General features: G+C 60.7%; 211 protein-coding genes, 4 tRNA genes and 2 pseudogenes (2 of these 217 running past the window's edge). 112 read left to right on the top strand and 105 right to left on the bottom strand.

The features are described from left to right. The 3 genes from trxA to ACXX9E_RS02135 form a co-directional block, all read right to left on the bottom strand. Positions 1-489 carry the 5' portion of a thioredoxin gene (gene trxA, locus ACXX9E_RS02145; protein ID WP_458554982.1) on the bottom strand. It extends 384 nt beyond the left edge of the window, so the window shows 489 of its 873 coding nt (coding positions 1-489); it begins with the start codon at positions 487-489; its stop codon lies off the left edge, out of view. Between the two features lie 156 nt (positions 490-645). Next, positions 646-1,299, bottom strand: a complete 654-nt coding sequence (locus ACXX9E_RS02140) for a class I SAM-dependent methyltransferase (RefSeq protein WP_458554981.1) — start codon at positions 1,297-1,299, stop codon at positions 646-648. Beyond that, positions 1,296-1,760 (bottom strand): YbaY family lipoprotein, encoded by a 465-nt coding sequence (locus ACXX9E_RS02135; RefSeq protein WP_267801377.1) that lies wholly within the window; start codon positions 1,758-1,760, stop codon positions 1,296-1,298. The genes ACXX9E_RS02140 and ACXX9E_RS02135 overlap by 4 nt, the downstream gene beginning before the upstream one ends. A 128-nt stretch (positions 1,761-1,888) precedes the next feature. Here ACXX9E_RS02135 and nrdR point away from each other — a divergent pair, with 128 nt between their 5' ends. The 12 genes from nrdR to ACXX9E_RS02075 all read left to right on the top strand — a co-directional run bounded on the left by nrdR (position 1,889) and on the right by ACXX9E_RS02075 (position 10,722). After that, positions 1,889-2,353 (top strand): transcriptional regulator NrdR, encoded by a 465-nt coding sequence (gene nrdR / locus ACXX9E_RS02130; protein WP_003228656.1) that lies wholly within the window; start codon positions 1,889-1,891, stop codon positions 2,351-2,353. Further along, positions 2,350-3,483 (top strand): bifunctional diaminohydroxyphosphoribosylaminopyrimidine deaminase/5-amino-6-(5-phosphoribosylamino)uracil reductase RibD, encoded by a 1,134-nt coding sequence (gene ribD / locus ACXX9E_RS02125; RefSeq protein ID WP_186746106.1) that lies wholly within the window; start codon positions 2,350-2,352, stop codon positions 3,481-3,483. Before nrdR ends, ribD begins: the two co-directional genes overlap by 4 nt. 47 nt (positions 3,484-3,530) lie before the next feature. Beyond that, positions 3,531-4,196 (top strand): riboflavin synthase, encoded by a 666-nt coding sequence (locus ACXX9E_RS02120; RefSeq protein WP_123463754.1) that lies wholly within the window; start codon positions 3,531-3,533, stop codon positions 4,194-4,196. Between the two features lie 16 nt (positions 4,197-4,212). Continuing rightward, a complete protein-coding gene (gene ribBA / locus ACXX9E_RS02115; protein WP_123463756.1) occupies positions 4,213-5,304 on the top strand; it encodes a bifunctional 3,4-dihydroxy-2-butanone-4-phosphate synthase/GTP cyclohydrolase II in 1,092 nt (363 codons plus the stop codon). A gap of 91 nt (positions 5,305-5,395) precedes the next feature. Then, positions 5,396-5,872, top strand: a complete 477-nt coding sequence (ribH, locus tag ACXX9E_RS02110) for a 6,7-dimethyl-8-ribityllumazine synthase (RefSeq protein WP_003228649.1) — start codon at positions 5,396-5,398, stop codon at positions 5,870-5,872. Next, entirely contained in the window at positions 5,869-6,369 is a 501-nt protein-coding gene (nusB, locus tag ACXX9E_RS02105) for a transcription antitermination factor NusB (protein ID WP_458554980.1), read from the top strand. The genes ribH and nusB overlap by 4 nt, the downstream gene beginning before the upstream one ends. Before the next feature lie 27 nt (positions 6,370-6,396). After that, positions 6,397-7,362, top strand: a complete 966-nt coding sequence (thiL, locus tag ACXX9E_RS02100) for a thiamine-phosphate kinase (protein ID WP_458554979.1) — start codon at positions 6,397-6,399, stop codon at positions 7,360-7,362. Further along, positions 7,359-7,862 carry a phosphatidylglycerophosphatase A family protein gene (locus tag ACXX9E_RS02095; RefSeq protein ID WP_003228639.1) on the top strand — a complete coding sequence of 168 codons (504 nt, stop codon included), beginning with the start codon at positions 7,359-7,361 and terminating at the stop codon, positions 7,860-7,862. The genes thiL and ACXX9E_RS02095 overlap by 4 nt, the downstream gene beginning before the upstream one ends. A gap of 34 nt (positions 7,863-7,896) precedes the next feature. Beyond that, entirely contained in the window at positions 7,897-8,634 is a 738-nt protein-coding gene (locus ACXX9E_RS02090; RefSeq protein ID WP_458554978.1) for a substrate-binding periplasmic protein, read from the top strand. Between the two features lie 254 nt (positions 8,635-8,888). After that, the gene (gene ribA / locus ACXX9E_RS02085; RefSeq protein ID WP_123463762.1) at positions 8,889-9,506 is read left to right on the top strand and encodes a GTP cyclohydrolase II; all 618 of its coding nucleotides are present in this window, start codon (positions 8,889-8,891) and stop codon (positions 9,504-9,506) included. Beyond that, on the top strand, positions 9,503-9,922 hold the full coding sequence (locus tag ACXX9E_RS02080; RefSeq protein ID WP_123463764.1) for an MFS transporter: 420 nt from the start codon (positions 9,503-9,505) through the stop codon (positions 9,920-9,922). The genes ribA and ACXX9E_RS02080 overlap by 4 nt, the downstream gene beginning before the upstream one ends. Continuing rightward, complete coding sequence (locus tag ACXX9E_RS02075) at positions 9,922-10,722, top strand: cobalamin-binding protein (protein ID WP_458554977.1); 801 nt, start codon at positions 9,922-9,924, stop codon at positions 10,720-10,722. The genes ACXX9E_RS02080 and ACXX9E_RS02075 overlap by 1 nt, the downstream gene beginning before the upstream one ends. A 15-nt stretch (positions 10,723-10,737) precedes the next feature. On the opposite strand, the gene ACXX9E_RS02070 is transcribed toward ACXX9E_RS02075, so the two are convergent. From ACXX9E_RS02070 to ACXX9E_RS02050, 5 genes are all read right to left on the bottom strand, one after another. Further along, on the bottom strand, positions 10,738-12,597 hold the full coding sequence (locus ACXX9E_RS02070) for a TonB-dependent receptor domain-containing protein (RefSeq protein WP_458554976.1): 1,860 nt from the start codon (positions 12,595-12,597) through the stop codon (positions 10,738-10,740). A gap of 173 nt (positions 12,598-12,770) precedes the next feature. Continuing rightward, positions 12,771-14,669, bottom strand: coding sequence for a 1-deoxy-D-xylulose-5-phosphate synthase (gene dxs / locus ACXX9E_RS02065; RefSeq protein WP_186746113.1), 1,899 nt, complete (start codon positions 14,667-14,669; stop codon positions 12,771-12,773). Positions 14,670-14,760: 91 nt separating this feature from the next. Then, entirely contained in the window at positions 14,761-15,648 is an 888-nt protein-coding gene (ispA, locus tag ACXX9E_RS02060) for a (2E,6E)-farnesyl diphosphate synthase (RefSeq protein ID WP_123463771.1), read from the bottom strand. Next, positions 15,645-15,887, bottom strand: coding sequence for an exodeoxyribonuclease VII small subunit (locus ACXX9E_RS02055; protein WP_003228627.1), 243 nt, complete (start codon positions 15,885-15,887; stop codon positions 15,645-15,647). The genes ispA and ACXX9E_RS02055 overlap by 4 nt, the downstream gene beginning before the upstream one ends. Before the next feature lie 112 nt (positions 15,888-15,999). Beyond that, positions 16,000-17,145, bottom strand: a complete 1,146-nt coding sequence (locus ACXX9E_RS02050; RefSeq protein WP_458554975.1) for a Fic family protein — start codon at positions 17,143-17,145, stop codon at positions 16,000-16,002. 281 nt (positions 17,146-17,426) lie between these two features. Here ACXX9E_RS02050 and ACXX9E_RS02045 point away from each other — a divergent pair, with 281 nt between their 5' ends. Genes ACXX9E_RS02045 through ACXX9E_RS02030 form a run of 4 tightly spaced genes read left to right on the top strand, consistent with a single transcriptional unit; the run spans position 17,427 to position 25,175 of the window. Continuing rightward, positions 17,427-18,218 carry a YfaP family protein gene (locus ACXX9E_RS02045; RefSeq protein ID WP_458554974.1) on the top strand — a complete coding sequence of 264 codons (792 nt, stop codon included), beginning with the start codon at positions 17,427-17,429 and terminating at the stop codon, positions 18,216-18,218. A 38-nt stretch (positions 18,219-18,256) separates the two neighbouring features. Further along, complete coding sequence (locus ACXX9E_RS02040) at positions 18,257-19,969, top strand: DUF2138 domain-containing protein (RefSeq protein WP_458554973.1); 1,713 nt, start codon at positions 18,257-18,259, stop codon at positions 19,967-19,969. Then, positions 19,954-20,604, top strand: coding sequence for a DUF1175 domain-containing protein (locus tag ACXX9E_RS02035; RefSeq protein ID WP_128615239.1), 651 nt, complete (start codon positions 19,954-19,956; stop codon positions 20,602-20,604). Before ACXX9E_RS02040 ends, ACXX9E_RS02035 begins: the two co-directional genes overlap by 16 nt. Further along, a complete protein-coding gene (locus ACXX9E_RS02030; RefSeq protein WP_458554972.1) occupies positions 20,601-25,175 on the top strand; it encodes an alpha-2-macroglobulin family protein in 4,575 nt (1,524 codons plus the stop codon). Before ACXX9E_RS02035 ends, ACXX9E_RS02030 begins: the two co-directional genes overlap by 4 nt. Here ACXX9E_RS02030 and ACXX9E_RS02025 read toward each other — a convergent pair. Then, positions 25,168-25,470, bottom strand: coding sequence for a hypothetical protein (locus ACXX9E_RS02025; RefSeq protein ID WP_458556569.1), 303 nt, complete (start codon positions 25,468-25,470; stop codon positions 25,168-25,170). The genes ACXX9E_RS02030 and ACXX9E_RS02025 overlap by 8 nt on opposite strands. Between ACXX9E_RS02025 and ACXX9E_RS02020 the strand changes: the two genes are divergently transcribed. Together ACXX9E_RS02020 and ACXX9E_RS02015 are read left to right on the top strand one after the other, a co-directional pair. After that, the gene (locus ACXX9E_RS02020; RefSeq protein WP_411353432.1) at positions 25,375-26,796 is read left to right on the top strand and encodes a DUF2300 domain-containing protein; all 1,422 of its coding nucleotides are present in this window, start codon (positions 25,375-25,377) and stop codon (positions 26,794-26,796) included. The two genes, ACXX9E_RS02025 and ACXX9E_RS02020, sit on opposite strands and share 96 nt — an antisense overlap. Positions 26,797-26,799: 3 nt before the next feature. After that, complete coding sequence (locus ACXX9E_RS02015; RefSeq protein ID WP_458554971.1) at positions 26,800-27,612, top strand: YfaP family protein; 813 nt, start codon at positions 26,800-26,802, stop codon at positions 27,610-27,612. Positions 27,613-27,655: 43 nt separating this feature from the next. On the opposite strand, the gene darG is transcribed toward ACXX9E_RS02015, so the two are convergent. The 14 genes and pseudogenes from darG to exaC all read right to left on the bottom strand — a co-directional run bounded on the left by darG (position 27,656) and on the right by exaC (position 40,854). After that, entirely contained in the window at positions 27,656-28,741 is a 1,086-nt protein-coding gene (gene darG / locus ACXX9E_RS02010) for a type II toxin-antitoxin system antitoxin DNA ADP-ribosyl glycohydrolase DarG (RefSeq protein WP_458554970.1), read from the bottom strand. Then, positions 28,738-28,824 (bottom strand): annotated as a pseudogene (locus ACXX9E_RS02005) (type II toxin-antitoxin system toxin DNA ADP-ribosyl transferase DarT); the annotation flags it as partial. The pseudogene ACXX9E_RS02005 and the gene darG, both read right to left, overlap by 4 nt. Positions 28,825-29,198: 374 nt before the next feature. Beyond that, positions 29,199-29,906, bottom strand: a complete 708-nt coding sequence (locus tag ACXX9E_RS02000) for a DUF4225 domain-containing protein (protein WP_458554969.1) — start codon at positions 29,904-29,906, stop codon at positions 29,199-29,201. After that, positions 29,903-30,400 carry an Hcp family type VI secretion system effector gene (locus tag ACXX9E_RS01995; protein WP_458554968.1) on the bottom strand — a complete coding sequence of 166 codons (498 nt, stop codon included), beginning with the start codon at positions 30,398-30,400 and terminating at the stop codon, positions 29,903-29,905. Before ACXX9E_RS01995 ends, ACXX9E_RS02000 begins: the two co-directional genes overlap by 4 nt. Before the next feature lie 82 nt (positions 30,401-30,482). After that, positions 30,483-30,770, bottom strand: a complete 288-nt coding sequence (locus tag ACXX9E_RS01990; protein ID WP_458554967.1) for a winged helix-turn-helix domain-containing protein — start codon at positions 30,768-30,770, stop codon at positions 30,483-30,485. Positions 30,771-31,258: 488 nt separating this feature from the next. Then, positions 31,259-32,005, bottom strand: a complete 747-nt coding sequence (locus ACXX9E_RS01985) for a S24 family peptidase (protein WP_458554966.1) — start codon at positions 32,003-32,005, stop codon at positions 31,259-31,261. Between the two features lie 222 nt (positions 32,006-32,227). After that, complete coding sequence (gene ppa / locus ACXX9E_RS01980; protein ID WP_095188472.1) at positions 32,228-32,755, bottom strand: inorganic diphosphatase; 528 nt, start codon at positions 32,753-32,755, stop codon at positions 32,228-32,230. A 112-nt stretch (positions 32,756-32,867) separates the two neighbouring features. Then, positions 32,868-33,680 carry a M90 family metallopeptidase gene (locus tag ACXX9E_RS01975; RefSeq protein ID WP_458554965.1) on the bottom strand — a complete coding sequence of 271 codons (813 nt, stop codon included), beginning with the start codon at positions 33,678-33,680 and terminating at the stop codon, positions 32,868-32,870. A gap of 3 nt (positions 33,681-33,683) precedes the next feature. Next, positions 33,684-34,334, bottom strand: a complete 651-nt coding sequence (locus ACXX9E_RS01970) for a DedA family protein (protein ID WP_128614173.1) — start codon at positions 34,332-34,334, stop codon at positions 33,684-33,686. Positions 34,335-34,675: 341 nt separating this feature from the next. Next, positions 34,676-35,137: a GNAT family N-acetyltransferase gene (locus tag ACXX9E_RS01965; RefSeq protein ID WP_003228592.1), complete on the bottom strand. Its 462-nt coding sequence runs from the start codon at positions 35,135-35,137 to the stop codon at positions 34,676-34,678. A gap of 114 nt (positions 35,138-35,251) precedes the next feature. Then, the gene (eutC, locus tag ACXX9E_RS01960) at positions 35,252-36,076 is read right to left on the bottom strand and encodes an ethanolamine ammonia-lyase subunit EutC (RefSeq protein WP_458554964.1); all 825 of its coding nucleotides are present in this window, start codon (positions 36,074-36,076) and stop codon (positions 35,252-35,254) included. A 5-nt stretch (positions 36,077-36,081) separates the two neighbouring features. Further along, positions 36,082-37,476, bottom strand: a complete 1,395-nt coding sequence (locus ACXX9E_RS01955; protein ID WP_267801443.1) for an ethanolamine ammonia-lyase subunit EutB — start codon at positions 37,474-37,476, stop codon at positions 36,082-36,084. 184 nt (positions 37,477-37,660) lie between these two features. After that, the gene (gene eat / locus ACXX9E_RS01950) at positions 37,661-39,031 is read right to left on the bottom strand and encodes an ethanolamine permease (protein WP_458554963.1); all 1,371 of its coding nucleotides are present in this window, start codon (positions 39,029-39,031) and stop codon (positions 37,661-37,663) included. 302 nt (positions 39,032-39,333) lie between these two features. Then, on the bottom strand, positions 39,334-40,854 hold the full coding sequence (gene exaC, locus ACXX9E_RS01945) for an acetaldehyde dehydrogenase ExaC (protein WP_095048794.1): 1,521 nt from the start codon (positions 40,852-40,854) through the stop codon (positions 39,334-39,336). Positions 40,855-41,171: 317 nt separating this feature from the next. On the opposite strand from exaC, the gene ACXX9E_RS01940 reads away from it, so the two are divergent. The 4 genes from ACXX9E_RS01940 to ACXX9E_RS01925 all read left to right on the top strand — a co-directional run bounded on the left by ACXX9E_RS01940 (position 41,172) and on the right by ACXX9E_RS01925 (position 45,926). Next, a complete protein-coding gene (locus ACXX9E_RS01940; protein ID WP_322373673.1) occupies positions 41,172-43,085 on the top strand; it encodes a sigma-54-dependent Fis family transcriptional regulator in 1,914 nt (637 codons plus the stop codon). Between the two features lie 570 nt (positions 43,086-43,655). Beyond that, positions 43,656-45,005, top strand: coding sequence for a UDP-N-acetylmuramate:L-alanyl-gamma-D-glutamyl-meso-diaminopimelate ligase (gene mpl / locus ACXX9E_RS01935; protein WP_128613636.1), 1,350 nt, complete (start codon positions 43,656-43,658; stop codon positions 45,003-45,005). Continuing rightward, complete coding sequence (ubiX, locus tag ACXX9E_RS01930) at positions 45,002-45,649, top strand: flavin prenyltransferase UbiX (RefSeq protein ID WP_102354554.1); 648 nt, start codon at positions 45,002-45,004, stop codon at positions 45,647-45,649. The genes mpl and ubiX overlap by 4 nt, the downstream gene beginning before the upstream one ends. Further along, positions 45,642-45,926: a YceK/YidQ family lipoprotein gene (locus ACXX9E_RS01925; protein ID WP_447807589.1), complete on the top strand. Its 285-nt coding sequence runs from the start codon at positions 45,642-45,644 to the stop codon at positions 45,924-45,926. The genes ubiX and ACXX9E_RS01925 overlap by 8 nt, the downstream gene beginning before the upstream one ends. A gap of 121 nt (positions 45,927-46,047) precedes the next feature. Here ACXX9E_RS01925 and ACXX9E_RS01920 read toward each other — a convergent pair whose 3' ends face one another. From ACXX9E_RS01920 to ACXX9E_RS01910, 3 genes are all read right to left on the bottom strand, one after another. Beyond that, positions 46,048-46,689, bottom strand: coding sequence for an oxidoreductase (locus ACXX9E_RS01920; protein ID WP_123463805.1), 642 nt, complete (start codon positions 46,687-46,689; stop codon positions 46,048-46,050). Between the two features lie 27 nt (positions 46,690-46,716). Further along, positions 46,717-48,444 (bottom strand): C13 family peptidase, encoded by a 1,728-nt coding sequence (locus tag ACXX9E_RS01915; protein WP_458554962.1) that lies wholly within the window; start codon positions 48,442-48,444, stop codon positions 46,717-46,719. 111 nt (positions 48,445-48,555) lie between these two features. Further along, positions 48,556-49,011: a MaoC family dehydratase gene (locus ACXX9E_RS01910; RefSeq protein ID WP_007909575.1), complete on the bottom strand. Its 456-nt coding sequence runs from the start codon at positions 49,009-49,011 to the stop codon at positions 48,556-48,558. 180 nt (positions 49,012-49,191) lie between these two features. On the opposite strand from ACXX9E_RS01910, the gene ACXX9E_RS01905 reads away from it, so the two are divergent. Genes ACXX9E_RS01905 through ACXX9E_RS01895 form a run of 3 tightly spaced genes read left to right on the top strand, consistent with a single transcriptional unit; the run spans position 49,192 to position 50,871 of the window. Continuing rightward, positions 49,192-49,554 carry a CidA/LrgA family protein gene (locus tag ACXX9E_RS01905; RefSeq protein ID WP_123463810.1) on the top strand — a complete coding sequence of 121 codons (363 nt, stop codon included), beginning with the start codon at positions 49,192-49,194 and terminating at the stop codon, positions 49,552-49,554. After that, positions 49,554-50,270 carry an LrgB family protein gene (locus tag ACXX9E_RS01900; protein ID WP_123463812.1) on the top strand — a complete coding sequence of 239 codons (717 nt, stop codon included), beginning with the start codon at positions 49,554-49,556 and terminating at the stop codon, positions 50,268-50,270. The genes ACXX9E_RS01905 and ACXX9E_RS01900 overlap by 1 nt, the downstream gene beginning before the upstream one ends. A 10-nt stretch (positions 50,271-50,280) precedes the next feature. Continuing rightward, a complete protein-coding gene (locus ACXX9E_RS01895) occupies positions 50,281-50,871 on the top strand; it encodes an LON peptidase substrate-binding domain-containing protein (RefSeq protein WP_123463814.1) in 591 nt (196 codons plus the stop codon). 8 nt (positions 50,872-50,879) lie between these two features. Here ACXX9E_RS01895 and ACXX9E_RS01890 read toward each other — a convergent pair whose 3' ends face one another. The 4 genes from ACXX9E_RS01890 to ACXX9E_RS01875 all read right to left on the bottom strand — a co-directional run bounded on the left by ACXX9E_RS01890 (position 50,880) and on the right by ACXX9E_RS01875 (position 58,753). Beyond that, positions 50,880-54,380, bottom strand: a complete 3,501-nt coding sequence (locus tag ACXX9E_RS01890) for a calcium-binding protein (protein ID WP_458554961.1) — start codon at positions 54,378-54,380, stop codon at positions 50,880-50,882. Between the two features lie 204 nt (positions 54,381-54,584). Further along, entirely contained in the window at positions 54,585-56,105 is a 1,521-nt protein-coding gene (locus ACXX9E_RS01885) for a hypothetical protein (RefSeq protein ID WP_458554960.1), read from the bottom strand. Positions 56,106-56,582: 477 nt separating this feature from the next. After that, positions 56,583-57,899: a bifunctional DedA family/phosphatase PAP2 family protein gene (locus tag ACXX9E_RS01880; protein WP_447807587.1), complete on the bottom strand. Its 1,317-nt coding sequence runs from the start codon at positions 57,897-57,899 to the stop codon at positions 56,583-56,585. A gap of 134 nt (positions 57,900-58,033) precedes the next feature. After that, positions 58,034-58,753: a DNA-3-methyladenine glycosylase gene (locus tag ACXX9E_RS01875; RefSeq protein WP_267801646.1), complete on the bottom strand. Its 720-nt coding sequence runs from the start codon at positions 58,751-58,753 to the stop codon at positions 58,034-58,036. Positions 58,754-58,930: 177 nt separating this feature from the next. On the opposite strand from ACXX9E_RS01875, the gene ACXX9E_RS01870 reads away from it, so the two are divergent. From ACXX9E_RS01870 to ACXX9E_RS01810, 13 genes are all read left to right on the top strand, one after another. Further along, positions 58,931-60,202 carry a glutamate-5-semialdehyde dehydrogenase gene (locus tag ACXX9E_RS01870; RefSeq protein ID WP_186746134.1) on the top strand — a complete coding sequence of 424 codons (1,272 nt, stop codon included), beginning with the start codon at positions 58,931-58,933 and terminating at the stop codon, positions 60,200-60,202. Next, entirely contained in the window at positions 60,171-60,893 is a 723-nt protein-coding gene (nadD, locus tag ACXX9E_RS01865) for a nicotinate-nucleotide adenylyltransferase (protein ID WP_123463826.1), read from the top strand. The genes ACXX9E_RS01870 and nadD overlap by 32 nt, the downstream gene beginning before the upstream one ends. Before the next feature lie 72 nt (positions 60,894-60,965). Then, positions 60,966-61,460 carry a ribosome silencing factor gene (gene rsfS, locus ACXX9E_RS01860; RefSeq protein ID WP_123463828.1) on the top strand — a complete coding sequence of 165 codons (495 nt, stop codon included), beginning with the start codon at positions 60,966-60,968 and terminating at the stop codon, positions 61,458-61,460. Between the two features lie 9 nt (positions 61,461-61,469). Then, positions 61,470-61,937: a 23S rRNA (pseudouridine(1915)-N(3))-methyltransferase RlmH gene (rlmH, locus tag ACXX9E_RS01855; protein WP_009051038.1), complete on the top strand. Its 468-nt coding sequence runs from the start codon at positions 61,470-61,472 to the stop codon at positions 61,935-61,937. A 10-nt stretch (positions 61,938-61,947) separates the two neighbouring features. Further along, positions 61,948-63,843 (top strand): penicillin-binding protein 2, encoded by a 1,896-nt coding sequence (gene mrdA / locus ACXX9E_RS01850; protein WP_128615292.1) that lies wholly within the window; start codon positions 61,948-61,950, stop codon positions 63,841-63,843. A gap of 31 nt (positions 63,844-63,874) precedes the next feature. Further along, positions 63,875-64,978: a rod shape-determining protein RodA gene (gene rodA, locus ACXX9E_RS01845; RefSeq protein WP_185015778.1), complete on the top strand. Its 1,104-nt coding sequence runs from the start codon at positions 63,875-63,877 to the stop codon at positions 64,976-64,978. A 17-nt stretch (positions 64,979-64,995) separates the two neighbouring features. Continuing rightward, positions 64,996-66,006 (top strand): lytic murein transglycosylase B, encoded by a 1,011-nt coding sequence (gene mltB, locus ACXX9E_RS01840; protein ID WP_123463833.1) that lies wholly within the window; start codon positions 64,996-64,998, stop codon positions 66,004-66,006. Further along, the gene (locus ACXX9E_RS01835; RefSeq protein WP_123463835.1) at positions 66,006-67,016 is read left to right on the top strand and encodes a septal ring lytic transglycosylase RlpA family protein; all 1,011 of its coding nucleotides are present in this window, start codon (positions 66,006-66,008) and stop codon (positions 67,014-67,016) included. Before mltB ends, ACXX9E_RS01835 begins: the two co-directional genes overlap by 1 nt. A 184-nt stretch (positions 67,017-67,200) precedes the next feature. Continuing rightward, the gene (locus ACXX9E_RS01830; protein WP_123463836.1) at positions 67,201-68,358 is read left to right on the top strand and encodes a D-alanyl-D-alanine carboxypeptidase family protein; all 1,158 of its coding nucleotides are present in this window, start codon (positions 67,201-67,203) and stop codon (positions 68,356-68,358) included. Between the two features lie 85 nt (positions 68,359-68,443). Further along, positions 68,444-68,719 carry a DUF493 domain-containing protein gene (locus tag ACXX9E_RS01825; RefSeq protein ID WP_027612895.1) on the top strand — a complete coding sequence of 92 codons (276 nt, stop codon included), beginning with the start codon at positions 68,444-68,446 and terminating at the stop codon, positions 68,717-68,719. Then, positions 68,719-69,366, top strand: a complete 648-nt coding sequence (gene lipB / locus ACXX9E_RS01820; RefSeq protein WP_128615294.1) for a lipoyl(octanoyl) transferase LipB — start codon at positions 68,719-68,721, stop codon at positions 69,364-69,366. The genes ACXX9E_RS01825 and lipB overlap by 1 nt, the downstream gene beginning before the upstream one ends. A gap of 25 nt (positions 69,367-69,391) precedes the next feature. Further along, positions 69,392-70,390, top strand: a complete 999-nt coding sequence (gene lipA / locus ACXX9E_RS01815; protein ID WP_160768663.1) for a lipoyl synthase — start codon at positions 69,392-69,394, stop codon at positions 70,388-70,390. 250 nt (positions 70,391-70,640) lie between these two features. Beyond that, on the top strand, positions 70,641-71,588 hold the full coding sequence (locus ACXX9E_RS01810) for a S66 peptidase family protein (RefSeq protein WP_128615295.1): 948 nt from the start codon (positions 70,641-70,643) through the stop codon (positions 71,586-71,588). Between the two features lie 102 nt (positions 71,589-71,690). On the opposite strand, the gene ACXX9E_RS01805 is transcribed toward ACXX9E_RS01810, so the two are convergent. The 5 genes from ACXX9E_RS01805 to leuS form a co-directional block, all read right to left on the bottom strand. Then, a complete protein-coding gene (locus ACXX9E_RS01805; RefSeq protein ID WP_128615296.1) occupies positions 71,691-73,013 on the bottom strand; it encodes a lytic murein transglycosylase in 1,323 nt (440 codons plus the stop codon). A gap of 61 nt (positions 73,014-73,074) precedes the next feature. Continuing rightward, positions 73,075-73,239 (bottom strand): alternative ribosome rescue factor ArfA, encoded by a 165-nt coding sequence (gene arfA, locus ACXX9E_RS01800; protein WP_064390740.1) that lies wholly within the window; start codon positions 73,237-73,239, stop codon positions 73,075-73,077. Between the two features lie 183 nt (positions 73,240-73,422). Next, positions 73,423-74,460, bottom strand: a complete 1,038-nt coding sequence (gene holA / locus ACXX9E_RS01795; RefSeq protein ID WP_123463841.1) for a DNA polymerase III subunit delta — start codon at positions 74,458-74,460, stop codon at positions 73,423-73,425. Between the two features lie 39 nt (positions 74,461-74,499). Beyond that, the gene (locus ACXX9E_RS01790; protein ID WP_186746137.1) at positions 74,500-75,105 is read right to left on the bottom strand and encodes an LPS-assembly lipoprotein LptE; all 606 of its coding nucleotides are present in this window, start codon (positions 75,103-75,105) and stop codon (positions 74,500-74,502) included. Between the two features lie 87 nt (positions 75,106-75,192). Next, the gene (leuS, locus tag ACXX9E_RS01785; protein ID WP_458554959.1) at positions 75,193-77,799 is read right to left on the bottom strand and encodes a leucine--tRNA ligase; all 2,607 of its coding nucleotides are present in this window, start codon (positions 77,797-77,799) and stop codon (positions 75,193-75,195) included. A 254-nt stretch (positions 77,800-78,053) separates the two neighbouring features. Between leuS and ACXX9E_RS01780 the strand changes: the two genes are divergently transcribed. Together ACXX9E_RS01780 and ACXX9E_RS01775 are read left to right on the top strand one after the other, a co-directional pair. Then, entirely contained in the window at positions 78,054-78,377 is a 324-nt protein-coding gene (locus ACXX9E_RS01780) for a hypothetical protein (RefSeq protein WP_123463844.1), read from the top strand. A 104-nt stretch (positions 78,378-78,481) separates the two neighbouring features. Further along, positions 78,482-79,243: a YdcF family protein gene (locus ACXX9E_RS01775; protein ID WP_123463845.1), complete on the top strand. Its 762-nt coding sequence runs from the start codon at positions 78,482-78,484 to the stop codon at positions 79,241-79,243. 86 nt (positions 79,244-79,329) lie between these two features. Here ACXX9E_RS01775 and lnt read toward each other — a convergent pair whose 3' ends face one another. From lnt to miaB, 5 genes are all read right to left on the bottom strand, one after another. Further along, positions 79,330-80,853, bottom strand: a complete 1,524-nt coding sequence (gene lnt / locus ACXX9E_RS01770) for an apolipoprotein N-acyltransferase (RefSeq protein ID WP_128615300.1) — start codon at positions 80,851-80,853, stop codon at positions 79,330-79,332. 17 nt (positions 80,854-80,870) lie between these two features. Next, complete coding sequence (locus ACXX9E_RS01765) at positions 80,871-81,710, bottom strand: CorC family transporter (protein WP_027612886.1); 840 nt, start codon at positions 81,708-81,710, stop codon at positions 80,871-80,873. Between the two features lie 5 nt (positions 81,711-81,715). Further along, a complete protein-coding gene (gene ybeY, locus ACXX9E_RS01760; RefSeq protein WP_123463847.1) occupies positions 81,716-82,210 on the bottom strand; it encodes an rRNA maturation RNase YbeY in 495 nt (164 codons plus the stop codon). Next, a complete protein-coding gene (locus ACXX9E_RS01755) occupies positions 82,203-83,201 on the bottom strand; it encodes a PhoH family protein (protein ID WP_128615302.1) in 999 nt (332 codons plus the stop codon). Before ACXX9E_RS01755 ends, ybeY begins: the two co-directional genes overlap by 8 nt. A 229-nt stretch (positions 83,202-83,430) precedes the next feature. Continuing rightward, the gene (miaB, locus tag ACXX9E_RS01750; RefSeq protein WP_007960557.1) at positions 83,431-84,759 is read right to left on the bottom strand and encodes a tRNA (N6-isopentenyl adenosine(37)-C2)-methylthiotransferase MiaB; all 1,329 of its coding nucleotides are present in this window, start codon (positions 84,757-84,759) and stop codon (positions 83,431-83,433) included. A 133-nt stretch (positions 84,760-84,892) separates the two neighbouring features. Here miaB and ACXX9E_RS01745 point away from each other — a divergent pair, with 133 nt between their 5' ends. Further along, positions 84,893-85,222: a DUF1820 family protein gene (locus tag ACXX9E_RS01745; protein WP_003185742.1), complete on the top strand. Its 330-nt coding sequence runs from the start codon at positions 84,893-84,895 to the stop codon at positions 85,220-85,222. 174 nt (positions 85,223-85,396) lie between these two features. On the opposite strand, the gene ACXX9E_RS01740 is transcribed toward ACXX9E_RS01745, so the two are convergent. From ACXX9E_RS01740 to ACXX9E_RS01725, 4 genes are all read right to left on the bottom strand, one after another. Beyond that, positions 85,397-85,951 carry a tetratricopeptide repeat protein gene (locus ACXX9E_RS01740; RefSeq protein ID WP_047296791.1) on the bottom strand — a complete coding sequence of 185 codons (555 nt, stop codon included), beginning with the start codon at positions 85,949-85,951 and terminating at the stop codon, positions 85,397-85,399. Between the two features lie 225 nt (positions 85,952-86,176). Further along, positions 86,177-87,460 (bottom strand): glutamate-1-semialdehyde 2,1-aminomutase, encoded by a 1,284-nt coding sequence (hemL, locus tag ACXX9E_RS01735; RefSeq protein ID WP_123463851.1) that lies wholly within the window; start codon positions 87,458-87,460, stop codon positions 86,177-86,179. Positions 87,461-87,475: 15 nt separating this feature from the next. Then, positions 87,476-88,099 (bottom strand): thiamine phosphate synthase, encoded by a 624-nt coding sequence (gene thiE, locus ACXX9E_RS01730; protein ID WP_123463853.1) that lies wholly within the window; start codon positions 88,097-88,099, stop codon positions 87,476-87,478. 18 nt (positions 88,100-88,117) lie between these two features. Then, the gene (locus ACXX9E_RS01725) at positions 88,118-88,915 is read right to left on the bottom strand and encodes a hydroxymethylpyrimidine/phosphomethylpyrimidine kinase (protein WP_458554958.1); all 798 of its coding nucleotides are present in this window, start codon (positions 88,913-88,915) and stop codon (positions 88,118-88,120) included. Positions 88,916-89,219: 304 nt separating this feature from the next. Between ACXX9E_RS01725 and ACXX9E_RS01720 the strand changes: the two genes are divergently transcribed. The 4 genes from ACXX9E_RS01720 (at position 89,220) to ACXX9E_RS01705 (ending at position 95,712) form a co-directional block, all read left to right on the top strand. Beyond that, on the top strand, positions 89,220-91,574 hold the full coding sequence (locus ACXX9E_RS01720; protein WP_458554957.1) for a hybrid sensor histidine kinase/response regulator: 2,355 nt from the start codon (positions 89,220-89,222) through the stop codon (positions 91,572-91,574). 96 nt (positions 91,575-91,670) lie between these two features. Beyond that, entirely contained in the window at positions 91,671-93,320 is a 1,650-nt protein-coding gene (locus tag ACXX9E_RS01715) for an acyl-CoA dehydrogenase family protein (RefSeq protein WP_458554956.1), read from the top strand. A gap of 184 nt (positions 93,321-93,504) precedes the next feature. Beyond that, positions 93,505-95,004, top strand: a complete 1,500-nt coding sequence (gene amn, locus ACXX9E_RS01710; protein ID WP_177490631.1) for an AMP nucleosidase — start codon at positions 93,505-93,507, stop codon at positions 95,002-95,004. Positions 95,005-95,076: 72 nt separating this feature from the next. Next, the gene (locus tag ACXX9E_RS01705; protein WP_458554955.1) at positions 95,077-95,712 is read left to right on the top strand and encodes a pseudouridine synthase; all 636 of its coding nucleotides are present in this window, start codon (positions 95,077-95,079) and stop codon (positions 95,710-95,712) included. Here ACXX9E_RS01705 and ACXX9E_RS01700 read toward each other — a convergent pair. Then, positions 95,707-95,916, bottom strand: a complete 210-nt coding sequence (locus tag ACXX9E_RS01700) for a DUF2788 domain-containing protein (protein ID WP_003228500.1) — start codon at positions 95,914-95,916, stop codon at positions 95,707-95,709. The genes ACXX9E_RS01705 and ACXX9E_RS01700 overlap by 6 nt on opposite strands. Before the next feature lie 550 nt (positions 95,917-96,466). Then, positions 96,467-96,946: an Lrp/AsnC family transcriptional regulator gene (locus ACXX9E_RS01695; protein ID WP_007909658.1), complete on the bottom strand. Its 480-nt coding sequence runs from the start codon at positions 96,944-96,946 to the stop codon at positions 96,467-96,469. 456 nt (positions 96,947-97,402) lie between these two features. Between ACXX9E_RS01695 and ACXX9E_RS01690 the strand changes: the two genes are divergently transcribed. Then, positions 97,403-98,440, top strand: a complete 1,038-nt coding sequence (locus tag ACXX9E_RS01690; protein ID WP_186748014.1) for a DUF6515 family protein — start codon at positions 97,403-97,405, stop codon at positions 98,438-98,440. Between the two features lie 27 nt (positions 98,441-98,467). Here ACXX9E_RS01690 and ACXX9E_RS01685 read toward each other — a convergent pair whose 3' ends face one another. Together ACXX9E_RS01685 and pmcY are read right to left on the bottom strand one after the other, a co-directional pair. Further along, the gene (locus tag ACXX9E_RS01685; protein ID WP_128615582.1) at positions 98,468-99,376 is read right to left on the bottom strand and encodes a cation diffusion facilitator family transporter; all 909 of its coding nucleotides are present in this window, start codon (positions 99,374-99,376) and stop codon (positions 98,468-98,470) included. A 22-nt stretch (positions 99,377-99,398) separates the two neighbouring features. Beyond that, positions 99,399-99,818: a periplasmic Zn2+ metallochaperone PmcY gene (gene pmcY, locus ACXX9E_RS01680; RefSeq protein ID WP_128615583.1), complete on the bottom strand. Its 420-nt coding sequence runs from the start codon at positions 99,816-99,818 to the stop codon at positions 99,399-99,401. A 109-nt stretch (positions 99,819-99,927) separates the two neighbouring features. Between pmcY and hrpB the strand changes: the two genes are divergently transcribed. Next, positions 99,928-102,447, top strand: a complete 2,520-nt coding sequence (hrpB, locus tag ACXX9E_RS01675) for an ATP-dependent helicase HrpB (RefSeq protein WP_458554954.1) — start codon at positions 99,928-99,930, stop codon at positions 102,445-102,447. A 30-nt stretch (positions 102,448-102,477) separates the two neighbouring features. On the opposite strand, the gene ACXX9E_RS01670 is transcribed toward hrpB, so the two are convergent. The 9 genes from ACXX9E_RS01670 to ACXX9E_RS01630 all read right to left on the bottom strand — a co-directional run bounded on the left by ACXX9E_RS01670 (position 102,478) and on the right by ACXX9E_RS01630 (position 112,585). Then, the gene (locus ACXX9E_RS01670; protein WP_222834235.1) at positions 102,478-103,671 is read right to left on the bottom strand and encodes a hypothetical protein; all 1,194 of its coding nucleotides are present in this window, start codon (positions 103,669-103,671) and stop codon (positions 102,478-102,480) included. A gap of 112 nt (positions 103,672-103,783) precedes the next feature. After that, the gene (locus ACXX9E_RS01665; RefSeq protein WP_458554953.1) at positions 103,784-105,136 is read right to left on the bottom strand and encodes an aminotransferase class V-fold PLP-dependent enzyme; all 1,353 of its coding nucleotides are present in this window, start codon (positions 105,134-105,136) and stop codon (positions 103,784-103,786) included. Between the two features lie 17 nt (positions 105,137-105,153). After that, on the bottom strand, positions 105,154-106,050 hold the full coding sequence (locus ACXX9E_RS01660; protein ID WP_123463880.1) for an EamA family transporter: 897 nt from the start codon (positions 106,048-106,050) through the stop codon (positions 105,154-105,156). A gap of 31 nt (positions 106,051-106,081) precedes the next feature. Further along, complete coding sequence (locus tag ACXX9E_RS01655) at positions 106,082-107,311, bottom strand: ATP-grasp domain-containing protein (RefSeq protein ID WP_458554952.1); 1,230 nt, start codon at positions 107,309-107,311, stop codon at positions 106,082-106,084. A 31-nt stretch (positions 107,312-107,342) separates the two neighbouring features. Next, positions 107,343-108,674, bottom strand: a complete 1,332-nt coding sequence (locus tag ACXX9E_RS01650; protein WP_186748019.1) for an ATP-grasp domain-containing protein — start codon at positions 108,672-108,674, stop codon at positions 107,343-107,345. Positions 108,675-108,745: 71 nt separating this feature from the next. Continuing rightward, positions 108,746-109,984 carry an ATP-grasp domain-containing protein gene (locus ACXX9E_RS01645; RefSeq protein WP_336347953.1) on the bottom strand — a complete coding sequence of 413 codons (1,239 nt, stop codon included), beginning with the start codon at positions 109,982-109,984 and terminating at the stop codon, positions 108,746-108,748. A 117-nt stretch (positions 109,985-110,101) separates the two neighbouring features. Further along, the gene (locus tag ACXX9E_RS01640) at positions 110,102-110,854 is read right to left on the bottom strand and encodes a hypothetical protein (RefSeq protein ID WP_123463887.1); all 753 of its coding nucleotides are present in this window, start codon (positions 110,852-110,854) and stop codon (positions 110,102-110,104) included. 62 nt (positions 110,855-110,916) lie between these two features. Further along, positions 110,917-111,225: a 2Fe-2S iron-sulfur cluster binding domain-containing protein gene (locus ACXX9E_RS01635; protein WP_186748021.1), complete on the bottom strand. Its 309-nt coding sequence runs from the start codon at positions 111,223-111,225 to the stop codon at positions 110,917-110,919. A 97-nt stretch (positions 111,226-111,322) separates the two neighbouring features. Continuing rightward, the gene (locus ACXX9E_RS01630; RefSeq protein WP_409202048.1) at positions 111,323-112,585 is read right to left on the bottom strand and encodes an MFS transporter; all 1,263 of its coding nucleotides are present in this window, start codon (positions 112,583-112,585) and stop codon (positions 111,323-111,325) included. 151 nt (positions 112,586-112,736) lie between these two features. Here ACXX9E_RS01630 and ACXX9E_RS01625 point away from each other — a divergent pair, with 151 nt between their 5' ends. After that, positions 112,737-113,192, top strand: a complete 456-nt coding sequence (locus ACXX9E_RS01625; RefSeq protein ID WP_123463893.1) for a winged helix-turn-helix transcriptional regulator — start codon at positions 112,737-112,739, stop codon at positions 113,190-113,192. A gap of 23 nt (positions 113,193-113,215) precedes the next feature. Here ACXX9E_RS01625 and ACXX9E_RS01620 read toward each other — a convergent pair whose 3' ends face one another. After that, the gene (locus ACXX9E_RS01620; RefSeq protein WP_447807576.1) at positions 113,216-114,130 is read right to left on the bottom strand and encodes a LysR family transcriptional regulator; all 915 of its coding nucleotides are present in this window, start codon (positions 114,128-114,130) and stop codon (positions 113,216-113,218) included. 223 nt (positions 114,131-114,353) lie between these two features. Between ACXX9E_RS01620 and ACXX9E_RS01615 the strand changes: the two genes are divergently transcribed. The 4 genes from ACXX9E_RS01615 (at position 114,354) to ACXX9E_RS01600 (ending at position 118,820) form a co-directional block, all read left to right on the top strand. Continuing rightward, the gene (locus tag ACXX9E_RS01615) at positions 114,354-115,844 is read left to right on the top strand and encodes an aldehyde dehydrogenase (protein WP_458554951.1); all 1,491 of its coding nucleotides are present in this window, start codon (positions 114,354-114,356) and stop codon (positions 115,842-115,844) included. Positions 115,845-116,195: 351 nt separating this feature from the next. Further along, on the top strand, positions 116,196-117,182 hold the full coding sequence (locus ACXX9E_RS01610) for an ABC transporter substrate-binding protein (RefSeq protein ID WP_123463899.1): 987 nt from the start codon (positions 116,196-116,198) through the stop codon (positions 117,180-117,182). Positions 117,183-117,192: 10 nt separating this feature from the next. Next, a complete protein-coding gene (locus ACXX9E_RS01605) occupies positions 117,193-117,996 on the top strand; it encodes an ABC transporter permease (RefSeq protein WP_123463901.1) in 804 nt (267 codons plus the stop codon). Continuing rightward, positions 117,984-118,820 (top strand): ABC transporter ATP-binding protein, encoded by an 837-nt coding sequence (locus ACXX9E_RS01600; RefSeq protein WP_128615970.1) that lies wholly within the window; start codon positions 117,984-117,986, stop codon positions 118,818-118,820. Before ACXX9E_RS01605 ends, ACXX9E_RS01600 begins: the two co-directional genes overlap by 13 nt. A 52-nt stretch (positions 118,821-118,872) precedes the next feature. Here ACXX9E_RS01600 and ACXX9E_RS01595 read toward each other — a convergent pair whose 3' ends face one another. From ACXX9E_RS01595 to ACXX9E_RS01585, 3 genes are all read right to left on the bottom strand, one after another. Then, positions 118,873-119,793 (bottom strand): WaaS/CpsH family glycosyltransferase, encoded by a 921-nt coding sequence (locus tag ACXX9E_RS01595; protein ID WP_458554950.1) that lies wholly within the window; start codon positions 119,791-119,793, stop codon positions 118,873-118,875. Between the two features lie 54 nt (positions 119,794-119,847). Next, positions 119,848-120,927 carry an endonuclease/exonuclease/phosphatase family protein gene (locus tag ACXX9E_RS01590; RefSeq protein WP_123463907.1) on the bottom strand — a complete coding sequence of 360 codons (1,080 nt, stop codon included), beginning with the start codon at positions 120,925-120,927 and terminating at the stop codon, positions 119,848-119,850. Positions 120,928-121,002: 75 nt separating this feature from the next. Then, positions 121,003-121,677, bottom strand: coding sequence for a YciC family protein (locus ACXX9E_RS01585; protein WP_123463908.1), 675 nt, complete (start codon positions 121,675-121,677; stop codon positions 121,003-121,005). Between the two features lie 178 nt (positions 121,678-121,855). On the opposite strand from ACXX9E_RS01585, the pseudogene ACXX9E_RS01580 reads away from it, so the two are divergent. The 3 genes and pseudogenes from ACXX9E_RS01580 (at position 121,856) to ACXX9E_RS01570 (ending at position 124,001) form a co-directional block, all read left to right on the top strand. Next, positions 121,856-122,615 (top strand): annotated as a pseudogene (locus ACXX9E_RS01580) (DUF2076 domain-containing protein). A 259-nt stretch (positions 122,616-122,874) separates the two neighbouring features. Beyond that, positions 122,875-123,354 (top strand): LabA-like NYN domain-containing protein, encoded by a 480-nt coding sequence (locus tag ACXX9E_RS01575; RefSeq protein ID WP_007949802.1) that lies wholly within the window; start codon positions 122,875-122,877, stop codon positions 123,352-123,354. Between the two features lie 41 nt (positions 123,355-123,395). Continuing rightward, positions 123,396-124,001, top strand: a complete 606-nt coding sequence (locus ACXX9E_RS01570) for a 3'-5' exonuclease (RefSeq protein WP_027612872.1) — start codon at positions 123,396-123,398, stop codon at positions 123,999-124,001. Between the two features lie 42 nt (positions 124,002-124,043). Here ACXX9E_RS01570 and ACXX9E_RS01565 read toward each other — a convergent pair whose 3' ends face one another. After that, entirely contained in the window at positions 124,044-124,496 is a 453-nt protein-coding gene (locus ACXX9E_RS01565; protein WP_458554949.1) for an Lrp/AsnC family transcriptional regulator, read from the bottom strand. Positions 124,497-124,659: 163 nt separating this feature from the next. Here ACXX9E_RS01565 and yedA point away from each other — a divergent pair, with 163 nt between their 5' ends. Together yedA and rhlE1 are read left to right on the top strand one after the other, a co-directional pair. Then, on the top strand, positions 124,660-125,601 hold the full coding sequence (yedA, locus tag ACXX9E_RS01560) for a drug/metabolite exporter YedA (protein ID WP_458554948.1): 942 nt from the start codon (positions 124,660-124,662) through the stop codon (positions 125,599-125,601). Between the two features lie 65 nt (positions 125,602-125,666). Next, a complete protein-coding gene (gene rhlE1 / locus ACXX9E_RS01555) occupies positions 125,667-127,007 on the top strand; it encodes an RNA helicase RhlE1 (RefSeq protein WP_123463918.1) in 1,341 nt (446 codons plus the stop codon). 318 nt (positions 127,008-127,325) lie between these two features. Here the strand turns inward: rhlE1 and ACXX9E_RS01550 are convergent, their stop codons facing one another. Continuing rightward, positions 127,326-128,573 carry a TIGR03862 family flavoprotein gene (locus tag ACXX9E_RS01550; RefSeq protein ID WP_458554947.1) on the bottom strand — a complete coding sequence of 416 codons (1,248 nt, stop codon included), beginning with the start codon at positions 128,571-128,573 and terminating at the stop codon, positions 127,326-127,328. Between the two features lie 280 nt (positions 128,574-128,853). Continuing rightward, on the bottom strand, positions 128,854-129,774 hold the full coding sequence (locus ACXX9E_RS01545; protein ID WP_123463922.1) for a histone deacetylase family protein: 921 nt from the start codon (positions 129,772-129,774) through the stop codon (positions 128,854-128,856). A gap of 83 nt (positions 129,775-129,857) precedes the next feature. Here ACXX9E_RS01545 and ACXX9E_RS01540 point away from each other — a divergent pair, with 83 nt between their 5' ends. The 3 genes from ACXX9E_RS01540 to ACXX9E_RS01530 all read left to right on the top strand — a co-directional run bounded on the left by ACXX9E_RS01540 (position 129,858) and on the right by ACXX9E_RS01530 (position 131,992). After that, entirely contained in the window at positions 129,858-130,427 is a 570-nt protein-coding gene (locus tag ACXX9E_RS01540; protein ID WP_458554946.1) for a GNAT family N-acetyltransferase, read from the top strand. A 105-nt stretch (positions 130,428-130,532) separates the two neighbouring features. Next, positions 130,533-131,402, top strand: coding sequence for an acyl-CoA thioesterase II (gene tesB, locus ACXX9E_RS01535; RefSeq protein ID WP_003228466.1), 870 nt, complete (start codon positions 130,533-130,535; stop codon positions 131,400-131,402). Next, entirely contained in the window at positions 131,399-131,992 is a 594-nt protein-coding gene (locus tag ACXX9E_RS01530) for an HAD family hydrolase (protein ID WP_123463926.1), read from the top strand. The genes tesB and ACXX9E_RS01530 overlap by 4 nt, the downstream gene beginning before the upstream one ends. A gap of 115 nt (positions 131,993-132,107) precedes the next feature. On the opposite strand, the gene ACXX9E_RS01525 is transcribed toward ACXX9E_RS01530, so the two are convergent. Then, positions 132,108-133,058, bottom strand: coding sequence for an alpha/beta fold hydrolase (locus tag ACXX9E_RS01525; protein WP_458554945.1), 951 nt, complete (start codon positions 133,056-133,058; stop codon positions 132,108-132,110). After that, entirely contained in the window at positions 133,059-133,946 is an 888-nt protein-coding gene (gene ypfJ, locus ACXX9E_RS01520) for a KPN_02809 family neutral zinc metallopeptidase (protein ID WP_128616124.1), read from the bottom strand. Positions 133,947-134,236: 290 nt separating this feature from the next. Between ypfJ and ACXX9E_RS01515 the strand changes: the two genes are divergently transcribed. Both ACXX9E_RS01515 and ACXX9E_RS01510 read left to right on the top strand, forming a co-directional pair. After that, positions 134,237-135,013 carry an IclR family transcriptional regulator gene (locus ACXX9E_RS01515; RefSeq protein WP_123463932.1) on the top strand — a complete coding sequence of 259 codons (777 nt, stop codon included), beginning with the start codon at positions 134,237-134,239 and terminating at the stop codon, positions 135,011-135,013. A gap of 211 nt (positions 135,014-135,224) precedes the next feature. After that, positions 135,225-136,103: a DMT family transporter gene (locus tag ACXX9E_RS01510; protein WP_123463934.1), complete on the top strand. Its 879-nt coding sequence runs from the start codon at positions 135,225-135,227 to the stop codon at positions 136,101-136,103. Positions 136,104-136,229: 126 nt separating this feature from the next. Here the strand turns inward: ACXX9E_RS01510 and ACXX9E_RS01505 are convergent, their stop codons facing one another. Continuing rightward, complete coding sequence (locus ACXX9E_RS01505) at positions 136,230-137,567, bottom strand: MFS transporter (protein ID WP_267801613.1); 1,338 nt, start codon at positions 137,565-137,567, stop codon at positions 136,230-136,232. Between the two features lie 339 nt (positions 137,568-137,906). On the opposite strand from ACXX9E_RS01505, the gene quiC reads away from it, so the two are divergent. Together quiC and ACXX9E_RS01495 are read left to right on the top strand one after the other, a co-directional pair. After that, positions 137,907-139,808 (top strand): 3-dehydroshikimate dehydratase QuiC, encoded by a 1,902-nt coding sequence (gene quiC / locus ACXX9E_RS01500; protein WP_123463940.1) that lies wholly within the window; start codon positions 137,907-137,909, stop codon positions 139,806-139,808. A gap of 101 nt (positions 139,809-139,909) precedes the next feature. Then, positions 139,910-140,587, top strand: a complete 678-nt coding sequence (locus tag ACXX9E_RS01495) for a TetR/AcrR family transcriptional regulator (RefSeq protein WP_123463942.1) — start codon at positions 139,910-139,912, stop codon at positions 140,585-140,587. 116 nt (positions 140,588-140,703) lie between these two features. On the opposite strand, the gene ACXX9E_RS01490 is transcribed toward ACXX9E_RS01495, so the two are convergent. The 4 genes from ACXX9E_RS01490 to ACXX9E_RS01475 all read right to left on the bottom strand — a co-directional run bounded on the left by ACXX9E_RS01490 (position 140,704) and on the right by ACXX9E_RS01475 (position 144,571). Beyond that, positions 140,704-141,558: a shikimate dehydrogenase gene (locus tag ACXX9E_RS01490; RefSeq protein WP_222834252.1), complete on the bottom strand. Its 855-nt coding sequence runs from the start codon at positions 141,556-141,558 to the stop codon at positions 140,704-140,706. After that, the gene (gene aroQ / locus ACXX9E_RS01485) at positions 141,555-142,004 is read right to left on the bottom strand and encodes a type II 3-dehydroquinate dehydratase (RefSeq protein ID WP_123463945.1); all 450 of its coding nucleotides are present in this window, start codon (positions 142,002-142,004) and stop codon (positions 141,555-141,557) included. The genes ACXX9E_RS01490 and aroQ overlap by 4 nt, the downstream gene beginning before the upstream one ends. A gap of 195 nt (positions 142,005-142,199) precedes the next feature. After that, entirely contained in the window at positions 142,200-143,279 is a 1,080-nt protein-coding gene (trmA, locus tag ACXX9E_RS01480; protein ID WP_123463947.1) for a tRNA (uridine(54)-C5)-methyltransferase TrmA, read from the bottom strand. Next, positions 143,276-144,571, bottom strand: coding sequence for an NCS2 family permease (locus ACXX9E_RS01475; RefSeq protein WP_128614312.1), 1,296 nt, complete (start codon positions 144,569-144,571; stop codon positions 143,276-143,278). The genes trmA and ACXX9E_RS01475 overlap by 4 nt, the downstream gene beginning before the upstream one ends. A 222-nt stretch (positions 144,572-144,793) precedes the next feature. Between ACXX9E_RS01475 and ACXX9E_RS01470 the strand changes: the two genes are divergently transcribed. Together ACXX9E_RS01470 and ACXX9E_RS01465 are read left to right on the top strand one after the other, a co-directional pair. Next, positions 144,794-145,240, top strand: coding sequence for a DUF4879 domain-containing protein (locus ACXX9E_RS01470; RefSeq protein ID WP_186748033.1), 447 nt, complete (start codon positions 144,794-144,796; stop codon positions 145,238-145,240). 67 nt (positions 145,241-145,307) lie between these two features. Further along, a complete protein-coding gene (locus tag ACXX9E_RS01465) occupies positions 145,308-145,859 on the top strand; it encodes a DJ-1 family glyoxalase III (RefSeq protein WP_267801619.1) in 552 nt (183 codons plus the stop codon). Between the two features lie 6 nt (positions 145,860-145,865). Here ACXX9E_RS01465 and ACXX9E_RS01460 read toward each other — a convergent pair whose 3' ends face one another. Continuing rightward, the gene (locus tag ACXX9E_RS01460; protein WP_123463955.1) at positions 145,866-147,104 is read right to left on the bottom strand and encodes an MFS transporter; all 1,239 of its coding nucleotides are present in this window, start codon (positions 147,102-147,104) and stop codon (positions 145,866-145,868) included. A 519-nt stretch (positions 147,105-147,623) separates the two neighbouring features. Here ACXX9E_RS01460 and ACXX9E_RS01455 point away from each other — a divergent pair. The 3 genes from ACXX9E_RS01455 (at position 147,624) to ACXX9E_RS01445 (ending at position 150,316) form a co-directional block, all read left to right on the top strand. Continuing rightward, positions 147,624-149,066 (top strand): cytochrome ubiquinol oxidase subunit I, encoded by a 1,443-nt coding sequence (locus ACXX9E_RS01455; protein ID WP_123463957.1) that lies wholly within the window; start codon positions 147,624-147,626, stop codon positions 149,064-149,066. Positions 149,067-149,069: 3 nt separating this feature from the next. Further along, a complete protein-coding gene (cydB, locus tag ACXX9E_RS01450) occupies positions 149,070-150,077 on the top strand; it encodes a cytochrome d ubiquinol oxidase subunit II (protein WP_123463959.1) in 1,008 nt (335 codons plus the stop codon). A gap of 71 nt (positions 150,078-150,148) precedes the next feature. After that, positions 150,149-150,316: a DUF2474 domain-containing protein gene (locus tag ACXX9E_RS01445; RefSeq protein WP_123464152.1), complete on the top strand. Its 168-nt coding sequence runs from the start codon at positions 150,149-150,151 to the stop codon at positions 150,314-150,316. 71 nt (positions 150,317-150,387) lie between these two features. Here the strand turns inward: ACXX9E_RS01445 and ACXX9E_RS01440 are convergent, their stop codons facing one another. Next, complete coding sequence (locus ACXX9E_RS01440) at positions 150,388-151,512, bottom strand: methyltransferase (protein ID WP_458554944.1); 1,125 nt, start codon at positions 151,510-151,512, stop codon at positions 150,388-150,390. 174 nt (positions 151,513-151,686) lie between these two features. Then, positions 151,687-152,400 carry an autoinducer binding domain-containing protein gene (locus ACXX9E_RS01435; RefSeq protein WP_123463963.1) on the bottom strand — a complete coding sequence of 238 codons (714 nt, stop codon included), beginning with the start codon at positions 152,398-152,400 and terminating at the stop codon, positions 151,687-151,689. A gap of 323 nt (positions 152,401-152,723) precedes the next feature. Between ACXX9E_RS01435 and ACXX9E_RS01430 the strand changes: the two genes are divergently transcribed. Further along, positions 152,724-153,500: a ferredoxin--NADP reductase gene (locus ACXX9E_RS01430; protein WP_458554943.1), complete on the top strand. Its 777-nt coding sequence runs from the start codon at positions 152,724-152,726 to the stop codon at positions 153,498-153,500. A 42-nt stretch (positions 153,501-153,542) separates the two neighbouring features. On the opposite strand, the gene mscL is transcribed toward ACXX9E_RS01430, so the two are convergent. After that, on the bottom strand, positions 153,543-153,956 hold the full coding sequence (gene mscL, locus ACXX9E_RS01425; RefSeq protein ID WP_128614452.1) for a large-conductance mechanosensitive channel protein MscL: 414 nt from the start codon (positions 153,954-153,956) through the stop codon (positions 153,543-153,545). A gap of 285 nt (positions 153,957-154,241) precedes the next feature. Here mscL and katB point away from each other — a divergent pair, with 285 nt between their 5' ends. The 3 genes from katB to radA are packed head-to-tail and all read left to right on the top strand — an operon-like array spanning position 154,242 to position 157,794. Then, positions 154,242-155,783 (top strand): catalase KatB, encoded by a 1,542-nt coding sequence (gene katB / locus ACXX9E_RS01420; RefSeq protein WP_458554942.1) that lies wholly within the window; start codon positions 154,242-154,244, stop codon positions 155,781-155,783. A 60-nt stretch (positions 155,784-155,843) separates the two neighbouring features. Continuing rightward, on the top strand, positions 155,844-156,380 hold the full coding sequence (locus ACXX9E_RS01415) for an ankyrin repeat domain-containing protein (RefSeq protein WP_123463971.1): 537 nt from the start codon (positions 155,844-155,846) through the stop codon (positions 156,378-156,380). A 46-nt stretch (positions 156,381-156,426) separates the two neighbouring features. Beyond that, entirely contained in the window at positions 156,427-157,794 is a 1,368-nt protein-coding gene (gene radA / locus ACXX9E_RS01410) for a DNA repair protein RadA (protein ID WP_007909773.1), read from the top strand. A 65-nt stretch (positions 157,795-157,859) separates the two neighbouring features. Here the strand turns inward: radA and ACXX9E_RS01405 are convergent, their stop codons facing one another. After that, positions 157,860-158,228 (bottom strand): PilZ domain-containing protein, encoded by a 369-nt coding sequence (locus ACXX9E_RS01405; protein ID WP_128614450.1) that lies wholly within the window; start codon positions 158,226-158,228, stop codon positions 157,860-157,862. Positions 158,229-158,387: 159 nt separating this feature from the next. Between ACXX9E_RS01405 and ACXX9E_RS01400 the strand changes: the two genes are divergently transcribed. The 3 genes from ACXX9E_RS01400 (at position 158,388) to yjiA (ending at position 161,798) form a co-directional block, all read left to right on the top strand. Further along, complete coding sequence (locus tag ACXX9E_RS01400) at positions 158,388-160,454, top strand: carbon starvation CstA family protein (RefSeq protein WP_186748039.1); 2,067 nt, start codon at positions 158,388-158,390, stop codon at positions 160,452-160,454. Between the two features lie 15 nt (positions 160,455-160,469). Beyond that, a complete protein-coding gene (locus ACXX9E_RS01395; RefSeq protein ID WP_003228401.1) occupies positions 160,470-160,667 on the top strand; it encodes a YbdD/YjiX family protein in 198 nt (65 codons plus the stop codon). Between the two features lie 159 nt (positions 160,668-160,826). After that, positions 160,827-161,798, top strand: coding sequence for a GTPase (yjiA, locus tag ACXX9E_RS01390; protein ID WP_128614448.1), 972 nt, complete (start codon positions 160,827-160,829; stop codon positions 161,796-161,798). A 116-nt stretch (positions 161,799-161,914) separates the two neighbouring features. On the opposite strand, the gene ACXX9E_RS01385 is transcribed toward yjiA, so the two are convergent. The 5 genes from ACXX9E_RS01385 to morA form a co-directional block, all read right to left on the bottom strand. Then, positions 161,915-162,625, bottom strand: coding sequence for a GntR family transcriptional regulator (locus ACXX9E_RS01385; RefSeq protein ID WP_447807559.1), 711 nt, complete (start codon positions 162,623-162,625; stop codon positions 161,915-161,917). 19 nt (positions 162,626-162,644) lie between these two features. Then, a complete protein-coding gene (locus ACXX9E_RS01380; protein ID WP_123463980.1) occupies positions 162,645-163,349 on the bottom strand; it encodes a FadR/GntR family transcriptional regulator in 705 nt (234 codons plus the stop codon). Between the two features lie 83 nt (positions 163,350-163,432). Then, positions 163,433-164,746, bottom strand: a complete 1,314-nt coding sequence (locus ACXX9E_RS01375) for a C4-dicarboxylate transporter DctA (RefSeq protein ID WP_123463982.1) — start codon at positions 164,744-164,746, stop codon at positions 163,433-163,435. Between the two features lie 278 nt (positions 164,747-165,024). Further along, positions 165,025-166,278: a serine hydroxymethyltransferase gene (gene glyA / locus ACXX9E_RS01370; RefSeq protein WP_123463984.1), complete on the bottom strand. Its 1,254-nt coding sequence runs from the start codon at positions 166,276-166,278 to the stop codon at positions 165,025-165,027. Positions 166,279-166,573: 295 nt separating this feature from the next. After that, positions 166,574-170,422, bottom strand: a complete 3,849-nt coding sequence (morA, locus tag ACXX9E_RS01365; protein ID WP_322375499.1) for a cyclic di-GMP receptor MorA — start codon at positions 170,420-170,422, stop codon at positions 166,574-166,576. 295 nt (positions 170,423-170,717) lie between these two features. Here morA and ettA point away from each other — a divergent pair, with 295 nt between their 5' ends. Together ettA and gdhA are read left to right on the top strand one after the other, a co-directional pair. Further along, on the top strand, positions 170,718-172,382 hold the full coding sequence (gene ettA, locus ACXX9E_RS01360; protein WP_186748043.1) for an energy-dependent translational throttle protein EttA: 1,665 nt from the start codon (positions 170,718-170,720) through the stop codon (positions 172,380-172,382). A gap of 347 nt (positions 172,383-172,729) precedes the next feature. After that, positions 172,730-174,067, top strand: coding sequence for an NADP-specific glutamate dehydrogenase (gene gdhA, locus ACXX9E_RS01355; RefSeq protein WP_123463990.1), 1,338 nt, complete (start codon positions 172,730-172,732; stop codon positions 174,065-174,067). Here the strand turns inward: gdhA and ACXX9E_RS01350 are convergent. From ACXX9E_RS01350 to ACXX9E_RS01335, 4 genes are all read right to left on the bottom strand, one after another. After that, the gene (locus ACXX9E_RS01350; protein ID WP_128616064.1) at positions 174,064-174,558 is read right to left on the bottom strand and encodes a GreA/GreB family elongation factor; all 495 of its coding nucleotides are present in this window, start codon (positions 174,556-174,558) and stop codon (positions 174,064-174,066) included. The two genes, gdhA and ACXX9E_RS01350, sit on opposite strands and share 4 nt — an antisense overlap. A 70-nt stretch (positions 174,559-174,628) precedes the next feature. Further along, the gene (locus tag ACXX9E_RS01345; protein WP_123463994.1) at positions 174,629-174,985 is read right to left on the bottom strand and encodes a hypothetical protein; all 357 of its coding nucleotides are present in this window, start codon (positions 174,983-174,985) and stop codon (positions 174,629-174,631) included. A gap of 158 nt (positions 174,986-175,143) precedes the next feature. Continuing rightward, positions 175,144-176,997, bottom strand: coding sequence for an Lnb N-terminal periplasmic domain-containing protein (locus ACXX9E_RS01340; protein ID WP_267804838.1), 1,854 nt, complete (start codon positions 176,995-176,997; stop codon positions 175,144-175,146). A gap of 266 nt (positions 176,998-177,263) precedes the next feature. Next, positions 177,264-177,752 carry a DUF3015 domain-containing protein gene (locus ACXX9E_RS01335; RefSeq protein WP_007909797.1) on the bottom strand — a complete coding sequence of 163 codons (489 nt, stop codon included), beginning with the start codon at positions 177,750-177,752 and terminating at the stop codon, positions 177,264-177,266. A gap of 301 nt (positions 177,753-178,053) precedes the next feature. On the opposite strand from ACXX9E_RS01335, the gene ACXX9E_RS01330 reads away from it, so the two are divergent. Together ACXX9E_RS01330 and ACXX9E_RS01325 are read left to right on the top strand one after the other, a co-directional pair. Next, complete coding sequence (locus tag ACXX9E_RS01330) at positions 178,054-180,492, top strand: Lon protease family protein (RefSeq protein ID WP_123463997.1); 2,439 nt, start codon at positions 178,054-178,056, stop codon at positions 180,490-180,492. A gap of 310 nt (positions 180,493-180,802) precedes the next feature. After that, on the top strand, positions 180,803-181,132 hold the full coding sequence (locus ACXX9E_RS01325) for a PA4575 family protein (RefSeq protein ID WP_123463999.1): 330 nt from the start codon (positions 180,803-180,805) through the stop codon (positions 181,130-181,132). Between the two features lie 6 nt (positions 181,133-181,138). On the opposite strand, the gene ACXX9E_RS01320 is transcribed toward ACXX9E_RS01325, so the two are convergent. After that, on the bottom strand, positions 181,139-182,971 hold the full coding sequence (locus tag ACXX9E_RS01320; protein WP_458554941.1) for a hypothetical protein: 1,833 nt from the start codon (positions 182,969-182,971) through the stop codon (positions 181,139-181,141). A 174-nt stretch (positions 182,972-183,145) separates the two neighbouring features. Here ACXX9E_RS01320 and ACXX9E_RS01315 point away from each other — a divergent pair, with 174 nt between their 5' ends. From ACXX9E_RS01315 to bamJ, 3 genes are all read left to right on the top strand, one after another. Further along, positions 183,146-183,634 carry a TIGR00645 family protein gene (locus tag ACXX9E_RS01315; protein ID WP_003228371.1) on the top strand — a complete coding sequence of 163 codons (489 nt, stop codon included), beginning with the start codon at positions 183,146-183,148 and terminating at the stop codon, positions 183,632-183,634. 135 nt (positions 183,635-183,769) lie between these two features. Further along, the gene (locus ACXX9E_RS01310; protein ID WP_123464003.1) at positions 183,770-184,075 is read left to right on the top strand and encodes a DUF6482 family protein; all 306 of its coding nucleotides are present in this window, start codon (positions 183,770-183,772) and stop codon (positions 184,073-184,075) included. A gap of 122 nt (positions 184,076-184,197) precedes the next feature. Then, positions 184,198-184,815: a BamJ family beta-barrel-assembly machinery protein gene (gene bamJ, locus ACXX9E_RS01305; protein ID WP_123464005.1), complete on the top strand. Its 618-nt coding sequence runs from the start codon at positions 184,198-184,200 to the stop codon at positions 184,813-184,815. A 132-nt stretch (positions 184,816-184,947) separates the two neighbouring features. On the opposite strand, the gene ACXX9E_RS01300 is transcribed toward bamJ, so the two are convergent. The 3 genes from ACXX9E_RS01300 to ACXX9E_RS01290 all read right to left on the bottom strand — a co-directional run bounded on the left by ACXX9E_RS01300 (position 184,948) and on the right by ACXX9E_RS01290 (position 186,847). Next, the gene (locus tag ACXX9E_RS01300; RefSeq protein ID WP_422495474.1) at positions 184,948-185,205 is read right to left on the bottom strand and encodes a PA4570 family protein; all 258 of its coding nucleotides are present in this window, start codon (positions 185,203-185,205) and stop codon (positions 184,948-184,950) included. A gap of 205 nt (positions 185,206-185,410) precedes the next feature. Next, positions 185,411-185,752: a zinc ribbon domain-containing protein YjdM gene (locus ACXX9E_RS01295; RefSeq protein ID WP_025108781.1), complete on the bottom strand. Its 342-nt coding sequence runs from the start codon at positions 185,750-185,752 to the stop codon at positions 185,411-185,413. A 126-nt stretch (positions 185,753-185,878) separates the two neighbouring features. Next, positions 185,879-186,847, bottom strand: coding sequence for a polyprenyl synthetase family protein (locus ACXX9E_RS01290; protein ID WP_123464010.1), 969 nt, complete (start codon positions 186,845-186,847; stop codon positions 185,879-185,881). A 241-nt stretch (positions 186,848-187,088) separates the two neighbouring features. Here ACXX9E_RS01290 and rplU point away from each other — a divergent pair, with 241 nt between their 5' ends. The 5 genes from rplU to ACXX9E_RS01265 all read left to right on the top strand — a co-directional run bounded on the left by rplU (position 187,089) and on the right by ACXX9E_RS01265 (position 190,848). Beyond that, a complete protein-coding gene (gene rplU, locus ACXX9E_RS01285) occupies positions 187,089-187,403 on the top strand; it encodes a 50S ribosomal protein L21 (RefSeq protein ID WP_007950961.1) in 315 nt (104 codons plus the stop codon). Positions 187,404-187,438: 35 nt separating this feature from the next. After that, positions 187,439-187,696, top strand: coding sequence for a 50S ribosomal protein L27 (gene rpmA / locus ACXX9E_RS01280; RefSeq protein WP_003228360.1), 258 nt, complete (start codon positions 187,439-187,441; stop codon positions 187,694-187,696). A 194-nt stretch (positions 187,697-187,890) separates the two neighbouring features. Then, positions 187,891-189,114, top strand: a complete 1,224-nt coding sequence (gene cgtA, locus ACXX9E_RS01275; protein WP_064589260.1) for an Obg family GTPase CgtA — start codon at positions 187,891-187,893, stop codon at positions 189,112-189,114. Positions 189,115-189,251: 137 nt separating this feature from the next. Beyond that, positions 189,252-190,370 carry a glutamate 5-kinase gene (gene proB / locus ACXX9E_RS01270; RefSeq protein ID WP_458556568.1) on the top strand — a complete coding sequence of 373 codons (1,119 nt, stop codon included), beginning with the start codon at positions 189,252-189,254 and terminating at the stop codon, positions 190,368-190,370. A 10-nt stretch (positions 190,371-190,380) separates the two neighbouring features. Continuing rightward, the gene (locus tag ACXX9E_RS01265) at positions 190,381-190,848 is read left to right on the top strand and encodes a CreA family protein (RefSeq protein WP_123464013.1); all 468 of its coding nucleotides are present in this window, start codon (positions 190,381-190,383) and stop codon (positions 190,846-190,848) included. A 179-nt stretch (positions 190,849-191,027) separates the two neighbouring features. Here ACXX9E_RS01265 and rpsT read toward each other — a convergent pair whose 3' ends face one another. After that, entirely contained in the window at positions 191,028-191,300 is a 273-nt protein-coding gene (rpsT, locus tag ACXX9E_RS01260; protein WP_003228351.1) for a 30S ribosomal protein S20, read from the bottom strand. A gap of 252 nt (positions 191,301-191,552) precedes the next feature. On the opposite strand from rpsT, the gene murJ reads away from it, so the two are divergent. From murJ to ispH, 6 genes are all read left to right on the top strand, one after another. Next, positions 191,553-193,091 carry a murein biosynthesis integral membrane protein MurJ gene (gene murJ, locus ACXX9E_RS01255; protein ID WP_128616067.1) on the top strand — a complete coding sequence of 513 codons (1,539 nt, stop codon included), beginning with the start codon at positions 191,553-191,555 and terminating at the stop codon, positions 193,089-193,091. A 129-nt stretch (positions 193,092-193,220) separates the two neighbouring features. Beyond that, positions 193,221-194,159, top strand: coding sequence for a bifunctional riboflavin kinase/FAD synthetase (gene ribF, locus ACXX9E_RS01250; protein ID WP_458554940.1), 939 nt, complete (start codon positions 193,221-193,223; stop codon positions 194,157-194,159). A 13-nt stretch (positions 194,160-194,172) separates the two neighbouring features. Next, entirely contained in the window at positions 194,173-197,004 is a 2,832-nt protein-coding gene (gene ileS, locus ACXX9E_RS01245; RefSeq protein ID WP_123464017.1) for an isoleucine--tRNA ligase, read from the top strand. Continuing rightward, positions 196,997-197,509 carry a signal peptidase II gene (lspA, locus tag ACXX9E_RS01240; RefSeq protein WP_064589254.1) on the top strand — a complete coding sequence of 171 codons (513 nt, stop codon included), beginning with the start codon at positions 196,997-196,999 and terminating at the stop codon, positions 197,507-197,509. The genes ileS and lspA overlap by 8 nt, the downstream gene beginning before the upstream one ends. Next, entirely contained in the window at positions 197,502-197,954 is a 453-nt protein-coding gene (gene fkpB / locus ACXX9E_RS01235; RefSeq protein WP_128616068.1) for an FKBP-type peptidyl-prolyl cis-trans isomerase, read from the top strand. Before lspA ends, fkpB begins: the two co-directional genes overlap by 8 nt. Before the next feature lie 231 nt (positions 197,955-198,185). Beyond that, positions 198,186-199,130, top strand: a complete 945-nt coding sequence (gene ispH / locus ACXX9E_RS01230) for a 4-hydroxy-3-methylbut-2-enyl diphosphate reductase (protein ID WP_123464021.1) — start codon at positions 198,186-198,188, stop codon at positions 199,128-199,130. Here the strand turns inward: ispH and ACXX9E_RS01225 are convergent. Continuing rightward, positions 199,087-199,656, bottom strand: coding sequence for a GspH/FimT family pseudopilin (locus ACXX9E_RS01225; RefSeq protein WP_322375519.1), 570 nt, complete (start codon positions 199,654-199,656; stop codon positions 199,087-199,089). The genes ispH and ACXX9E_RS01225 overlap by 44 nt on opposite strands. Before the next feature lie 130 nt (positions 199,657-199,786). Here ACXX9E_RS01225 and ACXX9E_RS01220 point away from each other — a divergent pair, with 130 nt between their 5' ends. Genes ACXX9E_RS01220 through thiO form a run of 7 tightly spaced genes read left to right on the top strand, consistent with a single transcriptional unit; the run spans position 199,787 to position 206,552 of the window. Beyond that, positions 199,787-200,260: a GspH/FimT family pseudopilin gene (locus ACXX9E_RS01220; RefSeq protein WP_458554939.1), complete on the top strand. Its 474-nt coding sequence runs from the start codon at positions 199,787-199,789 to the stop codon at positions 200,258-200,260. Further along, positions 200,257-200,706: a type IV pilus modification protein PilV gene (gene pilV, locus ACXX9E_RS01215; protein ID WP_123464027.1), complete on the top strand. Its 450-nt coding sequence runs from the start codon at positions 200,257-200,259 to the stop codon at positions 200,704-200,706. Before ACXX9E_RS01220 ends, pilV begins: the two co-directional genes overlap by 4 nt. Continuing rightward, positions 200,703-201,416, top strand: a complete 714-nt coding sequence (locus tag ACXX9E_RS01210; protein WP_458554938.1) for a PilW family protein — start codon at positions 200,703-200,705, stop codon at positions 201,414-201,416. Before pilV ends, ACXX9E_RS01210 begins: the two co-directional genes overlap by 4 nt. Positions 201,417-201,427: 11 nt before the next feature. Continuing rightward, positions 201,428-201,907, top strand: coding sequence for a pilus assembly PilX family protein (locus ACXX9E_RS01205; RefSeq protein ID WP_123464031.1), 480 nt, complete (start codon positions 201,428-201,430; stop codon positions 201,905-201,907). Beyond that, the gene (locus ACXX9E_RS01200) at positions 201,894-204,977 is read left to right on the top strand and encodes a pilus assembly protein (RefSeq protein ID WP_422495468.1); all 3,084 of its coding nucleotides are present in this window, start codon (positions 201,894-201,896) and stop codon (positions 204,975-204,977) included. The genes ACXX9E_RS01205 and ACXX9E_RS01200 overlap by 14 nt, the downstream gene beginning before the upstream one ends. A gap of 15 nt (positions 204,978-204,992) precedes the next feature. Next, a complete protein-coding gene (locus tag ACXX9E_RS01195) occupies positions 204,993-205,394 on the top strand; it encodes a type IV pilin protein (RefSeq protein WP_222834274.1) in 402 nt (133 codons plus the stop codon). Between the two features lie 57 nt (positions 205,395-205,451). Continuing rightward, positions 205,452-206,552, top strand: a complete 1,101-nt coding sequence (gene thiO, locus ACXX9E_RS01190) for a glycine oxidase ThiO (protein ID WP_458554937.1) — start codon at positions 205,452-205,454, stop codon at positions 206,550-206,552. Between the two features lie 113 nt (positions 206,553-206,665). Here the strand turns inward: thiO and ACXX9E_RS01185 are convergent, their stop codons facing one another. From ACXX9E_RS01185 to ACXX9E_RS01170, 4 genes are all read right to left on the bottom strand, one after another. Next, positions 206,666-208,012, bottom strand: coding sequence for a sigma-54-dependent transcriptional regulator (locus ACXX9E_RS01185; RefSeq protein ID WP_422495466.1), 1,347 nt, complete (start codon positions 208,010-208,012; stop codon positions 206,666-206,668). Then, positions 208,009-209,598, bottom strand: a complete 1,590-nt coding sequence (locus ACXX9E_RS01180) for a sensor histidine kinase (protein ID WP_222834276.1) — start codon at positions 209,596-209,598, stop codon at positions 208,009-208,011. The genes ACXX9E_RS01185 and ACXX9E_RS01180 overlap by 4 nt, the downstream gene beginning before the upstream one ends. After that, a complete protein-coding gene (locus ACXX9E_RS01175; protein ID WP_128616134.1) occupies positions 209,588-209,830 on the bottom strand; it encodes a PP0621 family protein in 243 nt (80 codons plus the stop codon). Before ACXX9E_RS01175 ends, ACXX9E_RS01180 begins: the two co-directional genes overlap by 11 nt. A gap of 127 nt (positions 209,831-209,957) precedes the next feature. After that, on the bottom strand, positions 209,958-210,974 hold the full coding sequence (locus ACXX9E_RS01170) for an outer membrane protein assembly factor BamD (protein ID WP_128616133.1): 1,017 nt from the start codon (positions 210,972-210,974) through the stop codon (positions 209,958-209,960). 151 nt (positions 210,975-211,125) lie between these two features. On the opposite strand from ACXX9E_RS01170, the gene rluD reads away from it, so the two are divergent. The 8 genes from rluD (at position 211,126) to ACXX9E_RS01130 (ending at position 218,008) form a co-directional block, all read left to right on the top strand. Then, positions 211,126-212,088: a 23S rRNA pseudouridine(1911/1915/1917) synthase RluD gene (rluD, locus tag ACXX9E_RS01165; RefSeq protein WP_123464046.1), complete on the top strand. Its 963-nt coding sequence runs from the start codon at positions 211,126-211,128 to the stop codon at positions 212,086-212,088. Beyond that, complete coding sequence (gene pgeF / locus ACXX9E_RS01160) at positions 212,085-212,807, top strand: peptidoglycan editing factor PgeF (RefSeq protein WP_123464048.1); 723 nt, start codon at positions 212,085-212,087, stop codon at positions 212,805-212,807. The genes rluD and pgeF overlap by 4 nt, the downstream gene beginning before the upstream one ends. Before the next feature lie 131 nt (positions 212,808-212,938). After that, a complete protein-coding gene (gene clpB, locus ACXX9E_RS01155; protein ID WP_123464050.1) occupies positions 212,939-215,503 on the top strand; it encodes an ATP-dependent chaperone ClpB in 2,565 nt (854 codons plus the stop codon). A gap of 298 nt (positions 215,504-215,801) precedes the next feature. Then, positions 215,802-215,877: transfer RNA gene (locus ACXX9E_RS01150), tRNA-Asn, on the top strand. Positions 215,878-215,886: 9 nt separating this feature from the next. Further along, positions 215,887-215,963: transfer RNA gene (locus ACXX9E_RS01145), tRNA-Pro, on the top strand. Between the two features lie 5 nt (positions 215,964-215,968). Next, positions 215,969-216,044 (top strand) — tRNA-Lys (locus ACXX9E_RS01140). 97 nt (positions 216,045-216,141) lie between these two features. Continuing rightward, positions 216,142-216,218 (top strand) — tRNA-Pro (locus ACXX9E_RS01135). 164 nt (positions 216,219-216,382) lie between these two features. Continuing rightward, a complete protein-coding gene (locus ACXX9E_RS01130) occupies positions 216,383-218,008 on the top strand; it encodes a methyl-accepting chemotaxis protein (RefSeq protein WP_222834277.1) in 1,626 nt (541 codons plus the stop codon). Positions 218,009-218,067: 59 nt separating this feature from the next. Here ACXX9E_RS01130 and ACXX9E_RS01125 read toward each other — a convergent pair whose 3' ends face one another. The 5 genes from ACXX9E_RS01125 to ACXX9E_RS01105 form a co-directional block, all read right to left on the bottom strand. Next, a complete protein-coding gene (locus ACXX9E_RS01125; RefSeq protein WP_128616131.1) occupies positions 218,068-218,475 on the bottom strand; it encodes an HvfA family oxazolone/thioamide-modified RiPP metallophore in 408 nt (135 codons plus the stop codon). Between the two features lie 315 nt (positions 218,476-218,790). After that, the gene (locus ACXX9E_RS01120) at positions 218,791-220,089 is read right to left on the bottom strand and encodes an NAD(P)/FAD-dependent oxidoreductase (protein ID WP_186747896.1); all 1,299 of its coding nucleotides are present in this window, start codon (positions 220,087-220,089) and stop codon (positions 218,791-218,793) included. Positions 220,090-220,152: 63 nt separating this feature from the next. Beyond that, the gene (locus tag ACXX9E_RS01115; protein ID WP_007909875.1) at positions 220,153-220,326 is read right to left on the bottom strand and encodes a DUF3094 domain-containing protein; all 174 of its coding nucleotides are present in this window, start codon (positions 220,324-220,326) and stop codon (positions 220,153-220,155) included. 51 nt (positions 220,327-220,377) lie between these two features. Beyond that, the gene (locus ACXX9E_RS01110) at positions 220,378-220,905 is read right to left on the bottom strand and encodes an MOSC domain-containing protein (protein WP_128616129.1); all 528 of its coding nucleotides are present in this window, start codon (positions 220,903-220,905) and stop codon (positions 220,378-220,380) included. Next, the gene (locus ACXX9E_RS01105) at positions 220,902-221,528 is read right to left on the bottom strand and encodes a DUF1780 domain-containing protein (RefSeq protein WP_007909887.1); all 627 of its coding nucleotides are present in this window, start codon (positions 221,526-221,528) and stop codon (positions 220,902-220,904) included. The genes ACXX9E_RS01110 and ACXX9E_RS01105 overlap by 4 nt, the downstream gene beginning before the upstream one ends. A 129-nt stretch (positions 221,529-221,657) precedes the next feature. Here ACXX9E_RS01105 and ACXX9E_RS01100 point away from each other — a divergent pair, with 129 nt between their 5' ends. From ACXX9E_RS01100 to ACXX9E_RS01090, 3 genes are all read left to right on the top strand, one after another. Beyond that, entirely contained in the window at positions 221,658-222,125 is a 468-nt protein-coding gene (locus tag ACXX9E_RS01100) for an FAD/FMN-containing dehydrogenase (RefSeq protein WP_458554936.1), read from the top strand. Continuing rightward, the gene (locus ACXX9E_RS01095) at positions 222,122-222,811 is read left to right on the top strand and encodes an energy-coupling factor ABC transporter permease (RefSeq protein WP_458554935.1); all 690 of its coding nucleotides are present in this window, start codon (positions 222,122-222,124) and stop codon (positions 222,809-222,811) included. The genes ACXX9E_RS01100 and ACXX9E_RS01095 overlap by 4 nt, the downstream gene beginning before the upstream one ends. Positions 222,812-222,876: 65 nt before the next feature. Then, complete coding sequence (locus ACXX9E_RS01090; RefSeq protein WP_123464064.1) at positions 222,877-223,092, top strand: hypothetical protein; 216 nt, start codon at positions 222,877-222,879, stop codon at positions 223,090-223,092. Between the two features lie 5 nt (positions 223,093-223,097). Here the strand turns inward: ACXX9E_RS01090 and yacG are convergent, their stop codons facing one another. The 5 genes in view from yacG to pilB are tightly spaced (at most 2 nt apart) and all read right to left on the bottom strand, a layout consistent with a single transcriptional unit that may run on beyond the window. Further along, positions 223,098-223,298: a DNA gyrase inhibitor YacG gene (gene yacG, locus ACXX9E_RS01085; RefSeq protein ID WP_123464066.1), complete on the bottom strand. Its 201-nt coding sequence runs from the start codon at positions 223,296-223,298 to the stop codon at positions 223,098-223,100. Further along, positions 223,295-223,918, bottom strand: a complete 624-nt coding sequence (gene coaE, locus ACXX9E_RS01080; protein WP_038369046.1) for a dephospho-CoA kinase — start codon at positions 223,916-223,918, stop codon at positions 223,295-223,297. The genes yacG and coaE overlap by 4 nt, the downstream gene beginning before the upstream one ends. Then, entirely contained in the window at positions 223,915-224,787 is an 873-nt protein-coding gene (locus ACXX9E_RS01075) for a prepilin peptidase (protein ID WP_267804880.1), read from the bottom strand. Before ACXX9E_RS01075 ends, coaE begins: the two co-directional genes overlap by 4 nt. Before the next feature lies 1 nt (position 224,788). Beyond that, positions 224,789-226,006, bottom strand: a complete 1,218-nt coding sequence (locus ACXX9E_RS01070) for a type II secretion system F family protein (protein WP_123464072.1) — start codon at positions 226,004-226,006, stop codon at positions 224,789-224,791. Positions 226,007-226,008: 2 nt separating this feature from the next. Beyond that, positions 226,009-226,210: the 3' portion of a type IV-A pilus assembly ATPase PilB gene (gene pilB / locus ACXX9E_RS01065; protein ID WP_267804881.1), read on the bottom strand. The gene runs 1,499 nt beyond the window's last position; only the last 202 of its 1,701 coding nucleotides appear in the window; the start codon falls outside the window, past its right edge; its stop codon occupies positions 226,009-226,011.

Below are 226,210 nucleotides of genomic sequence, written 5' to 3'. Positions count from 1 at the left end.
GCAGCGCGCGTAGAGAATCAGCGCCTTGGCGTTAGTGTTGTCTTCAGTGAGCAGGACCACCAGCGCCGCTTCGGCATCGGCATAACGACCGTCATCGAACAACGCCTGAGCCTGTTCGAACGGATCGGCGGCGGCCGGCGGCGGCATCTGCACGTGCGGTTCGAGCAGGGCGCGCACGGCGGATTCCGGCTGCGCGCCGGCAAAACCGTCCACCGGTTGACCGTCCTTGAACAGCACCACGGTCGGCAGGCTGCGAATACCGAAACGGGCAACGATGTCCTGTTCGATGTCGCAGTTGACCTTGGCCAGCAGCAGTTCGCCCTGATAGCTCTCGGCGATGCCTTGCAGCATCGGCATCAATGCCTTGCACGGCGCACACCACTCGGCCCAGAAATCCACCAGCACCGGTTTATTGAAGGAAGCTTCGATCACCGACTGGTCGAAATCGGCAGTCGTGGCGTCGAAGATGTACGGCGTTTGCTGACTCATGGGGGATCTCGTAAAAACGTGAATGGGGCAACTATACGGCTTGGCGGGGTGTGGCCGGAAGCGGTCAGCCTTTGAGAGGTGTGTTGCCTGACAGGACGCTTTCGCGAGCAGGGGATTTATGAACTGTGGGAGCGAGCCTGCTCGCGAAGCTTTTAGCTAACGTCGCGCATGGTAGAGGCTGACATGTCTGAATTCTTCCGGCTCCGCCAGGTCCGGCAACGTCATCGCCTCTAGCATTTCAATCCGCTCATACAACGGATGCCGAAAATCCCGAACCCGCGAATCCGCCACCAACGCTTCCCGACCACGACTTAAAAACGCATCGAGCAGCGGCAGATTCGCCCGGTCGTACAACACGTCCGCCACCAGAATCAGATCAAACCGATCGGCCTCGGCAAAGAAATCTGTCGAATAGCTCATCTCGACATTATTCAGCGCGGCATTCGCCCGGCACGCGGAAATCGCCAGCGGATCGAGATCGCAGGCCACCACTTCCAAGGCTCCGGCCTTGACCGCCGCGATCCCGGCAATCCCGGAACCGGCGCCGAAATCCAGCACGCGCTTGCCGCGCACCCACTGTGGAAACTCCGCCAGATAACGCGCCACTGCAAGACCGCTGGCCCAGCAGAACCCCCAATAGGGTGGCTCGTGCAGAATTCGCTGGATTTCTTCCTGACTGAATTCGCGATCCATGTTGTCGCTGTCGATCAGCCACAACTGCAAATCGGTGTCCGGCAACGCACAGACCTTGAGTCTGGCGTCGCCGAGCAATCCACCTAACGCCTGTTGCAGGTCGAGCGGTGGATTCATGGTGCTTTGACAAATTGCAGTTGACCCAGCGCCTGGGAAGTCGGCTGGGTGATGGTTTGCGACGGCAGATGCAAAATCAACTGGCCGGACTGGCTGGCGCGGCCACGCAGTTCAACCCGCGCACCGGCAGGGAAGGCGTCCGGGTTGAAGCGCAGGCGGAACGGCAGGGCCTGGTTGTTGCCGATCAGGCTGGAACTGGCGAGCAGTTGTTGCGGGCGATCCTTTGCATCGATCACCAGCAGCGCCAGCTCGACTTCGGCACCGGCCGGAACACCCTGAAGGGTGCCGCTCAGTTCCCGTTGATAGGCCGGCAGCGGGCCAAGTTCGGCAGCCTCTTTGGCTTTTTTCTGCGCTTGCTGCGGCGCCGGGCCGGGCGTTGGCGGCTGAGGCTTGGGTGCATCGCTGCCACAGGCCACCAGCAGGCTGAAAAGACTGAGCAAAACGAGCGGACGTAACGGCATTGGATGCTCCAGCAAAATGAAATCCATGGATCAAACGATCATGCCGTTCTGTATACCGCAAAGCCTATGGCTTGTCTTGCCACCGGGATGCGCTACCATGGCCCTCCCTTTTTTTGTTGCCAGCCACCATGCACTGTCCCTTCTGCGGTGCCAACGACACCAAGGTCATCGACTCCCGTCTGGTCGCCGAGGGCGAACAGGTGCGCCGCCGGCGTGAATGCCTGGCCTGCGGCGAACGTTTCACAACGTTCGAGACGGCCGAACTGGTGTTGCCGCGCCTGATCAAAACCGACGGCAGCCGCCAACCGTTCGACGAAGAAAAGCTGCGCGCCGGCATGCAACGCGCCCTGGAGAAACGTCCGGTGAGCGTCGAGCGCCTCGAATCTTCTCTGGTCCACATCAAGCACAAGCTGCGCGCCACCGGTGAGCGCGAGGTCAAATCCCTCGTGGTCGGCGAACTGGTGATGGCCGAACTGCAAAAACTCGATGAAGTCGCCTACATCCGTTTCGCTTCGGTGTACCGGCGCTTTCAGGACCTCAACGAGTTCCGCGAAGAAATCGACCGCCTCGCCCGCGAACCGGTGAAAGAATGACCCGCGCCGCCGAGCAGGCCATCCTCGACGCGCACTTCATGGCTCGCGCGCTGGAACTGGCGCGCAAGGGCCACTACACCACCCATCCCAATCCACGGGTTGGCTGCGTGATCGTGCGTGACGGGCAAATTGTCGGCGAAGGCTTCCACGAGCGCGCCGGCGAACCCCATGCCGAAGTCCACGCCCTGCGCGCCGCCGGTGAACTGGCCCGCGGCGCGACCGCTTACGTCACCCTTGAACCGTGCAGCCATCATGGCCGCACGCCGCCGTGCGCCGACGCATTGGTGAATGCCGGGGTGGGCCGGGTGGTCGCAGCGATGCGTGATCCGAACCCGCAAGTTGCCGGGCGTGGCTTGCAGCGTCTGGCCGATGCCGGCATTGCCACTGAAAGCGGTGTGCTGGAAGCCGAGGCGCGCCTGCTCAATCAAGGTTTCCTGAAACGCATGGAACACGGCTTGCCGTTTGTGCGGGTCAAGCTGGCGATGAGTCTGGACGGTCGCACGGCGATGGACAGCGGCGAGAGCCAATGGATCACCGGCCCGGCCGCCCGTTCTGCGGTGCAGCGTCTGCGCGCTCAGGCCAGCGTGGTGCTGACCGGCGCCGACACCGTACTGGCTGACGGCGCTCGCCTGACCGTGCGCGCCGACGAGTTGGGCCTGGATGCCGGGCAAACCGCGTTGGCCATGAGCCGTCCGCCGCTGCGGGTGCTGATCGACGGGCGCCTGCGGGTGCCGCTCGATGCGCCGTTCTTCAAGGCCGGTCCGGCGCTGGTCGCCACGTGTATGGCGGTGGAAGAGCAGTACGCCAACGGCCCGGAATGCCTGATCGTGCCGGGTGATGACGGTCAGGTCGATCTGCATCAACTGCTCATCGAACTGGCCAACCGTGGCGTCAACGAGGTGCTGGTCGAGGCCGGCCCGCGTCTGGCGGGGGCGTTTGCCCAGCTCGGTCTGGTCGACGAATTCGTGATCTTCATCGCCGGCAAGTTCCTCGGCTCCACGGCGCGTCCGCTACTGGACTGGCCGCTGGCCTATATGAAGGACGCTCCCGAACTGAAAATCACCGAGATTCGCGCGGTTGGCGATGACTGGCGAGTCACTGCGACGCCGGTCCGTTCGGCGAGCGTATAATTCCCGGCCATCGCCTTAGCGCTGGCTTCGTTCTCAAGGAGAACCCCATGTTTACCGGCATCATCGAATCCATCGGCAGTATCCGTGCACTGACCCCCAAGGGCGGTGATGTACGGGTGCACGTCGAAACCGGCAAGCTCGACCTGAGCGACGTCAAACTCGGCGACAGCATCGCGGTCAACGGCGTGTGCCTGACTGCCGTTGAACTGCCGGGCAACGGCTTTGCCGCCGACGTCAGCCGTGAAACGCTGGACTGCACGGCCATGAACGACCTGAAAAGCGGCAGCCCGGTCAATCTGGAAAAAGCCCTGACCCCGACCACCCGTCTCGGTGGGCATCTGGTCAGCGGTCACGTCGACGGTGTCGGCGAAGTGGTCTCGCGCAGCGACAATGCCCGCGCCGTGGAATTTCGTATCCGTGCGCCGAAGGAACTGGCCAAGTACATCGCCCATAAAGGCTCGATCACCGTCGACGGCACCAGCCTGACCGTGAACGCGGTCGATGGCGCCGAATTTCTGCTGACGATCATTCCGCACACCCTGAGCGAAACCATCATGGCGTCCTACAAGCCAGGTCGCCGGGTGAACCTGGAAGTCGACTTGCTGGCGCGTTATCTGGAGCGCCTGTTGCTGGGTGACAAGGCCGCTGAGCCTGCATCGGGTGGCACGATCACTGAAAGCTTTCTGGCCGCCAACGGCTATCTCAAATCCTGACTGAAGGGGGTGCCTTGTGGCGCTCAATAGCATCGAAGAACTGGTTGAAGACATCCGCCAAGGCAAGATGGTCATCCTCATGGATGACGAAGACCGCGAGAACGAAGGCGACCTGATCATGGCCGCCGAGTGCTGCAAGGCCGAGCACATCAACTTCATGGCCAAGCACGCCCGTGGCCTGATCTGCATGCCGATGAGCCGCGAGCGCTGCGAACTGTTGAAGCTGCCGCTGATGGCGCCGCGCAACGGTTCCGGGTTCGGCACCAAGTTCACCGTGTCGATCGAAGCCGCCGAAGGCGTCACCACCGGTATCTCCGCCGCCGACCGTGCACGCACCGTGCAAGCGGCTGCCGCCAAGGACGCCAAGGCCGAAGACATCGTCAGCCCGGGCCACATCTTCCCGCTGATGGCTCAGGCCGGTGGCACCCTGGCCCGCGCCGGCCACACCGAAGCAGCGTGCGACCTGGCACGCATGGCCGGTTTCGAGCCGAGCGGCGTGATCTGTGAAGTGATGAATGACGACGGCACCATGTCCCGTCGTGCCGAGCTGGAAGCGTTCGCCGCCGAACACAACATCAAGATCGGCACCATCGCCGACCTGATTCACTACCGGATGATCCACGAACGTACCGTTCAGCGGATTGCCGAGCAGCCACTGGACAGCGAACTGGGCCAATTCAACCTGGTGACCTATCGTGATTCGGTGGAAGGCGACGTGCACATGGCCCTCACCCTGGGCAATGTCTGCGCCGAAGAGCCGACCCTGGTTCGCGTGCACAACATGGACCCGCTGCGCGACCTGCTGATGGTCAAGCAACCGGGCCGCTGGAGCCTGCGCGCCGCGATGGCTGCGGTTGCCGAGGCCGGCAGCGGTGTCGTGTTGTTGCTTGGTCACCCGCTCGATGGCGACGTGCTGCTGGCACATATCCGTGAAACCGGTGAGCAGGCAGCGCCGAAAAAACCGACCACCTACAGCATCGTCGGTGCCGGTTCGCAGATCCTGCGTGACCTCGGTGTGCGCAAAATGCGCCTGATGTCTGCGCCAATGAAATTTAATGCGATATCCGGTTTCGATCTGGAAGTTGTAGAATACGTGCCCTCCGAATAATGACCGGTTGTTTCCGGTCTCCGATTCGCGGCAAATAAATCACTGAGGGACGCGTAGCAGACGCGTCCCGGCTCTTTAAGAGAACTGACGAATGACCCTGAAGACCATCGAAGGTACCTTCATCGCCCCTAAAGGCCGCTACGCTCTGGTAGTGGGCCGTTTCAACAGCTTCGTCGTTGAAAGCCTGGTCAGCGGTGCAGTTGATGCCCTGGTTCGCCATGGCGTGAGCGAAAGCGACATCACCATCATCCGCGCACCTGGCGCCTTCGAAATCCCGCTGGTTGCGCAGAAAGTCGCCCAGAAAGGTGAGTTCGCAGCCATCATCGCCCTCGGCGCGGTCATTCGTGGCGGCACCCCGCACTTCGAATACGTGGCGGGCGAGTGCACCAAGGGCCTGGCCCAGGTGTCCATGGAGTTCGGCGTTCCGGTTGCGTTCGGCGTCCTGACCGTGGATTCCATCGAGCAAGCCATCGAACGTTCCGGCACCAAGGCCGGTAACAAAGGTGCCGAAGCTGCCCTGTCCGCTCTGGAAATGGTCAGCCTGCTGGCGCAGTTGGAGGCCAAGTGATTAGCGACGAAAGCGATCGTTTCAACCCGCGCGATCCGAAACCTGCGGATGCCGGCAAGCCCTCGAAAAGCGTCAAGCGTCGCGAAGCCCGTCAGCTCGCGACCCAGGCGCTGTACCAGTGGCACATGGCCAAGCAATCGCTGAACGAGATCGAAGCGCAGTTTCGCGTTGATAACGATTTCACCGATGTCGACGGTGCTTACTTCCGCGAAATCCTCCACGGGGTTCCGCAGTTCAAGACCGAAATCGACAACGCCCTGACGCCGTGCCTGGATCTGGCGATCGAAGAGCTGGACCCGGTTGAACTGGCCGTTCTGCGCCTGTCCACCTGGGAACTGCTCAAGCGCATCGACGTGCCGTATCGCGTGGTGATCAACGAAGGTATCGAGCTGGCGAAAGTCTTCGGTTCGACCGACGGCCACAAGTTCGTCAACGGCGTGCTCGACAAGCTGGCCCCGCGCCTGCGTGAAGCTGAAGTGAAGGCGTTCAAGCGCTAACCCGCGCTTGAACTCTTTGTCTCAGCCATGGGCGAGTTTGAGCTGATCCGCAATTTCTTCGCCGCCGCGCCTTGTGCGCAGGGCGGCGAGGGCGTTGCACTGGGGATCGGCGACGACTGCGCCTTGCTGGCGGTTCCCCCGGGGGAACAGCTGGCGATTTCCACCGATACGCTGGTGGCCGGTGTGCATTTCGCCGACCCCTGCGATCCGTTTCTGCTCGGTCAGCGCTCGCTGGCCGTTGCGGTCAGCGATCTGGCCGCCATGGGCGCCACGCCCGTTGCCTTTACCCTTGCCCTGACTGTACCGACGGTGACCGCCGATTGGCTGCAAGCCTATGCCGGCGGCTTGAACCGCATGGCGCAAAGCTGCGGCGTCGTGCTGGTGGGCGGCGATACCACGCGCGGGCCGTTGAGTCTGACGGTCACTGTGTTCGGGCGTGTTCCGGCCGGTCAGGCGTTGACCCGCAGCGGTGCGCAGCCGGGAGATCTGTTGTGTGTCGGCGGTGAGCTGGGCAATGCCGCCGGCGCCTTGCCGCTGGTGCTGGGCCAGCGTGAAGCCGAACCGCACATCGCCCAGCCGCTGCTCGATCACTACTGGTCGCCGCAGCCGCAACTCGCCCTCGGACAGGCCCTGCGCGGCAAGGCCCGTTCAGCGCTGGACATCTCCGATGGCTTGCTCGCCGACTGTGGCCACATTGCCCTGGCCTCGAAGGTGCGGCTCGAGATTGAACGCGAGCGCGTACCGTTGTCGGATGCTCTAGTGGCATTTCTCGGCCAGCGCGGCGCCGAGCGTGCGGCGTTGAGTGGTGGCGATGATTATGTGCTGGCCTTCACCCTGCCGTCCGTCGAGTTGCCGGCGCTGCTGGCCGACGGCTGGCCGATCCATGTGATCGGTCGCGTCATTGAAGGGCAGGGCGTGGCGTTGCTGGATCGCGAAGGACACGACATCACCCCGCAAATCCGGGGCTATCAACATTTTCAGGAGACACCGTGACAGATCACCCGAAGCAGGTTCCGGCCGAATTCGTGCCGCCATCGGTCTGGCGCAATCCCTGGCATTTCCTCGCGTTCGGCTTCGGTTCGGGCACTTTGCCGAAAGCACCGGGCACGTGGGGCTCGTTAGTTGCGCTACCCTTTATCCCGTTGTGGCAGATGTTGCCCGACTGGGGTTACTGGCTGATGCTCGGGATCACCATGCTGTTCGGCTTCTGGCTGTGCGGCAAGGTCGCCGACGATCTGCGGGTACACGATCACGAAGGTATCGTCTGGGACGAGATGGTCGGGATGTGGATCACCCTGTGGCTGGTGCCGGAAGGCTGGTACTGGTTGCTGGCCGGTTTCCTGATGTTCCGTTTCTTCGACATTCTCAAGCCGTGGCCGATTCGCTGGATCGACCGGCATGTCCACGGTGGCGTCGGGATCATGCTCGACGACGTGCTGGCCGGCGTGTTTGCCTGGCTTGCGATGCAAGGACTGGTATGGATTTTCGCCTGATCCGGAGAGTCCGGGTTCAGTGAGGAGACTAAGGATGGCGCGACGCTGGCTGGCGCTGGTTTTTCTGATCTTGCTGGGCACTGTCGCCAGTGCTCAGGAAGCCGCGCACGCGCCGTCGGTCATCCACCTGGCCAGCGAAGACTGGGAAGACTACACCGCCGCCGACGGTCATGGCCTGGGCTGGGACGTGCTGCGCAAGGTGTTCGAACCTGCCGGGGTGAAGCTCGACATTCGCAGCGAGCCCTACACTCGCTCGGTCGGTCTGGCAGAGCGCGGTGAAGTCGACGCGTGCGTCGGCTCCTATCATGACGAGGCCAGCGACCTGCTGTACCCGCGCTGGAATTTTGATACCGACCACATCTATGCCCTGGGGCTTGCGAGCAACCCGCTGCCGACCCCCGAGACACTCGGCAGCTATCGACTGGCCTGGGTGCGCGGTTATGACTATCAGAAATACCTGCCCAATGTGCGCAACTACAATGAAGTCATCCGGCGTACCGGCATCCTGTCGATGCTCACCCACAACCGCGCCGACTACTACATCGACGCACTGACCGAAATCGATTACGTGCTCGGCCGGGCCAGGGATCCGGCGCAGTTTCGCAAGACCCACATCGCCGAGTTGCCGCTGTACCTGTGCTTCGCCGACACGCCGCAGGCGCGCACGTTGCTGGCACTGTTCGACAGGCGCATGGAGCAGTTGGTGAACAGTGGTGAGCTGAAACCGATTTTCGAGAAGTGGAAGCAGCCGTATCCGTTCGAGGCAAATTGAACGCGATTGACCGGCTGATAAAGAGTTTTGTGGGAGCTGGCTTGCCAGCGATAGCGTTGGGTCAGTAACCATAATGGCGGCAGAGATTACGCCATCGCTGGCAAGCCAGCTCCCACAGGTAAAGAAATGTTGGGCACGGTGTTATCAAACTTTTTGATCGTTATGCCCGATAATTCAGCCTAAGCGTCTGCAGGAACCTGCTGTTACAATGCCCGCCTGCGAATTTTCAGACTCTTCAGATCAGGAGCACACCGGTGCCTGTCGTCTTTGTCGCCGCTTCCAAGCTGCCCACGCCTTTTGCGCAATTCACCATGCACGGTTTTCTCGATGAAAGCACCGGGCGCGAGCACGTCGTGCTGAGCCTGGGTGACATTGCCGACGGAGCCCCGGTACTCGGCCGTTTGCACTCCGAATGCCTGACCGGCGACGCCTTGTTCAGCCAGCGTTGCGACTGCGGCTCGCAACTGGAAGGCGCGCTCAAGGCCATCGCCCGTGAAGGTCGTGGCGTGTTGCTGTACCTGCGTCAGGAAGGCCGTGGCATCGGGCTGCTGAACAAGATTCGCGCCTATGAATTGCAGGACGGCGGCGCCGACACCGTTGAAGCCAACGAGCGCCTGGGCTTTGCTGCCGACCAGCGCGACTACGCCATGTGCCTGCCGATGCTCGAGCATCTGGGCGTGAAGTCGCTGCGCCTGATGACCAACAACCCGCGCAAGGTCAAAGCCTTGACCGACATGGGCATCACCGTTGCCGAGCGCGTGCCGCTGCACACTGGGCACAACCCGCACAACAAGCTGTACCTGGCAACCAAGGCCAGCAAACTCGACCACATGATGGGCAACGAGCATCAGGGCGAGGTCGATCGCGCGTGACGAGGGGGCAGGTACGACGCCGATTGGCGGTCGACTGGTGGAAATACCTGGCGCTGGCGTTGCTGCCGCTGTTCGTACTCAACCTGCTGTTCGGTCAGGGTGAGGGCCTTCTGCCGGTGTTGGCGATGCCGTTCTTTATCGCAGGCGTCGCTTCGATGTTTGTCAGCCTGAAGTTTTTTGGCCGCTACAAACATGCGCTGATCGCCACGCAAAAAGCCCTCGACACTGCCGAAGAGCCTGCTGCATGGATTGCCCTCGCGGCCCGCCGTCGTGCGGCGTTTCTTGTGGCCGCACTGCCGGCGTGGATCGGTGCACTGGCGGTGTTCGTCGGCCTCGAAGCGGTGCCGTTGATGCTGCTGGCATTGTCCACCGCCGTACTGTTCTACCTCTATCGCATCCCGCGTCAACTCGGCTGATGCGCCGTCTGTGGCTGGCGGTTCTGCTGCTGGCCTGCGCCGGCCCGGTGCTGGCGAGCCTGCGGGTGGTCAGCCTCGCGCCTTCCCTGTCTGAAATCGTCGTTGAGCTGGATTCGGCTGATCTGCTGGTCGGCGTGCTCGATGCCGGCGAGCGTCCTGCGGCGCTCAAGGATGTCCCGTCAGTGGGCCGCTACGGTCAGCTCGACATGGAGCGCCTGCTCAGTTTGAAGCCCGATTTGCTGCTGTTGTGGCCCGGCAGTGTCGGCCCGGCGCAGCGCGATCAGCTCAAACGCCTGAATATTCCGACTTATGTCGCCGAACCGCACACTCTTGAACAGCTGTCCGCGCAAATTGAAGCGATTGCCGCTCAACTGGGGCGACCTGAACGAGGGGTAAAACAGGCGGCGCAGTTGCGCGCCAAACTCGAAGATCTGCGCCAACACTATCGCCGGGACGCGCCGCTGAAGGTGTTCTACCAAGTCTGGGACAAGCCGCTGTACACCGTCGGTGGCGGGCAGATCATCAGCGATGCGTTTGAGGTGTGTGGCGCGCGCAACGTGTTCGCCGACCTGAGCCTGCCGGCGCCGCAGGTCAGTATCGAGGCGGTGTTGCAGCGCAATCCCGAGGTGATTCTGGCCGGTGATCAGGCCCAGCTTGATGCCTGGAAAGCCTGGTCGCAGGTGGATGCGGTGGCGCGTGGGCAGTTGCTGTTGGTCACGGATAAGGGGTTGGAGCGCCCGAGCGGGCAGATGATCGAGGCGACCGCCAAGCTTTGCCATCTCCTTCAGCCACAACGCTGATTTTTGTGGCGAGGTTTAGAGCCCCGGCGTCCAGGTCACCCCAAACACCCAGGCCCGACCTTCCTCGCGATAGCCATACTGGCTGCCGTCATAGCTGTAGAGTGCACGGCTGTAACCCTTGTCCAGCAGGTTATCGACCTTCAAATCCAGTGTGATCTCGCGGTTCAGCGTCCAACTGCTCCGCAAGCCGATCAAGCCGTAGCCGCCCAATGACTGGGTGTTTTCCTTGTCGTCGTAGCTGCTGCTCACCGCCTGCCAACTGGCACCCAGACTCAGTCGATCGAACTGGCGATCCAGGTCCCAACTCATCGTGCGCCGTGCGCGACGAGCCAGGGTGTGCCCGGTGTCGCGATCACGCGGGTCGATGATCGCCACGCCAAGGTTGCTCTGCCAGCCGAACAGCTCCTGCTTGAGCGCGGCTTCAAAGCCGTTTATCCGGGCCGAAGCGACGTTTTCCGGGCGTGAGTTGCTGCCGAAGATAATCGCGTCTTCCAGGTCCGTGCGGTAAATCGACGCTTCGAGGCGGCTGCTATCGCTCAACTGGCTGCGCCATTGCAGCTCATAGCTTTTCGAGGTTTCCGGTTTCAGAGCCGGGTTGCTGAAGTCCGGGTAATACAGGTCATTGAAGGTCGGCGCGCGGAAGCCTTCGCTGTAGCTCAACAGCAGGTCGTTGTCCGGGTTCAGCGGCAGGGTAAAGGTGCCGCTCCAGGTGTTCTGGCCGCCGAACTGCTGGTTGTCATCGTGGCGCAGGCCGAGTTCCGTGGAAAAACTGTCGGCTTGGTACCGATGCTGGATGAACGCGGCGCGGTTCCAGCGGCTGTTCTCCTCGAACGCGGTGCTGCTGTTGATCCGGTCTTCGTACCAGTCGCCGCCGAGGATCAGGCTGTTGCGCGCATCAAGGGTCAGATCGTTCTGCCAGTTCACCGAATCGCGGTAGGTGTTGAACACCGTGCGCTCGTCGCTGAGCTTGTCGAGGGTTTTCTCGCGGTTCTCGGTATGGCCGATCTCTATGCGTGTTTTCCAGATGTTGTTGACCCGTGCGTCGAAGTAACTACTGATGCTGCTAACGTTGAAGTCGCTATATTGCTGCTGTTGGTAGTTGCCAAACGGACTGTCGAACTCGCTCTTTCCACGGTTATCCAGCAGATTGGCGCCGACTTCAATGTCATCGGTCAGCGCATGGCTGAGGCTCAGGCTGATGGACTTGTTGCGGTAGGCGTCGTGATCGCTGTCGCTGGGATAGGACTCGTGAGTGCGGTCGAGGCCGGCGGTGTCATCGAGACTGGCGCCAAGATTGAAGCGGGTTTTCTCGTCACCGCCGGCAAGCCCCAGACTGCGTTCCCAGGTCTGATGGCTGCCGAAGCCCAGGTGCAGACGCGGTTGCAGACTTTGCTCGGTGCCGCGTCGGGTGAAGATCTGGATCACCCCGCCAATCGCATCGCTGCCGTAAATCACTGAACGCGAACCACGCAGCACTTCAACACGCTCGATCTGGTCGATGTTCAGGTGCTGCAGGTTACTGTCGCCGGAAGTCGAACTGCCGATGCGCTGGCCGTCGACCAGCACCAGACTCTGCGCCGACTGCGTACCACGAATGTAGATCCCCGGCAGACTGCCGCGCCCTCCCGCCTGCGCCACTTGCACGCCCGGCACCCGTTGCAGCAGGTCGGTGACGCTGCCCGGTTGCAGGCGGTCGATGTCTTCGCGAGTGAACACGGTATTGGCCGCGCTGCTGTCGTTGCGCGCTTCGACCTGGCGGTTGGCGGAGATCAGTGTGTCCGGCAGTTTCAGGGCTTCGTCGCGTTCGAAGGTCTCGGCGAAAGCGCTGGCGGTCGTCAGCAAGAGGAGAGGCAGGGCGAGGCACGAGCGGTTCATCGGTGATCCGTAGGTCTTTCAGGTGTACACAGATTTCGTAGCTGCACAAAACACTGTGGGAGCGGGCTTGCCCGCGAAAGCGTCGGCACAATCAACATGGATGCTGGATGTGCCAACCTCTTCGCGGGCAAGCCCGCTCCCACAGGGACAGTGTGTGTTAGCGGATTAGCGGATTAGCGGTTAAGCAGTTGCAGACGCTCGCGGATCGCGGCCTCGATGCCGGCCTCGTCCAGCCCGCACTCTGCCAGCATTTGCGCAGGCTTCGCGTGCTCGACGTAGATGTCCGGCAAGCCCAGGTGCAGGATCGACTTGAGGATGTTTTCCCGCGCCAGGAACTCGCTGACCGCGCCACCGGCGCCGCCCATGATCGCGTTCTCTTCGATCGTCACCAGCAGCTCGTGGCCAGCGGCGATCTCGCGCACCAGTGCCTCATCCAGTGGCTTGACGAAGCGCATGTCGACCACGGTCGCATCCAGCTTCTCGGCGACTTTCAGGGCTTCGGTCAGTTGCACGCCGAACACCAGCAGAGCGACTTTACTGCCCTGACGACGGACGATGCCCTTGCCGATTTCGATCGGCTCGAGATCTTTGTCGATGGTCGCATTCGGGCCGGTGCCGCGCGGGTAACGCACTGCCGCCGGGCCGTTGTACAGGTGGCCGGTGGTGAGCATCTTGCGCAGTTCGTTTTCATCGCTCGGGGTCATGATGACCATGCCCGGGATGCAGCGCAGGTACGACAGGTCGAAGCTGCCGGCGTGAGTCGGGCCGTCTTCGCCCACCAGACCGGCGCGGTCGATGGCGAACAGCACGTCGAGGTTTTGCACCGCGACGTCATGCACCAACTGGTCGTAGCCGCGTTGCAGGAACGTCGAGTAGATCGCCACCACCGGTTTGGCGCCTTCGCAGGCCATGCCGGCGGCGAACGTCACGGCGTGCTGTTCGGCAATGGCCACGTCGAAGTAGCGCAGCGGGAAGCGTTCGCTGAACGCCACCAGGTCCGAGCCTTCCTTCATCGCCGGGGTGATCCCGACCAGACGCGGGTCAGCCGCCGCCATGTCACACAGCCATTCGCCGAACACCGCCGAATACTTCGGCCCGCTGGCCTTTTTCGGCGCAGCGGCCGGAGCATCCAGAGGTTCGAGTTTGGTGATCGCGTGGTAACCGATCGGATCGACTTCCGCCGGGGCGAAGCCTTTGCCTTTCTTGGTGACGATGTGCAGGAACTGGGGGCCTTTCAGATCGCGCATGTTGCGCAGGGTGGCGATCAGGGTCGGCAGGTCGTGGCCGTCGATCGGGCCGATGTAGTTCCAGCCCAGCTCTTCGAACAGGGTGCCGGGAACCAGCATGCCCTTGGCGTATTCTTCGGTGCGACGGGCGATTTCCCAGGCACCGGGCAGGCGCGACAGGACTTTCTTGCTGCCCTCACGCATGCTCGCGTAGGTACGGCTGGAAAGAATCTTCGCCAGATAATTCGACAGCCCGCCAACGTTGCGCGAGATCGACATGTCGTTGTCGTTGAGGATCACCAGCATGTTGGCGTTCACTTCCGGCGCGTGGTTCAGCGCCTCGAAGGCCATGCCGGCGGTCAACGCGCCGTCGCCGATCACCGCGATCGCCTTGCGATCGCTGTTTTGCAGGCGGGCGGCAATCGCCATGCCCAGCGCGGCACTGATCGAGGTGCTGGAGTGGCCGACGCCAAAGGTGTCGTACTCGCTCTCGGCGCGACGCGGGAAGGCAGCGATGCCGTCCTTCTGGCGCAGGGTTTCCATGCGCTGGCGACGACCGGTGAGGATCTTGTGTGGATACGCCTGATGACCCACGTCCCACACCAGCCGGTCATCCGGGGTGTCGAACACGTAATGCAACGCGATGGTCAGCTCGATGACGCCCAGTCCGGCACCGAAATGCCCACCGGTCTGGCCGACCGTGTAGAGCAATTCCAGGCGCAACTCATCGGCCAGGGTTTCCAGCTCGGCTTCGCCTAACCGGCGCAGGCCGTCCGGCGTGTTCGCGCGGTCGAGCAGGGGCGTGGTCGGGCGCTTGCGGGGAATCTCATGAAACGTCGTGGGCATCAGGCGAATCGTTATAGGTATAAAAGATGCGGCAGTTTACCTGATGCATCGCCCCCTGCCCACGCGTTGGTCTTTTTTGGCTGATTCGCCGTCAGTTGCGCCGCTCGACGATATACCGGGCCAGCTCGCGCAAGGGCTCGGCTGCCGCGTCAAACGGTCGCAGGGCGTGCAGGGCCTGGTCGCGCAGTTCCAGGGCGTAGGCCTTGGCCGCGTCGAGGCCGAGCAGGGCCGGGTAGGTCGGCTTGTCGCGCGCGATGTCGGCGCCCTGGCGTTTGCCGAGGGTTTCGGTATCGCTTTCGACGTCGAGGATGTCGTCCTGCACCTGGAAGGCCAGACCGATGGCCTGTGCATAAGTCTGCAGGGCCTTGAGTTCATCCGGTTCGGCACGGCCGCTGGCGAGGGCGCCGAGCTTGACGCTGACTTCGATCAACGCCCCGGTTTTGTGCCGATGCATCTGTTCAAGGGCTTGCTGGTCGAGCTTCAGACCGACCGAACCGAGGTCGATGGCCTGACCGCCGACCATGCCCGCCGGGCCTGCCGCGTGCGCCAGCGCCGTGACCTGTTGCAGACGGATGTCGGCGTCGAGGTCGCTCAGGCGCGGGTCGAGCAGGGCGCTGAAGGCCAGGCTCTGCAAACCGTCACCGGCAAGGATCGCGCAGGCTTCGTCGAATTTCTTGTGGGTGGTGGGCTGGCCGCGACGCAGATCGTCGTCGTCCATCGCCGGCAAGTCGTCGTGCACCAGCGAATAGGCGTGAATCAATTCAACCGCGCAGGCTGCGCCATTGGCCTGCTCAGCCTTGCCGCCGAGCGCTTCGCACGCCGCATAGGCCAGCAGCGGCCGCACGCGTTTGCCGCCGTTCATCACGCTGTAGCGCATGGCTTCGTAGAGGCGTGCCAATTGCGGCAACGGGGCGTTGAACAGGGTTTCCAGTGCCGCATTGACCCTGGCCTGGCTGGTCGCCGAATACGCCGCAATCATTCTGGCTGTTCCGCGTCGAAGGGTTCCTCGGCGAGTTCGCCATCGCGCTCCAGCAGCACCTGCACTTTCTGCTCGGCCTGGGCCAGCGCTGCCTGGCAGTCACGGGTCAGGCCGATGCCCTGCTCGAAAGCGGTCAGCGAGTCTTCCAGCGACAATTCACCGTTCTCCAGACGCTCGACCAGTGTTTGCAGGTCGGCGAGGGACTGTTCGAAATCCAGTGCAGCTTTTTTGCGGGCCATGGCGGCAGTTTCCGGTTGACGTTAAACCGGCGCGACACTAGCAGATAGGGGGTTTATGGGCAAATGAGCGGGGCACGGCCGACCCTTATCTCCTCACTACAGACGTCAGTGGTCAGTTTGAGGAATTGTCCGGGTAATTGATTTTGTATCGCGTGCTCCGTCCGCCTCCGGGCATACGCCGCAGGCAACCCTTTTCCAGCAGCTCCGCCAGATGTCGCGTCGCCGTGGCTTTGGAAACCTTGGCCACCGCCTGATACTGCGCCGCGCTGATACCGTGTTCGAACCCGCGCTCTCCACCGTCGAGCAAACGATTGAGCACTTTACTCTGCTCCACCGAAAGCTCGGATTCACGGTGTGCCTGCCAGAAGCGTGTTTTGCCCAGCACGCTTTCGATCCGCGCAATGGCTTGCTGCAGACTGCGTAAAAGAGTCTGCAGAAACCAAGTGAGCCATTGGGTAACGTCCAGCGTGGCCTTTTGACTGGCCTCAAGCACTCGATAGTAGCCGTTACGGTCATCGAGAATGCTGGCCGACATCGCGTAAAACCGGATGGCCTGCGCTTCACCTTGCGCCAGCGCCAGATCGGTAAGGGTGCGAGTAAGGCGACCATTGCCGTCATCAAACGGATGCAGCGTGACAAACCAGAAATGCGCGATGCCAGCACGCAGCAATGGATCCAGCGCTGTTTGATGCTGGCTGGCCTCGAACCAAGCGAGAAATTTATCCACCTGCCGCTCCAGACCCTGGCGCGGCGGGGCTTCGAAATGCACAGTGGGGCGGTCGAGACGACCGGAAACTACCTGCATCGGCTCGTCACCGCGAAGTGCACCGACATGCATCGACCTCGCGGTGAAGTCGCTTTCCTGATCCGGAAACAGCCAACGATGCCATTCCAGTAAACGATCCAGCGTCAGTGGTTCGGCGAAGCGCCGGGTGGCGTCGAACATCAGTTGTGCCAGGCCTTCGCTACGTTGACTGACATTATCGCTATCGGGCAATTCCAGCCCTAGGCGTCGAGCCAATGACGAACGCACCGAGCCGACATTCAACTGCTCACCCTCAATCGCCGAAGAGGTCACGATGTTTTGCAGCAGTGCGTCGAGTTCGGTTTGAGCCGTCAGCGAATTGCCGACGGATCCGGCCATGCCCATCAATTGGCCTTGTGCCTGTACGCATTCGCGCAACAGTGGCGCCAGATGTTCTGCCTGCCAGTTGAAATCGGGCCAATCCGGCTGCTGCCAGATCCATTGAGTCGTCATCGGTTATTGCCTGTAATAGGGACGTGAGCCGAATAGAAATGCTATTCGGCTCATTTAGTGAGCCGAATATGACGGCTATTCGGCTCACCGTCCACCAAGAAGGCGTGATTCCCACCGCAAATGCAGATGTATCCGATTGTTAAAAAACTGCCGAATCGCTAATCTTCGCGCCTTCTACGACCCGGCAGTCACGGGTCTTTCAGACGAAACGCAGTTTCCACCGCTGTGAAGTACCGAGGATCGGGTGCAAGGTTTCGTTCAGGCATGGCAGGAGGCATTACATGCGTTCATTTCTTTGGCTGCTGATTGGCCTGGCCTGCGCGCCTGCGCTGCTCGCGGCGCCGAGTGCTGAACTGTCGGAACCGTTCGGTGGCTGGCGTTACCACGGCCTGCTCGATCGCAGTGAAAACCCGCAAGTCGCTTACCCCACGCCGCCGATCGACCGTGGCATTCAGCGCAATCGCACGATGATTCAGGGCCAGCTCAAGGCCATCGGCAATCAGCGCGGGCCGCACACGCTGGCGGTGAACGGCAATCCATTGAATCTGTACACCGACGATGATGGGCGTTTCGCCCGGCCGTATGCGTTCGGCGCCGGCTCCAACAGTGTCGAAGTGCGCAGCGCCGAGGGCCAGTCGCTCAAGCGTGTGCAGTTCTATGAAGCGAACAACCTGCGCACCCCGGCGAAGATCCGCGTGGTGCTGGGCTGGGACGATCCCAAGGCCGAACTCGATCTGCACATCATCACGCCGGACGGCCAGCATGCGTTCTTCGCCCACACGGCGCTGACCAACGGCGGCGGGCTCGATCCGGACGGCGTCGATGGCCCCGGCCCGGAAATGTTCACCATGACCGCGCCGCTGCATGGCACTTATCTGGTTTACGTCAACTATTGGGGCAACTTCGGCGACGGCGGCTATAACTTCGAGGAGGCGAGCAATCAGAACGAGGTCATCACCTCGCAGATCACGCTGGTGCTCAACGAAAACACGGTCGACGAAAAACGCGAAACATTCATCGTGCCCCTGCGGGCGATCGGTGATCTGCTGCTGGTCAAGACTTTCAACTATTAAGCATCCCGCACCACGGATGAACTTCGGGTTTTGTGAACATGAGTGATAACGCTGCTTCTCCGGCCGTCCCGACACCTGCCGGCCAACCTTCCCGGCGCTGGCCGGCGCTGCTGATCGGCCTGGCCCTGGTGGCCGGCGTGGCCGGTGGGCTCGGCTGGTTGCTGCACAAACCCAAGTTGCCGCCCGCTGCACTGGCCAGCGACAAACTCGGCCTGAGCCGCCCCGATGCGCTGCTGGAAACCCGCTCCCTGAGCCAGTTGCCCAAGGACCTGCTGACGGTGCCGTTCCTCAAGGCCACGCTCACCGAGGATTTCGTCTTCTATTACGAAACTCATGCTGACCGCCTCGGCCTGATCGGCAGTCTGCGCCGGATCATCTACGAGCATGATCTGAAACTGCAGGACAGCCTGATCGAACAGTTTTTCGATCAACCGGCCGATGTGGCGCTGTGGCGTGGTGCCGACGGGCGCCTGAAGGATTTCCTGCTGGTGATGGATCGTGGCGGGCTGGCAAAACTGCTGGAGCCGCTGGCGAAAGTTGCGCTGGATGACACGCAGCTCAGCCAGATGGGCGAACTCAAGGTCGGTGGCGATACGGTGCCGCTGTACCAACTGACCTACAACGCCAGCAAAGCCCTGCTGTTCGCTTCCCACGGCGACAAACTGGTGGTGGTGTCCAACCCGGCCAAGTACTACGACCCGCAAAGCGGTGCGTCTGAAGAGTCGGGCCACGTCTCGCCACAAGCGCTGGCGGCGCTGCTCAATGGCGAAAAACTGTTCCCTGAAGCGTTCGGTCTGCCGGCGAAAACCCCGGAAACCAAACAGCGTCTGTCGGTCAACGCCAGCGTCCTTGCCATGGGCTATCAGCGCTTTATTCCGAACTTCGCCGGCCTGCGTTTCGACATGGACGACAAGGGCTGGCACAGCTACCTCGCCATGGATGAGCTGGATAACCAACCGGACTTCGATTTCAAACCGGTGTGGCAAGCCATGCCGCTCGGTGCCAGTGCCTGCGTGACCCTGCCGGTGGCCGCCGAACCGCAGAAACCATTGCTGGTGAAACTGGGCGCCGAAGAGGCCGTGGCGCAGACCCTTACCGAGCATGTGGCCGGCGCGGCGGGCCTGTGCTGGTACGCCGATTCGCGGCTGTACACACCTTTGCTGGTGGCGAGCCTGAAGGACGAAGACAGCAGCAAGCTCGATGGCGATCTCGGCAAGTTGTTCGGCTCGATGGTCGGCGCTTTCGAACCCAACGTTGCAGAAAGCGTGTTCCCGGTGGTCGAGAAACAGCAAGGCCAGAACCACGTCTGGCAGCGTCAGGTCAGCTCGAACTTCGGCCCTTACGCGGCAAAGACTGCCGAAAACCCGGACGCGATCAGCGGCCGCGCCTTCATGAAAGTCAGCCTCGCCCGTCATGGTTCGACGCTGCTGTTTTCCCTCGACGACAAACTGGTCGACAAGGCCCTCGGCACCCTCGACAAGCGCTTCCCGCCGATGGCCGACGTGCTGCCCAAAGACGTGCTGATGCCGATCTACTTCGGCCCGGACGCGATGGCGCAGCTGATGCAACAGGAAACCCTCGACAGCCTGCCGCAGGACATGGAGCCGGTGTTCTACAACGCCGCGCAAACCTACCTGATCCCGAAACTGCGCACCCTCGGCGGCTACGGCAAATACGCCCTGACCCTGCCGCAAGGCAGCGAGCCTGACGGCCACTGGCAATGGCTGCCGCTGGAATGGAAAGCGCTGTGACGGCATTGATCCGCAGCCTCGGCCTGCTCGCGCTGTTGTTCAGTGCGGGCGCTCGTGCCATCGAAGCGCCGGCGCTCGATCCGGCGCAATCCCAGGTGTTCCGCGCCTGGTTCGTGCGCATCGCTCAGGAGCAACTGAGTCAGGGCCCGAGCCCGCGCTGGTATCAGCAGGACTGCGCCGGGCTGGTGCGTTTCGCCGCCAACGAAGCGCTGAAAGTCCATGACGACAAGTGGCTGCGCAGCAACGGCCTGTCCAATCGCTATCTGCCGCCGGAGCTGTCGCTGAGCGATGAGCAGCGCAAGCTCGCCCAGCAATGGCAGCAGGGCGGCGGCAAGGTCGGGCCGTACGTCAACGCGATCAAACTGATTCAGTTCAACAGCCATCTGGTCAGCCGCGACGTGTCTCAGGCGCGCCCCGGCGACCTGATGTTTTTCGATCAGGGCGACGACCAGCACCTGATGATCTGGATGGGCCGCTACATCGCCTATCACACCGGCACGACTACCCCCACTGACAACGGCATGCGTTCGGCAAGCCTGCAGCAACTCATGACATGGAAGGACACCCGATGGATACCCGACGCAGCCAACCCCAACTTCATCGGCGTCTATCGACTGAACTTTCTCTCCCAATGACCGGTGCCCGCATGCTGCGACTCTGCGCTCGAATTCCCCTGCTGCTGGCGCTGTTGCTGCCACTGGCGACTGTCAACGCTGAAGATTCGGTGGAGCCGAGCGGCTACACGCCGGTCTCCGGTGAAAGCTTCTTCCTGCTCGCCGACAGCAGTTTCGCGGCGGACGAACAGGCGATGGTGCGCCTCGAAGCACCGGGCCGCGACTATCGCCGCTTCCGCATGGAGCCTTATGGCGGCGCCGACATTCGCGTGTACCGCATCGACAAGCCGCTGGACTTCCTCAAGCGCCAGAAGAATCTGCACCGTGTGGTCAGCGACGGCCAGTTCAAGGGCGAAGGCCTGTCCAACACCCTCGCGTACCTGTGGGACAACTGGTACCGCAAATCCCGCCGGGTGATGCAGCGCGCGTTCTCCTACGAGTCGCGCAAGCAAGTCACCGAGGAAGTGCCGGAACTGAAGATGGGCAACGCCATGGTCGCGCCGACGCCGTACGACGCGCAGCCGCAATTTGCGCTGATCCCGGGTTTGCCGGTGGTCAGCCAGTTCCGCTATCCGCTGTGGCAGGCCAAGCCGATCCAGCCGCCGGCCGGGGTCAATCTGGCCGGCTCGTCCAGCGACTTCGTCAGCGTCGCACCGGGTAACGTCTACATCCCGTTGGGCCAGTTGAAGCCGGGCCTGTATCTGGTTGAAGCGCTGATCGGCAAGTACCGCGCGACCACCATGGTCTTCGTCTCCAACACCGTGGCGGTGAGCAAGATTGCCGGTGATGAATTGCTGGTCTGGGCCGCACGCAAACACGAAGGCAGTTCGGTGCCGAAGGTCAACGTGCTGTGGACCGACGGCCTTGGTGTGATGAGCAGCGGCGCCACCGATGCCGATGGTTTGTTGCGCCTGAAACACGTCAGCCCCGAGCGTTCGTTCGTCATCGGCGAAGACGAAGAGGGCGGGGTGTTCGTCTCCGAGAACTTCTATTACGACAGCGAAATCTACGACACCAAACTCTATGCCTTCACCGACCGGCCGCTGTATCGCCCGGGAGACTGGGTGTCGCTGAAAATCGTTGGTCGCGAGTTCAAGAATGCGCGGGATTCGGTGTTGCCTGGCGCGGCGGATGTCACCGTCAGCGTGCTCGACGCTACTGGCACCGAGATGCAGCACCTCGACCTGAAACTCGATTCCAAGGCCGGCACGCAAGGCCGTTTCCAGCTGCCGGACAACGCCGTGGCCGGTGGTTACGAGATCCGTTTCAACTATAAGGATCAGGCTTACAGCAGTGCTTTCCGTGTCGCCGAGTACATCAAGCCGCACTTCGAGATTTCGCTGAACCTGGCCAAACAGGATTACCGCACCGGCGAGCCGGTCAAAGGCAGCCTGGTGCTGCTCTACCCGGACGGCAAACCGGTGGCCAACGCTAAACTGACCCTGAGCCTGCGTGCCCAGCAATTGTCGATGGTCGACAACGAGCTGCAATACCTCGGGCAATTCCCGGTGGAACTGACCAGCACTGAACTGACCACCGACAGCAAGGGCAATGCGACCCTCGACTTGCCGGCCGCCGACAAACCGAGCCGCTACATGCTCACCGTGTTCGCCAGCGATGGTGCGGCGTATCGGGTCAAGACCACCAAGGAAATCCTCATTGATCGTGGCGCCGCGAGCTTCCGTTTGAACGCGCCGCAACGTTTCAGCGCGGTCAACGACAAAGTTGCGTTCAGCTACGCCAACGAGGGCGGCAGCGAGCAGAGCAAAGCAGTGACCCCGAGCAGTTACGGCTGGGTGCGTCTGGAAGACCAGAGCACCGGTGAAGGCAAACTGGCGGCGACGGACAAGGGCTTCAGCATCACCTTCGAACGTCCGGGCACTTACAACCTGACGCTGAAAGATCAGCACGGTCGCGTCCTCGGCGCCACCGGCCATTCGGTCACGGGTGAGGGCGTCAAAGCAGTGCCGGGCACTGTGGAAATCGTCCTCGACAAACCGGAGTACAAGGCCGGCGATGAAGCGCTGGCGCTGATCACGTTCCCGGAGCCGGTCAGCGATGCCCTGCTGTCGCTGGAGCGCGACAAAGTCGAAGCCACCGCGCTGCTGGCCAAGGGCGGCGACTGGCTGCAACTGGAAAAACTCAGTGACACCCAATACCGCGCACGCATTCCGGTGAAGGACAACTTCGCGCCGAACCTGACCTTCTCGGTGCTGTACACCAAGGGCGGTCAGTACAGCTTCCAGAACGCCGGGATCAAGGTGGTCGCGCCGCAAATCGACGTGGCAATCAGCACCGACAAGGCGGTGTACCTGCCGGGCGAAACCGTTACGGTTGACCTGACCACCCAGTTCGCCGGCAAAGCGGTGCCGGCGCACCTGACCGTCAGCGTGGTCGATGAAATGGTCTATGCGCTGCAACCGGAAGTCGCGCCGACCATTGACCAGTTCTTCTATCACCCGCGTCGCAACAACGTGCGCACCAGCGCCAGCCTGTCGTTCATCAGTTACGACGTCGCGTTGCCGGGCAGCCCTGGCGCGCCGGGCAAGGCCAACCGCAGTGAACGCGGAGTGAAAGTGTTGGAGCGTCCGCGTCGTGAAGACGTCGACACCGCCGCCTGGCGGCCAGAGTTGCTCACCGGTGCCGACGGCAAAACCCGTTTCACCTTCAAGATGCCGGACTCACTGACTCGCTGGCGCATCACCGCGCGGGCCATTGCCGATGACGGTCAGGTCGGGCAGAAGAAGCAGTTCGTCCGTTCGGAAAAACCGCTGTACCTGAAGTGGAGCGGGCCGAGCACATTCCGCAAGGGCGATCAGCCGCAACTCGGCGTGTTCGCCTTCAGTCAGGCCGAGAAACCGGTCAAGGCTGAGCTGGTCACCCATTACGCCGGCGCCGAACAACGCCTGCCGGTAACTCTGAACAACGGCATCAATTACCTGCCGCTGCCAGCGTTCGCCCTGGCCGCGGGGGAGTGGACTGCCGAACTGGTGCAGGACGGTAAAACCGCTGACGCTTTGGCCGTGCGCCTGAGCGCCACCGGTGACGGCTGGCAAGTCACGCAAACCCAAAGCCTCGACGTCGCCAGCGGCGATACCCCGTTGAGCCTGCCGGCGGACGCCACCGATATTCGCCTGCGTCTGGATGACAGTCCGCAAGCGCTGTTCCGTTCCGCCCTCGATGATCTGCTGAGCTACCCGTACGGCGGCGTCGAGCAGACTGCCAGCCGTTTGCTGCCGCTGAGCATTGTTTATCCATCGCTGGCGTCGAGCCCGCAGATCCGTGATCGCTTGCGTCTGATCATGCAGAACAGTCGTCTGCGTCTGGTGCAAATGGCCGGGCCGTCCGCGAGCTTCACCTGGTGGGGTTATGACGGCGAGCCGGATGCGTTCCTTACTGCCTATGCCTACTACGCCGACTGGAACGCCAGTCAGGTGCTGGAGCTGACCCTGCCGCCGGAACACTGGCAGCGCGTGCTGGAGGTGTACGCCAAGCAAGCGCCGAACACGCCGTTGCTGCAACGGGCGCTGATTCTGTCGTTTGCCAAGCAGATGCATTTGCCGGTGAACACCTTGCTCAGCGGTTTGATGGACGATCTGGCCAAGGCCGGTGAGGGCAACGCCGAAACCCTGATGGGCGATGGCGAAGACAGCCTGGTGATGAACGACCCGGACTCGGCGCTCGGTCTGGCGGCGGCGCGGGTGTTGACCGCGTCGCTGGCGACCCAGGCGAAAGTGGCGCTGCCGGAGGCGTTCAATCGTCAGGTCGGCGCGGCGCAACAGCGTCTGGCGGTCAGTTCGCAGCCGTTTGCCGAAGCGCTGAACCTGTCGCTGCAGCCGTTCGATCAGGCGCGAGCGACGGCGTTGCTGCAACGTCTGCTACCACAACAATCGACCCTCGAACGCGCCCTGGCGCTGAGCTGGTTGCAACGCAGCATCACCCAGGCCTCGCCGACTATCGCACTGACGCCGGGTGACGGCTGGAAGAAAAACTATGGCGCAACCGGTGAGATGTTCTGGACGTGGCAGGGTGCGACACCGGTGCCGAGCGTGTTGACGGTGTCCGGTACGCAAGAGCGCCCACTGCGCGCGGCGTTGAGCTTCCAGACCCGGCAACCGGCCGTCGATCCAATGGCCGTGACCATCACCCGGCGCCTGTCGCGACTGGTGCCGGGCGACGAAGCGTTCACCTTCAAACTGGAGCCGGTCGGCAGCAAACCGCTGTCCAGCGACAGCCTGTACCTGGACGAAGTGATCCTCACCAGCAAGGCGCCGAAACCGCTGCGCTACGGCATGCTCGAAGTACCGCTGCCACCCGGCGCCGATGTCGAGCGCACGACGTGGGGTATCAAGTTGCAGGGCAAGGACGGCACCGAGCCGACCGCGCTGGAGAAGGCGCGCTTCGAGCCGGGGCAACTGGCCTACGCGGTGCCGGTCGATGCGCTGAGCGGCGAGTTGCGTTTGCGCCATTTGGTGCGCTTCTCACAGAAGGGCCAGTTCAACCTGCCGCCGGTGCGTTTCACTCAGGTCTACGCGCCGCAGCATCAGGCCCAGGAAGCGAAAGCCGCACTTGGTCAGGTCACGGTCAACTGACATGAACCGGCCGCTGCTGTGGCTGCTGATGTGTGTGATGCCTGCGCTGGCGACGGCGCAGGATGAGCCGTTGCGCGTGGCCTATAAGGGTGAGTTGTTGTCGTTGAATCACACGCAACTGATCGCCCGCGAGCCCTTGCCGGCGACGCTGGATACGCCGCTGGGCAGTCTGTGGAAATTGTTCGTCTATGCGTGGCTGGTGGATACCGGTGCGCGCGAGCCCGCATATGAATGTCGCGGGCAGTCGAAGGAAGAGGTTTATTGCTGCTCGGCGGGCGGCAAGATCGAACGTGATCAGGCGTTGGTGAAATCCTGCGGGTTGTACTTTGAGCCGGCGCGGCTGGGCATCGCTTCTGCCGATTGGCGCACGTATTGGCAGGCGCGGCAGGCGCCGTCGTGGTTGCTCGACTTACCGTCGGTGCAACCGGCTACGCGGGTTTCCGTGGCTGAGTTGCTGAAGGTGTTGGCGGTGCTGCCGGCGCAGGATCAGATGCGCCGCGTATTACTCGACGTGGTACTGAACGCGGCGGACGGCAATGTCGTCGGTGAGCTGGGCGGGCGCTTGCGGGTGAAGACCTGGAGCTGGCTCGGCGATCAGGACCCGCAGTCGCGCCAGGGTGGTTTCGCCGGTTGGACGGCGGACGGTGCGCCGGTCTGGGCTGGCGGGCGCGGCACCAGTCAGATGGTTCTGCGACAGTACGGTCAGGCATTGTCGACGGTGTTGCCAGCGGCATGGCCGGCGGAGGCTGGGCGTTGTGTCGAAGTCGGTCTGTTCTCGCGTTATCCGCTGGCGCGGGTCCTGGCGGGCGAGCGGGTGGTGACGTCCGGCCCGTTGCAAGGCGACTACCGCGTCGAATTCGCCAATGGCAATGCGCTGGATATCCACAGCGCCGGTGAACTGTTTCTGCTCAACGACAAACTGGTCGCCCGGCTCGATCGCGAAGAATACGTCGCCCGCGTCCTTGAGCGCGAAGCCAAACCGGAACCTGCAGAAGCGGCCAAGGCGCTGGCCGTGGCGATCCGTACCTATCTGCTGCAAAACGCCACGCGCAACGGCGATTGCCTGAGCATCGACGACAGCAGTAATCGCCAGCGCGTCGCCCCGCGCCCAGCTTCGGCCGAGTCACGCAACATCGCGGCGTGGACGGCGGATCTGGTACTGGCCGGCAGCACCGTCACCTATCACTCCGACCAACCCGGCCCGGACAAGCTCGCCTGGCAACAAGCCGTCGAGCAGGCCAACGCCGGCCAGCGCTACGACGCGATTCTGCTGCACGCCTATCCACGCGCCAGCCTCAGCCGGTGGGACAACCCGGTCGCTTCCTGCGAAGCACTGCCCGCCGCGCAGGACTGGCTGCAAAAGCAGCGTCGCGGCTGGCGTCCGACGCTGGAAAGCGAAACCGGCTACAACGAAGTCAGCACCTTCGCGGTTTGCAAACTGGCGTTTGGCCGCCCGTTTGTCGATCGCGAGCGCCAGCGCATTTACGTGCGCGGCGTGCTGACGTTGCAGGATCGCCTCGACCTGACGCACGAATACCTGCACCTGGCCTTTGAAGCACATCCCAATGGCCAGGATGAAACCTACATCGAAGGGCTCGCCCGTCACCTCTTGCTGGAATAGACCATGACACTCCGTTATCCACAGGTCTTGCTGTTGCTCTGCACGTTGACCGCGTTATCGCCGGTGATGGCTGCCGACGGCGTCAAACTCGACACCCCGATCGGTGGCTGGCGCAGTGGCGCCCCCGAAGGCGAGGGCGAAAGCTTCCGCCAAACCGTCAACTACCCGGCCTCGTCGGTCAACACCCCGGTCGGCCAGGCCAACACCGCCCGCATCAGCGGCCAGATCAAGGCCACGCCGAAGAACAACGAACCCGGTCGCCTGATCGTCAACGGCGTCAGCATGCCGCTGAAAATCGACGACAGCGGCCGCTTCGACCGCCCCTTTTCCTTCCCCAACGGCAGCAACAGCGTCGAAGTGCGCAGCCCCGACGGCCAGCAACGCCACCGCACCCAGTTCCTCAACACCAGCGGCGGCGCCACCCCGGCGAAACTGCGCGTATTGCTGTCGTGGGACAGCGACGGCACCGACCTCGACCTGCACCTCGTCACCCCGGATGGCGCGCACATCTGGTACGGCGACCGCACCGCCGCCAACGGCGCAGCGCTCGACGTCGACGTCACCACCGGCTACGGCCCGGAAATCTTCGCCATGCCGGCGCCGATCAAGGGGCAGTATCTGGTGTATGTGAATTATTTCGGCGGTGGCTATCGCGGGGATGATGAGGGTGGAGAAGAGGCGGCGCAGGCGTTGACCACGGCGCAGGTGACGGTGATTACCGAGGAAGGCACGCCGAGCGAGAAGATGGAGACGTTTGTGGTGCCGATGCGGGCGGTGGGGGAGTTGACGTTGGTGAAGTCGTTCAGTTATCCGTGAGGGTGATTGGGCAGCAGGTGGCTGCCCAATTCCTTTCATTTGCTCAGGTCGCTAATTCAGGCCGAAAACTGCTCGAAGTCAGGCGCCTGAGTGCAATATCAAGTGCCTGATCATCGAACAGTTTGCTCTTGCGAGCCGCAGCGCCGGCCCCACCGTCCCACTGCTTCAATGCTTCGCGCACCGCAGGGACGGTCGCTGATACCCCTTCTTGGCTCAACAGCCAATCCACCGTTGCCAATAACTCCATGCCGAATGGCGATTCAAAACCATCAATCAGTTGGGCCGTGCGCTCCAAGGCTTGCGAGTATTCCTTGGCCTCGGTCTTGAGATACGTCTGCAAAAACGCTTTGCGCTCTTGATCAAACCAGATTACATCGCCAATGCCAGCGTCACTGATGCGTTTGTCACAGTGCAGATAACTGCCATCGAGGTTATCGAGCAGATGTTCCAGCCGGTTGGCGTATGGCCCATATTTGTGCGCGACAAACTTCAGATTCAGAGGGTTCTCGGTATCCGGCAACTGCTCGATTGCGCGCTCAAGAAACCAGGCCAGTTTCTGAATCTCGAGCAGGCTGCATTCCATGCCCAGAACCCAATAGCGCCGCATCAGTTCGGCAATCAGCGCGCGTGCCGGAGTGAGTTGCTCGACTCCGTTGCGTTTAGCGACATTCAGGTATTGATCGGAGGGTTCGAACACCAATACATCCACATCCAGATCGTCCAGTACCTCAACAATTTGCTCACGCACTTCAGGCCACTTCAACCCACCATTACCCGCACCTAGCGGCGGGACGGCGACGGATTTCACATCGTTTTCTATCAAGAAACGACGCAGATCATGCAGTCCCTCGGTTATCCACGCCATTTGCGACGGAGAGCGCCAATGACGTTTTGTAGGGAAGTTCACGATCCAGCGTGGGCCATCGAGTTCATTGGTGGCAGTCACGTACATCTTGCCGGTTTCCACTTCACCAGCCTTGCACGCGGCTGCATACAGTCGGTAATTCAGCGCAAAGCGTTCTTTGAACATCAACGCGATGCCTTTACCCATCACACCCACGGTGTTCACCGTGTTGACGAGGGCTTTGGTCTTCGCTTCCAACAGGTTGCCTTGGGTGAATCTGATCATTGGAAATACCATTTGGGGTGCGCATGGACAGGTAAAGTCAAGCCTCTGGCGGCGACGTCTTGTTCTATGCGTGCTCTGGGGGCGATATCGTGTGTCGTTTAGAAACGTCAGAGCGGATCCGGGTTTACGGTGAACTGAAACCTGTGGCACAGTCAGAATCCGGAAAAGTGGTACGTAGCGTCACGGTATCTGGCACTCACAGAAACTAACCGGTTATATAGAGCATTTTAAAAGGAAGTTAACTTATGAAAGTTGAAAGCCTTCGCTACTATTTGGCTCTGATTTTTTTGGTTCTTGGGTGCTCAATTCCTGTCACGGGAATCGCAGTTTGGGTTGTGACTGAGATAATGCAAGTTGCAGTCAGTCATCTAAATGTATTGTATATTGCTGTTTATATTGTCGTGGCTTGTATTGGATTTTATGTATATGGTAAAAGGCTTCGGAGCATTATATAGAACTAGTTCTGGTTGTTGTCTTGAGTATTTTTTAAGTATTCCGAGTGTAGTGAGTCAATTGTTAGTGAATCGATGAGCCCTTCGAAAAACATCGCCAGGCTACTCGTTTGTCTGTGTGCTTTCTCATAGTTGATTGAGTCGCGCACAAATAGCTGTGTGGTTTCGGATTTTCTCACTGAGCGCAACAAGCCGAAACCGGATAAAAAAAAGTCTGTAGTGTAGTAGGCCATATTGCCTCTATGCTCACCTCTAAAAATTGCTTGGTAGGCGGCCCTGGTTGGCCCGGTTATACTTTCGTCCTCAGGTCCATTGTGTATGTTCCCTATGCCTTCATATATATTGTTTACACCATGTCCCGCTAGAAGCGTGCCAGGTATCACGGCTAGACCGCCAGAAGAGGCTGAAATAGCCACTCCAACCTCAACCTGCATAACACCTGCCGCCACTCCAATTCCGTTTCTTGCATAAAACCATGTCGTATGTATTAGCCCGTCATACTCTGCCCTCAGCTCCTGAACCCCATCCCACGCAGTAATTATGCCCTCGTTAACATCCCGGATTATTTCATTTACGTAGTTGGCAATAAATGAGCTGAATTGCACCTGAGCCAAGCTATCAGACAGGTATGTACCGCTAGCCGTACAGCCTAAGGACATCAGATCCGAGGCTGCTTTCGTAACATCGTGAATATCGCACTGTTGGTCACTCATACTGCGTTAGTCCACGTACTGTGTGAACTGGTGCCAGTCTGAACATGCGACCAGGTAATAGCGCGATAACGGATAGCGACGATTTCGTGGGGTTGACCGTCTGACATATGGATGGCATGGGGAACTTGAATGTTCATGTGCGCAATCTGTGCCCCGGACAGTCGTACTGTAAAGTATTTTTCCTGACTCCCTATTGGAGACGTTCGATAAAGATCAGCGACGCATTCGACTTTCTCACCGTCATGCAATGCGCTGGCAATGAGTGGCGAAAATTTATCAATGTTTTTTGTGATAACAATGGGCATGTGCTGCCCGCGACCGCCTGTTACCGTTCCATCGCTACCGGCAACCATGTTATGGGAGTAAGCCAGTACCATGATTTCATCAAAGTGACCAAGCTGACATTTGTTTTCGATAGAGTCCGGGATAGAACAGCCCGACGAGATCAAACCTTGCTTTTTTCCAGTAATCGACATGTATCCGTGATTAGCCATGTGCAACCCTCCTTTGATTGGCTAATTACTCTATTACTAACGCAAGCAGGTTGGCTGTAGGTCGTTTCCGAAATTTGCTCGATCAATAATCTTGCGGCTCATTTATTCCCTTCATACTCAGTCGCGGTGCCTCGTAGCCACCTTTGGCACTGCTCGAAAGGCCGGCACGTTTGAGTCGATCGTGTGCCCACCCTGATCGGTTTTTGTCGGTGGCCTGGCCACTGGCGATCAGTTCATCTCGCTGGGATTCGGTCAGTTGCAGCGTTTTGGCCGCTGTTTCGTGGTCATCCCGAGCGATAGCTCCCTCGGGTTTAGTAACGAGAAAACGCAGAATCGGTTCGATGAATTGGTCGTAGGTTGGAACGGACACGTGCGCATCTTGTGCTGGAGGTTTTTTACAGACTGGAGCGAGTATAAATTAACGCTCACTGAGGACGCCTTGGAGAGCGAGCGTTGAAGTCTTGAAAGCGTAAGGTGTCGTTTCTCGGCGCTTGCGCATGCGGATGCTGGCCGGAGTACTTTCCTGCAGGCATTAAAAAGCCGGCTTGTGGCCGGCTTCTCGGGGACTGGCTTGGCTTATTTTTGGTAAACCGCGCCAGCCTTCAAAACGTACACCCGGATCTGCGTCCGGCTGTGGGACTTGGTCAGACGTTGGTCTGCCGCGTCAGGCGTCATCTGGGCCGCGGGAGCGGGTCGATGCGCAAATGTGGGGCGCAGGATACTGAGTTTTGCTTGGGATTCCCAGCCTGAAGTGCGGGTTAGAGCGACCGCAGTCGAACAAATTCGAGATTTGTACCGATTATCAGGGCCTCATCGCGAGCAGGCTCACTCCTACAGGGGGCTTTGCAGGCCGTGAGATCAGAGAAACGGCACCACCGGCCGGCGTTTGCTCAGGGTCGACCACCAGAACACCCAACCCAGTATGTGAATCCGTTGCTCTTCGATCTGTGCGGGGTGGAAGACTTCGTCCGGGTATTCGGCGCTGTTGTGGCTGCGCAGGCGCAGGCCGTTGCCGGGCATGCGGTGCAGGTATTTGATGCGCAGCATGCCGTCGTGTTCGATGGCGTAGATCTCGCCGTCAACCACTTGGGTCAGACCGCGGTCGATGGCGACGACGGAGCCGTCTTCGATGCGGTCGGCCATGCTGTTGCCGATCATGTGCGCGCAGATGGCGTCCGCGTGACGGATGTCCAGGTTGTCGAGGTGTGTACGCAGCAGGCGGATAGTCTGGTCCGGGTCCTGGATGACGTGGGTTTTGCCGGAACCGTTGGTGAGCGGGGTTTCCTTGAAGAAGGTCAGGTCGATGTCATTGGGGTCGACGACCGTGTAGACGCCGCGGATGGCGTGGGCATCGAAGGTGTCGCCGTTGCTGGCGGGCGGCGTCAGGCCAGGCGACTCCTTGGGGCCTTCGCCGGTTTTCAGCCATTCGCTGTTGACGGACAGCAGGCGTGAGACTTCTTCCATGCGATACGCCGGGACGCCCCGGGTGTACCAGTTGTGGACATTTTGGGCTTCCGTGCCCCAGAACTTTGCGAATCCCGTGGTGGTGATGTTCGCTGCTTCCAGGAGTGCCTTGAATCGTGGACCGCTAGTGTTCTTTCTCATAAACACGGAGTCTACGGCCGTGCCAGAGCGGTTTGAATAAACCGGTCGTTCAAAAACGGGCTGAATTTTGCGACGGGATGTAAGACGTTAATGTGGGAAATTAAACAAGTTAAAACCGCGCTGCTCGGGATTTAAACGAAACGTTTAAGTGGATACTTTTCGCTTACAAAAAACCCCGGATCAACCGGGGTTTTCGTCAAGCATCACGCAGGGTGCAGGTGCTTAGCCTTTGTAGGCAGCAACCGACTTGGTGATCGCGTCGCGAGCGGCGTCAGCGCCAGCCCAGCCTTCGATCTTGACCCATTTGCCTTTTTCGAGATCTTTGTAGTTCGCGAAGAAGTGCTCGATCTGCTGGATCAGCAGTGGCGGCAGGTCGGTGTATTCCTTCACATCGACGTACAGCTGGGACAGCTTGTCGTGTGGGACTGCGATGACTTTGGCATCGCCGCCGCCGTCGTCGGTCATGTTCAGGACGCCGACTGGACGCGCGCGGATCACCGAGCCTGGTGCAACCGGGTAAGGGGTCACAACCAGCACGTCGAGGGGGTCACCGTCGTCAGCCAGGGTGTTCGGGATGAAACCGTAGTTGGCCGGGTAGAACATTGGGGTGGCCATGAAACGGTCAACGAACAGGCAATCGCTGTCTTTGTCGATTTCGTATTTGATCGGCGCGTGGTTGGCCGGGATCTCGATCGCGACGTAGATGTCGTTTGGCAGGTCTTTGCCAGCCGGAATCTTGCTGTAGCTCATTGGGCGTTGCCCCCGTAGTTGACCAAAAACACTTGGCCGGATTGACCAAAAAGTGGCGGCGATTATAGGCATATTCTGCCGGCGACGCCATGTACCGAAAGTCGTGCAGACCTTAGTCGTGCGCCTGATAGACCGGGTCTGTGGCCTGAAGTTGCCGCAACCGGCTCAACGGATCCTGCCGGTAGAAAAGCTTCAGTTGCAAGTAGACCTGTGGATAAGCCTCATGAAGCAGATCCGGGGCACTGAAGAAGTATTCGCTGGTGACCGCGAAGAACTCGGCGGGGTTTTCGGCGGCGTACTGGTCGATGGCGGTTTCGGTGTCAGGATCGTGGTCGAGCTGGCGGTTGAGATCGTCGTAGGCGTGTTGCATGACCTCGGCCCAATCGCTGACGCGCATGTCGGCGTGTAGCGGCGGCAGGCCGTTGGCGTCGCCATTGAGCATGTCGAGCTTGTGCGCCAGTTCATGGATCACCAGGTTGTAGCCTTCCCAGCCACCACTGGCCATCACCCCGGGCCAGGCCAGGATGATCGGCCCATGTTGCCAGGCTTCGCCGCTGTGTTCGCCATCCCACTCATGCTCGACGCCGCTGGCATCGCGATGACGTTGCGGGCTGAGGAAGTCGTCGGGATACAGAACGATCTCGTGAAATCCCTGATACCAGTTCAAGTCACCGAGATGCAGCAGTGGCAATTGTGCCTGGGCGGCGAGCAGCAGACGTTGTTCCTGATGCAATTCGACGCCGGGCAGGGCGCTCAGGTGTTTGTCTTCGAGGAATAACACGCAGGCTTCACGCAGCCACTGATCTTCGGCGGCGCTGATACCGTCCAGAAAACTCAGATGCTGGCGCACCCGTTGCCATAGCTCGTCGGCAATCGGGTGCCTGGCCAGAATGCGCCGGCGTCGCCAGGCGCTCAGTGACCACATGGCTCAGCGGATTTCGGCTTTGGCACCGCCGAAACGGCTGCGTACGACACCGATGATCATCGGTACCAGCGACAGCAGGATGATGCCCACGACCAGCAGCGACAGGTTCTTCTTGATGAACGGTACGTTGCCGAAGAAGTAACCCAGGGTCACCAGACCGCCCACCCAGAGGATGGTGCCGAATACGCTGAAGCCGAAGAAACGCGGGTAGGGCATTTTCCCCACGCCGGCGACGAACGGCGCGAACGTGCGGATGATCGGCAGGAAACGTGCCAGGGTCACGGTCTTGCCGCCGTGCTTGTCATAGAAGTCGTGGGTTTGCTTCAAGTAGTCGCGGCGGAAGATTTTCGAGTTCGGGTTGCTGAACAGCTTCTCGCCGGCCGTTCGTCCAATCACGTAGTTGGTGCTGTCGCCCAGAATCGCCGCCAGCATCAGCAGGCCGCCCAGCAGGACCGGATCCATGCCACCGCCCGCCGCGACGGCACCGGCGATGAACAACAGCGAGTCGCCCGGCAGGAACGGCGTGACCACCAGACCGGTTTCACAGAAGATCACGGCAAACAGAATCGCGTAGATCCACGGCCCGTAGTTGGTCACCAGCAAATCGAGGTAGACGTCGAGATGCAGGATAAGGTCGAGCGGGTTGAAATCCATGGGGCACCTGTGGTGATGGCCCGACTCTGCAGGCCTGTGCGGATGATTTGGGTGTAAGCCTACAGCGGGGTGTAGTTTTTCTTACAAGCCGGAAAGCTCGGGATTATACGGTCTGAGAGGTGAAAAGCGCGTTGGTTTTGTAGCGGGGGATGTCGGGGTGTGAACAATTGTCAGGCTGGCATTGATTGTGGCGAGGGAGCTTGCACCCGCTGGGGGAGCAGCACTCCCAGGCTTTGATTTGCCTGACACGTTGAGTTGACTGAGACAGGGCTGCTTGGCAGCCCGGAGGGAGCAGGCTCCCTCGCCACAACATGCCTTCGATCAACGTGAGCGTCTGAGCCCTAGAGCTCGTCGCTGATCGGCAACACGTAGTTCTTGAACTCGGTGTCTTCCTTGAACCCGATGGATTCGTAGGTTTTCTGCGCCACTTCGTTGTTGCTGCTGGTGGAGACACGCATGCGCACGGCCTGGGTTTCCTTGGCCATTTTCTTTGCGGTACGGATCAGGTTGTCGGCCACTAGCTGGCGGCGGGCATCTTCGGCGACATAGATGTCGTTAAGGATCCACACGCGCTTGAGCGACAGCGAAGAGAAACTCGGATAGAGCTGGCAGAAGCCCATCAGCTTCTTGTCATCATCGTCGGCCAGGGCCAGGTAAATCACCGACTCCTTGCGGCGCAGACGCTTTTCGAGGAACGCCCGGGAGGAATCCGGGTAAGGCAGGGAACCGTAGAACTCGCGATATTTGACGAACAACGGGGTCAACAAATCCAGATGTTCGAGGGTCGCTTGAATAATCCGCATGATAGGTCTCGTCTTCAAGTGGCTGTCTTCAACTGCTCTGACGGCGATGGGAAACCCTGCGGCCGTGCAGCGATCCTGCCTGAAAGCAGCGCAGAAAGGCAATGCGGAAACGGTTCAGGTTATGGGCGGGCTCAGTAGGAAATTTCCCTTCATGTCCGCACCTGTGTCCGACTCCAGCGTCTGCACCTGTGCTTCGTCCTTCAGGTTCACGCCCGACAGTTGTCGCCGACAGGCCTCGCGCATCAGATACAGCAAGCGATGCGCCGCCATGCCGTAACTCAAGCCTTCCAGCCGGACGTTGGAAATGCAGTTACGGTAGGCATCGGTCAGCCCGACCTTTGGATTGTAGGTGAAATATAACCCCAGGCTGTCCGGTGAACTGAGGCCGGGACGCTCTCCGATCAGCATCACGACCATTTTTGCCCCGAGCAACTGGCCGATTTCATCACCAACGGCAACCCGACCCTGTTCCACCAGCACCACGGGGGCTGCCGACCAGCCGTCGGCGCTCATCTGCTCCTCCAGTCGCGTCAGAAACGGCAGGGTATGCCGATGTACTGCCAGCGCCGACAGACCGTCCGCCACCACAATCACCAGATCGACGCCGCCCGGATGCGCTTGCGCATGGTCAAGCAGGCGTTGCGCCGAGTCTTCGCTGAGCTTGCGCCCCAGATCCGGGCGTTGCAGGTAGCTGTTGCGATCCGTCGCCGCGCTGTGCAGCAACAGGCTCTCGCGCCCGCGTTCGCTCAGTTGCGCGCTGAGTCCGGCATGATCGAACGGCAGATGCACCGCATCCCGCGCCTGGGCGTGGGCGAACTGGAAATCCAGTTGGGCGCTGGTCGGCAGGCTGGTGCCGGTGCGGCCGAGGGCGATACGCGCCGGGGTCAGGCGGCGCAGTTCCAGCCAGGGGTTTTGCGGGTCGACAGGCGGTTTTTCCATAACACTCATCCCAGTTGCGCCAGCGCCTGGCGGAAGGCCGGCGGCAGGTTGTTGCCAAAGCGGACCTTGCCGTCCGCCTGGGTGAAGATGCCCATGTTCGCCAGCCATTGCTCGAACTCCGGCGCCGGTTTCAGGCCCAGGGTCTGGCGCGCGTAGAGCGCGTCGTGGAACGAGGTGGTCTGGTAGTTGAGCATGATGTCGTCGGAGCCGGGGATGCCCATGATGAAGTTGATCCCGGCTACACCGAGCAACGTCAGCAGGGTGTCCATGTCATCCTGGTCGGCTTCGGCATGGTTGGTGTAGCAGATGTCGCAGCCCATCGGCACGCCGAGCAACTTGCCGCAGAAGTGGTCTTCGAGGCCGGCACGGATGATTTGTTTGCCGTTGTAGAGGTATTCCGGGCCGATGAAGCCGACCACGGTGTTCACCAGAAATGGCTTGAAATGCCGCGCCACGGCGTAGGCCCGGGTTTCGCAGGTCTGCTGATCGACACCGTGATGGGCGTTGGCCGACAGCGCGCTGCCCTGACCGGTCTCGAAATACATCAGGTTTTGCCCGAGAGTGCCGCGATTGAGGCTCAGCCCCGCGTCATAACCTTCCTGCAAGACGTTGAGGTTGATGCCGAAACTGGCATTGGCCGCTTCGGTGCCGGCGATTGACTGGAACACCAGATCCAGCGGCACGCCACGGTTGATCGCCTCGATCGAGGTGGTGACGTGGGTCAGCACGCAGGCCTGGGTCGGGATGTCGTAGCGCTGGATGATCGCGTCGAGCATTTCCAGCATCGCGCAGATCGAGGCGATGCTGTCGGTGGCCGGGTTGATGCCGATCATCGCGTCGCCGTTGCCGTACAGCAGGCCGTCGAGAATGCTCGCGGCGATGCCGGATGGCTCGTCGGTCGGATGGTTGGGTTGCAGGCGGGTCGACAGGCGCCCGCGCAGGCCGAGGGTGCCGCGAAATCGGGTGACCACGCGGATCTTCTGCGCCACCAGCACCAGATCCTGCACGCGCATGATCTTCGACACGGCGGCGACCATTTCCGGGGTCAGGCCGGGGGCAAGACTGCGCAGGCTGGTTTCGTCGGCGGCCTCGCTGAGCAGCCAGTCGCGAAAACCGCCGACGGTGAGGTGGCTGACCACCGCGAAGGCTTGTTTGTCGTGGGTGTCGATGATCAGCCGAGTGACTTCATCGGACTCGTAGGGGATCAGTGCTTCCTGCAGGAAATGCGTGAGCGGGATGTCGGCCAGCGCCATTTGCGCGGCCACGCGTTCGCCGTCATTGAGCGCGGCGACGCCGGCCAGGAAGTCCCCGGAACGCGCCGGGCTGGCCTTGGCCATGACGTCCTTGAGGCTGTCGAAGCGATAGGTCTGGGCGCCGACGGAATGGGCAAATGCGGCCATGGTGCGGTGTCCTCCAGTAATTACTGCAATCTGCTTTTGTGTAGGCCTTCGCCTGTTCGCGATGCAGGCAACTCGGTGCAACAGTCATACCGCGCTGATGTCATCGCGAGCAGGCGAAGGCCTGCAGGTATTGTGTGCACTTCTATAAAGCGGGCACCGGGCGATGAGCCCGGTGCCGGTGCAACTAGATACCTTCGAGCATAGCGTCTGCCGGGGCTTCGGCGCGTTGCTTGGCGGTCAGCTGGAAGTACAGATAGCCAGCGGCCATGAAGCCCAGGAACACACAGCCGATCAGCGTGTTGAACCACGCCATCGCCACCAGGCACACCACGGCCAGGAACAGCGCAATCGCCGGCACTACCGGATAGCCCGGGGCGCGGAAGGTGCGTTCCAGGTTCGGTTCGGTTTTGCGCAGTTTGAACAGGCTGAGCATGCTGATGATGTACATCACGATCGCGCCGAACACCGACATGGTGATCATCGCGGCGGTCAGGGTCATGCCCTGCAGATTGACCAGGCCATCGCTGTAGATCGCCGCAATGCCGATCACGCCGCCGGCCAGAATTGCCCGGTGCGGGGTCTGAAAGCGCGACAGCTTGGCCAGGCTTTTCGGCAGGTAACCGGCGCGGGCGAGGGCGAAGAACTGTCGCGAGTAGCCAAGAATGATCCCGTGGAAACTCGCCACCAGGCCGAACAGGCCGATCCATACCAGCATGTGCATCCACGAGGAATTGTTGCCGACCACCGCTTTCATCGCCTGTGGCAGCGGATCGTTGATGTTCGACAGCTGGCGCCAGTCGCCGACACCCCCGGCCATCACCATCACACCGATGGCGAGGAACACCAGGGTCAGAATGCCGCTGACGTAAGCCTTGGGAATTGTGCGTTTTGGGTCCTTGGCTTCCTCGGCCGCCATAGCCGCACCTTCGATGGCGAGGAAAAACCAGATCGCGAACGGGATCGCCGCGAAGATCCCGGGGATCGAGCCCAGGGTGAACTCGTTGGAACCCGCCCAGCCGTTGAGTACGAAGTTGCTGAAGCTGAAGCCCGGCGCGACTACGCCCATGAACACCAGCAACTCGGCGACGGCCAGCACGGTGACCACCAGTTCAAAGGTCGCAGCGATGCTGACGCCGAGGATGTTCAGGGTCATGAACACAAAGTACGCGCCGACGGCGGCGATCTTCGGGTCAAGCTCCGGGTACTGCACATTTAGGTAGGCGCCAATGGCCATGGCAATGGCCGGTGGTGCAAAGACGAACTCGATCAGCGTGGCGATGCCGGCGATCAACCCGCCTTTCTCGCCGAATGCCCGGCGGCTGTAGGCAAACGGCCCACCGGCGTGGGGAATCGCGGTGGTCAGTTCGGTGAAACTGAAGATGAAGCAGGTGTACATGGTCGCGACCATCAGCGCCGTGACCAGAAATCCGAGGGTGCCGGCGGTGCCCCAGCCGTAACTCCAGCCGAAGTATTCGCCGGAAATCACCAGGCCGACGGCAATGCCCCACAGATGCAGGGTGCCGAGTGTGGGTTTGAGCTGTGTGGTGGAAGTCATAAGTCCTCTCTGTTTTTTATTGTTTGATCTGTTGGACTTTCGGGTGCGGTGGTTGGGTGGATGGATGCTGTTCACGCAGCGGCCGTTTTCGTGAAAAACCTGAATGACGGGTACGCAAGGGCCGTGCCAGAGCGGCCAGGCCTTGTGTTGTGTCATTGAGGACGCCATCGCTGGCAAGCCAGCTCCCACAGGTTTCTGTGGTGTACCCATTATCGAGATCTGCAGAGATCCCTGTGGGGGCTGGCTTGCCAGCGATAGCTATTTGGAGGGCAACACTGAAACATCAGTGTTGCCCCGGGTTTTTAGAAGAAGCCCAGCGGATTGATGTCGTAGCTCACCAGCAGGTTTTTGGTCTGCTGATAGTGATCGAGCATCATCTTGTGGGTTTCACGACCGACGCCGGACTTCTTGTACCCGCCGAACGCGGCGTGCGCCGGGTACAGGTGGTAGCAGTTGGTCCACACGCGACCGGCCTTGATCGCCCGGCCCATGCGGTAGGCGCGGTTGATGTCGCGGGTCCACAGGCCGGCGCCGAGGCCGAACTCGGTGTCGTTGGCAATCGCCAGGGCTTCGGCTTCGTCCTTGAAGGTGGTGATGCTCACCACCGGGCCGAAGATTTCTTCCTGGAACACGCGCATCTTGTTGGTGCCCTTGAGCAGGGTCGGCTGGATGTAATAGCCGGTCGCCAGACTGCCCTCGAGTTTTTCCACCTTGCCGCCGGTCAGCAGCTCGGCGCCTTCACCCTTGGCGATTTCCAGGTACGACAGGATCTTGTCGAACTGCTGCTCGGAAGCCTGGGCGCCGACCATGGTGTCGGTGTCCAGCGGGTCGCCACGCTTGATCTGGCTGACTTTCTTCATCACCGCCTGCATGAATTCGTCGTAGATCGACTCCTGCACCAGTGCGCGCGACGGGCAGGTGCACACCTCGCCCTGGTTGAAGAACGCCAGCACCAGACCTTCGGCCGCTTTCTCGATGAAGCTCGGCTCGGCCTGCATGATGTCTTCGAAGAAGATGTTCGGCGACTTGCCACCCAGTTCCACGGTGGACGGAATGATGTTCTCGGCTGCGCACTTCATGATGTGCGAGCCGACCGGGGTCGAGCCGGTGAAGGCGATCTTGGCGATGCGTTTGCTGGTGGCCAGGGCTTCGCCGGCTTCTTTGCCGAAACCCTGCACCACGTTGAGCACGCCCGGTGGCAGCAGATCACCGATCAGCTCCATCAGCACGCAGATGCCCAGCGGGGTTTGCTCGGCAGGCTTGAGCACCACGCAGTTGCCGGCGGCGAGTGCCGGGGCGAGTTTCCACGCGGCCATCAGCAGCGGGAAGTTCCACGGGATGATCTGGCCGACCACGCCCAGCGGTTCATGGATGTGATAGGCCACGGTGTTGCCGTCGATTTCGGCAGCGCTGCCTTCCTGAGCGCGCAGGCACCCGGCGAAGTAGCGGAAATGGTCGGCGGCCAGCGGGATATCGGCGTTCAGGGTTTCGCGGATGGCTTTGCCGTTGTCCCAGGTTTCGGTGATCGCCAGCAGCTCGAGGTTCTGTTCGATGCGGTCGGCGATTTTCAGCAGGATCAGCGAGCGCGCCTGCACGGAGGTCGCGCCCCACGCATCGGCAGCGGCGTGGGCGGCGTCCAGTGCCTTGTCGATGTCTTCGGCAGTGGAGCGAGGGAATTCGGCAATCGGTTGGCCATTCACTGGCGAGGTATTGGTGAAGTACTGACCTTTGACAGGCGCGACAAACTCGCCGCCGATGTAGTTACCGTACTTGCTCTTGAACGAGACTTTGGCGCCTTCAGTACCGGGGTGAGCGTAACGCATGATGATGTTCTCCTTGGCTTTGTACTTATTAGAGAAACGCGCAAGTGCGCTTGCTATAAGCGTAGAGCAAAGGCCGGGCCACTGCCGTGCAGGTCAGGCAAATCAAGGCCTTGCGTGTTTTATGTCGGACGGGCGGGCGGTGCCTGTGATGGTTTCGGTACAGAGGGGGTGACAGTGTGTACCGCTTTTGGCACAGCCGGTGACCGAGCAGTCTCGCCAGCATTGCAATGCGCCGATGGCTGGAGGATGCTGACTGCAAATCGCCCAGATGCCAGCCAATAAACAGGCGGCACTGATCTCGGGGAGAATAATAAGAAATGCACGACAACCATTTGAGTCGCCATGCCCAACAGGTGCTCACCGTGACCCAGGGCAAACCGCACCTGCACGGGCCCGGTGCCGATCCGTCGATTGCCCGCTCGTGGCTGCGTTGTCTTGAGGACTATCACCTCGACCCGGCCCTGGCCATGGCGCCCACCGTGCTTGAACACGGCCGGGTCCTCGAAAGTCGCGAGCGTCTGCAGCAGGTGTTGCAGATTGCCGGCAATGAAATGAGCAGCCTGCATCAACAACTGTCCGGCGCCGGCCACGCGGTGCTGCTGACCGACGCGCGCGGGGTGATCCTCAACTGCGTCACTGCGCCTGCCGAACGCAAGATTTTCGAACGCGCCGGCCTCTGGCTTGGCGCCGACTGGAGCGAAGCCTGCGAAGGCACCAACGGCATCGGCACCTGCCTGGTCGAGCGCCAGGCGCTGACCATTCACCAGGACGAACACTTTCGCGGCCGCCACACCGGCCTGACCTGCTCGGCGAGCCCGGTATTCGACCCACACGGCGAATTGCTGGCGGTGCTCGACGTGTCCTCGGCGCGCCACGATGTCTCGCGGCAGAGCCAGTTCCACACCATGGCGCTGGTCAACCTGTCAGCGAAGATGATCGAGAGCTGCTATTTCCTGCGCTGTTTCGATAACCAATGGTTGCTGCGCTTTCACTTGCAGGCCGAATCCGTAGGACTGTTCAGCGAAGGTCTGCTGGCGTTTGACGGGGAAGGGCGGATCAGTGCAGTCAACCAGAGTGCGCTGAACCTGCTGGGGCATATTCGCGGTGGTCTGCTGGGCAAACCGGTGGAAGCGTTTTTCGATTGTTCGCTGGATGAACTGCTGGGTCGCGCCAGCGCCAATGCCAGCGCCAGTTGGCCGCTGCGCACTCGCGATGGGCGGTATCTGTTTGCCTTGCTGCGTGGCGAATCGCGCAAACCGCTGCCGATCACCCCGGCCCCGGTCGTGGTCAAGGCTCAACCCCTGGCGGGTATTTGCCTCGGTGACGCGGCGCTGCAAGCCGATTTCCGCAAGGCGCTGCGGGTGTTCGAGCGCGACGTGCCGCTGCTGATCAATGGTGAAACCGGCTCCGGCAAGGAAGCCTTCGCCAAGGCTGTGCATCAGGCCAGTCAGCGCGCCGGCAAAGCCTTCGTCGCCCTCAACTGCGCGGCGATTCCCGAGAGCCTGATCGAGAGCGAACTGTTCGGCTATCGCGGCGGCAGTTTCACCGGCGCGCGCAAGGATGGCATGCGCGGCAAGTTGCAGCAGGCCGACGGCGGCACGCTGTTTCTCGATGAGATCGGCGACATGCCGCTGGCCTTGCAGACGCGTTTGTTGCGGGTGCTGGAAGACCGGCAAGTGGTGCCGATCGGTGGTGAACCGGAAGCGGTCAACGTGCGGATCATCAGCGCCACGCACCGCAATCTGCTGGAGCGGGTCGAAGACGGCAGCTTCCGCGAAGACTTGTATTACCGGCTCAACGGCCTCGAAGTCGCGCTGCCGGCGTTGCGCGTGCGCAGCGATAAATCGCAACTGCTGGATTTCCTGCTGGCCGAAGAGGCGGGCGGCGAAACGATCCTGATCGACGAGCCGGCGCGCCAAGCGTTGCTGGCCTTCAACTGGCCGGGTAACGTGCGCCAGTTGCGCAATGTGCTGCGCACGCTGGCGGCGTTGTGTGATGAAGGGCGGATCGGGCTGGAGGATTTGCCGGTGGTGATTCGGCAGGGGCGGCCAGCGATTTCGCCAGCCGAGTCGGGTGAGCATCCACTGGAAGACGCCGAGCGGTTAGCCTTGCTCGCAGTTCTTGAACAAACGCGGTGGCACATGACTCGCACCGCTGAGCAACTGGGCGTTAGCCGCAATACGCTTTACAGAAAGCTGCGTAAGCATGGGATTGAGCGGCGGGTCAGTTAAAAGCCCCTCACCCTAACCCTCTCCCGGAGGGAGAGGGAACTGACCGTGGTGTTTTGGCGATCTGCGCCGACCTGAATTATCGAGCCGAGCTCAATCTTTGAACGCCACGTAGATCGGCGCCCTTTTTCTCGGGAGAGGGGGCTGGTCGGGGTGTTTTGGTGATCTATGCCGACCTGAATTGTCGAGCCGAACTCAATCTTTGAATGCCACGTAGATCGGCTCCTTCTCCCTCGGGAGAGGGGGCTGGCCGGAGTGTTTTGGCGATCTGCGCCGACCTGAATTATCGAGCCGAACTCAATCTTTGAACGCCACGTAGATCGGCTCCTTCTCCTCGGGAGAGGGGACTGGCCGGGGTGTTTTGGCGATCTGCGCCGACCTGAACTATCGAGCCGAGCTCAATCTTTGCACGCCACGTAGATCGGCTCCCTCTCCCTCGGGAGAGGGCTGGGGTGAGGGGGGACAATCTTCAGTCGAGCCCAAATGCCAGGCCAACCAGCCCCGCTCCTCACCTAAAGAGTGCGATTTCCCCCTCCCTACGCTAACCTGCGGCCATGTTTTACGAGGTCGACTATGCACATTCATATTCTGGGTATCTGCGGGACTTTCATGGGCTCGATGGCAGTGCTGGCCAAAGAGCTGGGCCATCACGTGACCGGCTCCGATGCCAACGTCTATCCGCCGATGAGCACGCAGCTTGAAGCGCAAGGCATTCAACTGACGCAAGGCTATGACCCGGCCCAACTCGATCCGGCACCGGATCTGGTGGTGATCGGCAACGCCATGTCCCGCGGCAACCCGGCGGTGGAATATGTGCTGAACAAAGGCCTGCCGTACGTCTCCGGTCCGCAGTGGCTGGCCGATCACGTGCTGCAAGGCCGTTGGGTACTGGCGGTGGCCGGTACGCACGGCAAGACCACCACCAGCAGCATGCTCGCCTGGGTCCTGGAACACGCCGGCATGAGCCCGGGGTTCCTCATCGGTGGCGTGCCGCAAAACTTCTCGGTGTCGGCCCGCCTGGGCGGTACGCCGTTCTTCGTGATCGAGGCCGACGAGTACGACAGCGCCTTCTTCGACAAACGTTCGAAATTCGTCCACTACCGCCCGCGCACCGCGATCCTCAATAACCTTGAGTTCGATCACGCGGACATCTTCCCGGATCTTGCGGCGATCGAGCGGCAGTTCCACCATTTGGTGCGAACCATTCCGAGCGAAGGCCTGGTCATCCACCCGACCACCGAACCGGCCTTGCAGCGCGTGATAGAAATGGGTTGCTGGACGCCGGTGCAGACCACCGGCGCCGGCGGTCAGTGGCAGGTCAAACTGCTCAGCGAGGACGGCTCTGCGTTTGAAGTGATGTTCGAAGGCGTGCCTCAGGGCACGGTCGAATGGGAGCTGACCGGTCAGCACAACGTCGCCAACGCCTTGGCTGCATTGGCAGCGGCGCGCCATGTCGGTGTGGTGCCGTCGATGGGCATCGCCGGCCTGAGCGCGTTCAAGAACGTCAAACGCCGCATGGAGAAAGTCGCCGAGGTGCGCGGCATCACCATCTATGACGATTTCGCCCACCACCCAACCGCCATCGCCACCACCCTCGACGGTCTGCGCAAGCGCATCGGCGACGCACCGCTGATCGCGATCATCGAGCCGCGCTCCAACTCGATGAAGCTCGGCGCGCACCGTGACGGTCTGCCTGACAGCGTGGTCGATGCCGATCAGGTGATCTGGTACGCCCCGGCCAACCTGGGTTGGGATCTGGCGGGCACCGCCGCACTGTGCACGGTGCCGTCGATTGTCAGCGATTCCCTCGAAGGCATCATCGAACGTGTGAAGAGCCAGGCCCAGCCCGGCACTCACGTGGTGATCATGAGCAACGGCGGCTTCGGCGGCCTGCACGGCAAACTCGCCGAGGCGCTGAAATGAACACTCTTTCCCAGGATGGCGGCCCGGAACGCATCACGCTGGCGATGACCGGCGCCTCTGGCGCGCAGTACGGTTTGCGCCTGCTCGATTGCCTGGTGCGCGAAGATCGCGAGGTGCACTTCCTGATCTCCAAGGCCGCGCAACTGGTGATGGCCACCGAGACCGATGTCACGCTGCCGCCCAAGCCGCAGATGATGCAGGCGTTCCTCACCGAATATACCGGCGCGGCTGCCGGGCAGATTCGCGTGTATGGCAAGGAAGACTGGATGTCGCCGGTGGCCTCGGGCTCTGGCGCACCGGCGGCGATGGTGGTGGTGCCGTGTTCCACCGGTACGCTGTCGGCGATTGCCACGGGCGCCTGCAACAACCTGATCGAGCGCGCTGCCGATGTCACATTGAAAGAGCGTCGCCAGTTGATTCTGGTGCCGCGCGAGGCGCCGTATTCGAGCATTCATCTGGAGCACATGCTCAAGCTGTCGAACATGGGCGTAACCATTCTTCCTGCGTCGCCGGGCTTCTACCACCAGCCGCAGACCATCGACGACCTGATCGATTTCGTCGTCGCACGGATTCTCAATCTGTTGGGCATTCCGCAGGACATGCTGCCGCGTTGGGGCGAGCATCATCTGAGCAGCGATGAATAAGCTGCTGGCAATTGTGCTGGCGCTGCAACTGGCCGGGTGCGCCACTGTGCGCACGCTGGATGCGGCCAAACCGGGCGCGCCGGTGGTGTATTCCGGCACGCGCCTGGATTTGTACGCGCTGAATGGCGGGTGTTGTGCGATGGATCGCTTCGGCGCTGAGGCGCCGAGTTATCCGGGGGTGGACCTGCCGGCGAGTGCGTTGTTCGATACGTTGTTGTTGCCGTTGTCGTTGCTCACCGTGATCGGCGTGAGTTTTCAGGCGACTGGCGGATTGTAGGGGAGTGCGGCGCACTCCATCGCCAGCAGGCTGGCTCCCACAGGTTTTCGAATTGCCCACAGATCTTGTGTTCACTGAAGATCAGTGTGGGAGCCAGCCTGCTGGCGATAGCGATTTCAGGTTATTTGCCCAATTTGCGCAGTTCATCCGACTCGATCACCCGCACCCCATCCTGCTCTTCCAGCGCCAGGCGCCACATCGCCCGGGCCAGCTGGCAGGCTTCGATGCCGCGGTATTTGCCTGGAATCAGTTTGGAAAACGGCGCGGCGAGTTGTTCGCCCAGGCGCGGTTCGGCGCGATCACCCAATAACAGCGATGGCCGGCAAATGGTCAGTTGTGGCCAGTCTTGCGCACGCAACGCCTGCTCCATTTCACCTTTGACCCGGTTATAGAACACCGACGATTTCGGATCCGCGCCAATCGCGCTGATCACGATCAGGTGCCGCGCACCCATCTCCCGCGCGCGTTTGGCGAAGGCCACGACCATGTCCAGATCTACCGCGCGAAACGCTGCTTCAGAGCCGGCCTGTTTGATGGTGGTGCCGAGGCAGCAATAGGCGATATCGACGCGGCCACTGAGTTGCGGCAGAAACGCCTGCGGATCGCCCACCGGGTTTTCCAAGTGTGGATGTTCGGCCAAGGGTCGACGGGAAGGGGCGAGCACACGTGAAATCGTTGGCTCGTTGAGCAAACGGTCGAGTAGATGTTCACCGGTCAAACCGGTGGCTCCGGCAAGCAATACGTGCTGAGGCGTCAAGTACATGGTGTCTCTCCCTTGATACTGTTCAGCTTAGTTGCTCTTTGTAGCTCCGTCGTTCAACGCAGCACTTTGCAATGCTTTTCTTGCTTGCTGTTTGCGCAGCAGTTGCCAGTGTGACAGCACGGCTTTCGGCGCCCAGATCTGCGGCTCCGAGGCTTCGAAATTGTCCGCCAGTTCGCGCTCGGCGACGCTGGCCCTGGCGAGTTTGAAGGCTTGCTCCAGATCGTCGGTCTGGTTCAGCGCCTGAGCGAACAGCGCGTCGCCGAAGTAGGTGAAGTTGGCTTCTTCCGAGCAGCCGAAGGACACCCGGTCGGCGCGCGACGCGGTCATGATCAGCGTGTGTTCGTCCTTGAGGGCGGGAATGAAACCGCCGGAGTAACACGACGAGATCACGATGATCTTGTCGCGGTTTTTCAGCGGTGCCAGCACAGCGGCGAGTTCGTCGGCGGGCAGGTCGGCCAGCTCCATGCGCGGCTGGTCGAGCACCAGTTCATGCTCGGCGGTGCCGTGGCTGGTCAGGTAGATGAACAGCAGGTCTTCCGGGCCGCTGCGTTCGGCCAGCGTCTGCGCGGCGCGGCGCAGGTTCTCGCGGGTGGCCATCGGTCGGTCGCCGAGATGGTCGCGGTGGTTGACCAGGCGGATCTGGCCGTAGGCGCCGAAACGGGTGTTGAGCATGTTGGCCACGTAGTCGGATTCGCGCAGAAACACGCTTTGCTTGCCATCGCCGCCGAGGGTCAACGTGTACAACTCGACCGCTGGGGTCGAGGCGGGGATGGCGGCCAGCGCGTCATCGAGCAGACGTCCCTGGGCGAGCAAGCCGAGTTCAAGGGTATCGGGCAGCAACTTGCCATCGGCATCGCGCACGCGCTGGCCGTTGATCCAGGTGCCGCTCATCACGGTGCCATCGGTGAGCACCAGGGTGCCGCGTCCCGCATAGCTGTCGTTGTCGAAGCCGCCGATGTAGAAACTGCCGTCGGACAGGTTCAAGCGCCCCTGACCGCTGAAGCGCCAGTCGCTGAACGCACCGATGTAGTGGCTGCCGTCGGCACCGATCAGTTCGCCCTTGCCGGTCAGCGCGCCTTCCTTGAATTGGCCGAGCCAGACATCGCCGTCAGCGTTTTCGTAACGACCTTTGCCGTGCAGTTGATTGTTCTTGAAGCCGCCGACATAGATGTCGCCGTCGGCACTGTTGAAGGTGCCATTGCCCTCCAGCTGACCATTGACGAAGTGGCCACTGAACGAATTGCCGCTGGCATCGCCGCGCTGGCCTTCGCCGTTGGGCTTGCCGTGGGCGAACTGGCCTTGATAGGAACTGCCGTCGTCCATTTCCAGGCGGCCGAGCCCCGAATATTGATCGGCCTTGAACTCGCCACGGTAGGTCATGGCGTTTTCTTTCAGCGTACCTTCGCCGTCGCGCCGGCCCTGTTTGAAACCGCCGGTGTAGCTGCTGGCATTGGTGGTCAGGCTGCCCTGGCCATCGAATAATCCCTGCTGGAACTGACCGCGATAAACCTCGCCATTGCTGCCGTGCCATTCGCCCTGGCCATGCCACTGGCCCTTGTCGAACTGCCCGGCGTACCAACTGCCGTTGGGATAGTCGACGCGGCCCTGACCTTGCAGCAAGCCATCGACCAGCTCACCGCGATAGCGCCCGCCGTCCGGCAGACGCGCATCCGGCGGCAACAGCGATTCGCCGTCGCCGCAAGCGGCCAGCAACAGAGTCAAGGCAAGGGGGGCAAGAGTCGCGAGTGAGCGCATAGCGGGATCCGGGCAATTAGGCGACCGAGTATGCCGCAGCTGTGTGACCTAATGCAGCCGGTAAAACAGTGTTGACGCGAAACAGCGTGCGCTGCTTCGCATCCAGAACCATCAGACGAAGCAGAGCGACAGTGGCTCGGCGATATAGGCCGGTTTGTCCGAGCCTTCTATCTCCAGTGTCGCGGTGGCCTTGAGCAGCCACTGGCCGGGTTTTTTCTCGGTCACTTCGCCCAGGTCGACCTTCAGGCGGACTTTCGAATTGACTTTCACCGGCTGGATGAAGCGCACGCTGTCCAGACCGTAGTTGACCACCATCTTCACGCCTTGCGGCAGGATCAGGATGTCTTCCATCAATTTGGGGATCAGCGACAACGACAGGAAACCGTGGGCAATGGTGCTGCCAAATGGCGTTTGCGCGGCTTTGACCGGGTCGACGTGAATGAACTGATAATCACCGGTGGCTTCGGCGAACAGGTTGATGCGTTCCTGATCGATAGTGAGCCATTCGGAACGTCCGAGTTCCTTGCCGACATAATCTTTGAGCTCTGCAACGGGAACATAGGGCATTGAGACTCTCCTTGGGTTCATCGGTTTTATAGTTTTTCAGGTGGGGGATTTGACCGCCCTGCGAACCACTGTAGATCATCATGGCGATTTGCTCCGGTCAACCGACCATGCTTTTGGCGAATGCCGATCCATAGCGCAGGCGTGCTTATAATGCTCGGCGCTTTTTGTCGGAGATGTCAGATGTTGTTACGTGGCCTGACCCTGCTGGTGCTGTTTCAATTGCTCGGCACGGCGCTCAATCACTTGCTGTTGCCGGTGCTGCCGGGGCCGATCATCGGCCTGCTGTTGCTGCTGGTGTTCCTGATCGTTCGCGGGGAAGTCGGCGAGCCGTTGAACCTCGCGGCCGGCAGTCTGTTGCGCTATCTGCCCTTGCTGCTGGTGCCGCCAGCCGTGGGTGTGATGGTGTACGCCTCGGCAATTGCCGCGGATTTCTGGGCGATTGTCGGCGCACTGGTGGTGTCGCTGATTCTGTCGATGGCCTTCGCCGGGGTCTTGATGCAGCGTCTGGTCCGGCGTCATGTACCGCCATCGGAGGAATCCTGATGCTCTTCGACTGGCACGGCGCCTGGGCGTCGGTGATTCACCATCCGCTGTTCGGCATCGGCATCACCCTCGGTGCTTATCAACTGGTGCTGGCGGCGTTCGAGAAAACCCGCTGGATCTTTCTGCAACCGGTGCTGGTCTCCATGCTGTTGGTGATTGGGGTGCTGGTCAGTTGCGGCCTGACTTACGCCGAGTACCGCAAGAGCACTGAGATCCTCAGCATTCTGCTGGGCCCGGCGACAGTGGCGCTGGCGGTGCCGCTGTATCTCAACCTCAAACGCATCCGCCAATTGTTCTGGCCGATTTTTACTACGCTGGTGATAGGTGGTGTGGTCGCGACGGGTATGGGCGTGTTGCTCGGCTGGTGGTTCGGCGCCGAGCACATGATCCTGATGACCATGGCGCCGAAGTCGGTGACCTCGCCGATTGCCATGCTGGTGGCCGAGCAGATCGGTGGCGTCGCGGCGCTGGCGGCAGTGTTCGTGCTGATCACCGGGGTGATCGGCGCGATCTTCGGCCCGGCACTGTTGACCCGCCTTGGCGTACACAGCCCCGAGGCGCGCGGCATGGCGTTGGGCATGACAGCCCACGCCGTCGGCACCTCGGTGGCGTTGCAGGAAAGTGATGAGTGCGGCGCCTTCGCGGCGCTGGCAATGAGTCTGATGGGCGTGGCCACGGCGGTGTTCCTGCCGTTGGCGGTGTCGATGGTGGTCTAAGGAAATGTCTATGAGCCTGCCGCTTTTTCCGCTGAACACAGTGCTGTTTCCCGGTTGCAATCTCGACTTGCAGATCTTCGAGGCGCGCTACCTGGACATGATCGGTCGTTGCATGAAACAGGGCGGCGGCTTCGGCGTGGTGTGCATCCTCGACGGCAGCGAAGTCGGCCTCGCGCCGCAGGGTTTTGCGCTGGTCGGCTGCGAAGCGCTGATCACCGATTTCCAGCAGCAGGACAACGGGCTGTTGGGGATTCGCGTGCAGGGCGGGCGCCGCTTCCATGTGCTGCGCACCGAAGTGCAGCGCGACCAATTGATTCTCGCTGACGTCGAGTGGCTGGACGACGAGCCGGAGCAACCCTTGCAGGAAGAAGACGCCGACCTGGTGGCGCTGCTCAAGGCCCTGGCCGAGCATCCGATGGTCGAGGCGCTGAACATGGGCACCGACGCGCCTGGTCAGCAGTCACTGGCCAATCAGTTGGCCTACCTGTTGCCCTTTGCCGAAGAAGACAAGATCGACCTGCTGCAACTGGATGATCCGCAACAGCGCCTGGATGCCATTCAGGCACTGCTGGATGAGTTGCAAGGTGAGTTATTCGCCTGAGCTGCGCATCAGGCGATCAGTGCGCGGTTTATCACCAGGTCTTGCGGTTTGATCCGATAGCTCAAGTCGCTGTCGATGCCCCAGTAGTCCTTGCTCGCGTTGTAATAGATATGACCGCTTTTTTCGACGGTGGAGCCGATGTTCAAGACGAACACCTGCGAAGCCAGTTCGTGGCGTTCCCGGTGTTGCCGGATGTCCTCCAGCAGCGCCGCCAGCGTGGCATAGCCCCGGGCTTCGATGACGTAGAGCTGCAACACTTCGAACAGCAGCGACACTTCATAAATGTTCCCGGATGACGTCGCCACACTGATGGACTCCACGGGGGTTTCTTCGTCGATGTCGGGCAATTCGATCAACACGCTGGCGACATGCAGTTCATTGCCACTGAGGCGGATATCGCTGCGGGTGACCGTTTCGGTCATCCGTGTGCTGTAGAACGTCCAGGTCGACGCGTTGGCGGTCCTGGCCTGAGCGCCGGGGGTCGACAGGCTGATGATCGCGTTGCTCGACGGATAGACGTCGTAGATCGAGCTTTGACCCTGTAGGGCGTACTTGCCCTTATGCTGCGTTGAGTTGATGTCGACCTTGCCGGGATGCACGGGCAGCAGATGGCGTTCAGTCACATGTGGACGGTTGAACAGATAGCGGCCATGCCGCGGTTTCAGACACTCCGGTGCCGGCCGTGACTGGTAACCGGGGGTTGCGGAATCAGCGATATAGGAAAGGGCTGGCGGCACGAGGCGATACGATTCGCCATCCTTGAACACCAGCACTACGTCATGCCGGGTTTCGATGCCGGCGGCCATGCGTCCACCACCGACGTCGGTTTTATTGTCGGATCGCTCGCCCACCACATTCGATAGAAAAACAGCTTTTGCTAGCAGTTGCAGCCGGATCGTGAAAGCGCTGTAGGTGAGGTAGGAAAACCCCGATACGCCCTTGTTGCTGTCAACGCTGTAAGTGATGCCGAGGCCAAGCAACTCGGTACTGTTGTAGTCGAGGTGAATGACGCTGGACGTTCTGGCCGTGCCGTGTGGCACGCTGAAGTCGACTCTGCGGTTGTTGCGCGACATGAAGTAATGTTGCGGTTGCGCAGCCTTGGGCTGTAGAGCACCGCCGTTGATGATGCAGGGGGCGGGCGGGCGGCTGCCGTTGACGGTCACGATGACTTCAGTCGTGTGGGGTAACAGGTCCTGCAGCAGCGCCGGCAGGACCGGCAATAGCTCGTAACCATCAGACGTGTTGAAAAGCAGCAGGTTGTTGATCACCTGACGTTGACCATTGAGCGTTCTGTAGACGTTCTCGATGGTCAGGGTGTGCTCCGGCAGCTCGCCGTCTGCGCCACGTCGTGAAGTGATGACCAGCGAGGTGCCGACAATTCGCCATTGTTGAATGTTCTCTGCTGGCCAGCCGAGTTCGATGTGACTGATCTGTTGACCGTTTTCGACAATCGTCGCCTCGATGGACGTCTCGGCGATGTAGTAGCGATCGGTCCCCGCGCCGCCGTCGACGTTGACCTGCGCACCGCGAATGACCAACTTGTCGTCGCCTGCTCCGGCGGTCACGGTGTCGTAGCCATTGGCAACGATGACATTGGCGTGATCATCGCCTGTCACCTTGCTCGAACCCTGCCGCAGGGTCGAGATGTTCTCGATGTCCTTGATCTGCGCCACGCTGATATCGGCGATTTGCGGGTCGCCACTGCGCAGTGCGACCTCTCCGCTGGGCAAGTGGACGTCATGGCCGACAAAGCGCGTTTCACGCCTGGGCCGTGCCCCTTCGAACGCCAGCAGGTCGGTGCCTGCACTGCCATCGAGGATGCTGGTGCGTGCTGGCCGCACCGCTCTGTCGAACTCGGTCTCGGCGACCTCGAAGAGGAAGGTGTCGTCCTTGTCACCACCGGTCAGGTTTTTGGCGTCGGTGCGATAGGTAAAGTAGTTGGGTTTGTTTTTCACCCCGAGCACCCGGTCGTAACCGTCATCCAGGCGCCACAACACGCCTTTCCCGTCGCCGGCCTCACCGCTGACGACGCGCTCGAGGTCGGGTGGCAAACCGTCGCGCGCATCAATGTGGTCATCGCTGGAAACCACCACCGGCTCGTTCTCGATTTTGAACGGTTGTTCGCCGGCGCTCGCGTCCCACTGGTGGCGCCATACGTTGATCGGGCGTAACTGGACATTGAAGCTGCCGTTCACCACGTGTTCGATATAGTTTTTATAGGCACCCTGCAACAGGGCGGTGGCCGAGGCCTGCTGTTGCTGGCGGTGGTCGCCGGTGGCCTTGGCGATCCTGAACCGGTCCATCACGTCCTGATCCAGCTCTTGATGGGTGAAGGCAAACCAGCCTGAACGCAGACGCTCATGGAAACCCAGTTCGATGTAGTCATCAATGTCATCGACAACCCGCGCGGCGCGGTAGATTTCCGCACCCAGTACCAGCACGGCTGCCGCGGCCAGGCCAAGGGGGCCGGCAACGCTGCCGAAACCGGCGAGCGCCGCCAGGCCCAGGGCGATGCTGATTCCCGCACCGGCCACGCTGAGTCCGCCGCTGACGTAGTGATCCTGCGCTGCCTTGCCTGTCGTGCCCGCCGCCGCGTTAAAAGCCTTGACCGCACCAATGATGTCGAAGGGCAGCGTGATAGCACTGGCAAACAGGCCCGCGCCGCGACTCAGGGTCTTGCCGATGCTGGTGGCGGGAAACCGGTTGAACACCGTCGCGCCACTTTGGAACATCGCCTCGCCACCCTTGCTCAAGCCCCGCTCAATGATCAACGAACCGATTTCACTGCTGATGCCGCCGGCATTGAACGCGGCTTCGCCGAGATCGCCGACCTTGATCGCCTCGGCAATCCCGATCAGGCCGCTGTAGATGCCGTAGGCCTGCAGGCCGACGCCGGCACCGCTTTGCAAATAACTTTTGCTGCGGTTGACCCAGCCCGGCATGTGCTCAAGGGAATCGACGCGATGGATGTCGATTTTTTGTGCCGAGCCCAGCAGTTTGTCGAAGCGCGCCATCGGGTTGCCAGACGCAAGAGGCGTGGAGGCAATGAACAGCGGTGCGGCAGTGGGTGAGCGTTTGCAGGCGATTTCGAAAAACAGGGTGGCGACTTTGCTGCTGTCGGGGTTGTCCGTGGATTTGATGCGCGATTCGACCTGAGCCGGATCGAAACCCAGCGCATCGAGAAAGGTTTTGTCGGCGGCCTCCAGGTGGGCATTGGCGCCACTGATGTGTTCGCCATTCACTGTCGCGCCCATGGCTTGCAGTTCCACGCGGCTGATCGTGAACTCGCCGATGCGCAGCGGCCCCAGGCGTTTGTCGAGCGTCTTGAGTGCAAGAGGCGCAGGGTTCTGCACAGGGCGGGCGGGCGGCGGTGTCAGCGGTGGTGCGCTGGGGACGATTTCAACCTGTCGCGAGACCGGCGCATGGTGGTTGGCCGAAGTGCTGATCGGCGTGATGTGAATGACTGCATCGAGGGCGGGTTCCACTGATGCTGTAATAAGTTTCGCCATTATTTAATCCTTTAAAAACAGGCGTGGTCGGACACCGGTGTTGGAATCGGTATTCCGTTGGGAAAAATTGTAGTGTGAATATAAAGATTGAAAGTTGAGCGGTGCAGTTAGTTGGTTTCTTGATATTTAAATAAAATTTTAGTTCTGCCTTGGTCGTATGTCATAGGGTGGTCGTCTTGAAGTCTGCCCTCAGTATCGAGTTGTTTAAAGTTCGGGCCAGACGATGTCATCGGAAAATTCATTTTTATTGCCTGAAAGCCGAAGTATTGGATCACCCAAGGCCTCGACCTTGTCGATCAACGCGTCATACTGGTTTTTATTGGACGTGCCGAAGTGGGTCGATTCTTCTATGAAATCCGCACGGTCTCCCGCCGCCTGATCAATGTCTTTGACCTTGGCCGCTTTCGTCATTTCCGTGTTCAACAACCAGACCCGCTCTGCTTCGATACCCTTGGTGGTGACAGACACCAGACCTTCGTACTCGTCATCGGGAAACCAACTGGCAGTGTCCTCAACCTTCGAGTTGAACAGATGATTCTCTTCGTGCGGCACGACCTCCAGACCTCGGGTATCCAGTACGTAAAGAAACATGACCGTCTGTTTTGTACGGGTCGCAATGTAATCGCGGTCATGATCCCAGGCGACCGGGCTATCGGGATCATCCGACCACTCAGCAGATTCACTGCTGTCGGAATCACTGTCGCTGGCGTCGGATTTCAGTTTGCCCGGGTGTTTGTTCGTCTGGCTGTTGTAGAGCAGGTATTCGGGATCGGGCGCACTGGCGTAACCGATGCCCTCCTTGAGACTGAACGTGGAGCTGATCGGTTTTTCGGTCGAGGCGCCGGGGCTGTGGCGGTAGCGAGGCAGCATGGTGTCGTCTCTGGCGATCTCGAAGGGCGTGCGATCATCGCCTCTGAACATTGCCGGGACATCGGTGCGGTACAGGCAATTGTTCTTGTTGCGCCGATAACCTGCTTTCGCCAGGAGTGCCTCGCGCACGGCATCGGTCATGCTGGTTTCGGGGTCATACCAGGGGTGTCGGGCGCCGCGTTTCAGGTTCAGTTCATTGACCATGTCGCGGGCGAGGGCGTCGAGACGCTGCGGACTGCCAGGGTCTTCAACCAGGCGTTTGTGTGATTCGGCCCACTGCGGGATTTTCAGTTCTGCACGCAAGTCTTGTTGCAGGCGAGACAACTGACTGGGCAACAGGTTGTAAGACTGCAACCACTTCTTGCGTTGATCCGCACTCAAGGTCGGATGCAACTGACTCAGGGCGTTTTGCAGCAGATCGGTGACGGGGTTTTCGGACTTCGTCGGCTTGAACTGTTTTGGTGGCAAACCAGAGGCCTGAGCCATTTCGCTGGCAGTGTCTGCGGGACGTTTCAGGGCGGACTGGCGTTGCTCGGTCAGGCGCCAGGTAGGCTCTTCGGGATTTTTGTAGAGGATCGGGCCGGAAGGTGTTCGTTCGGTGAGCATTTTCAGCCGATAAACCCCGAGGGCTTCATCCAGGCCGGCGTGCGCGGTGTGCAGCTCACCGTCATGCTCGACATCGACGAATTTGCGCCCGACCACGTAGCGGAAACCCTCGCCGTCAGCAGCTTGCATGCCGCGCAGGAGAGGTGTGGCGCTCCAGTATCGCTCCACCGGACTGTTGGCCGTTGCCTGGCCGGCGTTCCGGTTGGGGAGCGCAGTGACTTCAACCGTCGGCGGCAGGGCGTGACTCACACTCTGCTCTGGATGACGGGGCCGAAACGGGTTTGTCGTGTCTGGCGTGCCAAAGGGCCTTGATGCAAGAGGGATCGAAGTGCCTGGCGGGTTGTCGGAGCGATGCGCTATTGGTGTTGTTGTCTCTGTACTTTGCGAAGTTGAAGTCGAATGTTTGCGCGGTATTTTAGGGCTCATGGAATGCTCATTATTAATAGGTGTTTAAATTTATTAATGGTTAATGTGTTCAGTTGCTGTTCTGTTCAAGTAATTTTTCTTCGGGGTGGAGTCAGCGTCATGCTTTTTAATTTAATGGATTTTTGCACTGGTGAAGTGTTGGTTGTGAAGATGTTTAATATAAATATGTAACTTGGTTTTTTGTTTAGTGCGCAGGCAGCCACTCACTTGAGTCAATCAAGAGCAGCTTTCAGAACGGGGCGGGGGGAGTGCGGCGCCACTCCCGGCGTCAATGCGCAGAGAGTGGCGAGAGAGGGGCTATCAGTAGGCGTAACGCAACATCGTATGCGGCAAATGGCGCAGGACGAAGAAGCTGAACAGCAGCACCAGTGCCGGAATGATCAGCCACCAGATTTTGTACGGCATCGCACCGAGAGGAGCCTTGCGCTGGCTCAGCCACAGACTTGCCGCACACACGCAGGTCGCCAGCATCGCGCCAGCGAGAATGTCCGTCGGCCAGTGCGCACCCAGATAAACCCGTGAAAGGGCAATCGCCAGCGCAGGAATGCAGCCGAGTAGCAGCCAGGTCAGGCGCAGGCGGGGCGGTTGTCCACGTCCGGCAAGGACGGCCAGAGTCAGAAACAATGCAAAGGAGCCGGAGGCATGGCCGCTGGGCATGCTGTAGCTGGTGATCGGGTCAGTCAGCACCTCCGGGCGTACACGGGCGAAGAATAGCTTGGTCGCGGTGTTGGCCAGAGCGGTGCAGAGCAACGTGCCGCCGGCGAACAGCGCCTGTCGCCATTGCCGGCACAGCAACAGCAGCACGGTCAGCAGGATGCTGAACATCAGCATGTTGCGGAATTCGCCGATGAGGGTGAGCGTCACCGCGATTTCATCCAGCATCGGCTGACGATGCTCCTGCACCAGGGTCATCACCCCTTGATCGAGCGCATTCAGATAGGGATAGCCGATGAACAGGCCGATCAGGATCAGCAGGCTCATGCTGCTGATCCAGAGGGTTGCCCGGCGGTGACGGCGCAGACTGCTGTTCACACTGAGGCCCACCATGACCGCGATGCTGGCAGCGACAATGCCCGCTTCCAGCCAGAAGCCTTCGGGCAGCGGCAAGCGGATGGCCGCACCGGTGGCCCAGCCCGGCAGCAGGTAAACCAGGCTCCACCCGGCGGCGGCCAGCAGGCTGACGGCGGCAAAACGCGGGAACGGCATATCGCACATGCCGGCCACCATCGGCAGCATCGGCCGCAACGGACCGATAAAACGGCCGACCAACAGGCTGGCGATACCGTAGCGCTGGAAATAGGTTTCCGCCCCGGCCATCCATTCGGGGTGGTGGCGCAGCCCCGGCAGGCGTCGGATGTTCTGGTGGAAATGCCGGCCAAGGAAGTACGAGATTGCATCGCCGAGAATCCCGCCGAGAAAACCCAGCAACAGGGTTTCGCTCAACGACAGCGCGCCGCTGCCGGCCAGTACGGCGACAGCAAACAGTAACACCGTGCCAGGGACGATCAGTCCGGCGATCGCCAGGCATTCGACAAAGGCCACGATAAACACCGCTGCGGCCAGCCACTGGGGATTGGCCGCCAGCCAACCGGTCACGCTATCGAGCCATGGGCCCATACAAAAAACTCCATCAAATATTCAATCGGCTCGCTGGGGGAGTGAGCCTGCTCGCGAAGAGGGTGTGTCAGTTGAGTCTCTTTTGGCTGACCCTCTGCTTTCGCGAACAGGCTCGCGCCCGCAGGGAATTCCTTTTAGTTCAGACCTGCTTCTGACCCCGACAGCAGGAAATAGTCGCGCCCTTCGACCTGACCCCGGCGCAGCGGGTTCCGTGTGCACCATTGCGCATAGCTGGCGTCGACGAAGCGGTACATCAGGTGTTCGTCGCGGCCATGGGGGATACCCAGTCGCGTCGTCTGAATGATGTGGGTCGGTGTCGGTCCGGTGTCTTCCACCAGGAGCATTTCATGATCGAAACGCCTGGCGTCCCACACCGGTACCTTCAGGCCAAGAGCCTTGCACAGCAATGTCTGCCCGGCGCAGAGTTTTTGTGACGGGCGCGGACGACCCTGTGCATCCGGATTGTTCAGCAGCATCTGCGCCAGGCTCGACTGCCCGCTGATGTCATCGACCCACGGATACGCCGATTTGATCAGCACGGCATTGCCCGGCCCTTGCGCGCTGAAATTCAGTGAGTCGCCGCCACGGGCGTAATACATATAGATGTGGCCGCCATCCAGAAACAAAGCCTTACGCTTTTCTGTGTAACCGAGGGAGGCGTGACTGCCTTTTTCCGCGCAGTAATACGCTTCGGTTTCGATAATCCGCGCACTCAGCCACAGACTGCCGACACGATGACGGATGACTTTGCCGAGCAGATCCTTTGCCAGCACTTGGGCGTCTCGGTCGAAAAAAGCGTCCGGGAGCCCAAGCGGCAGGCTTTCGGCGCGGTTGCGAGCGGTCAGGTTGGACATGGCAGGCAAGGTTTATCCAGGCTGAAGAGGTCGTAATGATAACAATGCGCGGCTTAACTACGGCTTAACGTCGGCGATTCGCCGTTCATTTCGACCATCCGCCCGTCACCGCTGTTAGTCCCGGGACGCGACAGCTATAATCTGCCGCTTTCCTCTTTGCCAAGACCCCAGCAGACCATGACTGAGTCCGTTCTTGACTACATGACCCGATTGGGTCGCGCCGCCCGCGAAGCCTCCCGGGTCATCGGCCGTGCCAGCACTGCGCAGAAAAACCGCGCCTTGCAGGCTGCTGCCAATGCTTTGGACGCCGCTCGTGCCGAGCTGGCTGCAGCCAATGAGCAGGATCTGGCCGCCGGTCGCGCCAATGGTCTGGAGCCGGCATTGCTGGAACGCCTGGAACTGACTCCGGCGCGCATCGACGGCATGATCGTCGGCTTGCGTCAGGTCGCTGCGCTGCCGGACCCGGTCGGCGCGATCCGTGACATGAGCTTCCGTCCGTCGGGCATTCAGGTCGGCAAGATGCGCGTGCCGCTGGGCGTGATCGGGATCATCTACGAATCCCGTCCCAACGTGACCATTGATGCCGCGAGCCTGTGCCTGAAGTCGGGCAACGCGACCATCCTGCGCGGTGGTTCTGAGGCGATTCATTCCAATCGGGCGATCGCCGCGTGCATCCAGCGCGGTCTGGCCGAGGCCGAACTGCCGGCAGCGGTGGTGCAAGTGGTCGAAACCACCGACCGTGCTGCGGTTGGCGCAATGATCACCATGCCCGAGTACGTCGACGTGATCGTGCCGCGTGGTGGCCGTGGTCTGATCGAGCGCATCAGCCGCGATGCGCGCGTGCCGGTGATCAAGCACCTGGACGGCATCTGCCACGTTTACGTCAGCCAGCACGCCGACCTGGCGAAAGCCCAGCGCATCGCGTTCAACGCCAAGACCTATCGCTACGGGATTTGCGGGGCGATGGAGACGTTGCTGGTCGATCAAACGGTTGCAAAGGATTTCCTGCCGTCGATGGCGGCGCAGTTCCGCGAAAAAGGCGTCGAACTGCGTGGCTGCGAGCGCACCCGGGCATTCATCGACGCCGTGCCGGCCAGCGAAGACGACTGGAGCACCGAATACCTGGCGCCGATCCTGTCGATCCGCGTGGTCGACGGCCTGGCTCAGGCCATCGAACACATCAACCATTACGGCTCCCATCACACCGACTCGATTGTCAGCGAAAACCTCGCCGACACCCGCCGGTTCGTGGCGGAAGTCGACTCGGCGTCGGTGATGATCAACACCCCGACGTGCTTCGCCGATGGATTTGAATACGGATTGGGTGCCGAGATCGGCATTTCTACTGATAAGCTGCACGCCCGCGGCCCGGTGGGCCTTGAAGGACTGACCTGCGAGAAGTACATCGTGGTCGGTGATGGCCAGTTGCGCGGCCAGGCGACGGTCTGACTTGACCGACCTCGACCTGACAGCGCCGCAAACCGGCAGCGAGTCTCGCCCGCGACGCATCGGCGTCCTCGGCGGCACGTTCGACCCGGTGCACATCGGGCATTTGCGCGGCGGGCTGGAAGTCGCCGAAGCGCTGGCGCTTGACGAGTTGCGCTTGACGCCCAGCGCGCGGCCGCCGCATCGCGATACCCCGCAGGTGTCGGCGCAGGATCGGCTGGCGATGGTCGAGTGCGCGGTGGCCGGAGTGCCGCCGCTGGTGGTGGATGCCCGCGAATTGCAGCGGGACAAACCGTCCTACACTATTGATACCCTGGAGTTGATGCGCGCCGAAATGCCCGCCGAGACCCAGGTTTTTCTGCTTTTGGGCTGGGACGCATTTTGCGGCCTGCCCACTTGGCATCGCTGGGAAGAGTTGCTCCAGCATTGCCATATCCTGGTGCTACAGCGCCCGGACGCCGACAGCGAACCGCCGGATGCCTTGCGCAACCTGCTGGCAGCGCGTTCGGTGAGCGACCCGCTGGCCCTCAAAGGGCCGAGTGGACAGATTGCATTCGTCTGGCAGACACCGCTCGCGGTTTCCGCCACCCAGATCCGTCAACTGCTGGCCAGCGGTAAGTCGGTACGTTTCCTGGTGCCCGACGCGGTCCTGGCCTACATCGATGCGCACGGTCTGTACCGTGCGTCGAACTGAACAAGGCGTGCTTCACGGATACGAATCCACGTGTCGCCAAGCCGCCGAATATATGAGCAAAACGAGTTTTATATGACTGACAAAGACCAAACCAAAGTTAAGCGCAAAGGCACGTTCAAGAGCGCTCCGCTGCCAGAAGCGGTCAACACCAACGAGCCGCTCAAGGGTGACGAGCTGGTCAAGATCGCTGTAGCCGCTCTGGAAGACGTCAAGGCGCAGGACATCCAGGTTATCGATGTTCGCGACAAGCAGAGCATCACCGACTACATGATCATCGCCACCGGTACGTCCAATCGCCAGATCAACGCGATGCTGGACAAGGTCCGTGAAGAAGTCAAAAAGCAGGGCGCCAAGCCGCTGGGCGAAGAAGGCAAGGGCGACAGCGACTGGGTACTGCTCGACCTCGATCTGGTCATCGTGCACATGATGACCGCCTCGGCGCGTCAGTTCTACGACCTGGAGCGCCTGTGGGCCGGTGCCGAGCAAAGCCGTGCGGCAGACGCCAAGCACCACAGCCCGGAAAACACCCACGAGCATTTCACCAAGCTCAACAAAGACCAGTTCTAAGGGATTGCTGTGCGACTGCGACTGATCGCCGTCGGTTCACGCATGCCCAAGTGGGTGGAAGAAGGCTGGCATGAATATGCCAAGCGTCTTCCGTCCGAGCTGGCGCTGGAACTGGTGGAAATTCCGCTCAATACCCGTGGCAAGAATGCCGACGTGGCCCGATTCATCCGTCAGGAAGGCGAAGCCATGCTGGCCAAGGTCGGGCAGAACGAGCGGATTGTCACGCTTGAAGTCCACGGCAAACCCTGGAGCACCGAGCAACTGGCGGTCGAACTCGACCGTTGGCGGCTGGATTCGCGCACGGTCAATTTCATGGTCGGTGGCCCGGAAGGGCTGGCACCGGAAGTCTGTGCCCGCGCGGACCAGCGCTGGTCGTTGTCGCCGCTGACGTTGCCGCACCCGCTGGTGCGGATTCTGATCGGCGAACAGTTGTACCGTGCCTGGACCGTGCTGTCCGGTCACCCTTACCACAAGTAAGCCTGCCCTCATGTCTCAGCCGATCCGCATCAAGGACCACGAAAAGGACGCACGCCTGGTGCGTAGCCGCGTCGTGTTCGGGGCCGTTGCGGTCATGCTGTTGATCTGCGTATTGATTGCGCGGCTGTACTACTTGCAGGTGATTCAGTACGAGTACCACTCGACGCTGTCGGAAAACAACCGTGTCCATGTGCAGCCGATTCCGCCGACCCGTGGCCTGATTTTCGACCGCAACGGTGTGGTGGTGGCGGACAACCGTCCCAGCTTCAGCCTGAGCATGACCCGCGAGCGTTCCGGCGACTGGCAGCAAGTGCTCGACGTGATCGTCGAGGTGCTGCAGCTGACGCCCGATGACCGGGTGATCTTCGAAAAACGCATGCGTCAGGGGCGCCGGCCGTTCGAGCCGGTGCCGATCCTGTTCGAGCTGACTGAAGAGCAGATTGCCCGGATCGCGGTGAATCAGTTCCGCCTGCCGGGTGTGGAAGTGGTCGCGCAACTGGTTCGTCACTATCCGCAGGGTGCGCACTTTGCGCATTCGGTGGGGTACATGGGGCGGATCAACGAGAAAGAGCTGAAGACCCTCGATCCGGTCAACTACAGCGGCACGCACCATATCGGCAAGACCGGCATCGAACGCTTCTACGAGCCGGAATTGCACGGTCAGGTGGGTTACGAAGAGGTCGAGACCAACGCCCGTGGCCGCGTCCTGCGCGTGCTCAAGCGCACCGATCCGATTCCTGGCAAAGACATTGTCCTCAGCCTCGACATCAAATTGCAGGAAGCGGCCGAGGCCGCGCTGGGCGGGCGTCGTGGTGCCGTGGTGGCCCTTGATCCGCGCACCGGCGAAGTGCTGGCGATGGTCAGCCAGCCGAGCTTCGACCCGAACCTGTTCGTCACCGGCATCAGCTTCAAGGCTTACGCCGAGTTGCGCGATTCCATCGACCGGCCGCTGTTCAACCGGGTCTTGCGCGGCCTGTACCCGCCGGGTTCGACGATCAAACCGGCGGTGGCGATTGCCGGTCTCGACTCCGGTGTGGTGACGGCCTCAAGCCGGGTGTTCGATCCGGGCTACTACATGCTGCCCAACTACGACCACAAATACCGCAACTGGAACCGCACCGGGGACGGCTTCGTCGACCTCGATACGGCGATCATGCGGTCCAACGACACCTACTTCTATGACCTGGCGCACAAGCTCGGGATTGACCGGTTGTCGTCCTACATGAACAAGTTCGGCATCGGCCAGAAGGTCTCGCTGGACATGTTCGAAGAATCCCCCGGCCTGATGCCGTCCCGCGAATGGAAACGTGCGACCCGCAAACAGGCGTGGTTCCCCGGCGAAACCCTGATTCTCGGGATCGGCCAGGGCTATATGCAATCGACCCCGCTGCAACTGGCCCAGGCCACGGCGCTGGTCGCCAACAAAGGTGTGTGGAACCGTCCACACCTGGCCAAATCCCTCGAAGGGGTGAAGCCGGTGGACACCAACCCGATGCCGGACATTGTCCTGCGCGATCCGTCGGACTGGACCAAGGTCAATCACGGCATGCAGCAAGTGATGCACGGCGCCCGTGGCACCGCGCGCAAAGCGGCGATCGGCGCGCAATACCGCATCGCCGGCAAATCGGGTACCGCTCAGGTGGTCGCAATCAAGCAGGGCGAGAAGTACGACCGCTCCAAGGTTCAGGAGCGCCACCGCGACCATGCCTTGTTCGTCGGTTTTGCCCCGGCCGATGATCCGCGAATCGTCGTCTCGGTGATGGTCGAGAACGGTGAGTCCGGCTCCGGCGTCGCTGCGCCCGTGGTGCGTCAGGTCATGGACGCCTGGCTGCTCGATCAGGACGGACGCTTGAAGGCCGAATACGCCAGTCCAATCAGTGCGGAGGCTACGGCCCGTGATGAATAATTTTGATCGCATGCTCTCCAGTGAGGATGTGATGCGTCGCCGAGCGACGTTGCTGCAAAGACTGCATATCGACGGCCCGCTGTTGATCCTGTTGCTGATCCTCGCGGCCGGCAGCCTGTTCGTGCTGTATTCGGCCAGCGGCAAGAGCTGGGACCTGCTGGCCAAACAGGCGACATCGTTCGGCATCGGCCTAGTGTCGATGATCGTCATTGCCCAGTTCGAGCCACGGTTCATGGCGCGTTGGGTGCCCCTCGGTTATGTGGTCGGGGTGGTGCTGCTGATGGTGGTGGACATCATGGGCCACAACGCCATGGGGGCGACCCGCTGGATCAACATTCCCGGGGTGATCCGCTTCCAGCCGTCGGAATTCATGAAGATCCTGATGCCGGCGACCATCGCCTGGTACCTGTCCAAGCGCACGTTGCCGCCACAACTCAAGCATGTCGGGATCAGCCTGATGCTGATCGGCGTGCCGTTCGTCCTGATCGTGCGCCAGCCTGACCTTGGTACGTCGCTGCTGATTCTCGCCGGCGGGGCGTTCGTGCTGTTCATGGGCGGGTTGCGCTGGCGCTGGATTCTCAGCGTGCTGGCGGCGGCCGTACCGGTGGCCGTCGCCATGTGGTTTTTCATCATGCACGACTACCAGAAGCAGCGAATCCTGACCTTCCTCGACCCGGAAAGCGATCCACTGGGCACTGGCTGGAACATCATTCAATCGAAAGCCGCCATCGGCTCCGGTGGCGTGTTCGGCAAGGGCTGGTTGCTCGGCACCCAGTCGCACCTGGACTTCCTGCCGGAAAGCCACACCGACTTCATCATTGCCGTACTCGGCGAGGAGTTCGGTCTGGTGGGCATCTGCGTGCTGTTGCTGATCTATTTATTGCTGATCGGCCGGGGGCTGGTGATCACCGCTCAGGCGCAGACGCTGTTCGGCAAATTGCTCGCCGGTGCGTTGACCATGACGTTTTTTGTTTACGTTTTCGTCAACATCGGTATGGTCAGTGGCCTGTTGCCGGTCGTGGGGGTGCCGTTGCCGTTCATTAGCTACGGAGGAACTTCGCTGGTGACGCTGCTGTCAGCGTTTGGGGTTTTGATGTCGATCCATACCCATCGCAAGTGGATCGCACAGGTTTGAATAAGGTGAAGAGTTCAATGCAAGTAATGCGTGGCTGGGCGACTCGATGCGCGCCGCTGGTTGGCCTGATGGGCCTGCTGGGCAGCGTGCAGGAAGCGCTGGCCGGCGAATACGAAGGCTCGCCGCAGGTGGCCGAATTCGTGGGTGAAATGACCCGCGACTATGGTTTCGCCGGTGAACAGCTGATGGGGGTGTTCCGCGAGGCAGAGCGCAAGCAGTCGATTCTTGACGCGATCTCCAAGCCCGCCGAGCGGGTCAAGCAGTGGAAAGAATACCGCCCGATGTTCATCACCGACGCGCGCATTGCCCGGGGCGTGGACTTCTGGCGTCAACACGAGGCGACGCTGGCTCGCGCTGAACAGGAATACGGCGTGCCGGCACAGGTCATCGTGTCGATCATCGGCGTCGAGACCTTTTTCGGACGCAATACCGGTAATTTCCGGGTGATCGATGCCTTGTCCACCCTCGGTTTCGACTATCCTCCCCGTGCCGAATTTTTCCGCAAGGAACTGCGTGAGTTCCTGCTGCTGGCGCGTGAAGAACAGGTCGATCCCCTGACCCTCAAAGGCTCGTACGCCGGGGCGATGGGATTGCCGCAATTCATGCCGAGCAGCTTTCGCGCCTATGCGGTGGATTTCGACGGTGACGGCCATATCAATATCTGGAATAACCCGGATGATGCGATCGGTAGCGTCGCCAGCTATTTCAAGCGCCATGGCTGGGTGGCCGGGGAACCGGTGGTCAGCCGGGCCGATGTGCGTGGCGAGCAGGTCGACGAAGGCCTGACCACCGGCATCGAACCGACGAAGACCGTCGGAGAGTTGCGGGCGCTGGGCTGGTCAAGTCATGATGCGCTGCGCGATGATATGCCGGTTACTGCATTTCGCCTCGAAGGCGACAACGGCCCTGAATACTGGATGGGCCTGAAGAATTTCTACGCGATCACGCGTTATAACCGCAGCGTGATGTACGCCATGGCCGTACATCAACTGTCTGAAGAGCTGGTAAAAGCACGGGGCGTCAAGTAATGCGGGCATTGCCTAACAATAAACCCCTGAAGCTGGTGGCATTCGCTGCGTTGGCGGTGCTGGTCGCCAGTTGTTCGACCAGCCGTTCCCCGACTCAGAAAACCTCGAATACTGCAGTGCGGGCGCAGCCTGGCCTGGACATCAACCGCGCGCACAAAGACGGCGCGCCGTGGTGGGACGTCGATGTGTCGCGCATCCCTGATGCCACGCCGACCCTGCACACCGGTCCGTACAAGGCCAACCCGTACACGGTGCTGGGCAAGACGTACTTCCCGTTGCAGGAATCCAAGACTTACGTCGCCTCGGGTACTGCGTCGTGGTACGGCACCAAGTTTCATGGCCAGAACACCGCCAACGGCGAAGTGTATGACCTGTACGGCATGAGTGCCGCGCACAAGACTCTGCCACTGCCAAGTTACGTTCGGGTGACCAACCTGGACAACAACAAGAGCGTGATCCTGCGGGTCAACGACCGTGGGCCGTTCTATTCGGACCGGATCATCGACTTGTCCTACGCGGCCGCCAAGAAGCTCGGTTATGCCGAAATCGGCACCGCGCGGGTCAAGGTCGAGGGCATCGACCCGCAGCAGTGGTGGGCCGCCAAGGGCCGTCCGGCGCCGCTGATGCTCAACGAGCCGCAAGTCGCGCAAAATAGCGCGCCGACCATCACGGCTTCGGCCGGTACCGTCGAGCAATGGACCCCGCCGCCGCAGCAACACGCCGCGGCCGTCGTGCCGGTTCAGCTCGATGCAAAAAAAAACGCTTCTGCACCAGCGTCTGGCCAGTATCTGCAGGTGGGCGCGTTCGCCAACCCGGACGCTGCAGAACTCCTGAGGTCGAAGCTCAGCGGGATGGTGAGCGCTCCGGTGTTCATCAGCTCGATCGTGCGCAATCAGCAGACTCTGCACCGGGTACGCCTGGGGCCGATCGGTTCGCCGGGTGAAATTGCCCAGGTGCAGAACAGTGTGCGCCTGGCCAACCTTGGTTCGCCAAGTGTGGTCAGCGAGTAATACGTAGACTTGATTGACGGTTCACTTGCGGTATTGGGGGGTGAACCAGGTTGTTGGCTCGTCGAAGAACAAAAGCCCGGCAAGGGTGACTGGAGTGAGCAACTGAACACGCGATGGCCCGTTAGAAGGCTGTCTGAATAGTTTTGCCTTCGGGCAAGTTTCCATTAGCGATTTCGAGAGACGGATGAACATCACCACCTTTGCCAAACGCCTGTGTCTGCTAGTCCCGCTGCTCCTCTCGCCAGCCGCCTTCGCGGCCGAGATGATGCCGTCGCCACCACAACTGGCTGCCAAGGCCTACGTTCTGATGGATGCCAGCAGCGGCAACGTGCTGGTCGAAAACAATGGCGACCAGCGTCTGCCACCGGCCAGCCTGACCAAACTGATGACCGCGTACATCGCTACGCTGGAAATCCGTCGCGGCCAGATCGGTGAAAACGATCCGGTGACCGTCAGCGAAAACGCCTGGCGCACCGGCGGTTCGCGGATGTTCATCAAGGTCGGTTCGCAAGTCACCGTCAGCGACCTGCTGCACGGCATCATCATCCAGTCCGGCAACGACGCCAGCGTGGCGCTGTCCGAGCACATCGCCGGCAGCGAAGACGCCTTCGCCGACCTGATGAACAAGACGGTCACCGACCTGGGCATGACCAATACCCACTTCATGAACCCGACCGGTCTGCCAAACCCTGAGCACTACTCGTCGGCTCACGACATGGCGATCCTCGCTCGCGCGATCATCCACGAAGACCCGGCTCACTACGCGATCTACTCGCAGAAAGAGTTCTTCTGGAACGGCATCAAGCAGCCTAACCGCAACCTGTTGCTGTGGCGCGACAAGACCGTTGACGGTCTGAAAACCGGTCATACCGACGAAGCCGGCTACTGCATGGTGTCCTCGGCTGTACGTGACGGCCAGCGTCTGATCGCTGTGGTGTTCGGCACCAACAGCGAAGTGGCCCGCGCCGCCGAGACCCAGAAGCTGCTGACTTATGGTTTCCGCTTCTTCGAAACCCAGACCTTCTATCAGAAGGGCACCGAACTGGCTCAGGCCCCGGTGTGGAAAGGCACCACCAATCAAGTCAAGGCCGGCTTGGCTGAAGACCTGACCATGACTCTGCCAAAAGGCCAGCTGAAGAAGCTCGCTGCCAGCATGACCATGAACCCGCAACTGACCGCGCCAATCGCCAAGGGCGACGTGATCGGTAAAGTCGAAGTCAAACTGGAAGACAAGGTGGTGCACAGCGCTGACCTGATCGCTCTGGATGGCGTCGAGGAGGGTGGTATCTTCCGCCGCATGTGGGATAGCATCCGTCTATTCTTCTACGGCTTGTTCAACTGATTTGTGTTGACCTGCATGGCCCCGCCCCGATCCGGTGCGGGGCCATGTGCGTTACCACGGCTTGCGCTCTAGAGGCCGTTACGCCATGACCGATACCGAAGTAAAGGCGCCAAAGATCGAATTTCCCCAGACTGATTATCCGATTAAGGTGATCAGCGACACGGGCGTCGGCAACAAAGACAAGATCATCGACATCGTCAAGAAACACGCGACCATCAATGATGAGCGCATCGACGAACGTCAAAGCAGCAATGGCAAATACACCACCATCCAGTTGCACATCGTCGCGACCGATCAGGATCAGCTGTACAACATCAACAGCGAACTGCGGGCTTCCGGTTTCGTGCACATGGTGTTGTGATGCCGGGCACGCTGGGCTTTCGCGAACTTGGCCAGATGGCTTACGAGCCGGTCTGGCATGCCATGCAACGCTTCACCAACGAACGCGGCAGCAATGCCGCCGACGAAATCTGGCTGGTCGAGCACCCTCCGGTGTTCACCCAGGGCCAGGCCGGCAAGGCCGAACATTTGCTGCTGCCGGGAGATATCCCGGTGGTGCAGGTCGATCGCGGCGGGCAGGTGACTTATCATGGTCCCGGCCAGCTGGTGGCCTACCTGCTGCTGGACGTGCGCAAGCTGGGTTTTGGCGTACGCGATCTCGTCACGCGCATGGAACAGTGCCTGATCGAACTGCTGGCCAGCTACGGCGTGACCGCCGCAGCCAAGCCGGATGCTCCCGGCGTCTACGTCGACGGAGCGAAAATCGCTTCTCTGGGTTTGCGGATTCGCCACGGTTGTTCCTTTCATGGCCTGGCCCTGAACGTGGATATGAACCTGGAACCGTTTCGACGGATTAATCCCTGCGGCTATGCCGGGCTGGCGATGACCCAGCTGAGCGATCACGCAGGACCGATTGAATTTGCCGAGGTAAGTGCCCGGCTGCGCGCGCAGCTCGTCAAACACCTCGACTATGCTGAGCAGACGACCCTGACGGGCGGAATCGACTGATATGACTACTGATGCAGTGCAAACCATGATCCCGACGCTCGACGTGACCGAGCGCCCGGCCCCGCGTCCCAAGGTTGAAGCCGGCGTCAAGCTGCGCGGCGCCGAGAAGGTTGCACGCATCCCGGTAAAGATCATTCCGACCACCGAGCTGCCGAAGAAACCTGACTGGATTCGTGTGCGCATCCCGGTTTCCCCGGAAGTCGACCGAATCAAGAGCCTGCTGCGCAAGCACAAGCTGCACAGCGTCTGCGAAGAGGCATCCTGCCCGAACCTGGGCGAGTGCTTCTCCGGCGGCACCGCGACCTTCATGATCATGGGCGACATCTGCACCCGTCGCTGCCCGTTCTGCGACGTGGGCCACGGTCGTCCGAAGCCACTGGACGTCAACGAGCCGGAAAGCCTGGCCATCGCCATCGCCGACCTCAAGCTCAAGTACGTGGTGATCACTTCGGTTGACCGCGATGACCTGCGTGACGGCGGTGCCCAGCACTTTGCCGACTGCATCCGCGAAATCCGCAAGCTGTCGCCGAACGTGCAACTGGAAACCCTGGTCCCGGACTACCGTGGCCGCATGGACATCGCCCTGGAAATCACTGCTGCCGAGCCGCCGGATGTGTTCAACCACAACCTGGAAACCGTGCCGCGCCTGTACAAGGCTGCGCGTCCGGGTTCGGACTACCAGTGGTCGCTGACCCTGCTGCAACGCTTCAAGCAGATGATGCCGCACATTCCGACCAAATCCGGCCTGATGCTGGGCCTGGGCGAGACGGACGAGGAAGTCATCGAAGTCATGAAGCGCATGCGCGAACACGACATCGACATGCTGACCCTCGGTCAGTACCTGCAACCGTCGCGCAGCCACTTGCCGGTGCAGCGTTTCGTGCATCCGGACACCTTCGCCTGGTTCGCCGAGGAAGGTTACAAGATGGGCTTCAAGAACGTCGCTTCCGGCCCGCTGGTACGTTCGTCGTACCATGCCGACGAGCAGGCGAAACTGGTCAAGGCCGAGCTGCTCGGTTCCTGATTCTGCGCTGAAGGCTGCATCAAATACCCGCTTCGGCGGGTATTTTTGTTTGGGTTGTTAACCTCTGAACCTTGTGGCGAGGGAGTTGGCTCGCGCTGGAGTGCGCAGCCGTCGCGAAGATCCTGGGGGCGCTGCGCAACCCGGCAGGAGCCGGCGCCCTCGCCACGAATTATTGAGTGAGCTCACCTCTTTTGTTTGTCGCTTTACCTGACTACTGTGTCCGCAAGACTTCACACAGGGAGACCCATGGATGACTGTTCGACCGACACATACCCTCGTTGCGCACAGACCGGTGCCGGCGCTGCCATCTGAGGGGCTGATTGGCGTGATCGCCCCCGCAGGGCCTGGAGCGCTGAACACCGAAAAAGCCGTGCAGTGGATGCGCGCCCGTGGTTATGCATTGAAGGTGTTTCCCGGGGTCTACGAGAAGGACGGCTATCTGGCCGGCAGTGACGACGTACGCCTCAATGACCTGCACGCTGCATTCGCCGACCCCGAGGTCGACGCGATCATCTGCCTGCGCGGTGGCTACGGCACGCCGCGTCTGCTGGACCGGATCGACTACGACCTGCTGAGCCGCCATGCCAAGCCGTTTGTCGGCTACAGCGACATCACCGCGCTGCATCTGGCGATCAGCCGTTATGCCGGCTTTGTGACCTTCCATGGCCCGCTGCTCAATGCCGACCTGTTGGGTGACAAGGAGCCACCGACCGTCACGTCATTCTTCGCCATGCTGCGCGGTCAGGTGAAGGCGGGGAGTGTGCTGAGTCATCCGGTGGCCTATCCATTGACCACTGTCGAGCCGGGTATTGCTCATGGGCGGCTGCTGGGCGGTAATCTGGCGATGATTGCCTCAACGCTGGGTACGCCATACGAAATCGACGTGGAGGGCGTGATTCTGTTGATTGAGGACGTCAACGAGCCGCTGTACAGGATCGACCGTTTGCTCACGCAAATGCGTCTGGCCGGCAAATTGGCCCGATTGCGTGGGGTACTGGTCGGTGACGTCGCTGGCGTGGATAGCGACGCGTTGAACCGCCTGCTCAAGCAGACTTTTGAACCGTTGCGAATCCCGGTGCTGTCCGGTTGGCGCAGCGGGCATTGTGATCCGAACCTGACACTGCCGATGGGGGCGCTGGTGAGGCTGGATGCGGGGAAGAAGGAGTTGATGTTGGAGCAGGATGTGGTCACCCGATAATGTGTGGGTGAAGCAAAAAGATCGCAGCCCTCGGCAGCGCCTGCACGGTAAACATCAATCCCGTGCAGGCGCTGCCGAAGGCTGCGATCTTTTGATTTTGCTTTACTGCGTGCGCAGGCTCTCGAGCAACTTGTGCGTCGGATACCCGTCCGCCGGCCAGCCAAACGACTGCTGGGCACTGCGGATGGCCTTGCGCGTGTTGGCGCCGATGATGCCGTCCGCCGTTCCGGCATCGTAGTTACGCGCGCTCAGCAGGTTTTGCAGCTCGATGCGTTCGGTGCGGCTCAGCGGCAGGTCATCCTTGGGCCAGGTGCCATTGATCAGGCCGCCACCGTCGAAGCGCTCGGACAACAGGCTCACCGCCAGAGCATAGGACGACGAGTTGTTGTACTTGAGGATCGCCCGGAAGTTGTCGAGGATCAGGAACGCCGGGCCACGATAGCCTGCCGGCAGCAGCAGGGCCGCGGACAGCTGTTCCGAACCGGCTGGCGCCTGACCGCCATTGGGCAGGATTACCCCCAGTTGACGCCATTCGGCAACGCTCTTGCGAATCGCGCCATCGGCCAGGGTGTAATTGAAACCGCTTGGCAGTTGCACTTCAAAGCCCCACGGCTGACCACGCTGCCAGCCGGAACTTTGCAGATAGTGCGCGGTGGAGGCCAGGGCATCGGCCGGACTGCCCCAGATATCGCGGCGACCGTCACCGTCGAAATCCACCGCATGGGTGTTGTAGGTGGTCGGAATGAATTGGGTCTGCCCCATCGCTCCGGCCCACGAACCCAACATTTTCTCTGGAGTGATATCGCCTTGTTGCAGGATCTGCAGGGCGGCGATCAATTGCGCATGGGCAAATGTCGGGCGACGGCCTTCGTAGGCCAGGGTGGCCAGCGAGTTGATCACCGACTTGTTGCCCTGGAACTGACCGAAATTGCTTTCCATCCCCCACACCGACACCAGTGCCTGGCGATCGACGCCGTAACGCTGTTCGATGCTCTGCAGAATGTCGGCGTACTGGCTGATCAGCGCCTGGCCCTTGCGCACCCGCAGCGGCGATAACGCGCCGTCGAGGTATTCCCACACTGGCCGTGAGAACTCCGGCTGACTGCGATCGGCTTTGATCACGCTGGCATCGAAGCTGACATTGGCGAACGCGCGATCGAACAGGTCGGCGCGAATACCAGCGGCCAGCGCATCCTTGCGAAAACCCGCCTGCCATTCGGCAAAGGTCTGGGTCGGCTGGAGATCGAGAGGGTCGGCGGACGGCACTACCGGCGGGATGATCGCTGGGGCCGTGGCGACAGGGGCGGCTTGCAGGGGTTGCGCGTCGGCGGCGGTGGGTTTTTCCGCACAGGCGACAAGCAGAATGAAGCTGGAGGCAGCGATCAGCTGGCGAACGGGCCAACGACGGGAAAGACTAAAGGGCATGCACAGTTCCAGGGGATACGGATCAGGTGCAGACCTTAACATGACCAGGGGGTGCTGCGCTTCAGGCGGCCAGAAAGTAAGAAGCCTCCCAGCTGTCAGACTGGAAGGCTTCGCGGCGGTAGCTGCCTTTACCCTTGGCTGGTCGTTCCTGGCGGCTGCGGAACAGGGGTTGGGCGACGATGGATTTGGCCTTGTTCGGGCCATGTTTCGATGGCTTTTTGCTCATGAGGGCTCTCTCGAGTGAGTGGGTTTTGCGCGGCAAATAATCTGCCGATGTTGGGCGTCTGTCCAGTTCCTGTTATGTGGGAATGTGTTGACGCTTTCGCGAGCAGGCTCGCTCCCACATTTGGAATGCATTTCAATGTGGGAGCGAGCCTGCTCGCGAATGGTCGTTATGCGGTAGGACAGGTTATTCGGCGGGAAGTGTCAGGCGCTGACCGGCCATCAACAACGCCAACCGGCTCAGGCTCATCCACGGCGAACCGGCGGCCTGGCCCTTGATCTGTGCATCTATACGCTGGGCTTCGAGTAGCAACTGCGCCCAACGTGGCGCCGAGTAGCGTTGCAGGGCCTTGCTCATCAGTGGTTTGCGCTTGTCCCAGACCGGGGGCTTCGCCTGACTGAAGCACTTGTCCAGCGGCGTGCCCTGGCTGTATTGCAACGAGATATTGGCCAGCAGCCGCAGTTCCCGTGCCAGCGCCCAGAGAATCACCGGTGGCTCGACCCCTTCACCGCGCAAGCCTTCGAGCATACGCAAGGCGTGAGCCGGTTCGCCATTGAGCACGGCATCGGTCAGGCCGAACACGTCGAATCGGGCACTGTCGGCCACAGCGGCCTGCACGGTTTCGACGGTGATCTGCCCACCTTCGGCCATCAGCTTGAGCTTTTCGATTTCCTGTGCGGCGGCGAGCAGGTTGCCCTCGACGCGTGCGGCAATCAGTTCGACCGCGTCCTGACTCGCCGACAAACCGGCCTGCGACAGGCGCTGACGAATCCAGCTCGGCAACTGGTTGGCGTCCACCGGCCAGATCTGGATGAATTGAGTCTGCTGACCTTCGACCAGCGCCTTGCCCCACTTGGTTTTCTGCGCGCTGCCATCGAGCTTGGGCAGGCTGATCAGCAGCACCGTGTCTTCCGCAGGGCGCGAGCAGTATTCGATCAGCGCGGCAGCGCCCTTGTCACCGGGTTTGCCCGAAGGCAGGCGCAGTTCCAGCAGGCGTTTTTCGGCGAACAGCGACATGCTGGCACCGGCCTGCAACAACGTGCCCCAATCGAAATTGGCGTCGGCAGCGAATACCTGGCGTTCGTCGAAACCTTGCTGGCGGGCCGCACTGCGGATGGCGTCGGCAGCCTCCTGACACAACAGCGGGTCATCGCCGCTGATGATGTAGACGGGCGCAAGCGTGCCTTGCAGGTGTTTGCCGAGTTGAGCGGGAGCGAGCTTCATGGGAAATACCGAACGGGGCGCCTGAGCGCCCCGATCCTCTTACTGCTGCGGTATTTCGAGCGGCGACTGACGCGGGGTTTCCGCTTCAGCCTTTTGCGCGGCTTCCAGCGCATCGGCTTCAGCCTTGGCCCGTGCGTTGGCGGCTTGTTGCAGTTGCTGCAGTTGAGCCGGCGTCAGCTGTTGCAGACGCAGCATCATGCGCTGAACCAGCTCGCGACGGATTTCACGACGCGCTTCGTTGGCTTCCTGATCGGAGCCGACGAGGTTGTTGCCGTCGTGGATAAATACTTTCTGCACTTCAAGCTTGTCGCTCAACAGCGAAAGGTTCTTGTCGCCACGGATGTCGTAGCTCAGCACCGTGCTGACCTGATACTCGCCCGTACGACCGGCGCCGGCGTAGCTGAGGATGCGTTGGCTTTCCTGCTCGTCAGCCAGGTACAGCTTGTACGGAGCACCGCTGTAAACCTTGACGCCACTGGACTCCAGCGTCTGACGCAGCTGGGTGACTGTCTCGCCATAAGCGTTGCGGGCGCTCAGGTCGAGCTCCTTGAGCGTCAGTTCATTGGTGCCAGTACCGCGCAGCTGGAAACCACAGGCGCTCAACAGGACGGCAAGGCCCATCACCAGCAGATTGCGTTTGATCATTGTGTTGCTCCCCTTGAAACCATGTGGGCCGACCGTGCGGCCCGAAAGGTTTTACTTGGCGCCGGACAACACCGGCGCCCGATCCAATTAGCTGGCGACGATATTGACCAGTTTCCCGGGCACTACGATCACTTTACGAATAGTCAGGCCGTCGACGAAACGCAGTACGTTTTCGTTGGCGCGGGCTGCCGCTTCCACTTCTTCGCGCGTCGCGCTGGCCGGCATGTCGATCTGCCCGCGCAGTTTGCCGTTGACCTGGATAACCAGGGTCAGGCTGTCCTGCACCAGTGCGCTCTCGTCCACAACCGGCCAGTCGGCGTCGATCACTGCGTCGGCGTGACCCAGTTGTTTCCACAGTTCGTGGCTGATGTGTGGCGTGATCGGTGCCAGCAGCAGCGTCACGGCTTCCAGGCCTTCGTGAATCAGCGCGCGATCCTGTTCGGTGCCTTGTGCGGCTTTTTCCAGCACGTTCATCAGCGTCATCACCTGAGCGATGGCGGTGTTGAATTTGTGATTCTGGCCGACGTCATGGCTGGCCTGTTTGATGGCCAGGTGAGTCGCGCGGCGCACGGCTTTCTGCTCATCGTTCAGGCTGGCGACATCCAGTTTGTCCGGCAGGCCCTGAGTGACGTGGGCTTGCGCCAGACGCCAGACGCGCTTGAGGAAACGGTGCGAGCCTTCAACGCCGGAGTCGGACCATTCGGCGCTCATGTCTGGCGGCGAAGCGAACATCATGAACAGGCGGCAGGTGTCTGCGCCGAACTGATCGATCATCGACTGCGGGTCGACGCCGTTGTTCTTCGACTTGGCCATTTTCTCGGTGCCACCGATTTCCACCGGCAGGCCGTCGGATTTCAGTTTGGCGCTGATGACCTTGGCTTTGCTGTCGCGTTCGAGCTCGACGTCGGCCGGGTTGAACCAGGTGTAGGCGCCATTGGCTTCGCGACGATAATAAGTCTCGGCGATCACCATGCCCTGGGTCAGCAGGTTCTTGAACGGTTCGTTGGAGCTCACCAGGCCTTCGTCGCGCATCAGCTTGTGGAAGAAGCGCGCGTACAGCAGGTGGAGAATGGCGTGTTCGATACCGCCGATGTACTGGTCGACCGGCAGCCAGTGATCGGCTGCGGATTTTTCCACCAGACCGCCTTCGAAGTGCGGCGAGGCGTAACGGGCGTAGTACCACGAGGACTCGACGAACGTGTCCATCGTGTCGGTTTCACGCTTGGCCGGCTGGCCGCATTTCGGGCAGCTGCACTCGTAGAACTCGGGCATGCGTGCCAGCGGCGAACCGGCGCCGTCTGGCACCACGTCTTCCGGCAGTACGACGGGCAGTTGATCTTCCGGCACGGGTACGTCACCGCAAGCATCGCAGTGGATGATCGGGATCGGGCAGCCCCAGTAGCGCTGACGGCTGATGCCCCAGTCGCGCAGGCGGAACTGAGTGCGCGAGGCACCGAGGTTCTTCTTGATCAGTGCGACTTCCATGGCGTCGAAGGCGCCCGCGAAGTCCAGGCCGTCGAACTCGCCGGAGTTGATCAGCGTGCCGTGCTCGCCGTAGGCGTCCTGCCACGGCGCCGGGTTGGTGTCACCGGAGCTGGTGCGTACCACCGACTTCACCGGCAGGTTGTACTTGTGGGCGAATTCAAAATCACGCTCGTCGTGAGCCGGTACTGCCATGACGGCGCCATCGCCGTAGTGCATCAGTACATAGTTGGCGACCCATACCGGCAGTTTTTCGCCGGTCAGCGGGTGCTCGACGAACAGGCCGGTCGGCAGGCCTTTCTTCTCTTGGGTGGCGACGTCGGCTTCGGCCACGCTGCCGCCCTTGCATTCGGCGATGAACGCTTGCAGCTCAGGGTTGTTCTTCGCTGCGAGGCTGGCCAAGTGGTGTTCGGCGGCGACGGCAACGTAGGTCGCGCCCATCAGGGTGTCCGGACGGGTGGTGAAGACTTTGAGGGTGCCTTCTTCGCCGATCGAGTCGACGTTGTACGGGAACTGCACTTCCATGCCGCGGGATTTGCCGATCCAGTTGCGCTGCATGGTCTTGACCTGTTCCGGCCAGCCCGTCAGTTCGTCGAGGCTCTCCAGCAGCTCATCCGCGTAGGCGGTGATCTTGAAGTAGTACATCGGGATTTCGCGCTTTTCGATCAGCGCGCCGGAGCGCCAGCCGCGACCGTCGATCACCTGTTCGTTGGCCAGAACGGTCTGGTCGATCGGGTCCCAGTTCACGGTGCCGTTTTTACGGTAGATCACGCCTTTTTCGAACAGGCGAGTGAACAGCCATTGTTCCCAGCGGTAGTAATCCGGTTTGCAGGTGGTCACTTCACGGGACCAGTCCACGGCGAGGCCCAGGCTACGCAGCTGGGACTTCATGTAGGCAATGTTTTCGTAGGTCCACTTGGCGGGGGCCACGTTGTTCTTCATCGCGGCGTTTTCTGCCGGCATGCCGAAAGCGTCCCAACCCATTGGTTGCAGAACATTCTTGCCTTGCATGCGCTGATAGCGGGAGATCACGTCGCCGATGGTGTAGTTGCGCACGTGCCCCATGTGTAGCTTGCCGCTGGGGTAAGGGAACATCGACAGGCAGTAGTAGGTTTCCTTGCCTGGCTGTTCACTGACTTCAAAGGACTTTTGCTCGTCCCAGAACGACTGGGCGGCGGCTTCGATTTCACGGGGCTGATATTGTTCGTGCATGGCTACTTTTGTACTGGATAGGGGTGGCCTAATCCTCTTCAACGCAGGTTCCGGGGTGGCCCGGACGAGCTGGAAGTGGAATTACAGGAAGCGCCGTAGCATACATGACCGCGCTTGGCCTAGGGAAACCCTGATTACAGCTGTTTGGTCCGGCAAAACCGTGGCGAGGGCCGTTGGTCGCGGCGTGCAGCCGGTTTGTACAGCGAAGCTAAGCTCTAAGTGGGGAGTGAGTCTTATCTTCAATGAGGTGAGGGATGGTGGAGCAACGGAAAAAAAACGTAACGAAACCCGAGTTGTACGAAAGGCTGATCGACCGTCTGGGTGTGGCCCTGGACACTTTGAAAACCGCTGACCGGCTGCGCGATGAGCGCCCCCTGGAACTGGAATTGCGTGGCTTGAGCCCCGCCGAGTTCAAACTGGTCAAGGCCTATCTGGATCGCAGTGAACGTGAAACGCATGGATGCCTGTCACAAGCAGTGAAGCAACTCGATGCAGCACATTCGGCCAAGGTCATCTGGCTCAAGGACAAGGCACCCCGCAGAGAGACCGACAAGGTTCGTTCTCTGCAGGCCAAGTAAGCGCATGGCAGGTCAAGAACCGGATCTTTTTCAACAGGATCCCACCTATTGGTTGTAACGCTCTATTAACACTTTTAGGCTTCGGGCATCTGTGGAGATGCCCGATGCCTTTTCGTTATTTCATCAAACAACTTTTATTGCCGCCCGGCATCCTTTTGCTGCTGTTGCTGGCCGCGTGGTGGCTGCGCCGCTCGCGGCCGCGCCTGGCTGGCGTGTGTTTCGCCATTGGCTTTGGTGGAATGTGGCTGATGAGCCTGCCGGTGGTCGTGCAGTGGGGCGCCAAGGCGCTGGAGCGCGAACCGCCGCTGGCCCGTGGAGAATGGGCAACGCTGGCGCAGCGGGCCGATGCGATCGTGGTGCTCGGTTCCGGGCGCGAGCGCGGTGATCTGGCCTGGGGAGAGGATCAGCCGACCGGCGTGGGGCTTGAGCGTCAGCGTTATGCCGCGCGACTGGCCAAGGCGTCCGGGTTGCCGATTCTGACCACGGGTGGCTTGCATTACGGTACGCCGCCGACCGAGGCGAAGTTGATGGCGGATTCGCTGCGCGACGACTTTGGCGTGACGGTGCGTTGGCAGGAAGGTGAGAGCCGCACTACGTGGGAAAACGCGAAGTTCACCGCCGATATCTTGCTGCCGCAGGGGATCAAGCGTGTGGTGATCGTGACACAGGCCTGGCACATGCCACGGTCGGTGTGGAGTTTTCAGCAGGCGGGATTTGAAGTTGTGCCAGCGCCGGTCGGTTTTCTCGGGACCGATAACGCCAGGCCGTTTGGTGGCTGGCTGCCGGAGTTCAAGTCGATCTGGCAGAGCGGGCAATTGCTGAACGAAGCGGTAGGGCAGGTGGGGTATTCGCTGTTTTACCGCTGAAGATCAAAAGATCGCAGCCTGCGGCAGCTGCAACAGGGAAAATACAAGTCCTGTGTAGGCGCTGCCGCAGGCTGCGATCGTTTGCTTTAGAGCGTTTTCGACATCCGGCTGGCCATCAGTGCCCAGCCAAACAACAGCAAGCACACGATGATCAATGGCCACGAACGCCATTGCAGGTACGGCGTCAGGTTGTGCATCGGCACCACTTCACCGTACAGAATGCCCTGTTCAAACTGCGGAATCTGCTCGGTGATCTGCCCGAACGGGTTGATCAGTCCGGTCACGCCGTTGTTGGTCGCGCGGATCATCCAGCGCCCGGCCTCCAGTGCACGCATCTGCGCCATCTGCAAATGCTGCAACGGGCCAATCGAGGTGCCGAACCAGGTGTCGTTGCTGATCGTCAGCAGCAGATCGCTGCGCGCTGACAGGCTGGCGGCAAATTCCGGATACACCACTTCGTAGCAGATAAACGGTGCGATTTGATAACCCTTGGCCTGCAACAACGCCTGATCGGCCGGGCCACGGGCAAAGTCGGACATCGGCAGGTCGAAGAATGCGATCAGCCCGCGCAGTACATCCTGCAACGGCACGTATTCGCCGAAGGGCACCAGTTTCTGCTTCAGATACGTGCCATCGCCTTCGCCGACCACGGTGATGCCGTTGAAGAAGCGTTTTTCATGACGAACGGTTTCGCGGATCGGTACGCCAGTGATCAGCGCCGATTTACGCTCGGCGGCGAAGGTGCCCATCATGGTCAGGTAGCCCTCGGCGGACTCCTTCAATACCGGCACGGCGGTCTCTGGCCAGATCAGCAGATCCACCGGTTTCGAGCGGAAACTCAGGTCGCGGTACAGGGCCAACTGCGCATTGAGTTCGGCCGGGTCCCATTTCATGCTTTGTGCGACGTTGCCCTGAATCGCGGCAACGCTCAATGGTGCGCCGGACGGGCTGGTCCAGGCATGACCTTTGAGCGCAATGCCGGCCACCCATGGCCCAACCAACAGCACCAGACCGGCAGCGATAAAGCCTTTGCGCCTGGTTTGCAGCAGGCGTGGAGCGTTGTAGATCAGCGCCGCTGTCAGTGCCAGAACGAACGACACCAGCCACATCCCGCCAACTGGAGCGAGCCCGGCCAATGGGCCGTCGAGCTGGCTGTAACCCGAGTACAGCCACGGGAAACCGGTGAGGAACCAGCCGCGAAACGCTTCCTGGCCCACCCACAACGCAGCAAATGCCAAGGCATCGGCCACCGGTGCTTCATTGCGGCGCAACCAGCGCGCCCACAACCAGGCCGGCAGGGCAAAGAACCAGGCGATCGCGGCGGTAAACAGCAGCATCAGGAACCCGGCCAACAGCACCGAAGCACCACCGAAATGGTGGATGCTGTAATAGATCCAGCTGGTGCCGGCGCCGAACAGGCCGAAACCGAAGCACCAGCCGCGGCCCAGTGCCTGGCGCGGGCTCAGCTCGCGCAAACCGGCATAGAACAGGCCGACTGCCAGCAAGGCCAGCGGCCAGATGTTGAAAGGTGCCAGAGCGAGGGTGGTGATTGCACCGGCCGCCACGGCCAGCAGGTTACCGGGCCAGCCGGGGCGGGTTGTCCAGCGCATTTCAGTCCTTAGATTTCTTACCGGGCGATAGGGGTCAGTCGCAGCAAATGAATCCGACGGCTGTCGGCGTTCAGGATGCGGAAACGATAGGCGCCGATTTCAGTGATTTCATTGCGTTTTGGCAAGTGCCCGAACGCGCTCATCACCAGACCGCCGACGGTGTCGAACTCGTCATCGGAAAACTCGCTGTCGAAGAACTCGTTGAAGTTCTCGATCGGCGTCAGCGCCTTGATCAGGAAGTCACCGCTGGGCAGCGGCTTGATGTAGCTGTCTTCTTCGACGTCGTGCTCGTCTTCGATGTCGCCGACGATCTGTTCCAGCACGTCTTCAATGGTCACCAGACCGGCCACGCCGCCGTACTCGTCGATGACGATGGCCATGTGGTTGTGGTTGGCGCGGAATTCACGCAGCAACACGTTCAGACGCTTGGACTCCGGCACGAAAGTCGCCGGGCGCAGCAGGTCCTTGATGTTGAAGCTGTCGCCGTTCTCCTTGAGGATCAGCGGCAGCAGGTCCTTGGCCAGCAGCACGCCCATCACGTCGTCATGGCTTTCACCGATGACGGGATAGCGCGAGTGGGCCGAGTCGACCACGGCCGGGAGAAATTCACGGGGTGTCTGGTTCGCCTTGATGCTGATCATCTGCGAACGCGGGACCATGATGTCTCGCACTTGCAGGTCAGCCACCTGGATGGCGCCTTCGACGATGGCCAGCGCTTCGCTGTCCAGCAGTTTGTTCTGATGTGCATCGCGCAGCAGCTCAAGCAGCTCCTGACGGTTCTTCGGCTCGTGGGCAAAAGCCTGGGTCAGTTTACCCAGCCATGACTTCTGCCCGTTGCTCGATCGATCTTCGCTCATAGCGATTACTCTGAATCCTTTGTTGTAACGATAGGGGATGTTTCGGTTTCGTCGTCCGCGTACGGATCGGGATAGCCCAGTTCGGCAAGCAACTCGCGTTCCAGTGCTTCCATTTCTTCGGCTTCGTCGTCATCTATATGGTCGTAACCGAGTAGATGCAAGCAGCCGTGAATGACCAGATGTGCCCAGTGTGCTTTAAGTTCCTTGCCCTGTTCGGCGGCTTCGCGCTCGACCACCGCCACGCAGATCACCAGATCGCCGAGCAGCGGGATGTCGAGAAACTCGTCGGGCACTTCGGCCGGGAACGACAGGACGTTGGTCGCGTAATCCTTGTGGCGCCAGGTGTGATTGAGCTCGCGGCCTTCTTCCTCGTCGACCAGACGAATGGTCATTTCCGAGTCGGCGGTGCGCTGGCGCAGGGCCAGTTCGCACCATCGGCGGAAGTCGGCTTCACTCGGTGCGCTCGCTTCGGTAGCGATTTGCAGGTCTAGCTCAAGCATCGCGCGAGGTTTCCTTGGCGGCTTCGGCGCGGGTCTCGAAGCGCTCGTAGGCTTCGACGATCCGCTGCACCAATGGATGGCGCACGACGTCTTTAGGCTGGAAGTGCGTGAAGCTGATGCCCGGTACGTCCTTGAGCACTTCGATCACATGATGCAGACCGGACTTGGTGCCACGCGGCAGGTCGACCTGAGTGATGTCGCCAGTGATGACCGCAGTCGAGCCGAAACCGATCCGGGTCAGAAACATCTTCATCTGTTCGACGGTGGTGTTCTGGCTTTCGTCGAGAATGATGAAGCTGTTGTTCAGCGTGCGGCCGCGCATATAGGCCAGCGGCGCAACTTCGATCACCTGACGCTCGATCAGCTTGGCCACGTATTCGAAGCCGAGCATTTCGTAGAGTGCGTCGTAGAGTGGGCGCAGGTACGGGTCGATCTTCTGCGCGAGGTCCCCGGGCAGGAAGCCAAGTTTTTCACCGGCCTCGACTGCCGGACGCACCAGCAGGATGCGGCGAATCTGCTCGCGCTCCAGCGCATCGACGGCGCACGCCACGGCCAGATAGGTCTTGCCGGTACCGGCCGGACCGATGCCGAAATTGATGTCGTTGCCGAGGATTTCCTTCACGTAGCGCAACTGATTCAAGCCACGTGGGCGAATCATGCCTTTCTTGGTGCGCAGGGCAACGGAGGCTTCGGCTGGGGCGTGATTGTCCAGCTCGACGACGGCTGATTCCTGCAGGAACAGGTGCACGAGATCCGGCGACAGCTCGGTACCCTTGGTTTCCCGGTACAGGCGGCGCAGCAGATTTTCCGCAGACGTGGTGTGCTTGGGGTCGCCGATCAGTTCGAACTGGTTTCCGCGGTTGCGGATCTCGATGGCCAGGCGCTGTTCGATCAAGCGCAAATGCTCGTCGAATTGCCCGCACAGATTGGCGAAGCGGCGAGCCTCAAAGGGCTCGAGGATAAAACGATGTGGTTCTATGGGTGCGTTCAAGGTCGTATTTAGCCGCCCTGGGGCAATTAAGATGAAATCAAGGATAACGCCAGAGGCCTGGGTGCGAAAGCTCTTAAATTGATGAGCACAATCTCAGTAACAGTGCGGTCCACTGTGGGAGCTGGCTTGCCAGCGATAGCGGTGCAACAGGCGACATATTTGTCGGGGCTGATGGCCTTATCGCTGGCAAGCCAGCTCCCACAGGATTCTCTGTGTTCCTGATATTTTTTTACTGGATCAGCGAGCCGCGCAGCGAGTGCGGTTGTGCCGCGTCGATGTGCACATCGGCAAACTGCCCGATCAGGGTCGGATTGTCGCAGCGGAAGTTGACGATTCGATTATTCTCGGTGCGCCCTTGCAGCTCGCCAGGGTCTTTCTTCGAATAGTCGGTCACGAGAATGCGCTGGATCGAGCCGACCATTTGTCGGCTGATCTCGAAGCCTTGCTGATTCAGGCGGTGCTGCAAGGCATTCAGGCGTTCTTTCTTCAGCTCTTCCGGGGTGTCATCGGCCAGATCGGCTGCCGGAGTGCCCGGGCGCTGGCTGTAGACGAACGAGTAGGAGAAGTCGAAGCCGACATCGGCAATCAGCTTCATCGTCTGTTCGAAATCTTTCTCGGTTTCGCCGGGGAAACCGACGATAAAGTCCGAACTGATGCAGATGCCCGGCACGGCGGCGCGCAGTTTGCGCAGCTTCGACTTGTATTCCAGCGCGGTGTGGTTGCGCTTCATTGCCGCGAGAATCCGGTCCGAACCCGATTGCACCGGCAAGTGCAGGTGTTTGACCAGTTCCGGCACTTCGGCGTGGGCCTGGATCAGGCTGTCGGAGAACTCCAGCGGGTGTGAAGTGGTGTAGCGGATGCGGTCGATGCCATCGACGGCGGCGACCACACGGATCAATTCCGCCAGATCGGCCAGGCGCCCGTCATGGGTCAGGCCGCGATAGCCGTTGACGTTCTGCCCGAGCAGGGTCACTTCCCGCACGCCGTTTTCGGCGAGGTGGATGATCTCGGCGATCACATCGTCGAACGGCCGGCTGACTTCTTCGCCGCGGGTGTAAGGCACCACGCAGAACGTGCAGTACTTGCTGCAGCCTTCCATGACCGACACGTAGGCGCTCGGGCCGTCAATGCGCGGCTCGGGCAGGTGGTCGAATTTTTCGATCTCCGGGAACGAGACGTCGACTTGCGGCAACTTGCTGCTGCGTGCGGCGTCGATCATTTCCGGCAGACGGTGCAGGGTCTGCGGGCCGAACACCACGTCGACGTAAGGGGCGCGATCACGGATCGCCGCGCCTTCCTGGCTGGCCACGCAACCGCCAACGGCGATCACCATGTCCGGGTTGGCCAGTTTCAGTTCGCGCCAGCGGCCGAGCTGCGAGTACACCCGATCCTGGGCGCGTTCGCGGATCGAGCAGGTGTTGAGCAGAATCACGTCGGCGTCTTCGGCACGCGCGGTGACTTCCAGGGCCTGGTGTTCGCCCAGCAGATCGACCATGCGCGAGCTGTCGTACTCGTTCATCTGGCAACCGTGGGTTTCGATGTAAAGCTTCTTGGCCATGGAGTAGGGTCGTCACGTGATTCAAAGAACCGCGCATTATAGGGAACAAGCCCTCAGGTTCCTACCGCTGCGCGTCCGGTGGCTATGCTATAGTTTGCGCCCTCATTTTTATCCCCGATGTTATCCCCCCGCCATGACCAAACGCGAAGCTCCAATCTATAAGGTGATTTTCCTCAACCAGGGCCAGGTGTTCGAAATGTACGCCAAGCAGATCTATCAAAGTGATCTGTGGGGTTTTCTGGAAGTGGAAGAGTTCGTCTTTGGCGAGCGCACGCAAGTGGTCGTCGATCCGAGCGAAGAGAAGCTCAAGGCGCAGTTCGAAGGCGTAGTGCGCAGTTTTGTGCCGATGCATTCGATTGTGCGCATCGACGAGGTGGAACGTCTGGGCACCCCGAAAATCAGCGAAGCCCGTGGCGCGGTCGGCAATGTGATGCCGTTCCCGATGCCGATGCCTGAGAAGTAAAACCGGATCTGGATTTGAAATGATTTGTGGCGAGGGGATTTATCCCCGTTCGGCTGCGAAGCAGTCGCAAGTCCATTCAGCAAGGTGTGTCAGACAGAACCGGATTGCAGGGTTTGGGGCTGCTTCGCAACCCATCGGGGATAAATCCCCTCGCCACAGCTAATCACCACACGATCAAGGCAATGGCGAGAAAGGCGTACGCCCATCGGCGTTCTGCAGTTCCATCAGGTATTTACGGAAAATTTGCCCGAGCACCTGGGTCGCGGTTTCGAGGTCCTCGCGGGACATTTTTTCCGAGACTTCGTCGGCCGTGTCCAGCGCATCTTCGGCGCCGTTGACCGCCGCCATCTTCAGCACGATGTACGCCTGAATGTTGTTGGCCTGCACGCCTTCGCCGTGGAAGAACATGGTGCCGAGCTTGAACTGCGCCTGAGCGTGGCCTTGCAGCGAGGCTTTCTCGAAGTAGCTCAAGGCTTGATTGAGGTCGCGCGGCGCATTCTTGCCGTCGTAGTAGAACTCACCCAACTCGTATTGCGCTTGCGCATCCCCTTCGTCCGCCGCTTTCTGGCAGGCGGCCAGTGCCTGCGTGACGTCTTGCGGCTGAGTATTGAGGGTGCAACGACCCATCGCCGGGATCAACAACGAGTTGCCGCCTGCTTGTGCATGCGCGAGCAGGGGCTGAAGGAGCAACAGGCAGCCCAAGGCAAGGGTGCGGCCGGTGCGGTTCATGGGAATCGACTTACCTCTGAAGGGCACGCGGACCCATCGAGGGATCCAATAAGCGCGCATTATGAAATAAGCAGGGCCAACCTTACAAAGTCTTTACTCGTTTTTCTGCTGCGCGGGGAATATATCGCCCACTTTGTGGAGGAATCTTGGCAGAAGCATCGGAAAAACCGTCTGGATGTAGGTGAAAGCTGACGCTGGCGATGGCCAACGTCAGCGGTACGGCGATTACTTCAGGGCAGCGAAGGCGCGCTCGGCAGCGTCCAGGGTGATTTTCAGCTCGGCTTCACCGTGGGCGATCGAGGTGAAACCGGCTTCGAATGCACTCGGCGCCAGGTACACACCGCCTTCCAGCATCAGGTGGAAGAAGCGCCCGAACAGGGCCGCGTCGCTGGCCATCACGTCTTCGAAGGTGACGATGTCGTCGGCACCGCTGAAGTACAGACCGAACATGCCGCCGGCCTGCGTGGTCACGAACGGAATGCCCGCTGCATCGGCGCGTTGTTGCAAGCCATCGAGCAGGCGCGTGGTGTAGTCGGTCAGTTCATCGTGGAAACCCGGACGGCTGATTAGACGCAACGTGGTCAAACCGGCGGCCATTGCCAGCGGGTTACCCGACAATGTGCCGGCCTGGTACACCGGGCCCAGCGGCGCGATGCGTTCCATGATTTCACGCTTGCCGCCAAAGCAGCCGACCGGCATGCCGCCGCCGATGATCTTGCCGAACGTGGTCAGGTCAGGATTGACCCCGTAGTACGCCTGGGCACCGCCGAGGGCAACGCGGAAACCGGTCATCACTTCGTCGAAAATCAGCACCACGCCATGCTTGTCGCACAGCGCGCGCAGGCCTTCGAGGAAACCCGGCGCCGGCGGTACGCAGTTCATGTTGCCCGCCACTGGCTCGACGATGATGCACGCCACGTCCTGGCCAACTTCAGCGAGCATCTTCTCAACGGCGTCGATGTCGTTGAACGGCAGGGTCAGGGTGTGTTTGGCGAACGCTGCCGGGACACCGGCCGAACTCGGCACGCCCTGGGTCAGGGCACCGGAGCCGGCCTTGACCAGCAGGCTGTCGGAGTGACCGTGGTAGCAGCCTTCGAACTTGATGATGCTGTCGCGGCCGGTGTAACCACGGGCCAGACGGATCGCGCTCATGGTCGCTTCGGTGCCGGAGCTGACCATGCGCACCATGTCCATCGACGGCACCAGCGAGCAGACCAGATCGGCCATCTCGGTTTCCATCGCGGTCGGCGCGCCGTAGGACAGGCCGTGTTGCAGCTGATTGCGTACGGCGTCGAGCACGTCCGGGTGGCTGTGGCCGAGGATCATCGGGCCCCACGAACCGACGTAATCAACATAACGCTTGTCGTCTTCGTCAGTGACGTAGGCGCCTTCGGCGTGCTTGAAGAACAACGGTGTGCCGCCCACGCTCTTGAACGCACGAACCGGCGAATTCACGCCACCGGGAATGTGTTTCTGGGCATTGGCAAACAGGGTTTCGGAACGAGACATGATCGGGCTCTCAAATCAGATTTTCAGAAGTTCGTTGAAGGCGCGGGCGCGGCGGGTCACTTCGGCAGTGCTTTGGGCACCGAACAAGCCGTGGACCACCGCCAGCAGGTCGACACCGTGGGCCACCAGCGGCGCGGCGTTGTCGAGGGTGATGCCGCCAATCGCGCAGACCGGCAGATGCAGCGTGCGCTTGGCCTCGTCGAGCAGATCGAGGCTGCAGCTCGGCGCGCCGGGCTTGGTGTTGGAATTGAAGAAGCGGCCGAAGGCGACATAACTCGCACCTTCTTTGGCGGCTTGTTCGGCCAGTGCGAGTTGCGCGTGACAGGTCGAACCGATGATGGCTTTGGAGCCGAGCAGGGCGCGGGTCGGCGATAGCGGGCCGTCGGTCTGGCCCAAGTGCACGCCAACGTTCAGGCGCGCGGCCAGTTCGGCGTCATCGTTGATGATCAGCTGCGTCTTGTAGCGCTCGCACAGGTTGCGCAGCGCTTCGGCCTCGCGCAGACGGCGGGCCTCGTCGCTGCTCTTGTCGCGGTATTGCAGCAGGGTGACGCCGCCTTCCAGCGCCGCCTCCACGTAGGACAGAAACTTGCCGGCCAGCAATTCGCTGTCGGTAATGGCATACAGGCCACGTAGTTTCATCAGGCAGACCTCACGACGTTACGAGCAGAAATCCAGCGGCAGGCGGCGCGGCACGAACTGGCCTTTGCCCAGTTGTTCGGCATCGCGCAGGGTGCGCCAGGTGTAATCCAGTGCCGTGCGTACGGCGCTGGCGAGGTGTTCGCCTTGGGCCAGGCGACCGGCGATAGCGCTGGCCAGCGTGCAACCGGAACCGTGATAGCTGCCTGGCAAACGCTGGCAATGGAAGGTTTCGCGCAGGCCGTCACGGCTGTACAGGCGATTGTGGATTTCAGTTTCGTCGCCATGGCCGCCGGTGATCAGCAGGTTTTTGACGAACGGCAGGAGTTTTTCCGCGCACTCGTCTGCAGTGCCTTCGGGCAGTTCGGCGAGGATGCGCGCTTCAGGAAGATTGGGGGTGGCGATGATCGACAGCGGCAGCAGACGCTCGCGCATCGCATAACCGACCTCGTCCTTGCCCAGGCGTCCGCCGCCGCCGGCGCGCAGCACCGGGTCGCAGACCACCGGCAGGTGCGGGTGCACCGAAAGCAGTTCGACTACGGTGTCGACCATTTCCAGCGAACCGAGCATGCCCAGTTTGACCGCCGCGACTTCGGAGTCGTTGAGCACGGCATTGGCCTGGGCCAGTACCCACTCACGGTCGAGGACGCGGAAGTCAGTGACGTTGACGGTGTCTTGCACGGTCAGGGCGGTGACGGCCGGAGCCGCATGGCAACCCTGCGCGAGCAAGGCTTCGATATCTGCCTGCAAGCCGGCGCCACCACTGGGGTCGTGGCCGGAGAGACAGAGGACAACGGGGCGGGAGCTGTAGATATTCATGGTGCGCGAGCTTACCACCAAACCTGATTTTGGGGTTCAGTCCTGTCAGTGGTTCCTCGCCACACAGGTATTCACCACATCCGCTGTTGCAGGTAGTTGACCAACTCAACAGCTCTAGCCCGCGACTTTGCTCTGAAACGCCCGTTCTAGAGCCTTTGTAGGAAAAATTTCGATGGTGCTTAATGGCCATCAACGGCTATGCTAGTCTGGATCCAAACCAATAACGGGTAATACCGGTTTTACGTCTACTCAAAGGGAATGGGGGGCTTCCTGACGCAACCGGACGAGCCACGCTGGGGCTTCAATGCGCTATTTGCTGATATTGCTGTTCTGCTTGCCCCTCCTCGCAAGCGCCGTCGAATTCGACGAAAACACTCAGAGCCTTCCCCTGGGCCGCTCCTTGCAAGTGTTCGAAGACCCGAGTGGTCAGGCGAGCATCGCCGACGTCCGCGCTCAAGCGGCGGCGGGCAATTTCAAACTCCACGATAAAGCCACGCTCAACGCCGGTTACTCGCGTTCGGCGTTCTGGCTGAAGATCGACCTGCATTACCGTCCGGCCAATCCCGCCGCGCAACGCACCTGGCTGCTGGAGCTGGCGTACCCGCCGCTCGATCATCTTGATCTGTATATGGCCGATGCCAATGGCGACTATCGCCTGATCCGACAGACCGGTGATGCGTTGCCGTTCGCCAGTCGCGAGATCCGTCAGAACAACTACTTGTTCGACCTTGAGTTCAAGCCCGATCAACAACGCTCGGTGTACCTGCGCCTGGCCAGCGAAGGCTCGATCCAGGCGCCGGTAACGTTGTGGTCGAGCACCGCGTACCTCGAAGACCAACCGGTGCGCCTGTACGTACTGGGCATCATTTATGGCGTGTTGCTGGGGATGCTGGTCTACAACCTGTTCATCTACCTGAGCGTGCGCGACACCAGCTACCTCTATTACATCTTCTACATCGCCTCGTTCGGTCTGTATCAACTGTCGGTGAACGGGGCGGCGGTCGAGTATTTCTGGCCGGACAATCCGTGGTGGGCCAACGCCGCCACGCCGTTCTTCATCGGCTGTGCGGGGCTGTTTGGCAGTCAGTTCGCACGCAGCTTCCTGCAGACGAAAAACCACAGCCGCTGGCTGGATCGCGTACTGATCGGCCTGATCGCATTCAGTGCGCTGGTCGTGGGTTTGTCGCTGATGACCAGTTACGCCCTGTCGTTGCGGTTGGCGACCCTGCTGGCGCTGACGTTTACCGTGGTGATTTTCGCCGCGGGGATTCTGGCCTGGTGGCGCGGCCTGCGGGTGGCGCGTTATTTCATCATTGCCTGGTCGGCGTTTCTGCTCGGCGGCATCATCAATACGCTGATGGTGCTGGGCCTGCTGCCGAACGTGTTCCTGACCATGTACGCCAGCCAGATCGGCTCGGCCATCGAAGTGGCGCTGCTGTCGCTGGCGCTGGCCGACCGCATCAACGCGATGCGCGAGCAGCAGGCGCAGACCCTGTTCGACGCCGGGCAGAAGCTCGAAGTGCTCAACCAGCAATTGGCCCACAGCAACAAGCTCAAGGACGAATTCCTCGCGACCCTGACCCACGAACTGCGCACGCCGATGAACGGCGTGATCGGTTCGCTGGAACTGATGCAGACCGTCGAACTGGATCCGGAACTGGAGCAATACCAGCAGACCGCCGCCGGTTCTGCCCGCGACATGATGCGCATGGTCAACGGCATCCTCACCCTCACCGAACTGCAGGCCGGCAAGCTCAAGGCGACGCCGGACAATTTCAGCCTGCGCGGGGTGGTCGAGGCGTTGCGGCTGCAGTTCGACGGCAACGCGGCGAGCAAGTCGCTGGACTTCAAGGTCGAGGTGCTGCCGACCCTGCCGGACCGTTTGCACGGCGACAGCGTGAAACTGGCGCAATGCCTGGAATGCCTGCTCGACAACGCGATCAAGTTCACCCGCGTCGGCGGTCTGGCCCTGCGCGTGACCGGCAAGCCTGCGTCGGACAATCGTCTGGCGCTGTCGTTTGCGGTGATTGACACCGGCATCGGTTTTACCGACCTGGGCGAGGCAACCCTGTATCAGCGTTTCTTCCAGCTCGACGGGTCAATGACACGCGAGTACGGCGGATTGGGCGTCGGCCTGGCGATCTGCCGGCAACTGGTGGAATTGCTCGGCGGCAAACTCACGCATCGTTCCGAACCCGGTCGCGGCAGCCGCTTCCAGCTCGATGTCGAGTTCGAGCTGCCGGCGGTCGAGGCGGCGCCAACACCCCAGCCATCGCGCGATTGTGTGCGTGAACCGCAGGACTGCACAGTGCTGCTGGTGGATGACAACAGCGTCAACCAACTGGTGATGCGCGGCATGTTGCTCAAGCTCGGTTTCCGCGTGCGTACTGCCGATAATGGTGCGGCGGCGCTGGATTGCCTGCAGCGCGAAAGCTTCGACGCGGTGCTGATCGATTGCCAGTTGCCCGCACAGGATGGCGCGGCGCTGGCTTGCCAGATCCACGCCTTGCCAGGTTGCGCCAGTCTGCCGGTATTCATGCTGGCGCTGAGCGCCGATCGCGAGCTGTGCGCCAGCGGAGCGCCGATCGACTACCTGAACAAGCCGGTGAAATTCGAGGATTTGCAGTCCGCGCTGGAGCGCCGGGTGTTGTGTTGCTGATAGGGTAAAAGCGCCGCCAGTTCGGCGGATATGACACTTTGATGGGGCGTGGGGCGGTGCTTAACTGGTTCTCTGGCTGACCAAAGGAGCCCCGTCATGAACCTGCATCAGTTCGCCGAAACCCACGAAGTCACCAACCAGCCGCCGTCGCTGGACGGCACCAACCTGTACCGCATCGACCTGCCGTTGCAGGAATGGTCGCGCAGGTTCGGCGCCGGGTGGGCCGAGTCGCGGATCGATGCCTACGGCGCGCTGGCCGGGGGGCCGCTGATGGAGGCCGGGTTCCTCGCCAATCAGAACAAACCGGTATTCGCCAGTCATGATCGCTATGGACATCGCATTGATCTGGTCGAGTTTCATCCCGCTTATCACGAACTGATGCGCACCGCGATCGAGCACGGTCTGACCTCCTTGCCGTGGGCGCATCCGCAGGACGGCGGCCACGTTGCCCGCGCCTCGATGAGCTATCTGCACAGCCAGGCCGAAGCCGGCAGCGGTTGCCCGTTGACCATGACTTTCGCCAGCGTTCCGGCGCTGCGCCTGCAACCGGATCTGGCCGAGCAGTGGCTGCCGAAAATCCTTGCCACCGAATACGACCCGCGCAACGTCGGCATGGCGCACAAGGCCGGCGTGACCATCGGCATGGCGATGACCGAGAAGCAGGGCGGCACCGACGTGCGCGCCAACACCACCAAGGCCTATCCGGTCGGCGCCAGCGGTCCGGGCCAGGCGTATGAACTGGTCGGGCACAAGTGGTTCTGCTCGGCGCCAATGTGCGATGCGTTCCTGACGCTGGCGCAGACCGACAAGGGCCTGACCTGCTTCCTGCTGCCACGCCATCGCCCGGACGACACGCGCAATCAGTTCTATATCCAGCGCCTGAAAAACAAACTCGGCAACCAGTCCAACGCCTCCAGCGAAGTGGAGTTCCGTGGCGCCCTGGCGTGGATGGTCGGTGAAGAAGGGCGCGGGGTGCCGACCATCATCGAGATGGTGGCAATGACCCGTTTCGATTGCATGGTCGGTTCCAGCGCGTTGATGCGTCAGGCGCTGACCCAGGCCAGCCATCACTGCGCGCACCGCAAGGTCGGCGGCAAGTTGCTCAGCGAGCAACCGTTGATGCAGAACGTGCTCGCCGACCTGGCCCTGGAAAGCGAAGCTGCGCTAGCCCTGAGCCTGCGCATGGGCAAGGCCCTGGATCATCTGGATGATCGCCACGAAGCGCAATTCGCCCGGCTGGTGACGGCGGTGGGCAAATACTGGATCTGCAAACGTGCCCCGGGAATGATCAACGAAGCGGCCGAATGCATGGGCGGCGCGGGGTACGTCGAGGAGAGCATCCTGCCGCGCCTGTACCGCGAGGCGCCGGTGAACTCGACGTGGGAAGGTTCGGGCAACGTGCAGTGCCTCGACGTTTTGCGCGCATTGTCTAAAGAGCCGGGCGTTCTCGATGTGTTGTTCAGGGAGTTGGGCGATGGCCACGGTGACAAACGTTTGGCCGCGCATATTCAGCAGTTGCAGGCACAGTTCAAGGACACCCGCGATATTCAGTATCGGGCTCGGCAATTGACCGAGGACATTGCCCTTGGGTTGCAGGCCAAACTGCTGCTGGAAGCCGGGAGTTCGGCGGTGAGTGATGCGTTTATTGCCAGTCGGTTGAGTGGCGGCGGCCGGGTCTACGGCGCGTTGCCCCATGGGCTGGATGTCGCAGCGATCGTCGCCCGCTCGACCCCCCAGGGTTTCTGACCCCAAACTCCACAAAACCCTGTGGGAGCTGACTTGCCAGCGATGAGGCCTTCACATTCGACATCAATGTTGACTATCAGGCCGCCATCGCTGGCAAGCCAGCTCCCACAGGGATTCGCGTTGTCTGAAAGATTTGGGTACAGCCACAACGCCACTGTTCCCGTGAGACCACGATGCAGGCAAGATGAAGCTCTGCAAGTCAGAACACAGGAAGCTGATCGTGACCGAAGCGTTTATTGTCGTTCAAACCGCCGAACAAGCCGTGGATCGTCTGGCCGAGCTGCATGAGCGGGCCACCACTGCGCTGAACTCGGCGCTCAAGCGTTACCTCAAGGATCGCGTCGAGCCCGACGCCGAACAGCGTGCCCTGTTTCGTTATCCCGAACTGCGTCTGACCTATCACTGTCAGGGCGAAGTGCCGCAGACCACTCGCGCTTACGCCAAAGTGCAGTTGCCAGGCACCTACAGCGTCACCGTCACCCACCCGGCGGCGTTCCGCAAATACCTGCTGGAACAACTGGTGCCGCTGATGCACGACTTCACCGTGACCGTGGAAGTCGGTGTCAGCCAACAGAACATTCCGTACCCGTACGTGGTCGAGCAGGGCGATGAACTGGCCGGCTCCGGCGTCACCGCCGCCGTGCTGGCGCGGGTGTTCCCGAGCACCGACCTGTCCGCCGCCACCGATGGCATCGCCGACGGTCTCTACGACTGGGAAAACACCGATCCGCTGCCACTGGCGCTGTTCGACGCCGCGCGGGTCGACTTTTCCCTGCGCCGTCTGGTGCACTACACCGGCAGCGACTGGCGCCATGTGCAGCCGTGGATCCTGCTGACCAACTACCACCGCTACGTCGACCAGTTCATCGTCCACGGCCTGGAGCAACTGCGCAAAGACCCGCGTTTCGTGCGCATGGTCCTGCCGGGCAACGTGATCATCGAGAAGAGCATGGATCACGGAGAAGCCTCGGCGATTGCTGCCGGTGTGGTCTGGCACCGCTACCAGATGCCGGCCTATCACCTGATCGCCAGCGATGGCCACGGCGTGACCCTGGTGAATATCGGCGTCGGCCCGTCCAACGCCAAGAACATCACCGACCACCTGGCGGTGCTGCGTCCGCATTGCTGGCTGATGATCGGCCACTGCGGTGGCCTGCGTCAGTCGCAGACCATCGGTGACTATGTGCTGGCGCACGCCTACATGCGTCGCGACGGGATTCTCGATCGCGTGGTGCCGCCGAACATTCCGATTCCGGCTCTGGCTGAAGTGCAACTGGCGCTGCAGCAAGCGGCGGCCAACGTCACCGGCGAGAAGGGCGATGACCTGAAGAAACGCCTGCGCACCGGCACCGTGCTGACCTACGACGACCGTAACTGGGAATTGCGCTGGGCTCAGGAACGACCGTTGATCAACCTGTCCCGCGCCGTGGCCGTGGACATGGAAAGCGGCACCATCGCCGCCCAGGGTTATCGCCTGCGCGTGCCATATGGCACGTTGCTGTGTGTGTCGGACAAACCGCTGCACAGTGAAATCAAACTGCCGGGTTCGGCCAACGCGTTCTACGAGCGTGCGGTCAGCCAGCACTTGAAGATCGGCATCGAGGCGGTGGATCTGCTGCGTACCGAACTCAACTCGCTGCACTCGCGCAAACTGCGCAGCTTCGACGAGCCGCCGTTCCGTTAACGGTTAGTCGTGGTCATTTGGCGGTCGGGGCACTAGCATTGTCAGCCCTGATCGCTAAATGTTTGCTCTCTTATGTCCCGTCCCCCGCGTCCACCTTCTCGCCGTCCTGGTGTGAAGCCTCAGTCTTCTTCCCCGCGCCGTGTTGCCAAGGCACCACCGGCCGAGCCGAAGCTGATCCTGTTCAACAAGCCGTTCGATGTGCTGACGCAGTTCAGTGACGAAGGCGGGCGGGCGACGCTCAAGGATTTCATCGAGGTGCCCGGCATCTACCCGGCCGGGCGGCTTGATCGCGACAGTGAAGGTTTGTTGCTGCTGACCAACGATGGCCAGTTGCAGGCGCGGATTGCCGATCCGAAACACAAGTTGCCGAAGACGTACTGGGTGCAGGTTGAAGGCGTGCCCACGGCCGAGCAATTGCAGCGTTTGCGTGACGGCGTTGAGTTGAACGACGGCATGACCCTGCCTGCCGAAGCACGGCAACTGGATGAACCCGAGTTGTGGCCGCGTAATCCACCGGTACGCTTTCGCGCGACCATCCCGACTTCATGGCTGGAACTGGTGATTCGCGAAGGGCGCAATCGTCAGGTGCGGCGGATGACCGCTGCGGTCGGGCTGCCGACGTTGCGGCTGGTGCGCGTCAGGATTGGTGACTGGACGATCGACGGACTCGATCAGGGGCAATGGAAAGAAGTGCCGCCGCGCCTATAACGCGCCGGATTCGATCAGGCCGATCACTACACTCTTGATGATGAACGCGGCCACGCCCAGGCCCAGCACGAAGAACAGAATGAACGAGCCGAAACGCCCGGCCTTGGACTTCTTCGCCAGATCCCAGACGATGAATCCCATGAAAATGATCAGGATGCTGACCAGGCCAGTCATCATCCACTCTTCGAATACTGCTGGATCCATCGGGTCTCTCCGGCGCGCATGGGGCTAAAAGGGCGCGGCGAGTATACGCCAAGGTGTGCGGGGTGGCATTGATCTGGGTCTGATCCGAACCTGTTGCCCTCACCCTAGCCCTCTCCCAGAGGGAGAGGGAACTGACCGTGCGATGTCCATGAGTTACACCGACCTGATCTTGCGTCTGTGAATCCATAATCGACTCGAAGGTTCAGGTCGATGGATGCTGCCAGACACCTCGGTCGGCTCCTTCTCCCTCTGGGAGGGAGAGGGGACTGGCCGTGCGATGCCCGCGAGTTGCACCGACCTGATCTTGCGTCTGTGAATCCAGAATCGACTCGAAGGTTCAGGTCGATGGATGCTGCCAGCCACCTCGGTCGGCGCCCTCTCCCTTTGGGAGGGAGAGTGGACTGGCCGTGCGATGCCGACGAGTTACACCGACCTGATCTTGCGTCTGTGAATCCATAATCGACTCGAAGGTTCAGGTCGATGGATGCTGCCAGACACCTTGGTCGGCTCCCTCTCCCTCTGGGAGAGGGCTGGGGTGAGGGGCTTTTGATTAGCTGCGCAGATGCGTCAGTGGCAGTTCAGTGCTGTTGAGCACCTGATTCAGTACGAAGCTTGAGCGCACGCTGGTCACGCCTTCAATCCGGGTCAGGTGCCCCAGCAACAGCTTTTGATAGTGATCCATGTCCGGCACCACCACCTTCAACTGGTAATCCGCATCGACGCCGGTCACCAGGCTGCACTCCAGCACCTGCGGCAAGGTGCGAATCGCCGCCTCGAAATTCTCGAAACGCTCCGGTGTATGCCGGTCCATGCCGATCAACACATAGGCGGTCAGGCTCAGGCCAAGCATTTTGCGATCGAGCAGGGCGACCTGACGGGAGATGTAGCCATCGTCTTCCAACTGTTTGACCCGACGCGAGCAGGGCGAGGGCGACAGACCGATGCGCTCGGCCAGTTCCTGGTTGGAGATGCGGGCGTCGCGCTGCAATTCCGCCAAAATGCTCAGGTCGTAACGGTCGAGTTTGCTCATCAATCTGTCCTTGGTTGTAACTATTGCGGCGGATTATCTATCCAGGGTTAAAAATTGCGCAAGTGGTGTTTATTTGAGCAATCTTCGCAATCCTCTGTCGCGACCTCGGGCCTATGCTTATCACCAGAATCACTGCTCGGTAACACAGTCCACAGCGGCCCGCCCAAACAGGCCCGCCGCGGCCGCCACCCCCACCGGGGTTGTGCCGGTCCCCGAGCTGCACACTGTCCAGAAGACGGCGTGAGGTGAGCCGACGTCAAAAGCGTCGAGCCAGGACGAAGTTCTCTAGAAGGGAGGCCGACGGGTCTCCCTTTTTTCTTGGCTGCGATTTTTATGCCTCGCTGTACGGTCATCCTCAATAAATAAGTTTCGTGACTGATAACCTGTCGCAGAACCCGGTGTGTGTATTCCCGGTCTTAGCTACAAGCCCTCTTAATACCCGCAGTGAGGAAGAGCATGAAGTCGCGCATCTGGCGTCTGGCCGGTGTTGGTTTGCTGTGTGTGAGCGTCAGTGCGCAAGCGCTTGCCGACGAGCCACAGAATCGTGGCCCCGAGAATAACGGGCACGGTGGCGAGCATCAGGGCAATCAAGGGCGTGGCGGTGAGCGTCAGCCCCACGGCCAGAACAATCCGCCGCCGCAAAACCAGCCGCGGCCGCAGAACAACGAAATCATTCGGGGCGATAACAGCCGCCAGTTCGAACACAACGGCCAGCAGCGCAACAATGGTCAGTGGCAGAACCAGAACCGTGCGCCCAATCAGCCGGCTCCGGTGCATCAGGCGCCACCGCCGCCGTCGAACACGCTGCCGATCCAGCCACGGCCCGACACTGTGCGCCAGACCCAGGAGCCACGTCAGGGTTACTACCGCGACGAGCGTCCGCAAAATGGTTACCACAACCAGCAATGGCAAACCGGCAACCGGGGCAACGATAATCGCTGGCCCGGCCGTCCGGACGGGCATGGCAACGGTTGGGGCCCAGGTCCGCAATACCGCCCGGGGCATGTGATCGACCGCTTCCCGGATCGCGAATTCCGCGTGCCGTATCGCGGTCAGGATTACTTCTATTCCGGCGGCTACTGGTATCGCCCGCAAGGCCCGCGCTACATCGTCGTGCAGCCGCCGCGAGGGATCCGCACCCACTATCTGCCGGACTACGCCCGTGAAGTGTGGATCGGCGGTGCGCTGCTGTTCCTCGCGGCCGGTTCCTACTATGCGTATGAGGAAGCCAGTCAGGATTACGTGGTGGTCGAGCCGCCGGTGCAGCAACCACCGCAGCCGCAATCCCAGGGGTATGACGTCGAGGCCTATCCGGCCAATGGTCAGTCACCGGAGCAGGTGCAGCAGGATGGCTACCAGTGCTACCAGTACGCAGTGCAGCAAAGCGGTTTCGATCCGCGTACCGCGACGTACCAACCAGCGCCTGAAGTGGTGCAGGCTTACCGCCAGGCTCAGGGCAATTGCCTGAGCAGTCGCGGTTATCAGGTCCAGTAAGAGCAGCTACGAGCTGCAAGTTTCCAGCTACAAGCTTGAAGCTTGCGGCTCGTGGCTTGAAGCTGCTTTTATCGGGTCAGCGTGCACCAGCACCTCGGCTCGCGGGTAGGCGGCGTGAATCGCATCGGCCGCCTGATCGCTGATGCCGTGGGCCACTGACAACGTCAGCTCCCCCGGCAACTCCAGGTGCAACTGCACGAACCAGTGGTTGCCCGAAATCCGCGTGCGCAAGTCATGCGCGCCCAACACGCCGGGTACGCCGCAGGCCAGTTCGAGCATGTGTTGGCTGACATCCGTCGGCAGCTCTTCATCCATCAGCACCGAAAAACTTTCCCGGGCGATCTGGATCGCACTCCACAAAATGTACGCGGCAATCCCCAGACCGAACCACGCATCCAGTTGATGAAAGCCCATGCCGGCGAGGATCAGCGCGAGCAGAATGCTGCCGTTGAGCAACAGGTCCGAGCGGTAGTGCAGCGAGTCGGCGCGCACGGCGTTGGAGCCGGTCTCCTTGATCACCCGATGTTGCAGCGTCAGCAATGCGGCAGTCAGCAACAGCGAGAACACGATCACGCCGATGCTCAGCCACGGTGCGCCCAGTGGCTCCGGTTGCTTGATCCGCTCGTAGGCTTGAAAGGCGATCAACACCGCACTGCCGCCGATGAACAGTGCCTGCGCCATGCCCGCCAGCGATTCGGCCTTGCCGTGGCCGTAACGGTGATCGTCATCGGCCGGGCGCAGCGCGTAATGCACCGCCAGCAGATTGAGCAGCGAGGTGACGCCATCCAGCGCCGAGTCGGTGAGGCCGGCGAGCATGCTCACCGATCCGCTGAGCCACCAGGCGATGGCTTTGGCGATGATCAGCGTGCAGGCCACCGCCACCGAGGCGCGGGTTGCCAACCGCAGCAGGCGGGCGTGTTCGGGGCTGGAGGTCATGAGTGCAGAGGTTCCTTGTGGATTAGGCGGCAGGTTGCAGGCCCAACATCGCCAGTTGCTGCGTGCTGCCCTTGTGCTGGATCAGCCGTGGATCGTCCAGCGGCAAGTGGCGGCCCAGTTCAGTTTCGAGAATAGCCTGCAACTTGAGGTTATTGACCTGACCGTCCGGGCCAATGGCTTGTTTCAACTTGGCCGGATCGACCTGGGCCGTGTGGCCCGGTTCGAAATAGATCGCGCCGGTGGTGAAGTCGACCGCGAACGCGATCAGGCCGGGAATGACGTAGATCAGCAGACCCAAGGCGTCGAGCACGGCAATCGCCGGGTCAATCTTGCCGTCGATCTGGCCGCGACGGTCCGGGTAGAAAATCGATCCGCAAGCGGTGATTTGGGTGAGCAGGGTGGCGACCAGTACACCGCCGATCAGGCGAGAAGGTAAGCGCATGGAAAATCTCCTGAGTCATCTGTTAACGAAGCTTCGTCTTGTGAAGTTAAGACCCTGACGAACACCTCGCAGTTCGCCGTTATACTCGCGGCTCTGTTTGGGAGCCAGCATGATTTCTTTGCCGATTGATGAAGTTTTACCCGCCCTGCGTGAAGCCTTGGCGACACGCCACGAAGCTGTGCTCGAAGCACCGCCCGGCGCCGGTAAAACCACCCGCGTGCCCTTGGCCTTGCTCAATGAGGCGTGGCTGGCCGGGCAGACCATTCTCATGCTCGAACCGCGCCGTCTCGCCGCGCGTGCGGCGGCTGAAAGATTGGCCAGCGAACTGGGCGAGAAGGTCGGTGAAACCGTCGGTTATCGCATCCGCCTCGACAGCAAGGTCGGCCCCGACACCCGTATCGAAGTGGTCACCGAAGGCATTCTCACCCGGCGCCTGCAGGACGATCCGGCACTGGAAGGCGTGGGCCTGCTGATCTTCGACGAGTTCCACGAACGCAGCCTCGATGCCGATCTGGCATTGGCCCTGAGTTTGAACGGCCGCGAACTGTTCCGAGCTGAACAGCCGCTGAAGATTTTGCTGATGTCCGCCACGCTGGAGGGCGAGCGCCTGTCCGGGTTGCTCGATGACGCGCCGATCCTGCGCAGTGAAGGGCGCATGTTCCCGGTGACCATGCGCTGGGGGCGGCCGTTCCAGCCCGGCGAATACATCGACCAGCGCGTGACCCAGACCGTCCTCGAAGCCCTGCACGATGAGACCGGCAGCCTGCTGGTATTCCTTCCGGGGCAGGCGGAAATCCGTCGCGTGCATCAGCAGTTGAGTGATGCCATTGGCGAGCGCAGCGATGTTTTGCTGTGCCCGTTGCACGGTGAACTGGACCTGAATGCCCAGCGCGCCGCCATCGACCCGGCCCCGGCGGGCAAGCGCAAAGTGGTGCTGGCGACCAACATCGCCGAGACCAGTCTGACCATCAATGGCGTGCGCGTGGTGATTGATGCCGGGCTGGCGCGGGTGCCGCGTTTCGATCCCGGTAGCGGCATGACCCGACTCGACACGCAGCGCATTTCCAAGGCCAGTGCCACACAGCGCGCAGGACGGGCGGGGCGTCTGGAGCCGGGGGTGTGTTATCGCTTGTGGTCGCAGGATCAGCACGAGCAACTCGCCGCTTACGGCAGTGCGGAAATCCTCTCGGCGGATCTGGCCAGCCTTGCCCTGCAGCTTGGTCGCTGGGGCGTGACCCCGGGCGAACTGGTCTGGCTGGATGTTCCGCCGGCGGCAGCGTATGCCCAGGCGCAGGATCTGTTGCAGCGCTTGGGTGCACTTGAAGATAAAGCGCTGACTGCCCACGGTCAGGCCATGGCCGAGCTGCCGGCACATCCGCGCATCGCCCATCTGTTGCTGCGCGGTCAGGCGCTGGGGCTGGCGAACATGGCGTGCGACGTCGCGGCACTGCTCGGCGAGCGCGATATTCTGCGGGGTGCCGGCGCGGATCTGCACAGCCGATTGCTCCTGCTCTGCGGTGAGGAGCGCGCGGCGCGCGGTGCTCAGGGGGGCGTGCAACGGGCGCGGCAACTGGCGCGACAATATCGTGATTACTTGCGCGGCAAGGTCAGCGCGCCGGTCAGCGATCCTGATCATCCGCGCTGGCTCGGTGCGCTGCTGGCGCTGGCCTACCCGGACCGCGTCGCCCAACAGCGTCGCGCCGGTGGCGCGGAATATCGTCTGGCCAATGGGCGCGCTGCGCTGTTCGCCGAAGCCGACAGCCTGATGAAGGAGTCGTGGATTGTGATTGCCGACCTCGGCAGCCGACAGGGCCAGCGCGAGGAACGGATTTATCTGGCGGCTGATTTCGATCCGGCGCTGTTCGACTCAGTGTTGGCCGAACAGGTGAGCTGCGTCGATCAACTGGACTGGGACGAGCGCGAAGGTGTGTTGCGCGCCGAGCGCCAGCGCAAGGTCGGCGAACTGGTCCTCAGCCGTGAACCGTTGACCGGTCTCGACGAAGCGGCGCGCAGTCAGGCGCTGGTCAATCTGGTGCGGCGCAAAGGTCTGGAGTTGCTGCCGTGGACGCCGGAGCTGCGTCAGTGGCAGGCGCGGGTCGCTTTGCTGCGGCAATTGGACCTCGACGCTCAGGCCGAAAGCCAATGGCCGGATGTCAGCGATGCGACGTTGCTGAACACGCTTGAGCATTGGTTAATGCCTTACTTGGGCAAGGTCTCGCGGCTCAGTCATTTCGCCAATCTGGACCTGTCGAGCATCGTGCGCAATCTGCTGCCGTGGCCGTTGCCGCAGAAGCTTGATGAGCTGGCGCCACATCACCTCAGCGTGCCGTCGGGATCGTCGGTACGCCTGGATTACAGCGAGTCACCGCCGATTCTTGCCGTGCGTTTGCAGGAGCTGTTCGGCCTCGCCGAGACGCCGCGAATTGCCGGCGGGCGGCAAGTGGTCAAGTTGCACCTGTTGTCGCCGGCGCGGCGGCCGGTACAGGTGACACAGGATCTGGCGAATTTCTGGCGCAGCACGTACGCCGAGGTGAAGAAGGATTTGAAGGGGCGGTATCCGAAGCACTATTGGCCGGATGATCCGTTGGTGGCCGAGGCCACCGCGCGGGCGAAACCCCGGGGCACTTGAGCCGGGGCTGCGCCAACACGGTTCGCCGCCTCAGGCGCCCACGGCCGCGGTGCTCGAAGGTCCTCGGGCGAAACGTGTAGCCGAGGTCTGCAACAGCAGCGCGACGCTCAGTGTCACCAGCAGGAACGGGAGCAGCCAGGCATTGTCGATCATGGCCAGTTGCAGGCTGAGGATCAGCAGCAGAACCGGCGTCGCCAGGGCATTCGCCCGGCTGACATACAACCCCACCGCGGCCTCGCTGTAGCGGCAGGCAATGGCGACGCGGATATGCACCCGCGCCCCACCGAACGCCATGCCCAGGATCAGCAGGCTCAGTGCCTTGAGAAGCAGATTGTCCGGCATCAGCAACCACATCAATGTGGCGATCAGCGCCAGTGCAATCAGGCCTGATAGATAGGCCGTCAGATTACGTCCGGTATTGGCGATGATCACCAGCACGCCGATCAGCGCCATGCCCAGACCGAACACGGCATCGAGCACGCCCAGTTCAAACAGGGCCCAGCCGTGGCTCGCCACATACACCGGCAGCATGAAATTGAATGCCCCAAGGATTGGCCAGATCAGTACCATCGGCACAAACAGCGTCAGTGGCAGTCTGGTCGCAGCTGTGACTTCGACAGTGGTTTGCACCGCCGAGGGCTGACTGTGACGGGTAAAGCAAATCGCGGCGACCATGAAGAAGCCGGCGCTGAGCACCAGCGAGAAACCCATGCCGTTCAGAATCGGCATCAAACCTGCCGCCAGTAAAGGTCCGGTCATCAGTGCGGCCTGACTGGTCGCCGTGGTCGCACCGCTGATCCGCCGCACTCTGGTTTCATCCATGCCCCTTTGAATCTGGGCGAACCACATATCCAGGCTGGCCTCCAGCGACATGATCATCAGCCAGGCAAACAGATTGGTGATCAGCAGGCCGAGGGTGAAATCCCGCGACACGCCCGATATCAGGGCCAGACCGGCCAGCCCCAGCACAAACCAGCTGCTCATCTGCCGTCCGTTCATACGCAGCGACAGCCGCTTGATCATCGCTGGCGTGATGAACGCCGGAATGAACGAGCAGAAAATCGCCAGCGCCAAAGGCAGGTATCCGCCTTCGTCCTGGTTGAGGATGGTCCAGGTCAGCGAGACCATCAGTGCACCGGAAAACAACCGATAAACCGTCGAGCAGAACAGGAACATGACCAGTTCTTTTGCAGCGTTGCGGGTGACGGCGGATTTTTCGTTCATGTAATCGATCCTTGCCCTTGGGCACGCGGCGATTCTTCAATTGAATGGCGAACGTCGGCGCCCGCACCGGCGTTGAGCCAGTGCGGGCAACCGATGTCGGTTCGAGCGGGTGTCAGACCAGAGTGCGCATCACTTTGAGGGTTTTTTCGATGTCTTCGGGCGAGTTGATGATCCCGGCCGAGAAGCGCACCGTCGAATGCCGATAAGGCGTGGCACTGGCAATGATCTTCTGTTCCTTGAGCCTGGCGACGATCTCCTTGGGGCTGCGATCCTTGACATCGCAGCAGACAAAACCTGCGGAGAACTGTGCAGAACGTGGTGTGTGCAAATACACGTTGGGCAGCTTCGCCAGGCCTTCCTTCAACTGGCCATTGAGTTGCGCGATGCGATCGGCAATGCGCTTGCGCCCGATCTGCTGGATGAACTTGAACGCCTCGATCATCGCCCACTGGTTTTCAAACGCAAGGAAACCGCCGGGACTGACCCAGGCTGCCTGCGTCTGCCCCTGTGGATCGCGTTGCTCGCGCCAAGCGTTGGCGGGTTCTGCGGACATGATCGTGGGAATGGTCGGCGTGATGTGTGCCCATTGACCTTCACGCGCCCAGACCAGGCCGGTACCGTGCGGCCCGAGTATCCATTTATGCGTGCCGGCGCTGAAAAAGTCGCAACCCAGGCTCGCCACTTGCGCCTCGGAGCAGCCGAAGCCATGTACACCGTCGATCACGTAGATGATTCTGTCCGCCTCGGCCCGATCGCGATTGACCCGCGCCACCAGTTCGCCAATTTCCCGAGCCGGCAACCGCACGCCGGTGCCGGAATGCACCCAGGTCATCGCCAGAATGCGCGTGTGCGGCTTGATGGCCTTTTCAATGCGCGCGACGATCGCGTCGACGCTGACATCGTCCGGCCCCTGGTAGAGGTCGATTCGGCGAATGCTGCCGCCCCACTTGACTACCGCCAGACGCATCGCCTCGTCGTGGGTGTACCACTCGTGGTTGGTGGTCAGGATTTCCTGGTGGGGTGCAAGCTTCAGGCCGTTGTAGACCATCGACAGGCCCTGCGTGGTGCTGGTGGTCAGGGCGATGTCCTCGGCACGTCCGCCGGTATAGTCGGCAGCCGCAGCGCAGACCTTGCGCCAGACCATGTCCTGCGGTGAGGCGAACATGTTGTCTTCGAGATAGGTGTAAGGGTTTTCGTCGAACGCCTGCCGGTGGCGCGCCATTGCCTCGCGCACAGGCCTGGGGTTTGAGGCAAGAAAGAAGTTGGAAATGTGCACGAATTCCGGCGCCAGATTGAACTGCGCCCGCACGGATGCCCAGTCATTGGGGTTCAGTGCTGTTACTACATTATCCGGAGCAGGCTGGTTACTGGCCTGTGCCCCTCCTGCCACGCCTGCCATCATGCTGCCTCCCACCAGGGTCGCCCCCATGGCGGCCCCCACGAACTCACGTCTTCCCAGACTCATACCCATTCCCTGTCGATTCATATTGAAGTGCGCGCAGAACGCGCAAACACAGTATTGAAAATTCGCTGTCCATAGAGGCCGACGGCCAGACCGAGCACGATCAGCACCACTGCCATGACCTTACTCGCCGGTACGCTCTCGTGAAAGATCAGTACCGAACCGAGCATGCCGAAAATCGGCACCAGCAACGACAGGGGCGCGACCGTCGAAACCGGGTAGGTTTTGAGCAGCGAGTTCCAGATCCAGTAAGCGAACAGCGTGTTCGGGTAGACCTGAAACAGGATCGACAACACGGCGGTTGCATCGACCTGATTGACGAACGTGGTGTAGCCGGCGCTGCCGTTCACCGCGTAGTCGAGTGCGAACAGCGGGATCGGTGCAAAGGCACTGGACCAGACCAGAAACCCGAAGACCTCCTTGGTGCTGGCCTTCTTGTTGATGATATTGGCGACGCTCCAGGAGGCCGCGCCCACCAGCACCAGCAATACCCCGGGCAGACTGACCGTGCCATCGCTGATCATGATGATGCACAGCAATCCGCCCAGTGCGATCAACATGCCCAGTACCTGAAAGCGGGTGAGCGCTTCCTTGAACACCCAGCCGCCGAGCAGGATCGTGAAGAACGCGCTGAATTGCAGCACCAGCGACGCGATGCCCGCCGAGAGCCCGGCCTTGATGCCCAGGTTGACGATGCCCCACAGGCCGATGCCGAACACCAGCCCGTAACCGATGATGTAGCGCCATGGCACGTTTGGTTTGCGAATGAAAAAGATCGCCGGTAACGCACAGAGACTGAAGCGGATGCCCGCGAGAATGAACGGATCGACGGTGGCCAGTCCCAGTTTGATCACCGAGAAGTTGACACCCCAGATTGCCGTTATCAGTACAGCCAATACTACGTGCAGTGGTTTCATTGTTGAGTCGCCTTCATGAGGATGGGCCGGATCATGCGACCGATGTCAGGTTTTCTGCGAGGTACACCCGGGAAAACAGAGTTTGCATCCAGGCCTTGGTCTGTAGCGGGTCTGCGGTCTTGACGATACCTGCCAGAGGGGCTTCGAACGCCGAATAGGTCACATGGCCCGGTAACAGCGCACCGGTCTGCAGCTCGTTCCATTGCACAACCAATGGGCTGGCGCGAAAGTCCTCCGCGCCTTCCAGACCTTGATAAATGCGCTGGTGGTGGGTGTGCCCTGGGAACACAAACCAGCCATAACCCAGATCCGGCTGCTGTGCGCTGAGCGGGAGTTTGTCCACCAGTCCTTCGACATGAATGCGCAGCTCCAGCGATGGCAGGTGGATACCGGTCGCCAGCTCGTAAGTCGCGACTACATCGGCGCCGCCGACGCGGTTGCCGACTTCGAGGAATACCGGGTCGTCCCCCTCCATGATGGCCTCGAGATGGAAGGCGCCGTTGCGGATCTGCACCGCATCCAGAACGGCACTGACCCACATTTGCATCGGCGTGGTGGTTTCCAGGTGCCACGAGCCCAATGGATGGCCGCGCTCCATGTAATCCAGGCAGGTGCCGACATATTGGCTCGAGAGCATGGTGAGAATTCGCCCGTCCTGAACCAGACCGTCGAAGTGGCGGATGGGCCCGCTGATAAATTCTTCAACCTGAAATTCATCAATGTTCAGGGACAGATCGCTGATCTTGCGACTGATCTCTTCAAATGCGCGTGCAGGCTGCTGATGAATGCTGACGTCCATGCTCGACGCGCCGCTGTGCGGCTTGAGCACGGTGGCTCCCTGCCACGGCACCTGGCCGTTGAGCGCCAGGTAGCGATCAAGCGGCATGAACTGCGGCACCCGCAGATTTCCCGCTGCAACGGCGGCCTTCATGTCCAGCTTGTTGCGCGCCAGATTCACCGCCGCCAGCGACGCGCCTTCGACGTTCAGCGCCTCGCGCAAGCGTGCCGCGTCGAGCAATTCGTACTCGGACATCGAGATGATCCGGTCAAATGACTGTGGAAACTGCGCCAGCCATTGCAGGGCCTCTTCGCAGGCGCTGGCCTCTCCCGGGCGAATCACGCGCTGGCAGCGCAGGTCGCTCGGCAGCGTATCGATCGCCGCTTGTTTGCCCAGATAAGTGACATCGTGCAGGTCATGATTGATGCCACGGTGGTACTCGATGCGCGGGTAGGGCACCCGGTGAAGAATGAGAATTTTCATGCAAACGGTCTCGCAGCGAAAAGGGCAGGGATCAGGACGCAACTTTCAACAGCAACTCGGGCGCCAGGCAGCGCTCCAGGACCAACAACCATTGCTCGCGCAGCACGCGTACCAGATCGCGGATATCAACCGATGGGGCGTGCAGCGCAACACAGGCCTGGGCGACGAAGTCGCTGTTGTCTCGGGGGATGGCATGGATCAACCGTGGCTCGCCGGCGATCCAGGTGCTTTCGAGCAGGGCGATGTCGTCCCTGGACAGCGCCAGTTCCTCTGCCGCCCGTGTCAGTGTGTCGCGGACCAGCGCCTGTACATCGCCTAGCGTGGTCACGTCGATCGTCACATCGTGCGGCACACCGAACATCACCGTCGCGGCGCTGCAGGTGGCGGCAGGCAGTTCTTCCGGCACAGGCCCGGCGAATACCGAGTCAACCCATGCCGCGTACAGGTCAAGCCCATGGACGGCGTGCGCCAGGGTCCAGATCTTCATGCCGCCAGGACGCCGGTTTGGCTCGATCACCGCTGTCTGGTCGCCGCTGTCGCTGAGTTTGATCTCGTTGTGAAACGGCCCGATGCGTTGGCCGACCAGTCGGTTGACCTGCTCGCCGGCATTGCGAATGGCCAGTCGCTCCTGTTCACTGAGGCGCGCCGGCAGAATTTGCGCGACCTCAACCGGATAGCGCCCGCTGGCACTGACTTTTTCAGTGACAAACCACAGTTTGCCCAAGCCGTCATAAGAGAACTCGCGGGTGAATGTGATGAAAGCTTCGGCCAGCACACCGCCGTCCAGATAAGGTGCGACTTCCGTGAACGCCTGCTCACAGTCGCCACCCGCTGAAACCACCACCACACCGCGATTGTTGCCCTCACACGCAGGCTTGATCACGAAGCTGCCTTGCTGACGCGCTGCAAAATTGCGTACGTCGTGCAAACCGTCGATCCGCACGAAATCCGGCAGTGTCACCCCCAACTGGTTCAACTGCGTACGGACGCGATCTTCGGCGGTGCGGTACGCCAGTTTGTCAAAGGCCGCCAGGGCCAGTGCGGCATCGTCTACCGGCAAGCCGAGGCGCTCCAGCAGCGCCGCGCCACTGGCGACCGCGTTGTCGGAAAAGACCAGCCCGGCGCTGATGCGGCCCGCATCGTCGCCCAGCAGATTCAGTGCCTGATCGACGAAGTCGGGGTGCAGCGGATCGGCATCGAACACACGATCGCTGATGGTCCGGTCATGGTCCTGAGGGTTGGCTCTGATCAGCCAGGTCTGCGCGCCCCACTGTTGGCGGGCGTAGTCTCGCAGGTGCAGCACATCGCCGATCCGGCTCAGGTTGTAGTCCACTATCAGTAATACAGGCGCTCGCAACGGCATGTTTGTTTCTTCCTCATCCGTGGGGGTAGTCATCGGCAGCAGTCTTGTTCAGGCGATCGCCCGGGTTGTTATTAATGGCTGTCGGGCTGATAGCGGATATCCAGCGCGGTCGCGCTGATAGTGGCCAGACGTTCAAGCTCGGTTGCGCGGTTGGCGCGCTCGAACGTCCACAACAATTGCCCGAGGAACACTTCACGGGCGTGTGCTGGAATCACATCGCCGGCCTTGAGCAGCACGTGCTGCACCACCGGGGCCAGCGGCAATGGGTTAAGCGTCACTGAACTCAGGGTTCCCGGCTCGGCGAAGTACACCCGAAAGAACGTTGCTACGGACTGTGCACTGGTACCGTCCGCCTGCCACTCGAACTGCGCCAGATGCCGCACGAGATCCTCGCGCAGCGCAGTGTCGTCCTGGCTGGCGAGCAGCAGGTCGAGCCACAGTGAAAGCATGCTGTGTCCGTGGGTTACCGCTTCGACGCTGTGCGAGATCAGGCTGCCGCCGACGCGCGGGTTGATTTCGATCAGATCCCAGTGCTGCCCCGAAAAGCGTGCCTCCACGTGGTAGCAACCCCACTTCAGCGCCATGCAAGCCAATACATCCTTCAGCCATTGCAGTCCTGCGGCGATCTGCGCCTGATCAAGGCTGGCCGGTGGCGTGGTGCAACTGTCTTCAAGCACCGTCGCGGCGGTCTCGGTCACTTCGTATTTCTCATGGATGGCCACGACATGCGCCTGACCATCGACCAGCAATGTCTCGAAACTGAATTCATGACCGGCGATGTAATCCTCGGCCATGAACGTCAGCCCGTCGTTGAACGCCGAGGCATATACCGTGTCTTCGGCCGAGGCCAGACGCAGGTCCTCAAGGGCATTCCACGTAGTGTCTTTGCGCATGGGAAAGGCTGCGTAGGAGGCGATCCCATGAACCGGTTTGATGAAATAACGCTGATCCTGCGCCTTGAGCCGTTCCAGCACGGACTCGGTCAGGGCATAGGCGTTAGCGTGCGACAGGCCTTTTTCGGCCAGTCGGTTACGGACATTGAGCTTGTTGCGCAGGGCCAATGCCTGTCCAGCGTCCATGTCGTAAGTGCCAAGCGAGGCGTTGGCAGCAGCCATCAGGTGGCGATAGCCTTCCCACACGCTGATGCAGCAACTGACCTGTTCACCAGACTTGCGCAGAGTCTCAAGGGCGGTTTGCACATCCTCCAGCTTCAACTGGTGGGAGTCGGTGGTGTAGAGCCGGTCCGCCCAGGCATGAATCTGCTCCAGGCGTTCCGGTATATGTTCTGGAAGCGGCAATGAAGACAGCACGAAACACCGGAGCTTTCGTCGATGAAGCTCCTGCTTCAGGTCTTCCAGGAAAGAAAAGCCGCAGTGGCTCAGGATCAGAACACCGGGTCGATTTGAATTCATTGCCTGCTCCATGGCTTAAGCAGCCTTGTCTTGCGGCTTGGCCAGGGTGTTGAGGTACAGCTTGTTGAAGAACATCGCGAGAATCGTCTGGTGCTCCTCGAGGTATTTTTTCAGTGCTGCGATGTCCTGCTCGTCCTTGATCAGGAAGCGCAGGGCCGCCCAGACTTCACCCGGGTGGTCATCATTGATGTCGGTATGCGAGTGGGATACCTGACCGGCGATGTTGGTTTCGCCCACCGAGGATTTGAGCGCTTCAAGTTTACGGGGCTCGAGTTTCACGTTGACGTACTCAACCAGGTAGGAATAAGCGACGACGCCAAGCGGCCCTTCATGATCCAGCAGGTAGGAAAAGAAACCGACCAGCAGTTTGGTCTCCAGGTACGGTTCGGTGGCGAGGAACTCCTCACGGCTGACGCCGATGCGGGTCAGGTCGGCGATGAACAGTTCGTCATGCAGCATTTCCTCTTGCTCGTAGTGAGCCCAGATCTGTGCTGCTGCAGGGCTGATCTTGGCCACTTCCGCCAGCGCCTTGGATTCAGCCACCCGCAGCAGGCGGATGCGCCATGCGGTTTCAATCAGGTGGCGCTTGTAGTACTCGCTGTTAACGTCCTTGCCTTCCAGATGCGCGGCCTCAGGAACGGTGGCGAACCATTGCTCTACTTGGCCGTCGATGATCTTGTCGATCTCTGCACGCAGGCCAGCCGAGCCGGCAGCGCTGAGGAATGGGGTGGTATCACCATAGCCAACATTTTTTACACGGTTAAGCATGAATAAGTCCTTTTTAGTTTATTTGAAACGCTTTGATTGAAACCGCAGTTAAACGCCAACGCTTAGCCAATTATTTCAATGGCTACTTTTCCTTTTAACAGGCACTGACAGGCCAGCCGGTATTCTTCACCGCTGTAACCCAACACCTCGATAAAAGCCTCTTCATCGTCATCGCGAGGACTTACCGCCTCGAAACCTGATGTAATCCTGATCAAACAAGCACCGCACGCCCCGATACGACAGCCCAGCGGGATGATGTTCTTGCCGTCACGTTCATATTCGATATCCGTGAACGGGGCGTTGGTTGGTAACTCGAACTCAATTTTATTCGCTGTAGTAGAAGTAACGGTTAGTGTGTGAAACCCTTCCATACATGCCTCATTTAATTGTTTAAGTTCGTGTGGCAGGCACACAGTTTCACGCCAAAGCCCGGCAGGCCATGGAAAGCAGTTCCAAATACTCAGGAAGTCAGCGAGAAGTCATTTGCAGATATAACCAGTACAACAACGCTGTACCACTGAACGCTGCGCCCAACAGGCAAACAGCGACCCAGCCAAAGTGGGCGTAAGTGTAAGTTGCGGCAATGGCACCGAGACCGCTGCCCACGGAGTAGAAGGTCATGTAGGCGCCGACCAGGCGGCTTTGCGCATCCGGCCGGGCGGCGAAAATCAGACTCTGGTTGGTCACGTGCACGGCCTGCACTGCAAAGTCCAGCAAGACCACGCCGATGACCATGGCCAGCAATGAGCTTTCAACAAACGCGGTGGGTAACCAGGACACGGTCAACAGCACCAGCGCAATGCCTGTGGTGCGATTGCCCAAACCCTGGTCGGCCAGTCGGCCGGCCCGTGCAGCGGCCAGTGCGCCTGCAACCCCTGCCAGACCGAACAAGCCAATCTGAGTGTGGGAAAGTGACAGTGGCGGTGCACTTAGCGGCAGAACCATGGCGGTCCACAATACGCTGAATGCAGCGAATATCAGCAGGGCGAAGGTCCCCCTGACGCGCAGCGTCGGTTCGGTCAGATACAACTGCAAGACCGAGCGCAGCAACTGCAGATAACTGCCTTTGGCCGGTGGCTTGGTCGACGCCGGCATGGTGCGATAGAGCACCAGCGCCATGCTGATCATCAAGGCTGCCGAGACAAAGTAAACCCCGCGCCAGCCCGCCAGATCGGCCACCGCGCCAGAGACGAAGCGCGCCAGCAAAATGCCCAGCACGACACCACTGGTCACCGTGCCAATGGCTTCGCCGCGTTGTTCGGGACTGGCCAGTGTCGCCGCGTAGGCAACCACCACTTGCACGACCACCGCCATCAATCCGACCAGCACCATCGCGCCGAGCAGCATGCCCCATTCCTGTGCCAGTCCGACGGCACACAATGCCGCGGCCGACAGCAGCATCTGCGTGAGGATCAGTCCCTTGCGATTGAGCAGATCGCCCAAGGGGACGATGAACAACAGACCGACTGCGTAACCGGCCTGAGTGGCCGTGACCACCACACCGATGGTGCCGGGCGATACCGACAGACTGGCTGCCATCGACTCCAGCAGTGGTTGCGCGAAGTAGACGTTTGCCACGGCCATGGCGCAGGTAATTGCAAAAAGAAATGTCTGGTAACGACTTAGGCCAGGTGTGGTTGCATGCTCCTGAGGGGACTGAACAGTGCCGCCACCGGCTGATTTTTCGGCTTCGACGTCCATAATCGAAGGCTTTCGAGGGTTCAGCATCATCATTCCATCCTTGGGAATAACTGGTTTTTAAACAAAACCGATGCGTTGATTTTTATCAAAACTGGTTTTAATCTACAACTAGTTTTTCAAAATATTTTCTTCTGACGTTAGAACAGTTCTGACGCACTTTATTAATCAACACTGGAGACTCATGGCTAGGCAGCAGCTACTGGCACAAAGCGAATGCCCTGTGGCCCGGACACTTGAAGCTATCGGTGATCGTTGGGTTTTGATGATCATCCGTGACGCCTTCGATGACGTCCGTCGTTTCAGCGAATTTCAAAAGCGCCTGGGCCTGGCGAAAAACGTCCTCACGGTGAAACTCAAACGGTTGGTCGAGCTCGGTGTCTTCGAGGTCCAGCCTGCATCCGACGGCACCGCCTACAAGGAGTATGTGCTGACCGAGATGGGGCGTTCGGTGTTTCCGATCGTGATCAGCATGCGTCAGTGGGGCGAGCGCTTCCTGTTCAGCAAGGGTGAGAGCTATTCGATACTGCTGGACAACGAGCACGCCGAGCAGATCGAGATCATTGAGGTGCGATCGAGGGCGGGCAAGGTATTGGGCCCGGCCGATTGCCATCGGCGTGTGGTCAAGCGCCGCAGTTGAATGTTCGCCATGGCCCGTGCGGGTCAGGCGCCAGCCTTGCGTGTCAGTTGTTCGCGGCAATAATCGGCGAACAACTGCGCCGGTTTGGTCAGTTGCCCACGTTTGAGCCACGCCGCTACCAGGCCTGAACCGGTGACATTTTCGACAATGTCAACGCACACCACTTTCTTGCCGTCATAGGTGCACTCCGAGTGCGGCTTCGTCACCAGCACCGAGAAGCCGAACCCCTGGCCGACCATGCCGCGGACCATTTCGATCGACGGTGAGCTGAACTCGATGCGCGGGGTCAGGCCGAGTTCTTCGAACAGGCTGACGAAGTAGGTCCGGCTCGGCTGCACATCGAGCAGGATCATCGGCTCCAGACACAAATCCCGCAGCGACACTTGCTTGTATTCGGCGAAGCGGTGATCGGCCGGCAGCAGTGCATAAGGGCGCTGCGCCGGCATCAAGGGTTCGGTCTGAATGGTCGCGTCGAGTTCGTGTTCGTACAAGATGACCAGATCGAACGCACCCGATGTCAGGCCTTGCACCAGTTCCTGTTGTTCACCGTCGCGGATGCGGATTTTCACCCCCGGATACAGCGCGCAAAACCCGGCGATCAATTGCGGCAGGTACAACGGGGCGACGGTTTCGAAGCAGCCGATGTCGATCTGTCCGGCGACGATGTCGTTGTCGGCCAGGGCGTTCTGTTCGAACTCTTTGGCCATGCGCAGCAGTTCCTGCGCCTTGCGCAGAAAGCGTGCGCCGCTGGGCGTCAGGGACACGCCCTGGGCGTGATGGCGGATCAGCAGTTGCACGGCGAAGCTGTCTTCCAGTGCCTTGATCGCGGTGGAAATGGCCGGTTGGGCGATGTACAGCTTGCGCGACGCCTCGGCAACGCTGCCGCATTCGACGGTGGTGATGAAGTATTTGAGCTGACGCAAATTGTAGGCGGCCACGGCAAACCTCTGGACGAGCGGACTCGACTTCCAAGCAATTTGTGCGCCGCCACGTCCGCTGCGCGACGATGTGTTTATCTTTCAACCATAGCCATCTGGCCCGCGTTTGGGGCAAGTCATTGCCCAGTGTTTTTATTGCCTGCGAAGATATTTTTACTGGTTTTAGCCCGCACCGCCCTGAGCGACCATCAATGCACAATTAAAGCCCAGGGAGCATCCGAACGTGTTCGAGCTTGCAGAGTGGCAGCGCCGCGCCGTTGCATTGAAGTTTCCCGATCAAGCCGTGATCGACGGCCAACCCTGCGCCGCACAATCGGGGCAGACCTTCGCCGCGATGAATCCCGCTACCGGGCAGTTGCTGGCCAATGTCGCGGCCTGTGGCGAGGCGGACGTCGATGCGGCGGTGCGCAATGCACGACAGGTGTTCGAGGCCGGTACCTGGTCACAACGCCCACCGGCGGAGCGCAAACAGGTGCTTCTGAAACTGGCCGATCTGCTGATGAACCACCGCGAAGAACTGGCCCTGCTCGATTCGCTGAACATGGGCAAACCGGTGATGGATGCCTACACCATCGACGTGCCGGGCGCCGCCGGGGTGTTTCGCTGGTACGCCGAAAGCATCGACAAACTCTACGATCAGATTGCCCCCGCCGCGTCCAGCGTGCTGGCGACCATTACCCGTGAAGCACTGGGGGTGGTCGCCGCGGTGGTGCCGTGGAATTTTCCGCTGGACATGGCCGCGTGGAAACTCGCGCCGGCGCTGGCGGCGGGCAATTCGGTGATTCTCAAACCGGCGGAGCAATCACCGTTTTCGGCGTTGCGTCTGGCCGAACTGGCACTGGAGGCCGGACTGCCGGCAGGTGTGCTCAACGTGTTGCCGGGGCTGGGTGAACAGACCGGCAAGGCGTTGGGCCTGCACCCGGATGTCGATTGTCTGGTGTTCACCGGCTCGACTCAGGTCGGCAAATATTTCATGCAGTATTCGGCGCAGTCCAACCTCAAACAGGTCTGGCTGGAGTGCGGCGGCAAGAGTGCCAACCTGGTGTTCGCCGATTGCCGCGATCTGGATCTGGCAGCGGAGAAAGCCGCGTTCGGGATCTTTTTCAATCAGGGTGAAGTGTGTTCGGCCAACTCGCGTCTGTTGGTTGAACGCGCTATTCACGATGAGTTTGTCGAGCGCCTGAAAGCCCAGGCCGAGCGCTGGCTGCCGGGGGATCCACTTGACCCGCAAAGCCGTGCCGGAGCCATCGTCGATCACCGGCAGACGACGAGCATCCAGCGCGCCATTCACGGTGCCACCCAGTCGGGGGCGACCTTGGTCTGTGGCGGTCAGCAACGGCGTTTCAACGGCTCGGACAACTTCATCGAACCGACGATTTTTACCGGCGTCAGCGCCGACATGCCGCTGTTTCGTGAAGAGGTGTTCGGCCCGGTGCTGGCGGTGGTGCCGTTCGACGATGAAGACGAAGCGGTGCGTCTGGCCAATGACAGTGTCTACGGGCTGGCGGCGTCGCTGTGGACGGATGATCTGCATCGCGCGCACCGCGTGGCCCGACGACTGCGAGCGGGCACGGTGTCAGTCAATACCGTCGATGCACTGGACGTGACCGTGCCGTTTGGCGGCGGCAAGCAATCGGGCTTTGGTCGCGACCTGTCGCTGCACTCGTTCGACAAATACACCCAGCTCAAGACCACCTGGTTTCAGTTGCGCTGAAACCGCGTGGCCCCTGTCGCGAGCAGGCTCACTCCTACAATTGACCGTGCGCCCCTGTAGGAGTGAGCCTGCTCGCGATGACTTAGGTACATTCAGCGAAAATTTCCGCTTTGCACCCACCCCGTGCATCCCCGCCAACATCGCCCCTCAGCGGTGCGCACTACCCAGTTTTTTCATCATTTGCTGCCAACAATTTCCTGATTTTCCTCACCGCGCACATGGGCCACCATCCCTCTCGCCAGCCCAAGCCTTCACGCCAGAGTCCAGCAGAGACCGCAGCGTGCATTGGCATCTTTGGCGCTGGCCGTACTGCCCATGACAAAACTAAATCAACAGCGTCGGGAGTGCTCCATGATCAAGTCCTTGTGTATCCGTCTCACTCATCCTCTGGCGATCACCGCCCTGGCCGCCACGGTCGCGACCAGCGCCCACGCCGGCACCTTGTCCATTGGCCACACCACGTGGGTCGGCTACGGCACGCTCTACCTGGCGCGGGATCTGGGCTACTTCAAGGAGAACGGTCTGACCGTCGAATTGCCAGTGGTCGAAGAAGCCTCGATGTACATGGCCGCCCAGGCATCCGGGCAGTTGTCCGGCTCCGCCTCGACCATTGACGAGGTGCTCAAGTACCGCCCGCAGTTCTGCTTCAAGGCCGTTGCGGCGCTGGATGACAGCCACGGTGGCGATGGCGTGCTGGTCGGCAAGGACGTCAAATCCCTGCAGGAACTCAAGGGCCAGGCCGTGGCCGTCAACGAAGGCTCGACCTCGCAGTTCTGGCTCTCGTACCTGCTGAAAAAGAACGGTATGAAAATGAGCGACATCACCGTGCAGAACATGACCGCGGACGATGCCGCCACCGCGTTCATCGCCGGGCGCGTGCCCGCCGCCGTAACCTGGGAACCACACCTGTCGATGGTCCGCGACAAACAGCAGGGCAAAGTGCTGATCGACAGCAGCAGTACCCCCGGCGTGATCGTCGATGTGGTGGCGTTGAACTGCAGCGTCATCGAGAAACAGCCGCAAGACGTCAAGGCGCTGGTGGCGGGTTTGTACAAGGCGGTGCAATACACCAAAGATCATCCCGAAGACGCTTACAGGATCATGGCCAAAGGTGTCGGTGGTTATCTGTCCGATCCCAAGGAACTGGCCGCCGCTGCCCAAGGCGTACGTTTCTACGATCAGGCGATGAGCGAGAAATTGCTCGGCGCACCGGGCAAGCCGGGCGACAGCGCAGCGCTGATCAAACTGGCCAACGAAACCGCCAGCGAATTGCAGGGTAAACCTTACAACGTCAGCAACGACGATCTGGTCGACAACCGTTTTGTCAGCCCGCTCTAGGAGGTCTGCAATGTTCAAGCGCAATTCGTGGCTGAGCCGCTGCCTCACGCCGAAGACCGGTTTGCCGGTGCCGGTGGTGTGGAGCGCCAGCGGGCTGGCCTGGGTGTTGTTGATCGGTCTGTGGGCCGGGTTGTCCTACGGCGGTATCGTCCCGGGCATGTTCTTGCCGACGCCGGGGGCAGTGGTGGAAGCGGCTGTGCGCCTGAGCCGTGACGGCACCCTCGGCACCCACGTGTGGGCCAGTGTCGAAGTGGTGATGGTCGGCTTCATTCTGTCGTCGCTGGTGGCGGTGCCGCTGGGGTTATTGATGGGCAGCTTCCGCATCGTCCAGGCGTTCCTCGAACCGATGGTCAACTTCATTCGTTACCTGCCGGTGACTTCGTTCGTGCCGCTGTTCATTCTGTGGATCGGCATCGGTCTGGAGCAGCGGGTGTCGGTGATCATCTTCGGTGTGTTCTTTCAGCAACTGGTGATGATCGCGGACGTGTCCAAAGGCATTTCCAAGGACCTGATCAACGCTTCGTACACCCTCGGTTCCAATCGCCGCGACGCGGTGCTGCATGTCATCGCGCCGGCATCGGTGCCCGGCGTGCTTGATACCTTGCGCGTGACCATGGGCTGGGCCTGGACTTACCTGGTGGTGGCTGAACTGGTCGCCGCTTCCAGTGGGTTGGGCTATCTGAGTCTGAAGGCCATGCGCGGTTTTCAGGTCGACGTGATTTTCCTCGCCATCGCGATCATCGGCCTGCTGGGGCTGGTCACCGATCAACTGTTCCGTTTTCTCCGCTTGAGGGTTGCCGCATGGGCTCAGTGACTGCTGCCAATCATCGTTTTATCGAACCGGTCGCGAGCCCGGCGCAAGCGGCGCCGCGCTTGCAGGTGGACAAAGTCAGCCTGCGCTACAGCAAGCCTGGTGGCGGCACGTTCACTGCGCTTGAGGCAGTGTCGTTCGAGGTGCCGGATCAGCAGTTCGCCGTGCTGGTCGGGCCGTCGGGGTGTGGCAAGTCGAGTCTGTTGTACCTGACCGCCGGTCTGGCCGAGCCGACGTCCGGTGAGATCTACGTCGGCGGTCAGCAAGTGCAGGGCCCCGGCGCGGATCGCGGCATGGTGTTCCAGAGCTACACGCTGTTTCCGTGGCTGACGGTGCGCCAGAACGTCGAGTTCGGCCTCAAGCGGCGCGGTGTGCCGGCGGCGCGGCGCAAGGAGATTGTCGATTACTACGTCAACGAGGTCGGCCTGAGCGGGTTCGCCGACAACTACGCCAAGCAGCTGTCGGGCGGGATGATGCAGCGGGTGGCGATCGCCCGGGCGCTGGCCAACGATCCGCAGATCCTGCTGATGGACGAGCCGTTCGGCGCCCTTGACAGCCAGACCCGTCTGCAGATGCAGCAACTGTTGCTGCGGGTCTGGGGCAACAGCAAGAAGACCGTGCTGTTCGTCACGCATGACATCGACGAGGCGATTCTGCTCGGCGACCGGGTGTACGTGATGGGGGCCAAACCGGGGCGGATCAAACAGATCCTCGACGTGCCGATCGAACGCCCGCGTTCGCTGGACATGGTCATGGAACGCTCGTTCATCGACATGAAGCGGCAGATCTTCGGGCTGTTGCATGACGATCTGGAAGAGGTCCACTGAAACGCGAGGCATCCCGTCCCTGTGGGAGCAGCTAGCTCCCACAGGGGGCCGATTACGCGAATGCGAAAACCGTTTTGACCCAGCCCCGCAATGTGTATTTCTGGTAGATGGTCTCGGGCACATCGACATACGGATCGGTGATGAAACGCTCGGGAATCACCGGGTTGGCCTCGTCGATCACCAGGATGTTGGCCGGATTGTAGAAGTCGTAATCGACCACGCTGCGGTTGGTGGTGATGACTTTTTTGCGCGAGGCCATGGCTTCGAAGAAACGGAAGCTCAAGCCGGCCTGGCCGGGTTTGGCGATGTCCAGAATGATCCGCGAGCGCTTTACCAGCTCCCCCACGGATTCCAGCGACATACGTTGCTCGAAAAAGGTGATGCCCGGGTGCGCACCGGGGATCGGTTTGCACTGCACCAGAAACTTGTAATCGGTGACGCCGAGTCGATCGAACTCCCGCGCCAGCCCTTCCAGGGCCGGCACTCGATCCTTGCCGGCCATCACCACGAACGCCGAATAGTCGCCGGGCGCACCGTCCGCGACGTAGTCCTCGTAAATGAAGTTGTAGTGCTTTTTCAGGCCGTAACTCTCGGCATTCCCCGGATCGAACGAAAACACCTCGTCATAACCGGCCAGTGCTTCGCGGGTCATTGGCCAGCGGCTGAAACTGTCGTAGAGGTAGGCGATCTTGCGGTCGGCCACATTCAGGCCGGCGGCCAATTGCTTCGGATCGATTTGCGCCGGGTTGATGATCAGCGCAACGTCAAAGCGCGCAGCCTTGCCGAGGACCTTTTTGAACTGGCGCAACTGGGCCCAGCGTTTGAGCGGGCGGCGCAGGATCTTTGGTGCCCGGTCAAAGCGGTTGGACAGCGATGAGGTGTCGATGAAGCACACGTCGTGCTCGGTCATCAGGTAGTCGGCCAGTTTGCCGGCGTAACCGCCGATGTCCTTGCACACCAGTAAGATTTTCATGGGCGTTCCGTGTCGTGAATGCGTGAGCTGAAGCAGAGGGCGCGTTGGTCGCCACTAGGGCGTGGCAGGCAGCAGGAAGCGCGCAATCACCGGCAGATGATCGGAGATGCGCAACGTATCGTCCTGGCGCACCCTCGCTTCGACCCGTTTGATTTTCGGGCTGTAAAACAGGTAGTCGACCGTGCGGTCCGGGCCATTCAGGCCAGGGTCGTTGGGATAGTGGGTCAGCCACTGCGCGCGGTCGATGCCGCTGGCCTCGTTGTTGGTCGGGATCATCGGGTATTTGTCCCACAGCAGGTGCAGTTCGCTGTCGGCGGAGTAGGGCGTGCGCTGCTCCGCCGGCAAGCGCCGGTATTGTCCGAGGGGCAACAGGTTGAAGTCGCCGCCGATCAGCCACGCCAGGCCCTGGCTTTCATACTTGTCGAGCACCCTGGCCACGGCCGTCACCTGGGTCTGCAAGGTGTCATCCGGTTGGCTGGCACGTTCCAGATGGGTATTGAACACGGTCAGTTGCCCGCCATCGCTCAGGGGCAGTCGGGTGACGAGCAGCGCGTCTTTGGGCTGGAACTGGCGGCTGATGAAGTTGGCCTCGGCGATCGGCAATTGCAGGCGTTCGGCGTGTTCGATGCGGTAGCGGCTCAGGGTTGCCAGTTGTCGGCCGACGCTGCCGAAAATGTGCCGGTCAGGCACGAAATCGGCCTTCCAGTCGAAGGCGCTGGTGCTGCATGGATACAGGTCGGCAACCCGCTCCTGCAACAGCTTGAGCTGATCCTGATAATCGCTGGCCTTGGCGCCGTCATCCAGTTCCTGCAGCAGCACCACATCGGGCTGCTCATCGCGGATCACCCGCGCCACTTCATCGAGGCTGAACGCCATGTCTTCCAGGGTCGGCGCATCATCGTCGCCCTGGGCCAGATCATTCCAGAACACGTAGCGCTTGCCCGCCAGATACTGAACGTTCCACGTCATGACTTTCAGGGCCTGGCCGGGCACCAGCGTCGGCGCGCTGGTGGTGCAACTGACCGGCAGGGTTTCCCGGGCGTCGGGGCGCCAGGTCAGGCTGAACATCAGTGCGGCGGCCAGCGCGAGGGCGAGCAACACAAAGAACAGGGTGTAGCGCAGCAGACGGGTCATGGCTCGGCTTATAGCGTTACAGAAAGTGGCCCCGAGCATACCTGACGGCAGCCTCGAAGCCCAAGCGCAGAGCGGTCAGACCGCCCCGTCACGTTTGTCAGGCAATTCACTGATCAGCATGAACAGGCGAAACAGCACCACGCTGGTGAACAGTTGCAGGAAGCTGTGAGCGCTGTCGATCAACACGGCGATCAGCGGGTTCTGCGGCTCGGGATACACCGCCAGCGTCGCGCCCTTGAGCAGCCACAGTGGCGTCATCACGCACAGGATGCACAGCAGGATTCGCCAGAAGTGCCCGCGGGTCAGGCGCAGGCTTTCCTTCATGGCCTGCAACGGCCCCAGGCCGCGCAGGACCAGCAGGTATTCACCGAACGCGAGCATGACCATCAGGATCAGGCCCGGCAGGAAATACAGCGACAGGCCCAACAGAATCAGCAGCGTGTTCAACGCGGTCAGCACGGCAAAGCGCGGCCAGAGGGTCGCGGCCATCGCCAGCAGATCCCGGTTGCGCGGCGCCTCGCCACGGCTGCGTGCATCGAGAAACAGAATCAGGGCGGCGGTGTACAGCGGATAGACCAACAGACCGACAATGACGTTGATCGCCGAGAAATTGTCCGGGCCGGTGGCGTGATCGACGACCTGTTGCAGAACCGCTTCGAAAATCACCAGCGGCAGGCACAACTGCACGATGCTGCCCAAATGACGTTTGAAAAAATACAGGGAGTCGCGCAGTACTTCGAAGGCATTCATCAGTCGGTATCGCAGGTCAAAAACAGTGGCTCACTTTAACCGATGATGGCGGGTGCGACACAAACGTAAACATTCGGTAAAGGTCATTGAAACATCCTGTCACTGTCTCCATTACGGGAGAGCACTTCGCCCACAGTGGGCGAGGGCAACGTTATCCCCGGCAATCTACGAGGTCGCCATGAACAGCGAAGAGCAAACCCTGATCGATGGACTGTTTTCCCGGCTGCAACAAGCCGAAACGGAGGCAGCCCCGCGCGACGCCCAGGCCGAGGCGCGGATCAAGGAACACCTGACCCGCCAGCCGGCGGCAGGTTATTTCATGACCCAGGCGATTCTGGTGCAAGAGGCGGCGCTCAAGAGCCTCGACGAGCAGAACAAGCAACTGACCCAACAAGTCCAGCAATTGCAGGCTGAGCTGCAAGCAGCCAAGACGCAAAGCGCGGCCCCCGCGCCAAGCGGTGGCGGCGGGTTCCTGTCCAGCATCTTCGGCGGCAGCCCGCGTCCGGCACCGACCCCCAGTGCTCCGGCCTCGACGGGCGGCTGGCGTGAGCCGGCACCGCAGCAGAATTTTGGTGCAGCACCGCCACAACAGAACTATGCCCGCGCCACCGCCTAATTACGCACAGCCAGCCGCCCCGGCAGCAGCGGGCAGCAGCTTTCTCGGTGGCGCCCTGAAAACCGCTGCCGGCGTGGCCGGCGGTGTGATGCTGGCGCAGGGCATCAGCAGCCTGTTCCATCACAACCAGCAGCCCGAAGAAATCGTTGAAGTGATCAAGGAAGAGCCGGCGCAAGTGGCTGACCATAGCAACAATGGCTGGAATGATGACCAGCGTGTGGCCGATAACGGCTTCTCGGGCAATGACCAGGGCGGGTTCACCGACACCGACTACAGCGACGACAACTCGTCGTTCTTCGATGACGATGATTCGTTCGTCTGACCCGAAACCTTGCAGGTTGACATCGAACTGTGGCGAGGTGATTTATCCCCGTTGGGCAGCGTAGCGGCCCCGGTTTCTTGGGCCTGCTGTGCAGTCGAACGGGGATGAATCCCCTCGCCACCTTCACCGCTCGTCAGTAGCACCATGGCGCCTGTGGGTGATTATTCGCTGAACATTCCTCTTGGCTGGCATACTGAGCGCCTTTTTCGGGCCCGGCGCCTGATCCCGCTTCGTGCGCTATGCGCCCACAGGAATCCCGGTGAAAAAAATCGCAGTGTTCGCCGACGTGCAGAACCTCTACTACACCGTGCGTCAGGCCTATGGTTGCCACTTCAACTACGCCGCATTGTGGGCGGACATCAGCAAGGACGGGCAGATCGTCGAAGCCTACGCCTACGCGATCGACCGTGGCGACAGCAAGCAGCAGCAGTTCCAGCAGATCCTGCGCAACCTCGGTTTCACCGTGAAGCTCAAGCCCTACATCCAGCGCAGCGACGGCTCGGCCAAGGGCGACTGGGACGTGGGCATCACTCTCGACATCATGGACGCCGCCGACCACGTCGACGAAATCGTCCTGGCCTCGGGTGATGGCGATTTCGACATGCTGCTCGAACGCATCATCAGCAAGCATGGCGTGCAAGCGGTCGCCTATGGTGTGCCCGGCCTGACGGCCAACTCGCTGATCCGTGCCGCCAGCCGTTACGTGCCGATCGAAGGCGCGCTGTTGTTGAAGAACTGAGCCGCTACTGAAGAATTGATTTGAACGGAGTACAACCCGGTTTGGAACGCATTGCAGTCATCGACTTTGAAACCACCGGCCTGTCGCCGAACAGCAGCTGTCGCGCCACGGAAATCGCCGTGGTCATGCTGGAAAACGGGCGCATCGTCGAGCGTTACCAGAGCCTGATGAACGCCGGCGTGCGCGTCCCGGCCTTCATCGAACAACTGACCGGCATCAGCAACGCCATGCTGCGCAGCGCGCCCTCGGCGGAAAGGGTCATGGAAGAGGTCAACGAGTTCGTCGGTTGCACGCCACTGGTCGCGCACAACGCCTCGTTCGACCAGAAGTTCTGGGACTTCGAACTGGGGCGGATCAAACGTACCCGTCTGCAGAACTTTGCCTGCTCGCTATTGCTGGCTCGGCGCCTGATGCCGGCAGCGCCAAATCACAAACTCGGCACCCTGACCACCTTCGCCCGCCTGCCGCACACCGGTCAGGCGCACAGGGCGATGGCGGATGCCGAGATGGCGGCGAACCTGATGGCGCATCTGGCTGAAGAACTGCGGCACAAGCATGGCGTGCGTGAGTTGAACCACGACCTGCTGTGCAAATTGCAGAAAGTCCCGGCTGCCAAAGTCAGCGAACACTTGCAACGCTACCGCTGAGGCAGAGCCCAACACAAAATCCTTGTAGGTGTTGGCCCCGAGCTATTCGCCGTTGCTGTCGATGTGGCCGAGTGGCACGCGCTTCTCGATCGCGCTCGACAACACAATCGAAGTCTTGCTGAAGCCGAACTTCGCCACCCGGTTGATCAACTCCTCCAGCTCCGTCATCGAACCCACCGCGCCCTTCATCATCACGCACGGATCGCCGGTCACTCGAAAGCACTCGGTCAGTTGCGGGATTTTCACCAGTTCGTCGTAGACCTTCTGACTGCCGTTCTGGTGCAGGCGCAATTCGATCATGCACTGGATCGGCAGGCCGATTTTCGACAGGTCGATGTTCGCCTGATACCCAGTGATCACTCCGGCCGCCTCAAGCTTGGCCACACGCTCGGCCACCGCCGGCGGCGAGAGGTTCACTTTGCGCGCCAGTTCGGCGTAGGACGCCCGACCGTTTTCCAACAGGGCGCTGAGCAGCATGCGGTCGTATCTGTCCAAGGCCGGACTCCTTAAATTGCCAGACTTTCGAAATCACGGTTTATCCCGTAGATCTCCGTTCTTTCAAAAGTGTACCGGCGCGATAAACAGGTTTTGTAGCTTATTTTTGCCTGCGTGCCTTTCTAGAATAATCCATCCCCTGACGCTGACTTTCGAGTTGCCCATGCCTGCCTTGCGCCGTTTTTCCTTGCCGTTGATCGCCGCGTTTTTTGCGCTGTATGTGATTTGGGGATCGACCTATCTGGTGATCCGCCTCGGCGTCGAATACTGGCCACCGCTGATGCTCGGTGGCGTGCGGTTCGTGATTGCCGGCAGCCTGATGTACGCCTTCCTTCGCTGGCGCGGGGCGCCGGCGCCGACCTGGGCGCAGTGGAAGGCCGCGGGGATCATCGGGATTTTGCTGCTCAGTTTCGGTAACGGTGCGGTGAGTGTGGCCGAACATAGCGGGGTGGCGTCCGGTGTGGCGGCACTGGCGGTGGCGACGGTGCCGTTGTTCACGTTGCTCTGTGGCTATTTCTGGGGGGCGCGCAATACTCGTCTCGAATGGGCCGGGGTGGCGCTGGGGATTGTCGGCATCGCCATGCTCAACATGGGCTCCAACCTGCAATCGAGTCCGATGGGCGCGGCGCTGTTGATTTTCGCGGCGGCGACCTGGGCCTTTGGCTCGGTGTGGAGCAAACACCTGCCGCTGCCTCAAGGCGCGATGGCCAGTGCCGTGGAGATGCTGGTGGGTGGCGTGGTGCTGCTGATCGGCAGCGCGGCGAGTGGCGAGCACCTGCAAGCCGTGCCGCCTCTCGAAGGCTGGCTGGCGCTGGCGTATCTGATTTTCTTCGGCTCGATCATCGCCTTCAATTCCTACATGTACCTGCTCAAGCATGTGCGTCCGGCGGCGGCCACCAGTTATGCCTACGTCAACCCGGCGGTGGCGGTGTTGCTGGGGATCGTGTTCGTCGGCGAGACCATTGGCATTGAAGAAGCGCTGGCGATGCTGGTGATCATCAGTGCCGTGGTGCTGATCGGTCTGCCGCAGTGGCGGCGGCCGGCGCAGCCGCTCGTCGCGCCGCCGCCGAAGACAGTCGTGCCAGCAGAACAGCGCGTGAATTAGGGTAAACTGCGCGCCATTGCACACTCGTGTCGCACAACTGCGCTGAATTTTCCTACGGTATTCCCATGACTTTCGCCACCCTTGGCCTGATCGAACCCTTGCTGCGCTCCCTCGAGACGCTCGGCTACCAGACCCCGACGCCGGTTCAGGCGCAAGCCATTCCGGCCGTGCTGGCCGGTCGCGACCTGATGGCTGCGGCCCAGACCGGCACCGGCAAGACCGCCGGTTTCGCCTTGCCGCTGCTGCAGTTGCTGGCCATGGAAGGGCCGAAAGTGGCCGCTAATTCGGCTCGTGCACTGATTCTGGTGCCGACCCGCGAGCTGGCGGAGCAGGTTCATGAGTCGGTGCGCCAATACGCTGAAAATCTGCCATTGCGCACTTATGCGGTGTACGGCGGCGTCAGCATCAACCCGCAGATGATGAAGCTGCGCGGCGGCGTTGACGTGCTTGTCGCCACGCCAGGTCGTCTGATCGACCTGTTCCGCCAGAACGCGTTGAAACTCGATCAGTTGCAGACCCTGGTGCTGGATGAAGCCGACCGCATGCTCGATCTGGGCTTCTCCGAAGAACTGGCGAACATTTACCGCATGCTGCCGAAGAAGCGCCAGACGCTGCTGTTCTCCGCGACCTTCTCCGATGACATCCGCCTGCTGGCCGGGCAGATGCTCAACGACCCGCTGAGCATCGAAGTCAGCCCGCGCAACGTCGCGGCCAACACCGTCAAGCAGTGGGTGGTGACGGTGGACAAGAAACGCAAGCCGGAACTGTTCGTGCACCTGATGCGCAAGAACAAGTGGAAGCAGGTGCTGGTGTTCGCCAAGACCCGCAACGGTGTGGACGCGCTGGTGGAAAAACTCCAGGGCCTCGGTGTCAACGCCGACGGTATCCATGGCGACAAGCCGCAGGCCACCCGTCAGCGTGCGCTGGACCGTTTCAAACTCAGTGAAGTGCAGATTCTGGTGGCGACCGACGTGGCTGCCCGTGGTCTGGACATCGAGGACTTGCCGCTGGTGGTCAACTTCGATCTGCCGATCGTGGCCGAGGATTACATCCACCGTATCGGTCGCACCGGTCGTGCGGGTTCGACTGGCGAGGCGATTTCGCTGGTGTGTGCCGATGAAGTGAACCTGCTGTCGGCGATCGAGATGCTCACGCGTCAGACGTTGAAGCGTCAGAACGAGCCGGACTTCGAACCGGAACACCGCGTGCCGGACACCGATGCCAGCGGTCAGGTGATCAAGAAGCCGAAGAAACCGAAAAAGCCGAAGGCGTCCGGCGGCGGTGGCGGCAAGCGTAATCTCGGCAAGTGGGTCGACAGCGGTGAGACATCGGCGCCGGAGCCTTCGATCAAGCCTGTGCGTAAGGTGCCGGTGTTTAACACCGGACCTCGTAAGCGTAAACCTTAAAGTCAAAAGCCCCTCACCCTAACCCTCTCCCGGAGGGAGAGGGGACTGATTGGGGGATGCTTTAAGGTTGTGCCGACCTGAAAGAGCTTTGCCGAATCCATAATCGACTCGGTGTTTCAGGTTGATGTATGGCGCCGGACACCTCGGTCAGCCCCCTCTCCCGGAGGGAGAGGGGGCTGATTGGGGGATGCTTTAAGGTTGTGCCGACCTGAAAGAGCATTGCCGAATCCATAATCGACTCGACCGTTCAGGTCGATGGATCGTCCAAGACACCTCGGTCGGCCCCCTCTCCCTCTGGGAGAGGGCTGGGGTGAGGGTTCAGGCAGACGCCTCGGACTTGAGCCACTGCACGACCCCCAACCCCGCAGCCCGCCCGCTGGCAAAACACCCCGTCAGCAGATAGCCGCCCGTCGGCGCTTCCCAATCGAGCATCTCCCCCGCGCAAAACACCCCCGGCAACGCCTTGAGCATCAATCGCTCATCCAGCGCCTCGAACGTCACGCCACCGGCGCTGCTGATCGCTTCGTCCAGCGGACGGGGTTTCACCAAAGTCAGCGGCAATGCCTTGATCGCCCGGGCCAGCAGCGCCGGATCGGCAAAGGTGGCGGCGTCAGTCAGTTCACGCAACAACGCCGCTTTTACCCCGTCGATCCCGACCTGACTGTGCAGATGTTTGGCCATCGAGCGCGAACCGCGTGGCTTGCTCAAGGCCGCCTGCAATTTATCCACAGGCCGGCCCGGCAGCAGATCAATGTGCACAGTCGCAGCACCCTGCGCGTTGATTGCCTCACGAATGGGGGCTGACAGCGCGTAGATCAGGCTGCCTTCAACGCCCGTCGCAGTGATCACGCATTCGCCCAGGCGCGGGATGTCGTCGTTCAAACCGATGGCGACGTTTTTCAGCGGTGCGCCGGCGAATTTGCTGACAAGGAATTCGCTCCAGGCCTGCACCTCGAAGCCACAATTGCTCGGCTGCAACGGCGCCAGTCCTACGCCTTTTTGCTCCAGGGGCAGCATCCACGCGCCATCCGAACCGAGCCGCGACCAACTGCCGCCGCCGAGGGCGAGCAGGGTCGCATCGGTTTTGACGGTGATTTCGCCATCGGGATTGGCGATACGCAGTGCGCCTTGCGCATCCCAGCCGAGCCAGCGGTGGCGGGTGTGGATAACCACGCCGCTGTCGCGCAGGCGTTTGAGCCAGGCGCGTAGCAATGGCGCGGCTTTCATGTCAGTGGGGAACACCCGGCCGGAGCTGCCGATGAAGGTTTCGATGCCCAGTTCATGAATCCAGCGGCACAACGCATCGGCGTCGAAGGCGCGCAGCAACGGCGCAATCTGCGGTGCGCGTTCGGCATAGCGCGAGAGAAACGCCGGGTAGGCTTCGGAATGGGTGATGTTCATGCCACCGACCCCGGCCAGCAGGAACTTGCGACCGACCGAGGGCATGCCGTCGTACAGATCGACACGCACGCCGGCCTGGCTCAGCACTTCGGCGGCCATCAGGCCGGCAGGGCCACCGCCGATGATGGCGACGTGAGCGGGGAGGCGGGCAGAAGTCTGGGTCATGGCGTGCGCTGCGGTATGGCGGGATAGGGCGCGCATTCTAACAGCGCAGATCCCTTGTAGGAGTGAGCCTGCTCGCGATAGCGGTGGATCAGTCGACTCTGAGTTGAAGGGGCTGACGCGATCGCGAGCAAGCTCACTCCTGAAAGGATTTGGGGCAGTTCGAGATGTTGGTCAAAAAACAACCATTGCGCTGTAAGTCATGCTTGCTGTGGTCTGTAGTCCCTTTCACTCAGGTTATCCACAGGCCGTTCCACAGCCATTGTGGGTAACGCAGCACAACTCAATGACAGCCGTGTGACTGCCAGACCCGTTGCGCGCTGTGATGCAGGATGCCGTGGCGGCGGGCGAGGGCGTGGCGATCCTTGCTGTAACCGCCGCCAATCACACCGACCACCGGGATGTCGCGACCCAGGCAATGGCGCATTACGCGTTCATCGCGGGCAGCGACCCCTTCGTCGGTCAGTTGCAGGTATCCGAGGGCATCGTCCTTGTGCACATCGACGCCGGCGTCGTACAGCACCAGGTCCGGTTGGTACAGCGGCAGCAGATAATTGAGCGCGTCATCCACAACCTGCAGATAGTCGGCATCGCCCATGCCTTTGGGCAGCGGAATGTCCCAATCGCTTTCGGCCTTGCGTGCAGGAAAGTTCTTCTCGCAGTGCAGGGAAACGGTAATCGCCTCCGGCGTGTCGTGGAGAATCCGCGCGGTGCCATCGCCCTGGTGCACGTCGCAGTCAAAGATCAGCACGCGATTGACCCGACCGCTTTGCAGCAGGTAGTGGCTGATGATCGCCAGGTCATTGAAGATGCAGAAACCGGCCGGGTAATCGTAATGGGCATGATGGGTGCCGCCGGCCAGGTGACAGGCCAGGCCATGCTCCAGGGCTTTCTCCGCCGCCAGAATCGAACCGCCCACCGCACGCACGGTGCGTCGCGCCAGGGCTTCGTTCCACGGCAGGCCAAGACGCCGCTGGTCTTCGCGGGACAACTCGCCGCTCATGTAGCGTTCGATATAGCGACGGTCATGGGCGAGGGCGAGGATGTCGTTGGGGCAGATCTGCGGGCGCAGCAGATCGGCGTCGCGGGTCAGGCCACTGTCGACGAGGTGATCGCGCAGCAGCCGAAACTTGTCCATCGGGAAGCGGTGGTCCGCCGGGAATTCGGGGCTGTAGTCGTCGTGGTAGATCAGCGGCAGTGGCATGGCGATTTCATGTAGGAAACGTTTGTAAGAGTGAAGGATCCTACCAGCGATGTAGACTTGCGGCATGGAAACGGAGGGGCACGATGGAGCCGATACTGGAACTGCAAAGCGCACGCCTGCTGATGCGACAGTGGCAGGACGAAGATTTGCCGGCATTTGCGGCGATGTGTGCCGATCCGCAAGTGATGCGTTATTTTCCGGCAGCGCTGAGCCGTCTGGAAAGTGCGGCACTGATCGGCCGCGTGCGCGGGCATTTTGCCGAGCACGGTTTTGGCTTGTGGGCGCTGGAGCGCAAGGACAGCGGCGAATTCATCGGTTTCACCGGGCTCGGTGTGGTCGGTTTCGATGCGCCGTTTACGCCTGCGGTGGAAATCGGCTGGCGGCTGGCCAAGGAGCACTGGGGGCTGGGTTATGCCAGTGAGGCGGCGTGGACGGCTCTGCGCTGCGGCTTTGACCGGCTGGCGCTGAAAGAGATCGTGTCTTTCACCGCGCAATCCAATCTGCCCTCGGAGAAGGTCATGCAGGCAATCGGCATGCATCACGTGCCGGAGGATGATTTCGATCACCCCAAACTTGCCGCCGATCATCCGCTACGACGACATGTGCTGTATCGCATCACCCGGGAGCAATGGCTGCAGACCTTGCATGGCTAAGCCGACACGGACGTTTACAATGGCGCGACAGTGGCTCGCGCCAGAACCTGAATTGCCCGCCGCAGCCAAGACTGCGCGGCATAGCTTTGTGTGAGGAGAGTCTGAATGAGCCAAGTGTTGGAAGATCTGGTCGACTTGCTGACCCTGGAACCGATCGAAGAAAACCTGTTCCGCGGCCGTAGCCAGGATCTGGGTTTCCGTCAGTTGTTCGGGGGGCAGGTGCTCGGTCAGTCGCTGTCGGCGGCCAGTCAGACCGTTGAAGAGGCGCGTCACGTGCATTCGATGCACGGCTACTTCCTGCGTCCGGGCGATGCCAAGTTGCCGGTGGTGTATTCGGTTGATCGCGTGCGCGATGGCGGCAGCTTCAGCACTCGCCGGGTGACCGCGATCCAGAAGGGCCATCCGATCTTCACCTGCAGCGCCTCGTTTCAGTACGACGAAGCAGGCTTCGAGCACCAGAGCCAGATGCCGGTGGTGGTCGGCCCGGAGAACCTGCCGTCGGAGCTGGAACTGACCCAACAGCGCGCACACCTGATTCCGGAACACATGCGCGAAAAACTGCTGTGCCCGAAACCGATCGAAGTGCGCCCGGTCACCGAAAAAGACCCGTACAACCCGCAGCCGGCCGATCCGGTGAAATACGTGTGGTTCCGCGCCGACGGTGCGCTGGCCGATATTCCGGCGCTGCACAAATACCTGCTGGCCTACGCCTCGGACTTCGGCCTGTTGACCACCTCGATGCTGCCGCACGGTAAATCGGTCTGGCAGAAAGACATGCAGGTTGCCAGCCTCGATCACGCGCTGTGGTTCCACAACGACTTGCGCGCCGATGACTGGTTGCTCTACGCGATGGACAGTCCGTGGGCCGGCAACTCCCGTGGTTTTTCCCGTGGCAGCGTGTACAACCGCGCCGGTCAACTGGTGGCGTCGGTCACTCAGGAAGGCTTGATTCGTCACCGCAAGGACTGGGCATGAGCCTGAGCGATGTGAAGCACTGGGTGTTCGACATGGACGGCACGCTGACCGTCGCCGTGCATGACTTTGCGGCGATCCGCGTGGCGCTGGCGATTCCGCCGCAGGACGACATCCTCACTCATCTTGCGGCATTGCCGGCAGATGAAGCGGCGGCCAAACACGCCTGGTTGCTGGAGCACGAGCGTGATCTGGCGCTGGGCTCGACCCCCGCCACTGGCGCTGTGGAACTGGTGCGCGACCTGCACTCGCGTGGTTATCGCCTCGGCATCCTCACCCGGAACGCGCGCGAGTTGGCGCATGTGACGCTTGAGGCGATTGGTCTTGCCGACTGCTTTGCGGCGGAGGATGTACTGGGTCGCGACGAGGCGCCGCCGAAGCCGCATCCGGGTGGTTTGCTGAAGCTGGCAGACGCCTGGAAAGTGCCTGCCAGCAAGATGGTCATGGTCGGTGATTACCGCTTTGACCTGGATTGCGGCAGGGCCGCCGGGGCGCGGACGGTGCTGGTGAATCTGCCGGATAACCCGTGGCCGGAATTGACCGACTGGCATGCGCAGGATTGTGTCGAGTTGCGGCGGATGCTTCTGGCCTGAAAATCCTGGGTGCTTAGCGGGCCTCATCGCCAGCAGGCTCACTCCTGCAATTGGAATGCGTTCCCCTGCAGGCGTGAGCCTGGTCGCGATGGCGTCAGATCAATCAGCACAAAACTTATTCGAACAACGCCTTCTGCCCCTCCGGCGAGGTCAACATTCCATCGCCGTTATGCCCAACCCCGGGCACTTCAACCAGCCGCTGATTCACCCCTTCCGGATGGCGCCGCAGCAGATAGCCGAAAAACAACTTGCCGCGCTCCAGACGATAAGCCCCTTGCGCCTCGGCTTCGCACCCCTTGTCCAGCGCCGGATGCTGCGGATTAATGTCCTGCTGGCCGAGCAGATACGTCACTTCACGCTTGATGTAACTGCTTTCAAGCTGCAGCGGCGTTTGCCCACCGGCGTACACCGGCATGTCTGACAGACCGTATTTCCAGCGATTGAAGCCCACGCACTTGGCATGATCGAACGCCACCGGCCGTTGTTCATTGAAATACGCATACGACGAAGGATTGGCAACCACGTAGCGCAAGCGGATGCCGTTGGCCTTCAGCGCAGGCTGGTCTTTGGCGAGCAGGGCATACCGCTGCACCACCTGGCCGCCGCCGGAATGGCCGAACATCACGATTTGCTTCACGTCCGGGAACTGTTTGCGGTCAGCGAGGCGGGCGACGATTTCATCGAGTGCGGCATAGGCGCTCAACGGATTCGGGCCTGTGGATAACCCGCCGCCCATCCACTCGTTACCCTTCCAGCGCAACAACGTCGCGGGCAACGAATACAGGGTCACATCACTTTCGTTGAGAAACTGCGGAGCGATCACCAGCGTGTGCGCGGTTTGCCCCGCCAGCTCGGTCGCGCGCTCGGCGCTTTTGCGATAGGTCTCGGCGTTGCGCAAGCGACCATGAATGACGATCAGCACACGCTCGATCTTCTCCGGCGCAGGGCCGATGCCCACCGCCATTTCCCCTGCCTTGAGTTGCAGGCGACCGGGGCTGATGGCATCGACGCCGGCCGCGTGGGCGGTGCTGCCAATGATCAGTAATGCCAAAAGCCATTTACGCATTTACAGGTTTTTCGCTGCGAAGGTGTCGCACTGGCCGACCTGGCCCTGCGCGAATCCGGTTTTGAACCAGCGCACCCTTTGCGCCGACGTACCGTGAGTGAACGAGTCCGGCACCACACGGCCCTGACCCTGTTGCTGCAGGCGATCATCACCGATGGCGTTGGCGGCGTTCAAGGCTTCCTCGATGTCGCCGGGTTCCAGCCAGTTCAAACGTTTTTGCGCGTTATACGCCCAGACGCCGGCCAGGCAGTCGGCTTGCAGCTCCTGGCGCACCAGCAAACCGCCGGCACCTTCCATCTGCCGGCCCTGCTGACGGGCTGTCTGAATTTTCGCCGAGACGCCAAGAAGCGTCTGCACATGGTGTCCGACTTCGTGAGCGATGACGTAGGCCTGGGCGAAGTCGCCGGCGGCCTTGAAGCGTTGCGCCATTTCCTGGAAGAACGCCATGTCGAGATAGACCTTCTGATCGGCCGGGCAATAGAACGGGCCGGTGGCGGAGGTTGCCAGGCCGCAGGCGGAGTTGACCCGATTGCTGAACAGCACCAGGGTCGGGTCCTTATATTGCCGACCGGCCTGTTGGAAAATCGCGCCCCAGGTGTCTTCGGTATCGCCGAGGATCGAGCGCACGAACTCGGCCTGTTCGTCATTGGCCGGAGGCGCCTGCCGGGTCTGTGAGGAGGGTGCCGTTTGCTGGCCCGTTTGCCCGGTAAGCTGGCCGAGGATCTGCAACGGGTCCTGACCGGTGATCCAGCCGATGCCGACGATCAGCAGAATGGCCCCGAGGCTCAGGCCTTTGCCGCCACCAAAACCCATGCCGCCGCCACCGCCGGCATCATCACCACGGGCATCGACGACGTTGTCACTGCGTCGGCCTTTTTTCCATAGCATGTGGGAATCCTCTTTTTTCCGGTGGAGAGCTTCGGGGTGATGAAAGCTTCGTGGTGAAGAACGTTACGTGGTGTTGAGTGTTGCTGGTGTGTGAGTGTGGCGCCAGTCCGGCTATCCGTCTATTCGTGGACACGCGGGCCTGTGTATGACGAGCTGGCACGGGAGTAATTCAATCCGGACGCTGGCATCGCTGCAAATAGTTCGGACGATGCCAATCGACTCATCAGTTCCAGATTTCTTATTCCTTTGCATATATTTTAGAATCAGCAAAATTTCATTGGGATGTCATCATGGCCGGCAGTCAGATCGAACGGGTTTTCAGCGTGCTGGAAAGTCTTACCGGCGAGCCCCGCGGGTTGCCGCTGCAGACGTTGTCCGAGCAGATCGACATCCCGAAAAGTGCCACGCACCGTTTGCTCGCCGAACTGGTGCGCCTGGGGTATGTGCGGCAGAACCCCGAGACCCTGCGCTATCACTTGTCGACCAGACTGGTTGCGATGGGCTTTCGCCACCTTTCCAGCAGCGGTGCCGACATTGTGCAGCCGGTGCTGGATCGGCTCGCTCAGGAAACCGGCGAGCTGGTGCGTCTGGGTGTCATCGACGGTGAACGCCAGACCTGGATCGCCAAGGCGCAGGGCGCGCGGACCGGTCTGCGTTACGACCCTGACATGGGCCGTGACGCGCCACTGTTCTACACCGCATCCGGCCACGCCTGGCTTGCGAGCATGAGTGATGCCGAGGCCTTGTCGCGGGTTGAACGGCAGGCCGCGCAGGTGCCCGTGGATATCGGGCCGAATGCGCCACGTTCCAATATCGAATTGCTCGAGCGTCTGCGGCTAACGCGCGAGCAGGGCTATGCCTGCGTCGAGGAGAGTTCGGCAGTGGGCACTTCGGCGATTGCCGCCGTGGTGCGGCATCCCGCGGATGCTCGGGTGATCGGCGTGTTGAGCATTGCCGGGCCGAGTGCGCGGATGCCCGGGGCAAGGTTGCATGAGCTGGCGCCGCTGCTGTTGAAATTCACCGAGGAGTTGTCGGCAGCCAGCCTGGCCTCGGAACTGTTCATCTGACGACAAAGCGAACCCATCCCCTGTAGGCGCTGTCGAGTTAAACGCGAGATCAGGATCAAAGATCGCAGTGGTGCCGGCGCCTAAAGAGATATCGTGCAAAGCTGTGCGCTGTTCGCACACTTTTATGGTTGAAGGCTGTCGGAATCTGGAACCGGGTTCTAGATTGTTGCTTGAGGCTTTTCCTCAGTGTGTTTTTCTTCAGAGATCGCCAATGACCGTCAGCACCCCGCTTTCCGGAGTCAACCAGCCCTTTAAAGGGATCTTGCTGATTGTGGTGGCGACCTTCCTGTTCTCCAGCCATGACGCGTTGTCGAAATACCTGTCAGGTTTCTATCCGATCGTGATGGTGGTGTGGGCACGGTATGTGGTGCACACCTTGCTGATGGCGGGGATTTTTCTGCCGCAGTCCGGGTTGCGGGTGCTGCGCACGAAAAAACCGTTATGGCAGCTGGCACGCGCGCTTTGCCTGCTCGGCACCAGTCTGTTTTTCACCACGGCGCTGCTGTACATCCCGCTTGCCGAGGCCACGGCGGTTAACTTTCTGGCGCCGGTACTGGTGACGGCCTTGTCGGTACCGCTGCTGAAAGAGCGGGTGACGCGTGGCCAGTGGATCGCGGTGATTTGTGGTTTTATCGGCGTGCTGATCATTGTTCACCCCGGCGGCGAACTGTTCACGCCGGCAGTGTTGCTGCCGTTCTGTTCGGCGCTGTTTTTCTGCTTTTACCAACTGCTGACCCGCAAACTCGCCGAAGTGGACAGCCCGACCACCAGCAACTTCTTTGCCGGGCTCTGTAACACTTTGGTGATGAGTGCGCTGGTGCCGTTCTTCTGGCAGGTGCCGACGTTGACCCACGCCGGGCTGATGCTCGCGCTGGGCAGTTGCGGGATGACCGCGCATCTGTTTCTGACCCAGGCTTTCCGCCATGCCGCACCGGCATTGCTGGCGCCGTTCGGTTATTGCCAGATCGTGTTTGCGGGATTGTTGGGCTGGCTGCTGTTCAATCACACACCGAGCCTGTTGACGGTGATCGGGATCGCGGTGATCTGTTGCAGCGGACTGGCGGCGGCGTGGCAGCAAAGCCGCCGCTGATGAATGACAAAAAAACCAAGGAGCGAGCCTGCTCGCGATAGCGGTGCACCAGTCGATAAAGATGTTGACTGACACAAAGCCATCGCGAGCAGGCTCGCTCCTACAGGGGTATCTGGTGCAGGCGTTTTATTCGGTGAGGGTTGGAATCTTGCGCGGTGCCATGAAGTACATCCACGTCAGCGCAATGAAATACATCGCCGGAATCAGGGTGAACAGCACGGTGTAGTTGTTATTCGTGACGGTGAGGATGTGCCCGACGATCTGGGTCATGAACATCCCGCCAATCGCCGCGCACATGCCGCCGAACCCGAACACCGTGCTCATCATGTGCTTGGGCGTGTAATCCATCACTAGACTCCAGATATTTGCGGTCCAGGCCTGATGCGCACCGATGGCCAGGGAAATCGCCGCCACCGCCACCCACAGATTGCTCGAACCGGCGGCCATGATCACGCCGATGATGCAGCAGGCAAACAGGAACATCGACAGCAGCCGCGCCTTGATCGAATTCATCCCGCGACCGATCAGGAACGACGACAGGATGCCGCCACCGACGCTGCCGAAGTCGGCCGTGACGTAGATAATGATCAGTGGAATACCCATCTGGGTCACGTTGATGCCCAGATTGTATTGCTGATTGAGAAACGGTGGCAGCCAGTACAGGTAGAACCAGAACACCGGAGCGGTCAGCGAGTAGGCGAGGGCGAAGGCCCAGGTGCCGCGCATGCGCAGGATTTTCGAGAACGGCACACGGGCCTGTTCCGGTTCGACCTCCTGCTGGATGTAATCGAGTTCGGATTGCTTCACGCTCGGATGATCTTCCGGGTTGAAATACTTCAAGCCCCAGAACAGCAACCAGATCGCGCCCAGCGCCGCCATGCACAGAAACGCAGCCTGCCAGCCCCACACGTGGAGGATCAGTGGCAGCAGCATCGGCGTGAACATCGCACCGACGTTGGTGCCGGCGTTGAAGATGCCGGTGGCCACGGCACGTTCACCGGCCGGGAACCACAGGCGCGTGGTTTTCACGCAGGCCGGATAGTTCGCCGCTTCGGTCAGGCCGAGGATGAACCGGCAGACCATGAAGCCAACGGCAGAAGTCGCCAGGCCGTGGGCGCCGGTCGCCAGGCTCCAGAGCAGCACGGCGCAGAAGAACACACGCTTGACGCCGACCCGGTCGATCAGCCGGCCTTGCAGGACGAAGCCGATGGCGTAGCCGACCTGAAACCAGAAGTTGATGTTGGCGTAGTCCATCGCCGTCCAGCTCATTTCCTTGGCGAGGATCGGCTGCATGACACCGAGGGCGGCGCGGTCGATGTAGTTCAGGGTGGTGGCGAAAAACACCAGGGCCAGCATGCCCCAGCGGGTCTTGCCGACAGCCATGGCGCCGCGGATCTTGTCGCCGATGCCACCCGTGGCAGTGCTCATGGCCGGAGCCATGCGGGAAGTCTGTGAAGGAATCATGTGTTCCACCCGTTTTTGGATTTGTTATTTGGTGTGCTTTTTTTTTGCACGCTGCGACCGGTGGTTCAGATCCGGACTCAATGTGCAGCCGATGTTGGGCAGTGGACGAAAAATCGTCAATTCGCCAAACCGCCATTGTGTTCGATAATCGCACGCAAAACTAACCGGGTAGTACACTTTAAATTGCTGCCGAAAAGGATGCAGCCAATAATTTCCCCCAATATAAAAACCATCCTGCACAGGAGCCCCCGAGGGCTACGATCTTTGTTTTTGAGGATCAAGGAATCGCGACCTTCGGCAGCACCTGCACAAAGAACAGCGCAGTCCGGGAGTTGAAACATGCAGCGTTCGATAGCCACCGTTTCCTTGAGCGGTACCCTGCCGGAAAAGCTCGAAGCCATTGCCGCCGCCGGATTCGACGGCGTTGAGATTTTCGAAAACGACCTGCTGTATTACGACGGCAGCCCGCGGGAAATCCGGCAGATGTGCGCCGATCTCGGCATCGCCATCACCTTGTTTCAGCCGTTCCGCGATTTCGAGGGCTGCCGCCGGGATCGGCTGGCGCGCAACCTGGAACGGGCCGAACGCAAGTTCGACCTGATGCAGGAACTGGGCACCGATCTGGTATTGGTGTGCAGCAACGCCTCGGCCGACAGCGTCGGCGATCAGCAGACACTCGTCGACGACCTGCGCCTGCTGGCTGAACACGCCGGCGCGCGTGGCTTGCGCATCGGTTACGAGGCGCTGGCCTGGGGGCGTCACGTCAATACGTATCAACAGGTCTGGGACATCGTGCGTCAGGCCGATCACCCGAGCCTCGGCGTGCTGCTCGACAGTTTTCATACTTTGTCGCTGAAGGGCGATCCCCGCGCGATTGCCGACATTCCCGGCGACAAGATCTTCTTTGTGCAAATGGCTGACGCGCCGATCCTCGCGATGGATGTCCTGGAGTGGAGCCGGCACTTCCGCTGCTTCCCCGGACAGGGCGAATTCGATCTGCCGGGTTTCCTCGCGCCGATCATCCAGAGTGGTTATACCGGGCCGTTGTCGCTGGAAATCTTCAATGACGGCTTCCGCGCCGCGCCGCCACGGGCGAATGCCGCAGACGGTTTGCGTTCCTTGCTGTATCTGGAAGAAAAGACCCGCCAGCGTCTGGAGCAGGATGCGGCACCAGTGGCCAACCGCGAGATTCTGTTCGAAACGCCGAAGGCCAGCGAGTACAACGGCATCGAGTTTCTCGAGTTCGCGGTGGACGAAGCACTCGGTGCCAAACTGACCCACTGGCTGGAACGCCTCGGTTTCGCCAAGGCCGGGCAGCACCGTTCCAAGAGCGTCAGCCTGCTGCGTCAGGGCGATATCAACCTGATCCTCAATGCCGAGCCGTATTCATTCGGCCACAGCTTTTTTGAGGCCCATGGTCCGTCGCTGTGCGCCACCGCCGTCCGGGTCAAGGACAGCGCCAGTGCGCTGGCGCGTGCTGTCGCCTATAAAGGTCAGCCCTATCGCGGACTGGTCGGCCCCAACGAACTGGAACTGGCCGCCGTGCGTGCTCCGGACGGCAGCCTGATTTATCTGGTGGATGAAGCGGCGGATGTCTATGGCACGGATTTCAACCTGCTGCCGGACGCCCGGGCCCGCGGCGGTCTCAAGCGCATCGACCACATGGCCATGGCGCTGCCGGCGGACAGCCTCGACAGTTGGGTGCTGTTCTACAAGAGCCTGCTGGATTTCGAGGCCGATGACGAAGTGGTGCTGCCTGATCCCTACGGCCTGGTGAAGAGCCGCGCGCTGCGCAGCCGGGACAGTTCGATTCGTCTGCCGCTGAATATCTCGGAGAACCGCAACACCGCGATCTCCCACGCCCTGTCGAGTTATCGCGGCTCCGGTGTGCATCACATCGCTTTCGATTGTGACGATATCTTCGCTGAAGTCAGTCGTGCCAAAGAGGCCGGCGTACCGTTGCTGGACATTCCCCTCAACTATTACGACGACCTCGCCGCCCGCTTTGATTTCGATGACGAGTTCCTCAGCGAGCTGGCGTACTACAACGTGCTTTACGATCGCGATGCTCAGGGCGGTGAGCTGTTTCACGTGTACACCGAGCCTTTCGAAGGGCGGTTCTTCTTCGAGATCATCCAGCGCAAGAACGGCTATGCCGGTTATGGTGCGGCGAACGTCGCGGTGCGTCTGGCGGCGATGGCCAAATCACGCAGCGGCGCAGTCCGTCAGGCGAAGTTGTAGGAAATTCGTAAACGCGGGATTAAACGCGGGCCTCGCGGCTTCCTTCACTGGGCTGCGCGGCCCATAATCGCCGCCTGTGCAGTGATGGCCGTGAGCCCGCAATGACGATGAATACAGAACTTTCCGCAGCTGCTGTCGGCTCCGCCGAAGAGCCGCGCAAGAGTCGCAAAAACAACCCGGAAAAGACCCGCGAGAACATCTTGCAGGAGGCGATCGTCGAGTTCGTCCAGCAAGGCTTGTCCGGCGCCCGCGTCGATGCGATCGCCGAGCGCATCCATACCTCCAAACGCATGATCTATTACTACTTCGGCAGTAAGGAGCAGCTGTACGTCGAGGTGCTGGAGAAGCTTTACGGCGATATCCGCAACACTGAAAACCGCCTGCACCTGGCCGAGCTGCCGCCGGTGGTAGCGATTCGGCGGCTGGTGGAATTCACGTTCGACCATCACGATCACAACGTCGATTTCGTGCGGATCGTCTGCATCGAAAATATCCACAACGCCGAGTTCGTGAAGCGTTCCGACGCGATCAAGGCGATGAACAACACCATCCTCGATTCGCTGGGCGAGATTCTGCGCCGTGGCGCCGAGGAGGGCGTGTTCCGCAAAGGGCTCAATGCGCTGGATGTGCATCTGCTGATCAGTTCGTTCTGCTTCTATCGCGTCTCGAACCGGCACACGTTTGGTGAAATCTTTCAGATCGATCTGCCGGATGAAGCTATCAAGCAGCGCCATCGCGAGATGATTTGCGAGTCGGTTCTGCGCTACCTGCAAGCCTGACGCAATCCCCTTGTCGGAGTGAGCCTGCTCGCGATAGCGGTGTGTCAGGCAACTAATGTGTTGGCTGAAAGGACGCCATCGCGAGCAGGCTCACTCCCACAGGGAAGCAAGTTGCTTCAGCCATTCATGCTTTGAAAATGCGCCAGCATTCGCTGCGCATCCGGCACTACACCGCTGAACAATTCAAACGCCTTCACTGCCTGAAATACCGCCATGTTGCCGCCATCCAGCGTGCGGCACCCCAGCGCGCGGGCGTTGCGCAGCAATTCGGTTTCCAGCGGAAAGTACACGATCTCCGCCACCCACAACGCCTTGCGCAACAGCTCCACCGGCACCGGCATACCCGGCAGTTTGGCCATGCCCATCGGGGTGGTGTTCACCAGCCCGTCAGCCTGCTCCAGCGTCCCCGGCAGATCCTGCCCGGCCACGGCCCGACCAGCGCCGAAATGCTCGTTGAGGTTATTGGCCAGGCACTCGGCGCGTTCCTTGTCGACGTCGAAAATGCTCAGGCGCTGTACGCCCTCGCTCAGCAGGGCATGGGCCACTGCGGCGCCGGCACCTCCGGCGCCCATTTGCACCACGCGTTCACGGGCGGCGTCCTTCAAGCCTCGGCGAAAGCCTTCGGCAAAGCCCAGGCAGTCGGTGTTGTGGCCGACCCGTTTGCCGTCCTTCAGCACAACGGTGTTCACCGCGCCGATGCCCCGGGCTTCCGGCGACAACTCATCGAGCAGCGGGATAATCGCCTGCTTGCACGGGAAGGTGATGTTCAGCCCGGTATAGTTCATCCGCTCGGCCGCCAGCAGCAGTTCGGGCAGGGCGTTGCTGTCGATGTGCAACTGGTCGAGGTCGATCAACCGGTAGAGATAACGCAAGCCTTGCGCATCGCCCTCATGCTCATGCAGCGCGGGGGTACGCGAGGCCTGGATGCCTGCACCGATCAGTCCGGCCAGTATTGCCGGTTTGCAGGTCATGCTGCGCGCCCCTTCAGTCGTTGGCTGAAGTGTTCCAGGGCGAGGCGATAGCCATGGCTGCCGAAGCCGCACATCACCGCCGTGGCGATGGCCGACACGAACGAGTGATGACGGAACGGTTCGCGCGCGTGGACGTTGGACAGGTGCACTTCGATCACCGGCAATTCACTGGCGACCAGCGCATCGCGAATCGCTACCGAGGTGTGCGTCCACGCCGCCGGATTGATCACGATCCCGGCGCAACGTCCGCGTGCCGCGTGAATCCAGTCGAGCAGTTCGCCTTCGTGATTGGTCTGGCGAAATTCCACAGCCAGGCCGAAGTCTTCGGCGGCGCGTCCGCAGAGAGCAGAAATATCCGCCAGGGTTTCGTGGCCGTAAGTCGCCGGTTCACGGGTGCCGAGCAGGTTCAGGTTCGGGCCGTTGAGCACCAGAACGATAGGGGGCATGGGGCAGAACTCCACTTATTGTTTTTGGCTTGCGCCGAGGGGCTCGGCGTGTGGAGGTAAAATGTACCAGATGGTTACTCTGGTCAATTCAACAGTATTGCGTCCGACGTTTTATGTTCGGTGATCGCACACATCAAAAGATCACAGCCACAAAAAAGCCGTCATCACGACGGCTTTTTCGTATCGCATCGGCCATCAGCGCCGAGTCAGCAACACACCTGATTCCATGTGATGCGTCCACGGAAACTGGTCGAACAGCGCGCACCGGGTAATGCGGTGCGTGTCGTGCAACTGGGCGATGTTGGCCGCCAGGGTTTCCGGGTTGCAGGAGATGTACAGGATGTTGTCGAAACGCCGTGTCAGTTCGCAGGTGTCCGGGTCCATGCCGGCGCGCGGCGGGTCGACGAACACGCTGCCGAATTCGTAGCTTTTCAGGTCGATGCCGTGCAAGCGACGGAACGGGCGCACTTCGTTGAGCGCTTCGGTCAGTTCTTCGGCGGACAGGCGCACCAGCGTGACGTTATCCACAGCGTTTTCGCTGAGGTTGCTTAGCGCGGCGTTGACCGAGGTCTTGCTGATTTCGGTGGCCAGCACTTTGCGCACGCGAGTGGCCAGCGGCAGGGTGAAGTTGCCGTTGCCGCAGTACAGCTCCAGCAGATCGTCGCTGCGATCACCCAGCGCTTCATACGCCCAGTTCAGCATCTTCTGGTTCACCGTGCCGTTCGGCTGGGTGAACGCGCCTTCCGGTTGGCGGTAGCTGAAAGTGCGGCCGCCGACCTCGAGTTTCTCCACCACGTAATCGTGGCCGATGACTTCGCGTTTGCCTTTGGAGCGACCGATGATGCTGACGCCCAGATCTGCCGACAGTTGTGTTGCCGCCGCGTGCCAGTGCGCGTCCAGCGGACGGTGGTAGCACAGGGTGATCATCGCATCGCCGGCCAGAGTGGTCAGAAACTCCACCTGAAACAGCTTGTGGCTCAGCGCCGAACTGGCCTGCCAGGCGGCCTTGAGCTGCGGCATCAACTGGTTGATGCGCAGGCTGGCGATCGGGAATTCCTCGATCAGGATCGGCGTGCGTTTGTCGTCCTGGGAGAACATCGCGTAGTGGCGCTCGCCGGCCTCGCGCCACAGGCGGAATTCGGCGCGCAGGCGGAAGTTCTGCAGCGGCGAGTCGAACACCGTCGGTGCTGGCGCATCGAACGGAGCGAGCAGGTCACGCAAACGCGCAACCTTGTCTTCGAGCTGAGTGGCGTAGGCCTGGGAATCGAATGTCATGCGTTGAACCAACCCAACTTGATCACGAACAGAATCGACAGAATCACCAGCGCCGGGTTCAGCTCACGGGCACGGCCCGACAGCAGCTTGATCGCGGTCCAGGAGATGAAACCGAAGGCGATGCCGTTGGCGATCGAGTAAGTGAACGGCATCGCCAGCGCGGTCACGACAACCGGGGCGGCAACGGTGATGTCTTCCCAGTCTATTTCCGCCAGGCCCGAAGTCATCAGCACGGCGACGAACAGCAGGGCCGGTGCGGTGGCGAACGCCGGAACGCTGGCGGCCAGTGGCGAGAAGAACAGCGCCAGCAGGAACAGAATGGCCACGACGATGGCCGTCAGGCCGGTACGACCGCCCGCACTCACGCCAGCAGCGGATTCGATGTAGCTGGTGGTGGTCGAGGTGCCCAGCAGCGAGCCGGCCATGGCGGCGGTGCTGTCGGCGATCAGCGCACGCCCCATTTTCGGCATGTGGCCGTCCTTGCCCATCAGGCCAGCGCGCTTGGCGACGCCGATCAGGGTCCCGGAGTTGTCGAACAGGTCGACGAACAGGAAGGCGAAGATCACGCTGACCAGACCGATGTCCAGCGCGCCTTTGATGTCCAGTTGCAGGAAGGTCGGGGCCAGCGACGGTGGCATCGAGGTCACGCCGCCGAACGGGGTGACACCCATGGCGATGGACGCGATGGTCACCGCGAGAATGCCGATCAACACCGCACCGCGCACTTTCAGCGCTTCGAGGGCAACGATCAGGGCGAAGCCGAGGGTGGCGAGGATCGGCGCCGGTTGTTTCAAGTCACCAAGGCCGACCATGGTTGCCGGGTTGCTGACCACGATACCGGCGTTGTGCAGGGCGATCAGCGCCAGGAACAGGCCGATACCGGCGGCAATCGCCGAGCGCAGGGGCAGCGGGATGCTGTTGATGATCCATTCACGGATGCGGAAGATCGACAGCAGGAAGAACAGCACCGCGGAAATGAACACCGCGCCCAGCGCCACTTGCCAGGTGTGGCCCATATGCAGCACCACGGTATACGTGAAGAAGGCGTTCAGACCCATGCCCGGGGCAAGGGCGATCGGGTAGTTGGCGATCAGGCCCATGACCGTCGAACCAATGGCCGCAGCCAGACAGGTGGCGACGAACACCGCACCTTTGTCCATGCCGGTCTCGCCGAGAATGCTCGGGTTGACGAATAGAATGTAGGCCATGGCCAGGAAAGTCGTGACGCCCGCGAGAATCTCGGTCCGCACGTTGGTGTTGTGTGCCTTGAGTTGAAACAGCCTTTCCAGCATGTCTGCTCCCCGTGGCGCGCATGGCGCCGTGAATGTATCGACCTCAACAGCAAAGCACAGACCGTCGCAAGCGCCTGGGAATTTGTGGTGGGCCGGAAAAAGCCGCGCATCATACCAGCAGCGTGAGGAATATGGCGGTTGTTGGTGTCGATCGTCGGCGAAGTTTTGCCCCGGGGCCAACTGCGCCATACTGCGCGCTGATTTTGGGGGGATGGGGATCGTATGAGCACGCACTGGGTAAAGGCTTTCGGGCTGATGGCGGTTTTGCTGGGCACGGCGTCTGGCGCCGGGGCGGCATCGGCGCCACCGCTGACGCAGTTGAAGGTATTGAAAGTCGAATCGCCGAACTGCGGTTTCGAAGACATTGCCGAGGGGCAGGAGCAAACGCGCTGTGATCACAGTGGATCGAACATCAAGGTCTACGTGCTGGAAGTCGGTTATGGTCGCGAGCCCCATGTCGCGCTCGACGGTTTTGAGGTGAACGGCACGCGCACTCCGGTTTGCGCATTTGATAACGGCAATCTCACCGAATGCACCGTAGGTCGCAAAACCGTGGGCTACCTGTATGTCTTTGACCTGGCCGGCAAGCAGGATGGCATTTTTACCTTCAGCAACACCTCGATCAACGCACCGGGCAACACGCTTGCCACCCAGCTTTACATCAAGTAACGGCTGTCTCTGAACAGGTCCGGGCAAAGCTGACTACGCTTTAAAGACCATTCAGTGGAAAGCGCCCATGACTTTTAGAGCCCTGATTACCCTCGCCGAGGGCATCGATGATCTGCAAAGCGTCACCCTGATCGACGTGCTGCGCCGCGCCGGCATCGAAGTGATGGCGGCCAGCATCGAGGGTCGCCGTATGCTCACCTGCGCTCGCGGCACCCGACTGACCGCCGACGGCATGCTGGTCGATGTGCTGGCGCAACTATTCGATCTGATCGTCCTGCCCGGCGGCGCCATTGGCGCACAGCACCTGGCGGCGCATCAGCCGTTGCAACAACTGCTCAAGGACCAGGCCAGCGCCGGACGCCTGTTCGCTGCCATCGGCGAATCCCCGGCCATCGCCCTGCAAGCCTCGGGTGTCTTACGTCAACGCCGCATGACCTGCCTGCCGAGTGCCAGCCATCAACTGTCGGGCTGTACGTTTGTTGATCAACCGGTAATGGTCGACGGCAATTGCATTACCGCCCAGGGCTCCGGCGGCGCACTGGCGTTTGCCCTGACCCTGGTTGAGCAACTTGGCGGCAAGGCGTTACGGGCGAAGGTGGCGGGGGAGTTGTTGGCCTGAATAACGTCAGACCTTCACCTCTTCCACCGGCACGTGCATCCGGTCGCGGTTGGCCAGGGTCGGGAACAGTTTGATCCACGTGCCTGTCACCACCAGCGTGCCGATCCCGCCCATCACCACGGCGGGTACGGTGCCGAACCAGTGCGCAGTGAGGCCAGATTCGAATTCGCCCAACTGGTTCGAAGCACCGATGAACAGGCCGTTCACCGCGCTGACCCGGCCGCGCATTTCGTCCGGGGTTTCCAGTTGCACGAAGGAAGCGCGGATCACCATGCTGATCATGTCGGCAGCGCCCAGCACGACCAGCACCGCCAGCGAGAACCAGAACGACGTCGACAGGCCAAAGGCAATGGTCGCGACGCCGAACACGCCGACGGCGGTGAACATCACTCGGCCGACATTGCGTTCGACGGCAAACCGGGCGAGGAACAGCGACATCAACAACGCGCCGACGGCGGGTGCCGAACGCAGTAACCCCAGGCCCCACGGGCCAGTGAGCAGGATGTCTTTGGCGAACACCGGCAGCAGCGCGGTGGCTCCGCCGAGCAACACGGCGAACAGGTCCAGCGAAATCGCCCCGAGGATGTCCGGTCGGCTACGGATGAAACGAATGCCCGCCAGCAGCGAATCCAGCGTGGCCTTGCCCTTGTTGAGCGGCGTATGCCGTGCGGGCAGGTTGAGCATCAGCGAGCAGGCGATGACATAGAGCAGCACCGTCGGCCCATAGACCCAGACACTGCCGAACGCGTAGAGCAAGCCGCCCAGGGCCGGGGCGACGATGGTTGCCGATTGCTGCGCCGACTGTGCTGCCGCGACCGCACGCGGAAAGAGTGCGCTGGGCACGATGCTCGGCAACAGTGCCTGAGTGGTCGGCAGCTCGAAGGACCGTGCAGCACCGAGCAGGAAAGCGAGGATAAAGATCATCTCCCGAGTGACGTGATCGGTGGCACTGCCGATCGCCAGCGCCAGGGCGATCAGCGCTTGCAGCGACTGACAGAGCGCCGCCACTTTGCGTCGGTCGTAGCGGTCGGCGACATGCCCGGTGTGCAGCATGAACAGCACGCGTGGGGCAAATTCGACGAGTCCGACCAGACCCAGATCGAGAACGTTGCCGGTCAGTTGATAGAGGTTCCAGCCAATGGCGACGGTGAGCATCTGGAAGCCGCTGGCGGTGAAGATCCGGGCGAGCCAGAACGCGAGGAAAGGACGATGGTGACGTAACAGCAGGGGCGCTTGGCTGGGCATCTGAAGGCAGGTCTGGTTCGAGGGTGAATCGCGAGGTTATCACCACTCTGTAACAGGAAGTTGCCATGACAAAAAATTTAGTTAGCCAGACAACGATCTCATCTCAATAACACCGCAACCCTGTGGCGAGGGGATTTATCCCCGCTCGGCTGCGCAGCAGTCGTAAACAGATGCGTGCGTGGCGGCAGCGCAGCCCAACGGGGATAAATCCCCTCGCCACAGGACTTCTGTCTCTCTGAAGAATCTGTTCGAGAGCATTGCCGTGGTGCTGAGGCAACTTGTCACGCGGCAAACGACCACGCAGTTCATCGGCAAAAATGGGACTACTCTTTTAACGTTGCTTGATCCAGATCAAGACCCCAGACGGAATTGATCCGGTGGCCTGTTGGCCAGACTCCCTGCGTTGCGATGGTTGTTAAAAAAGAACGAATCAGAATTCGCCGCACTCCATATCCGTGGGGGCAGTAGGTGCAAGGGCCAAAAGCCCCGACGCCGGTATTACCTGACAGAGGAAGACTTATGTTCGGTTTAGAGGCACTCGATCTCGCCCGAATTCAGTTCGCGTTCACCATCTCGTTCCACATCCTGTTCCCGGCCATCACCATTGGCCTGGCGAGTTACCTTGCGGTGCTCGAAGGCCTGTGGCTGAAAACCCACAACGACACCTACCGTGATCTCTACCATTTCTGGTCGAAAATCTTTGCCGTCAACTTCGGCATGGGGGTGGTGTCCGGGTTGGTCATGGCTTACCAGTTCGGCACCAACTGGAGTCGTTTCTCGGACTTTGCCGGTTCCGTCACCGGGCCCTTGCTGACTTATGAAGTGCTCACGGCCTTCTTCCTCGAGGCCGGTTTCCTCGGCGTGATGCTGTTCGGCTGGAACAAGGTCGGGCGCGGTCTGCACTTCTTCTCCACCGTGATGGTGGCGATCGGCACGCTGATCTCGACCTTCTGGATTCTGGCCTCCAACAGCTGGATGCAGACCCCGCAGGGCTTCGAGATCGTCAACGGCCAGGTGATTCCCACCGACTGGCTGGCCATCATCTTCAACCCGTCGTTCCCCTATCGCCTGATGCACATGGCAACCGCAGCGTTTGTTGCCACGGCGTTCTTCGTGGGCTCGTCGGCGGCCTGGCACCTGCTGCGCGGCAAGGACAATCCGGCAATCCGCACCATGCTGTCGATGGCGATGTGGATGGCGTTGATCGTTGCACCGATCCAGGCGGTCATCGGTGACTTCCACGGCCTCAACACCCTTGAGCATCAGCCGGCGAAAATCGCCGCGATTGAAGGTCACTGGGAAAACAAAGGCGACGAAGCGACACCCCTGATTCTGTTCGGCTGGCCGGACATGAAAGAAGAGAAGACCAAATTTGCCGTGGAAATCCCCTACCTCGGCAGCCTGATCCTGACCCACTCGCTGGACAAACAGGTGCCGGCACTCAAGGAGTTCCCGCCTGAGGACCGGCCCAACTCGACCATCGTGTTCTGGTCGTTCCGGATCATGGTCGGCCTCGGTTTCCTGATGATCTTCACCGGTCTGTGGAGTCTGTGGCTACGCAAACGCGACACGCTCTACACCTCGCGGCCGTTCCTGTACCTGGCGTTGTGGATGGGGCCTTCCGGTCTGATCGCGATCCTGGCGGGCTGGTTCACCACCGAGATCGGCCGCCAGCCGTGGGTGGTCTACGGCCTGATGCGCACGGCGGACGCTTCGTCGAATCACAGCTTCATGCAGATGAGCATCACCCTGATCATGTTCGTGCTGGTCTACTTCGCGCTGTTCGGTGCAGGGCTTGGCTACATGATGCGCCTGGTGCGCAAAGGGCCGAAAACCGACGAAGGCAAGGAAACCAACGACGGTGGTCCTGGCCAGAAACGCACACCGGCGCGGCCGTTGTCTGCGGCTGATGATGAAGGCACCGACGCTGACCAGGCGCGCAGCCTGGAAAAGGAGATTTGACTCATGGGTATTGATCTTCCGCTGATCTGGGCCGTGATCATCATCTTCGGCATCATGATGTACGTGGTCATGGACGGCTTCGACCTGGGGATCGGCATTCTCTTCCCGTTCATCCCGGGCAAGACTGATCGTGACGTGATGATGAACACTGTCGCCCCGGTCTGGGACGGTAACGAGACCTGGCTGGTGCTGGGCGGCGCGGCGCTGTTCGGCGCGTTCCCGCTGGCTTATTCGGTGGTGCTGTCGGCACTTTATCTGCCGCTGATCTTCATGCTGATCGGCCTGATTTTCCGCGGTGTGGCCTTCGAGTTCCGCTTCAAGGCCAAGGACGACAAACGGCATCTGTGGGACAAGGCCTTTATCGGCGGCTCGGTGGCGGCGACGTTCTTTCAGGGCGTGGCGCTGGGGGCGTTCATTGATGGCTTGCCGGTGGTCAATCGCCAGTTCGCCGGCGGCTCACTGGACTGGCTGACACCGTTCACGCTGTTCTGCGGCGCCGCGCTGGTGGTGGCGTACGCCTTGCTCGGCTGCACCTGGCTGATCATGAAAACCGAGGGCAAGTTGCAGGAACAGATGCACGATCTGGCGCGCCCGCTGGCCTTCGTGCTGCTGGCGGTGATCGGTGTCGTCAGCCTCTGGACGCCGCTGGCCCATCCGGAAATCGCCACGCGCTGGTTCAGCATGCCGAACCTGTTCTGGTTCATGCCGGTGCCGATTCTGGTGTTGGTGACGATGTACGGGCTGATCCGTGCCGTGGCGCGCAACGCCAACTACATGCCGTTCCTGCTGACCCTGGTGCTGATCTTCCTCGGCTACAGCGGACTGGGCATCAGCCTGTGGCCGAACATCGTGCCGCCGTCGATCTCGATCTGGGACGCCGCCGCACCGCCGCAAAGCCAGGGCTTCATGCTGGTAGGCACGCTGTTCATCATCCCGTTCATCCTGGGTTACACCTTCTGGAGCTACTACGTGTTCCGCGGCAAGGTCACCCATGAAGACGGCTATCACTAGCACCTGTGGGATCTGGCTTGCCCGCGATGGCGTCGTCACTGGCGCCATCGACCTGACTGAGGATCGCAACAATGACCGGCAAACATTCGCTGCACGACATTGAACAAGCCGAAAAAAAACCGCTGTGGCAGCGGCTCGGCTGGCTGGCCCTGATCTGGCTCGGCAGTGTGGGCGTGCTGTTTATCGCCGCCAGCCTGATGCGCATGTTCATGAACGCAGCAGGCCTGACGACGCACTGAAGCACTCCGTCCCGGCGCCTTCGGGTACGGATTTGAAACCCTCCATCTGGAGGGTTTTTTTTGCCTCGGGTTTATTTGCGTGCTTTGAGGATGACGAATTTCGGCGTAGCCGCGACTTGCTCGACGCCGCGGAACAGCCGCGCCAGTTTGCTGTGATAACCCAGGTGACGATTGCCGACGATGTACAGCGCTCCGCCGACCACCAGCGCCTCGCGGGCCTGCTGGAACATGCGCCAGGCGAGGAAATCGCCGACCACCTGCTGCTGATGGAACGGTGGATTGCACAGCACCACGTCCAGCGATTGCGCCGCTTGCCCGGCCAGGCCATCACCGGCCCGGACGATCACGTCGCGATCGCCGAGGGCCGCGTGCCAGTTTTCCGCGGCTGATTGCACTGCCATGAACGATTCATCGACCAGCGTGTAATGTGCCTCGGGGTTTTGCAGGGCGCTGGCAATTGCCAGCACACCGTTACCGCAGCCCAGGTCGGCGACTTGCGCGCTGCCGAGGTTCTTGGGCAGATGCGGAAGGAAGGCGCGGGTTCCGATGTCGAGACCTTCGCGGCAGAACACGTTGGCGTGGTTGAGCAATTCGATCGCCGGTTCCTCGAGGCGGTAGCGCGACGGGTAGGGCGAGCTCGCCGGGACTTTCGCTTCGGGCGTCGCGATCAGCAGGCGAGCCTTTTTCACTGCCAGTGAGGCTTGCACCGGACCGATGTAGCGTTCCAGCAGATCGCCAGCGGCGCGTGGCAAGTGCTTGACCATCGCCGCAGCAATAACCTGCGCACCCGGCGCCAGTTGTCCTTGCAGGCGGATCAATTGTTCTTCGAGCAGTGCCAGGGTTTTCGGTACGCGGATCAGCACGCGATCAAACGGCCCGACCAGCGGTTCACTCGCCGGGATGCCGCGAATGGCGTCGAACGCCTGGCCATTGCGCAGCAGATTCTTCTCCAGTCCCTGAAAGCCCAGAAACGAATCGCCGCTGCTGACCACATCGACGTTGCCCAGCAGGCTGACCGCCAGCGCACCGAAACTGTCGTTGAGCACCAGTACCCGGGTGTCGGCCGTCGGCTGCTGCGCAGCCAGATGATTGAGCAGGTATTCGTCGGCGGCATCGAAGGCTTGCAGCGGTTCGTTCTGCTGTTCGGGCTGGCGGATCAGGTCGAGTTGGGCGAAAGGCGTATCGAGCAAAGGCATGGGGCGGGGACTCAGGGTAATCGGGGGATGTCCCGCTGCCTGTACCGTGCGGCGGAACCGACCGAGTGAACTGCAGTGCGAACAGCTCGCCTTATCACTCGGAAAGGTCACAAATGGTACGTTTTTTTCTCTGGAAATACTCGCAGGTTTTAATTTTGGTGCAAGGCGTCGGGTCTAGATGATGCCGGCTCTGGCGGCCGCTATGACGGCAGAAATTTTGTTGCAGACATGGAGTTTCTCGATCACGTTTTGCACGTGATAGTTCACCGTGCGCTCGCTCAGGCTGAGGATTTTCGAAATCTCATAGGCCGTTTTGCCACCGGCGGATAATTGCAGAACCTCCAGTTCCCGTGGGGACAGGCGCGGTTGGCTAGGTTTGGCGGGCCGTGTGGGGAGTGTCCGAGCGAACAACTCACTCAGGTGGCTGGTGGCATAGAACATGTAGCCAAAATGCTCATACAGCTCGAGCGGGCTGATCGGGCAATGCTTTCGGGCCAGGCTGAGTATGCTGCACAAGCCACTCTCCTCGTGGTGAAACGCTTGAGACCAGCCATGTTGCAGGCCATATTGCTGCAGCGCACCCCACAACTCCGGGGTGTCTTTATATACCGCTTTATCCCAGACGATGGGCATCATTGAATGATTGCAGTGTGCTATTACCGGGTCGATTTTCTTGTATTCGTTCAATTCATATTGCAGGTTCCATTCTTGAGGGTAGTTGTTGATTTGCAAAGGATTAAGATGCATTTCCCGTTGGGGCGAAGTAACTGAAACTGCACAGAAGTTAAACCCGAGGTTTTCGGCGAATCTCAGCAAGATGGGATAGGCCGTATCTATTTCCTTTGCGAAAGTCAGTTGCTTTAACTGCGACTCCTTCCACGTTTCCATTACAAGTTCTCCATGATTGTAGCGGGGGTGCGAATGGATCCAAAAATCCGGCACGCTCCGGAGTGTAGGACGTTTCTTACGGCAGGTAATAAATTATTTTGGTCTTGAAAGTGAAAAAGTATTCATTAAGCGTTCTTAGCGACGGATGAGTTCTGATATTTAAATCGTCATCTTAAGGGTGTCGTTATCGCTCCGCTGCGAACCGTCCAAATAATTTTAATTATTTCTAATGTGGGTGCAGTGGCGAATACCATTAGCAATCATCGGTGTTTAGACCGGCGGTTTTGCGGGACACTGGCGGCAATCGTTCAATGGAGCGCCCCATGACCGCCACTGCAGAGAAATACACCACACAGACCCTGCTTGATGTACGGCCCTTGACCCCAAGCCTGTTCACCTTGCGCACCAGCCGCGATGCAGGCTTCCGCTTTCGGGCGGGGCAGTTCGCCAGGCTGGGGGTGAACAAGGCTGACGGCAGCATCGTCTGGCGTGCTTATTCGATGGTGTCGTCACCGTTCGACGAGTTTCTCGAGTTCTTTTCCATTGTGGTCCCGGGTGGCGAGTTCACCAGCGAACTGAGCCGCTTGCAGGTGGGGGACACGTTGCTGGTCGACCGTCAGGCATTCGGTTATCTGACCCTTGATCGTTTCAGCGACGGGCGGGATTTGTGGCTGTTGGCCACTGGCACAGGCGTGGCGCCGTTTCTGTCGATCCTGCAGGACTTCGAGGTCTGGGAGAAATTCGAGCGCATTATTCTGGTGTACAGCGTGCGCGAGGCACGGGAACTGGCCTACCAGCCATTGCTGGTCGAACTGGCGCAGCGCGATTACCTCAGCGAGTACGCGCACAAGTTGCAGTTCATCCCGACGGTGACCCGTGAAGCGCACCCCGGTGCGTTGAGCGGACGCATCACCACGCTGATCGACAACGGTGAGCTGGAGCGTGCAGCCGGCGTGGAAATCTCGCCCGAGCATTCGCGGGTGATGCTGTGCGGCAATCCGCAAATGATCGACGATACGCGCGCGCTGTTGAAAAAGCGCCACATGAGTCTTGCCCTGAGCCGCCGGCCGGGCCAGGTGGCGGTGGAAAACTACTGGTAAACAAACGGCGCCCGAAGGCGCCGTCTGTTTGTCGTGCAGGGTTCAGGGCCGGTTGTTCTGGGCCTTGAGCAGATCGCGGATCTCGCCGAGCAATTCCTCTTCCTTGGTCGGAACCGGTGGCAGCGTCGGGGCCACGGCCTCTTCGCGCTTGAGGCGATTGATGGCTTTGACGCCCATGAAAATCGCGAACGCGACGATCATGAAGTCGAGAATGCTCTGGATGAATTTGCCGTAGGCCATCACGACCGCAGGGGCGCTGCCCTCGGCGGCCTTGAGCGTTATGGCGAGATCGCTGAAGTCCACCCCGCCGATCAACAGGCCGATCGGCGGCATGATCACGTCACCGACAAACGACGAAACAATCTTGCCGAAGGCTGCACCGATGATGATACCGACGGCCATGTCGACCACATTGCCTTTGACCGCGAAGGCCTTGAACTCACTTAGCACGCCCATAGGTTATTTCCTTGTTACAGATGAGTTTGGTGTACGCAGTGTAAATCAGCAAAACGCGTCCTGCGCGAAACACCTTCTTACAATGCCCGTTTTTATCGACACATTAATCGACGAATAGTTTGCAAAGTGCCACTAATCGCGCGCGAAATACGCCGTAACTCGCTGATCGGGAAGCTAAATTTCTCAATCATCGAGTTACGAACTTTCTATTTATGTTTGCCGGTTTTGCCCTCTAGCCTCTGATTGGCGCACCTGGATGCGCCCAAAAAACCAGAGGAACCTGATATGAATCCCACGCTTGGCTTAGGGGCATTTCCCCATCGCCGTACTCTTGGCGTACTCACCGCCAGCCTGTTGACCTTCTCCGTACACGCCGCGCCCCTGACCCGGGACAACGGTGCGGCGGTGGGCGACAACCAGAACTCGCAAACCGCCGGAGCCAATGGCCCGGTGCTGCTGCAGGATGTGCAATTGATCCAGAAGCTGCAGCGGTTCGACCGCGAGCGAATCCCCGAGCGCGTGGTGCATGCCCGCGGTACCGGTGCCCATGGCACCTTCACGGTGACCAATGATCTGAGCGACCTGAGCAAGGCCAAGGTGTTCGCCGCCGGCCAGAGCACCCCGGTGTTCGTGCGTTTTTCCGCCGTGGTGCACGGCAACCACTCCCCCGAAACCCTGCGTGATCCGCGCGGTTTCGCCACCAAGTTCTATACCGCCGATGGTAACTGGGATCTGGTCGGCAACAATTTTCCGACGTTCTTCATTCGCGATGCGATCAAATTCCCGGATATGGTGCATGCGTTCAAGCCCGATCCGCGCACCAATCTGGATGACGACTCGCGTCGTTTCGACTTCTTCTCCCATGTGCCGGAAGCGACGCGCACCCTGACCGAGCTGTATTCAAATTCGGGAACGCCGGCCAGTTATCGCGAGATGGACGGTAACGGTGTACATGCCTACAAGTTGATCAATGGCAAAGGCGAAGTGCATTACGTCAAGTTCCACTGGAAGAGTTTGCAGGGGATCAATAACCTCACGCCGAAGGAAGTCAGCAAAGTTCAGGGTCAGGATTACAGTCATATGACCAACGATCTTGTAACTAACATTAATAAAGGTAACTTCCCTAAATGGGACTTGTACATTCAAGTGCTGAAACCACAAGATTTGTCCAAGTTTGATTTTGACCCGCTGGATGCAACCAAGATCTGGCCGGGTATTGCAGAACGAAAAGTTGGACAAATGGTGTTGAACCGTAATCCGGCTAATGTGTTTCAGGAAACTGAACAAGTAGCGATGGCGCCGGCCAATGTTGTGCCGGGAATCGAACCTTCGGAAGATCGCTTATTGCAAGGTCGCGTATTCTCTTATGCCGATACTCAGATGTATCGCCTGGGTGCCAATGCGCTGCAACTGCCGATCAACGCCCCTAAAGTTGCGGTCAATAACGGCAATCAGGATGGTGCGATGAACTTCGGCGCAACGCAGTCTGGCGTGAATTACCAGCCGAGCCGTCTGCAGCCGCGCGAAGAGCCGCGAGACGCCCGTTACAGCCAGTTGGCACTGTCGGGCAGCACCCAGCAGGCGAAGATCCAGCGCGAGCAGAACTTCAAGCAGGCCGGCGATCTGTACCGTTCCTTCAACAAGCAGGAGCGTCAGGACCTGATCGACAATTTCGGCGGCTCCCTGGCCACCACCGATGACGAGAGCAAGCACATCATTCTGTCCTTCCTTTATAAGGCCGATCCGGAATACGGCACCGGCGTGACCAAAGTGGCCAAGGGTGACCTGGGCCGGGTCAAGGCACTGGCGGCGAAACTGGTCGACTGATCCCGACGCCATGCAATGCGGGGCCTGATTCAGGCCCCGTTCTACCCAAGGAGAGCGTTTATGCGTCCTTATCTTTTACTGTTGCTCGGATGCCTGTCCTTCGCAGCGCAGGCCGAACAGAGCCCCGAGGCGATCAAGGCACAACTGCAGGACTACTATTTTGACGCCGCCCGCCGCGGTGACGTGCCGATGCTCGACACCTTCATCGAGTCCGGCTATTCCCTCGATACCCGCGACAGCAAGGGCTACACCGCGTTGATTCTGGCGGCGTATCACGGCCAGGGCGCGGCAGTAGACCGCTTGCTGGCGGCGGGCGCTGATGCCTGCGCGCAGGACCAGCGTGGCAACACGGCGCTGATGGGCGCAATTTTCAAGGGCGAGATCCAGATCGCCCGGCGATTGATGGCCACCGATTGCAATGCCGACCAGCGCAATGGCGCCGGACAGACTGCGGCGATGTACGCCGGGCTGTTCAAGCGCGTCGAATTGCTCGACGCGCTCAAGGCCAAAGGGGCCGACCTCAATGCCGAAGACCCGCTGGGCAACAGCGCCGCGCGTCTGGCCAGTGGCGAGATCCGTACTGCCGCGCCGCGCTGAGCTGCGGCGTCTGCGTTATCATCGCGGTTTTGCTCCGGGGGTTCAGATGGCCAAGGCCAAGCGCATGTACGGCTGCACCGAATGCGGCGCAACATTTCCCAAATGGGCCGGGCAGTGCGGTGAATGCGGTGCCTGGAACACCCTGACCGAAACCATGATCGAAAGCGGCGGGGCGACAGCGCCGACCGGGCGCACCGGCTGGGCTGGACAACAGGCGCAGATCAAGACTCTGGCCGAAGTCAGCATCGAAGAGATTCCGCGTTTTTCCACCGCCTCCGGTGAACTGGATCGCGTGCTGGGTGGCGGTCTGGTCGACGGTTCCGTGGTGCTGATCGGTGGTGATCCCGGTATCGGCAAGTCGACGATTCTGTTGCAGACCCTGTGCAATCTAGCCAAGAGCATGCCGGCGCTGTACGTCACCGGCGAAGAGTCCCAGCAACAAGTGGCCATGCGTGCCCGCCGTCTCGGGTTGCCTCAGGATCAACTGCGGGTGATGACCGAAACCTGCATCGAAACCATCATCGCCACGGCCCGTCAGGAAAAACCCAAGGTGATGGTGATCGACTCGATCCAGACGATCTTCACCGAGCAATTGCAATCGGCGCCCGGCGGCGTTTCGCAAGTGCGTGAGAGTGCGGCGCTGCTGGTGCGCTACGCCAAGCAAAGCGGCACCGCGATTTTCCTCGTTGGCCACGTCACCAAGGAAGGCGCACTCGCCGGCCCCCGGGTGCTTGAGCACATGGTCGACACCGTGCTGTATTTCGAGGGTGAATCCGATGGCCGGTTGCGCTTGCTGCGCGCGGTGAAGAACCGTTTCGGTGCGGTCAATGAACTGGGCGTGTTCGGCATGACCGACAAGGGCCTTAAAGAGGTTTCCAACCCATCGGCGATTTTCCTCACCCGCGCCCAGGAAGAAGTCCCGGGCAGTGTGGTAATGGCGACGTGGGAAGGCACCCGGCCGATGCTGGTGGAAGTGCAGGCGCTGGTCGATGACAGCCATCTGGCCAACCCGCGTCGGGTGACGCTGGGGCTGGATCAGAACCGCCTGGCGATGTTGCTCGCGGTGCTGCACCGCCACGGCGGCATTCCGACCCACGATCAGGACGTGTTCCTCAACGTGGTCGGTGGGGTCAAGGTGCTGGAAACAGCGTCCGACCTGGCGTTGATGGCGGCGGTGATGTCGAGCCTGCGCAACCGGCCGCTGCCTCATGATCTGCTGGTGTTTGGCGAAGTGGGCCTGTCGGGCGAAGTGCGTCCGGTGCCGAGCGGGCAGGAGCGCTTGAAAGAAGCTGCCAAGCATGGCTTCAAACGGGCGATCGTGCCGAAGGGCAATGCGCCGAAGGAATCCCCGCCGGGTTTGCAGATCATCGCCGTGACCCGCCTCGAACAGGCCCTCGATGCGCTCTTCGAATAACTTGAACCCACCGCATAACCTGTAGGGGCTGGCCAGCCAGCGCCTACAGGGTTCAATTGTGGATTCTAGATTTCGATCAGGGCGCCCAGTTCGCGCTCCAGTTCGGCTTCGTCAGCCAGGTTCAGCTCGATCAGCCGCCGCAAGCGCTGGATCGATTCCAGGCCGATATGCCGGCAGACAAAACCCAACTGACCCTGATCTTCATGGGCCAGATGCACATCCATCTGGATATCGACGTCATCGCTCAGATGGATGTCGACGAAAAAATCCTGCTCCGCATTCCCCAGCCACGGCTCGGGCCGCTCGATCAGCAGCCCTTTGAGTGACAGGTCGATCAGCTTGACCGGCCAGATGAATTGGCCCTGACTCAGCTCGGTTCTGGCATCGAACGCAATACGTTTGAAGCGACGGCGATTGGCTGGGTGTTCGCTCATGACGCAATCCTCGGAAGAGTTCGCTGACTATAGACCCGACCAATGGGTGCCTGCCAATCAACCAAGCGTCTAGACCAATGTCGGGGTATGGCCTTTGGCGCCAGTAGCGCTAAACTCGGGGTGGCTGTCTTTCTTGTCCACCCTGGCTGGAATAATAAAATGAAAAATAATAATAGCCTGCTGCGCCACTTACCCTGGCTAGTGCTGGCAATCGTAGGAGCGTGCGCCCTGGGCGTAGTGGCATTACGCCGAGGAGAGGCGATCAACGCCTTGTGGATCGTGGTCGCTGCCGTGGCCATTTATCTGGTCGCGTACCGTTACTACAGTCTGTTCATCGCCAACAACGTGATGCAACTCGACCCGCGTCGGGCCACCCCCGCCGTGCTCAACAACGACGGTCTGGACTATGTGCCGACCAACAAACACATTCTTTTCGGTCACCACTTCGCAGCGATTGCTGGCGCAGGGCCTCTGGTCGGCCCAGTGCTGGCGGCGCAGATGGGGTATCTGCCCGGCACGCTGTGGCTGATTGCCGGGGTGGTGCTGGCGGGCGCCGTGCAGGACTTCATGGTCCTGTTCATGTCGACCCGGCGTAACGGCCGTTCCCTGGGTGACATGGTGCGTGAGGAAATGGGCCGTATCCCCGGCACCATTGCCCTGTTCGGCTGCTTCCTGATCATGATCATCATCCTCGCGGTGCTGGCGCTGATCGTGGTCAAGGCGCTGGCCGAGAGCCCGTGGGGCATCTTCACCGTGATGGCGACCATCCCGATCGCGATGTTCATGGGCATTTACATGCGCTACATCCGCCCGGGCCGCATCGGCGAGATCTCCGTGGTCGGCGTATTGCTGCTGCTCGGGTCGATCTGGCTCGGTGGGCAGATTGCCGCTGATCCGGTGTGGGCCAAGGCGTTCACCTTCACTGGCGTGCAGATTACCTGGATGCTGGTCGGTTACGGCTTTGTGGCTGCATCGCTACCGGTGTGGCTGATTCTGGCGCCGCGTGACTATCTGTCGACTTTCCTCAAGATCGGTACCATCGTCGCCTTGGCGATCGGCATTCTGGTGACCATGCCCGAGCTGAAAATGCCGGCACTGACCCAGTTCGTCGACGGCACCGGCCCGGTGTGGAAGGGCGGTCTGTTCCCGTTCCTGTTCATCACCATCGCTTGCGGTGCGGTGTCCGGTTTCCATGCACTGATTTCTTCGGGCACCACGCCGAAGCTTTTGGATAACGAAACCAACGCCCGTTACATCGGTTACGGCGGCATGCTGATGGAGTCGTTCGTGGCGATCATGGCCATGGTTGCCGCTTCGGTGATCGAGCCAGGCGTGTACTTCGCCATGAACAGCCCGGCCGCCGTGGTCGGCAGTGATGCCGCGTCAGTGGCGCAAATGGTCACGAGCTGGGGCTTCGCGATCACGCCGGAAGCGCTGCAAGCCGTGGCTCACGACATCGGCGAGACCACCATTCTGGCCCGTGCCGGTGGTGCGCCGACCCTGGCGGTCGGTATCGCGCAGATCCTGCACAGTGTCCTGCCGGGTGAGAACACCATGGCGTTCTGGTACCACTTCGCGATCCTGTTTGAAGCGCTGTTCATCCTGACTGCTGTGGACGCCGGCACCCGTGCCGGGCGCTTCATGCTGCAGGACCTGCTCGGCTCCTTTGTGCCGGCGCTCAGACGTACCGAATCGTGGACCGCCAACCTGATTGCCACCGCCGGTTGTGTGGCGATGTGGGGCTGGTTGCTGTATCAAGGCGTGATTGACCCATTGGGCGGCATCAACACCTTGTGGCCACTGTTCGGTATCTCCAACCAGATGCTGGCCGGTATCGCGCTGATGCTCGGCACCGTGGTCCTGATCAAAATGAAGCGCCAGCGCTACATTTGGGTCACTCTGCTGCCAGCCACCTGGCTGCTGATCTGCACCACCACGGCGGGCTTCATCAAGTTGTTCGACGCCAACCCGGCGATCGGCTTCCTGTCGCTGGCCAAGAAATACAGCGATGCGCTGGCCAATGGTCAGGTGCTGGCACCGGCGAAGAGCGTTGAGCAGATGCAGCACGTGATCTTCAACGCTTACACCAACGCAACGCTTACCGCGCTGTTCCTGTTCGTGGTCTTCAGCATCCTGTTCTACGCGCTCAAAGTCGGCATCGCCGCCTGGGGCAAAAAAGAGCGTACGGATAAAGAATCGCCATTTCAGGCCCTGCCGGATGCGTAACCAGAGGATTGCACCATGTTCAATGACCTGAGTCGCCTCGGTAAATACCTCGGTCAGGCCGCGCGCCTGATGGTCGGCATGCCCGACTACGACACCTACGTCGAGCATATGCAAACCAAACACCCGGACAAACCGGTGATGAGCTACGAGATGTTCTTTCGCGAACGTCAGGAAGCGCGTTACGGTGGCAAGGGTGGGCCGAAGTGCTGTTGAGCTGACAGCGCAAGGTTGAGGTAATCCCTGTGGGAGCGAGCCTGCTCGCGAATACGGAGTGTCAGTTGATGAATAATTTGACTGGCACACCGCTTTCGCGAGCAAGCTCGCTCCCACATTTGTTTTTGTGTTGTTCATTCATTTGAAGGAGATCGAGTTTTGTCCTCTCCCATTCCGGTCACGGTACTCAGCGGTTTTCTCGGCGCCGGCAAGACCACCTTGCTGCGGCACCTGCTCAAAGCCGAGCACGGCCTGAAAATCGCCGTGATCGAAAACGAATTCAGCGACGCCGGCATCGACACTCAGTTGCTGGGTGATGAGCCGGTGCAAGTCATGACCCTGGCCAACGGCTGCGTCTGCTGCACCATTCACACTGACCTGACCAAGGCCCTGTACCTGCTGCTCGAACGCCTGGACAGCGGCGAAATCGCCTTCGACCGTCTGGTGATCGAGTGCACTGGCCTGGCCGACCCGGCCCCGGTGGCGCAAACCTTCTTCATTGAGGAAGAACTGCGCGAGCGCTACCTGCTTGACGGCATCATCACCCTGGTGGATGCCGCCCACGCCGATCTGCACCTGACCCAGACCATCGCCCAGGCACAGATCGGTTTCGCCGACCGCTTGCTGGTGAGCAAGACCGATCTGGTGGACGAGGCGACGTTCACCGCGCTGAGCGAACGCCTGACGCGAATCAACCGTCGTGCGCCGATCCGCGTGGTCGAGCATGGCAACATCAATCTGGCTGAACTGCTGGATGTGCGTGGTTTCAACCTCAATGCTGATCTTGGTGGCGGGGTGAGTCTGCGTCCGGTCAGCAAGGCGCCCTCCATCGACCGTATCTCCAGCCTGGTGCTGCGCACTGAGCAACCGCTGGATATCGATCAGCTCAGCGAGTTCATGAATGAGCTGCTGGAAGACCACGGCAAGCAATTGCTGCGCTACAAAGGCGTGCTGAACATCGCTGGTGAGGATCGGCGCCTGGTGTTTCAGGGCGTGCTGAAACTCTATGGTTTCGACTGGGATACCGAATGGGCCGAGGGTGAGGCGCGGGAAAGCGTAATTGTGTTTATTGCCGATGATTTGCCGGAAGAGAAGATTCGGGCGGGGTTTGCCAAAGTGGCTTCTGCCTGATGGATCTTGGTTGTCAGTGATGGCCTCTTCGCGAGCAAGCTCGCTCCCACAGGAGACCGTATTCTGTCCAGAGAAATGCGGTCAACTGTGGGAGCGAGCTTGCTCGCGAAGGCGATCTAACCGACAGCACAATGCTCAAGGTCTGAACCGAGCAGTGCCTGTTCAAGATGATCCAGATGTCGATTCATCAGCATCCCGGCCGTGGAAGCATCGCCTCGCTCCACCGCCTCGATCAACGCCAGATGCTCCTGCCACGCGCAACAGCTGAGCGTCTGGCACTCACTTCGCGCAATCGCCAGTGACGTCAGCGGCACCAGGCTGCCGAGAAAATGCGCCAGCGGGGCATTCCCCGCCATTTGCGCCAACTGCAGATGAAACTCTCCGGATAAGCGAATCGCCGCCCCCCGCCGATCCTGTTCGACGGCCAGGCGCTCGCGCTCGATCAGTGTGCGCACGCGCTTCAAAGCGTCTGCCTGCGGGCGCTGACAGGCCAGATACACCAGCGTGCTTTCGGTCAGGCGCCGCGCCTGCAGAGCTTGCCGTGTCTGCTCCGGATCCGGTTCCGCCACCCGTGGCCGGTGATTGGCCCGCAGCACAATGATGTGCTCATGTGACAGTTGGGTCAGTACCCGGCGCACGTCTGCACGGCTGGCGCCGAACATGTCTTTCAGGCTGTCTTCGGTAAAACGGCTGGCCGAATGGATGCGCCGCTCGAGAATCGCATCGAACAGTCGCGGATACAGATCCGCCGCCGGTGCGCGCGGGCGGGAGAAGGGCAGGGGCGTCGGGGGCTGGCGAGTGGGCGACGCTGCGGCAAAACTGTTCATGGCCTGTCTCCAGTTGGGGTCAGCGACTCAAGTGGTCATCCGGAATATTCAGTTCGATACCCATCCGCTGGCCCTCACGCAGAATGTGCCGACGCATTTCGGCGCTGGCCTGGGCGCTGTTCTTGCTGCGGATGGCGCGTACCACCGCCTCGTTTTCTTCCAGGCGTTCGGCCAAGTGTTCGGGCGAATTGCGCAACACTTCGGCGCTTTGCTTGAGGGCGTTGCTGGTCTGTTGCACCACGCTCTGGAAGATCGGGTTGGAGGTCAGGGTGAACAACTCTTCGTGAAAGGCGATGTAGGCGCTGACTCCAGCTTCGCTGTCGCCCGCTTCCAGCGCTTCGCGCATGTCCATCAAGGTCAGGCGCAGTTGCCCGACTTCCTTGCTGCTGATCGACTGCGCCACCAGACCGACGATGAACGGTTCCAGGGTGTAGCGCAGTTGCAGCACGTCTTCGAGGCTGGCGCCGGCGACTGCGCTGTCGTGATTCTGGCTGTCGCTCATTTGCGCATCGAGCACGACCACGCCTTTGCCCGGCATCGAGCGTACAAGGCCGAGGGTTTCCAGGACGATGACCGCTTCGCGCAGGCTTGGGCGGCTGATGCCCAGTTGCTCGGCCAGTTCGCGCTGGCCCGGCAGCATCTCGCCGGAGCGCCACTGGCCACGGGCGAGGGCGCTGCGCAGTTTTTCTACGACTGAGTTGACGACGGTTGATGTGGTAATCACTTGTCTTGCTCCATGTGCCCGTCAGGAGCCGGCAAACGAAGATCAAAAGATCGCAGCCTGCGGCAGCTCCTGCAGGAGTTAAATCAGAACTCTTGCTGGTGCGCCGGAGTTGCTGTTTTACGCGGTTGAAAGGTGTAGCCCTGCTGACCGCTGAGTACTTTGTTTGCGCGTTGCACGTCGATGTCCTTTTCCCAACGGGCGATGGCCACGGTGGCGACACAGTTGCCGATCAGGTTGGTCAGTGCGCGGCCGATGCCCATGAACCAGTCCACGGCCAGGACCAGCACCAGACCGACCACCGGGATTGCCGGAATCGCCGTCAGCGTGGCCGCCAGAATCACCAGTGCCGAGCCGGGAATGCCGTGGGCGCCTTTGGAGGTGATCAGCGACACCAGCAGAATGGTCAGCAAGTCGGTCATGGCCAGTGGTGTGCCGGTGGCGTTGGCGATAAACACAATCGCCAGGGTCAGGTAGATCGAAAAACCGTCGAGGTTGAACGAGTAGCCAGTGGGGATCACCAGGCCGACCGTCGAGCTGCCAATGCCGAGATGTTCAAGTTTGCGCATGATTTGTGGCAGCACGGCGTCGGAGGAGGCGGTGCCCATGACAATCAGCAATTCTTCGCGCAGGTATTTGAGCAACGGCCACAGACGCAGGCCGGACGCACGCATCACCAGACCCAGAATCACGCTGACGAACGCCATGCAGGTCAGGTAGAACAGGCCGACCAGGCTGCCCAGGTGTTGCAGCGAATCGAGACCGTATTTGCTGGTGGTGAAAGCAATGGCGCCGAACACCCCGATTGGCGCCAGACGCACGATCATGCCCATGATCCGGAAAATCACATGGCTCAGTTCGTTGATCAGTCGCGAGATCCCGGATGCTGCTTCACCGACCAGATTCAATGCACTGCCGAACAACACCGAGAACAGCAGCACTTGCAGGATGTTGTTGTCGGCGAAGGCGCCGAGCACCGAGGTCGGAATCAAATCCATCAGGAACTGGGTGGTGGTGTGTATGTGTTGACCGCGTTCGGCGATGTCGCCCATGTCGGCGGCAGACAATTGTTCAAGATGGATATTCGCGCCGCTGCCAATGCCGGTGCTGAAGGCGAATACCAGGCCGATCACCAACGCGAGGGTGGTCAGCACTTCGAAGTAGATCACCGATTTGAGGCCGATGCGCCCGACCTTTTTCAGATCACCCGCGCCGCTGATGCCGCTGACCACCACGCAGAACACGATCAGGCCGATGAGCATCTTGATCAGTTTGATGAAGCCGTCGCCGAGCGGTTTGAGCTGAGCAGAGTATTCGGGAAGGGTCAGCCCGCAGACGATGCCGAGCACCAGTCCGAGAACCACTTGGAGGAAGATTGAACGCGAGCACCATCTGAGCATGGGAGGAATCCTGGTCGGTGTCCTGGCTGCCGTGCGCGGAGCGCATCAGATTCAGGACTTAATTATTGTGGTCTTACCGGTATGTCCAGTGCAGGCGCAGTCTAGGATTGGTTTTGGCGGGATCGCAAGTGAAAAATGACGAATTGGCATGACCGGTCTGACCAGTCAGGGGCAATGCCGCGTTCTTGAGCCACTCACGGGTTTGAAAATTTTTTGCAGGCGAAAAAAAACCGGCCATCACTGGCCGGTTTTTTCATGCTGCGGGTTTAACGTCGCAATTAAGCGCCGTACACCGGCAGTTTCTTGCAGATGGCTTTGACTTTCTCACGCACGGCGTCGATCACCGCTTCGTTGTTCAGGTCAGCCAGGATGTCGCAGATCCAGCCAGCCAGCTCTTTGCACTCTGCTTCCTTGAAGCCGCGAGTGGTCACAGCCGGGGTACCGAAACGCAGGCCGGAAGTGACGAATGGCGAGCGTGGATCGTTAGGCACGGAGTTCTTGTTCACGGTGATGAACGCTTTGCCCAGAGCGGCGTCGGCGTCTTTACCGGAGATGTCCTGCTTGATCAGCGACAGCAGGAACAGGTGGTTCTTGGTACCGCCGGAGACTACGTCGAAACCGCGCGCGATGAACACTTCTGCCATGGCCTGGGCGTTCTTCACCACTTGTTCCTGGTAAGCCTTGAACTCAGGCTGCAGCGCCTCCTTGAAGCAGATCGCTTTAGCGGCGATCACGTGCTCCAGCGGGCCACCCTGGGCGCCCGGGAATACTGCGGAGTTCAGCTTTTTCTCGATCTCGGCGTTGGCGCGCGCCAGGATCAGGCCGCCACGTGGACCGCGCAGGGTCTTGTGGGTGGTGGTGGTCACGACGTCAGCGAAAGGCACCGGGTTCGGGTAGACACCAGCGGCGACCAGACCGGCTACGTGAGCCATGTCGACGAACAGGTAGGCACCGACTTTGTCAGCGATTGCACGGAAGCGCGGGAAGTCGAGGATCTGCGAGTAGGCAGAGAAACCGGCTACGATCATTTTCGGCTTGTGCTCAACGGCCAGACGCTCGACTTCGTCGTAGTCGATCAGGCCGTTGGCGTCGATGCCGTACTGCACCGCGTTGTACAGCTTGCCGGAGGACGACACGCTGGCGCCGTGGGTCAGGTGACCACCATGGGCCAAGCTCATGCCCAGGATGGTGTCGCCACCTTGCAGCAGGGCCAGGTAGACCGCGGCGTTGGCTTGCGAACCGGCGTGCGGCTGAACGTTGGCGTAATCGGCGCCGAACAGCTCTTTTGCACGATCAATTGCAAGCTGCTCAACAACGTCGACGTACTCGCAACCACCGTAGTAGCGCTTGCCCGGGTAGCCTTCGGCGTACTTGTTGGTCAGTACCGAGCCTTGAGCTTCCATCACCGCAGGGCTGGTGTAGTTTTCCGAAGCGATCAGCTCAATGTGCTCTTCCTGGCGCTGAGCTTCTTGCTCCATGGCGGCAAAGAGATCGGCGTCGTACTTGGCAATAGTCAAATCACGGCTGAACATGGCGGTCCTCAAGGATCGGGGGCAGAAAAGGGGGGCATTCTAACTCAATGGGTTTTGGATGGCATATGAAACGACATCATGTCGCAGACAAGTGGCATTCATGACAGATGTGCGGTGCATCTGCCGGCCCCATCGCTGGCAAGCCAGCTCCCACAATGTCTGTGTTTCAATCGGAGAATATTGATCCACGGCAAGTCCTCGTGGAACCGGAGTGGCCGCAGGATTTCGTGATCGCCATCCATCCCTGTGGGAGCAGGCTTACCCGCGATGAGGTCAGCAGCAACACCCGAAGGTTTCAGTCGAACATGAAGAGGGCGTCGTTACTGAACTGCGCCTCAAACCGGCTCGCCGGCATCGGCCGGCCAAACAGATAGCCCTGCACCTCATCGCAACCGTGCTCGCGCAGGAAGTCCAGTTGCTCATGGGTTTCCACGCCCTCGGCGATCACCGCCAGGTTCAGGCTGTGGGCCATGGCGATGATCGCCCGGGCAATCTGCGCGTCCTGTTCACCGGACGGCAAGCCATCGACGAAGGTACGGTCGATCTTCAGCACGTCGATCGGGAATTGCTTGAGGTAATTCAACGATGAATAACCGGTGCCGAAGTCGTCGACCGCAATGCTCAGGCCGAGGTTTTTCAGGCCGGCGAGAATCTGCATCGCCTCGCTGACTTCGCGCATCAGGATACTTTCGGTCAGTTCCAGCTCCAGGCACGCCGGCGGCAGGCCGGTTTCGCGCAGGATCGTGGCGATCCGCGTGCCGAGCTGGCCATCGGAGAACTGTCGCGCGGAAATGTTCACCGAGACCTTTGGCACCCGCACCCGGCTCTGGTGCCAGGTCTTGAGCTGACGGCAGGCCTCGCTGATCACCCAGTCGCCCACGTCTACCACCAGACCGAGCTCTTCCAGCACCGGAATGAAATCCCCCGGCGGCACCAGTCCGCGACGCGGATGACGCCAGCGCAGCAGTGCTTCGGCGCCGGTCAGGCGTTTGCCGTCGCCGCTGAATTGCGGTTGGTAATACAGGACGAATTCGTTCTGTTCGAGGGCGTGGCGCAGGTCGCTTTCCAGCTCCAGACGTTCCAGCGCACTGGCGTTCATGTCGGCCTGGTAGAACTGGAAATTGTTCTTGCCGCGTTCCTTGGCGTGGTACATCGCGGTGTCGGCGTTCTTCATCAACTGGCTGAGTTCGTTGCCGTCCTGCGGACTCAGGGCGATACCGATACTCGCGGTGACAAAGAATTCGCGACCTTCGAGCACAAACGGCCGCACCAGGCTGGCGAGGATCTGCTCGGCGACATGAATCGCCCGGTTCAAGGCCATTTCGCGGCTGGAGCGATGTTGCAGCAGCAAGGTGAATTCGTCGCCGCCCATGCGCGCCACGGTGTCGTCATCGTCGACGCAGGCCAGCAGGCGCGTGGCCATGTCTTTCAACATGCGGTCGCCGGCGGCGTGGCCGAGGGAGTCGTTGATCGGCTTGAAGCGGTCGAGGTCGAGGAACATCAGCACCACCCACGACTTCTGCCGTTCGGCCGATTGCAGTGCGGTGTGCAGGCGATCCTGGAACAGCGTGCGGTTTGGCAGATGAGTCAGGGCGTCGTAGTAGGCGAGGCGGTGAATCCGCTGTTCGCTGGCCTTGCGCTCGCTGATGTCGCTGAAGAAGCACACGTAACTGGCGAGGTCGCCTTCATCGTCGAGTACCGCAGTGATGCCGACCCACGCCGGGTAATGCTCGCCGTTACGGCGCTTGAGCCAGACTTCGCCTTCCCAGGTGCTGTGCTGGTGCAATTGCTTGAGCACGTAGCGCAGGTGCGCGTCCTGTTGCTCGTCGACGGTGAGCATGTTCGGTAACTGATCGAGCACCTCCGACACGGCGTAACCGCTGACCCGGCTGAAGGCTTCGTTGGCCTGCACGATGTAGCCGGCGGGGTCGGTGATCAGGATCGCCGACGTCGAGTGTTCAAATACCGTAGCGGCCATGCGCAGGTCTTTTTCGGCGCGGCGTTGCTGGCTGATGTCGCGGCCGACGCCGAGCACGCCTTCGAACGCGCCGTGTTCGTCCCACACCAACACCAGGCGCAGTTCGATCGGAATCTTGCGGCCGTCTGCGCGCAGGCAATCGAACAGGAACATCTGGGTCTGCACCTGGTTGCGCAGCACGGCCAGTTGTTCAGGCTTGTCGAGCGCTTTGCTGACCCGGTCCATCAGGGAGTAAATGCCGCTCAGCTGTTGCGGGTTGGCGATGGTCGATTGCCAGCCGTTCTGGAAAATCCACTCGGCGTCGTAGCCCAGCACTGCCTGCACCGACGGGCTGACGTAGTTCAGCGACAGCTTGCTGTCGGTGGAGAAAATCACGTCGCTGATGCTTTCGGCGAGCATGCGGTAGCGCTGTTCGCTGTCGCGCAGGGATTCGCTGGCCTCGATCTGTTCGGTGATGTCCTTGGCCACGCCGATGATCCGCGTGACCTGATCGTGTTTGTCCCGGGCCAGCGCCTGCTCGCGAATATCGAAACGCCGCCACTTGCCGTCACGATGACGGAAACGCAACTGGCATTGCAGCAACTGGCTGTAGCCGGCGTGCCGCTGCATCTGCCGCGAACGGTGGTAGTAATCGGCGTCTTCCGGGTGCAGGAGGATTTCCCAGAAGTACTCGCCCATCTGATGCAGTTCGGTGCGGTTGTAACCGAGGGTCTGGCCGAGGTGGTGGTTGCTGAAAATCATCCGCTGGCTGATCACGTCCTGCACGTACAGATGATCCGGCACGGTGCGCACCACGTCCGACCAGAAACCTTCGCGCTCCAGCAACGACAGCTCGATCAGCTTGCGGCTGGTGATGTCGTTGATGCTGAGGATCACCGCTTTGTAGTCGTGCTGTTCCTGCGGCAGGCGCAATACCATCCACAGGTGCTGGTCGCGGCCGTTGCTGTTCGGCAGTTTGACTTCCAGTTCCAGCTGCTTTTGCTGCTGCAGGACGGCGTCGAGCACCTGATTGCCGATCGCGCAGTGGTAGTGCGGGTGGCCGTCAATCAACAGCTGCCAGGCGTGTTCGCAGGAATTGACGTTGAGCAGTTGCAGCGCCACCTGGTTGACCTCGGTGACGCGCAATTCCTGCAGCAGTTGCTGGCGTTGCACCGGTTGGTCGAGCCAGGCCTTGAGCTGATCGCTGGTCTGAATCTGCGCCCTGTCGAAGAATTGCTTGAGCCCGGACAGGTCCAGCACACACAGCGCGACGCCGGTGCCTTCGAAAATATCCTGATAACGCCGACGCCCTTCATGCACCTGACGCTGGCGACGGCGCATGTTCAGCAGCGCGATCACCGGCAACATCGAGAAGGCCAGGCCCAACAGGCATTTGCCGATGAACGCCGGGAGCAGTTCTTCGAGTACGCGCTGCCGATCGAACAGACCACGCAACTGCCAGTCGCTGCTGCTCAGCGGCACGGTCAGCACGGTGTTGGCCAGATCGTCCGGTGTCAGGACACCGGGTTTGGCTGCGGGCAGGGCTTCGTCGCGGCTGATGATCTGATGGTTGACGCGGTTTTCCACCAGCCACAGGGGCCGTGCTCCGGCTTCGTTCTGTTTGGTCAGCGAATCGAAAAATGTCGGCGTCAGACGCAGGGCCCAATAGCCGCGGGAGCTGCCACTGGCCTGATGCAGTAACAGGTGCACCACCGACCCGTCATCGGCGTTGCTGAAATAATGGGCTTGCGAATGACTGCGGCGCACCAGTTCGGTGAGGTAGTCGGCGTCAGCACTGTTGGCGGTGCTGTCGCTGATGATTCTGCCGGAAGGGCTGAGCAGCGCGATGCTGCGCAGGTCCGGCAGCGAACGCTGCAGCTTGCGCAGCAGGGCCTGCTGTTCGTCGGCCGATTGCGGTTGTTCGACGATCGGTAGCAGGTTGAGGGCGATTTGCGCGTTCAGCGCCATGTTCAGGCTGACCTGCGAAGCGAGATCGGCGGTGTAGTCGATGGTGTACTGGCGCTGGTTTTTCTGGGTTTCACGCAGTTGATCGAGCAGTTGCCAGAACAGCAAGGCCAGCAATAAAAGCACCAGCGTCGCCAGCGCGCCCTTCAATGTTCCGCGCAGGGGCGAGCCGGGCGCCGGTTGGAGGCTGCTCACAGAGGCTGGCGGAGTGACGTTGGACAAGCTGTAATCCTGCGATTTGGCTGGACTGGCGCGACGTGCACTATAAGCCGGACGCCCAAAGGGCGGCTAGCATGCCTTGAGTTGTGGCGAAGTGCCAGCCCCGCTCGGCTGGACTGCCACCGGTCATTAAGGTAGCTTTGCCGGTTACGCGGGAGCGTTCCAGCTCCTAGAATCAGACTTTTTTCAGCGCGCACGCATTGATGGCCATCAAGTGGTCTAGTGAACGACGCGCATCGGTCTGGCCGGGCATCGCCTGCGCTCCAATCATTCATCTGTCACTGACCCAAGGTTCTCCATGGCTCAATACGTCTTCACCATGCATCGGCTGGGCAAAGTTGTTCCGCCGAAGCGGGAAATCCTGAAAAACATTTCGCTGTCGTTCTTCCCCGGCGCCAAGATCGGCGTACTCGGCCTCAACGGTTCGGGTAAATCCACGCTGCTGAAAATCATGGCTGGCGTCGACACCGAGTTCGAGGGCGAAGCCCGTCCGATGCCGGACCTGAACATCGGTTATCTGCCGCAAGAGCCACAACTGGATCCGGCCAAGACCGTGCGTGAAGTGGTCGAGGAAGCAGTCAGCGTGATCAAGGATGCGCAAGCGCGTCTGGACGAGGTGTACGCCGCTTACGCCGATCCGGATGCCGACTTCGACAAGCTGGCTGCCGAACAGGCCAAGCTCGAAGCGATCCTGCAGGCCAGCGATGGTCACAACCTCGAGCGTCAACTGGAAGTTGCTGCCGATGCGTTGCGCCTGCCGGCCTGGGACGCGAAAGTCGAACACCTGTCCGGTGGTGAAAAGCGCCGTGTGGCCCTGTGCCGTCTGCTGCTGTCCGCCCCGGACATGCTGCTGCTCGACGAACCGACCAACCACCTGGATGCCGACTCCGTAGCCTGGCTGGAGCACTTCCTGCACGACTTCCCGGGTACCGTGGTTGCGATCACGCACGACCGTTACTTCCTGGACAACGTCGCTGGCTGGATTCTGGAACTCGACCGCGGCGCGGGCATTCCTTACGAGGGTAACTACTCGGGTTGGCTGGAAGCCAAATCCGATCGTCTGGCGGCCGAATCCAAGCAGCAGTCGGCTCACGAAAAAGCCATGAAGGAAGAACTGGAGTGGGTGCGCAAAGGCGCCAAGGCCCGCCAGTCGAAATCCAAGGCACGTCTGCAACGCTTCGAAGAAATGCAGTCACAGGAATTCCAGAAGCGTTCGGAAACCAACGAGATCTACATCCCGGCCGGTCCGCGCCTGGGCGACAAGGTCATCGAATTCAAGAACGTCACCAAGGGCTATGGCGATCGCGTGCTGATCGACAACCTGTCGTTCTCCATGCCGAAAGGCGCCATCGTCGGCGTGATCGGTGGTAACGGTGCCGGTAAGTCGACCCTGTTCCGCATGCTGATGGGCAAGGAAACGCCGGATTCGGGCACCATCGAAGTCGGCGAAACCGTGCAACTGGCCTGCGTCGACCAGAGCCGCGAAGACCTCGACGGCAGCAAGACCGTGTTCCAGCAGATCTCCGACGGTTCCGACCAGATCCGCATCGGCAACTACGAGATCCCGTCGCGTACTTATGTCGGTCGCTTCAACTTCAAGGGTGGCGACCAGCAGAAGTTCGTCAAGGACCTGTCCGGTGGTGAGCGCGGTCGCCTGCACCTGGCGCTGACCCTGAAGGAGGGCGGCAACGTCCTGCTGCTCGACGAACCGTCCAACGACCTCGACGTTGAAACCCTGCGTTCCCTGGAAGAAGCCCTGCTGGACTTCCCGGGCGCCGCCATTGTGATCTCTCACGATCGCTGGTTCCTGGACCGCGTCGCGACCCACATCCTGGCGTACGAAGACGACTCGCAAGCGGTGTTCTTCGAAGGCAACTACACCGAGTACGAAGCCGACCGCAAAAAGCGCCTCGGCGAAGCGGCTGCCCAGCCACACCGGGTACGCCACAAAAAACTGGCCTGATTCGGGTTGGTTGCATAAAGAGCGGAGCCTTCGGGCTCCGTTTTTTTGCCCGGGTTTTGTCAGCGGGACCGAGTCGCGACCCCTTCGCGAGCAAGCTCGCTCCCACAGGGGAACGCATTTCAAATGTGGGAGCGAGCTTGCTCGCGAAGGCGGTATAACTGTTGGTGCATCACTCAAGTTTAGAATCACCATACAGGTGCAAAAAGCCCAAAAAACCGCCTGATTTATATCCTGTGCACCATTTAATTTCATAACTGCGACATTTTGCGCTGTTCCTGTGCGCAAATCGTTTGCTACAGTCCGGCTCAATCGCTTCCAACGACAATAAATTTGCCGAGACTTTTCCCATGATCGAATCCGTCGAATCCTTCCTCGCCCGGCTGAAAAAACGCGACCCGGATCAACCCGAATTCCACCAGGCCGTCGAAGAAGTCTTGCGCAGTCTGTGGCCGTTTCTCGAAGCCAATCCGCGTTACCTGACCTCGGGCATTCTGGAGCGCATCTGCGAGCCGGAGCGCGCAGTGGTGTTCCGTGTGTCGTGGGTCGACGATCAGGGCAAGGTCCAGGTCAATCGCGGTTTCCGCATCCAGATGAACAGCGCCATCGGCCCGTACAAGGGCGGCTTGCGCTTCCATCCTTCGGTGAATATGGGCGTGCTGAAGTTTCTCGCCTTCGAACAGACCTTCAAGAACTCCCTGACCTCGCTGCCCATGGGCGGCGGCAAGGGTGGTTCGGACTTCGATCCGAAGGGCAAGAGCGATGCCGAAGTCATGCGTTTCTGCCAGGCGTTCATGAGCGAGTTGTACCGCCACATCGGCGCCGACGTCGACGTGCCGGCCGGCGATATCGGCGTCGGTGCGCGGGAGATCGGTTTCCTGTTCGGCCAGTACAAACGCCTGAGCAACCAGTTCACCAGCGTGTTGACCGGCAAGGGCATGACCTACGGCGGCAGCCTGATTCGTCCGGAAGCCACCGGTTTCGGTTGTGTGTATTTCGCTGAAGAAATGCTCAAGCGCCGCGGGCAGGCCGTCGAAGGCAAACGCGTGGCGATCTCCGGTTCGGGCAACGTCGCCCAGTACGCGGCGCGCAAGGTCATGGACCTCGGCGGCAAAGTGATTTCCTTGTCCGACTCCGAAGGCACGTTGTACTGCGAGTCCGGCCTGAGCGAAGAGCAATGGCTGGCATTGCTGGAGTTGAAGAACGTGAAGCGCGGACGCATCAGCGAGCTGGCGACCGCGTTTGGCCTGGAATTCCGCGCCGGGCAGCTGCCGTGGTCGCTGGCCTGCGACATCGCGCTGCCTTGCGCTACCCAGAACGAACTCGACGCCGAGGCTGCGCGAACCCTGCTGCGCAACGGCTGCGTGTGCGTGGCCGAAGGCGCCAACATGCCGACGACGCTTGCGGCTGTGGATATCTTCATCGAGGCCGGCATTCTGTTTGCGCCGGGCAAGGCGTCCAACGCCGGCGGGGTTGCGGTGAGCGGTCTGGAGATGTCGCAGAACGCCATGCGCCTGCTGTGGACGGCGGGTGAGGTGGACAGCAAGCTGCACGCGATCATGCAGTCGATCCACCACGCCTGTGTGCATTACGGTGAAGAGAACGGCCAGGTCAACTACGTCAAAGGCGCGAACATCGCCGGTTTCGTCAAAGTCGCCGATGCGATGCTCGCCCAAGGCGTGGTTTAACCCGCTTCGATGCGGATCACTTCGATCATCTGATCGCCAGCGGGGCGCTGCCACAGCACTTCGTCATTAAGCCGGGCACCGAGCAATGCCCGGCCCAACGGCGAGGCCCAGTTGATCAGGCCCTGACTGGCGTCGGCCTGATCTTCGCCGACCAGTTGCACTCGGCGTTCGGTGTTGTGTTCGTCGGCATAAGTCACCCAGCTGCCGATCTGCACCTTGTCGGTGGACGTCGCAGGGGCGGCGACCTGCGCACTGCTCAGGCGCTGATTGAAATAGCGCAGATCCCGTTCCAGATCGGCCAGGCGCTGCTTGTCGGCCTGCTCGCCTTTGGCTGATTGTTCGGCGTGCAGGGTCTGCAAATCGGCGACTTTGGCCTGCAACTGTGCCAGGCCTTGTGGTGTGACGTAATTGGGCTGCGCACTGACCTGCCGTTCGACGGGCTGATCGGCTTGCGCGGCGGCGTTGTCTTCGTTGACGAAAGCGCGGCTCATGGTGTCCTCCTGTGATAGGAATTGGTCCATGGTCGCCGGCATTTGGTTTCACTGGATGTCTGGAAACGACCTATTGCGAGCGATAGGCTCGTCCGGCGTCCTGATCTTTCTGCTGCTGCCAGGCGCGCTCGCGTTCGTCCCAGTGCTCGTTGCGATATTCTTCGCGATCCTTGTTCTCCAGCATCGCCTGACACTGGCGAAAGCCGTCGGTCCAGCCTTCGGCGTATTGCTTGTCCTTGAGATAGCGCGGCACGTTCTTGCGAAACTCGCCACTGATCGAGCCGGCGGCTTGCCGTCCGCTGACGCAACCATCGTCAAAACCATCGGCGAAGGCCGGTGGATAACCTCTGGCGATCAAATCTTCATGGGTGGTCTGGCAACCGCCCAGTAACAGCACAACACCCAGCAAACCCGCACACCGCCACATCGCACTCTCCCGCGCCGGTTGTCCGGCTTATGGGGAAAGTCTAGAAGCTGATTCATGACACGGCTGTCGAAGCCCCGTGAAAAATCCATTAACACCACAAGACCAAATGTGGGAGCGAGCAGGTTCGCTCCCACAGGGGGAATTTGTCGGGCTTCAGATCAGTAGTGATACCACTTCACTTCAAGCATGACCTCTGTTTCCGGCGTGGCGAGATGGCTGAACTCACGCTGCGCACTCAGACGCAAACCGAGGTTGCGCGACAGCTCCCACTGCTGGTTCAGGCTCAGGCTGCGGCGCACTTCGCCGTTGGTGAAATAATCGCCCTTGGCCTCGACGCTGAGATTGCCCAGCGGGTTTTTCCACAGCACGCCGCTGTTGAAACCGGCCGCCGGGGTGATGAAACCGGCGAAGTCATTGTTGTGCTCGATGCGCACGGTGCCGAGGGCAAAGCCGAGCATGTCTTCGCCCAGTTGCCAGGTGCCGCCACCGCCACCGTTGACGTGGCTGACCAGGGTTTCGTCATCGTGCTTGCCGGGCACACGCTCAAGGCCGCCGGTGACTTGCCATGACAACGGCTGCAACAACTCATTGCGCGGGGTCAGCGAGCGGATGGTCGCCAGATCCAGTTGCTGGAACTGCCACTGGTTGCCTTCGTACTGGCGCAGTTTCATCTGCAGGATCTCGATCTGCGCGCCGAGCGGGAAGCTCTCGGCGTTGTCGTTGAGGTCGTGGTAAGCCATGCGCAAGCCGTATTCGCCGAAGGCGCGGTCGCCTCGGGTGCCGAGACCGGCCTGCCAGGTGCGCGATTCGTGGCCGTCCTCGGGCAGGCCGGGTTGCGGGATGTCCAGCTCCGGCGCCGGATTCTTGTTGATCGCCCGCAGCAGTTCGAAGCTGCGCTGTGCCCGTTGCGAGTCGCGTTCCTGACCGTTGGCGCGGTAGCGCTCCAGGCGATATGCCGCGTCGATGATCAATGCTTGGCGGTCACGGGGCAGCGTTTTGAACGCCGGGTCCTGCAACACCTGTTGATCGGCGCTGACTTTCAGCACCCATTGCTGTTCGTCACTGTTCAACGGCTCGGCACGGCTGAGCAGTTCACGCTCGCGGGACGGGCGGTACTCGATGCTTTCCACCAGCCCGGCTTCCTTCACCGCTTTGACCGTGTCGGTGGGGATGGCGGTCAACGGGAATTGTTCGGTCAGGCGCAGGCTCGGCCGTGCCACTTGCAGCAGCTCAAGCAGGCGATACGAGCAGTTTTCGTCGAAGAAGAAATAGTCGAACTGGATCTGCTTCAGCTCCCACACATGTTCGACCATGCGTGCGGTTTCTTCCTGCGTCAGGTTCAGCCGGTACTCCCACAAGTCGCGGTTTTCCAGGCTGCGGTATTCGGAGAGTTTTTCCTGATAGGGCACCAGCGCGAACAGCCCCGGATAGCCGCCCATCAAGCCTTTCCAGGCGTAGAGGATGCTGTTGTCCGAGCCTTCGATGTAGGCGCCGAAGTTGATCGCGTAACTCAGCAGTGAAGTCTTGTCGGCTTGCACATCAGCCTGGTCGATGCGCAGCAAGGTGTGGCCGAACATCGACGAAGGACTGTTGAGATAAGCCGCCGGGAAAATCATCACCGCGCTGTGCGGCGAGACATCCTTGAACCATTTTTTGTATTCGGCGCATTCCGGCGTCGGCAGATCGCTGAGATTGAGCTGTGCCTTCAGCCAGCGCGTGCGCGCCGGGTAGACGCACTGCGCGTGTTGTTCGCCGAGACTGGCCGGGGCGTACAGCGCTTGCACAGTGGCGGCCAGTTCACGGTCGGGGTGTTCGTTGCCATCGGGCGCGAGGAAGAACTTCTTGTCGCTGACATAGCTGCGCCAGCCGCCAAGCTTGGCGGTTTCGTAGTGACCGAGGGAAATCCAGAAACGATCGTTGGCCAGTTGCTGCAAACGTTGAGGGTCGATGTGAGGCGCGGCGGACAGCGGGGCGCAGACACAGAGCGCCAGCCAGGCAAGGCGTTTGAGCATAGGTGGCAACTTAAGTCGAAAGAAAATAAAACCCGGATCGGGGTGTAATCACTCCACCCTGTGGCGAGGGGATTCATCCCCGTTGGGCTGCGAAGCGGCCCCGGAACCTGAATTCCCAATGCATCAGATACAGCGCATGCACGGGTTTGGCGACGGCTTCGCAGCCGAACGGGGATGAATCCCCTCGCCACAGGTTCAGCGTCACAGCGGACTGATTGCATTCAAAAACAAAACCCGCTTCCCGAAGGAAGCGGGCGGGGTCGAGCTTAAGCCTGAGTCGCGTACTTGGCCAGACGTGGGTCTGATTTCAGCACGGCCAGAGTGTTGGTATGCACGTCTTCAGCGGTCACGTCAGCCTTGCTGAAGATCTGCTGGAAGTGTTCGTGAGTGACGGCAGCGAAGTGCGCACGGTCTTCCGGCGCCACACCCAGTACCACGGCATAAGTCGTCAGCGCTTCGCCGTTGCCTTTGGCCATGTCTTCGGACAGTTCGTTCATCATGCCATTCATGGCGAACCAGGATTTGCCGCCGTACGTCAGCGACGCGTTGGTGGAGCAACCGTTGGTGCCGGACGTCATGCCGAACGTGGCGTTACCGGAAGTGCCGTTGGTGGTGGAAGCGAGGAAGTGCGCCGGGGTGCCACGCTGACCTTCGAACAGCATGTTGCCCCAACCGCAATCCGGGCCGCCCGGGGCTTGCGCCATTGCGTTGATGGATACAGCGGTGAAGAGAGTACCGAGAAGAATCCGTTTCATATCTTTGTTCTCTTTGTGTGCATACCAATGGACAGGGTTCTGGCCCCCCAAGTTCTGTACGAAACAGACCCAAACGAAGCCAGTGGGCCAGTATTAGTTCCAGCCGCGCAGTTTGGAGTTTAGGCACGTTCTAACGGTTCCGTGATTTTTTACAAAAGATTCGGTAATAGCCCCGGTTTCAGGGAACCTGCTGCGCAGAGGGCCGGTTGTCTATGCTTTGGCAGATGGCGCGCCTTGCCAGTGGGGCACGGGCGGCGCCAGAATGCCGCTATCTGCCCCGCCTGATTGTTAAGGAAGTCCGATGCCTGATCCTGTTGCTGCCAGCCTGCGTATAGCGCCCGAAGCGCTGACTCGTCCGTTTTCCGCTGAACAGTTCAGCTTCACTACCACCAATGATCTGGAGCCCTTTCGCGGTGTGCTCGGCCAGGAACGCGCGGTCGAAGCCTTGCAGTTCGGTGTGGCCATGCCACGCCCCGGTTACAACGTCTTTGTCATGGGCGAGCCCGGCACCGGGCGCTTCTCGTTCGTCAAACGCTACCTGAAAGCCGAAGGCAAACGCCTGCAGACCCCGGCGGACTGGGTTTACGTGAACAATTTCGATGAGCCGCGCGAGCCGCGCGCACTGGAGTTGCCATCGGGCACTGCCGGTTCGTTCATCGGCGACATCAACGGTCTGATCGACAACCTGCTGGCGACGTTTCCGGCAGTGTTCGAGCACCCGTCCTACCAGCAAAAGAAAAGCGCCATCGACCGCGCTTTCAATCAGCGCTATGACAAGGCCCTCGACATCATCGAGCGTCTGGCCCTGGAAAAAGACGTCGCCCTGTACCGCGACAGCAGCAACATCGCCTTCACCCCGATGCTCGACGGCAAGGCGCTGGATGAGGCGGAGTTCGCGCAGTTGCCGGAAGCCGATCGCGAGCGTTTCCACGATGACATTTCCGGCCTCGAGGAGCGCCTGAACGAAGAACTCGCCAGCCTGCCGCAGTGGAAGCGTGAATCGAACAATCAACTGCGTCAGCTCAACGAAGAAACCATCACCCTGGCCTTGCAGCCATTGCTCTCGCCGCTGTCGGAGAAATACGCGGAGAACGCTGCGGTCTGCGGTTACCTGCAAGCCATGCAGGTATATCTGCTGAAAACCGTGGTCGAGCAATTGGTCGACGACAGCAAGACCGACGCCGTTGCGCGCAAGCTGCTCGAAGAGCAATACGCCCCGAGCCTGGTGGTCGGGCATCCGGCCAGCGGCGGTGCGCCGGTGGTGTTCGAGCCGCACCCGACCTACGAAAACCTGTTCGGCCGCATCGAGTACACCACTGATCAGGGGGCGCTCTACACCACCTATCGGCAGTTGCGTCCGGGGGCGCTGCACCGCGCCAATGGCGGCTTCCTGATTCTGGAAGCGGAAAAAATGCTCAGCGAGCCGTTCGTGTGGGATGCGCTGAAACGCGCCCTGCAATCGCGCAAGCTGAAAATGGAATCGCCTCTGGGGGAGATGGGCCGTTTCGCGACCATGACCCTCAACCCGCAGCACATTCCGTTACAGGTCAAAGTCATCATCATTGGCGCGCGGCAGCTGTATTACACGCTGCAGGATCTCGATCCGGACTTCCAGGAGATGTTCCGCGTGCTGGTCGATTTCGACGAAGACATCCCGATGGTCGACGAAAGCCTGGAGCAATTTGCCCAGTTGCTGAAAACCCGCACGTCGGAAGAAGGCATGGCGCCGCTGACCGCCGATGCGGTGGCCCGTCTGGCGACCTATAGCGCGCGGCTGGCCGAGCATCAGGGACGTTTGTCGGCGCGTATCGGCGATCTGTTCCAACTGGTCAGCGAAGCGGATTTCATCCGTCACCTGGCCGGCGATGAAATGACCGACGCCGGGCATATCGAGCGCGCACTGAAAGCCAAAGCCACGCGTACCGGGCGGGTGTCGGCGCGGATTCTCGACGACATGCTCGCCGGGATCATCCTGATCGACACCGACGGCGCAGCGGTCGGCAAATGCAACGGGCTGACCGTACTGGAAGTCGGCGATTCGGCGTTCGGTGTGCCGGCGCGGATCTCCGCCACGGTGTACCCGGGCGGCAGCGGCATCGTCGACATCGAGCGCGAGGTCAACCTTGGCCAGCCGATCCACTCCAAAGGCGTGATGATCCTCACCGGGTATCTGGGCAGCCGTTACGCGCAGGAATTCCCGTTGGCGATTTCCGCGAGTATCGCCCTGGAGCAGTCCTACGGTTATGTCGATGGTGATAGTGCGTCGCTGGGCGAGGCGTGCACGCTGATTTCGGCGCTGTCGAAAACCCCGCTCAAGCAGTGCTTCGCGATCACCGGTTCGATCAACCAGTTTGGCGAAGTACAAGCGGTCGGCGGGGTCAACGAGAAGATCGAAGGCTTCTTCCGCCTCTGCGAAGCACGCGGGCTGACCGGCGAGCAGGGCGCGATCATTCCGCAGGCCAACGTCGCCACGCTGATGCTCGACGAAAAGGTCCTGGCGGCGGTGCGCGCCGGGCAGTTCCATGTGTACGCCGTGCGTCAGGCGGACGAGGCGTTGAGCCTGCTGGTCGGTGAACCGGCCGGTGCACCGGATGCTGACGGTCAGTTCCCCGAAGGCAGCGTCAACGCGCGGGTGGTGGAGCGTCTGCGGGTGATTGCCGAGATGATCAGCGAAGAGGACCTGAAAGAGGCCGAGAAGGAGCTGGCGCAGGAGGCGTTGGCAGAGGCCAAACCGGCATAAGCCTTAACCCGGGCAAACTGTAGGAGTGAGCCTGCTCGCGATAGCAAATCATCAGTCACTGTGACTTTGACTGATACACCGCTATCGCGAGCAGGCTCACTCCTACATTTGTTTTTGCGGTGATCTTCGGGAAAAGTGCCACTACTCTGACGTCAATATTCACACAATGACCATTCGGCGCCTTCTGGTTCTATCCGGCTTGCTCGGCAGACTTTTCTTCTATTCTCAGCTCAAGGACATCGACAGTATCACTGGATCGAAACAGCCTTCGCGTGAGGGCTGAACACCGGCTTTACCGAGGGTCGCCGCCATGTCGCGCAACCTCTGCCTCACCCGTCAATGCCTGGGTCTTGTGACCCGTATCGAGTGCGCCATCAAGCCGTTGGCCGGCGATAACGGCATGTGGACCTTGCTCTTCGCTGCCGGCATGGCCGGTGAACAACCTTCCGCCATCAAGGCCCAGGGCCCGTTTCACGGGCCGGTCGCCGCCGAGTCGATTCTCGACACCATCGTCGAAAGCCTGACGATGCATGGTTACGAACTGGCCGACGATCCGCAGATCTGGAGCCTGCACCTGCAAGCCCAGCTCCGTCAGATCAATGGTGGGCGTGGGCGTACGGTCGGCATGTTCGACCATTAGGCGCAATCACGGCGCAGTGTCGGGCAACTGCGCCTTGTCGAGTTTGACCTCAAAACCGTATTGCACGGTATTGAGTTCAGTTCGCTGATAGGTCTCCACGTGTGTTGGACGGCCATAGAAGTAATGCACGCCGAACAGCGCCGGACCTTCCGCACTCGCGTCATGACTGACCGACAGAATCTGTTTCAGGTAGTTGCCGCTGTCGTCTTTGACAAAGAATCGCCAGGCGTTGGCCGGGAACTGTTTCAGGTCGACCACCAGCGTGTTGTTCTTGATCTCCAGGCCTTTGGGCAGCGACTTGGCGTCGTAGGATTTTTTCTCCACGCTGGCGAGAAACAACGGCATCGAACCCACGGCAATCGCCGGGGTTTCCGGGAACAGGTTCAAATCGTAAGTGATGGTCGCCTGCAGCGGATCGACTTGATACGCCTCGGGCGGCAGTTCGATCGGCTCATCGAGTTTGCCGCTGCGTTTCTCGGTGAAGAACGTGACCGGGCTTTCACCCGGGCTGAAATCATCGCCGAGCAGCTCATCGTTGAAGGTCCGCCGGTGAGAGAACTCGATGCGTGCAGCGCTCGGATCCTCCACCGACTGATGGATGCGGATGCCGGCCTTCAACGCTTCCTCGGTGAGGCTCGCGCCCGTGAGCCAGTTCGGCGCCAGATCGTCATAGACCACCACCGCCGGGTCCAGCGGCTGGATGGCTTTTTCCGTGGTGTGCTGACTGAACGTGCGCACCGGCAGGTCCAGCGCCTTGCGGGTCACGGTCGCCGATGAGAAGTCGAGCACGCTGACTTCCAGGGTCTCGACAGGGCCGTTGAAGTAGACCTTGTTGTAACGGCGCGGGTGCTGTTGCTCGAAGGCCTGCTGGTCGTCCTCGAGCTGTTTTTCCAGGGTTTCGCTCCAGGTTTTCTGCTGTTGCAGATGCGCCAGTTGTTTCTCGTAGAAGGCCACTTGTGCCGGGCTCTCGTTGATCGAACCGGCGCGCACCAGGTATTGCCCGGTGCTGTCGCGGGCCTGAACGATCAACGGATTGAGCTGCACCCCTTGGACCTCGGGGGCCAGTGGCAGGCTGTTACTGAATTCGACTTCGGCGTAGTTCTTTTCCAGCTTCAGCAGGGTGACGCTGAGGTTGTCGTCGGTGCGAGTCTGGCCGACGTCCTTCTGGCTCAGGTTGAAGCTGAACAGGCGGCGCGGGGTGATGACTTCGACCTTGCCTTGCAGGCTCACCGGTTGCGGCTGGGTTTTCTTGTCCACGTTCAGACCGTCGATGAACGGGTAGGTGACGGTCAGGTCATCGGGGTGGGTGACGTTGGAGCTGGAAGGACTGAGCTGGATGCCCGGGTCGGTTTCCGACCACTCCGGCTGCCAGGCGATCACGCGTTTATTGCTCAACGTCACCGATTGCCATTCCACGCCATGGGGAAACGGGAAGCCACCGGGAACGTTGAGGTTGAAGGGGAATACCGGTTGCAGGTCGGTGAGGTAATCGGAGCTGGCGTCCTTGTGCAGCACGAACAGACCGTTGATGAGCGTATCGACCAGCGCCTGTGGGGAAGGGTAGTGCTTGAGGATGCCGAGGGTGTCTTCGCCGTGGACGGTTTTCAGCTCGGTGCTGTCGAGCTTGAGTCGCGCGCGTTCGAGCAGCAGCAGTGAGCCGCCGAGTTCGGTTACGGCATCCTTGAGTTTCGGGTCGGTAATGGCGTCCAGTGAGTGTTCGAACGTTGCCGTCTTCGCGTCGAGGCTGACCGAGGGTTTTTGCTCTTCGCCGGGAGAGCAGCCACCCAGCAGCAGAGCGAGGCAAATTCCGGCAGTCTTCAACGGTAATCGCACATCCATTTCCAGTCGTCCTGTCCACTTTCGCTAGGCGGTCAATGGTTTGGACAGTAGCAGAAAAAAAATCGCACACACACGCAGGTCGCGGTGATCGGAGGTGCGAGCCGGGCGGTTTCTGGCTGTCACAGCTGGCTGTTATACTCGCCCCCGATTACAACCCCCCTTGTGTGAGATTCAATGGAACGCTTTTTCGAAAACGCAATGTACGCCTCGCGCTGGCTGCTGGCGCCGATCTACTTCGGCCTGTCCCTCGGGTTGCTGGCGCTGGCACTGAAATTTTTCCAGGAAGTCTTCCACGTCATCCCCAACGTGTTCTCGATGGCCGAATCGGACCTGATCCTGGTGCTGCTCTCGCTGATCGACATGGCGCTGGTTGGCGGCCTGCTGGTGATGGTGATGATTTCCGGTTACGAAAACTTCGTCTCGCAGCTGGACATCGACGACAACAAGGAAAAGCTCAACTGGCTGGGCACCATGGACTCTTCGTCGCTGAAGATGAAAGTGGCGGCGTCGATCGTGGCGATTTCCTCGATCCACTTGTTGCGCATCTTCATGGACGCCAAGAACGTCGATCCCGAGCACCTGATGTGGTACGTGATCATCCACATGACCTTCGTGATCTCGGCGTTCGCCATGGGTTATCTGGACAAGGTCACCAAGCACTGATCATTAATTGATCACTGCCAAAACACCGCCCGTCTGTTGCGAAACAGACGGGCGGTGTCGTTTGTGGCTTGTGCTTTGGTGCGCGCGGGCATATCCCTGTAGAGGTCCTGATTCGCCACTGCGTGAGGTGCGTTCATGAACCTGCAAGAGCTGAATGCGTTTGCCATCGCCAGGAAGGTTGATGAGCTGAACCTGATCTCCATGGAAGGCGGGATTTATCTGCTGGAAGCGCGGATGCACGGGGCGGCGTATCCGTTGAGTGATCTCAAAGGCAACATGCTGACGTTGCGATCAGTGGAGCATGCGCGGGATCTGCTGCATAACTTTCCGTTGTTGCCGTTCAACCTTGTACACACCTCGGTGCACGATGAAATGTGCGGCCTGGGTGGCAGCGTTGATGAGAGCCTGAAAGTGCCGTTAGCCTGGCGCTCGGCCCTGTAGGGCCTGCCACACACAGGTTCGGCATCTGTGCTAGTCTGCTCGCCCTTTTGGTTCCGGGCGCGCCGGGACGCGCTGTGCACGCACGGCAAGTCTTGTGGCCGTCCGCACAGCGGAGCAGTGTCATGTCCGAAGTAAATCTGTCCACCGACGAAACCCGCGTCAGCTACGGCATCGGCCGTCAGCTGGGTGACCAGCTGCGCGACAACCCGCCACCGGGTGTCAGCCTGGACGCCATCCTGGCTGGTCTGACCGACGCGTTCGGCGGCAAGCCAAGCCGTGTGGGTCAGGAAGAAATGTCCGCCAGCTTCAAAGTGATCCGCGAGATCATGCAAGCCGAAGCGGCGGCCAAAGCTGAAGCGGCTGCTGGTGAAGGCCTGGCTTTCCTGGCTGAAAACGCCAAGCGTGAAGGCATCACGACCCTGGCTTCCGGCCTGCAATTCGAAGTGCTGACCCAGGGCGAAGGCGCCAAGCCATCCCGTGAAGACACCGTGCGTACTCACTACCACGGCACCCTGATCGACGGCACTGTGTTCGACAGCTCCTACGAGCGTGGCCAGCCTGCTGAATTCCCGGTCGGCGGCGTGATCGCTGGCTGGACCGAAGCCCTGCAACTGATGAATGCCGGCAGCAAATGGCGTCTGTACGTGCCGAGCGAACTGGCTTACGGCGCGCAAGGCGTTGGCAGCATCCCGCCGCACAGCGTGCTGGTATTCGACGTCGAGTTGCTGGACGTTCTGTAATGCCAGGCCTGCCTTGATGGCGGGCTAATGCAGGAGTGAGCCTGCTCGCGATGGCGTCTGTTCAGTCGACTACTCAGTTGCCTGATATGCCACTGTCGCGAGCAGGCTCACTCCTGCAATTTTTTTGGGGCTTCATATTTCGATGTTGTGATTCAGCTCATGGGTCGGGCGCAAGGCCCGGGCATAGCAGAACAGGAACAGATTGCGCACCAGCTCCTTGAGCACCAGCGGTTCGCTGGAATTCAGGCTGCTGACGTCCAGATCGCCCTGATCCTGCAGCTCATGCAGGGCATCTTCTTCCAGTACCGCACAGACTTCTCCGGTTTCCCGATGCAGGATCCTGAGGTAAGGGTGTGGACGATCCAGCCAGGCGTCGATCAAATAAGTCATGGGTCTCATCTCCTTGAAAGGTTTCAATGAGAATAATTCTTATTCGTCAAATAGCAAGTGCCTATTGGCGGATGGGGATTTTTTCCGGGTAAAGATTGCGTAAGGTCAAAACGGCTGGCGTCTGGCTATTACGTGTGCGTGCAGGGGCAAGGTGGGGGGGGCGAAGCACCATCCCGCGCCGGGCGCGGGATGGCTGACAGCCGGATCAGACTTTTCTGACGAACTCGGACTTAAGCTTCATTGGGCCGATGCCGTCGATCTTGCAGTCGATGTCGTGGTCGCCATCGCACAGGCGGATGTTCTTGACCTTGGTGCCGACCTTGACCACTAGCGATGTGCCCTTGACCTTCAGGTCCTTGATCACGGTGATGGTGTCGCCATCCTGCAGGACATTGCCAACCGAATCCTTCTTCACGGCATCATCGGACGCCACTTCGGCTTCGCCGCTGGCCGACCACTCGTGGGCGCACTCAGGGCAGATCAGTTGGGCACCGTCTTCGTAGGTGTATTCGGAATTGCATTTCGGGCAGGGTGGCAACGTGCTCACTAAGGCTCCTTGAGGGATGTGGTTCGCTAAAAGTCGCACATTGTATAAGGTTTTAGCGCTTGGTGGGCAGGCAACAAAAAGCCGCAGGCTTCGGGGGAAGGCTGCGGCTGTTTGATTGCGCGGTAATCAGTGCGTGCGGGCGACCGCAAACTCACTCAATTCAACCAGTGCATCGCGGTACTCGCTGGCCGGCAGCGCATCGAGGCACTTGATTGCACGGGCCACATAATCACGCGCCAGTTGTGCGGTGTAGTCCAGCGAACCCGAGGCTTCCACGGCGATGCGGATGCTTTCCAGGTCTTCGATCCCGCCTTTCTGGATCGCCTGACGCACCAGTGCCGCCTGCTCTGGCGTGCCTTCGCGCATGGTATAGATCAGCGGCAGGGTCGGCTTGCCTTCGGCCAGATCGTCACCGACGTTCTTGCCCAGGGTCTCGGCGTCGCCCTTGTAGTCGAGCAGGTCGTCGACCAGTTGGAACGCCACGCCCAGATGATCGCCGAAGGTGCGCAGGGCTTCGCTCTGCTCGGCAGTCGCGCCCGCCAGTGCGGCGGCGCTGTGGGTCGAGGCTTCGAAGAGCATCGCGGTCTTGCCGCGGATGACTTCCATGTAGGTTTCTTCGGTAGTGCTGGCGTCGCGAACCTTGGACAACTGCAACACTTCGCCTTCGGCGATGATGCGTGTGGCCTGGGACAGGATCTTCATCACCGGCATCGAGCCCAGTTCGACCATCATTTCGAACGAGCGCGAGTACAGGAAGTCGCCGACCAGCACGCTCGGGGCGTTGCCCCACATGGCGTTGGCGGTCGAACGGCCACGGCGCATGCCGGACATGTCGACGACGTCGTCATGCAGCAGGGTTGCGGTGTGCAGGAATTCGATGGTGGCGGCCAGCAGGCGCAGGTCATCGCCTTCGCGGCCCAGGGCCTTGCCACACAACAACACTAATAAAGGACGCAGGCGTTTGCCGCCGGCCGAAGTGATGTAATCGCCGATTTTCGATACCAGCGGCACTCGGGACGTCAGTTGCTTCTTGATGATGCCGTCGACGGCGCTAAAATCGTCCGCCACCGCGCGGTAGAAAGCTTGGGGTTGCATCAGCGAGAGTCGCTCCAGAAGGGTTGCGCGGCATGCTAGGACCCACACCGGGGCCTGTCAAGGCGCGATGGACGGCCACTTGCATGGCAGCGGCAGCTTGCGTACAATCGCGCACCCTGAACTTCCTGGGCAGCACCTGCCTTACGCAATTGCACTTGGGCCGTTCCAGCCCCATGCAGCCATGCCAGCCAATACCTCTTCTTATAAAGAGCTGGGTGAGCAGGATTATCGGAGAAATACCATGTCTTATGCAGTAATCGTTACTGGCGGCAAGCAATACAAAGTCGCCCCAGGTGAATACCTGAAGATCGAAAAACTGGAAGTCGCTACCGGCGAATCCGTTACCTTTGATCGCGTTCTGTTGGTTGCCAATGGCGACGACGTGAATATCGGCGCTCCAGTTGTTGCTGGCGCTACCGTTGTGGCTGAAGTGATCTCCCAAGGTCGTCACGATAAAGTCCGCATCATCAAGTTCCGTCGTCGTAAGCACCACATGAAGCGTATGGGCCACCGCCAGTGGTACACCGAGATCAAAATCACCGGTATTCAGGCTTAATTACAGCCTAATTCCTCACTAGGAGAATTGAACTCATGGCACACAAAAAAGCTGGTGGTAGTACCCGTAACGGTCGCGACTCAGAAGCCAAGCGCCTTGGCGTGAAGATGTATGGCGGCCAGGTCATCAAGGCCGGCAACATCATCGTGCGTCAGCGCGGCACCCAATTCCACGCTGGCTACGGCGTTGGCATGGGTAAAGATCACACCCTCTTCGCGAAAATCGAAGGCGTGATCAAGTTTGAAGTAAAAGGCGCCTTCGGTCGTCGTTACGTGAGCGTTGTCGCGGCTTAATCGCGAGATCGCTGGAAGAGCCCTGTCTTGCGACGGGGCTTTTTCGTTTGTGGGGTGAGTCTCTTGCAAAACTGTTTGTATGGGCTGTCGGCGTGCGATGCAGGTCGTGTTTTGGGGTCGCTGCGCTCATTTTTGCAAGAGTCTTATGTCTTGATTGTTTTTCGGCTCGTCCGTATGGCGAGAGGCGTTGAGTTATGAAGTTTGTAGACGAAGTATCGATCCGCGTAAAAGCCGGTGACGGCGGCAATGGCTGCATGAGTTTCCGTCGGGAAAAATTCATTGAAAACGGCGGCCCGAACGGCGGTGACGGCGGTGACGGCGGTTCCATCTACATGATGGCCGACGAAAACCTCAACACCCTGGTGGACTACCGTTACACCCGGCATTTCGATGCCGAGCGTGGCTCCAACGGCGGCAGCACCGACTGCACCGGTAAAAAGGGTGAAGACCTGATCCTGCGCGTGCCGGTCGGCACCACCGTGATCGACTCGGCCACTCAGGAAGTCATCGGCGACCTGACCAAGGCGGGTCAGAAACTGATGGTGGTGCAGGGCGGCTGGCACGGTCTGGGTAACACCCGTTTCAAATCCAGTACCAACCGCGCGCCGCGTCAGACTACACCGGGCAAGCCGGGTGAGCAGCGCGACCTGAAGCTGGAAATGAAAGTGCTGGCTGACGTCGGTCTGTTGGGCTTGCCGAACGCCGGTAAAAGTACCTTTATCCGTTCCGTTTCGGCAGCCAAGCCGAAAGTCGCCGACTACCCGTTCACCACCCTGGTGCCGAACCTTGGTGTGGTCAGTGTCGATCGCTGGAAAAGCTTCGTCATCGCTGACATTCCGGGGCTGATCGAGGGTGCGTCCGATGGTGCCGGCCTGGGCATTCGCTTCCTCAAGCACCTGGCGCGTACCCGTCTGTTGCTGCACCTCGTCGACATGGCGCCGCTGGATGACAGCAGTGCGCCGGATGCGGCTGAAGTGATCGTCAACGAGCTGGTCAAGTTCAGTCCGTCGCTGGCCGAGCGTGATCGCTGGTTGGTGCTGAACAAATGCGACCAGATTCTCGAAGAGGAGCACGAAGAGCGCGTCAAGGAAATCGTTGAGCGCCTGCAGTGGGAAGGTCCGGTCTATGTGATCTCGGCCATCGCCAAAGAAGGCACCGAGCGCCTGACGCGCGACATCATGCGTTATCTGGAAGATCGTGCCGATCGCCTGGCCAACGACCCTGCCTACAAGGAAGAGCTGGCCGATCTCGATCAGCGCATCGAAGACGAAGCCCGTGCGCAGCTTCAGGCGCTGGATGACAAGCGTGCCCTGCGTCGTAGCGGCGTGAAGTCGGTCCATGACATCGGCGACGATGACTGGGACGAAGAAGATGTGGATGATGAAGACGGTCCGGAAATCATTTACGTGCGTGACTGATCTGTTGCGATAAACTTGAACGCCGCTCAATCGAGCGGCGTTTTGGTATCTGGAAATCGATCGTTGGTGACCAATAGCCACGATTAACGTCACGGGCAGCGCTGGGTCGCGCTGTCCTCAAGCTAAGGTTGAAGATGATGCGGAGCAAAGTGACAGGTGCGCAGCGTTGGGTCGTGAAGATCGGCAGCGCTTTGCTGACAGCTGATGGCAAAGGGCTGGATCGTGCGGCTATGAGTGTCTGGGTCGAGCAGATGGTGGCCTTGCATGAGGCTGGCGTCGAGTTGGTGCTGGTGTCCTCCGGGGCAGTGGCGGCCGGCATGAGTCGCTTGGGCTGGACCGCACGACCCAGTGCGATGCACGAGCTCCAGGCGGCCGCAGCGATTGGCCAGATGGGCCTGGTGCAGGCCTGGGAATCAAGCTTTGCCGAGCATGGCCGGCATACGGCGCAGATTCTCCTGACCCATGACGACCTGTCCGACCGCAAGCGTTACCTGAATGCCCGCAGCACCTTGCGCGCCCTGGTCGAGCTGAAGGTCATCCCGGTGATCAACGAAAACGACACGGTGGTCACCGACGAAATCCGTTTTGGCGACAACGATACGCTGGCGGCGCTGGTGGCCAACCTGGTCGAGGCGGATCTGCTGGTGATTCTCACGGATCGCGACGGCATGTTCGATGCCGATCCTCGTAACAACCCGGACGCGCAATTGATCTACGAAGCGCGCGCGGATGATCCGACCCTGGATGCAGTGGCGGGCGGTACCGGCGGTGCGCTGGGGCGTGGCGGCATGCAGACCAAGTTGCGCGCGGCGCGGCTGGCGGCGCGTTCCGGTGCGCACACCATCATTGTGGGTGGGCGTCTTGAGCGTGTGCTCGATCGCCTGAAGGCTGGCGAGCGCATTGGTACGCTGCTGTCGCCTGAGCGTGGCATGCTGGCGGCGCGCAAGCAGTGGCTGGCCGGGCATCTGCAAACCCGCGGCACGCTCGTGCTGGACGAGGGTGCAGTGTCGGCGTTGTCGCAAGGCAACAAGAGTCTGTTGCCGGTGGGGGTCAAGCTGGTGCAGGGCAGCTTCCGTCGCGGCGAAATGGTGGTTTGCGTGGCGCCTGACGGTCGTGAGATCGCCCGGGGTCTGGCTAACTACGGTGCTCTGGAAGCGCAAAAAATCATCGGTCAGTCGTCGGATGCGATTGTCGGCGTGCTGGGCTACATGGCTGAGCCGGAGTTGGTTCACCGTGACAACCTGATTCTGGTCTGAGGAAAACGCGATGCGCATGGCAAAAGGATTGTTGGGGCTGTTGATGGCGTTGCCATTGCTGGCCTCGGCCGAGGAAATCGGTCAGGTGTCGACGGTGTTCAAGTTCGTCGGCCCGAATGACCGGATCGTGGTGGAGGCCTTCGATGATCCGAAGGTCGATGGCGTGACGTGCTATCTGTCGCGTGCCAAGACTGGTGGGGTGAAGGGTGGTCTGGGGCTGGCGGAAGATCGCGCCGAAGCGTCGATCGCTTGCCGTCAGGTCGGCCCGATCAAGTTCAAGGGTGATCTGAAGGATGGCGATGAGGTATTCAAGGAGCGCACCTCGCTGGTGTTCAAGACCATGCAGGTGGTGCGTTTCCTCGACAAGAAGCGCAATACGCTGGTGTACCTGGTCTACAGCGATCGCCTGATCGAGGGCAGTCCGCAGAATGCGGTGACGGCCATCCCGATCCTGCCGTGGGTGCCGGTCCAGCAGTAACAACGCAAAGCCACTGTAGGAGCGAGCCTGCTCGCGATAGTGGTGTGTCGGTCGAGATCAACTTTGACTGACGCGCCTGTCGCGAGCGGGCTCGCTCCTATATTTTTTCGTGCTGCGTTTATCAAATTGCAGGCAATAAAAAACCGACCCTGAGGTCGGTTTTTTAATGACTACGTCGCTTAGGCAGCTTCTTTCAGTGCCTTGACGTGGCCATTCAGACGGCTCTTATGACGAGCAGCCTTGTTCTTGTGGATGATGCCTTTATCGGCCATGCGGTCGATAACTGGCACAGCCAGAACGTATGCAGCTTGAGCTTTTTCAGCGTCTTTTGCGTCGATGGCTTTAACTACATTCTTGATGTAGGTACGAACCATGGAACGCAGGCTGGCGTTGTGGCTGCGACGCTTCTCAGCCTGTTTTGCACGTTTTTTGGCGGAAGGTGAGTTGGCCACCGTCGAGCTCCTCGAAAGACTTTTTAGGAAATAGCAAACAAAATAGGCCGCGAATCATGCCGATGAGTTGGAGTCTTGTCAAGGGCACTTCAATCGTTCCGCTAAGTGGTAGGTATAAAGAGGCGGGATATTTATTTCCGGCGCTTGACCTGTAAACTCGCGAGCTTTGGCTCTGTGCTGTTGCGGCGCGGAGTATCGCACAAGTGGGCGCATTGTTCGCCTGCTGTTTATCGACAGGCACACATTCCCTCAATGAATCTGCTCAAATCGTTGGCCGCCGTCAGCTCTATCACGATGCTTTCCCGGATTCTCGGGTTTGTCCGCGACACCCTCATCGCGCGCACATTCGGCGCCGGGATGGCAACGGACGCCTTCTTTATTGCCTTCAAATTGCCCAATCTGTTGCGGCGTATCTTTGCCGAGGGCGCGTTTTCGCAAGCCTTTGTGCCGATTCTGGCCGAATACAAAAGCCAGAAGGGCGAGGAGGCGACACGCACCTTCATTGCCTACGTGTCAGGTCTGCTGACCCTGGTGCTGGCGCTGGTCACCGCGTTGGGCATGATTGCCGCACCGTGGGTGATCTGGGCCACGGCGCCCGGCTTCACCGATACGCCGGAAAAATTCCAGCTGACCTCCGACCTGTTGCGGGTGACGTTCCCCTATATATTGCTGATCTCCCTGTCGTCGCTGGCCGGGGCGATCCTCAATACCTGGAACCGCTTCTCGGTGCCGGCCTTCGTGCCGACGCTGCTCAACGTCAGCATGATCGTGTTCTCGCTGTTCCTGACGCCGTACTTCGATCCACCGGTCATGGCCCTTGGCTGGGCGGTACTGGTCGGTGGTCTGGCGCAGTTGCTCTATCAGCTGCCGCATCTGAAAAAGATCGGCATGCTGGTGCTGCCGCGCCTGAACCTGCGCGATAGCGGTGTATGGCGGGTGATGAAGCAGATGCTGCCGGCCATCCTCGGCGTGTCGGTCAGCCAGATTTCGCTGATCATCAACACCATTTTTGCCTCGTTTCTGGTGGCCGGTTCGGTGTCGTGGATGTATTACGCCGACCGTTTGATGGAGTTGCCGTCCGGCGTACTCGGCGTGGCACTGGGCACAATCCTGTTGCCGACCCTGGCCAAGACCTACGCCAGCAAGGATCGTCATGAGTATTCGCGGATCCTCGACTGGGGTTTGCGCCTGTGCTTCGTCCTGGTGCTGCCGTGTTCGCTGGCGTTGGGCATTCTTGCCGAACCGTTGACCGTTTCATTGTTCCAGTACGGTCAGTTCAGTGGCTTCGATGCCGAGATGACCCAGCGCGCGCTGATTGCCTATTCTGTCGGTTTGCTGGGGATTATCGTGATCAAGGTGCTGGCGCCGGGCTTTTATGCGCAACAGAACATCCGCACGCCGGTGAAAATCGCAATCTTCACCCTGGTCTGCACGCAGTTGTTCAACCTGATGCTGATCGGTCCGTTGGCCCATGCCGGTCTGGCCTTGGCGATTAGTGCCGGTGCCTGCCTCAACGCCGGGCTGCTGTTCTACCAATTGCGCAAACAGCAGATGTATCAGCCGCAGCCGGGCTGGGCAAAATTCGGTTTCAAACTGGTGGTGGCGGTGGCGGTCATGTCGGCGGTGTTGTTGCTCGGCATGCATTTCATGCCCGCCTGGGATCAGGGGCACATGCTTGAGCGCTTCCTGCGTCTGGGCGCTCTGGTGATTGCCGGCGTGGTGGCGTACTTCGGCATGTTGCTGCTGCTCGGTTTCCGTCTGCGCGACTTCAATCGCAAGGCGTTGAGCTGAGGTTTCATCCTTGAAAGACGGGCGCGAGGCGGCAGTTTTGTCGGCTCGATCACTTTGCGTTACGGTGTCGCCTGTCGTCGGCCGTCGGGTGTGGTTATAATCGACCACTTTATGAGCAAGAAGCGCGTTATGCAGCTGGTTCGAGCCCTCCACAACTTGCGCCCCCAGCATCGGGGCTGCGTCGCCACTATTGGCAACTTTGACGGTGTTCACCGTGGTCACCAGGCTATCCTGGCCCGACTGCGTGAGCGTGCGCTCGAGTTGGGCGTACCCAGCTGCGTGGTGATTTTCGAGCCGCAGCCACGGGAATTTTTCGCTCCCGAGACCGCGCCGGCACGTCTGGCACGCTTGCGCGACAAGCTGCAACTGCTGGCCGCCGAAGGCGTCGACCGGGTCCTGTGCCTGGCGTTCAACCAGCGGTTGAGCAAGCTCAGCGCCAGTGAGTTCGTCGATACCATCCTGGTCGATGGCCTCGGCGTGCAGCATCTGGAAGTCGGCGATGATTTCCGCTTTGGTTGCGACCGCCTCGGCGATTTCGATTTCCTGATGCAGGCCGGACAAGTCCACGGGTTTACCGTGGAAGCCGCACAAACCGTCGAGCTGGACGGCATTCGCGTCAGCAGCACCCAGGTGCGCAACGCGTTGGCCGCCGCCGACTTTGCCTTGGCCGAACGCTTGCTCGGTCGCCCGTACCGGATCGCCGGTCGCGTGCTGCACGGCCAGAAACTGGCCCGGCAACTGGGTACGCCCACTGCCAACATTCAACTCAAGCGTCGTCGCGTGCCGTTCACCGGGGTTTATCTGGTGGATGTGGACATCGACGGCAAGACCTGGCCCGGCGTCGCCAATATTGGCGTCCGGCCCACGGTGCAAGGTGATGGCAAGGCCCACCTTGAAGTTCATCTATTGGATTTTGCCGGCGATCTGTATGACCGGCGTCTGACGGTGGTTTTCCACCAAAAGCTGCGTGAAGAGCAGCGCTTCGCCTCCCTGGAGGCACTGAAAACGGCGATCAACGCGGATGTCGCCGCCGCCCGTGCACTAGCCGCACCTAGCGCCCATCGCTAATGAAGAGCCTTAAATGACCGACTATAAAGCCACGCTAAACCTTCCGGACACCGCCTTCCCAATGAAGGCCGGCCTGCCACAGCGCGAACCGCAGATCCTGCAGCGCTGGGACAGTATTGGCCTGTACGGAAAGTTGCGCGAGATTGGCAAGGATCGTCCGAAGTTCGTCCTGCACGACGGCCCTCCGTACGCCAACGGCACGATCCACATCGGTCACGCACTGAACAAGATTCTCAAGGACATGATCATCCGCTCGAAGACCCTGTCGGGTTTCGACGCGCCGTATGTTCCAGGTTGGGACTGCCACGGCCTGCCGATCGAGCACAAGGTTGAAGTGACCCACGGCAAGAACCTGGGCGCGGACAAGACCCGCGAGCTGTGCCGTGCCTATGCCACCGAGCAGATCGAAGGGCAGAAGACCGAGTTCATCCGCCTCGGCGTGCTGGGCGACTTCGCCAACCCGTACAAGACCATGGACTTCAAGAACGAGGCCGGTGAAATCCGCGCCCTCGCCGAAATCGTCAAGGGCGGTTTCGTGTTCAAGGGCCTGAAGCCTGTGAACTGGTGCTTCGATTGCGGTTCGGCCCTGGCCGAAGCTGAAGTCGAGTACGAGAACAAGAAGTCCTCGACCATCGACGTGGCTTTCCCGATCGCCGACGAAGCCAGACTGGCCGCCGCGTTCGGTCTGCCGTCGCTGAGCAAGCCTGCCTCGATCGTGATCTGGACCACCACCCCGTGGACCATCCCGGCCAACCAGGCGCTGAACGTACACCCGGAATTCAACTATGCCCTGGTCGATATCGGCGACAAGCTGCTGGTCCTGGCTGAAGAGCTGGTTGAATCCTGCCTGTCCCGTTACGGCGTTGAAGGCACCGTACTGGCCATCGCGCCGGGCTCGGCGCTGGAACTGATCAACTTCCGTCACCCGTTCTACGACCGCCTGTCGCCAGTCTACCTGGCCGACTACGTGGAACTGGGCGCCGGCACCGGTGTGGTTCACTCCGCCCCGGCCTACGGCGTGGACGACTTCGTGACCTGCAAGAAATACGGCATGGTCAACGACGACATCCTTAACCCGGTGCAGAGCAACGGCGTGTACGTGCCATCGCTGGAGTTCTTCGGCGGCCAGTTCATCTGGAAGGCCAACCCGGCCATCGTCGACAAGCTGACCGAAGTCGGTGCGCTGATGCACACCACCGTCATCGAACACAGCTACATGCACTGCTGGCGCCACAAGACCCCGCTGATCTACCGCGCCACCGCGCAGTGGTTCATCGGCATGGACAAAGAACCGGTCAGCGGCGACACCCTGCGCGTACGCTCGCTCAAAGCCATCGAAGACACCAAGTTCGTTCCGGCCTGGGGCCAGGCGCGCCTGCACTCGATGATCGCCAACCGTCCGGACTGGTGCATCTCCCGTCAGCGCAACTGGGGCGTGCCGATCCCGTTTTTCCTCAACAAGGAAAGCGGCGAGCTGCACCCACGCACCGTCGAACTGATGGAAGAAGTGGCCAAGCGCGTTGAAGTCGAAGGCATCGAAGCCTGGTTCAAGCTCGACGCCGCCGAACTGCTGGGCGACGAAGCGCCGCTGTACGACAAGATCAGCGACACCCTCGACGTCTGGTTCGATTCGGGCACCACCCACTGGCACGTATTGCGCGGTTCGCACCCGATGGGCCACGAGACCGGTCCACGCGCCGACCTCTACCTGGAAGGTTCCGACCAGCACCGCGGCTGGTTCCACTCGTCCTTGCTGACCGGTTGCGCGATCGACAACCACGCGCCATACCGCGAGCTGCTGACCCACGGTTTCACCGTCGACGAGTCCGGCCGCAAGATGTCCAAGTCGCTGGGCAACGTGATCGCGCCGCAGAAAGTCAACGACACCCTGGGCGCCGACATCATGCGTCTGTGGGTCGCGTCGACCGACTACTCCGGCGAAATGGCCGTGTCCGAGCAGATTCTGCAACGCAGCGCGGACGCCTATCGTCGCATCCGTAACACGGCGCGCTTCCTGCTTTCCAACCTGACCGGTTTCAACCCGGCCACCGACCTGCTGCCGGCTGAAGACATGCTGGCGCTGGATCGCTGGGCCGTGGACCGTACCCTGCTGCTGCAACGCGAGTTGCAAGAGCACTACGGCGAATACCGTTTCTGGAACGTCTACTCGAAGATCCACAACTTCTGCGTGCAGGAGCTGGGTGGTTTCTACCTCGACATCATCAAGGATCGCCAGTACACCACCGGCGCCGACAGCAAGGCCCGTCGCTCGTGCCAGACCGCGCTGTTCCACATCTCCGAAGCGCTGGTGCGCTGGATCGCACCGATCCTCGCGTTCACTGCCGACGAGCTGTGGCAGTACCTGCCGGGCGAGCGCAACGAATCCGTCATGCTCAACACCTGGTATGAAGGTCTGACCGAGCTGCCGGAAGGCTTCGAGCTGGGTCGCGCTTACTGGGATCGCATTATGGAAGTGAAGGTTGCGGTCAACAAAGAGATGGAAATCCAGCGTGCGGCCAAAGCCGTCGGTGGCAACCTGCAGGCCGAAGTGACGCTGTTCGCCGAAGACGCGCTGAGCGCCGACCTGGCCAAGCTGAGCAACGAGCTGCGCTTTGTCCTGATCACCTCGACTGCCAGCGTGGCACCTTTCGTTCAGGCACCGGCGGACGCGGTCACCACCGAAGTCAGCGGTCTGAAACTGAAGATCGTCAAATCGGCCTTCGCGAAATGCGCCCGTTGCTGGCACTGCCGCGAAGACGTCGGCGTGAACCCGGAGCATCCGGAAATCTGCGGCCGTTGCGTCGACAACATCAGCGGCGCCGGCGAGGTTCGTCACTATGCCTGATTCCGTTGGCCGTTTCGGACGGTTGAGCTGGCTCTGGTTGAGTTTGCTGGTTCTGGTCATCGACCAGGCCAGCAAGTTCTACTTCGAAAACAAGCTCGAAATGTTCCAGCAGATCGTGATCATTCCCGATTACTTCAGCTGGACCCTGGCCTACAACACCGGTGCGGCGTTCAGCTTCCTGGCTGACAGCTCCGGCTGGCAGCGCTGGCTGTTCGCCCTGATCGCGATTGTGGTCAGTGCAGTGCTGGTGGTCTGGCTCAAACGCCTGGGCCGCAACGATACCTGGCTGGCCGTCGCGCTGGCGCTGGTGCTGGGCGGTGCGCTGGGCAATCTGTATGACCGCATTGCCTTGGGCCATGTGATCGACTTCATTCTGGTGCACTGGCAGAACCGCTGGTACTTCCCGGCATTCAACTTCGCCGACAGCGCGATCACCGTTGGCGCGATAATGCTGGCACTGGACATGTTCAAACCGAAGAAAACCGGAGAAGCCGTTCATGACTGAACAGGTAGTGGCTGAGCAACGCATCGGTCAGAACACGGAAGTCACCTTGCACTTCGCATTGCGCCTGGAGAATGGCGACACGGTCGACAGCACCTTCGACAAAGCCCCGGCGACCTTCAAGGTCGGTGACGGCAATCTGCTGCCGGGTTTCGAAGCCGCACTGTTCGGCTTCAAGGCCGGCGACAAGCGCACGCTGACCGTCGAGCCGGAAAACGCCTTCGGCCAGCCGAACCCGCAAAACGTACAGGTCATCCCGCGTTCGCAGTTTGCCGACATGGAGCTGTCACCGGGTTTGCTGGTGATCTTCAACGATGCGGCCAATACTGAGCTGCCGGGTGTGGTGAAAGAGTTCGACGACGCGCAAGTGACCGTCGACTTCAACCACCCGCTGGCCGGCAAGACGCTGACCTTTGACGTCGAGATCATCAACGTTAAAGCGCTGTAAGTCACAACGCATAACCACTGTGGGAGTGGGCTTTGTGGTGAGGGGATTTATCCCCGATGGGGGCGAAGCCCCCAAAAACCAGGCAACGAGATCTTTAATGGGAAAGCGCTGACTGGTTTTACGATTGCTTCGCAATCGATCGGGGATAAATCCCCTCGCCACAACAGGCTCGCTCCCACAATGTTTTCCACAGTTTTCGTTATTTCTTGCGCGCAAGACACGAGGCACAGCATGCAAATCAAACTCGCCAACCCCCGTGGCTTCTGCGCCGGCGTGGACCGGGCGATCGAAATCGTCAACCGCGCCCTGGAAGTCTTCGGGCCGCCGATCTACGTACGCCACGAAGTGGTGCACAACAAGTTCGTGGTCGAAGACCTGCGTAATCGGGGCGCGATCTTCGTCGAAGAACTGGATCAGGTGCCGGACGACGTCATCGTGATCTTCAGTGCCCACGGCGTTTCCCAAGCCGTGCGCAACGAAGCCGCCGGTCGTGGTTTGAAGGTGTTCGACGCCACGTGCCCGCTGGTGACCAAGGTGCACATCGAAGTTGCGAAATACAGTCGCGACGGTCGTGAGTGCATCCTGATCGGCCACGCCGGTCACCCGGAGGTCGAAGGCACCATGGGCCAGTACGACGCCAGCAACGGCGGCGCGATCTACCTCGTCGAAGACGAGAAGGATGTGGCTGAACTGCAAGTGCGTAACCCGGAAAAACTCGCGTTCGTGACCCAGACCACGCTGTCGATGGACGACACCAGCCGCGTGATCGACGCACTGCGCAGTCGCTTCCCGTCCATTGGTGGCCCGCGCAAAGACGACATCTGCTACGCCACGCAAAACCGTCAGGACGCGGTCAAGCAACTGGCCGACGAATGCGACGTGGTGTTGGTGGTGGGCAGCCCGAACAGCTCCAACTCCAATCGCCTGCGTGAGCTGGCTGAGCGCATGGCCACGCCGGCCTACCTGATCGACGGCGCCGAGGACCTGCAGAAGAGCTGGTTCGATGGCGTCGAGCGTATCGGCATCACCGCCGGTGCTTCCGCGCCGGAAGTGCTGGTGCGCGGCGTGATCCAGCAATTGCAGGCGTGGGGCGCGACCGGTGCCGATGAGCTGGCCGGGCGTGAAGAGAACATCACCTTCTCGATGCCGAAAGAACTGCGCGTCCGCTCGATTTAACGCTTTGCGCTTTCTCGCACAGCGCCTGCCCGGTTTTCTCCCGGGTCAGGCGCACCCGACCGGTCGCCGCCAGCACCACCTGCAACTGGCTGACTGGTTCGTGTGCCGAACACAGATGTAACGTCCCTGCCTGAAACGCCCGCCCGGGCATCAGCGGTTGCCCCAGACTGCTGAAGCGCACGTAACGACTCACCGCCCAATTGCCAACAATCGGTATCCGCTGGGCACTCGCCCGCTCCTGTAGCAGTGGGTTGTCGCTGTCCTGCGGCCCCTTGCCACTGATATCCAGAATGATCCGCCAGCCCTGACTCCAGTCGCCGTTGATGCCGTGAATCACCACGCTCTGATTGCGCGTGATGGCCTGTGTTCGGGCATTGCGGATGCCGTCGAGCAAGGACTGCGCAGCCTGGTCGCGATGAGTCGCTTCGGTGAAAGCGGCAAACGCCGGACTGACCAGCACCAGAACAATTGCGCCAATCGCCAGTCCCATAAGCAATTCAATCAGACTGAAACCCTGTTGCGGCATGACGACTTCCTCCCTGAAGCCTGAGGCCCGGCGCAATCCTTGCGCCGGGCACGGCAAATCAACCGACACAGGCCGGTTGAATGTTCTAGTTTGTAGAGGCAGGTATAGCCGACGGCAACGGAGGGCATGGATGAATCATCGTACAAAAGGTTTCACGCTGCCCGAGTTGCTGGTCGCGATCGCCGTGTTGGTGATTCTCCTCACCCTGGCGGTGCCGGGCTTCACCCGTTCGATCCAGAGCAGCAAGGCCGACACCGAAATGGGCGACCTGCAGCGTGCCCTAAACTACGCGCGACTGGAGGCGATCGACCGCGGCGTGACCACGCGCCTGCGGCCGAGCGCCGGTGGCAGCGTGTGGACCGGCGAGTTGTCGGTCTACGACGGTACTGGCAATGCGGCCAATGTATTGCGGGTTGTTCCAGCGATGAGCAGCGGCGCGACTCTGACGCTATCCTCAGGAGTGACTGCACTGGATTTCAACAATCTGGGTGGTCTGGCGGCACCGTCGACGGCGGTGGTCATCAGTTACGTGCTGGGAGCGCAAAGCAGGACGCTGAACGTGTGTCTCAACGGACGAATTCAATGGGGTGGAAGTTGCGGATGAGGGCAGGGAGCTTAAGGGCACAGGAGGGCATGTCGCTGATCGAGGTGCTGGTTGCGTTGCTGATTCTGACCGTCGGCATATTGGGCGCGGCAGCGGTGCAACTCAATGCGCTGAAGTACACCGACAGTTCACGGATGACCAGTCAGGCCAGCTTCATCGCCTACGACATGATGGACCGCATCCGCGCCAACGCCGCGGCCGATTACACGGGCACGCCGCCGACCTCGGGCAACCTCGGCGTCGCCCGCGATCAGGACCTCTACGACTTCACCACCAACATCATCAATTTCGGCGGGCCGACCGCTACTGGCACGATCACTCTCAATCAGCGGGTGTACACCATCACCATCAACTGGAATGACTCACGGGCCGCGAATGCCACGGGCACCACGCGCAGTTTCGTCCTGACCAGTCGCGCCGCAGTCGACCCGGTGGCCACGCCATGAAGCATCACAATCGGGGGTTCGGCCTGATTGAAATGCTCATCGCCCTGGCACTCGGGCTGATCGTGGTGTTGGGGGTGGTGCAGACGTTTCTCGCCGCGAAAAACACCTATGTCAGCCAGAACACCGGGGCGGCGATGCAGGAGGACGCACGTTTTGTGCTGAGCAAGATGATCCAGGAGTTGCGCATGGTCGGTATGTTCGGCTGCCTCGGCAGCATTACCGACGCAAGTTCGGCCGGGGATTTCAATGCGGCACAGCTCACCCCGATCAGTTGGGACAACAGCAACCTCAAGCTGACCCTGGTCACCGCCGACGTCGGCGGCAATGGTGGCACGCCGACCTGGACGGTGGTCTCCGATTGCCGCAACAGCGCCACGGCCTATACCGGATTGCGCACCGCCGGGAGCGGGCAGATCGCCTTTCCGATCCGCCGCTTGATCTACAGCTTCAGCAACAACCAGATCCTCATGGGCACCGGCAGCGGCACGCCGACCCAGCAGGTGCTGGTGAATAACGTCAGTGCCTTTAACGTGACCTTCGGTCTGGCCTCGTCCGCCACCGATTTCGCGGCGTCCTCTTACAGCAGCAACCCCGGCGATCCGGCGCGCATCCGCAGCGTGCGCCTGAGCCTGACCCTCACCGACCCGAACAACCGGGTGGCCAATCAAACCTTCAACGTGGTTGCCGCGTTGCGCAACCGCTTGCAGTGAGGGCCGGGCCAATGAGGATTTCTTTGCATCAGCGACGCACCCAGCGCGGCATGGTGCTGCTGGTCAGCCTGGTATTCCTGTTATTGCTGACCCTGGTGGGGCTGTCATCAATGCAAAGTGCCAACCTGCAGGAAAAAATGGCCGGCAGTGTCAGCCTGCGCAATCAGTCGTTCCAGACTGCCGAGGCGGCGTTGCGCATCGGCGAGAGTGCGGTGCAACTCGACAGTTATTCGCTGGCCGTGTGTGCCAGTACTGCGCAATGTGCGCCGCCGGCAGAGTCATCGGTGGTCAGTGCGGCGGGGCTCAATTCGACCTCGGGGGTGACGTGGATCGCTGCCGGCAATGGCTTCTATGGCGTGCAGAACATCGGCACCACCCTGACGGCAGTGAACGTGCCGAGTAATACGTCGGCGACACTGTATCGAGTGACCGCGGTCGGTATCGCCGGCACTTCGCGCAGTGTGGTGGAGAGTGTCTATGCGAAGTATTGAGCGCTGCTGGAGACTGTTGGCGGGCATGCTGGCGGGCTTGTATCTGGCTGCGCCGGCCTATGCGTTCACCCCGTCCGATTCTCCACTCTTGAGTGCGGCAGCGGTGCCGCCCAATGTGATGCTGCTGATCGACGATTCCGGGAGCATGAACAGCATCATTTATGCGGCAGGTTTTGATCCGACGATTGATCGCACGCCCGCCAGACAGTGCAACGTGTTCCTCGGGGTGTGCCTGAGCTCCACGGCCATCACCGGCGATCCGGTGTTTCTCTCGAACCTGCCGACCTCCGGTTGTTCCGGCGGGGCCTTTGCCTTCTACAACAACAGCGTGGCGCCGCTGTGTCTGAAACTGCCTGATCCGGTGGGCGGCGGCAACACCCGCTACACGGGGGATTACATTTCCTACGTGGTCGGGCTGGCGATCAGCAACGGCACGCGCGACTTCACCACCGGAGCGATTCCCAACGACTACCGGATCAACGTGGCACGCAATGTGTCCTCCGCGCTGGTTGCCAGCAACCGAACCTTGCGCATGGGACTGTCGACCTTCAATCCGGTCACCAACAACAACTCCGGCAATGGTGGTTACATCGCTCGATCCATCAGTGACCTGTCGCCGGTCTCCGGCAGCGTGACTCAGGCCCAGGCCGACGCCAACTACAACGCGCTGATTTCGTCGATCAACGGCTTGAGTGCCGTGGCCAACACGCCGCTGGCGGAAACCTATTACGAAATCACCCGCTACATGCGCGGCATGGCGCCGTACTACAACAGCACGCCGACCACCTACACCAGTCCGATCCAGTACCGCTGCCAGAAAAACTACGGCGTGGTCATCACCGATGGTCTGCCGACCTTCGACCGCACGTTTCCCAGCAATGACCCGCTGGGCGGCAGTCGTCTGCCGAACTGGGACGGCGTCAACAATGACGGCGTCAACCGCAATGGCGACGACGAAGGTGACACGCTGTATCTGGATGACATCGCCAAATTCGCCTTCGACATCGACATGCGTTCATCGGGGACTGACGCCGCCGGCAAGAGCTGGAACGCCGTGGATTTTCCCAAGCAGAACATGAACACCTACACCGTGGGTTTTACCGCCGACAACGACATGCTCCTGGATGCGGCCAGCTATGGGCAGGGCAAGTATTACCAGGCGACCGACGGCACTGGCCTCAACAGCGCACTGTCCTCGGCGTTGAGTGACATCACCTCCAAGGCCGGCTCCGGTGGCAGCGGCGTCACCAGCGGCACCACGCTGGCCAGTGGCACCAGTTATTTCCAGACCAGCTACGATCCCAGGGACTGGCGCGGGACGATCAAATCTTTCGGCTTCACCTCGGCCGGCGCGGTGAATACCTCCGCGGCCTTGTGGACCACCGACACCACCATCGTTCCGGGCGCAACCGCACCGACCTATCAATCGTGGAACACCACCAGCAACGCCGCCGTTACCCTGGCGTACGGCAACTTTTCTGCGACCCAGCAGACCACGCTCGGTCAGGGCCTGCCCAGCGGCATCAGCGGCAGCGATCTGGTGGAATGGAGCAAGGGCACCAACAAGACCGGGCTGAAGGTGCGCAGCGTATTGCTCGGCGACATCATCAACTCGCCGCTGGTGCTGGCTTCACCCAGCGACAAAACCGCCTCCGACCTGTCGGGCGACAGCACCTACAGCACTTACCTGACCACCAAGGCGGCGAACATGAACCCCAGCCTGGTGGTGAATGCCAACGATGGTTTTGTCAACGTCATCAACGCCGCCAACGGCACCCGGCGCTATGCCTACATGCCGTCCAGCGTACTGCCGTCGCTGCGGCTGATTGCCGACCCGGCGTACGTCAACGGCGTCAGCCACAAGTTTCTGGTGGACGGGCAGGTCGGCGTGTATGACGCGCAACTCAACAGTGCCTGGAAAACCCTGGCGATTGGCGGCACCGGCGCTGGTGGCAAGACTTTCTATGCCTTGCAGCTGTTCGACGCTGCGGCGGGCAATGTGCTCAATGCCCTGTGGGAAGTCAGTGCTCCCGCCACGGCAAACACCGCCAACGCTTTTAATGATCTGGGTTATGCCTACGCGCGGCCGGAAGTGGCACGCTTGGCCGATGGTCGCTGGGCAGCGTTCATTGCCAATGGTTACGGCAGCAACTCCGGGGTGGCGGCGTTGTATGTGCTGGATGTGCGTGACGGTTCGTTGATCAAGAAGATCGTGATCGACAGCAGCGAAACCACCAATGGTCTGTCGTCGGTGAAGCTCAAGGTCAATTCGTCAAACGTGGTGCAGGCAGCCTACGGCGGCGACTTGAAAGGGCGTCTGTGGAAATTCGACCTCAGCGCGACCTCGACCAACAGCTGGGGCTTGGCGTTTTCCGGCAAGCCGTTGTTCACCACGGCGGGCGGGCCGACCCAGCCGATCACGGCGCAGCCGCTGCTGGCGGACAACTCGCTGGGCGGCAAGCAGGTTTTTTTCGGCACCGGCAAATTCAACGAGACCGCCGACAAGACCAACAAGGATTTGCAGGCGTTCTATTCGGTGTGGGATGCCGACGGTGGTGCCGGGCAACTGACGGTCAGCAGTTTGCAGGCGCAGGCGGTCACCGGGGTGTTTTCCGGCAGCACCGGGCAGTTCATCACCACCAGCCAGAACGACACGACATATCCTGGGGAGAAGGGCTGGTATCTGCCCTTGGTGTACAACAGCGTGCTGACCGGTGAGCGAGTGATCAATCAGGCCAGCCTGGTACTCGGGCGCATCGTGTTTACCACGGCCAGTGTCGACACCACTGACCCGTGTGCCAGTTTCGGCAGCGGCAAACTGGTCGAACTCGATGCGTTCAGCGGTAAGATGCTCAACTACGCGGTGCTCGACACCAACGCCGACGGCGTGGTCGACAGCAACGACACGATTTCCAGTGGTGTGGTGTTCACTGGTGGCATTCCGACCCTGAACGCCATCATCAATGGCGCGACCCGCAAGATCGTCAACGATTCCAGTGGCACCGTCACCACACTGGTGGAAAAATCCGGCGGCGGCAGCCGTCGTATCATGTGGCGACAAATACAGTAAGTGAGAGTTTGAGGCATGCGCAGAGTCAACCGGGGCTTCACCCTGATCGAAATCATGATCGTGATTGCGATCATCGGGATCATCATCACCATCGCCGCACCGAGCTACACCGAATACCTGAAAAAGGGACGGCGCGCCGAGGTGGTCTCGCTGCTCTCGGAACAGGCGCAGATCCTCGAGCGTTTCTATACCAAAAACAACGTCTACACCGGCATTACCGGTCTGAGCGCGGGCAATGACTTTTACACGCTCACCCCGACGATCGCCGACCAGACCTTTCTGCTGACCGCCACCCGCAAGGCCGGCACTACCATGGCGACCGACAAGTGCGGGGATTTCACCCTGACCAACACCGGCGTCAGAAGCATGAATAACGCTACCACCGGGCTGACCACCAAGGATTGCTGGGGCCGCTGAGGTACTTTCTCAAGGGCGCCTTTTGCGCCCACTGTCTTTTTCACGGTTGGATCAAACATGACCAGGCAACAGCAAGTGGTGATTGTCGGTGGCGGGGTGATTGGCCTGCTGACCGCCTACAACCTCGCCTCCGAAGTGCGCAGCGTGGTGCTGCTGGATCGTTCGGACCTCGGCCAGGAATCGTCCTGGGCCGGTGGCGGCATCGTGTCTCCGCTGTACCCGTGGCGCTATAGCCCGGCCGTCACCGCGCTGGCGCACTGGTCGCAGGATTTTTATCCACAGCTGGGCGAGCGCCTGTTTGCCGATACCGGCGTTGATCCCGAAGTGCACACCACCGGCCTGTACTGGCTGGATCTGGATGACGAAGCCGAGGCACTGGCCTGGGCCGCACGGGAGAACCGTCCGTTGCGGTCTGTGGATATCTCGGCAGCACACGATGCGGTACCGGTGCTGGGCGGTGGATTTTCGCGGGCGATCTACATGGCCGATGTCGCCAACGTCAGAAACCCGCGTCTGGTCAAGTCGCTGAAAGCGGCGTTGCAGGCGCTGCCGAACGTGACCCTTCACGAGCAATGCGAAGTCAGCGGGTTTGTGCGTCAGGGCGAGCGGGTGGTGGGCGTGCAGACTTCAACTGGCGTGATCGAGGGCGATCAGATCGTGCTGACGGCCGGCGCCTGGAGCGGCGATCTGCTCAAGACGCTGAACCTGTCGCTGCCGGTCGAGCCGGTCAAAGGCCAGATGATTCTGTACAAATGCGCGGCCGACTTCCTGCCGAGCATGGTTCTGGCCAAGGGACGCTATGCGATTCCGCGTCGTGACGGGCACATCCTGATTGGCAGTACGCTGGAGCACGAAGGCTACGACAAGACGCCGACCGATGTGGCGCTGGAAAGCCTCAAGGCGTCGGCGGTCGAGTTGATTCCCGCGTTGGCGGATGCCGAGGTGGTGGGGCATTGGGCCGGGTTGCGTCCTGGCTCGCCGGAAGGGATTCCGTACATCGGCCGGGTGCCGGGGTTCGCGGGTTTGTGGTTGAACTGCGGGCATTACCGTAACGGGTTGGTGCTGGCGCCGGCGTCGTGTCAGTTGTTTGCCGATGTGATGCTGGGGCGGGCACCGATCATTGATCCGGCACCATATGCGCCTGAAGGCCGCATTTAGTCAGATATTTTTCCACGGCCTGGCAGACCGTTTTCGCCAGCAAGCCCGCACCCACAGTTGATCGTGTCGGTCACAAATCCAATGTGGGCGCGGGCTTGCTCGCGAAGGTGGCCTCAATCCAGGCCGAGTTTTTTCAACCTGTAACGCATCGACCGAAACGACAGGCTCAAGCGCTGCGCCGCTGCCGTGCGATTCCAGCGCGTCTCCTCCAGCGCCTGCAGGATCAACTTGCGTTCGACGTTCTCTAGATAATCTTCCAGGTTGTCGATTTGCGTCAGGTCGGCAATTGCGCCACCCGCCGCGCAGTTACCCTCGCTCAGGCGCAAGTCCTCAGCTTCGATCGTCCGGTTTTCACACAAGGTGTGCGCCCGTTCGAGGACGTTTTCCAGCTCGCGCACATTCCCTGGAAAGCGGTAGTTCTTCAGGGTTTCCAGCGCTTGCGGGTGCAGGCGCGCCGGCGGTTGGCCGGTATCCTTGGCCAGGCGCTTGAGCACGTGCGCCGCCAGCACTTCAATGTCATCGCGTCGTTCGCGCAAGGACGGTACGCGCAATTCGATGACGTTAAGCCGGTAATACAGATCCTGACGAAAGCGTTCGGCAGCCACTTCGGCGTCCAGATCCTTGTGGGTGGCGCACAGAATACGCACATCGACCACGGTTTCCTGTTGGCCACCGACGCTGCGCACGGCTTTTTCCTGAATCGCCCGCAGCAGTTTCACTTGCATGGACAGCGGCAGGTCCGCCACTTCATCGAGAAACAATGTGCCGCCGTGAGCTGCCTGGAACAGTCCGGGCTTGTCCTCGACCGCACCGGTAAAACTGCCTTTGCGGTGACCGAAGAATTCACTCTCCATCAATTCCGAAGGAATGGCCCCGCAGTTCACCGGCACGAAGGGCTGGCTGGCGCGCGGGCCTTGTTCGTGGATCAGCCGCGCCACCAGTTCCTTGCCGCTGCCGGACTCGCCGCTGATGTACACCGGCGCCTGGCTGCGGGCGAGTTTGTCGATCTGTTTGCGCAGATTGCGCATGGGCGACGAGTCGCCGAGCAAGCGCCGGTCAATCGAGGTGCACACGCCACCGGCCACCGGCATGCGCAAGGCGGTGCCGACCAGTTCACGCAGGCGGGTGAGGTCCACCGGTTTGGTCAGAAAGTCAAAAGCCCCGGCCTTCAGCGCGTTGATTGCGGTTTCGAGGCTGCCATACGCGGTGATCATCGCCACCGGCAGCTGTGGATAACGTTGCTGAATGTGTTGTACCAGATCCAGGCCGGTGCCATCGGGCAGGCGCATGTCGGTCAGGCACAGGTCGAAGGGCTGGCGCTGCAACAGGGCCTGGGCTTCGCCGAGATTACGCGCGCTGAAGGTGTCGAGTTTCATCCGTCCCAGGGTGATTTCCAGGAGTTCGCGGATATCCGGCTCGTCGTCGACGATGAGGATTTTTTGCCGTGGGCTCGTGTTCAACTTTGTTTCCGTCCGTGAGCAAAGGTGATGCGAAAGCAGCCGCCGTCTTGGCGTGACTGGAAGTCTAGGCGCGCTTGATTGCTTTCGCACAGCTCACGGGATAGATAAAGTCCAAGGCCGGTGCCCTGGCTACTGGTGGTGAAGAACGGTTCGAACAGATGTGCCTGTTGATCGAGCGCGACGCCGGGGCCGTTGTCCCGTACTTCGAGCACCGCCAGCTGGCTGTCGGGGTCGACGAACAGGGCCAGCCAGACCTCGGCCTGTTCGTGCAGCAGGGCGCTGTGGCGCCAGCCGTTGCGCAACAGATTGTCGAGAATTTGCGTGAGCTGGTTGGGGTCCATCAGGGTGGTGAAGTCCCCCGAATTGATCCGTAAGTGAATCTGCTGACGCTCAGTGGCCTGCTCGCGGCTTTCGGCAACGAAGTTTTCCAGCCACGGCTTGAGATCCAGGCGTTGCGGTGCACTCTGCTGGCGGCGGGACAGTTGCAGGACGTTTTCGATGACTCGGTTCATGCGCTGGGAGTGGTCTTGAATAATCTGCGTCAGACGGCGATCTGCACCATCGAGTTCCTCGGATTCCCCCAATAGCTGCGCGGCATGACTGATGGCGCCCAGCGGATTGCGGATTTCGTGGGAGATGCCGGCGGTCAGGCGGCCGAGGGCGGCCAGTTTCAGTTGCTGGGCCTGCTGGGCGATTTGCGCGAGGTCTTCGAGAAACACCAGGGTCTGTGGGTTCGGGCTCTGGTCCAGGGCGATGAAGCTGGCTTGCAGTTCGAGGCCGTTGCCGGGGATTTTCAGGCTTTGCGGGCGCAGGGTCGGGTTGTTCATCCACAATTGCAGGCGATCGACCAGTGCCGGCGAATAGTCGTCGATCAGATGCCCTTGAAGATGGGATTGCGCGAGCAGGATCTGCGCGCTGTGGTTGGCCAGTTGCACCCGGCGCGCTCCGTCGAGCACCAGAATGCCGGTGCGCATGCGTTGCAGGATCAGCGCATTGAGCGCTTCGAGACCGACCACTTCGCTGGCGCGGCGTTCGGCCAGGGTTTCACTGACCTCCAGACGCCTGATCAATCCTTGCACCAGCAGTGAGGCGGCGAAACACAGCGCACCGAGGGTGCCGGCCTGCAGGTATTCATTGGCGCTCAGGGGATGGCTGAAGCTGAGCAGGAAACTCAGGCCGACAATGCCGAGCGCGCCAATGGCGGCGATCAGCAGGCCGATACGCCGCCGCAGCAAGGTATTACTGATCGCGATCGAAACGATCAGCAGATTGCCCAGGGCACTGACCACGCCGCCGGCCGCGTAGAACAAAGCGCACAACAACAGCACGTCGACCAGCGCCAGCGTGAACAGCTGAGTCGGGCGCCGGGTGTTTTCAAAGAACACCACCAACAGAATGTTGAGCACCAGATACAGCCAGCTGCCGCCGCGCAGCAGATCGTCGTTGGCCGAGGTCAGCAGGCGGTTGTCCATGTTGCTGGAGATCAACAGCACCAGGGTGATGCCGACGCTTAAACGGTAGAGATGGTAGAGGCGCAGCAGGCGCTGCGCCTGTTTGCTGTGGGCGCTGGCGGCCTCAGCGATCACTGGAGCCCGGGCCTTGCTCGAGGTGAGCCTGGCTGCAATACCACTGTTGTTGAAGGCTCAGCGCACGGTCGCGCGGCAGGTGAACGCCGCAATGGGCGCAGCGCACCATCGGTGCGGCGTCTTGTTCGCGAGGATCGCGACGGGATGGATTGGACGCGGCGGGTGCCTTGAACTTACGCCACAACCAGAACGCGGCGAAAATCACGGCAATCCAGAACAATAAACGAAGCATGATGAGCGGCTTTTCGACTGATGATCCGGCAGTTTAGCCAAGGACCCGAGACGCGCACAGTCTATTCAAGCGCGGCCATGAAAAAGGGAGATCCGAAGATCTCCCTTTTTCTGTGCATCGGCTGTATTCAGTCGAACAGGCCGAACGTCATGTAGCTGAACCACGAACGGTCGGAACTGCTGGATTCCGGCGCTGGCTCTTCGATCACGTCGCCGTTTTCGTCTTTCGGCTTGAGCTCGTTCGGGATCGCGTCTTTCGCGTCCTGGAACTGCTTCTGCACGTCCTGGTTGGCGCGGGTTTCGCCCGGCGGCAGCGGTGGACGCGACTCGATCAGACCCAGAGTGGCCTTGCTCAGGAACGAACGGTTGTCGGCTTCGGCCACCGATGGCACGAACTGACCATCCTGCAGGCTCGGGTGGTTCGGGTAGTTGAGCTTCAGGGTTTCCAGGCTGCTAGCGGCCAGGTCGTCCAGGTGCAGACGCTGATAGGCCTCAGTCATCACTGCCAGGCCGTCGCCGACCGATGGGGTTTCCTGGAAGTTTTCCACCACGTAACGGCCACGGTTGGCAGCGGCTACATAAGCCTGACGAGTCAGGTAGTAGTCAGCCACGTGGATTTCGTAGGCAGCCAGCAGGTTGCGCAGGTAGATCATGCGCTGCTTGGCGTCCGGCGCGTAGCGGCTGTTCGGGTAGCGGCTGGTCAACTGGGCGAACTCGTTGTACGAGTCGCGAGCGGCGCCCGGGTCACGCTTGGTCATGTCCAGCGGCAGGAAGCGCGCCAGCAGGCCGACGTCCTGGTCGAACGAGGTCAGGCCCTTGAGGTAGTAGGCGTAGTCCACGTTCGGGTGCTGGGGGTGCAAACGGATAAAACGCTCGGCGGCGGACTTGGCAGCTTCCGGCTCGGAGTTTTTATAGTTGGCATAGATCAGTTCAAGCTGTGCCTGGTCGGCGTAGCGACCGAACGGATAGCGCGACTCCAGAGCCTTCAGCTTGGCTGTGGCGCTGGTGTAGCTATTATTGTCCAGGTCGGTCTGAGCCTGCTGATACAGCTCGGCTTCGCTCAGGTTTTCGTCGACGACTTCCTTCGATGAGCAAGCAGCGGTCAATGCGAGGATGGCGATCAGCAGCAGGTGTTTCACTTGCATGGCGGCTTGCGTCCCTATGACGGCCGCTGTCTTGGGCGGGGCCGTCCTGTTATGATGAGCGCCCCGTTGAAAAGCCTCGGGGCAAAAGACGCCGTATTTAACCACAAGCGCGCAGCCGAAACCAAAGGCTGTGCCGACGCCCAGTCAGAGCATGTCCGATAAAATTGAACTTCGCGCAGAGGTGCCGTCCGAATTGGGCGGCCAACGCCTCGATCAAGTCGCCGCCCAACTCTTCGCTGAGCACTCACGCTCGCGCCTTTCCGCCTGGATCAAAGAAGGTCGCCTGACTGTGGACGGGGCGGTCATCCGCCCACGCGACATCGTGCATGGCGGTGCCATCCTTGAACTGACTGCCGAGCAGGAAGCCCAGGGCGAGTGGATCGCCCAGGACATCGAGCTCGACATCGTCTATGAAGACGACGACATTCTGGTGATCAACAAGCCTGCGGGCCTGGTGGTGCACCCGGCTGCCGGTCACGCCGATGGCACCTTGCTCAATGCCTTGCTGCACCACGTGCCGGACATCATCAATGTCCCGCGCGCCGGTATCGTGCATCGTCTGGACAAGGACACCACCGGTCTGATGGTGGTGGCCAAGACCATTCAGGCGCAGACAAAGCTGGTTGCACAATTGCAGAGCCGCAGCGTCAGCCGCATTTACGAGTGCATCGTGATCGGCGTGGTGACGGCGGGTGGCAAGATCAATGCACCGATCGGTCGCCACGGCCAACAGCGTCAGCGCATGGCGGTGATGGAAGGCGGCAAGCCGGCCGTCAGTCACTACCGCGTGCTGGAGCGTTTCCGTTCCCACACCCACGTGCGGGTAAAACTGGAAACCGGCCGGACCCACCAGATCCGCGTACATATGTCGCACATCAACTTCCCGTTGGTCGGCGACCCGGCGTACGGCGGTCGTTTCCGCATCCCGCCGGCGGCGAACCCGACCATGGTCGAGTCGCTCAAGCACTTCCCGCGTCAGGCGCTGCATGCGCGCTTCCTCGAGCTCGATCATCCGACCACCGGTGAGCGCATGAGCTGGGAATCTCCGCTGCCGGAAGACTTCGTCTGGCTGCTGACCCTGCTCAAGCAGGATCGCGAGGCATTCGTCGGATGAACTGGCTGACGCCGGACTGGCCTGCGCCGGCCAGCGTCATGGCCTGTGTCACCACTCGCGAGGGCGGTGTCAGCGAGGCGCCGTTCGACAGCCTCAATCTGGGCGATCATGTCGATGATCGCCCAGAGGCTGTTGCCGAGAATCGTCGGCGTCTGACCGAGCGCTTCTCTATAAAGCCGGCCTGGTTGCAGCAAGTGCACGGAATTGTCGTGGCTCATGCTGATCCAGACGTGGTGGCAACGGCTGACGCCAGTTGGACGCAGACCCCCGGCATTGCCTGCACGGCGATGACCGCAGATTGCCTGCCGGCATTGTTCTGCAACCGTGCCGGCACTCGTGTCGCGGCGGCTCATGCCGGTTGGCGCGGGTTGGCGGCGGGCGTGCTCGAAGCCACTCTCGATCAACTCGACACCGCTCCGGCGGACGTGCTGGTCTGGCTCGGTCCGGCCATCGGCCCGAAAGCGTTTGAAGTCGGCCCGGAAGTGCGGGAAGTTTTCATCAATCAACTGCCCGAAGCGGCATCTGCCTTCGTACCGAGCCACAATGCTGGCAAGTTCATGGCCGACATCTACCTGCTGGCGCGGCTGCGTCTGGCTGAACGGGGTGTCACTGCCGTTTATGGCGGCGATTTCTGTACCGTGACCGATCCACGCTTCTTCTCCTACCGTCGTGCGTCGCGCACGGGGCGCTTCGCCTCCCTGATCTGGCTCACCCGCTAGACTTGTCTGATCTGTATCAACTCTCTGACGCTTGAATCTTCCAGAATCGACCGCATCTACAGTGCTATCTGGCAGGTTTCTTTATTCAGGATGGTTTTTAGGTCCGGCCTGCTCAAAAGGAAGGTGACCCCATGCGTATAGACCGTTTAACCAGCAAATTACAGTTGGCGTTGTCCGACGCCCAATCCCTGGCCGTAGGCCATGATCATCCGGCCATCGAGCCGGCGCACTTGATGCAGGCCATGCTTGAACAGCAGGGCGGTTCGATCAAGCCGCTGCTGATGCAAGTGGGCTTCGACGTCAACAGCCTGCGCAAAGAGCTGACCAAAGAGCTCGACCAATTACCGAAAATCCAGAACCCGACCGGCGACGTCAACATGTCGCAGGATCTGGCGCGCCTGCTCAATCAGGCTGATCGCCTGGCTCAACAGAAGGGCGACCAGTTCATTTCCAGTGAGCTGGTGCTGCTCGCGGCGATGGACGAGAACAGCAAGCTCGGCAAGTTGCTGCTCGGCCAGGGCGTGAGCAAGAAAGCCCTGGAAAACGCGATCAACAACCTGCGTGGCGGTGAAGCGGTCAATGACGCGAACCACGAAGAGTCGCGCCAGGCGCTGGACAAGTACACCGTCGACCTGACCAAGCGCGCCGAAGAGGGCAAGCTCGACCCGGTGATCGGCCGTGACGACGAAATCCGTCGCACCATTCAGGTTCTGCAACGCCGGACCAAGAACAACCCGGTGTTGATCGGCGAGCCTGGCGTAGGTAAAACCGCGATTGCCGAGGGTCTGGCCCAGCGCATCATCAACGGCGAAGTGCCGGACGGCCTCAAGGGCAAGCGTTTGTTGTCGCTGGACATGGGCGCGCTGATTGCCGGCGCCAAGTATCGCGGGGAGTTCGAAGAACGCCTGAAATCGCTGCTCAACGAGCTGTCGAAACAGGAAGGGCAGATCATTCTGTTTATCGACGAACTGCACACCATGGTCGGCGCCGGCAAAGGCGAAGGCTCGATGGACGCCGGCAATATGCTCAAACCTGCGCTGGCACGCGGTGAGCTGCACTGCGTCGGTGCGACCACGCTCAACGAGTACCGCCAATATATAGAGAAGGATGCGGCCCTCGAGCGGCGCTTCCAGAAAGTGTTGGTGGACGAGCCGAGTGAAGAAGACACCATCGCCATCCTGCGTGGCCTCAAGGAGCGTTATGAGGTTCACCACAAGGTCGCGATCACCGACGGCGCGATCATCGCGGCGGCCAAGCTCAGCCATCGCTACATCACTGACCGGCAGCTGCCGGACAAGGCCATCGACCTGATCGACGAAGCGGCCAGCCGTATCCGCATGGAAATCGACTCCAAGCCGGAAGTGCTCGATCGTCTTGAGCGGCGCCTGATTCAGTTGAAGGTCGAATCCCAGGCACTGAAGAAAGAAAGCGATGAAGCGGCCATGAAGCGCCTGGAAAAACTTCAGGAAGAAATTGTCCGACTCGAGCGTGAGTACTCGGACCTGGAAGAAATCTGGAACTCGGAAAAAGCCGAGGTGCAGGGTTCTGCGCAGATTCAGCAGAAGATCGAACAGTCCCGTCAGGAACTGGAAGCCGCGCGCCGCAAAGGCGATCTCAATCGCATGGCCGAGCTGCAATACGGGGTGATCCCGGACCTGGAGCGCAGTCTGCAAATGGTCGACCAGCACGGCAAGAGCGAAAACCAGTTGCTGCGCAGCAAGGTGACCGAAGAGGAAATCGCCGAAGTCGTTTCGAAGTGGACCGGTATTCCGGTATCGAAAATGCTCGAAGGCGAGCGCGACAAGCTGATGAAGATGGAAAGCCTGTTGCACCAACGTGTGATCGGTCAGGACGAAGCCGTGGTGGCGGTGGCCAACGCAGTGCGGCGTTCCCGTGCCGGGTTGTCCGACCCGAATCGTCCGAGCGGTTCGTTCATGTTCCTCGGCCCGACCGGTGTCGGTAAAACCGAGCTGTGCAAGGCGCTGGCCGAGTTCCTCTTTGATACTGAAGAGGCGATGGTGCGGATCGACATGTCCGAGTTCATGGAGAAACATTCCGTGGCTCGTCTGATCGGTGCACCACCGGGCTACGTCGGCTACGAGGAGGGCGGTTACCTGACCGAAGCGGTACGGCGCAAGCCTTACTCGGTGATCCTGCTGGACGAGGTCGAGAAGGCGCACCCGGATGTGTTCAACATCCTCCTGCAAGTGCTCGAAGACGGTCGTCTGACCGACAGCCATGGCCGCACGGTGGACTTCCGTAATACGGTTATCGTCATGACCTCTAACCTGGGCTCTGTGCAGATTCAGGAGCTGGTCGGTGATCGCGAGGCGCAGCGTGCTGCGGTGATGGATGCGCTGACGTCGCACTTCCGTCCGGAGTTCATCAACCGGGTCGACGAAGTGGTGATCTTCGAGCCTCTGGCGCGGGATCAGATCGCAGGCATTACCGAGATCCAACTGGGCCGTCTACGCAGTCGTCTGGCCGAGCGCGAGCTGAAGCTGGAACTGAGTCCGGAAGCAATGGACAAGCTGATTGCCGTCGGTTACGACCCGGTTTACGGCGCACGTCCTTTGAAACGGGCGATCCAGCGCTGGATCGAAAACCCGCTGGCGCAATTGATCCTCTCGGGGCACTTCATGCCTGGCGAAACCGCGACCGGCACCGTCGAGAACGACGAAATCGTTTTCAACTGAGCCAAAGCGCCAAGGAAAAAAGGAGGGCCCCACATTGTGGGGCCTTTTTTTTCGTTAGGCTGTTGAACTCAAAGGAAAAGGCTTGTAAAGTGCGCCCCGCAGTCAGTCACCGGCAGCGTTTCAATCCTCTGGGTTGAAAACTGAAATAAGTTGCAAATCATTAACTTGAAAGCAATTTAGGGGGTTGACAGAGGTGTTCTAGGTTGTAGAATAGCGCGCCTCAGACACACGAACGCAGCGATGCGAAAACGGTGTCGAGAAGCTTCAGGTTTCACAGTTGTAAATTGAAATATGTAGTTCCGTGATAGCTCAGTCGGTAGAGCAAATGACTGTTAATCATTGGGTCCCAGGTTCGAGTCCTGGTCACGGAGCCAATTTCAAACCGGGGTATAGCGCAGTCCGGTAGCGCGCCTGCTTTGGGAGCAGGATGTCAGGAGTTCGAATCCCCTTACCCCGACCATTTTTGGGTCGTTAGCTCAGTTGGTAGAGCAGTTGGCTTTTAACCAATTGGTCGTAGGTTCGAATCCCACACGACCCACCATTTTTGAAACCAGGTAACACTGGGATCGAATCTTAAGATCAGAGGCCAAAAGCGCTGATCGAAGAAGGCGATCTTTGAAAGGTCGCCTTTTTTTTACCGGGGTATAGCGCAGTCCGGTAGCGCGCCTGCTTTGGGAGCAGGATGTCAGGAGTTCGAATCCCCTTACCCCGACCATATTAAAAATCCTCGTATCGAAAGATACGGGGATTTTTTTTGTCCCTCGAAAAGGCAATTCCTTTCAAGTCATCGTACAACTGGCCGATAGCCCGCTAACACGAGGGGACTGCCATGGCTTTCGCCCCTTGAATCTGGCCAATACAAGAATAAGGGCGTTCGTCATGTTGCTTCGTCAGTTGAATATTGCTCCCCGGGCTGCCTTGGGATTCGCCCTGATCGCGGTGTTGGTGGCATTGCTTGGCGTATTTGCGCTGGGGCAGATGTCGAGCATTCGCGACAGTGAGGTCGCGGTAGAAAATCAGTGGCTGCCGAGTATTCGTGGCGGCGACGAGATTCGCGAGATCATGCTGCGCATCCGCACCATCTCGTTGCGCATGGCGTTGGATCAGGACGCGAACAATATCGCCACCTACCGTAGCCAGATGGACACCCGCGACAAGGAGCTGAGCGAGAAAATCGCCGCCTACGACAAACTGGTCGACACCCCGGAAGGCCAGCAGCTGTATGACCAATTCAAAAAGACCTTCGCCGCGTATCGCAGCGGTATCGCTCAATCCTTTGCCCTCGCCGAGCAAGGCAAGCGTGATGAGTTGACCAAATTGTTGCTGGTCGACATGAAAACCGTCGTCGATGGCTCCGGCAAACAACTCAACGACCTGGCGGACCTGTTCGCCAAACAGGTCGCCGCCGAAAGCCAGAAATCCGCTGCGCACTACGAAAACTCGCGCACGATTGTCAGTTTGTTTATTGCGTTGGCCGCGCTGGCCACGGTGGCACTGGCGATGATGCTCACTCGCAGTATCGTCCGCCCGCTGAGCAGTGCCGTGAGCGCAGCAGAAAGTGTCGCGCAGGGTGATCTGACCCGACCGATCGAAACCCAGGGCAACGATGAAGTCAGTCGCTTGCTCAAGGCACTGGCGACCATGCAGCAAAACCTGCGCGAGACGCTGCAAGGCATCAGCGGCTCGGCTACGCAACTGGCGACCGCTGCCGATGAACTCAATGCAGTGACACTCGACAGTACGCAGGGGCTGCAACAACAGAACAACGAGATCGAACAGGCCGCGACGGCTGTTAATCAGATGACGGCCGCAGTGGAAGAGGTCGCACGCAATGCGGTGTCGACGTCTGACGCGACCCGTCAATCCAGCGAGTCGGCGCATCTGGGGCAGGTGCGCGTCAGTGAGACCGCCACGGCCATCAACGCCCTGGCCAGCGATGTGCAACAGACTGGCGAACTGGTGCAATCACTGGCCAATCAATCGCAGGATATCGGCAAAGTGCTGGACGTGATTCGGGCGATTGCCGAGCAGACCAACCTGCTGGCGCTCAACGCGGCGATTGAAGCGGCACGGGCCGGTGAGAGTGGGCGCGGCTTTGCTGTGGTCGCTGATGAAGTGCGGGCGCTGGCCTATCGCACGCAGCAATCGACGCAGGAGATCGAGCAAATGGTTCAGGGCATGCGCAGCGGTTCGAGCCTGGCGCTGGATTCGATGCAGGCCAGTACCGCGCGGGCGACGACCACGCTGGCGCTGGCTGAGCGTGCCGGTGAGGCGCTGCAAACCATTACCGCGTCGGTGCACGAGATCCATGAGCGCAATCTGGTCATTGCCAGCGCTGCCGAAGAACAAGCGCAAGTCGCGCGGGAAGTGGACCGCAACCTGGTGAATATTCGGGATTTGTCGGTACGTTCTGCCGCAGGCGCCGACCAGACCAGTGCTTCCAGCCATGAATTGTCGCAACTGGCCAACGCCTTGCAGGGCATGGTGCGGCGTTTCCAGCTGTAAACAACCACACATAAAAAAGCCGCGTTTCTCGCAGGAGAAGCGCGGCTTTTTTCTGCCGATCAGGCGCCGTCTTGGTCTTTCAGGTGTTCGAACAGACCTTTCGGCATTTTCTTGCCGTTGGCTTCAAAGTTGGCCTTCACGTTGTTATAGGCCTCTTGCTCGTCGATAAAGCCGTCGTGGTTGGCGTCGATCTTGTCGAAGTCGGACTTCGGCGCGACTTTCAGAAATTCGGCGCGCGAGACCTTGCCGTCACCATCGCTGTCAGTCTTGGCCATCGAAGCATCGCCACATTTGCCTTCACCGCATTTGCCTTCTGGCGCTTTCACCGAGGTTTCCGCCGAGGCAACCATGTAGCCCTGTGCCAATGGCTGGGCGGCAAATACCGAGCCGGACAGCATCAAGCCGCCAGCCAGGGCTGCGCCGATCAGGCCAATGGATTGTTTACCGAGGGTCGAAGTACGGGACATTTACATTCTCCTGGTTGCACAACGCAACCACACGTTAAGGGCAAAAGCCTGAGCGGGTGCGCTCGGGTGTGGCCATTAAGCGGTGGCGGTGTATCGCGCCTGTGTCGCGCAGCGGAGGAGTTTGTAAGTGAAGGTGGGGAAAACGAGGGGGGATACAGTACGAAACAGATCTTTCGATCAACACAAAACATTGTGGGAGCGAGCCGGCTCCGGGCGGCGATCCGACGAAGAGGTTGTATCAGTCGACATTTTTGTCGTTTGACACACCGCATTCGTCGGATCGCCGCCCGGAGCAGGCTCGCTCCCACAGGTTTTTTAGTGCAGTTTCAGACGTGGCTCGGTGCCACGGCCAATCTTGCTGCCCAGCATCAGCATTGCCGTGCGGAACGGCCCGTACAGCGCCATCTGGTGCATGCGATACAGCGACACGTAGAACATCCGCGCGAGCCAGCCTTCGAGCATCACGCTACCGGTCAGGTTGCCCATCAAGTTACCCACGGCCGAGAAGCGCGAGAGCGAAATCAGCGAGCCGTAGTCGGTGTACTTGTACTCCGGCAAGGTTTTGCCTTCGATGCGCAGTTTCAGCGACTTGGCCAGCAGCGATGCCTGTTGGTGCGCGGCTTGCGCCCGTGGCGGTACGTTGCGGTCCGAACCCGGTTGTGGGCAGGCCGCGCAGTCACCGAAGGCGAAGATATTTTCGTCGCGGGTGGTCTGCAGTGTTGGCAGCACTTGCAGCTGGTTGATGCGATTGGTTTCCAGGCCGTCGATGTCCTTGAGGAAGCCCGGTGCACGAATGCCTGCTGCCCAGACTTTCAGACTGGCCTTGATCTCATTGCCATCGGCGGTGATCAGGCTGTCGGCGGTCACTTCACTCACCGAAGCGTTGGTCATCACGTTGACCCCGAGTTTCTCCAGCGTCTTGTGCACCGGCCCGCTGATACGCTCCGGCAGGGCAGGCAACACCCGTGGCCCGGCTTCGATCAGGGTGATGTGCATGTTTTCCGGTTTGATCCGGTCCAGGCCATACGCTGCCAGTTCATGGGCGGCGTTGTGCAGTTCGGCCGCCAGTTCGACGCCGGTGGCACCCGCGCCGACAATTGCCACGCTGATCTGCTCGATCACATCGGTTTGCCCGGCATGGGCGCGCAGGTAGTGGTTGAGCAGTTGCTGGTGGAAGCGCTCGGCCTGTTTGCGGGTGTCGAGGAACAGGCAATGCTGCGCCGCGCCCTGGGTGCCGAAGTCGTTGGTGGTGCTGCCGACGCTGATCACCAGCGAGTCGTATGCCACTTCACGGGCCGGGACCAGCTCTACGCCATTTTCGTCGTAGGTCGCTGCCAGCTGGATTTTCTTCTGCGCGCGATCGAGCCCGCTCATGCGCCCCAGCTGGAACTCGAAGTGGTTCCATTTTGCCTGAGCGACATAGTTGAGTTCGTCTTCGGAGGAGTTCAGCGATCCGGCGGCCACTTCGTGCAGCAGCGGTTTCCAGATGTGTGTCAGGTTCGCGTCGACCAGCATCACACTGGCCGTGCCGCGTTTGCCCAGAGTCTTACCCAGACGGGTAGCCAACTCCAGACCGCCGGCGCCGCCGCCGACAATAACAATACGATGGGACATAGGGATAACTCGCAAGGTTTTTAAAGGAAATCGGTGCGGTTACCCAAGCGAGCGCGAGGCAGCTCATAGCGTCAGGTAACTGATAAATCGGCTCAACAGGCCCAGACCAATGGTCACTGCCAGCACCAGCACCAGGAGCATCCACGGCCGGAAAGGCCGGCGCTCGACTCGGTGTTGGGACAGTTGCAGGTACTCTTCGACATGTTTCTGGTCTTCGGGGTTCAGGCGGCTGGTCATATTTGCCTCGTCAGGTAGACGTTGCTGAATGGGCAGAAGCTACAGCGGTTTTTATCCAGGGTTGAACGCAGCATAGCCGCTGTCCGGAACCGGCTCGACGCTCACCCGGTCTTCGAGGCGAATGATCCCGCTTTGTAGCACCCGCGCGGTAATTCCGCCATGCCCGCGCACCGCTTGAAAGGTGCCCGGACCGAGGTTGTTCTGCAGACGTGCGCACGGCTGGCACCAGCCCGTGGTTTCGAATATGGCCTGACCAATGCGAAAGCGCCGCCCTTTCAGGCTAAACAAATTGATTCCGCTGATGACGAGATTGCGCCGCAGATCTTCAGGCTTTACCGGATGATCGTCAGGGCGCCCCATCAACGCGCTGATCACCGCCAGATGTTCCCACTGAATAAGCGTCACCTGTCGCGCGTTGCGCACACCGGGGCGCGCGTGATCGCCAGTCAATCCCGCTTCCAGCCGCGCCTCTACGGCATCGAGTTCGATCATCGGCCCGCGCGACTCGGGGCGCACACCAATCCAGCGGACGCACCCGGTCTGCGGTACATCGGCGATCAGTTGCTGAAGTGGCGTCACAGGCTGATTCCCACATCAAAGACAATGCTGCGACCGAGGTTGCTGCGCAGAAAGTCCGGCGCATCCGGGTGGGCGAACAACACACGGGCGAAGGTCGGGCCGACCAGGGACAGCGAGCGCCAGCCCTGACGCAGATATTCGGTAGGCGGTGGAAAATGGCTGTTCAGATCCAGTACTTCACGTTTGAGGCTGGCGAAGGCGATGATGTCCAGTTCGCCCAGATCCATACCGCGTTCCTTGTAGTTGTGTGCTTTCTTGCGCAAGGTCGGTGCCAGTCGCAGCAGGAACTCGTTGGCCGGGATGCGTTTCGGCTTGGCTTCGCGGCGCACCAGCTGGCTCAGGGAAAAAGCGCTGCGTCGTCGCTGCAATTCATCGCGCCATTCGTCGTTGAGCCGGCGCCCCTCGTCGAGCACGAAGAACACCTCGAAATTGGCATCACGAAACAGCACGTCCGGCGGCTCGCCAGCCGGGGCGAATTCGTCGGCGCGATAAGGAATGTTCAAGCCTTGCAGCAGGCGCTGGCAGACCCAACGCTCACGCTCCCATTTGCGGGCATTGGACAGAAAGGCGTTGGCTTGCTCGGCCGCGATGGTCAGCAGGCGTAAATAATCTGAGTCATCCATACGCCAAGCTTAGCGTTCAAATGCGACAAGCTGAAAGCGTTACGCGGCAAAGTGCATCAGTGGGCAGTGGAGAAGGGCGGTGTAGACTCATGGAAATTGATTATTTACGCCAAACCGTGAGGACTCATCGTGAAATTTCGCTGGCTGCTGCTGTTTGCTCTTTTTCCGCTGTTTGCCCATGCACTCGAAACCGGCGAGCGTCTTGCTTCCTGGACGTTACTCGATCAGTACGAGCAACCCTTCACCCTCGACAACAGCACCACCACGCTGCTGGTGGCGCGGGATATGGACGGCGCCAAGCTGATCAAGGAGGCGTTGAAGGATCAGCCCAAGGGCTATCTGGAGGCCCGTCACGCGGTGTTCGTTGCCGATATCCAGCGCATGCCGGCGCTGATTGCCAGAATGTTTGCCGTACCGGCCATGCGCGACTACCACTATCGGGTCATGCTTGATCGAGAAGGCCGGGTTGCGTCGCGCTATCCCGGCGCGGAAGGCCAGGTGTTGTGGTTGCAACTCAAGGACGGTCGATTGCTCGCGCAACGTGAGTACGCCAACGCGAGCGACCTGCGCGAGGCACTGGAGAAGGCGCGCCCATGATCGGCGTCGAGGTGCTGGCGACTGAGAGTCTGCTGCTGGGCTGGCTGATTTATCTGCCGGTGCTGCTTTGGGCGATCGTGCGGGCGCCGTGGGTCGAGTTGTTCAGCGACAGTCGGCGTCAGCATCTGCTGTTCGGCACCGTGTTTGCGTTGTTTCTGTTGTGGTTGATGCGCAGGGATTTCGACACGGGCGTGTCGTATCACTTCCTTGGCATGACGGCGGTGACGCTGCTGCTGGATTGGCCGCTGGCGATCGTCGGCGGGCTGGTAGCGCAAATCGGTCTGGTACTGCTCGGGCGTCAGGATCTCGCGGCGATGGGGGTCAATGGCGCCTTGTTCATTTTGCTGCCGGTGCTGGTTACCGAGTGCGTGGCGATCCTCGTCGAGCGTGTGCAGCCGCGCAATCCGTTCGTGTACATCTTCTGTTCCGGTTTTTTTGCCGCTGCGCTGTCAGCCCTGTTGTGCCTGATCCTGAGCCTGACGCTGCTGTGGTACGACGGCCTTTTCGCCATGCCGGAATGGCTTGAAGACTTCATCGGTTACCTGTGGCTGATCATTTTCCCAGAGGCGTTTATCAACGGCATGATCGTCAGTGCACTGGTGGTATTCAGCCCGGAATGGCTGGAGACCTTCAACCGCACCCGCTACCTTTCGGCGCCCTGGAAGGACGACGATCCGAAGTCTTGATCCACATCAAACCCGCTACGTGCGGGAAATTTCATGCTCGCGCAAATCCCTTCAGGAGCAGCAGCATGAGTGTTTACGAGTGGGCGAGGCAGGAAACCCGGCAGAGTCTTGAAGTGGCGCAGGAAGTGGGTTTCGACCCTGGGTTGAGCCTGCGCGCCTTGCTCAGTGCGGTGGTGCAACAGAGCAAGGCCGTGCGCAACGCCGAAGACCTGGCCGACGAGTTGCGCTTTCTTGCGGAAAACCTCGACGACGATCAGGACTACGGCTTTATGCGCCCCTGATCGAATCAGTGACGCGGGTCGAAATCACCGGAAAACAGTTCGTCCTCGGCATCCGGTGCGACCGGAATCTTGTGTTCTTCCGACGCCCAGGCGCCGAGGTCGATCAGCTTGCAGCGATCGGAGCAGAACGGGCGAAACTTGTTCTCAGGGGTGAATTCCACGGGGGCGCCGCAGGTCGGGCAGTCAACGGTGGGGATCTGGCTCATGCTTGGCCTCCGGATAACGTCAGGTAAAAGTGATGCAGGCGCTCGACCTCGCTGTGCAGCCAGGCGAGGTCGCGGTCGTTGACCACCACATCGTCGGCGCGGCTCACACGGTCTTCGCGGCTCGACTGAGCCTTGAGGATCGCCTGAACCTGCTGCTCGCTGGTCTGGTCACGCTGCAAGGTGCGTTCGATCTGCAATTGTTGCGGGGCGTCGATCACCAGGATGCGCTGCGTCATCGCGTATTGCCCGGATTCGATCAACAGCGGCGAAACCAGAATCGCGTAAGGCGATTTTGCCAGTGCCAGATGATGCGCGATTTCCTCGGCGATCAACGGATGCAGCAGGGCTTCGAGCCAGCGACGTTGCTCCGGCACTTCGAAGATGAGTTTGCGCAGGGCGGCGCGGTCCAGCGTGCCATCGGCCTGCAACACGCCGGGGCCGAAGTGTTCGGCAATCTTTGCCAGCGCTGGACGCCCCGGCTCAACTACCCAGCGTGCCGCGTGATCGGCGTCCACCACGTGGACACCCAGATCAATGAAGTGCTGGGCGGCAGCGCTTTTACCGCTGCCGATGCCACCGGTGAGGCCGAGAATCCAGGGTTTTTCCACAGGGGTATTCATTTCAAACCGACAAACTGCCAATAGAAGCCGGTTATTTGACCACCCCAGAGCAAGGCAATCCAGCCGGCAATGGCCAGATAGGGTCCGAAGGGGATCGGCGTCGAGGTTTTCTCGTCGCGCAACCGCAGCAGAATCACCCCGACAATCGCGCCGACCAGCGATGACAACAGGATCGTCAGCGGCAGAATCTGCCAGCCGCCCCACGCCCCGAGCAGCGCCAGCAGCTTGAAGTCTCCGTGACCGATGCCGTCCTTGCCGGTCAGCAACTTGAACAGCCAGAACACCGACCACAGCGCCAGGTAACCGGCCACTGCTCCCCACAGCGCGTCGTGCAGCGGCACGAACAGGCTGAAACTGTTGACGATCAACCCCAGCCACATCAGCGGCAGCACCAGTACGTCGGGCAGCAGTTGATGTTCGGTGTCGATCAGGCTCATCGCCAGCAAGCCCCAGGTGAGGACGATCAACAGGGCGGCGGGCCAGCCGAAGCCCAGGTGCCAGGCAATGAACGCTGACAACAGACCGCACGCCAGTTCCGTCAGCGGGTACCGTTTGCTGATGGACCCGCCGCACGCCGAGCAGCGCCCGCGCAGGCACAGATAGCTGACCAGCGGAATGTTTTCCCAGGCGCGGATCCGGTGCGCGCAATGCGGGCATTCAGAGTGCGGCAGCATCAGATTGTAAGTCGGCAGCGGCGATTCGCCGGGCAGACCGAGAACGTCCTGCGCCTGCTGGCGCCAATCGCGCTCGAGCATTTTCGGCAGACGCCAGACCAGCACATTGAGAAAACTGCCCACCACCAGACCCAATAGCAGGGCGGTGCACACAAAGGCCAGCGGATACAGACTGAAGAGTTCGTCGATAGGCATGTCAGATCGCTGAGCCGAGTTGGAAGATCGGCAGGTACATGGCCACCACCAGACCACCGACGATCACGCCGAGGACCACCATGATGAACGGCTCCATGAGGCTGGTGAGGTTGTCGACCATGTTATCCACTTCGTCCTCATAAAAACCTGCGACCTTGTCGAGCATCTCGTCGAGCGCACCGGACTCTTCACCGATGGCGGTCATTTGCACGGCCATATTCGGAAAGACCCCGGTGGTGCGCATCGAGAAATTCAGTTGCATGCCGGTGGACACGTCCTGGCGAATGCGCAGCACTGCGCGTTTGAACACCACGTTGCCGGTGGCCCCGGCCACCGAATCGAGTGCTTCCACCAGCGGCACACCGGCGGCAAACGTGGTCGACAGGGTACGGGCGAAACGAGCGACAGCGGACTTGTACATCAACGTGCCCACCAACGGCAGTTTCAACAGCCAGGTGTCGCGACGGTCGCGCAACGCCTGGGATGTTTTCAAGGCATGGCGGGTACCGAAAAACGCTGCCACCAATGCCCCGAGAATCGCCCACCACCATTGCTGCATGAATTCCGAAAGGCTGATCACCATCAGCGTGAAGGCCGGCAGTTCGGCACCGAACCCGGAGAACACCGACTGGAATTGCGGCACCACTTTCACCAGCAGGATCCCGGTCACGACGGCCGCTACCAGTACCACGGCGGTCGGATAGGTCATGGCCTTCTTGATCTTGGCCTTGAGGCTTTCGCTTTTTTCCTTATAGGTGGCGACGCGATCGAGCAACGTATCGAGGGCGCCGGACTGCTCGCCGGCATCCACCAGGTTGCAATACAGCTCGTCGAAATACTTCGGCTTCTTGCGCAGGGACGTGGCGAAGCTGTTGCCGGCCGCGACCTCCTGTTTGACCTCATCCACCAGTTTGCGCATGGCCGGGTTTTCGAAGCCTTCGCCAATGATGTCGAACGACTGCAGCAGCGGCACGCCGGCCTTCATCATCGTTGCCATCTGCCGGGTGAACAGGGCGATGTCCTGAGCCTTGATGCGTTTGCCGAAGCTCAACAGCGAGGCGGACTTCTTGCGTACCTTGCCGGGGTTGATGCCTTGCTTGCGCAATTGCGCCTTGATCAGTGCCGGGTTTTGCCCGCTCAGTTCACCGGTGACCTTGGTGCCTTTACGGTCCGTGCCTTCCCAGGCGTAGACGCTGATTTTTGCTGCCTTGACCGCCATGTTCAGTCCTTGGTGACCCGGTTGATTTCTTCAAGGCTGGTGATGCCTTGCATGGCCTTGCGCAGGCCCGACGTGCGCAGGTTGTCGAAGCCGTCGCGGCGCATCTGGGTGTCGATTTCCAGCGAATTGCCTTCGGCCATGATCAGCCGTTGCAGCTCGGGGGTGTTTTTCACCACTTCATAAATCCCCACGCGTCCCTTGTAA

Source organism: Pseudomonas sp. GNP014 (assembly GCF_054344005.1).
The sequence above is the reverse complement of the archived record's forward strand: the minus strand, read 5'-3'. Positions and strand labels throughout refer to the sequence as shown.

Excerpts from the sequence above, each read along its gene's own strand:
- ACXX9E_RS01810 (WP_128615295.1), top strand. The coding sequence starts at position 70,641 with ATGACTGTTCGACCGACACATACCCTCGTTGCGCACAGACCGGTGCCG.
- ACXX9E_RS01545 (WP_123463922.1), bottom strand. The coding sequence starts at position 129,774 with ATGCCACTGCCGCTGATCTACCACGACGACTACAGCCCCGAATTCCCG.
- ACXX9E_RS01335 (WP_007909797.1), bottom strand. The coding sequence starts at position 177,752 with ATGAAACGGATTCTTCTCGGTACTCTCTTCACCGCTGTATCCATCAAC.
- ACXX9E_RS02075 (WP_458554977.1), top strand. The coding sequence starts at position 9,922 with ATGCGCCGTCTGTGGCTGGCGGTTCTGCTGCTGGCCTGCGCCGGCCCG.
- rodA (WP_185015778.1), top strand. The coding sequence starts at position 63,875 with ATGCGTCGCCGAGCGACGTTGCTGCAAAGACTGCATATCGACGGCCCG.
- ACXX9E_RS01225 (WP_322375519.1), bottom strand. The coding sequence starts at position 199,656 with ATGCCGCAACAGGGTTTCAGTCTGATTGAATTGCTTATGGGACTGGCG.
- ACXX9E_RS01725 (WP_458554958.1), bottom strand. The coding sequence starts at position 88,915 with ATGAATATCTACAGCTCCCGCCCCGTTGTCCTCTGTCTCTCCGGCCAC.
- glyA (WP_123463984.1), bottom strand. The coding sequence starts at position 166,278 with ATGTTCAGCCGTGATTTGACTATTGCCAAGTACGACGCCGATCTCTTT.
- rsfS (WP_123463828.1), top strand. The coding sequence starts at position 60,966 with ATGACTGACAAAGACCAAACCAAAGTTAAGCGCAAAGGCACGTTCAAG.
- ACXX9E_RS01430 (WP_458554943.1), top strand. The coding sequence starts at position 152,724 with ATGACCGCCACTGCAGAGAAATACACCACACAGACCCTGCTTGATGTA.
- lipB (WP_128615294.1), top strand. The coding sequence starts at position 68,719 with ATGCCGGGCACGCTGGGCTTTCGCGAACTTGGCCAGATGGCTTACGAG.
- ACXX9E_RS01690 (WP_186748014.1), top strand. The coding sequence starts at position 97,403 with ATGAAGTCGCGCATCTGGCGTCTGGCCGGTGTTGGTTTGCTGTGTGTG.
- ppa (WP_095188472.1), bottom strand. The coding sequence starts at position 32,755 with ATGAGCTACAGCAAGATTCCGGCTGGCAAAGACCTGCCAAACGACATC.
- yedA (WP_458554948.1), top strand. The coding sequence starts at position 124,660 with ATGCCTGCCTTGCGCCGTTTTTCCTTGCCGTTGATCGCCGCGTTTTTT.
- ACXX9E_RS02015 (WP_458554971.1), top strand. The coding sequence starts at position 26,800 with ATGACACTCCGTTATCCACAGGTCTTGCTGTTGCTCTGCACGTTGACC.
- ACXX9E_RS01470 (WP_186748033.1), top strand. The coding sequence starts at position 144,794 with ATGAGCACGCACTGGGTAAAGGCTTTCGGGCTGATGGCGGTTTTGCTG.
- ACXX9E_RS01120 (WP_186747896.1), bottom strand. The coding sequence starts at position 220,089 with ATGTCCCATCGTATTGTTATTGTCGGCGGCGGCGCCGGCGGTCTGGAG.
- ACXX9E_RS01940 (WP_322373673.1), top strand. The coding sequence starts at position 41,172 with ATGCACGACAACCATTTGAGTCGCCATGCCCAACAGGTGCTCACCGTG.
- ACXX9E_RS02055 (WP_003228627.1), bottom strand. The coding sequence starts at position 15,887 with ATGGCCCGCAAAAAAGCTGCACTGGATTTCGAACAGTCCCTCGCCGAC.
- nrdR (WP_003228656.1), top strand. The coding sequence starts at position 1,889 with ATGCACTGTCCCTTCTGCGGTGCCAACGACACCAAGGTCATCGACTCC.
- ACXX9E_RS01875 (WP_267801646.1), bottom strand. The coding sequence starts at position 58,753 with ATGTCCAACCTGACCGCTCGCAACCGCGCCGAAAGCCTGCCGCTTGGG.
- pmcY (WP_128615583.1), bottom strand. The coding sequence starts at position 99,818 with ATGCGCTTACCTTCTCGCCTGATCGGCGGTGTACTGGTCGCCACCCTG.
- ACXX9E_RS01465 (WP_267801619.1), top strand. The coding sequence starts at position 145,308 with ATGACTTTTAGAGCCCTGATTACCCTCGCCGAGGGCATCGATGATCTG.
- ACXX9E_RS01445 (WP_123464152.1), top strand. The coding sequence starts at position 150,149 with ATGACCGGCAAACATTCGCTGCACGACATTGAACAAGCCGAAAAAAAA.
- ACXX9E_RS01605 (WP_123463901.1), top strand. The coding sequence starts at position 117,193 with ATGTTCAAGCGCAATTCGTGGCTGAGCCGCTGCCTCACGCCGAAGACC.
- ACXX9E_RS01640 (WP_123463887.1), bottom strand. The coding sequence starts at position 110,854 with ATGCTTAACCGTGTAAAAAATGTTGGCTATGGTGATACCACCCCATTC.
- ACXX9E_RS01910 (WP_007909575.1), bottom strand. The coding sequence starts at position 49,011 with ATGCCCTATGTTCCCGTTGCAGAGCTCAAAGATTATGTCGGCAAGGAA.
- ACXX9E_RS01550 (WP_458554947.1), bottom strand. The coding sequence starts at position 128,573 with ATGACCCAGACTTCTGCCCGCCTCCCCGCTCACGTCGCCATCATCGGC.
- ACXX9E_RS01665 (WP_458554953.1), bottom strand. The coding sequence starts at position 105,136 with ATGAGTCTGGGAAGACGTGAGTTCGTGGGGGCCGCCATGGGGGCGACC.
- ACXX9E_RS02045 (WP_458554974.1), top strand. The coding sequence starts at position 17,427 with ATGCGTTCATTTCTTTGGCTGCTGATTGGCCTGGCCTGCGCGCCTGCG.
- miaB (WP_007960557.1), bottom strand. The coding sequence starts at position 84,759 with ATGGCCAAGAAGCTTTACATCGAAACCCACGGTTGCCAGATGAACGAG.
- ACXX9E_RS01925 (WP_447807589.1), top strand. The coding sequence starts at position 45,642 with ATGAATAAGCTGCTGGCAATTGTGCTGGCGCTGCAACTGGCCGGGTGC.
- ACXX9E_RS01600 (WP_128615970.1), top strand. The coding sequence starts at position 117,984 with ATGGGCTCAGTGACTGCTGCCAATCATCGTTTTATCGAACCGGTCGCG.
- katB (WP_458554942.1), top strand. The coding sequence starts at position 154,242 with ATGAATCCCACGCTTGGCTTAGGGGCATTTCCCCATCGCCGTACTCTT.
- ACXX9E_RS01775 (WP_123463845.1), top strand. The coding sequence starts at position 78,482 with ATGCCTTTTCGTTATTTCATCAAACAACTTTTATTGCCGCCCGGCATC.
- thiO (WP_458554937.1), top strand. The coding sequence starts at position 205,452 with ATGACCAGGCAACAGCAAGTGGTGATTGTCGGTGGCGGGGTGATTGGC.
- ACXX9E_RS01720 (WP_458554957.1), top strand. The coding sequence starts at position 89,220 with ATGCGCTATTTGCTGATATTGCTGTTCTGCTTGCCCCTCCTCGCAAGC.
- clpB (WP_123464050.1), top strand. The coding sequence starts at position 212,939 with ATGCGTATAGACCGTTTAACCAGCAAATTACAGTTGGCGTTGTCCGAC.
- fkpB (WP_128616068.1), top strand. The coding sequence starts at position 197,502 with ATGACTGAACAGGTAGTGGCTGAGCAACGCATCGGTCAGAACACGGAA.
- ACXX9E_RS01985 (WP_458554966.1), bottom strand. The coding sequence starts at position 32,005 with ATGAGAAAGAACACTAGCGGTCCACGATTCAAGGCACTCCTGGAAGCA.
- ypfJ (WP_128616124.1), bottom strand. The coding sequence starts at position 133,946 with ATGCTATGGAAAAAAGGCCGACGCAGTGACAACGTCGTCGATGCCCGT.
- ACXX9E_RS01200 (WP_422495468.1), top strand. The coding sequence starts at position 201,894 with ATGCGAAGTATTGAGCGCTGCTGGAGACTGTTGGCGGGCATGCTGGCG.
- ACXX9E_RS01510 (WP_123463934.1), top strand. The coding sequence starts at position 135,225 with ATGACCGTCAGCACCCCGCTTTCCGGAGTCAACCAGCCCTTTAAAGGG.
- bamJ (WP_123464005.1), top strand. The coding sequence starts at position 184,198 with ATGTCCGAAGTAAATCTGTCCACCGACGAAACCCGCGTCAGCTACGGC.
- ACXX9E_RS01780 (WP_123463844.1), top strand. The coding sequence starts at position 78,054 with ATGGTGGAGCAACGGAAAAAAAACGTAACGAAACCCGAGTTGTACGAA.
- ACXX9E_RS01090 (WP_123464064.1), top strand. The coding sequence starts at position 222,877 with ATGAGTGTTTACGAGTGGGCGAGGCAGGAAACCCGGCAGAGTCTTGAA.
- holA (WP_123463841.1), bottom strand. The coding sequence starts at position 74,460 with ATGAAGCTCGCTCCCGCTCAACTCGGCAAACACCTGCAAGGCACGCTT.
- ACXX9E_RS01585 (WP_123463908.1), bottom strand. The coding sequence starts at position 121,677 with ATGAATGCCTTCGAAGTACTGCGCGACTCCCTGTATTTTTTCAAACGT.
- ACXX9E_RS01835 (WP_123463835.1), top strand. The coding sequence starts at position 66,006 with ATGCGGGCATTGCCTAACAATAAACCCCTGAAGCTGGTGGCATTCGCT.
- eat (WP_458554963.1), bottom strand. The coding sequence starts at position 39,031 with ATGACTTCCACCACACAGCTCAAACCCACACTCGGCACCCTGCATCTG.
- cgtA (WP_064589260.1), top strand. The coding sequence starts at position 187,891 with ATGAAGTTTGTAGACGAAGTATCGATCCGCGTAAAAGCCGGTGACGGC.
- ACXX9E_RS01325 (WP_123463999.1), top strand. The coding sequence starts at position 180,803 with ATGTCGCGCAACCTCTGCCTCACCCGTCAATGCCTGGGTCTTGTGACC.
- ACXX9E_RS01440 (WP_458554944.1), bottom strand. The coding sequence starts at position 151,512 with ATGCCTTTGCTCGATACGCCTTTCGCCCAACTCGACCTGATCCGCCAG.
- ACXX9E_RS01405 (WP_128614450.1), bottom strand. The coding sequence starts at position 158,228 with ATGAGCGAACACCCAGCCAATCGCCGTCGCTTCAAACGTATTGCGTTC.
- darG (WP_458554970.1), bottom strand. The coding sequence starts at position 28,741 with ATGATCAGATTCACCCAAGGCAACCTGTTGGAAGCGAAGACCAAAGCC.
- ACXX9E_RS01715 (WP_458554956.1), top strand. The coding sequence starts at position 91,671 with ATGAACCTGCATCAGTTCGCCGAAACCCACGAAGTCACCAACCAGCCG.
- ACXX9E_RS01130 (WP_222834277.1), top strand. The coding sequence starts at position 216,383 with ATGTTGCTTCGTCAGTTGAATATTGCTCCCCGGGCTGCCTTGGGATTC.
- ACXX9E_RS02140 (WP_458554981.1), bottom strand. The coding sequence starts at position 1,299 with ATGAATCCACCGCTCGACCTGCAACAGGCGTTAGGTGGATTGCTCGGC.
- ACXX9E_RS02070 (WP_458554976.1), bottom strand. The coding sequence starts at position 12,597 with ATGAACCGCTCGTGCCTCGCCCTGCCTCTCCTCTTGCTGACGACCGCC.
- pilV (WP_123464027.1), top strand. The coding sequence starts at position 200,257 with ATGAGGGCAGGGAGCTTAAGGGCACAGGAGGGCATGTCGCTGATCGAG.
- ACXX9E_RS01320 (WP_458554941.1), bottom strand. The coding sequence starts at position 182,971 with ATGGATGTGCGATTACCGTTGAAGACTGCCGGAATTTGCCTCGCTCTG.
- ribH (WP_003228649.1), top strand. The coding sequence starts at position 5,396 with ATGACCCTGAAGACCATCGAAGGTACCTTCATCGCCCCTAAAGGCCGC.
- lipA (WP_160768663.1), top strand. The coding sequence starts at position 69,392 with ATGATCCCGACGCTCGACGTGACCGAGCGCCCGGCCCCGCGTCCCAAG.
- rplU (WP_007950961.1), top strand. The coding sequence starts at position 187,089 with ATGTCTTATGCAGTAATCGTTACTGGCGGCAAGCAATACAAAGTCGCC.
- lspA (WP_064589254.1), top strand. The coding sequence starts at position 196,997 with ATGCCTGATTCCGTTGGCCGTTTCGGACGGTTGAGCTGGCTCTGGTTG.
- ACXX9E_RS01920 (WP_123463805.1), bottom strand. The coding sequence starts at position 46,689 with ATGTACTTGACGCCTCAGCACGTATTGCTTGCCGGAGCCACCGGTTTG.
- ACXX9E_RS01515 (WP_123463932.1), top strand. The coding sequence starts at position 134,237 with ATGGCCGGCAGTCAGATCGAACGGGTTTTCAGCGTGCTGGAAAGTCTT.
- ACXX9E_RS01300 (WP_422495474.1), bottom strand. The coding sequence starts at position 185,205 with ATGACTTATTTGATCGACGCCTGGCTGGATCGTCCACACCCTTACCTC.
- ACXX9E_RS02000 (WP_458554969.1), bottom strand. The coding sequence starts at position 29,906 with ATGAGTGACCAACAGTGCGATATTCACGATGTTACGAAAGCAGCCTCG.
- ACXX9E_RS01905 (WP_123463810.1), top strand. The coding sequence starts at position 49,192 with ATGTTGTTACGTGGCCTGACCCTGCTGGTGCTGTTTCAATTGCTCGGC.
- ACXX9E_RS01880 (WP_447807587.1), bottom strand. The coding sequence starts at position 57,899 with ATGGGCCCATGGCTCGATAGCGTGACCGGTTGGCTGGCGGCCAATCCC.
- ACXX9E_RS01745 (WP_003185742.1), top strand. The coding sequence starts at position 84,893 with ATGACCAAACGCGAAGCTCCAATCTATAAGGTGATTTTCCTCAACCAG.
- ACXX9E_RS01635 (WP_186748021.1), bottom strand. The coding sequence starts at position 111,225 with ATGGAAGGGTTTCACACACTAACCGTTACTTCTACTACAGCGAATAAA.
- murJ (WP_128616067.1), top strand. The coding sequence starts at position 191,553 with ATGAATCTGCTCAAATCGTTGGCCGCCGTCAGCTCTATCACGATGCTT.
- ACXX9E_RS01655 (WP_458554952.1), bottom strand. The coding sequence starts at position 107,311 with ATGAAAATTCTCATTCTTCACCGGGTGCCCTACCCGCGCATCGAGTAC.
- ACXX9E_RS01070 (WP_123464072.1), bottom strand. The coding sequence starts at position 226,006 with ATGGCGGTCAAGGCAGCAAAAATCAGCGTCTACGCCTGGGAAGGCACG.
- ACXX9E_RS01790 (WP_186746137.1), bottom strand. The coding sequence starts at position 75,105 with ATGATCAAACGCAATCTGCTGGTGATGGGCCTTGCCGTCCTGTTGAGC.
- ACXX9E_RS01205 (WP_123464031.1), top strand. The coding sequence starts at position 201,428 with ATGAGGATTTCTTTGCATCAGCGACGCACCCAGCGCGGCATGGTGCTG.
- ACXX9E_RS01740 (WP_047296791.1), bottom strand. The coding sequence starts at position 85,951 with ATGAACCGCACCGGCCGCACCCTTGCCTTGGGCTGCCTGTTGCTCCTT.
- arfA (WP_064390740.1), bottom strand. The coding sequence starts at position 73,239 with ATGAGCAAAAAGCCATCGAAACATGGCCCGAACAAGGCCAAATCCATC.
- ACXX9E_RS02135 (WP_267801377.1), bottom strand. The coding sequence starts at position 1,760 with ATGCCGTTACGTCCGCTCGTTTTGCTCAGTCTTTTCAGCCTGCTGGTG.
- exaC (WP_095048794.1), bottom strand. The coding sequence starts at position 40,854 with ATGCGTTACGCTCACCCCGGTACTGAAGGCGCCAAAGTCTCGTTCAAG.
- ACXX9E_RS01310 (WP_123464003.1), top strand. The coding sequence starts at position 183,770 with ATGAACCTGCAAGAGCTGAATGCGTTTGCCATCGCCAGGAAGGTTGAT.
- ACXX9E_RS01395 (WP_003228401.1), top strand. The coding sequence starts at position 160,470 with ATGTTCAATGACCTGAGTCGCCTCGGTAAATACCTCGGTCAGGCCGCG.
- thiE (WP_123463853.1), bottom strand. The coding sequence starts at position 88,099 with ATGAAACTACGTGGCCTGTATGCCATTACCGACAGCGAATTGCTGGCC.
- ACXX9E_RS01170 (WP_128616133.1), bottom strand. The coding sequence starts at position 210,974 with ATGCAAGTGAAACACCTGCTGCTGATCGCCATCCTCGCATTGACCGCT.
- ACXX9E_RS01830 (WP_123463836.1), top strand. The coding sequence starts at position 67,201 with ATGAACATCACCACCTTTGCCAAACGCCTGTGTCTGCTAGTCCCGCTG.
- ACXX9E_RS01350 (WP_128616064.1), bottom strand. The coding sequence starts at position 174,558 with ATGAGCCGCGCTTTCGTCAACGAAGACAACGCCGCCGCGCAAGCCGAT.
- quiC (WP_123463940.1), top strand. The coding sequence starts at position 137,907 with ATGCAGCGTTCGATAGCCACCGTTTCCTTGAGCGGTACCCTGCCGGAA.
- ACXX9E_RS01075 (WP_267804880.1), bottom strand. The coding sequence starts at position 224,787 with ATGCCTATCGACGAACTCTTCAGTCTGTATCCGCTGGCCTTTGTGTGC.
- ettA (WP_186748043.1), top strand. The coding sequence starts at position 170,718 with ATGGCTCAATACGTCTTCACCATGCATCGGCTGGGCAAAGTTGTTCCG.
- ACXX9E_RS01650 (WP_186748019.1), bottom strand. The coding sequence starts at position 108,674 with ATGCCGTTGCGAGCGCCTGTATTACTGATAGTGGACTACAACCTGAGC.
- rluD (WP_123464046.1), top strand. The coding sequence starts at position 211,126 with ATGTCCGATAAAATTGAACTTCGCGCAGAGGTGCCGTCCGAATTGGGC.
- ACXX9E_RS01175 (WP_128616134.1), bottom strand. The coding sequence starts at position 209,830 with ATGCTTCGTTTATTGTTCTGGATTGCCGTGATTTTCGCCGCGTTCTGG.
- ACXX9E_RS01095 (WP_458554935.1), top strand. The coding sequence starts at position 222,122 with ATGATCGGCGTCGAGGTGCTGGCGACTGAGAGTCTGCTGCTGGGCTGG.
- cydB (WP_123463959.1), top strand. The coding sequence starts at position 149,070 with ATGGGTATTGATCTTCCGCTGATCTGGGCCGTGATCATCATCTTCGGC.
- ACXX9E_RS01455 (WP_123463957.1), top strand. The coding sequence starts at position 147,624 with ATGTTCGGTTTAGAGGCACTCGATCTCGCCCGAATTCAGTTCGCGTTC.
- ACXX9E_RS01385 (WP_447807559.1), bottom strand. The coding sequence starts at position 162,625 with ATGAACAGTTTTGCCGCAGCGTCGCCCACTCGCCAGCCCCCGACGCCC.
- ACXX9E_RS01115 (WP_007909875.1), bottom strand. The coding sequence starts at position 220,326 with ATGACCAGCCGCCTGAACCCCGAAGACCAGAAACATGTCGAAGAGTAC.
- ribF (WP_458554940.1), top strand. The coding sequence starts at position 193,221 with ATGCAGCTGGTTCGAGCCCTCCACAACTTGCGCCCCCAGCATCGGGGC.
- proB (WP_458556568.1), top strand. The coding sequence starts at position 189,252 with ATGCGGAGCAAAGTGACAGGTGCGCAGCGTTGGGTCGTGAAGATCGGC.
- ACXX9E_RS01490 (WP_222834252.1), bottom strand. The coding sequence starts at position 141,558 with ATGACCTGCAAACCGGCAATACTGGCCGGACTGATCGGTGCAGGCATC.
- lnt (WP_128615300.1), bottom strand. The coding sequence starts at position 80,853 with ATGCGCTGGACAACCCGCCCCGGCTGGCCCGGTAACCTGCTGGCCGTG.
- ACXX9E_RS01265 (WP_123464013.1), top strand. The coding sequence starts at position 190,381 with ATGCGCATGGCAAAAGGATTGTTGGGGCTGTTGATGGCGTTGCCATTG.
- thiL (WP_458554979.1), top strand. The coding sequence starts at position 6,397 with ATGGGCGAGTTTGAGCTGATCCGCAATTTCTTCGCCGCCGCGCCTTGT.
- ACXX9E_RS01525 (WP_458554945.1), bottom strand. The coding sequence starts at position 133,058 with ATGCGTAAATGGCTTTTGGCATTACTGATCATTGGCAGCACCGCCCAC.
- mscL (WP_128614452.1), bottom strand. The coding sequence starts at position 153,956 with ATGGGCGTGCTAAGTGAGTTCAAGGCCTTCGCGGTCAAAGGCAATGTG.
- ACXX9E_RS01220 (WP_458554939.1), top strand. The coding sequence starts at position 199,787 with ATGAATCATCGTACAAAAGGTTTCACGCTGCCCGAGTTGCTGGTCGCG.
- ACXX9E_RS01505 (WP_267801613.1), bottom strand. The coding sequence starts at position 137,567 with ATGATTCCTTCACAGACTTCCCGCATGGCTCCGGCCATGAGCACTGCC.
- ispA (WP_123463771.1), bottom strand. The coding sequence starts at position 15,648 with ATGATTGCGGCGTATTCGGCGACCAGCCAGGCCAGGGTCAATGCGGCA.
- ACXX9E_RS01590 (WP_123463907.1), bottom strand. The coding sequence starts at position 120,927 with ATGACCCGTCTGCTGCGCTACACCCTGTTCTTTGTGTTGCTCGCCCTC.
- ACXX9E_RS01415 (WP_123463971.1), top strand. The coding sequence starts at position 155,844 with ATGCGTCCTTATCTTTTACTGTTGCTCGGATGCCTGTCCTTCGCAGCG.
- ACXX9E_RS02040 (WP_458554973.1), top strand. The coding sequence starts at position 18,257 with ATGAGTGATAACGCTGCTTCTCCGGCCGTCCCGACACCTGCCGGCCAA.
- rpmA (WP_003228360.1), top strand. The coding sequence starts at position 187,439 with ATGGCACACAAAAAAGCTGGTGGTAGTACCCGTAACGGTCGCGACTCA.
- ACXX9E_RS01660 (WP_123463880.1), bottom strand. The coding sequence starts at position 106,050 with ATGAAACCACTGCACGTAGTATTGGCTGTACTGATAACGGCAATCTGG.
- ACXX9E_RS02035 (WP_128615239.1), top strand. The coding sequence starts at position 19,954 with ATGGAAAGCGCTGTGACGGCATTGATCCGCAGCCTCGGCCTGCTCGCG.
- ACXX9E_RS01805 (WP_128615296.1), bottom strand. The coding sequence starts at position 73,013 with ATGCCCTTTAGTCTTTCCCGTCGTTGGCCCGTTCGCCAGCTGATCGCT.
- leuS (WP_458554959.1), bottom strand. The coding sequence starts at position 77,799 with ATGCACGAACAATATCAGCCCCGTGAAATCGAAGCCGCCGCCCAGTCG.
- ACXX9E_RS01340 (WP_267804838.1), bottom strand. The coding sequence starts at position 176,997 with ATGCTCAAACGCCTTGCCTGGCTGGCGCTCTGTGTCTGCGCCCCGCTG.
- ACXX9E_RS01495 (WP_123463942.1), top strand. The coding sequence starts at position 139,910 with ATGACGATGAATACAGAACTTTCCGCAGCTGCTGTCGGCTCCGCCGAA.
- ACXX9E_RS01700 (WP_003228500.1), bottom strand. The coding sequence starts at position 95,916 with ATGGATCCAGCAGTATTCGAAGAGTGGATGATGACTGGCCTGGTCAGC.
- ileS (WP_123464017.1), top strand. The coding sequence starts at position 194,173 with ATGACCGACTATAAAGCCACGCTAAACCTTCCGGACACCGCCTTCCCA.
- ACXX9E_RS01670 (WP_222834235.1), bottom strand. The coding sequence starts at position 103,671 with ATGAACGAAAAATCCGCCGTCACCCGCAACGCTGCAAAAGAACTGGTC.
- mpl (WP_128613636.1), top strand. The coding sequence starts at position 43,656 with ATGCACATTCATATTCTGGGTATCTGCGGGACTTTCATGGGCTCGATG.
- rhlE1 (WP_123463918.1), top strand. The coding sequence starts at position 125,667 with ATGACTTTCGCCACCCTTGGCCTGATCGAACCCTTGCTGCGCTCCCTC.
- hrpB (WP_458554954.1), top strand. The coding sequence starts at position 99,928 with ATGATTTCTTTGCCGATTGATGAAGTTTTACCCGCCCTGCGTGAAGCC.
- ACXX9E_RS01330 (WP_123463997.1), top strand. The coding sequence starts at position 178,054 with ATGCCTGATCCTGTTGCTGCCAGCCTGCGTATAGCGCCCGAAGCGCTG.
- ACXX9E_RS01705 (WP_458554955.1), top strand. The coding sequence starts at position 95,077 with ATGTCCCGTCCCCCGCGTCCACCTTCTCGCCGTCCTGGTGTGAAGCCT.
- ACXX9E_RS01595 (WP_458554950.1), bottom strand. The coding sequence starts at position 119,793 with ATGAAAATCTTACTGGTGTGCAAGGACATCGGCGGTTACGCCGGCAAA.
- ACXX9E_RS01400 (WP_186748039.1), top strand. The coding sequence starts at position 158,388 with ATGAAAAATAATAATAGCCTGCTGCGCCACTTACCCTGGCTAGTGCTG.
- ACXX9E_RS01765 (WP_027612886.1), bottom strand. The coding sequence starts at position 81,710 with ATGAGCGAAGATCGATCGAGCAACGGGCAGAAGTCATGGCTGGGTAAA.
- ribD (WP_186746106.1), top strand. The coding sequence starts at position 2,350 with ATGACCCGCGCCGCCGAGCAGGCCATCCTCGACGCGCACTTCATGGCT.
- ACXX9E_RS01895 (WP_123463814.1), top strand. The coding sequence starts at position 50,281 with ATGAGCCTGCCGCTTTTTCCGCTGAACACAGTGCTGTTTCCCGGTTGC.
- hemL (WP_123463851.1), bottom strand. The coding sequence starts at position 87,460 with ATGTCTCGTTCCGAAACCCTGTTTGCCAATGCCCAGAAACACATTCCC.
- dxs (WP_186746113.1), bottom strand. The coding sequence starts at position 14,669 with ATGCCCACGACGTTTCATGAGATTCCCCGCAAGCGCCCGACCACGCCC.
- ubiX (WP_102354554.1), top strand. The coding sequence starts at position 45,002 with ATGAACACTCTTTCCCAGGATGGCGGCCCGGAACGCATCACGCTGGCG.
- mrdA (WP_128615292.1), top strand. The coding sequence starts at position 61,948 with ATGTCTCAGCCGATCCGCATCAAGGACCACGAAAAGGACGCACGCCTG.
- amn (WP_177490631.1), top strand. The coding sequence starts at position 93,505 with ATGAAGCTCTGCAAGTCAGAACACAGGAAGCTGATCGTGACCGAAGCG.
- ACXX9E_RS02120 (WP_123463754.1), top strand. The coding sequence starts at position 3,531 with ATGTTTACCGGCATCATCGAATCCATCGGCAGTATCCGTGCACTGACC.
- ACXX9E_RS01975 (WP_458554965.1), bottom strand. The coding sequence starts at position 33,680 with ATGTGGTCACTGAGCGCCTGGCGACGCCGGCGCATTCTGGCCAGGCAC.
- ACXX9E_RS01870 (WP_186746134.1), top strand. The coding sequence starts at position 58,931 with ATGACTGAGTCCGTTCTTGACTACATGACCCGATTGGGTCGCGCCGCC.
- radA (WP_007909773.1), top strand. The coding sequence starts at position 156,427 with ATGGCCAAGGCCAAGCGCATGTACGGCTGCACCGAATGCGGCGCAACA.
- ACXX9E_RS02030 (WP_458554972.1), top strand. The coding sequence starts at position 20,601 with ATGACCGGTGCCCGCATGCTGCGACTCTGCGCTCGAATTCCCCTGCTG.
- ACXX9E_RS01915 (WP_458554962.1), bottom strand. The coding sequence starts at position 48,444 with ATGCGCTCACTCGCGACTCTTGCCCCCCTTGCCTTGACTCTGTTGCTG.
- ACXX9E_RS01195 (WP_222834274.1), top strand. The coding sequence starts at position 204,993 with ATGCGCAGAGTCAACCGGGGCTTCACCCTGATCGAAATCATGATCGTG.
- nadD (WP_123463826.1), top strand. The coding sequence starts at position 60,171 with ATGGCCAGTTGCGCGGCCAGGCGACGGTCTGACTTGACCGACCTCGAC.
- tesB (WP_003228466.1), top strand. The coding sequence starts at position 130,533 with ATGAGCCAAGTGTTGGAAGATCTGGTCGACTTGCTGACCCTGGAACCG.
- ispH (WP_123464021.1), top strand. The coding sequence starts at position 198,186 with ATGCAAATCAAACTCGCCAACCCCCGTGGCTTCTGCGCCGGCGTGGAC.
- ACXX9E_RS01345 (WP_123463994.1), bottom strand. The coding sequence starts at position 174,985 with ATGTGGCGGTGTGCGGGTTTGCTGGGTGTTGTGCTGTTACTGGGCGGT.
- ACXX9E_RS01970 (WP_128614173.1), bottom strand. The coding sequence starts at position 34,334 with ATGGATTTCAACCCGCTCGACCTTATCCTGCATCTCGACGTCTACCTC.
- ACXX9E_RS02090 (WP_458554978.1), top strand. The coding sequence starts at position 7,897 with ATGGCGCGACGCTGGCTGGCGCTGGTTTTTCTGATCTTGCTGGGCACT.
- aroQ (WP_123463945.1), bottom strand. The coding sequence starts at position 142,004 with ATGCCCCCTATCGTTCTGGTGCTCAACGGCCCGAACCTGAACCTGCTC.
- ACXX9E_RS01955 (WP_267801443.1), bottom strand. The coding sequence starts at position 37,476 with ATGGCCGCATTTGCCCATTCCGTCGGCGCCCAGACCTATCGCTTCGAC.
- ACXX9E_RS01995 (WP_458554968.1), bottom strand. The coding sequence starts at position 30,400 with ATGGCTAATCACGGATACATGTCGATTACTGGAAAAAAGCAAGGTTTG.
- ACXX9E_RS02050 (WP_458554975.1), bottom strand. The coding sequence starts at position 17,145 with ATGACGACTCAATGGATCTGGCAGCAGCCGGATTGGCCCGATTTCAAC.
- ACXX9E_RS01890 (WP_458554961.1), bottom strand. The coding sequence starts at position 54,380 with ATGGCGAAACTTATTACAGCATCAGTGGAACCCGCCCTCGATGCAGTC.
- ACXX9E_RS01530 (WP_123463926.1), top strand. The coding sequence starts at position 131,399 with ATGAGCCTGAGCGATGTGAAGCACTGGGTGTTCGACATGGACGGCACG.
- ACXX9E_RS01435 (WP_123463963.1), bottom strand. The coding sequence starts at position 152,400 with ATGGAAACGTGGAAGGAGTCGCAGTTAAAGCAACTGACTTTCGCAAAG.
- ACXX9E_RS01540 (WP_458554946.1), top strand. The coding sequence starts at position 129,858 with ATGGAGCCGATACTGGAACTGCAAAGCGCACGCCTGCTGATGCGACAG.
- trmA (WP_123463947.1), bottom strand. The coding sequence starts at position 143,279 with ATGACATTCGATTCCCAGGCCTACGCCACTCAGCTCGAAGACAAGGTT.
- ACXX9E_RS01125 (WP_128616131.1), bottom strand. The coding sequence starts at position 218,475 with ATGTCCCGTACTTCGACCCTCGGTAAACAATCCATTGGCCTGATCGGC.
- ACXX9E_RS01965 (WP_003228592.1), bottom strand. The coding sequence starts at position 35,137 with ATGCGGATTATTCAAGCGACCCTCGAACATCTGGATTTGTTGACCCCG.
- ACXX9E_RS01315 (WP_003228371.1), top strand. The coding sequence starts at position 183,146 with ATGGAACGCTTTTTCGAAAACGCAATGTACGCCTCGCGCTGGCTGCTG.
- ACXX9E_RS01475 (WP_128614312.1), bottom strand. The coding sequence starts at position 144,571 with ATGCTGGAAAGGCTGTTTCAACTCAAGGCACACAACACCAACGTGCGG.
- ACXX9E_RS01375 (WP_123463982.1), bottom strand. The coding sequence starts at position 164,746 with ATGCTCAGATGGTGCTCGCGTTCAATCTTCCTCCAAGTGGTTCTCGGA.
- pgeF (WP_123464048.1), top strand. The coding sequence starts at position 212,085 with ATGAACTGGCTGACGCCGGACTGGCCTGCGCCGGCCAGCGTCATGGCC.
- coaE (WP_038369046.1), bottom strand. The coding sequence starts at position 223,918 with ATGAATACCCCTGTGGAAAAACCCTGGATTCTCGGCCTCACCGGTGGC.
- ACXX9E_RS01900 (WP_123463812.1), top strand. The coding sequence starts at position 49,554 with ATGCTCTTCGACTGGCACGGCGCCTGGGCGTCGGTGATTCACCATCCG.
- yacG (WP_123464066.1), bottom strand. The coding sequence starts at position 223,298 with ATGAGCCAGATCCCCACCGTTGACTGCCCGACCTGCGGCGCCCCCGTG.
- ACXX9E_RS01210 (WP_458554938.1), top strand. The coding sequence starts at position 200,703 with ATGAAGCATCACAATCGGGGGTTCGGCCTGATTGAAATGCTCATCGCC.
- ACXX9E_RS01685 (WP_128615582.1), bottom strand. The coding sequence starts at position 99,376 with ATGACCTCCAGCCCCGAACACGCCCGCCTGCTGCGGTTGGCAACCCGC.
- ACXX9E_RS01290 (WP_123464010.1), bottom strand. The coding sequence starts at position 186,847 with ATGCAACCCCAAGCTTTCTACCGCGCGGTGGCGGACGATTTTAGCGCC.
- ACXX9E_RS01610 (WP_123463899.1), top strand. The coding sequence starts at position 116,196 with ATGATCAAGTCCTTGTGTATCCGTCTCACTCATCCTCTGGCGATCACC.
- ybeY (WP_123463847.1), bottom strand. The coding sequence starts at position 82,210 with ATGCTTGAGCTAGACCTGCAAATCGCTACCGAAGCGAGCGCACCGAGT.
- mltB (WP_123463833.1), top strand. The coding sequence starts at position 64,996 with ATGCAAGTAATGCGTGGCTGGGCGACTCGATGCGCGCCGCTGGTTGGC.
- ACXX9E_RS01695 (WP_007909658.1), bottom strand. The coding sequence starts at position 96,946 with ATGAGCAAACTCGACCGTTACGACCTGAGCATTTTGGCGGAATTGCAG.
- ACXX9E_RS01460 (WP_123463955.1), bottom strand. The coding sequence starts at position 147,104 with ATGCCCAGCCAAGCGCCCCTGCTGTTACGTCACCATCGTCCTTTCCTC.
- ACXX9E_RS01105 (WP_007909887.1), bottom strand. The coding sequence starts at position 221,528 with ATGGATGACTCAGATTATTTACGCCTGCTGACCATCGCGGCCGAGCAA.
- ACXX9E_RS01630 (WP_409202048.1), bottom strand. The coding sequence starts at position 112,585 with ATGATGCTGAACCCTCGAAAGCCTTCGATTATGGACGTCGAAGCCGAA.
- ACXX9E_RS01625 (WP_123463893.1), top strand. The coding sequence starts at position 112,737 with ATGGCTAGGCAGCAGCTACTGGCACAAAGCGAATGCCCTGTGGCCCGG.
- eutC (WP_458554964.1), bottom strand. The coding sequence starts at position 36,076 with ATGGAAAAACCGCCTGTCGACCCGCAAAACCCCTGGCTGGAACTGCGC.
- ACXX9E_RS01825 (WP_027612895.1), top strand. The coding sequence starts at position 68,444 with ATGACCGATACCGAAGTAAAGGCGCCAAAGATCGAATTTCCCCAGACT.
- gdhA (WP_123463990.1), top strand. The coding sequence starts at position 172,730 with ATGATCGAATCCGTCGAATCCTTCCTCGCCCGGCTGAAAAAACGCGAC.